The organism is Neolewinella persica DSM 23188 (assembly GCF_000373105.1).
Taxonomy (GTDB): domain Bacteria; phylum Bacteroidota; class Bacteroidia; order Chitinophagales; family Saprospiraceae; genus Neolewinella; species Neolewinella persica.
This window is the reverse complement of sequence record NZ_KB890413.1, coordinates 103,475-334,160: the sequence shown is the minus strand read 5'-3', so window position 1 is coordinate 334,160 and position 230,686 is coordinate 103,475. Positions and strand designations below refer to the sequence as shown.

The 230,686-nt window shown below is 52.3% G+C and carries 182 protein-coding genes, 5 tRNA genes and 1 other RNA gene (1 of these 188 only partly in view); 87 read left to right on the top strand and 101 right to left on the bottom strand.

Annotation, left to right across the window (positions count from 1 at the left end):
- Window positions 1-484: the 5' portion of a 3-keto-disaccharide hydrolase gene (locus tag B036_RS0101445; RefSeq protein ID WP_157471985.1), read on the bottom strand. 455 nt of this gene lie to the left of the window's left edge; 484 of the gene's 939 nt are visible here — the first part of the coding sequence; its start codon is at window positions 482-484; the stop codon falls past the left edge of the window.
- 326 nt (window positions 485-810) lie between these two features.
- Here B036_RS0101445 and B036_RS0101440 point away from each other — a divergent pair, with 326 nt between their 5' ends.
- Both B036_RS0101440 and uvrA read left to right on the top strand, forming a co-directional pair.
- Window positions 811-1,809: a hypothetical protein gene (locus B036_RS0101440; protein WP_020566903.1), complete on the top strand. Its 999-nt coding sequence runs from the start codon at window positions 811-813 to the stop codon at window positions 1,807-1,809.
- Window positions 1,810-2,040: 231 nt separating this feature from the next.
- On the top strand, window positions 2,041-4,971 hold the full coding sequence (uvrA, locus tag B036_RS0101435) for an excinuclease ABC subunit UvrA (RefSeq protein WP_026231570.1): 2,931 nt from the start codon (window positions 2,041-2,043) through the stop codon (window positions 4,969-4,971).
- 687 nt (window positions 4,972-5,658) lie between these two features.
- On the opposite strand, the gene B036_RS0101425 is transcribed toward uvrA, so the two are convergent.
- The 4 genes from B036_RS0101425 to B036_RS0101410 form a co-directional block, all read right to left on the bottom strand.
- Window positions 5,659-7,275 carry a DUF6377 domain-containing protein gene (locus B036_RS0101425; RefSeq protein WP_020566901.1) on the bottom strand — a complete coding sequence of 539 codons (1,617 nt, stop codon included), beginning with the start codon at window positions 7,273-7,275 and terminating at the stop codon, window positions 5,659-5,661.
- Window positions 7,276-7,512: 237 nt separating this feature from the next.
- On the bottom strand, window positions 7,513-8,976 hold the full coding sequence (locus B036_RS0101420; protein WP_020566900.1) for a helix-turn-helix domain-containing protein: 1,464 nt from the start codon (window positions 8,974-8,976) through the stop codon (window positions 7,513-7,515).
- A gap of 225 nt (window positions 8,977-9,201) precedes the next feature.
- Window positions 9,202-10,500 carry a serine hydrolase domain-containing protein gene (locus B036_RS27645; RefSeq protein WP_020566899.1) on the bottom strand — a complete coding sequence of 433 codons (1,299 nt, stop codon included), beginning with the start codon at window positions 10,498-10,500 and terminating at the stop codon, window positions 9,202-9,204.
- Window positions 10,501-10,593: 93 nt separating this feature from the next.
- Window positions 10,594-11,253 carry a porin family protein gene (locus B036_RS0101410; protein ID WP_020566898.1) on the bottom strand — a complete coding sequence of 220 codons (660 nt, stop codon included), beginning with the start codon at window positions 11,251-11,253 and terminating at the stop codon, window positions 10,594-10,596.
- A gap of 88 nt (window positions 11,254-11,341) precedes the next feature.
- Here B036_RS0101410 and B036_RS31495 point away from each other — a divergent pair, with 88 nt between their 5' ends.
- The 3 genes from B036_RS31495 to B036_RS0101395 all read left to right on the top strand — a co-directional run bounded on the left by B036_RS31495 (window position 11,342) and on the right by B036_RS0101395 (window position 14,904).
- Window positions 11,342-12,118, top strand: a complete 777-nt coding sequence (locus tag B036_RS31495; protein WP_020566897.1) for a hypothetical protein — start codon at window positions 11,342-11,344, stop codon at window positions 12,116-12,118.
- A 359-nt stretch (window positions 12,119-12,477) separates the two neighbouring features.
- The gene (locus B036_RS31490; RefSeq protein ID WP_020566896.1) at window positions 12,478-13,236 is read left to right on the top strand and encodes a glucosaminidase domain-containing protein; all 759 of its coding nucleotides are present in this window, start codon (window positions 12,478-12,480) and stop codon (window positions 13,234-13,236) included.
- A 348-nt stretch (window positions 13,237-13,584) separates the two neighbouring features.
- Window positions 13,585-14,904, top strand: coding sequence for a sulfatase (locus B036_RS0101395; RefSeq protein ID WP_026231567.1), 1,320 nt, complete (start codon window positions 13,585-13,587; stop codon window positions 14,902-14,904).
- Window positions 14,905-15,005: 101 nt separating this feature from the next.
- On the opposite strand, the gene B036_RS0101390 is transcribed toward B036_RS0101395, so the two are convergent.
- From B036_RS0101390 to B036_RS0101375, 4 genes are all read right to left on the bottom strand, one after another.
- Window positions 15,006-15,515 carry a DUF4252 domain-containing protein gene (locus B036_RS0101390; protein ID WP_020566894.1) on the bottom strand — a complete coding sequence of 170 codons (510 nt, stop codon included), beginning with the start codon at window positions 15,513-15,515 and terminating at the stop codon, window positions 15,006-15,008.
- A 123-nt stretch (window positions 15,516-15,638) separates the two neighbouring features.
- The gene (locus B036_RS27630; RefSeq protein WP_020566893.1) at window positions 15,639-16,145 is read right to left on the bottom strand and encodes a DUF4252 domain-containing protein; all 507 of its coding nucleotides are present in this window, start codon (window positions 16,143-16,145) and stop codon (window positions 15,639-15,641) included.
- Window positions 16,146-16,208: 63 nt separating this feature from the next.
- Window positions 16,209-16,676, bottom strand: coding sequence for a hypothetical protein (locus B036_RS0101380; RefSeq protein WP_020566892.1), 468 nt, complete (start codon window positions 16,674-16,676; stop codon window positions 16,209-16,211).
- A complete protein-coding gene (locus tag B036_RS0101375) occupies window positions 16,673-17,176 on the bottom strand; it encodes an RNA polymerase sigma factor (protein ID WP_020566891.1) in 504 nt (167 codons plus the stop codon). The genes B036_RS0101380 and B036_RS0101375 overlap by 4 nt, the downstream gene beginning before the upstream one ends.
- 353 nt (window positions 17,177-17,529) lie before the next feature.
- Here B036_RS0101375 and B036_RS0101370 point away from each other — a divergent pair, with 353 nt between their 5' ends.
- Window positions 17,530-19,959, top strand: a complete 2,430-nt coding sequence (locus B036_RS0101370; RefSeq protein ID WP_020566890.1) for a gliding motility-associated C-terminal domain-containing protein — start codon at window positions 17,530-17,532, stop codon at window positions 19,957-19,959.
- 134 nt (window positions 19,960-20,093) lie between these two features.
- Here the strand turns inward: B036_RS0101370 and B036_RS31485 are convergent, their stop codons facing one another.
- Together B036_RS31485 and B036_RS0101360 are read right to left on the bottom strand one after the other, a co-directional pair.
- Complete coding sequence (locus B036_RS31485; RefSeq protein WP_020566889.1) at window positions 20,094-20,867, bottom strand: M23 family metallopeptidase; 774 nt, start codon at window positions 20,865-20,867, stop codon at window positions 20,094-20,096.
- Between the two features lie 4 nt (window positions 20,868-20,871).
- Entirely contained in the window at window positions 20,872-21,204 is a 333-nt protein-coding gene (locus B036_RS0101360) for a PadR family transcriptional regulator (RefSeq protein ID WP_020566888.1), read from the bottom strand.
- 324 nt (window positions 21,205-21,528) lie between these two features.
- Between B036_RS0101360 and B036_RS0101355 the strand changes: the two genes are divergently transcribed.
- From B036_RS0101355 to dtd, 17 genes are all read left to right on the top strand, one after another.
- Window positions 21,529-22,050: an RNA polymerase sigma factor gene (locus B036_RS0101355; protein ID WP_020566887.1), complete on the top strand. Its 522-nt coding sequence runs from the start codon at window positions 21,529-21,531 to the stop codon at window positions 22,048-22,050.
- 72 nt (window positions 22,051-22,122) lie between these two features.
- Window positions 22,123-22,542, top strand: a complete 420-nt coding sequence (locus tag B036_RS27620; RefSeq protein ID WP_020566886.1) for an Hsp20/alpha crystallin family protein — start codon at window positions 22,123-22,125, stop codon at window positions 22,540-22,542.
- Window positions 22,543-22,961: 419 nt separating this feature from the next.
- Window positions 22,962-23,654, top strand: a complete 693-nt coding sequence (locus B036_RS31480) for a hypothetical protein (protein WP_020566885.1) — start codon at window positions 22,962-22,964, stop codon at window positions 23,652-23,654.
- Window positions 23,655-23,793: 139 nt separating this feature from the next.
- Window positions 23,794-24,249, top strand: coding sequence for a GNAT family N-acetyltransferase (locus B036_RS0101340; RefSeq protein WP_020566884.1), 456 nt, complete (start codon window positions 23,794-23,796; stop codon window positions 24,247-24,249).
- Window positions 24,250-24,663: 414 nt separating this feature from the next.
- Complete coding sequence (locus B036_RS0101335) at window positions 24,664-25,605, top strand: coiled-coil domain-containing protein (RefSeq protein ID WP_020566883.1); 942 nt, start codon at window positions 24,664-24,666, stop codon at window positions 25,603-25,605.
- 262 nt (window positions 25,606-25,867) lie between these two features.
- The gene (locus B036_RS0101330; protein ID WP_020566882.1) at window positions 25,868-26,824 is read left to right on the top strand and encodes an acetyl-CoA carboxylase carboxyltransferase subunit alpha; all 957 of its coding nucleotides are present in this window, start codon (window positions 25,868-25,870) and stop codon (window positions 26,822-26,824) included.
- A complete protein-coding gene (locus B036_RS0101325) occupies window positions 26,824-27,381 on the top strand; it encodes a DUF6913 domain-containing protein (protein WP_020566881.1) in 558 nt (185 codons plus the stop codon). Before B036_RS0101330 ends, B036_RS0101325 begins: the two co-directional genes overlap by 1 nt.
- Window positions 27,356-28,261, top strand: coding sequence for a 4-hydroxy-tetrahydrodipicolinate synthase (dapA, locus tag B036_RS0101320; protein ID WP_020566880.1), 906 nt, complete (start codon window positions 27,356-27,358; stop codon window positions 28,259-28,261). Before B036_RS0101325 ends, dapA begins: the two co-directional genes overlap by 26 nt.
- A 49-nt stretch (window positions 28,262-28,310) precedes the next feature.
- A complete protein-coding gene (locus B036_RS0101315; protein ID WP_020566879.1) occupies window positions 28,311-29,693 on the top strand; it encodes an MBL fold metallo-hydrolase in 1,383 nt (460 codons plus the stop codon).
- Window positions 29,694-29,720: 27 nt separating this feature from the next.
- Window positions 29,721-31,424, top strand: coding sequence for a SulP family inorganic anion transporter (locus B036_RS27610; RefSeq protein WP_020566878.1), 1,704 nt, complete (start codon window positions 29,721-29,723; stop codon window positions 31,422-31,424).
- A gap of 260 nt (window positions 31,425-31,684) precedes the next feature.
- Entirely contained in the window at window positions 31,685-33,037 is a 1,353-nt protein-coding gene (locus B036_RS0101305) for a fasciclin domain-containing protein (protein WP_020566877.1), read from the top strand.
- Between the two features lie 272 nt (window positions 33,038-33,309).
- Window positions 33,310-33,780: a ribosome maturation factor RimP gene (locus B036_RS0101300; protein ID WP_020566876.1), complete on the top strand. Its 471-nt coding sequence runs from the start codon at window positions 33,310-33,312 to the stop codon at window positions 33,778-33,780.
- Between the two features lie 2 nt (window positions 33,781-33,782).
- Window positions 33,783-35,189 (top strand): transcription termination factor NusA, encoded by a 1,407-nt coding sequence (gene nusA / locus B036_RS0101295; RefSeq protein ID WP_020566875.1) that lies wholly within the window; start codon window positions 33,783-33,785, stop codon window positions 35,187-35,189.
- Window positions 35,190-35,473: 284 nt separating this feature from the next.
- The gene (infB, locus tag B036_RS0101290) at window positions 35,474-38,353 is read left to right on the top strand and encodes a translation initiation factor IF-2 (protein WP_026231564.1); all 2,880 of its coding nucleotides are present in this window, start codon (window positions 35,474-35,476) and stop codon (window positions 38,351-38,353) included.
- Window positions 38,354-38,636: 283 nt separating this feature from the next.
- Window positions 38,637-39,317 (top strand): SOS response-associated peptidase, encoded by a 681-nt coding sequence (locus B036_RS0101285; RefSeq protein ID WP_020566872.1) that lies wholly within the window; start codon window positions 38,637-38,639, stop codon window positions 39,315-39,317.
- Between the two features lie 70 nt (window positions 39,318-39,387).
- Window positions 39,388-39,945, top strand: a complete 558-nt coding sequence (locus B036_RS0101280) for a GNAT family N-acetyltransferase (RefSeq protein ID WP_020566871.1) — start codon at window positions 39,388-39,390, stop codon at window positions 39,943-39,945.
- 65 nt (window positions 39,946-40,010) lie between these two features.
- Window positions 40,011-40,463 (top strand): D-aminoacyl-tRNA deacylase, encoded by a 453-nt coding sequence (gene dtd / locus B036_RS0101275; protein ID WP_020566870.1) that lies wholly within the window; start codon window positions 40,011-40,013, stop codon window positions 40,461-40,463.
- 29 nt (window positions 40,464-40,492) lie between these two features.
- Here dtd and B036_RS0101270 read toward each other — a convergent pair whose 3' ends face one another.
- The 10 genes from B036_RS0101270 to B036_RS31475 all read right to left on the bottom strand — a co-directional run bounded on the left by B036_RS0101270 (window position 40,493) and on the right by B036_RS31475 (window position 45,468).
- Window positions 40,493-40,984: a YciI family protein gene (locus B036_RS0101270; protein ID WP_020566869.1), complete on the bottom strand. Its 492-nt coding sequence runs from the start codon at window positions 40,982-40,984 to the stop codon at window positions 40,493-40,495.
- A 12-nt stretch (window positions 40,985-40,996) separates the two neighbouring features.
- Complete coding sequence (locus tag B036_RS27605; protein WP_020566868.1) at window positions 40,997-41,830, bottom strand: tRNA pseudouridine synthase A; 834 nt, start codon at window positions 41,828-41,830, stop codon at window positions 40,997-40,999.
- A 35-nt stretch (window positions 41,831-41,865) separates the two neighbouring features.
- Window positions 41,866-42,390, bottom strand: a complete 525-nt coding sequence (locus B036_RS0101260) for a hypothetical protein (RefSeq protein WP_020566867.1) — start codon at window positions 42,388-42,390, stop codon at window positions 41,866-41,868.
- Window positions 42,391-42,619: 229 nt separating this feature from the next.
- Window positions 42,620-42,691, bottom strand: a tRNA-Asn gene (locus B036_RS0101255).
- A gap of 113 nt (window positions 42,692-42,804) precedes the next feature.
- Window positions 42,805-42,876 (bottom strand) — tRNA-Asp (locus B036_RS0101250).
- 45 nt (window positions 42,877-42,921) lie between these two features.
- Window positions 42,922-42,997: transfer RNA gene (locus tag B036_RS0101245), tRNA-Lys, on the bottom strand.
- Between the two features lie 22 nt (window positions 42,998-43,019).
- A tRNA-Ile gene (locus tag B036_RS0101240) sits at window positions 43,020-43,093 on the bottom strand.
- A gap of 443 nt (window positions 43,094-43,536) precedes the next feature.
- Window positions 43,537-44,406, bottom strand: a complete 870-nt coding sequence (locus B036_RS0101235) for an SDR family oxidoreductase (RefSeq protein WP_020566866.1) — start codon at window positions 44,404-44,406, stop codon at window positions 43,537-43,539.
- A 153-nt stretch (window positions 44,407-44,559) separates the two neighbouring features.
- A complete protein-coding gene (locus B036_RS27600) occupies window positions 44,560-44,904 on the bottom strand; it encodes an alpha/beta fold hydrolase (RefSeq protein WP_020566865.1) in 345 nt (114 codons plus the stop codon).
- Between the two features lie 21 nt (window positions 44,905-44,925).
- Complete coding sequence (locus tag B036_RS31475; RefSeq protein ID WP_157471983.1) at window positions 44,926-45,468, bottom strand: DUF7935 family protein; 543 nt, start codon at window positions 45,466-45,468, stop codon at window positions 44,926-44,928.
- 147 nt (window positions 45,469-45,615) lie between these two features.
- On the opposite strand from B036_RS31475, the gene B036_RS0101220 reads away from it, so the two are divergent.
- The 8 genes from B036_RS0101220 (at window position 45,616) to B036_RS0101180 (ending at window position 57,424) form a co-directional block, all read left to right on the top strand.
- Entirely contained in the window at window positions 45,616-45,975 is a 360-nt protein-coding gene (locus B036_RS0101220; RefSeq protein ID WP_020566863.1) for a HesB/IscA family protein, read from the top strand.
- A gap of 3 nt (window positions 45,976-45,978) precedes the next feature.
- Window positions 45,979-46,770 carry a class I SAM-dependent methyltransferase gene (locus tag B036_RS0101215; RefSeq protein WP_020566862.1) on the top strand — a complete coding sequence of 264 codons (792 nt, stop codon included), beginning with the start codon at window positions 45,979-45,981 and terminating at the stop codon, window positions 46,768-46,770.
- 95 nt (window positions 46,771-46,865) lie between these two features.
- On the top strand, window positions 46,866-48,905 hold the full coding sequence (locus B036_RS0101210; protein WP_020566861.1) for a tetratricopeptide repeat protein: 2,040 nt from the start codon (window positions 46,866-46,868) through the stop codon (window positions 48,903-48,905).
- Between the two features lie 43 nt (window positions 48,906-48,948).
- Complete coding sequence (locus B036_RS0101205) at window positions 48,949-49,263, top strand: thioredoxin family protein (protein WP_026231563.1); 315 nt, start codon at window positions 48,949-48,951, stop codon at window positions 49,261-49,263.
- A 105-nt stretch (window positions 49,264-49,368) separates the two neighbouring features.
- Window positions 49,369-50,943 carry a sodium:solute symporter gene (locus B036_RS0101200; protein WP_020566859.1) on the top strand — a complete coding sequence of 525 codons (1,575 nt, stop codon included), beginning with the start codon at window positions 49,369-49,371 and terminating at the stop codon, window positions 50,941-50,943.
- A 95-nt stretch (window positions 50,944-51,038) separates the two neighbouring features.
- A complete protein-coding gene (locus B036_RS0101195) occupies window positions 51,039-52,043 on the top strand; it encodes a beta-ketoacyl-ACP synthase III (protein WP_020566858.1) in 1,005 nt (334 codons plus the stop codon).
- Between the two features lie 116 nt (window positions 52,044-52,159).
- The gene (locus B036_RS0101190) at window positions 52,160-52,963 is read left to right on the top strand and encodes a hypothetical protein (protein ID WP_020566857.1); all 804 of its coding nucleotides are present in this window, start codon (window positions 52,160-52,162) and stop codon (window positions 52,961-52,963) included.
- 318 nt (window positions 52,964-53,281) lie between these two features.
- Window positions 53,282-57,424: a tetratricopeptide repeat protein gene (locus tag B036_RS0101180; protein ID WP_020566856.1), complete on the top strand. Its 4,143-nt coding sequence runs from the start codon at window positions 53,282-53,284 to the stop codon at window positions 57,422-57,424.
- A 201-nt stretch (window positions 57,425-57,625) separates the two neighbouring features.
- On the opposite strand, the gene B036_RS0101175 is transcribed toward B036_RS0101180, so the two are convergent.
- From B036_RS0101175 to B036_RS0101155, 5 genes are all read right to left on the bottom strand, one after another.
- Window positions 57,626-58,279 (bottom strand): hypothetical protein, encoded by a 654-nt coding sequence (locus B036_RS0101175; protein WP_020566855.1) that lies wholly within the window; start codon window positions 58,277-58,279, stop codon window positions 57,626-57,628.
- Window positions 58,280-58,535: 256 nt separating this feature from the next.
- Window positions 58,536-61,211, bottom strand: a complete 2,676-nt coding sequence (locus B036_RS27590; protein WP_020566854.1) for a cytochrome c biogenesis protein CcdA — start codon at window positions 61,209-61,211, stop codon at window positions 58,536-58,538.
- A gap of 313 nt (window positions 61,212-61,524) precedes the next feature.
- Complete coding sequence (locus tag B036_RS27585) at window positions 61,525-62,307, bottom strand: rhomboid family intramembrane serine protease (RefSeq protein WP_020566853.1); 783 nt, start codon at window positions 62,305-62,307, stop codon at window positions 61,525-61,527.
- Between the two features lie 198 nt (window positions 62,308-62,505).
- Window positions 62,506-62,889 (bottom strand): ribosome-binding factor A, encoded by a 384-nt coding sequence (locus tag B036_RS0101160; protein WP_020566852.1) that lies wholly within the window; start codon window positions 62,887-62,889, stop codon window positions 62,506-62,508.
- Window positions 62,890-62,969: 80 nt separating this feature from the next.
- Window positions 62,970-63,380 carry a VOC family protein gene (locus B036_RS0101155; protein WP_020566851.1) on the bottom strand — a complete coding sequence of 137 codons (411 nt, stop codon included), beginning with the start codon at window positions 63,378-63,380 and terminating at the stop codon, window positions 62,970-62,972.
- Window positions 63,381-63,659: 279 nt separating this feature from the next.
- Here B036_RS0101155 and B036_RS0101150 point away from each other — a divergent pair, with 279 nt between their 5' ends.
- The gene (locus B036_RS0101150) at window positions 63,660-64,028 is read left to right on the top strand and encodes a DUF2237 family protein (protein WP_020566850.1); all 369 of its coding nucleotides are present in this window, start codon (window positions 63,660-63,662) and stop codon (window positions 64,026-64,028) included.
- A 170-nt stretch (window positions 64,029-64,198) separates the two neighbouring features.
- Here the strand turns inward: B036_RS0101150 and B036_RS0101145 are convergent, their stop codons facing one another.
- Window positions 64,199-64,840, bottom strand: a complete 642-nt coding sequence (locus tag B036_RS0101145; protein WP_020566849.1) for a hypothetical protein — start codon at window positions 64,838-64,840, stop codon at window positions 64,199-64,201.
- Window positions 64,841-65,117: 277 nt separating this feature from the next.
- Entirely contained in the window at window positions 65,118-66,335 is a 1,218-nt protein-coding gene (locus B036_RS0101140; protein WP_020566848.1) for an HD domain-containing protein, read from the bottom strand.
- 367 nt (window positions 66,336-66,702) lie between these two features.
- Between B036_RS0101140 and trkA the strand changes: the two genes are divergently transcribed.
- The 4 genes from trkA (at window position 66,703) to gatA (ending at window position 72,227) form a co-directional block, all read left to right on the top strand.
- Window positions 66,703-68,043, top strand: coding sequence for a Trk system potassium transporter TrkA (trkA, locus tag B036_RS0101135; RefSeq protein ID WP_020566847.1), 1,341 nt, complete (start codon window positions 66,703-66,705; stop codon window positions 68,041-68,043).
- Between the two features lie 94 nt (window positions 68,044-68,137).
- Entirely contained in the window at window positions 68,138-69,586 is a 1,449-nt protein-coding gene (locus B036_RS0101130; RefSeq protein ID WP_026231560.1) for a TrkH family potassium uptake protein, read from the top strand.
- Window positions 69,587-69,659: 73 nt separating this feature from the next.
- Window positions 69,660-70,601 (top strand): N-acetylornithine carbamoyltransferase, encoded by a 942-nt coding sequence (locus tag B036_RS0101125; RefSeq protein WP_020566845.1) that lies wholly within the window; start codon window positions 69,660-69,662, stop codon window positions 70,599-70,601.
- A gap of 216 nt (window positions 70,602-70,817) precedes the next feature.
- A complete protein-coding gene (gene gatA / locus B036_RS0101120) occupies window positions 70,818-72,227 on the top strand; it encodes an Asp-tRNA(Asn)/Glu-tRNA(Gln) amidotransferase subunit GatA (RefSeq protein WP_020566844.1) in 1,410 nt (469 codons plus the stop codon).
- Between the two features lie 8 nt (window positions 72,228-72,235).
- On the opposite strand, the gene B036_RS0101115 is transcribed toward gatA, so the two are convergent.
- The 3 genes from B036_RS0101115 to crtD all read right to left on the bottom strand — a co-directional run bounded on the left by B036_RS0101115 (window position 72,236) and on the right by crtD (window position 75,019).
- Window positions 72,236-72,616: a VOC family protein gene (locus tag B036_RS0101115; RefSeq protein ID WP_020566843.1), complete on the bottom strand. Its 381-nt coding sequence runs from the start codon at window positions 72,614-72,616 to the stop codon at window positions 72,236-72,238.
- 66 nt (window positions 72,617-72,682) lie between these two features.
- Window positions 72,683-73,399, bottom strand: coding sequence for an OmpA family protein (locus B036_RS0101110; protein ID WP_020566842.1), 717 nt, complete (start codon window positions 73,397-73,399; stop codon window positions 72,683-72,685).
- A 105-nt stretch (window positions 73,400-73,504) separates the two neighbouring features.
- Window positions 73,505-75,019 carry a 1-hydroxycarotenoid 3,4-desaturase CrtD gene (crtD, locus tag B036_RS0101105; protein ID WP_020566841.1) on the bottom strand — a complete coding sequence of 505 codons (1,515 nt, stop codon included), beginning with the start codon at window positions 75,017-75,019 and terminating at the stop codon, window positions 73,505-73,507.
- Window positions 75,020-75,130: 111 nt separating this feature from the next.
- On the opposite strand from crtD, the gene rnpB reads away from it, so the two are divergent.
- From rnpB to ppgK, 5 genes are all read left to right on the top strand, one after another.
- An RNA gene (gene rnpB / locus B036_RS31500) (RNase P RNA component class A) lies at window positions 75,131-75,538 on the top strand.
- A gap of 447 nt (window positions 75,539-75,985) precedes the next feature.
- Window positions 75,986-76,351, top strand: coding sequence for a hypothetical protein (locus tag B036_RS0101095; RefSeq protein WP_020566839.1), 366 nt, complete (start codon window positions 75,986-75,988; stop codon window positions 76,349-76,351).
- Between the two features lie 109 nt (window positions 76,352-76,460).
- On the top strand, window positions 76,461-77,102 hold the full coding sequence (locus B036_RS0101090; protein ID WP_020566838.1) for a peptidylprolyl isomerase: 642 nt from the start codon (window positions 76,461-76,463) through the stop codon (window positions 77,100-77,102).
- Window positions 77,103-77,150: 48 nt separating this feature from the next.
- Window positions 77,151-78,029, top strand: coding sequence for a peptidylprolyl isomerase (locus B036_RS27580; RefSeq protein WP_157471982.1), 879 nt, complete (start codon window positions 77,151-77,153; stop codon window positions 78,027-78,029).
- 185 nt (window positions 78,030-78,214) lie between these two features.
- Window positions 78,215-78,985: a polyphosphate--glucose phosphotransferase gene (gene ppgK, locus B036_RS0101080; RefSeq protein ID WP_020566836.1), complete on the top strand. Its 771-nt coding sequence runs from the start codon at window positions 78,215-78,217 to the stop codon at window positions 78,983-78,985.
- 127 nt (window positions 78,986-79,112) lie between these two features.
- Here ppgK and holA read toward each other — a convergent pair whose 3' ends face one another.
- Window positions 79,113-80,129 (bottom strand): DNA polymerase III subunit delta, encoded by a 1,017-nt coding sequence (gene holA, locus B036_RS0101075; protein ID WP_020566835.1) that lies wholly within the window; start codon window positions 80,127-80,129, stop codon window positions 79,113-79,115.
- A gap of 354 nt (window positions 80,130-80,483) precedes the next feature.
- On the opposite strand from holA, the gene B036_RS0101070 reads away from it, so the two are divergent.
- Together B036_RS0101070 and B036_RS0101065 are read left to right on the top strand one after the other, a co-directional pair.
- Complete coding sequence (locus B036_RS0101070) at window positions 80,484-81,131, top strand: hypothetical protein (protein ID WP_020566834.1); 648 nt, start codon at window positions 80,484-80,486, stop codon at window positions 81,129-81,131.
- Between the two features lie 271 nt (window positions 81,132-81,402).
- On the top strand, window positions 81,403-82,026 hold the full coding sequence (locus B036_RS0101065; protein WP_020566833.1) for a hypothetical protein: 624 nt from the start codon (window positions 81,403-81,405) through the stop codon (window positions 82,024-82,026).
- A gap of 294 nt (window positions 82,027-82,320) precedes the next feature.
- On the opposite strand, the gene B036_RS0101060 is transcribed toward B036_RS0101065, so the two are convergent.
- Window positions 82,321-83,502: an aspartate aminotransferase family protein gene (locus B036_RS0101060; RefSeq protein ID WP_026231557.1), complete on the bottom strand. Its 1,182-nt coding sequence runs from the start codon at window positions 83,500-83,502 to the stop codon at window positions 82,321-82,323.
- A 279-nt stretch (window positions 83,503-83,781) separates the two neighbouring features.
- Between B036_RS0101060 and B036_RS0101055 the strand changes: the two genes are divergently transcribed.
- From B036_RS0101055 to B036_RS0101025, 6 genes are all read left to right on the top strand, one after another.
- A complete protein-coding gene (locus B036_RS0101055) occupies window positions 83,782-84,258 on the top strand; it encodes a GNAT family N-acetyltransferase (RefSeq protein ID WP_020566831.1) in 477 nt (158 codons plus the stop codon).
- A gap of 372 nt (window positions 84,259-84,630) precedes the next feature.
- Window positions 84,631-86,142, top strand: coding sequence for a DEAD/DEAH box helicase (locus B036_RS0101050; RefSeq protein ID WP_020566830.1), 1,512 nt, complete (start codon window positions 84,631-84,633; stop codon window positions 86,140-86,142).
- Window positions 86,143-86,292: 150 nt separating this feature from the next.
- Entirely contained in the window at window positions 86,293-87,045 is a 753-nt protein-coding gene (locus B036_RS0101045; RefSeq protein WP_020566829.1) for an SDR family oxidoreductase, read from the top strand.
- Between the two features lie 86 nt (window positions 87,046-87,131).
- Window positions 87,132-87,725: a TetR/AcrR family transcriptional regulator gene (locus tag B036_RS0101040; RefSeq protein WP_020566828.1), complete on the top strand. Its 594-nt coding sequence runs from the start codon at window positions 87,132-87,134 to the stop codon at window positions 87,723-87,725.
- Window positions 87,726-87,906: 181 nt separating this feature from the next.
- Window positions 87,907-88,848 carry a class I SAM-dependent methyltransferase gene (locus B036_RS0101035; protein WP_020566827.1) on the top strand — a complete coding sequence of 314 codons (942 nt, stop codon included), beginning with the start codon at window positions 87,907-87,909 and terminating at the stop codon, window positions 88,846-88,848.
- Between the two features lie 291 nt (window positions 88,849-89,139).
- On the top strand, window positions 89,140-90,096 hold the full coding sequence (locus B036_RS0101025) for a DUF4412 domain-containing protein (RefSeq protein ID WP_020566825.1): 957 nt from the start codon (window positions 89,140-89,142) through the stop codon (window positions 90,094-90,096).
- Window positions 90,097-90,234: 138 nt separating this feature from the next.
- On the opposite strand, the gene B036_RS0101020 is transcribed toward B036_RS0101025, so the two are convergent.
- From B036_RS0101020 to B036_RS0101010, 3 genes are all read right to left on the bottom strand, one after another.
- Window positions 90,235-90,307 (bottom strand) — tRNA-Ile (locus B036_RS0101020).
- Window positions 90,308-90,415: 108 nt separating this feature from the next.
- Window positions 90,416-90,856 (bottom strand): SRPBCC domain-containing protein, encoded by a 441-nt coding sequence (locus tag B036_RS0101015; RefSeq protein ID WP_020566824.1) that lies wholly within the window; start codon window positions 90,854-90,856, stop codon window positions 90,416-90,418.
- 156 nt (window positions 90,857-91,012) lie between these two features.
- The gene (locus B036_RS0101010; protein WP_020566823.1) at window positions 91,013-91,573 is read right to left on the bottom strand and encodes a Crp/Fnr family transcriptional regulator; all 561 of its coding nucleotides are present in this window, start codon (window positions 91,571-91,573) and stop codon (window positions 91,013-91,015) included.
- Window positions 91,574-91,811: 238 nt separating this feature from the next.
- Here B036_RS0101010 and B036_RS0101005 point away from each other — a divergent pair, with 238 nt between their 5' ends.
- Window positions 91,812-93,269, top strand: coding sequence for a family 43 glycosylhydrolase (locus B036_RS0101005; RefSeq protein ID WP_020566822.1), 1,458 nt, complete (start codon window positions 91,812-91,814; stop codon window positions 93,267-93,269).
- On the opposite strand, the gene B036_RS0101000 is transcribed toward B036_RS0101005, so the two are convergent.
- The 3 genes from B036_RS0101000 to B036_RS0100990 all read right to left on the bottom strand — a co-directional run bounded on the left by B036_RS0101000 (window position 93,247) and on the right by B036_RS0100990 (window position 98,576).
- Window positions 93,247-93,798 (bottom strand): DinB family protein, encoded by a 552-nt coding sequence (locus B036_RS0101000; RefSeq protein ID WP_157471981.1) that lies wholly within the window; start codon window positions 93,796-93,798, stop codon window positions 93,247-93,249. The genes B036_RS0101005 and B036_RS0101000 overlap by 23 nt on opposite strands.
- A 224-nt stretch (window positions 93,799-94,022) precedes the next feature.
- Window positions 94,023-95,360, bottom strand: a complete 1,338-nt coding sequence (locus tag B036_RS0100995; RefSeq protein ID WP_020566820.1) for a RagB/SusD family nutrient uptake outer membrane protein — start codon at window positions 95,358-95,360, stop codon at window positions 94,023-94,025.
- 96 nt (window positions 95,361-95,456) lie between these two features.
- Window positions 95,457-98,576 carry a SusC/RagA family TonB-linked outer membrane protein gene (locus B036_RS0100990; RefSeq protein WP_020566819.1) on the bottom strand — a complete coding sequence of 1,040 codons (3,120 nt, stop codon included), beginning with the start codon at window positions 98,574-98,576 and terminating at the stop codon, window positions 95,457-95,459.
- Window positions 98,577-99,100: 524 nt separating this feature from the next.
- Here B036_RS0100990 and mfd point away from each other — a divergent pair.
- From mfd to B036_RS0100975, 3 genes are all read left to right on the top strand, one after another.
- Complete coding sequence (gene mfd, locus B036_RS0100985; protein ID WP_020566818.1) at window positions 99,101-102,517, top strand: transcription-repair coupling factor; 3,417 nt, start codon at window positions 99,101-99,103, stop codon at window positions 102,515-102,517.
- Window positions 102,518-102,652: 135 nt separating this feature from the next.
- Window positions 102,653-103,111, top strand: coding sequence for a (2Fe-2S)-binding protein (locus B036_RS0100980; protein WP_020566817.1), 459 nt, complete (start codon window positions 102,653-102,655; stop codon window positions 103,109-103,111).
- Window positions 103,112-103,117: 6 nt separating this feature from the next.
- Window positions 103,118-105,385 carry a xanthine dehydrogenase family protein molybdopterin-binding subunit gene (locus B036_RS0100975; RefSeq protein WP_020566816.1) on the top strand — a complete coding sequence of 756 codons (2,268 nt, stop codon included), beginning with the start codon at window positions 103,118-103,120 and terminating at the stop codon, window positions 105,383-105,385.
- Window positions 105,386-105,474: 89 nt separating this feature from the next.
- Here the strand turns inward: B036_RS0100975 and B036_RS0100970 are convergent, their stop codons facing one another.
- The 5 genes from B036_RS0100970 to rpsA all read right to left on the bottom strand — a co-directional run bounded on the left by B036_RS0100970 (window position 105,475) and on the right by rpsA (window position 113,428).
- Window positions 105,475-106,206: a ferredoxin--NADP reductase gene (locus tag B036_RS0100970; protein WP_020566815.1), complete on the bottom strand. Its 732-nt coding sequence runs from the start codon at window positions 106,204-106,206 to the stop codon at window positions 105,475-105,477.
- A gap of 84 nt (window positions 106,207-106,290) precedes the next feature.
- Window positions 106,291-107,226 carry a GYDIA family GHMP kinase gene (locus B036_RS0100965; RefSeq protein WP_020566814.1) on the bottom strand — a complete coding sequence of 312 codons (936 nt, stop codon included), beginning with the start codon at window positions 107,224-107,226 and terminating at the stop codon, window positions 106,291-106,293.
- A gap of 251 nt (window positions 107,227-107,477) precedes the next feature.
- The gene (locus tag B036_RS27575) at window positions 107,478-108,449 is read right to left on the bottom strand and encodes a DUF3078 domain-containing protein (protein ID WP_020566813.1); all 972 of its coding nucleotides are present in this window, start codon (window positions 108,447-108,449) and stop codon (window positions 107,478-107,480) included.
- 128 nt (window positions 108,450-108,577) lie between these two features.
- Window positions 108,578-110,431: a CHAT domain-containing protein gene (locus B036_RS0100955; protein ID WP_169435018.1), complete on the bottom strand. Its 1,854-nt coding sequence runs from the start codon at window positions 110,429-110,431 to the stop codon at window positions 108,578-108,580.
- Between the two features lie 840 nt (window positions 110,432-111,271).
- On the bottom strand, window positions 111,272-113,428 hold the full coding sequence (rpsA, locus tag B036_RS0100950; RefSeq protein ID WP_406603393.1) for a 30S ribosomal protein S1: 2,157 nt from the start codon (window positions 113,426-113,428) through the stop codon (window positions 111,272-111,274).
- 319 nt (window positions 113,429-113,747) lie between these two features.
- Between rpsA and B036_RS0100945 the strand changes: the two genes are divergently transcribed.
- The 3 genes from B036_RS0100945 to hemA all read left to right on the top strand — a co-directional run bounded on the left by B036_RS0100945 (window position 113,748) and on the right by hemA (window position 117,205).
- Window positions 113,748-114,614, top strand: a complete 867-nt coding sequence (locus B036_RS0100945) for a pirin family protein (protein WP_020566810.1) — start codon at window positions 113,748-113,750, stop codon at window positions 114,612-114,614.
- A 103-nt stretch (window positions 114,615-114,717) separates the two neighbouring features.
- The gene (locus B036_RS0100940; RefSeq protein ID WP_020566809.1) at window positions 114,718-115,656 is read left to right on the top strand and encodes a calcium/sodium antiporter; all 939 of its coding nucleotides are present in this window, start codon (window positions 114,718-114,720) and stop codon (window positions 115,654-115,656) included.
- A gap of 331 nt (window positions 115,657-115,987) precedes the next feature.
- Window positions 115,988-117,205: a glutamyl-tRNA reductase gene (gene hemA / locus B036_RS0100935; protein WP_020566808.1), complete on the top strand. Its 1,218-nt coding sequence runs from the start codon at window positions 115,988-115,990 to the stop codon at window positions 117,203-117,205.
- Window positions 117,206-117,275: 70 nt separating this feature from the next.
- On the opposite strand, the gene B036_RS0100930 is transcribed toward hemA, so the two are convergent.
- Window positions 117,276-118,037, bottom strand: a complete 762-nt coding sequence (locus B036_RS0100930; RefSeq protein ID WP_020566807.1) for an enoyl-CoA hydratase/isomerase family protein — start codon at window positions 118,035-118,037, stop codon at window positions 117,276-117,278.
- Between the two features lie 219 nt (window positions 118,038-118,256).
- Between B036_RS0100930 and B036_RS32790 the strand changes: the two genes are divergently transcribed.
- Entirely contained in the window at window positions 118,257-119,786 is a 1,530-nt protein-coding gene (locus B036_RS32790) for a septal ring lytic transglycosylase RlpA family protein (RefSeq protein WP_071596744.1), read from the top strand.
- Window positions 119,787-120,205: 419 nt separating this feature from the next.
- The gene (locus B036_RS0100915; protein WP_020566805.1) at window positions 120,206-120,787 is read left to right on the top strand and encodes a hypothetical protein; all 582 of its coding nucleotides are present in this window, start codon (window positions 120,206-120,208) and stop codon (window positions 120,785-120,787) included.
- Window positions 120,788-120,792: 5 nt separating this feature from the next.
- Here B036_RS0100915 and B036_RS0100910 read toward each other — a convergent pair whose 3' ends face one another.
- Window positions 120,793-121,929 (bottom strand): AEC family transporter, encoded by a 1,137-nt coding sequence (locus B036_RS0100910; RefSeq protein WP_020566804.1) that lies wholly within the window; start codon window positions 121,927-121,929, stop codon window positions 120,793-120,795.
- 118 nt (window positions 121,930-122,047) lie between these two features.
- Window positions 122,048-123,238 (bottom strand): pyridoxal phosphate-dependent aminotransferase, encoded by a 1,191-nt coding sequence (locus B036_RS0100905; RefSeq protein ID WP_020566803.1) that lies wholly within the window; start codon window positions 123,236-123,238, stop codon window positions 122,048-122,050.
- 348 nt (window positions 123,239-123,586) lie between these two features.
- On the opposite strand from B036_RS0100905, the gene B036_RS0100900 reads away from it, so the two are divergent.
- A complete protein-coding gene (locus B036_RS0100900; RefSeq protein WP_020566802.1) occupies window positions 123,587-125,494 on the top strand; it encodes a sodium:solute symporter family transporter in 1,908 nt (635 codons plus the stop codon).
- A 206-nt stretch (window positions 125,495-125,700) separates the two neighbouring features.
- On the opposite strand, the gene B036_RS0100895 is transcribed toward B036_RS0100900, so the two are convergent.
- From B036_RS0100895 to B036_RS0100885, 3 genes are read right to left on the bottom strand one after another with little or no spacing between them, the layout of a single operon-like run.
- A complete protein-coding gene (locus B036_RS0100895) occupies window positions 125,701-126,174 on the bottom strand; it encodes a hypothetical protein (protein WP_157471980.1) in 474 nt (157 codons plus the stop codon).
- A gap of 56 nt (window positions 126,175-126,230) precedes the next feature.
- A complete protein-coding gene (locus tag B036_RS0100890) occupies window positions 126,231-126,665 on the bottom strand; it encodes a MarR family winged helix-turn-helix transcriptional regulator (RefSeq protein WP_020566800.1) in 435 nt (144 codons plus the stop codon).
- A 22-nt stretch (window positions 126,666-126,687) separates the two neighbouring features.
- Window positions 126,688-127,533: an alpha/beta fold hydrolase gene (locus tag B036_RS0100885; protein ID WP_020566799.1), complete on the bottom strand. Its 846-nt coding sequence runs from the start codon at window positions 127,531-127,533 to the stop codon at window positions 126,688-126,690.
- Between the two features lie 384 nt (window positions 127,534-127,917).
- Here B036_RS0100885 and B036_RS0100880 point away from each other — a divergent pair, with 384 nt between their 5' ends.
- The gene (locus tag B036_RS0100880; RefSeq protein WP_020566798.1) at window positions 127,918-128,757 is read left to right on the top strand and encodes a helix-turn-helix domain-containing protein; all 840 of its coding nucleotides are present in this window, start codon (window positions 127,918-127,920) and stop codon (window positions 128,755-128,757) included.
- Between the two features lie 92 nt (window positions 128,758-128,849).
- Window positions 128,850-129,743, top strand: coding sequence for a hypothetical protein (locus B036_RS0100875; RefSeq protein WP_020566797.1), 894 nt, complete (start codon window positions 128,850-128,852; stop codon window positions 129,741-129,743).
- Window positions 129,744-129,975: 232 nt separating this feature from the next.
- On the opposite strand, the gene B036_RS33360 is transcribed toward B036_RS0100875, so the two are convergent.
- The 7 genes from B036_RS33360 to B036_RS0100835 form a co-directional block, all read right to left on the bottom strand.
- Complete coding sequence (locus B036_RS33360; protein ID WP_020566795.1) at window positions 129,976-130,146, bottom strand: hypothetical protein; 171 nt, start codon at window positions 130,144-130,146, stop codon at window positions 129,976-129,978.
- Window positions 130,147-130,346: 200 nt separating this feature from the next.
- Window positions 130,347-130,850: an SRPBCC family protein gene (locus B036_RS0100860; RefSeq protein ID WP_020566794.1), complete on the bottom strand. Its 504-nt coding sequence runs from the start codon at window positions 130,848-130,850 to the stop codon at window positions 130,347-130,349.
- 35 nt (window positions 130,851-130,885) lie between these two features.
- Complete coding sequence (locus B036_RS0100855; protein ID WP_020566793.1) at window positions 130,886-131,242, bottom strand: SnoaL-like domain-containing protein; 357 nt, start codon at window positions 131,240-131,242, stop codon at window positions 130,886-130,888.
- A 40-nt stretch (window positions 131,243-131,282) separates the two neighbouring features.
- Window positions 131,283-131,954: an SRPBCC family protein gene (locus B036_RS0100850; RefSeq protein WP_020566792.1), complete on the bottom strand. Its 672-nt coding sequence runs from the start codon at window positions 131,952-131,954 to the stop codon at window positions 131,283-131,285.
- Window positions 131,955-132,045: 91 nt separating this feature from the next.
- Window positions 132,046-132,495, bottom strand: a complete 450-nt coding sequence (locus B036_RS0100845; protein ID WP_020566791.1) for an SRPBCC family protein — start codon at window positions 132,493-132,495, stop codon at window positions 132,046-132,048.
- Window positions 132,496-132,502: 7 nt separating this feature from the next.
- Window positions 132,503-132,877: a DinB family protein gene (locus B036_RS0100840; protein WP_020566790.1), complete on the bottom strand. Its 375-nt coding sequence runs from the start codon at window positions 132,875-132,877 to the stop codon at window positions 132,503-132,505.
- Window positions 132,878-132,901: 24 nt separating this feature from the next.
- Window positions 132,902-133,393 carry an SRPBCC family protein gene (locus B036_RS0100835; RefSeq protein WP_020566789.1) on the bottom strand — a complete coding sequence of 164 codons (492 nt, stop codon included), beginning with the start codon at window positions 133,391-133,393 and terminating at the stop codon, window positions 132,902-132,904.
- A 206-nt stretch (window positions 133,394-133,599) separates the two neighbouring features.
- On the opposite strand from B036_RS0100835, the gene B036_RS32785 reads away from it, so the two are divergent.
- Entirely contained in the window at window positions 133,600-133,806 is a 207-nt protein-coding gene (locus B036_RS32785) for a GNAT family N-acetyltransferase (RefSeq protein ID WP_020566788.1), read from the top strand.
- Window positions 133,807-133,814: 8 nt separating this feature from the next.
- Here B036_RS32785 and B036_RS27560 read toward each other — a convergent pair whose 3' ends face one another.
- The gene (locus B036_RS27560; protein ID WP_020566787.1) at window positions 133,815-134,738 is read right to left on the bottom strand and encodes an RNA polymerase sigma factor; all 924 of its coding nucleotides are present in this window, start codon (window positions 134,736-134,738) and stop codon (window positions 133,815-133,817) included.
- Between the two features lie 127 nt (window positions 134,739-134,865).
- Between B036_RS27560 and B036_RS0100825 the strand changes: the two genes are divergently transcribed.
- The 5 genes from B036_RS0100825 to B036_RS0100800 all read left to right on the top strand — a co-directional run bounded on the left by B036_RS0100825 (window position 134,866) and on the right by B036_RS0100800 (window position 141,072).
- Complete coding sequence (locus B036_RS0100825) at window positions 134,866-135,387, top strand: GAF domain-containing protein (RefSeq protein WP_020566786.1); 522 nt, start codon at window positions 134,866-134,868, stop codon at window positions 135,385-135,387.
- Window positions 135,388-135,607: 220 nt separating this feature from the next.
- On the top strand, window positions 135,608-136,429 hold the full coding sequence (panB, locus tag B036_RS0100815; protein ID WP_020566784.1) for a 3-methyl-2-oxobutanoate hydroxymethyltransferase: 822 nt from the start codon (window positions 135,608-135,610) through the stop codon (window positions 136,427-136,429).
- A 255-nt stretch (window positions 136,430-136,684) separates the two neighbouring features.
- On the top strand, window positions 136,685-137,704 hold the full coding sequence (gene mltG / locus B036_RS0100810) for an endolytic transglycosylase MltG (protein ID WP_026231554.1): 1,020 nt from the start codon (window positions 136,685-136,687) through the stop codon (window positions 137,702-137,704).
- 56 nt (window positions 137,705-137,760) lie between these two features.
- Window positions 137,761-139,131, top strand: a complete 1,371-nt coding sequence (locus B036_RS27555) for a leucyl aminopeptidase family protein (protein ID WP_020566782.1) — start codon at window positions 137,761-137,763, stop codon at window positions 139,129-139,131.
- Between the two features lie 126 nt (window positions 139,132-139,257).
- A complete protein-coding gene (locus tag B036_RS0100800) occupies window positions 139,258-141,072 on the top strand; it encodes an acetate/propionate family kinase (RefSeq protein ID WP_020566781.1) in 1,815 nt (604 codons plus the stop codon).
- Window positions 141,073-141,106: 34 nt separating this feature from the next.
- Here B036_RS0100800 and B036_RS0100795 read toward each other — a convergent pair whose 3' ends face one another.
- The gene (locus B036_RS0100795; protein WP_020566780.1) at window positions 141,107-141,571 is read right to left on the bottom strand and encodes an Lrp/AsnC family transcriptional regulator; all 465 of its coding nucleotides are present in this window, start codon (window positions 141,569-141,571) and stop codon (window positions 141,107-141,109) included.
- A gap of 164 nt (window positions 141,572-141,735) precedes the next feature.
- On the opposite strand from B036_RS0100795, the gene B036_RS0100790 reads away from it, so the two are divergent.
- Both B036_RS0100790 and kbl read left to right on the top strand, forming a co-directional pair.
- Window positions 141,736-142,716 (top strand): NAD-dependent epimerase/dehydratase family protein, encoded by a 981-nt coding sequence (locus tag B036_RS0100790; protein WP_020566779.1) that lies wholly within the window; start codon window positions 141,736-141,738, stop codon window positions 142,714-142,716.
- A gap of 48 nt (window positions 142,717-142,764) precedes the next feature.
- Window positions 142,765-143,952, top strand: coding sequence for a glycine C-acetyltransferase (gene kbl / locus B036_RS0100785; protein ID WP_020566778.1), 1,188 nt, complete (start codon window positions 142,765-142,767; stop codon window positions 143,950-143,952).
- Window positions 143,953-144,202: 250 nt separating this feature from the next.
- On the opposite strand, the gene B036_RS0100780 is transcribed toward kbl, so the two are convergent.
- The 13 genes from B036_RS0100780 to B036_RS0100720 all read right to left on the bottom strand — a co-directional run bounded on the left by B036_RS0100780 (window position 144,203) and on the right by B036_RS0100720 (window position 157,185).
- Window positions 144,203-145,255 carry a flavin monoamine oxidase family protein gene (locus tag B036_RS0100780; protein WP_020566777.1) on the bottom strand — a complete coding sequence of 351 codons (1,053 nt, stop codon included), beginning with the start codon at window positions 145,253-145,255 and terminating at the stop codon, window positions 144,203-144,205.
- Window positions 145,256-145,316: 61 nt separating this feature from the next.
- Complete coding sequence (locus B036_RS27550; RefSeq protein ID WP_020566776.1) at window positions 145,317-146,747, bottom strand: sulfatase family protein; 1,431 nt, start codon at window positions 146,745-146,747, stop codon at window positions 145,317-145,319.
- A gap of 293 nt (window positions 146,748-147,040) precedes the next feature.
- Window positions 147,041-147,550 (bottom strand): RNA polymerase sigma factor, encoded by a 510-nt coding sequence (locus tag B036_RS0100770; protein WP_020566775.1) that lies wholly within the window; start codon window positions 147,548-147,550, stop codon window positions 147,041-147,043.
- 178 nt (window positions 147,551-147,728) lie between these two features.
- On the bottom strand, window positions 147,729-148,640 hold the full coding sequence (locus B036_RS0100765) for a TIGR01777 family oxidoreductase (RefSeq protein WP_020566774.1): 912 nt from the start codon (window positions 148,638-148,640) through the stop codon (window positions 147,729-147,731).
- A gap of 316 nt (window positions 148,641-148,956) precedes the next feature.
- The gene (locus B036_RS0100760; RefSeq protein WP_020566773.1) at window positions 148,957-149,733 is read right to left on the bottom strand and encodes an amidohydrolase; all 777 of its coding nucleotides are present in this window, start codon (window positions 149,731-149,733) and stop codon (window positions 148,957-148,959) included.
- Window positions 149,734-150,033: 300 nt separating this feature from the next.
- On the bottom strand, window positions 150,034-151,209 hold the full coding sequence (locus B036_RS27545) for a methionine aminotransferase (RefSeq protein ID WP_020566772.1): 1,176 nt from the start codon (window positions 151,207-151,209) through the stop codon (window positions 150,034-150,036).
- 278 nt (window positions 151,210-151,487) lie between these two features.
- Entirely contained in the window at window positions 151,488-152,741 is a 1,254-nt protein-coding gene (locus B036_RS0100750; RefSeq protein WP_211217358.1) for an acyltransferase family protein, read from the bottom strand.
- A gap of 12 nt (window positions 152,742-152,753) precedes the next feature.
- Entirely contained in the window at window positions 152,754-153,899 is a 1,146-nt protein-coding gene (locus B036_RS0100745; RefSeq protein ID WP_020566770.1) for a methionine aminotransferase, read from the bottom strand.
- 26 nt (window positions 153,900-153,925) lie between these two features.
- Window positions 153,926-154,636 carry an alpha/beta hydrolase gene (locus B036_RS0100740; RefSeq protein ID WP_245557434.1) on the bottom strand — a complete coding sequence of 237 codons (711 nt, stop codon included), beginning with the start codon at window positions 154,634-154,636 and terminating at the stop codon, window positions 153,926-153,928.
- 104 nt (window positions 154,637-154,740) lie between these two features.
- On the bottom strand, window positions 154,741-155,022 hold the full coding sequence (locus B036_RS0100735) for a hypothetical protein (RefSeq protein WP_026231553.1): 282 nt from the start codon (window positions 155,020-155,022) through the stop codon (window positions 154,741-154,743).
- 58 nt (window positions 155,023-155,080) lie between these two features.
- Window positions 155,081-155,353: a hypothetical protein gene (locus B036_RS34065; RefSeq protein ID WP_020566768.1), complete on the bottom strand. Its 273-nt coding sequence runs from the start codon at window positions 155,351-155,353 to the stop codon at window positions 155,081-155,083.
- A 19-nt stretch (window positions 155,354-155,372) separates the two neighbouring features.
- The gene (locus tag B036_RS0100725) at window positions 155,373-156,212 is read right to left on the bottom strand and encodes a hypothetical protein (protein ID WP_020566767.1); all 840 of its coding nucleotides are present in this window, start codon (window positions 156,210-156,212) and stop codon (window positions 155,373-155,375) included.
- Window positions 156,193-157,185, bottom strand: coding sequence for a type IV toxin-antitoxin system AbiEi family antitoxin (locus B036_RS0100720; protein ID WP_020566766.1), 993 nt, complete (start codon window positions 157,183-157,185; stop codon window positions 156,193-156,195). Before B036_RS0100720 ends, B036_RS0100725 begins: the two co-directional genes overlap by 20 nt.
- 247 nt (window positions 157,186-157,432) lie before the next feature.
- Here B036_RS0100720 and B036_RS0100715 point away from each other — a divergent pair, with 247 nt between their 5' ends.
- Entirely contained in the window at window positions 157,433-158,488 is a 1,056-nt protein-coding gene (locus B036_RS0100715) for a 6-bladed beta-propeller (RefSeq protein ID WP_020566765.1), read from the top strand.
- A gap of 90 nt (window positions 158,489-158,578) precedes the next feature.
- Window positions 158,579-159,373 (top strand): chitobiase/beta-hexosaminidase C-terminal domain-containing protein, encoded by a 795-nt coding sequence (locus tag B036_RS0100710; protein WP_020566764.1) that lies wholly within the window; start codon window positions 158,579-158,581, stop codon window positions 159,371-159,373.
- A gap of 465 nt (window positions 159,374-159,838) precedes the next feature.
- Here B036_RS0100710 and B036_RS0100700 read toward each other — a convergent pair whose 3' ends face one another.
- From B036_RS0100700 to B036_RS0100690, 3 genes are all read right to left on the bottom strand, one after another.
- Window positions 159,839-171,961 (bottom strand): HYR domain-containing protein, encoded by a 12,123-nt coding sequence (locus B036_RS0100700; RefSeq protein ID WP_020566762.1) that lies wholly within the window; start codon window positions 171,959-171,961, stop codon window positions 159,839-159,841.
- 117 nt (window positions 171,962-172,078) lie between these two features.
- Window positions 172,079-172,546, bottom strand: coding sequence for a low molecular weight protein-tyrosine-phosphatase (locus B036_RS27540; protein ID WP_020566761.1), 468 nt, complete (start codon window positions 172,544-172,546; stop codon window positions 172,079-172,081).
- 74 nt (window positions 172,547-172,620) lie between these two features.
- The gene (locus B036_RS0100690; RefSeq protein ID WP_026231551.1) at window positions 172,621-173,169 is read right to left on the bottom strand and encodes a dihydrofolate reductase family protein; all 549 of its coding nucleotides are present in this window, start codon (window positions 173,167-173,169) and stop codon (window positions 172,621-172,623) included.
- Between the two features lie 165 nt (window positions 173,170-173,334).
- Here B036_RS0100690 and B036_RS0100685 point away from each other — a divergent pair, with 165 nt between their 5' ends.
- Window positions 173,335-175,824: a PQQ-binding-like beta-propeller repeat protein gene (locus B036_RS0100685; protein WP_020566759.1), complete on the top strand. Its 2,490-nt coding sequence runs from the start codon at window positions 173,335-173,337 to the stop codon at window positions 175,822-175,824.
- On the opposite strand, the gene B036_RS27535 is transcribed toward B036_RS0100685, so the two are convergent.
- The 3 genes from B036_RS27535 to B036_RS0100670 all read right to left on the bottom strand — a co-directional run bounded on the left by B036_RS27535 (window position 175,807) and on the right by B036_RS0100670 (window position 178,014).
- The gene (locus B036_RS27535; protein WP_020566758.1) at window positions 175,807-176,793 is read right to left on the bottom strand and encodes a nucleoside hydrolase; all 987 of its coding nucleotides are present in this window, start codon (window positions 176,791-176,793) and stop codon (window positions 175,807-175,809) included. The two genes, B036_RS0100685 and B036_RS27535, sit on opposite strands and share 18 nt — an antisense overlap.
- A gap of 75 nt (window positions 176,794-176,868) precedes the next feature.
- A complete protein-coding gene (locus tag B036_RS0100675) occupies window positions 176,869-177,351 on the bottom strand; it encodes a CIA30 family protein (RefSeq protein WP_157471991.1) in 483 nt (160 codons plus the stop codon).
- A gap of 150 nt (window positions 177,352-177,501) precedes the next feature.
- Complete coding sequence (locus B036_RS0100670; RefSeq protein WP_020566756.1) at window positions 177,502-178,014, bottom strand: hypothetical protein; 513 nt, start codon at window positions 178,012-178,014, stop codon at window positions 177,502-177,504.
- Between the two features lie 253 nt (window positions 178,015-178,267).
- Between B036_RS0100670 and B036_RS0100665 the strand changes: the two genes are divergently transcribed.
- From B036_RS0100665 to B036_RS0100655, 3 genes are all read left to right on the top strand, one after another.
- Entirely contained in the window at window positions 178,268-181,246 is a 2,979-nt protein-coding gene (locus B036_RS0100665) for a glycoside hydrolase family 3 N-terminal domain-containing protein (protein WP_211217357.1), read from the top strand.
- Window positions 181,247-181,328: 82 nt separating this feature from the next.
- Window positions 181,329-182,063: a class I SAM-dependent methyltransferase gene (locus B036_RS0100660; protein WP_020566754.1), complete on the top strand. Its 735-nt coding sequence runs from the start codon at window positions 181,329-181,331 to the stop codon at window positions 182,061-182,063.
- A gap of 209 nt (window positions 182,064-182,272) precedes the next feature.
- The gene (locus B036_RS0100655) at window positions 182,273-183,028 is read left to right on the top strand and encodes a DUF6503 family protein (protein WP_020566753.1); all 756 of its coding nucleotides are present in this window, start codon (window positions 182,273-182,275) and stop codon (window positions 183,026-183,028) included.
- An 84-nt stretch (window positions 183,029-183,112) separates the two neighbouring features.
- Here the strand turns inward: B036_RS0100655 and B036_RS0100650 are convergent, their stop codons facing one another.
- From B036_RS0100650 to B036_RS0100625, 6 genes are all read right to left on the bottom strand, one after another.
- The gene (locus tag B036_RS0100650; RefSeq protein WP_020566752.1) at window positions 183,113-183,970 is read right to left on the bottom strand and encodes a mechanosensitive ion channel family protein; all 858 of its coding nucleotides are present in this window, start codon (window positions 183,968-183,970) and stop codon (window positions 183,113-183,115) included.
- 8 nt (window positions 183,971-183,978) lie between these two features.
- On the bottom strand, window positions 183,979-184,269 hold the full coding sequence (locus B036_RS0100645) for a hypothetical protein (RefSeq protein WP_026231548.1): 291 nt from the start codon (window positions 184,267-184,269) through the stop codon (window positions 183,979-183,981).
- Window positions 184,266-184,862: an RNA polymerase sigma factor gene (locus B036_RS0100640; RefSeq protein WP_245557428.1), complete on the bottom strand. Its 597-nt coding sequence runs from the start codon at window positions 184,860-184,862 to the stop codon at window positions 184,266-184,268. Before B036_RS0100640 ends, B036_RS0100645 begins: the two co-directional genes overlap by 4 nt.
- A gap of 111 nt (window positions 184,863-184,973) precedes the next feature.
- A complete protein-coding gene (locus B036_RS0100635) occupies window positions 184,974-185,882 on the bottom strand; it encodes a DUF4249 family protein (protein ID WP_020566749.1) in 909 nt (302 codons plus the stop codon).
- 95 nt (window positions 185,883-185,977) lie between these two features.
- Window positions 185,978-188,362: a TonB-dependent receptor gene (locus B036_RS0100630; protein ID WP_020566748.1), complete on the bottom strand. Its 2,385-nt coding sequence runs from the start codon at window positions 188,360-188,362 to the stop codon at window positions 185,978-185,980.
- Between the two features lie 328 nt (window positions 188,363-188,690).
- Window positions 188,691-189,854 (bottom strand): MFS transporter, encoded by a 1,164-nt coding sequence (locus B036_RS0100625; protein WP_020566747.1) that lies wholly within the window; start codon window positions 189,852-189,854, stop codon window positions 188,691-188,693.
- 175 nt (window positions 189,855-190,029) lie between these two features.
- On the opposite strand from B036_RS0100625, the gene B036_RS31465 reads away from it, so the two are divergent.
- Window positions 190,030-190,893 carry a helix-turn-helix domain-containing protein gene (locus B036_RS31465; protein ID WP_020566746.1) on the top strand — a complete coding sequence of 288 codons (864 nt, stop codon included), beginning with the start codon at window positions 190,030-190,032 and terminating at the stop codon, window positions 190,891-190,893.
- Between the two features lie 82 nt (window positions 190,894-190,975).
- Here B036_RS31465 and B036_RS0100615 read toward each other — a convergent pair whose 3' ends face one another.
- From B036_RS0100615 to B036_RS0100605, 3 genes are all read right to left on the bottom strand, one after another.
- Entirely contained in the window at window positions 190,976-194,350 is a 3,375-nt protein-coding gene (locus B036_RS0100615) for a hypothetical protein (RefSeq protein WP_157471978.1), read from the bottom strand.
- An 80-nt stretch (window positions 194,351-194,430) separates the two neighbouring features.
- Window positions 194,431-195,081, bottom strand: coding sequence for a hypothetical protein (locus tag B036_RS0100610; RefSeq protein WP_020566744.1), 651 nt, complete (start codon window positions 195,079-195,081; stop codon window positions 194,431-194,433).
- A 292-nt stretch (window positions 195,082-195,373) separates the two neighbouring features.
- Window positions 195,374-197,176, bottom strand: a complete 1,803-nt coding sequence (locus B036_RS0100605; RefSeq protein WP_026231546.1) for a tetratricopeptide repeat protein — start codon at window positions 197,174-197,176, stop codon at window positions 195,374-195,376.
- A 217-nt stretch (window positions 197,177-197,393) separates the two neighbouring features.
- Here B036_RS0100605 and B036_RS0100600 point away from each other — a divergent pair, with 217 nt between their 5' ends.
- The 3 genes from B036_RS0100600 to feoB all read left to right on the top strand — a co-directional run bounded on the left by B036_RS0100600 (window position 197,394) and on the right by feoB (window position 201,561).
- On the top strand, window positions 197,394-198,908 hold the full coding sequence (locus tag B036_RS0100600; RefSeq protein WP_020566742.1) for an ArnT family glycosyltransferase: 1,515 nt from the start codon (window positions 197,394-197,396) through the stop codon (window positions 198,906-198,908).
- A 308-nt stretch (window positions 198,909-199,216) separates the two neighbouring features.
- Complete coding sequence (locus B036_RS0100595; protein ID WP_020566741.1) at window positions 199,217-199,450, top strand: FeoA family protein; 234 nt, start codon at window positions 199,217-199,219, stop codon at window positions 199,448-199,450.
- A complete protein-coding gene (gene feoB, locus B036_RS0100590) occupies window positions 199,432-201,561 on the top strand; it encodes a ferrous iron transport protein B (RefSeq protein ID WP_020566740.1) in 2,130 nt (709 codons plus the stop codon). The genes B036_RS0100595 and feoB overlap by 19 nt, the downstream gene beginning before the upstream one ends.
- Window positions 201,562-201,895: 334 nt before the next feature.
- On the opposite strand, the gene B036_RS0100585 is transcribed toward feoB, so the two are convergent.
- From B036_RS0100585 to B036_RS31460, 3 genes are all read right to left on the bottom strand, one after another.
- Entirely contained in the window at window positions 201,896-202,645 is a 750-nt protein-coding gene (locus tag B036_RS0100585) for a ribonuclease H-like domain-containing protein (RefSeq protein WP_020566739.1), read from the bottom strand.
- Between the two features lie 125 nt (window positions 202,646-202,770).
- On the bottom strand, window positions 202,771-203,649 hold the full coding sequence (locus tag B036_RS0100580) for an OmpA/MotB family protein (protein WP_020566738.1): 879 nt from the start codon (window positions 203,647-203,649) through the stop codon (window positions 202,771-202,773).
- A gap of 50 nt (window positions 203,650-203,699) precedes the next feature.
- Window positions 203,700-204,485 carry a M48 family metallopeptidase gene (locus B036_RS31460; protein WP_020566737.1) on the bottom strand — a complete coding sequence of 262 codons (786 nt, stop codon included), beginning with the start codon at window positions 204,483-204,485 and terminating at the stop codon, window positions 203,700-203,702.
- Window positions 204,486-204,684: 199 nt separating this feature from the next.
- Between B036_RS31460 and B036_RS0100570 the strand changes: the two genes are divergently transcribed.
- Entirely contained in the window at window positions 204,685-204,993 is a 309-nt protein-coding gene (locus tag B036_RS0100570) for a hypothetical protein (protein WP_020566736.1), read from the top strand.
- Between the two features lie 229 nt (window positions 204,994-205,222).
- Here B036_RS0100570 and B036_RS0100565 read toward each other — a convergent pair whose 3' ends face one another.
- Window positions 205,223-205,750 (bottom strand): class IV adenylate cyclase, encoded by a 528-nt coding sequence (locus B036_RS0100565; RefSeq protein WP_020566735.1) that lies wholly within the window; start codon window positions 205,748-205,750, stop codon window positions 205,223-205,225.
- Window positions 205,751-205,861: 111 nt separating this feature from the next.
- On the opposite strand from B036_RS0100565, the gene B036_RS0100560 reads away from it, so the two are divergent.
- Window positions 205,862-206,953, top strand: coding sequence for a hypothetical protein (locus B036_RS0100560; protein ID WP_020566734.1), 1,092 nt, complete (start codon window positions 205,862-205,864; stop codon window positions 206,951-206,953).
- A gap of 251 nt (window positions 206,954-207,204) precedes the next feature.
- Window positions 207,205-208,269, top strand: coding sequence for a TlpA family protein disulfide reductase (locus B036_RS0100555; protein ID WP_157471976.1), 1,065 nt, complete (start codon window positions 207,205-207,207; stop codon window positions 208,267-208,269).
- Window positions 208,270-208,321: 52 nt separating this feature from the next.
- On the opposite strand, the gene proS is transcribed toward B036_RS0100555, so the two are convergent.
- Entirely contained in the window at window positions 208,322-209,791 is a 1,470-nt protein-coding gene (gene proS / locus B036_RS0100550) for a proline--tRNA ligase (protein WP_020566732.1), read from the bottom strand.
- 345 nt (window positions 209,792-210,136) lie between these two features.
- Here proS and B036_RS31455 point away from each other — a divergent pair, with 345 nt between their 5' ends.
- Complete coding sequence (locus B036_RS31455; protein ID WP_157471975.1) at window positions 210,137-211,417, top strand: hypothetical protein; 1,281 nt, start codon at window positions 210,137-210,139, stop codon at window positions 211,415-211,417.
- Between the two features lie 179 nt (window positions 211,418-211,596).
- Here the strand turns inward: B036_RS31455 and B036_RS0100535 are convergent, their stop codons facing one another.
- Together B036_RS0100535 and B036_RS31450 are read right to left on the bottom strand one after the other, a co-directional pair.
- Window positions 211,597-212,316 (bottom strand): LytR/AlgR family response regulator transcription factor, encoded by a 720-nt coding sequence (locus B036_RS0100535; RefSeq protein WP_020566729.1) that lies wholly within the window; start codon window positions 212,314-212,316, stop codon window positions 211,597-211,599.
- Window positions 212,313-213,794 carry a sensor histidine kinase gene (locus B036_RS31450; RefSeq protein ID WP_020566728.1) on the bottom strand — a complete coding sequence of 494 codons (1,482 nt, stop codon included), beginning with the start codon at window positions 213,792-213,794 and terminating at the stop codon, window positions 212,313-212,315. The genes B036_RS0100535 and B036_RS31450 overlap by 4 nt, the downstream gene beginning before the upstream one ends.
- A gap of 191 nt (window positions 213,795-213,985) precedes the next feature.
- On the opposite strand from B036_RS31450, the gene B036_RS0100525 reads away from it, so the two are divergent.
- The 4 genes from B036_RS0100525 to B036_RS0100500 all read left to right on the top strand — a co-directional run bounded on the left by B036_RS0100525 (window position 213,986) and on the right by B036_RS0100500 (window position 220,687).
- Window positions 213,986-214,882 (top strand): ABC transporter ATP-binding protein, encoded by an 897-nt coding sequence (locus B036_RS0100525; RefSeq protein ID WP_026231545.1) that lies wholly within the window; start codon window positions 213,986-213,988, stop codon window positions 214,880-214,882.
- A gap of 231 nt (window positions 214,883-215,113) precedes the next feature.
- On the top strand, window positions 215,114-218,839 hold the full coding sequence (locus tag B036_RS0100515) for a M1 family aminopeptidase (RefSeq protein ID WP_026231544.1): 3,726 nt from the start codon (window positions 215,114-215,116) through the stop codon (window positions 218,837-218,839).
- A 148-nt stretch (window positions 218,840-218,987) separates the two neighbouring features.
- Entirely contained in the window at window positions 218,988-219,353 is a 366-nt protein-coding gene (locus tag B036_RS0100510; RefSeq protein WP_020566724.1) for a hypothetical protein, read from the top strand.
- 584 nt (window positions 219,354-219,937) lie between these two features.
- Window positions 219,938-220,687 (top strand): hypothetical protein, encoded by a 750-nt coding sequence (locus B036_RS0100500; RefSeq protein WP_020566723.1) that lies wholly within the window; start codon window positions 219,938-219,940, stop codon window positions 220,685-220,687.
- 166 nt (window positions 220,688-220,853) lie between these two features.
- On the opposite strand, the gene gldE is transcribed toward B036_RS0100500, so the two are convergent.
- The 7 genes from gldE to B036_RS34525 form a co-directional block, all read right to left on the bottom strand.
- The gene (gldE, locus tag B036_RS0100495; protein ID WP_020566722.1) at window positions 220,854-222,281 is read right to left on the bottom strand and encodes a gliding motility-associated protein GldE; all 1,428 of its coding nucleotides are present in this window, start codon (window positions 222,279-222,281) and stop codon (window positions 220,854-220,856) included.
- 148 nt (window positions 222,282-222,429) lie between these two features.
- Complete coding sequence (locus B036_RS0100490; protein ID WP_020566721.1) at window positions 222,430-222,903, bottom strand: single-stranded DNA-binding protein; 474 nt, start codon at window positions 222,901-222,903, stop codon at window positions 222,430-222,432.
- Between the two features lie 13 nt (window positions 222,904-222,916).
- Window positions 222,917-224,005: an A/G-specific adenine glycosylase gene (gene mutY / locus B036_RS0100485; protein ID WP_020566720.1), complete on the bottom strand. Its 1,089-nt coding sequence runs from the start codon at window positions 224,003-224,005 to the stop codon at window positions 222,917-222,919.
- A 141-nt stretch (window positions 224,006-224,146) separates the two neighbouring features.
- Window positions 224,147-224,668, bottom strand: coding sequence for an RNA polymerase sigma factor (locus B036_RS0100480; protein ID WP_020566719.1), 522 nt, complete (start codon window positions 224,666-224,668; stop codon window positions 224,147-224,149).
- Between the two features lie 530 nt (window positions 224,669-225,198).
- On the bottom strand, window positions 225,199-226,290 hold the full coding sequence (locus tag B036_RS0100475; RefSeq protein WP_020566718.1) for an LptF/LptG family permease: 1,092 nt from the start codon (window positions 226,288-226,290) through the stop codon (window positions 225,199-225,201).
- A 355-nt stretch (window positions 226,291-226,645) separates the two neighbouring features.
- A complete protein-coding gene (locus B036_RS0100470; protein ID WP_455014130.1) occupies window positions 226,646-229,825 on the bottom strand; it encodes a reprolysin-like metallopeptidase in 3,180 nt (1,059 codons plus the stop codon).
- Between the two features lie 690 nt (window positions 229,826-230,515).
- Window positions 230,516-230,683, bottom strand: coding sequence for a T9SS type A sorting domain-containing protein (locus tag B036_RS34525; protein WP_406603392.1), 168 nt, complete (start codon window positions 230,681-230,683; stop codon window positions 230,516-230,518).
- Window positions 230,684-230,686 lie beyond the last annotated feature (3 nt).

Sequence of the window (230,686 nt, the reverse complement as noted above, 5' to 3'; positions counted from 1 at the left end):
CCCCGTGCGGGCCGGTACAGTGGTAGAGCAGTCCATTGTCCCGCTGACGTTCCAGCCTTGGCTCCCACTTTTTTTCTCCCCAGCGGAACTCCAGTTTAAGGTGATAATTTTCGTATTCCTGCTTACTGGTGAGACCGCCGTAAATCTGGCCATTAATTTTAAGGACGTCTGCACCGCCTTCTTTGATCATCGTGAACACACCGAGCGGATCATTATTCAGACCCAACGGTGTTCCCTTACGGACGTCATCACTTTTGGGCACGTCATCAGGCAAGGAGACCGAAGTGTGTGGTACCCCGATGAATTTATCCCAATGGGTGAAGTCTGCGTCCAGAAGATTGGTCCATTCTTTTTTCAGGGGAACGTGCGTCAGCCCGGCGGCCCATTTAATACCTTCTTTGATGGTGTCCATCTGGACGCTTCGCTGGGCCGAGAGTGATAAAGACAAGAAACAGGCTAAGAGGAGAAGAATAACTTTTTGCACGATGGGTGTTTTTGTACGCTAAAGCTACCATCTGAACCGGGGATTTAGCAAACGGATCAACTTTTGGGATAGGGTCTGAGAGATTTGTGGTAGGGAGGATGGGTAGGGCGTCCCGATAGCTATCGGGGCTGGTGCAAAGATCTGCATTGAGGAGCAAGAAGAGATTTCTATTGTTTCGGTCTAAGTCGATGCCGGAACTTCCAGGGTATGGTTTGGAGCGGATGTAAGGCAGAAGAAAGGAACAGAGGACTTTATTTATATTTGTTGTAAGCGCCGTTTGACTTACGAGCGACCTCATTTCGTGTTCACCGATCAACCTATTAACCATGAAAAACATGTTTGTTCTCGTCCTGCTGGTCCTGGCAGGTGTTCCCTTATTTGGGCAAATCCAGGATTATCGTGCCTACCAAAAAAGTATCCATGCTGCTGAGTTGAAGCTGGTCAGGGGGCAAAAACAGGAAGCACTGGATAAATATCAGGAGGTGTTGATTTCCGCAAAGGGCAACTTTGTGAAGGATGTTTACAATGCCTTACTTCTCGCTGATGAATTGAAAGAGACAGGCTGTTTTTTTGAGCTGCTCGAATTACTGCTCCCCAAGAACCTGTCTAATGATTACCTGAAAAGTCTTAAGGTTTTCAACAAACAGAATAATGATCCGCGCTGGCAGGCTTTTTTAGCTGCCAATAAAAAAGCGAAGGTTCCTGAGCGTGAATTAAGAGCCAGGTTGGAAGGACTTGCCCGGGATGACCAGTATTTCCGGACTAAAGAAGGCAGCTACGATGTTTATGGCGATACCATCAATCATATTGACAGCATCAATATTGCTGCCTTATTAGATTTGATTGCCAATAATCGGTTTCCGGGGGAGGCGAAAATTGGGGTGCAGGACATTAGGGGAAAGCAGCCCATGGACATCATTTTTCATCATTACTGTCAGTCGACATCAGTGAAAACACAAAAGCGGGTCGTTACCCCTGAGCTGATCAGCCTGGTGCAGGCGGGAAAGATCCTGCCAAACAAATGTGGCCTGTGGCTGGAAATGCAAAAGGGCCAATTTAAGACGGGGGTCTTCACGGTGTTGAGCTTTAGAATAAACGGGAAGAATTCAGATTGGTACGTCCCCATACTCAGCAACGAAGATTTGATGTTAGTCAAGCAGACGCGAGAAATGCTTGGTATGGAGTCGCTGGAAGAATATTATGAAAAGATACGATTTGGCCTTTCTAATCCTGATGTAGCTTATGTTTTTGACGTAAAAAAGAATATTTTTGAGGGGGACCAGGAGCTGTTTCAAAGCGTTACTAAAAGTATGCGGAAGTTGTAAAGGCTTATTGGGCGGGGCCGCAGGTGCAAAGGGCGGTTGAGGCTTTTGAGCTATCCGGCTAACCGCCGGAGGAAGGCGCGAAGCGCACCCGGAGCTACCTGCGATGGTGCATAAGTTACTTATTGGTGTAAAGACTAAATTTTTACACAAAAAGTTCCCCAACCTTCCTACCTTTGATCCGTTGCAAAAATAGCCCCGGCGGAAGGTCCGCCGGTTGGCGAAAGAAAGACTATGCCCCGCGCCAAATCCACTGCTCCTTCAACGTCCTCTGCACCAGCGTCCGCGCCCAGGAAACAGAAGGCTAAAAATGGGGAACTCCCCCACGCCGAACGCTTTCTTACCGTGATCGGTGCTAAGGAGAACAACCTCAAGGATATCTCCGTAGAACTTCCCCGTAACCAACTCGTCGTGATTACGGGACTGAGCGGCAGTGGTAAGTCCAGCCTGGCCTTCGATACCATCTACGCCGAAGGCCAACGGCGATACATGGAAACTTTCAGCAGCTACGCCCGTCAGTTCATGGGCACAATGGAACGGCCGGATGTGGAGCAGATCACCGGGCTGAGTCCCGTCATCTCCATCGAACAAAAAACCACCAACCGGAGTCCGCGCTCCACGGTTGGCACCGTAACGGAAATCTATGATTTCCTGCGCCTCCTTTTCGCCCGCGCCGGTACGGCCTACAGCTACATCAGCGGAAAACCTATGCTCCGGTATACCGAGGAGCAGATGAAGGAACAGATTGCCGAGCAATATGCGGGCAAAAAGCTCATCGTCCTGGCCCCTTTGGTACGTGGCCGTAAAGGACATTACCGGGAGTTGTTCGAGCAGGTCCGCAAACAGGGGTACACCAAAGTGCGGACGGACGGCGAGATCGTGGACCTCAAGGAAGGGATGCAGGTCAGCCGCTACAAAGTTCATGACATTGAACTCGTCATCGACCGGCTGAAGATGCAACCTGACCGGCTGGACCGACTGAGCCAAAGCTTACAAACGGCCCTGAAAATGGGTGACGGGCTGGTGCTTGTACAAGACGCGGATACCGGCGAAACCTCTCCGTACTCCAAGAACCTGATGGACGCTGAGAACGGCCTCTCCTACGAAGAACCTAGCCCGAACACCTTTAGCTTCAACTCCCCTTACGGGTATTGCAAGAACTGTAAGGGGCTGGGGCAGGTAAATAGCCCGGACATTGATAAGATCATCCCCGACCGCAGCCTCAGCATCAATAAAGGCGGGTTGGCACCGCTGGGAGAGGACCGGGATAACAGCACCTTCAAACAGGTTAAAGAAATCGCTAAAGCTTATAAGTTTAAGCTGACGGATCCGATCAGTAAATTACCCGAAGCGGGGTTGAACGTGCTGCTCCACGGCGAAGACAAAAAGCCCGGCCGCCAAAAGAAAAGTAAGTACGACCGAATTGCCCACGATATGGTGTGGGACGTGCGCAAGAACGGCCTGTTTAACATGATCACCCGGTGGTACGAAGAAACAACCAGTGAGCGAATCCGTACCTGGGCGGAGGACTTCATGACCGTTGACGAGTGCCCGGAATGTGAAGGTGCCCGACTGCGTAAGGAAGCCCGCAACTACAAAATCAAGGAGGCCACCATTAGCGACCTGGCCCGGATGGATCTGGGAGAACTCGGAGAGTGGATGGAAACCGCAGAGGATGGGATGGACGAACGGACGACCCTGATTGCCACGGACATCCTAAAGGAAATTCGTTTCCGCCTCCGGTTTCTTTTGCACGTTGGGCTGGGCTACCTGAGTCTTGACCGGCCCGGCCGCTCCCTCTCCGGGGGAGAAGCCCAGCGAATTCGTCTGGCAACGCAGATCGGTAGCCAGCTGACGGGAATTACTTATATCCTCGATGAGCCGAGCATCGGCCTGCACCAACGCGATAACATGCGGCTGATCCGTGCCCTGCGTGACCTAACTGACATTGGAAATACAGTGCTGGTTGTGGAGCACGACAGAGACATCATGATGGCCAGCGATTACTTGCTGGACCTCGGACCGGGGGCGGGGGTAAAGGGCGGAGCAGTTGTCACTGCTGGGAAGCCAAAAGAATTTCTCCTCAAGAAAAACGCGGGTAGCATCACCAGTGATTACCTGTCGGGGCGCAAGAAGATCGAAATCCCCGAGACTCGCCGTAAAGGCAACGGGAATTTCCTGGAACTCAAAGGAGCTTCTGGTAACAACCTGAAAAACGTTAAGATCAAGATCCCTTTGGGCACTTTTACTTGTGTGACGGGGGTGAGTGGGTCCGGGAAATCGACATTGATCAACGAAACGCTGTACCCTATTTTGCGCCAGCACTTCTACAACAGTGTGAAGCGACCGATGGACTATAAAACGGTCAAGGGGCTGGAGCATATCGACAAAGTGATTGATATCGATCAGAGCCCGATTGGTCGTACGCCCAGGTCTAATCCGGCGACCTATACCGGGGTGTTTACCGATATTCGTGCTTTGTTTACGAACCTGCCTGAAGCTAAGATCCGGGGCTATAAACCCGGAAGGTTTAGTTTTAACGTCAAAGGAGGTCGTTGTGAAGATTGCAAGGGTAGCGGTAGTCGAACGATCGAAATGAACTTCCTGCCAGATGTGGAGGTGGAATGCGAAACCTGCCTGGGGAAGCGCTTTAACCGGGAGACACTGGAGATACTGTATAAAGGTAAATCGATCAACGACGTACTGGACATGTCGGTAGCCGAAGCTAGTGAGTTCTTTCAGCCGATCCCGAAAATTTACCGTCGGTTGAAAACCCTGAACGACGTTGGGCTGGGGTACATCACTTTGGGGCAACGTGCCACGACACTGTCTGGAGGAGAGGCTCAGCGGGTCAAGCTGTCGGAAGAACTAAGTAAGCGGGCGACGGGCCAGACTTGCTACATCCTGGATGAACCAACGACAGGCCTTCATTTCGAAGATATTCAGTACTTACTGCGTGTGCTGCAGGGCTTGGTAGAAAAAGGGAATACCGTCATTGTAATTGAGCATACGATGGACGTGATCAAGGTGGCCGACTACATCATAGACATGGGCCCCGAAGGAGGACGCGGCGGTGGTAGCGTGGTGGCCAAAGGAAAACCAGAACAGATTGCTAAGGTGGAGGAGAGCCATACTGGTCGTTTTTTGGCGGAGGAGCTGAAGTAAGGTGGAAGAAAAGTGCTTGAAGTAAATGTATAAAACTTTTTGTTTTGCATTTAATTAGTTTCTACATTCATGAGAAACTAATCCCATCCTATGTCAACACCCTATACTTCCCTGCTTGCCGAGTTGAAAACCACGGTCCAACGAGCTCGTGTTCATGCGATACAACAGGTGAACCGTTCTTTGATTCTTCTATTGGGAAAAGGATTCGGTATGGAAGTTCGTCTCTTCTACCTAGAAATATCCGCCCAACATGGCTGGACCCGTGCCGTCCTCTCCCACCAGATCAGCGTCAAGCTCTACGAACGTACCAATGTTAGAAGAAGAATAAACCGATGAGGACACGTTGTGTCATGTACAAATTACTCAAAAACCAGCTTGAAACTATCTATATTCAGGGGCGATATGTTTTGGGGTATTTTGCTGATTATCAACTGTTTGTGTTTGTGTGTGCTTCTATAATTCTATATCTGCCCATTTTCTCCTTGCAGCATCCGTTCAGATGCCTGATTATTGTATTGTTGCTGTAGCGTAATAGTACTGCCTTTAGTTAGAGTATTCCTCCTAAATGATCCGACGCTGTAGCAACCTTGATTGATAATTACAGTGAGTATGATTTTTTCGCACGATGTGCGACTCGAAAAGTAGTTTTTTTAAAACAATGCCGCTTCCTGGTGGAGGCGGCATTTTCTATTCTTCCGGGGCTTTGGTTGAAGAAATGTTCATTACGGCCTGGTCGAAGGCATCCTTTTCCAACAACGATTTTCCCCGGACTTTACTGCGGTAAGCATAAATAGTGTTTACGGAGTACCCAAGGATTTTTGAGATCGTATCGTTGTTTTTTATTCCCAACCGCATCAGGGCGAATATCCTGATCTCCGTGGAAAGTTCTTCCTGCTCGTCGTCTTGCCAGATTTGATCGGATGGGAATAAAGCATGGAACTTCGGTACAAAGTTGGGAAACAGGGTAAGGAAGACCTGATCAAAATCGCGCAGCAACTGCTTGTTCTGTTGTTTGGCATTAAAAGACTTAAGCTGAAATTTGGCTTCTTTGAAATCCGCAGCATAAATGGCCTTCGTCGCCTTGTCAATCACCTTTTTAGCGGTAGTGATGAATTTCGTGTTGGTTTGAAAGAAGTGACCAATGTACTGTTCCTTGATGCGTTCTGATTCGCGCAGGGCGGTATTGTTTTGCCGCAATTGTTGGTAAGTATTTAGTAAGGCCTGGCGTCGTTCCTTAAGTTCCTGGTTTTGGTGGATGGTCCGCCTAATGAGCCATATGGCCAACAGGAGTAGTATGGAAAGTAACGAGCTGAAAATAATGAACTGCTTGCGCTGACTCCGCAAAAGCTGTTGCCGCTCTTCTTCGATTAGTGGGAGTATTTCCAATACTTCAATCTTACGATGTTGAGCGCCGAAAAAATTGGCATTTTCCAGTCCAATCTTTATGTACCTGCCCGAACGTTCATAGTCGCCAATTTCGTAGGCGTAGCGGGCGACCCGAACCAGCGAAATCGCTTCCCGCGTTACCGTACGTTCGTCTGCAATTGCAGATTTCACAACGGCGATGCGAGCGGAATCGTTCCTGTTCAGCAATCGATAATTGATGGCAGCGCCACCATGTTCTTTGGCCATCAGGCGAACGGTGGCATCCGGGTGTTTGCAAATTTGGTGGTAGACCCTGATCCCTGCTTCAGGATTGTGTTCGGCAACGGCCTTATTCACAAGTAGGGAGAGGTATTCAATCGTATCGGGAGCAACGTACAGAATGGCTGAATCCAGGTAGGTGGCCGCCTGGTTTCTGCTATGACCACTCAGGACAGAGCTGGGGTAGTTGTCAGACAGGTCGATATAGCACCTGGCCAGAGACGCATAATACTCTGCCTTAAGCCGGCTGTTAAAATTATTCAGATCGATGGTGTGAAGACTGTCAATGGCTTCATTGAACATACCCGCGGAAAGGAAAATGAAGGACTCTTTAAGCTGCGCAAGGTCTATTTTTCTTGGGTCCGCCAACTGGCGCGCTATGGAATCAAGTCGACAAACCTCCTTACTAGCCCGGGTAAAGGAGAAAGATTCCAGGGCCGCTACCTTTTCCAGAGTAATTTCGAATTTTTCTTCAAGGCTGGTTGCTTGTCTCCTCTGTTGGTCCAACTGTTGTAGCTGTGCTTCTTTTTGGGCGAGGTAGGTGTTTCGTTGTTCTAGTTCAGTGTCCAGTACGTTGAGTAATGAGTCTAATTGCGTAGCCCCTGTTGCCGGCAGGCAACACAGTAAACAACAGATTAGAACTTCACGCAACAACTTCATAAAACCGGAAATGGCCACCTACCGAGAATCTCGGCACCTTGCCACAATATCCGTTAAATAGCGCAGATATTGGGAAAACCTCTTTATTGGGATCACATAATCGGACGAAATAAGTGGTTGCTCATTGAAATTAATTAGGAGAAGGAAGAGGCGCGGCCGCAGGTACAAGGTTTTGGTTAAACACCGACATTGGCCCTGTTCAAGCCTTAAAAGCTTATCTCAAGAAACGCCACGGAGCTACAATTTCTTCAATGCAGCTTTAATGCGCAGGTTGCGTTCTCGCTTTTGCACAATTACCGGTTCCGCGGCTCGTTCTGCGCAATCGGAGATCGGACAACGTTCACAAGTGGTATTGACTTCCCGGCTGGAGATGGCCGGATCGTCGTGCCAGGCGATGATTTTCCGAAGTTTGTCGTTGACAAGGAAACCGAGCGTAAGGCTGACGTTCCGTCCCTTTTTAGGGTAATCCGTTCGCGCCATGGTTAAGCACAGGTATTCGTCTTCTGTACCGTAGTAGTGGCTGCGTTGTATATCGATACTGATCGCTTCTCCGGCTGACATCTCCTGCAGTAGGCTCAAACTTACCCACCTCCGGCAGTAATGCTCAAACAGGCCATTCTCATGTGGGTGGTGCCGGCGATGAAGATGGAGTTCCTTGTCGATGGTGAAATCATCCGTCTGGGGGTTGTGGAGAAACCGTAGGAAAAACATTTCCCGCAGGCCGAAGAACTGAGGTAGTACGTTAGTCAGCCGGTGGTAAAACATCTCCGGAGTAGCGTTGAACCGTTGCATTAGCCCCAGAAATGCCTTTGCGTCCCAATTTGGCAGCGCAAAGAAAGCTTTTACCTGCTCCGTGAACGCTTGAAGTGGAATGTGTAAGGCCACGCTGAAATAGGTGGCTTTGCTGTGGTTCAGTACCTCCTCAAAAACCCGGCTGCGCAGCAGGCTGCTGGTGTTCGCCCGTTCGGAAAGCCTTAGATAATTGAAGGCGAGTTCCTTACCGAATTGGAAGCCGCGTTGTGCCGGTGTCAGGTTTCCGTTAAGCAAAAGCCGATTGCCTTCCGGCTGATACACTGCGCGTAGCATTTGTAAGTCCGGGTGGGCATCAAGGCCGTTGGGCAAAATGGTGTAGCCATAGTGCGCTTCTAACAGCGTTGCCAGTACCCGGGGAGGTAATGGCCGAATACCCGGCAGTTGATGTTGCTTAGTAAAGGTTTCGACGGCTTTTTCGAGGTCCGGAAAGTAATTGTCATTAAGCTCCAGGTAAGAGCGCAGCGCGGCGAAATAAAAATTTTCCTCCCGCAAGGCGTAGGAGCGAGACAACTCCAACAGCGTACTGATGAAGGCGCCGACCCGGGTTGGGGCCTGGGCGACAATCTCCGCTACCTTACTGAGCTCGATACCAAACAACTCCAACGGTAACTCATTCAGGAAATTTGACTGTAGCAGTTGGGTGACCGGTGCCAGGTGCCGACCCAGTTCTCCATTGGTGAGCTCTTTGGCGGTGGTGCCAAGGGCCTTTGCTAACTTGGTTACTTTGTCCTGCTTCGGGAACTTCTTGCCCTTTTCAATCTCGTTGATGTAAGACAGGGACATCCCCGATCGCTTCGAGAGCTCCGAAAATGACAGGCCCTGTTCCTGGCGGAGTTGCTTAACTTTAAGCCCGAAGATGATCTTTTCGTTAGCGGTTTTGGCTTGCATATGTCGGCAAAATAGCGAATTTTCGCAGAATGCGGCTGCCTATGGTCTTTTAGACGAAAAAGTCACTACGCGCTTTTCTCCTGGACACGCCGCACCTGTTTAACGACATTCAGCCTTTTAGAGACTTCGCCCCTAATTCCCTGCCTTTCCTCAACCGGTCGCTGCACCTGCGGCCGCGCCCAAATCCTTCTAAATTCTTAGTGTAGTACTTAGTGCCTAAATGTCTTAGTGGTTACTATCCTCGACCAAATGCCGGTAAAGCAGCGCATGAATCCGTGGCCGGATACCCAAAGTGTAGATGGCTCTGCGGTTCCGACTGGGGTGGACACGGTTGCTCAGAAATACGAACAAGAGGTCTTTGTCCGGGTCGGCCCAAACCATTGTACCTGTATACCCACTGTGTCCAAAACTGGCGGGAGAGGCTGCTGCTGCGACTGAACTTGCATCGGGATCGTACACCACCAGGGGCTTGTCGAAACCTAGTCCCCGGCGGTTCCCCTCTGCCTCATAATGCCTGCGGGTAAACGCTTCTACGGTCGATGCATTGAAATAGCGCCGGCCGTCGTATTCTCCACCGTTCAGCAACATCTGGTACAGCTTTGCGAGGTCTGCTGCGCTGGAGAAAAGCCCCGCATTACCACTGACACCGTTCATCAATGCCGCCCCTTCATCATGCACGACACCGTGCAGCGGAGCCATGCGAAAAAACGTATCGATTTCCGTCGGAACGATTCTGCTGAGCGGGATGCCCCGGTCCAACGGCCGGTAGCCAAGGGTTTCGGCACCCAGTGGGTCATAGAACTGTTGACGGAGGTAATCATGGTATCCCATACCCGTTCCTTCCTCCACCAGCTGGGGGAGAAGGTAAAACAGGAGGCCGGAATACACGTAGTCTCCGGCGGGTTTCACGGGAGATTTTCGAATGGCGCTGTAAATATTTTTCTCCCGGAATTTTCGATGCAGCCACAGATCATCCATCACCCGTATCGGATAGTTTCTGCTGCTGTCGCGTCGGAGCGTCCGACCACGAAACCGATAATCGTTGGTACGTTTAGCGTCCCAGTTTTTCTTCCAGGGGTAACGACCGTTGCCCTTCAGGGTTCCCTGCCAGTAAGGCACCCATGGAAGAATCCCGGCCCGGTGGCTGAGGGCGGAGCGAAGGGGAATGTCGGCTTTATCAGTGCCGGCAAAAACGGGAAAATACTGACCGATCGGAGCATCGAGGTTAAGCCGGTCCTGCTCGTACAACTGCATGAGGTAAAGCAGGCCTGAGCTGGTTTTGGTAATGGAAGCAAGGTCGTAAACGTCGTCTTTTTGTGTCGGACGCTGATTCGCGTACGTATGGTATCCAGCGGTGACGTGGGCCAGTACTTCGCCCTTATGCAAGGCCAATACCTGAGCACCCGGGAAGGCGTCGGCGGCAATTCCTTCCTCCAGGATCAGGCGGATGGAATCTGCCAGGGAAGATTGGGCGAAGGCAGAAAGGGAAGAAAGGAGAAGGGAGGTAAGGAGGAGCTTTCTCATGTTTGTGTTTTCTGTGTTCCAAATTTCAGCGTTGCCTTAACTGGTTTTCGTGATCATTTTGAAGTAGGCAAAAGGGCGGGGGCGGAAGGTGACCTACAAAGCATAAAACACCCCCACGTGCCCTCCCAGCCCTCCCCGCCGACTCGTAGAAGCAATGGTGGCCCCCGTTTTAATGAGGTCACTGAAGCCGATCAGGTATCGCCCGTCTGCCTGGATAGTAATTGGGCCAAATTCTAAGTTAAAACCGACACCAATTTGTAATCCGTAGTTGACGCGGAAGGGAAGTTCAAAATTGTAGTACTGGGGTAGGGTAGTGACCGGCTCAACATACTCAGCTGGAATGCTTTCTTTATCCTGCAGGGGAAAAGACAAATACGGCCCGCCCTGAAGCATGGGTTGAAAAGCACCTTTGCCGATACTCAACTGGGAAAGGATGAGGAGTTCGGCGTAGGTGATGCTGCGTTCGTAGAGGGAGGAAAACGAATCGTCCAGGTTCTCTTTCCAGCCGGCGCTGCTTATACCCAGCTCGGCCTGGAAGCCGACGAGGTGGTTGTCGAAATAGCGCAGGCCGATCCCGAAACTTGTTCCCTGCAGGGCCTCGACGTTGGCCGCCGGTGTAAAGTCTACCTCGTGTTGCATAAAACCTCCACCCACACCAATTTGCAGCCGGTTGACCGCCTTAACGGAATCACGCTGCTGTCCGCAAAGCATAAGCGGGAGGAAACATAGCAGGAAGAAAAGCAACTGATTCATCGTAAGGGAAGGTTTAGCACGACAAAAGTGCGGTTTTTCGCGTTATCTATGTCTACGCCCGCACCATTTTGATAAATTCCACCTCTTTATGCGCCTTCTGCTGTTTTGCTGCCTGTTTTGCCTCTCCTGCGCTACCACCCGTTCGCAGTCGGAGGAGAAGGTGGCCGATTACTTTATTGACCCCGTTGGGAAGACGTATCTCCTGCTGACCGACGATGAATTGGTGACGGACAATCCGTTGGGGCAAAATCGCTTCTCCTTTTACGACAGCAGCCTGGGCGGGCCAGACGTTGTTGACGTGACCAACCCCTTTGCCATCCTGCTGTTCTATGCCGATTATGGCACGGTGGTGGTGTTGGACCGGACGCTAAGTGAAGTGAGTCGGTTGGACCTTTTTAGTTTACCCGATTTGCAGCAGCCAGTTACCGCTGCCCGGGCTACCGACCAGGGCATTTGGGTATTTGATTCCTGGGACTATCGGCTCAAGCTCATCGACGGGACGGGCAAGCTGCGCCTGAAGAGTAACGACCTGCGCCTGGAGATCAAAACCGCCGCTGAGCCTTCCGCGATTTACGTTGACCAGGGTGCGGTGCTGCTGCATTATGCGGAGGAAAATCGCCTGGCAGTGTTCACGAACTACGGCCGGTTTCAGCGCTGGGTGGAGTTGCCAATGGCTAAGATTTATGGCTGGCACGCGCCGTATTTGAGCGGGAATAAAGACGGTACTTACTGGATCTGGGCACGGGGGGAGCAGGAGGCGCGGCCGCAGGTGCAGGGAACGTTGAAGGGCAAGCTGCTGGGCGTGAAGGAGGGGGTTTATTATTTGGATCCGGTTAAAGGGGTTAAGCTCGAACAGAAAGAATAATGGGTGAATACCTCAAGAAGGGTTTAGTCGTAGGGTGTTCTGTCTGAGAATAATGCTACGCAACAGATTTTGCCCGCAAAACGCATCGCGTTTTAAACAAGCCTCTCTCCGTCGAGCCTGAGGCGAGACCTGCCAGAGAGGGGGTGATGTGAGGTTGAAAAGCATCGTGCGGAAAGTAGAGAACAGCTTGTTTAGCAAAATAAATACATAAAACATTTTGTTTGTTTAAGTCAATTCCCCTACATTTGTGAAAATCAAGGCGGTGGAAGCACCCTCTTGCCCACACTCAGAAAACAGCCTTTATAATTGATTAAGTAAATCGGGAGCCAGCATAGGTGTTCCCCCAAAGGTTGCAAAAAATGACTGCTGTAATTTCACGTTCGCTGTCCTTCGTTGGGCGGCACTGGCTTCGCCTACTCATCATCGCCGCTGCAGTGGTGATGTTGTCTCGCAAACAGGTTAACTTCAATATTCGGCTGGGCTCGCCGACTGCCCCCACGGAAACCCCCGCTTCCTTGCCGGGAGATCCCGAAATCCTCTTGCCTGCCGCAGTCTCCGACCGGCCAGTGCTAACCGAGGTTCCACCTCCAGCGCCCCTCGCTGCGGTGGAGGAAAAAGCTGGTTTCCTGGATCGCTTTAACTTGTTTGGCGGCGCTTCGGAACCCAGCCATTACGACGTGCTGACCCGACAGGAGGAGCAGGTCATCGCGGCGTTCATCCGCCGCTTCAGCAATGTGGCGCAGACGGAGCAGGAGAAGTTTGGTGTGCCGGCCAGTATCACCCTCGCCAATGCGTTGTTGCATGGCCGGGCGGGACTAAGCCCCGCTGCACAAATGCACCATAACTTTTTTAACCTCCCTTGCGGCAAAGACTGGCCCGGGGCCACTGGCCGGGAGAGCGGGCGGTGCGTGCGTGCTTACGAGAACGCCTGGACCAGCTTCCGCGATCACAGCCTGTTCATTACTTCGGGGAACTTCAGCGCCATGTCCCAGTTCTCCGAAACTGATTACCGCCGCTGGGCGGCGGGGCTCGAAGAACTTGGCTTCAACAAAACAGACGACCTGGCTAAGCAGCTGTTGCAGACGATTGACCGGTACCAGTTGTTTCGGTTTGACTAGGGCGCCTGCGGCGCGTTGTAGGGTCGCTTACGCTCCGGTCGCAGGTTGCAGCTCACCTCGTTCGTTGTTGCAGAGGTCGCTTCGCTCCCGTTGCAGAGCGCCTGCGGCGCGTTGCAGGTTGCAGCGCCCGCATCAGGCTGCTCGCTTCGCTCGTTTTTGACAAATTCTTTTAAAAATGTAGAAAAAATTTGCTTGAATTGCCTGGGGCAATTGTTTTGTGCAACCCTGCAACCCAAAGGTTACAAGTTGCAGGTTACAAGTTGCAGGTTACAACCTACAACCTGAAACCTACAACCTGCAACTTGCAACTTGTAACTTGCAGCCTGTAACCTGCAACCTGAAACTTTGATGAGACAACCGTTTTTCCTACTGTACCTATGCCTGTTCTGCCTTGCTTCTTGTACCGATTCCCCTGCACCTGTGTCCGCGCCTGAAAAGCCCGATGGTCCCCTACCCAATATCCTGCTCATCGTAGCCGATGATTTGGGTTGGGCCGACCTGAATTGCTACGGCAACCCACTGGTGAAAAGCCCGCACCTGGATAATTTAGCAAGGGACGGCGTACAGTTTATGCAAGCCTACGCCGCTGCCCCAAAAGGGCAGCCTTCCCGTTCCGCCCTGCAAACTGGCCTGCACCCCGCTCGCACTGGCCACGGTAAACCCGGTGCGAATTACGAAACCCTTGGAGAATTGGCGAAGAAGGCCGGACTAAAAACGGCACACATCGGAAAATGGCAGCTGGGCACGGGAGACAAAGCCCCCGATCAGCAGGGCTACGATCACGTTTTCGCGGTGGCGGAGCAACACCCCGACAGCTACTACTATCCCTTTTTTACGGAATCACCAATTGCCGACCTTCTCGTCGAATCGCAGGAGGGAGATTACCTGACGGATAAGCTGACCGATCACGCCATTGACGTACTTGGGAAATGGCAGGATTCGACGTGGTTAATGTCGTTGAGTTATTACGCGCCGCACGTTCCTCTGGAGGGGCGAAAAGATAAGGTCCGGGCCTATCGGGAATTAGTGGACAGCACCCACTGGCGAAAATTCCCCACTCTGGAATACGCCGCTATGATCTCCGTAATTGACGAGAACGTCGGCCGCATCATCGCTGCTCTTAAGGCTACCGGACAGCTGGAACGAACCCTGATTGTTTTTACTTCCGACAATGGTGGCCTTCACCTCCAACCGGACAATCCCAAATTAGCAAAGCACACTCCGCCTACCGATAATGGCATCCTTCGAGCCGGTAAGGGGACGCTCTACGAAGGTGGAATTCGGGTGCCGCTGATTGTCCACTTTCCCAGTTACGCAACTACTACCTATGCCTCGCTGGCACAGGTGGTCGGTACGGACATCTTTCCAACTGTAGGGGAAGTCTTGCGACAGGGAGATTATGCCAAAAGCCCGGACGGACGTAGTTTTCTACCCATTCTCAGAGGGGTGGAATTAAAGCAGCGGACTTTGTTTTGGGAAGCCCCCTACGCTGGTCCTGAAGGCCCCGCAGGCGCTGTCCGACGGGGAGATTTTAAACTCTACCTCGATACTGCTCACGACTCCGTGACTTATTTCAATATCGGTGACCTGCCGGACGAATCACTGCGGATGGCTACGCCACCGGAGGGAGATTTACTGGGCGCCTGGAAGCAATTTATTAGTCGGTAGTTCAGCAGTTCATGGTCTAAAAGCCATAGTTTAGTAGTAGCTGCTGCACGAACGCAGTGAGCACTTTCTTGCGGGAGCTACTACGAAATACTGACTATGAACTACTGAACTAATTTGTTCAAAACTTCTCCAAGTTCTTCCGCCGTAAAGTCGGTCTTGGCGTGCAGAAATACGGTGCGGTGCTCCGTTGGTTCACTGACGATGGCGATGATTTCCCGAACGGTGTCACCTTTCATACTGACGGACAATTCTACTTGCTCGCCGGATTTCGCGCGGACGGTGGCCCAGCGCTCGTAGTTGTGTTCCGACTCCAGGGTGCGAAGCAACCGTTTGATGTCTTTGCCGGCGTCGAAATCATGGTTGTCGAAGGTCAGAATTCGGGTGGTGCCAAACTCCTGCGCAAGGGAGAATGCGGCGCGTTCCTCTTCGTCCTCGCTGGCCAGCATACCTATTTCACCGGCAAGGCCAATCAGGAAGCCTGGAATGGTAATGGCTACATTTTCCTCGCCCTTACGATGTTCGCGGATGAAATCCCGGACGGCTCTATTTTGGGAGAAGAGAGTAGGGGCGGCCAGAGTGACCAACAGAAACAGGAGTATTAGCTTTTTCATACTAGGTTTTATTTATGGGTATTTAGTGGGTGGTTAATAGTCGGTAGTGGGTAGTTCCGGCACGAACGAAGTGAGCAATATCTTGCGGCAGCTACTACGAACTACCCACTACCTAACTATAGACTAATTCCGTCCTTCAATGGCCCGTTGCAGGTCAGAAATTTTGGTAAGGTCAATTTTGCCGACGAAGCTGAACATGGCAAAATTATCGACGGCGCCGATGAGCATGAACAGTTCACTGATGACGGCGTCTTCGTCCTGAATGAAGGCTTCGACGTTGTCGCCGTCCTTGGTCCGGATTTTGAAAAGCAACTCGTACTTATCAGTGGGAATTCGATTTTTAGCCGCTTTCCAGTGCGCCATCACGTTTTCATCGGTATGGAGGATCCGGATACCCTGGATGTCCTGGACAACTTTCAAAATGGCCTCGACTTCCTTTTCGTCCATATCTTCCAAATCAAGTTTGGCGTCTTTGACGAGTTGAAATATTTTACCACTGATGTATACGACGGTAAAATCCTGATCGTCGACGTATTCACTGAAATAAGTAGAAATAGCATCCCGGGGGATTTTTTGCGCGGACGCAGGTGCCAGGTAAAGGCAAAGGAGCAGGGCAATCAGATATTTCATTATTGTTGATTTAAAGGTTGATGGTGGAAAGCGTAAAATGTTGAATCTGATTAGGTACAGTTCTTATTTCAACATCCTGCGCACTTCCCCCAGTTCCCGGATTGTGATCTCAGGACCACGATTGATTTCGGAACTGGCGGTTTTGAGGGCGCCCCGCAGTAAGCGGTAGGCTTCCTCGGGGTCGGTGACCTCGTACTTACTCCAATCGATGGGCTGTGCCTCGGCGATGGGGAAGCTGGAGAGATCGGGTTGCTGGTTGAACCAGGTATGCAGGCAGAGTAACATGACCACGGCAGCCGCTACTGCGGCCAACCAACGAACGGGGAGCCGCCGTTGAATTGCGGGCCGCCGCACCTTAGGGGCAACAATTTCACCTGCCTGTTCCCAATAAGAGAAAAGCGGAGGATAGGGAGCCAGGTCCGGGTGGATGTCTCCGGCCCGGAAATAAGCCCTCAGTTGCTCCTCCTCCTCCAGGGTGGTTTCCCCGAGGAAGTAGCGGTCGAGCAGTGTTTTAGCTGTAGTATGCGTCATGATTCTACGATTCTTTGTTGAAGTAACAGGCCCCTGAGTTTACCGCGGCCGCGGTGCAGGTAGGTTTTTACCTGCGACAAACTAAGGCCAGTGGCCTCGGCTATTTCTTTATAGTCCATCCCTTCCACCTCGCGCAGGTGGAGCACCGACCGCTGATCTGGCGGAAGCTGCTGGAGGAGCCGGTGGATATGGCCGAGGGTGTCGTTGGTGGCTGTAATCTGAAAAGGTGTGTGTGCAACGAAATCCGGAGCGGCCGCTTCCGTTTCTCTGGCACACCGCACTTTTGCAGAACGAAGCCGGTCGATCGCCTGGTGCTTGGTCATCCGCATCAGCCAGGCTGGTGGGTTGTCAAGACCAACGATCTGGTCACGCTTTTTCCAACTCTTTACCAGCACATCCTGTACCACATCTTCCGCCTCGTCCGCGTCATTGACGACGCGCAGTGCCAGCCGGTAAAGGCGGTCACGGACGGAAGTTATTATACTGGAGTACTGATCCAAAATTGGGTGCGTTTGCCTAAGACACGGCGGCTAAGAGTAGTTTGTTACAAGAAGGACGGAAAAAAATGTTGTGGGTTGCGGAGAGCTCTGTCGTACTTCTACATATCTACGATGATCTACCCTGTTTTGCGGGTCTGTCGTACTTCTACATATTTACTACAGCTTCATCTTTCCTCGCGTCCAGCTCCAACCAATCAATCCCAGCTTCAGCGTCTTTTGCTTGCACCTGCGGCCCCGCCCTAATGTGCGTCCTTCTCCCTTATTGTCTCCCCAGGCAACCCTATTCCCTAATTCAGTATCTTACTTCTCGAAGACCACCTACACCTAAAAACTATTCCCACCAGCCATCCAAAATGCGGTACCTCTGCCTGCTTTCCTTACTTTTCCCCACCCTGCTTCCCGCTCAGGATTTTTTCGAGCGCTTCTTCGATAGCGGTGGGGATGAATGGGGTGCAGTATGTGAAGTGGTCGATAATAACCTGGTCATCGCGGGGCGCACAGATGCTAATGCCCTGGACCGTTTCAATGGCATCCTCCACGCGCTCGACCGCAACGGAAACCTCCGCTACACCGCAACCGTGGTGAGCGACCACCGCAGTTATATTACCACACTTGCTACCATATCGATCAACGGCACACCGGGCCTGCTGGCCGGCGGCTGGACCAACGTAACGGAAACTTCCGATAACCAGGTCTTCTACGCCCTCAACACCCTCGGGGCAGGCTACGCCTTCGGCTGGGGAGACGCTGTAGATGACGAACAGGCAAATAGCCTACTCCCCCTGAGTAATGGTGACGTCGTCGCTGTCGGTAACGTGGGAAATACCAATAATGGCCTCTTTTTCTGCTTTTCACCCGACGGTACAGAGCGCTGGCGCCGAACCTTTGTCATCCCCGATACCCGTTACAATGTTTTTCACGAGGCACGGGAAGTTGATGACGGTATCATTATGGTGGGCTACTCTACGGTCGAGGAGGTCACGGGCCAAACCCTCCTCGTTAAGACCACCCGGCAAGGGGACCTGATTTGGCGTTACCGCTACAACTACGTCAATGAGGCCGATGCCCGATCGAGGACCTTGCAGGTACTTCCAAATGGAGATTTAATCGTAACAAGCCACGTCGATACCGGAGAAGGAACGACCGACATTCTTTTTCTTCGGTTGAACGGCGATGGTGACGTCGTTAGTAAATCGCTAATCGGCGGTGCCGGCCGGGATGTAATTCGGGCCACCTTGCTCACGCCATCGGGTACGCTCCTTATGGCTGGTTCCACCTCCAGTCCACAACTCGGGAAAACTCCGGGGTTAGTAATGGAAGTAAGTTATGAGGGAGAAATTTTACGACAACGAACGGTAGGCGCTCTCGCAGAGGCCCGAATAAATGACCTGGCGCTTGCACCAAGTGGGGGGTATTACCTCGCGGGATCCGGGACGCTTTGCCCTCAGGGCGACCGCGACCTTATGCTCATCTACCTGAACGACACCCTGGGGAATGCGAGGGAATCCTGCCCTGCTTTTTCGGTAGACCTCCGCCGAAGCCCCGCAGCAAACATCTCCCGAACAGCCATCGGAACCATCGCCGGGCGGACGGAGCCACCAGTACAGCCGTTTTTATTGGAAGAACGACCAGTTGTTATCAACGATCGCAATTGCCAACAGTTGGATCTCGACGCCGATGACAGCTCAATGCCGTCCACTTTCAATGGTTTTAACTTGCCCCAACGCTGTTATGAGGAGCCGTTGCCGATAATGGATTCGGACGCAGTATTCAAGTTTTCCGGTCCGACCATCGACGTCGTTCGCATCTCTTTAATGTCGTCAGACCCGATGGAGTATCTTGAGATACCGGTTGATATTGCTGAGTTGTTTCAGCGTGACGCGGACAACATAATCACCTTCCTTAATACCCGAAATCTGCCAAATGAAGACGTCGTTCGGCTAATGCAACGCATCAATTACCGTAACGATAATGAGCAGATTTTAGCTGGAGAGCGAGAGGTTAGGTTTCAGGTACGCTCGTCCTGTTTCCCCCCCAGCGTAGCGAAAATGTGTTTTGAGCTGCTGGCCAGCGGACCTTTTGAACCGGACCTTCCGGATGCAGTTTTGTGCCCCGGCGAAGAACTCTTCGTGGATGCGACGGCAGCAGGCGCAACTGATTATTTGTGGGGCGACGGCGCGCAGGATGCAAGGAGAAGGATTACGGAGCCGGGAACCTACGTGGTTGCGATCAGCAACAACTGTAATACTACGTCTGACACCGTAACGGTATCCCCCGGTGAAAACCTAGGCCTCCCACCCGGGTTTGTCGATCAGTCGCTTTGCCCCGGAGATTCTCTTGAACTTGATGCAACCACCGAAGGCGCTTTCTCCTACCGCTGGGAAAATGATAGCAACGAACCCCAGCGGACCTTTCGCAATCCTGGGGATTACGCCCTGACCATCAGTAACGGTTGTCAGGAAATAGAATCGGTTTTCAGCCTGGACGGTCAAAGTTGCTGTCGGCTGTACCTGCCCAATGCTTTCTCCCCCAACGGGGATGGAATCAACGATGTGTTTCGCGCCTTCCCTGATCCCCGGCTTTGTGCGCCGGTTACGAATTTCACCTTTCGGGTATTCAACCGGTGGGGCGGAGAAGTGTACGCCGGTAGCCAGCTCTCCGAAGGCTGGGATGGGGAGGTTGGCGGAGAGGCCGGTGCAGCCGGCCATTACGTTTACGTTATAACCTACTACGACGGTTTCCAAACACTTCAACTAAGCGGGGGTACTATGCTTCTGCGGTAGGGGGTGTCCAGTTATCGGGGTGTCGGGTTGTCGAGTTACCGGGTTGCCCAGTTATCAGGTTGTCTTAGAGTCTGGTTTTCCTGATAACCCGAGAACCGACAACCCGATAACTGGACGCCAGGCCTCCGGCCTGTCTAATCAAGCAACGCCAGTGGGTCCATCGGCACGTCATCCTTACGTACTTCGTAGTGGAGGTGTGGCCCGGTCGACAGACCGGTGCTGCCGACGGCCCCGATTGTCTGGCCCAGAAGGAGCTGATCACCTTTTTGTACGGTATGGTCGTGGAGGTGGTGGTAAACGGTTACGTAACCGTCTTCGTGTAGGATTCTCACTGAAATGCCGTAGTCTCCGTCATCACCGGCGAAGATAACCTGTCCGTCTGCGGTAGCCATCACCGGGGTGCCGGTCGGTGCCTTTAGGTCAATCCCTTTATGGAATACTTTCCGCTTGAAATAAGGATGCGTACGCATACCGAACCCTGAAGAGAGATTGTTCTTCATGTCTACCCCTGCAATGGGGCTGGCCGTGGGCGGCTCAAAGAGGAAATCATTAACGGTGGTAGCAAGTTCAATTGGTAGCGTCTTGACATGGTCGGCCTCAGCAGGCCAGGGTAGGGGAGAGAGGAAGGCGATGCCGGCCAGCAGTGCGGCAGCGGCGGAAATACGGTAAAGCATAGGTTTGGTTTTGGTCGTGAAGCGAACGTCACGGTGAAGCTTTTGCAAGTGCCGGATGGGCCAGTTTTGAAGGGTTTCGGACAGGGCTGCATCGAAGGTGCTGCCTTTGTCTATTTCCTGTTCGATGGCGCAGCAGAGATGGTCCAGCAGTTCACCGCTGAGACCATCGGGTAGTCCCGCATGGGCCAGATGGGCCTCTACGTGGGCAACTTGTGGCTTGGTAAGGATGGTCATGGGATTATTCTGGTTGCAGGTCGAGCAAACGCTGCATGGTGAGTAGGAAGCGGCGGAATTCGTCGCGGCGATCGGTGGCCGCTGCGCGGCCCGCGGCGGTGATGACGTAGTATCGGCGGGGACGGCCGTTGACGGTCTCCGTTTCCGTTGTCAGCATACCGTCTTTTACCAGCTTATGCAGTAGCGGATATAGGGAGCCTTCAGTGAGTTTGTAGTTCCCGTCGCTCAGGTCGCTAACCCGCTTGGTCATCTGATAGCCATACATCCGCCCTTCCCGGTCGATAAGGCGAAGTACAACGGTGCGAAGCGTGCCTTTGATCAGTTCTTTTGAGTACATAGGGTAATGATACATCTAATTCGGATGCATTTGCAAGCACCAGGCTTCTTTTAACATATTTTGCACCTGCGGCCCCGCCCTATTAGTCAGGGAGTCAAATAGTCAAGGAGTCAGAGCGTCGGAACTCACTGCGTTCGTGTACCTGCTAAGTAGCCTCACTAAATGAAAAGATACAGACACACAAGTTTAGCGAGCATCCGCGAGAACTCTCTGACTCCTTGACGCTCTGACTGATTGACTAAAAAGGGCGCAAAATTACACTGCCTTCAATTTTTTCACGCTCAAATCGAAGTATTTCCTCTTTCCCGTCGTCTACCCTAGTGAATGTATGAATTAACCGAACAGGACGAGTGGGGCCAGGCCTACCAGGAATTCGGCCCGGAGCTCGAATCTTTTGTCCGCAGTCGCGTAGGTAACGGAGATGCAGAAGATTTGCTGCAGGAGGTATGGGCGGTCTTTGCTACCACCCTAAACGAAGAAAAAATTGCTGATCCACGCGCCTGGTTGTACCGTGTCGCCCGTAACCGGATCACCGATGGCTATCGCCAGGCTACGCGCCGGCCTGCTTTCCAGGACCTGAGTGCCACAGAAGATACTGCTGACGAGGCTGATTTCCGCGGAGACCCGGACGAGCTCTGGGAAGAGATCGAGGCTGCGCTCGATCAGGTGCCGCCCGACCAGCGGGAAGTCTTCGTCCGTAACGAACTGGACGGAGAGACCCTCCGCGAAATAGCCACCGATCTGGGGATTCCGTTGAAGACGGTCATCTCCCGTAAGGGCTATGCCCGTCGGCGATTGCGGGATTTGCTGCAGGAGGTCTACGAAGAATATTTTGAGGATTATTAGAGTAATGCTGAAGTAACTGCGTCTACCAGGATGAATACCAATTATCAATAACCAATCAACAACCAAATAATTATGCGTCATCAAATGCACCCAGGCCGCGGACGCGGCCATCATCGTGGCCCAGGAGGCCGTCGTGGTCATCGGCCACAATACGGTCCGCGCCGGCCCAAGCACAATGTGCCCGTGAATATTCAGGAAACAGCCACCGGCTTTAAAGCCCGGGTTTACTGCGTCGGCTTTGCGAAGGAGGATGTTAAGATCAGCCTCCTTAACGATATGATTTACATCAGCGGAACCCGCAAGCCAGTGGAGGAATATCCGGATTTCCTTTTGCAGGAATACCCCATCAAATCCTTTGAGCGGTGGTTCCAGCTAAGCGAGAAAGTCGACCAGTCGGCCATCTCCGCGAACTTTGAAGATGGCGTTCTCGTCATCACCGCCCCCAAAACGCCGGAGGCTTCGCAGCCGGAACGGGAGGTGGAGATTAAGTAAGTCGGCTACCGGTAGGCAGGGGTAACGAGTTGAAATATATCGCATTTATACGACAATGTCGACCTCACAGAGTACTAGTGGGCTGGTTCAGAAGTTTTGTGAATCAAGTGGTAATCTGTAGGGGCGGGGCTTGCCTCCGTCCCTGTAGGCGAGGTGGGATTTGCCGTTCGCTGAGCGAACAAAAAAGCGCCTTCAGGATGCCAATAGAGATTGGGAAAGTCCCGTCCCTACGAAAGAAATCAGGAAACTACTGAATCAACCTAAGATTTCAGCGATGTACCTCTGCTACTAATCCATTGTCTCCGCCGAGGTATAAATTGCTAAACTGAAAAGGCACTCCCTCGACACAGCCCTTCCTCTTTTTGAGAGAAGGGCTTAGTTTTTGGTTCATTTCCTAATGGATCGCCGATATTCGCCCCATGAAACATGCTGCTTTATTCTTTTTATTGCTGGGAACCCTTTTTGCCTGTGATCCCAAGCCTCCCTCCGAGCAACCAAAAGCTCCTGAAGAACCTACGGCGCCAACAACCTCTACCTCTCCTGAAGAACCGGTTTTGCTTTCGGCAGACTTCAACAGCGACGGAGTGCCCGACTTTTTAGAGATCCGGATGACGGACCGGGAAGACCGTGGCCTCGGTAAAGAGCGGGATCTCGTCGTGTATTCCGGCACCGGCAATACACGTAAAAATTGGTACACGGCCAGAAGTGTCCTTCTCCCTACCGAGAACGGCGGAATGATGGGCGACCCGCTGGAAGGTGTTGACATTGAAGGAAACACTATTGTCATCGATCACTTCGGTGGCAGCCGCCAGAAATGGGCTTATACCCACCGTTTTCGTTGGCAAAACGGTGACTTCCAACTCATCGGCGCAACGGTTCACGCTGGTGCCCCCTGCGATTATTTCGAAGACCTCGACTATAACCTTTCCACCGGCGACGCTGAGTGGGTAAAAACAACCGAGGACTGCAGTGAAAGTGAAGACGATCCCGTTATCACGGAGGTAACCCATAGCTTTAATGAAAAACCAAAGGTGCGTGCCTCGATGAACGGTTTTCTTACGGGTGAGCATGAGCTTAAAATTCCTAAGGCGGGTGAGTCGGTGTACTTTTAAGGCAAACTGATAGCCACTGGAAATTTTTCGGTTAAATTGTGGCCGGCCGTACGGGGGGAAGCCCTGACTGATCAGCACGAAACAAAAAGAACGGAGATCCTCCACGCAACGTCATCGTAATAATTAACCTGTTAATGCAATGATTACCACCCGCCCCGCCACACCGGCAGACCTTCCCGTTCTCCTACAGTTCGAACAAGGCATCATCACGGCTGAGCGCCCCTTTGACCCTACGCTGAAACCAGATCCGATCAGTTATTACGACATTGGGGCGATGATCGTAGACCCGGAGGTAGAAGTTATTGTTGCCGTCGATGGCGATCTGATTGTTGGTTCCGGTTATGCTAAGGAGAAGCCTTCAGACCTTTACGTCGACCCACCGAAGCATTGTTTTCTTGGCTTCATGTTTGTCCGCCCGGAATACCGGGGCCGGGGCGTGAACGGCCTGGTAACCGACGCCTTACTGGATTGGGCGCGTGCTCGTGGGCTGACCGAAGTACAGCTTAGGGTCTATGACGATAATTTCGGCGCAATCCGGGCTTACGAGAAAAAGGGATTCAGCAAATATATGGTGGTGATGCGGCGGGAGATTTGAATGCTCAAACGTACATCAAGCGCTAAACTAACCGGTTGCCGCCGAAGAACGCAGTATGCCAGAATTTGAGCCCACTATTCAGGCTGCTGGTTGATTTGCAGGTTTTTTAACTGCCTTGCTCCTATACCCATGCGACGATCCTTAGTTTCCTCAACCCACAGGCGGTAATCGCTTTGGGAAAAGGTAGCCTTGCTTTCCTTGATATTCGCTTAACCATCGGTAGCAACTCACGCATCCAAGTATGCTTACATTCACTTTGGGGGCGCGGCCGCAGGTGCAATAAGAAGGGTAAATAAGATGAGGGAAACCGTTAAAACCCGCCAGATTAGGACTAAAAGTGGGCTGTTGGACAAACCTTAATGAGCAATTCGGCCGTAAATGCGTTCTTTACGACGAAAACCAACACTAAGCGAAATGAATAAGAAGTCACTAACGATCGTTGCCATCCTATTGGCACTGCTTTTTTTAGCCAGCCTTTTCTGGGGCATAAGCCGTAACAGTGCCGCTGGGGAACTGTCGGCTGCCAATACGGAGATGAGTGCAGAAGTAGACCAGCTGTCCCTGCTACGGGCCAACCTGGAGAAACAGGTGGATAGCCTGGGAACGATCTACGAAACTGCAGTTTCGGACAACGAGTCCCTGAAGGGGCAGCTGGCCGAATCGCAAGACGTCACCAAGCGGGCACTCTACGATATGCGCAAGGCTCAAAAGTCTCGTAAAAACGACAATGAGGTAGCCTACCAGATGCGTTTGCAGATCGAGGACCTGATCAACGCCCGGGCTAACCTGGAAACCAGCCTGATTGCGCTGGAAGCGGAGAATCAGCAGCTTCGGGAAACGAACGTAGTGCTGCGGCAAGACCTTAGCACTGCTAAAACCGCCGCCTACAACTTTGAAAAAAAGAGTGAAAACCTGGAGACCATGACGCAAAGCATGGAAAAACAGATTACAGAAATGACCCTTGGCGCTTTTAAGGCCACGGCCATACAGGTAGAGATGTTCAGGGGTAAAGGAGATAAGGTCACGGCCGATGCCAGCAAAGTAAGGAGGATGAACGTCAGTTTTGACCTCACCGCTGTACCAGACAAGTACCTGGGCGTACGGCCTATCTACCTGGTATTGTCTGATCAGTCTGGCACCCCCGTTGTATCTGAAAATCCCGTTCGTGCTAAAGCCATTGTGAATGGCGCCGCGATGGACCTCATTGCGCTGGAAGGCCGTGACGTCAACGTAGAAAAGAATCAACGGATCAGCTTTACCCATGATCTCGACGTAAAACTACAGGCGGGGTATTACCGCGCACAGATTTTTACCGATCTGGGTCTGTTAGGTGCTGCTAATGTAAACTTGCGATAGCCATAGCTTATTAATCTGAACCTTGCAGGACAATCACAAGGACGGTCCTGTCAGCTCAGTCATTGATCCGTCAGGTCGTTTAGCCGTCAATAATTCGCCTTGGGCAGATTATTGACGGCTTTTACCGAAGATTAATCGGTGGCTTAGCTTGTCGAAGCCATTTGATTCCCTTCTCACGATTGTTTTACTTGAACCTTGCAATCTAACAACGTGCAACCTGCATGTTGTACCTTTGCCCCGCTTACCAAAAACCACGAATTAAATGGTATTTCTAGAATTTGAGCGACCACTGGAGAAACTCTACGAACAACTGGAAAAAGTCCGGGAAGTAGCGGAAGACGGTGTCGTGGACATGGAGGAGACCATTCAAGAGCTTGAGTCCCGGATTAAACAGACCAGAAAGGAGATCTACAGCGATCTTTCTGGCTGGCAGCGGGTACAGCTCAGTCGACACCCTGAGCGTCCTTACACTTTATTCTACATCGAACAGATGTGCCGGAAGTTTGTGGAGTTACACGGAGACCGGTACCACGGAGACGACAAAGCCATCGTGGGGGGTATTGGCAATATGGACGGGCAAACAGTAGTGATCATCGGACACCAGAAAGGGGTGAATACGAAAATGCGGCAGTACCGTAACTTCGGTATGGCCAACCCTGAAGGTTATCGTAAAGCACTCCGGTTAATGAAAATGGCCGAACGTTTTGGCTTTCCAGTAGTTACGCTGATCGATACTCCGGGAGCCTTTCCGGGGATCGAGGCTGAAGAGCGCGGGCAGGCAGAGGCCATAGCCCGAAACCTGATCGAGATGGCTCAGTTGCGCGTTCCAATCGTTTGTGCAGTGATTGGTGAAGGTGCCAGTGGCGGCGCTATTGGTATCGGGCTGGGAGACCATGTGATGATGCTGGAAAATACCTGGTATTCCGTCATCAGTCCTGAGAGTTGCAGCAGTATTCTGTGGCGCAGCTGGGACTATAAAGAACAGGCTGCCGAAGCGCTGAAACTGACCGCTGATGACATGTTAGGGTTCGGCATTATTGACGAAATCGTAAAGGAGCCTCATGGTGGGGCCCATTCCGCTCCGGATGAAATGGCCAAGAGCCTCAAACGGCAATTGAAAAAGGCAATTGTGGCCTTACAGGAAAAAGATATCGACCAGGTAATTGAAGAGCGTATCGCGAAGTACTCGGCTATTGGGCGGGTAGAAAACGCCGGGTAATGTCTTTCCTTACAAACATAAAGGAACGGTTGTTCCGTAAACGGATGGAGGAAGAAACTTCCACGCCGCCTGTGAAGCAACCAGGGGAAAAGATTAATCTGGTTAACTCCAGACAAATAACCATTCTGTTTATTGCCGACTCCGCCGAAGACCGAAAAGCAGTAGATAAATGGAGAGATGCTAACCGGCGCCACGGAAGCAAAATTAAAGTAATTGGCTTTTTTGAACATGAAGTTGGCTCCGCAAGCTTTGATTTTGAAATAGTATCAGTCAAGGACTTAAACTGGTACGGTGTTCCGCAGGGGGATGTCGTCAAAAAAATACAGAGCGATGCCACCGACTTATTAATACGACTGGGGCCCGCCCAACATCCTGTCCTTGACTTTCTAGCGACAACAAAACCGGCGAAACTGAAGGTAGGTCCCTTTGTCAAAGACTCCACAAATCCTTATCACCTGCAATTTGATGGAAGCCTGTCGGTTAGACTAAAAGACCAATTGGCGGCCATTGAGCAAATTTTCACCTTCACGAATGCAACGAGTACTTCCAAAATTTAGCGGCACCGGCGTCGCTTTGATTACGCCTTTCCTGCCTGACAATACGGTGGATTACCACGCGCTGGGGAACATCATTGACTACGTTATTGAAGGTGGAGTAGACTACATTGTCTCTTTGGGAACAACTGGTGAAGCGATTACACTGAGTAGTCAGGAGTGCCGGGAAATTTTGGATTTCACGCTCCGACACGTGGATGGCCGGGTAGAGATTGTGGCTGGCTTTTTTGGCGGGAACTACACTGATAAGCTAGAGACGATCATTAAGAACTATAATTTTGATGGCGTATCGGGTATTATGTCCAGTAGCCCGGCCTACAGTAAACCCCCTCAGTCGGGGATATACGAGCACTTCATACGGGTCGCAGAGGCCAGCCCACTTCCGGTTATTATTTACAATGTGCCCGGACGGACGAGCAGCAACGTGCTGCCGGAAACCATACTTAAGCTGTCTGAGAACCACGAAAACTTTGCCGCCGTTAAGGAAGCAAGTGGTAAGCTGGAGCAATCGGTCGAAATTCTGAAGCATTGCCATGATAATTTTGGTGTGCTCTCAGGAGATGATCCGATAACTGCTGCGGTAATTGCTCTCGGGGGGCATGGCGGTATCAGCGTAATTGCTAACGCCCTGCCTAAGCATTTCAGCGGAATGGTAAACGCAGCACTGGCAAGTGATTTCCCAAAGGCGCGTAAGCTAAACTTCGATATGCTTGATGTTCATCCGCTACTTTATGTAGAGGGAAACCCAATAGGCATAAAAGCGGCTGTCTCAATGCTAGGTTTTTGCCATAATAAGTTACGTGTGCCGCTGATGCCGCTGTCGGAACCGAATCGTGAAAAACTTCGCAAACTGTTGAGTCTGGTTCCTGATTTGGAGTTGTAGTGACTTACGATCAGGTGATGAAAGCATTGTTCATCCGTACCTTTGAGGAATGACAATTGACCAGATTTATACCGGATGCCTTGCTCAGGGAGCGTACTATATTGAGAGTGAGGGAGAAGCAGCGATCATCGACCCTCTGCGTAGCCCCGAACCTTACCTGCTCCGTGCCAAAGAAGCTGGCAGCAAAATCAAGTACATCTTTGAGACACATTTTCATGCTGATTTCGTCAGCGGACACCTGGACCTTGCCGCCTCCTCCGGTGCCACTATCGTATACGGCCCGGGGGCAAAGACGGATTACGAGAAGTATGAGGCACACGATATGGAGGATTTTAAACTCGGAAAAGTAACCATCCGGGCGCTTCATACGCCAGGTCATACGCTGGAGAGTACCACTTATTTGTTGCTTGATGAAGTAGGGCGCCCTAAGGCTATTTTTTCCGGAGATACCCTTTTTATCGGTGATGTCGGCCGGCCCGACCTGGCCCAGAAAAAAGGTGCTTTAACTATGGAAGATTTGGCAGGATTGCTCTATGATAGCCTCCGCCGTAAGATCATGGTGTTGCCCGATGAGGTAGTCGTTTATCCAGCACATGGCGCAGGCTCCGCCTGCGGTAAAAAGATGAGCCACGAGACCCAGGATACCCTGGGGAACCAGAAGGCAACCAACTATGCTCTGCGGGCAGATATGACCCGCCAGGAGTTTGTCAAGGAAGTAACGGAAGGCCTTTTGCCTCCTCCTGCATATTTCAGCGAAAACGTCCGGATGAACAAGCAGGGGTACGAGTCTTTCGCCGAGGTAATGGACCGAGGTGCCGTTGCTCTCTCTCCTGCCGCCTTTGAGAAAGTTGCTAACGACCAACGGCCGTTGGTTCTGGATGTGCGGGATAAGGCTGATTTTGTCCGGGGCTTTGTCCCAAACAGTATTTTCATAGGACTGGATGGCAGTTTCGCTCCGTGGGCTGGAGAACTGATTCCCGACTTACAGCAGCCGATATTATTAGTAACAGCGCCCGGAAGAGAGGCGGAAGCCGTAGAAAGATTAAGTCGGGTAGGCTATGATCAGACCCTGGGATACCTTGAAGGCGGCATCGCCGCATGGAAGGCTGCTGGTGGTGAACTGGATGCTGTTCAGACAATCAACGCGGAAGAATTCAAAGAACCCTTTAACAGTGGTCAGGCCTCCCACATTCTTGACGTGCGCAAAGCAAGTGAATACGAAAATGGTCACCTTGTCGACGCGGTCAATATTCCTTTGACTTCCCTGAATGGCCGGATGAAGGAGTTAAAGCCCGAAAACAAATACTACCTCCACTGTGGCAGTGGCTATCGTTCCACTATTGCTGCCAGCTTACTGAAATCTCGTGGGTTTGATCAACTGATTAATGTGCAGGATAAAGTCGAAGATATTATCGCACTGCAAACCGCTTAGATCAATCACTTCATTACCCAACGCGCAATGGCCGGCTGGTTTCCTCGCCCCAAAGAATATCGAACTACCGGTCTGATCTCGGATCTGACCGCCGGCCTTACGCTGGGCATCCTCCTCATTCCACAGGCCATGGCCTACGCAATGCTGGCGGGGGTTGACCCTGTGTACGGACTGTATGCCGCCTTTGTCCCAATGTTACTGTACACCTTGGTGGCATCGACTCCCCATGTGTCGGTCGGGCCCACAGCTTTAGCTTCTTTACTCTGTCTCAACGGGCTTTCTGGTTTGGCCGATCCGGGCACCGCAGAATATGTGGCTTATGCCGTATTACTGGGGGGGCTTACCGGAGTACTTCATCTGTTGTTTGGGTTGCTTAGGTTAGGAGGTATTGTTAGTCTGCTTAGCCGACCGGTACTTTCAGGCTTCGTTTCCGCTGCTGCGGTACTTATCATGGTTTCTCAGCTTGATGCTCTCCTGGGAATTCCTACCATGTCTACCAGTAAATTCCATGCTTCCGTCTTGGAGTTGGTTACTGGCGCGCCAAACCTTCATTTACCAACGGCAGTACTTGGCGTTGGTGCTTTCTTTTCCTTGCTGGCAGCTAAACGCTGGCTACCACGGCGATTTCCCACTATGCTTATTCTGATCGTTATCTCCACAACGATAGTGTGGCTGTTCGGGCAGGAATGGGGCGTTTCAACCGTTGAAGATATTCCGGCCGGATTACCAATATTTTCTCTGCCGGTACTCGACCTCAATATTTTACAGCAGTTATTTCCAGTAGCCTTGGTTATGGCGCTGATCAGCTTTATTGAAACCTTGTCGATTGGCAAGACTTTTTCTCCCAACCATAATTATTACCGAATTTCTCCCGATCGAGAATCCATCGCACTCGGAATCGGTAAAATTGGAGGGGCCTTTTTTCAGGCCATTCCTTCGTCCGCTAGTTTCAGTCGTTCCGCTGTACTGGAAGAGGGGGGAGGAAAATCAGCTTTGAGCAGCCTTGCCGCATTACTGTTATTAGTACTGGTGTTACTGTTTTTTACCCCCCTGTTCTATTATCTGCCGATCCCCGTTCTGGCTGCCATCATTATTTATTCGATTCGCAACCTATTCGACCTGGGAGAAATGCGCAAACTTTGGCATTTGGCTCCCAAGGAGTTCGCAACGCTATTGATCACTTTTGTCTTCACGTTGTTTGCCGGATTGCAATATGGCATTGCCGGAGGGGTATTGCTCTCTTTGATCTTCGTTTTTTGGCGAGCTGCCCGGCCGCATTTGGCCGAGTTAGGCCGGGTGCCGGGCACCAATGCTTTCCGGAATCGTATGAGGTTTGGGGAGGCAGAAGTTGACCCTGCTGTCCTGTTGGTTCGGTTTGATGCTGAATTGTATTTCGGAAACGCTGAGTACTTCCGGGATCGGATGGAGGAGCTTGTCCGTGAAAGAGGAGATGCCCTCCGTGTAGTTATCATCGATGGTCATACAATTAACGACATCGACACTACTGGCCTATATGAGCTTACCCGCTTCCTGGAAACGCTGGAAAAGCAAAATGTCAGCCTGTACCTATGTGGTATTATTGGACCAGTAAGAGACAAGCTTTACCGCTGTGGCCTAATGGAACGTATGGGAGCAGCACATAACTTTTTGTCGATCCAGAGTGCACTGGACCATTTGGAAAACAACCCCGATGATCGTGGATGGGACGCTCCGGCGGTACAACATGATTAAGCAAGTTGACTACTAACGCTTGATTTACGTTGCCAGGCATTAAAAAAAGAGGGTAGGACGACTTTAAGAGGGGATTCGTGAGTCTCAGGTTCGAAAAAAAATCAACTTTAACACTAGTCTGCTAATGGGCTTGCTTAACGTCTCTTGTTAGAGAACATTTTCAGCTTCGTTCCCATTGGAGATAGTAATACTATCAACCATACCAGCGGAATTATCTGAACCCATTAACCTGAGTGCATTCCGCTTTAAAACCTAATATTATGCGTAAACTATCCCTCGGATGGACAGTCATCCTTTTGCTTACTATCTTCAGTTTCTCGGCTTGTGACGACGATGAAGACGGTCCCATTGATCCAGTTATTGGAACCATCACCGACGTGGCTTCTGCCGACAGCCGTTTCACCACCCTTACAGCTGCATTAGAGCGTACCGGACTGGACGATTTTCTCGACGTCTCCTCCAGCCAGCTTACCGTTTTTGCGCCTACCGATGATGCTTTTACCGACCTCGGTGTCGATTTGAGTACCCTTTCGGATGATGCACTTGCGAATATTCTCGCTTACCACGTTATTTTGGGTAGCAATATCGTTTCCAGTGCCATTCCTTCAGGCCGCACAGAGCTGCTGACGGAAAATAAAACCGGACCTGGCGGTGCCCAATTGCCGCTGTTTGTTGATAATGACGGAACCAGTATAACCATCAACGAATCGGCTACAGTAGTGGTGCCGGACGTGGAAGCAGTTAACGGTACCATTCACGCCATCGACAAAGTACTTCTGCCGCCGAGCTTGCTCGACCGCGCCAGAATCGATGGGCGTTTTACCTCTCTGATCGCTGCGCTGGAGCGTACCGGACTAGACGAAACGGTAAACGGAGAAGGCACCCTTACCATTTTTGCCCCCACTGACGATGCTTTTACCGAAGCTAATATCGACCTGGAAAGTGTTACTGATGAAGAACTCAGTGACCTGTTGCTATACCATGTTCTGGGTACTTCGGTACCAGCCGGAGATTTGGCAGATGGTGATAACTTTGTCACTTCTCTCAGCGCTTCCGGCCCCGGTGGCTCCGCACTGTCCTTGCTGGTTAACAGCAGTACCGGTGGCGTATCGGTAAATACTGATGCCAATGTGTTAGTACCGAATGTGTTTGGTACCAATGGCGTCATCCATGCCGTGAGTAAAGTGCTCACTCCTCAAACCATTGTGGACTTCACCGTCAAGGCAGAAGGCGTTTCTGAACTGGAAAGCGCCCTGATTGCAGCCGACCTGGTTGGTGCGCTTAGCGGTACGGATCCGCTGACTGTATTTGGGCCGGTAAATTCAGCTTTCGAGGCCATTTCGGACGTAGTCGACTCACTGACCGTCGAGCAGCTCGCCAAAGTACTGACCTACCACGTGGTAACTGGAAACGTACGAAGTACCGACCTGGCCGCAGGAACGGTGCCAACGCTTAATCCAGACGACGTTATTGACATACGGGTAGACGGAGATGGTAATTTCTTCATCTTCATTGATGATGATACCAGCGTCAATTTCGACCTAACCGATATCCAGGCCTCTAATGGTGTCATTCACCTTATTAACGGCGTACTGGTACCGGAGGGGCTTTAACCCTGCTCTTTAAACGGTTTTTGCACCCTGCGCACCGTCGCCCCGCAAAACCTGATTACTGCTCCGGAAACTATTGATGTTTCCGGAGCAGTTCTTTTGTACGGCCTCCAATTCAACTCTTTTAAAAAGAAAGCGTTACCTTTGCATCACAAGGCCGTTAAAAGCACCCGGAGGGAATCGTTTAGATTCCCTCTTTTTTGTGCCATAACTATTCAGTTTTCTGGCGCGGACGCAGGTGCAACGAATGGTTTAAATGCAAAGAAGTACACCCGATGGAAGAACACATCACCGGAATGCTGGAAGAAATGTTCGCTACTAGCGAGGACTTTACGGACTGTTTTGTGGTCGACATTAACCTGAGCAATACCAAGCTTGATATTTTTGTCGATTCCGATTCGTCCATGACCTTTCGCAAGTGCCAGCGCATCAGTCGCTTTGTGGAGGCCTACCTCGATGAGGAGCAACCACTGGGCGAAAAATACACCCTCAACGTCAGTAGCCCTGGCGTGAGCCGGCCGCTAAAGTTTCACCGCCAGTACGTGAAAAACGTAGGCAGGAACTTGGAGGTGACCACTGAGGATGGTGAAAAGCACGCCGGGAAAATGACGGCAGCCGAAGCGGACCACCTGGTCCTGGAAGCTAAAGTCAGGATCAAAGAAGGCAAGCGCAAGAAAACGGTGGTGCAGGAGACTAAAATTTCCTACGCTGACATTAAAAAATCAATTGTAAAAATCAGTTTCTAGCTATGAATCTAGTAGAAATCTTTAAGGACTTCAGCTCCGGAAAAGCGATTGACAGCCCCACTATGGTGCGGGTGCTGGAAGACGTATTCCGGACCCTGATCAAGAAGAAGTTTACCACCGATGAAAATTTCAACATCATCGTGAACGCTAACCGCGGAGACCTCGAACTCTGGCGCGTACGAGAAATTGTACCCGATGGAGAGGTAACCGATGAGCTGGCCGAAATTTCTTTTTCGGAGGCATTGGCCGTTGATGAAGACTACGAAGTAGGAGAAGAATGCTACCAGCAACTCTTCCTCGAAGACTTTGGTCGTCGTTCGATCATGGCTGCACGGCAGACGCTCATCAGCCGTATTATGGACCTCGAAAAAGACGAGCTCTACCGCAGCTACACCGAACGCGTTGGCGATCTGGTGCTTTGCGAAGTACAGCAAATCCTCAAGCGTGAGATCCTGGTGATCGACGACGCTAATGGCCGCGAACTCGTTATGCCCCGGGTAGAAACCATCCGTGGAGATTACTTCCGTAAGGGAGACATGGTCCGTGGTATCATTAAGGAAGTGGAGATGCGCAACAACAATAACCCGGTGGTTATCGTATCGCGCACCGACGAACGTTTCCTTGCGAAGCTGATGGAACAGGAAGTTCCGGAAATCGAAGATGGTCTGATTACGATCAAAGGCATCGTCCGTATTCCTGGCGAACGTGCTAAGGTCGCGGTTGAGAGCTATGACGATCGTATTGATCCGGTCGGCGCTTGTGTCGGTATGAAAGGTTCGCGTATCCACGGCATTGTCCGGGAGCTGAACCAGGAAAATATCGACGTAATTCCTTACACCAACAATACGTCGCTCTACATTCAGCGTAGCCTTACACCGGCACGTGTTTCCAACATCGACCTCGATATGGAAGGCCGCCGTGCAAAGGTGTACCTGGAACCAGACCAGGTCAGCCTTGCCATCGGCAAAGGTGGTACGAACATCAAACTGGCCAGCAGGCTGGTGGAATTCGAAATTGATGTCTACCGCAACAACGAAGTGGAAATTGACGATGTCGACCTGGAAGAATTCAAGGATGAAATCGAGATGTGGGTACTGGATGCCTTCAAGTCCATTGGTTGTGATACGGCCCGTTCTGTACTCGAACTCAGCGTCGAAGATCTGGTTCGCCGGACCGACCTGGAAGAAGAGACCGTGACCAACGTACTCAAAGTCCTGGCGGCGGAATTTGACGAAGAAGTTAAGATAATCTCTACTCCCGAACCAGCGGAAGTGGCGGCTACTGCACCAACTGAAGCACCTACTCCTGAAACCGCCAAAGCATTTGCAGAAGTGCCAGCAGAAGTACCAGCAGAAGCTCCTGCAGAGGTGCCCGTTGCCGAAGCTGCCGCTCCTTCGGAAGAGGAGTAAAAACGCAGTAGAAGCCGTTGAGCCGGAGGGTCTGAAAGCCCTCCGGCTTAACTATATGCAACTAACTCAATAGAAGGCTTGTTGAAAAGGTTATGAAGACGAAGCGTAACAGTTACTGTTTTCTTCTCTCTGTACCTTATCTTTGCCTCGCTTTCCGGAAATTGTTTCGGAATTCTTCCTCTTAAAGCGGTGTTGGAAAGAGGAAACCACGGCTATTTAGGGTTTTTCTAAATCGCCCCGCGGCAGCACTCCGCGGTTAAATATTGCAGTGCTTAAAAGATCGAATGAGTAAACGACTAATCAAAGTAGCGAACGAACTTAATGTGGCCACCTCGACAATCGTCGAGCACCTGTCCAGTAAAGGCTTTGACGTGGAGAACAAACCCACGGCTAAGCTGACACCGGATATGGAGAATGTGGTGCGTGAGGCGTTCGCAAAAGCACTGCAGGACAAAAAGAAGGCTGACTCTATGGAGTTTAACACTCGTCCTACGGCTACTCCCTTGCCTCCGCCCCCACCTCCAACTCCCGGCCGAACACTTCCTCCGCCGCCACCGCCACCAATAGCTGCACGGCCAACACCGCCGCCGCCGCCGGTACCACCGGTACCTGTGAAAAAGCCTGTGGAACCAGCGCCCGTAGCAAAGGAAACGCCAGCTCCTGCGGCTGAAAAGCCCGCTGTGCCAGCACCGGCAAAGCCAGAGGCACCCGCAGCTCCTGCTGCCGAAACACCTGCTGCGAAGCCTGAAGCTCCCATTAGTGGAGAACGTAAGGCTCCGGGACTGAAAGTTTTAGGGACGATTGATCTCGATGCAGCTAAGCGTGCGGGGAAACCCTCTAAGAAAAAGCCAGCAGCTAAGGCACCGGCAAAGCCAGCACCCAAGCCGGCACCAGCACCTGCAGCCAAGGCCCCTGTGGATCCTCCGCCGGCAAAGCCAGCTAGTGCAACGCCTCCGCCTGCAGCTCCGGCTACTCCCGAAGCACCAAATGTAATCCGCGCCGGTACCGGTACGCCCGAACTCCGTGGCCTTAAGGTCATGGGTAAGATCGATATTAAAAAACCGGAGAAGAAGCCAACGCAAGAAGAGCAGCGGCGTAAGCGTAAGCGTAAAAAGATTACGACTTCCCCCGGCACTACGGGGACTTCCGGAGGAGGACCTCGCAGCCGTTCCGGATCTGGTGGTTCTAATCGTGGCCGTACGGGTGCTGGCAGCAATAGCCGAAACAACGAACCACGCGAAGTTTCCGCCAAGGAAATCGAAGATAAGATCAAAGCAACCATGGCCCGCCTTCAGGGTGGTGGTGGCAAAAAGAAACGTCAGCGTCAGCGGCGTGACAACCGCGAACGTATCCGTGAACGCCAGGAAGCCATCGAGGCCGAACGCACCACGGACAAGCTTCAGGTAACGGAGTTCATCACGGCCCAGGAATTGGCCAATATGATGGATGTGGGCGTAGGAGACGTAATCATGGCCTGTATGAATGCCGGTGTGATCGTTTCCATCAACCAGCGTTTGGATGCAGAAATCATCGAACTCGTAGCAGAAGAATTCGAACACGAAGTAGAATTCATCTCCGCCGAAGAAGATGTGGAAGAGGAAGACGAGTGGGTAGATGATCCGGAAGACCTCGTGGAACGTCCACCAATTGTTACCGTAATGGGTCCCGTTGACCACGGTAAGACCTCCCTCCTGGATTACATCCGTAAAGCTACGGTAACCGAAGGCGAAGCCGGCGGTATCACCCAGCACATCGGCGCCTACGAAGTAAAGAACAAGGACGGTAAGAAAATTACCTTCCTCGATACACCTGGTCACGAAGCCTTTACGGCCATGCGTGCCCGTGGTGCGAAGGTGACGGACATCGCCGTGATCATCATTGCGGCTGATGACGACATCATGCCACAGACAAAGGAAGCCATCAGCCATGCTGAAGCCGCCAACGTTCCAATGATCTTCGCCATCAACAAGATTGATAAGGCCGGGGCTAATCCCGACAAGATTAAGGGCGAGCTGGCTGCAATGGGCTATTCCATCGAAGAGTACGGTGGTAAGTACCAGAGCCAGGACATCTCCGCGCTGAAAGGAATTGGCATTGACGATCTGATGGAAAAAATCATGCTCGAAGCCGAAATCCTCGAATTGAAAGCAAACCCCGACCGCCCTGCGATTGCCACCATTGTGGAAGCATCGTTGGAACATGGCCGAGGCTACGTTACTAAGATCATCGTTAACCACGGGACGCTCCGCATTCAGGACATCATTGTGGCCGGTGAGCACAGCGGCCGTGTGAAAGCCATGTTCAACGAACGTAATAAGCGCGTGAAAGAAGTCAAGCCAGGTAGCCCAACGCTACTGCTTGGTCTCAACGGCGCTCCGCAAGCGGGTGAAATGCTGAAGGTGATGGAGAATGAGCAGGAAAGCCGCCAGTTGGCCAGCCGCCGTGCACAGATTTCCCGCGAACAAGCCAACCGTGCCAGCAAACGGATCTCTCTCGATGAGATTGGACGTCGTTTGGCACTCGGTAACTTTAAAGAGCTTAACCTCATCGTCAAAGGTGATGTAGATGGTTCCGTAGAAGCTTTGGCTGACTCCCTGATCAAGCTTTCTCAAGAGACCGTTCAGGTAAACGTGATCCATAAGGCCGTTGGTCAGATCATCGACTCGGATATCCTTTTGGCTACGGCTTCAGAAGCAATCATTGTTGGTTTTCAGGTTCGCCCAAGTGGCTCGGCCCGAAAGCTGGCCGAACGCGAAGGTGTGGAAATCAAGACCTACTCGGTTATCTACAAAGCGATCGAAGAAATTCGTGATGCGATTGAAGGCATGCTCGAACCTACCAAGGAGGAGCGTACCATTTGCCAGGTGTCCGTTCGGGAAACGTTCAAAATTTCCAAGATCGGTACCATTGCCGGCTGTTACGTCGACGAGGGCAAGATCACCCGCAATACACTTATCCGTATTATCCGCGACGGCATCGTTGTCTACCCGCTCAAAGAAGGTATGGTCGGCGAACTGGCGAGCCTCAAGCGCTTCAAGGACGACGTCAAGGAAGTCCGTGCCGGTATGGAATGTGGTCTGAACATCAAAGGCTTCAATGACATCAAAGAAGGCGATGTGATCGAAGGCTACGAGGTCGTTGAGATCGCACAGAAGATGAAGTAACCTTCATTTTTCTCCGCAGAAAATTGAGAAGCCCCGTCTGATGAAAATCGGACGGGGCTTTTGTATGCCCTTCAGGCGCGGTCGCAGGTGCATGGGAAGTTGGAAGGCAGGAATGTCTTGGCTAGGGAACAAAGCACCTGCGGGCTGCCACTTTGCTTTTTAACCAATTTTGTACCTGCGGCCCCGCCCTGAAATAGCCTGTGTTTCAAAAACTTTCGCTACCCTGGGACATTTTATCGTCAGGATTACCCGACAACTTGACAACCCGATAACCTGACCATCCATGTGCGGCCGCTACTCCATCGTCATCACCGAAGAACAACTCCGGAAACAATTTTCGCCACAGCTCCAGCTACCGATGAACGGACTGGTAAAAAACTATAACGTTGCTCCGACCCAGTCGGGTCTGGTGATTACTGATCGGAACCCCGACCAACTCGACCTTTTTCGGTGGGGGCTGGTACCCTTCTGGGCAAAAGACCTGAAGATCGGTGCCCGAATGATCAACGCCCGCAGCGAAGGGATTGAGGACAAGCCCAGTTTCCGTAAACCTATCCGCGAACGACGGTGCCTGGTCATTGCCGATAGCTTCTACGAGTGGCAACGCCACGACGGCGGTAAAACCCCTTTTCGGATCAAGCCCTCCGACGGTAGCCTGCTCGTCATGGCAGGTCTTTGGGAACAATGGCAACCTAAAGACGGCAATACCGATCCGGTATTTACCTACACGATCATCACCGGTGCCCCCAATGCTGAAATGGCCCCGATCCATGATCGAATGCCAATGTTACTAGTCAACGAAGCGACCCAAAGCCACTGGCTGGACCGGAACCTGCCGTTGGCAGATGTACTGGACCTGCTGCATACTCCGCCAGACGGTACGCTGGAGTACTACCCCGTAGGTTCAATGGTCGGGAATGTGCGAAATAATGGACCCGAGTTGCATGAGAGAATTGGTGAATAATTGAATTTTTAAAGGAGATAATAAGATTACCTCCGTATTATTCGCTCATTCTAGTATTCACTTCTGTTCTATGATTGATTACCGTATCCTTCCCGTCACCCCTGCTGAGTACGAGACCATCCGGCAAATCGCCCACAATACCTGGCCAGACACCTTTGGCGATATCCTCTCCGGAGCGCAAATCGATTATATGCTGGGGATGATGTATAGCCTGGAGGCCATCGAAGCGCAAGTGGCTAAAGGCCACGTTTTTCACCTGTTACTGGAAAGACAGTCTGGAAACCAGCAGCCCAGTCCCAATTTGCAGTACCCTAAGGCGAAGACTGTACGTTTCAAGCCCGTCGGCTACGTCAGCCATCAGCTCGATTACCTGCCCGGAACCACCAAGATTCATAAACTCTACGCCCTGCCCTCCGTGCAGGGAAGGGGCTACGGTAAAGCGATGACCCATAAGATCGAAACCATCGCCCGGGCCGCAGGCCAGCAAACGCTGCGGCTGGATGTGAACTATGAAAATAAGGCGGTGGGGTTTTATGAATACCTGGGCTTTGAAAAGGTGGGTAGGTTTGATACCGACATCGGACACGGGTACCTGATGGAGGACTGGATAATGGAAAAGGCATTGTAGTTTTGTTCCCCGGCATTTATGCTGATTATTTTACCCACCGGCTAAGGACCGGGTAACCATGAAATATGCGCGCACTAATCCAAAGAGTCTCCTCCGCCTCCGTAACCATTGCCGGTCAGGTATCCGGTGAAATCGGCCCGGGGCTGCTGGTATTGCTGGGGATCGAGGAGGCCGATGCGCAGGAGGACATTGACTGGCTCAGCGGGAAGATCAGCCGCCTGCGGATCTTCGGCGACGATGAGGGCCTGATGAACCGGAGTGTAGTAGACGTAGATGGCGGCTTATTGGTCGTCTCTCAGTTTACCTTGTACGGGAGTACTAAAAAGGGGAACCGGCCTAGTTTTATCCGGAGTGCGAAGCCTCCGGTGGCGATCCCGCTATACGAGACTTTCGTGAAAACTTTGTCGTTTACGGCGCTGCGGCCAGTAGCCACGGGAGAGTTTGGGGCGGATATGCAGGTGGCGCTGGTGAACGACGGACCCGTGACGATCTGGATCGATTCGAAAAACCGGGAGTGAAGCAGGGCTGAAGAAGATGGCCAACCAGGCTATTCGCTTGGTTTCTTTAATCTTGAGTGCATCGCATTGATCTCCATCATGGCTGCGGAACCGTACCAGGGTTTAAGCTCCATGACGAGGCTGCCCGCCTGGATGGCCGGGTCCGTAGCGGTGAGTGCCCGGGCTTCTTCAATGGTCTTTACGTTAAAGATGTAGATGCCCCGCAGCTCCCCGTCGTCGAGAAAAGGACCGGCAAGAACGAGCTCTCCGGCTTCAGCCATCCGGCGAATATTGGCCATGTGGCCGGCCTGGAGTCGAGCGGCTTCGGTACTGTCCCGGTCCCGGTTCGGGCCGGCTTTGAGAAAGGCCATAACGTACTGCTTCATACCGTAATCGTCAGCACCGACGCGCGCGGCAAAGGCGGGGTCATAGGCGGTTGATGTTTCGGCAGTTGTCACTTCGGTAGCAACAACCTCCGGAGCTGTTTCGCAGGCAACCAGGATAACGAAAAGAAGGATGGTGAACGGCGCAGTAATTCTCATCAGGCAAGGTAATTATCCTTCAAGATAAGGTATTTCGTGCCATATTATCTGGCCGCTGACGGGTAGCTCCGCCTCCCGATCAATGTAAGGATAGCTGACCCCCGTGAGGAACAATCCTTCAGAGGGGGCCAGCTGGAAGTGGGGCTGCCGCACCCCGGTTTTCAGCATTTCGGCGAATATCTGCTGCGAGAGTTTCCCAGTCCCCACCAGCATCAGGTCGTTGACCAACAGCCTGATCATGCCCCGCAGAAAACGGTTGGCAACGAAACGTAGGCGGTATCGATCGCCGGTAGCGGTGCGGTAAAGCGTCGCCTGGCGAAATTTTACGATGGTCGTATTATGGCGGTCCGGGGTTTTGCAGAATGCCCGAAAATCCTGGTGTTTCAGGAGGAGGGGGAGGGTAGCGGCTACTGCTTCGGGGTCAAAAGCCTGAAAATCATACTGTCCGCTGAAGCGACCGAGGAAGGCATCGGGCCTTCCGTGAAGGAAGTAGTCGTAGGTACGTTCGGTAGCGTCATACCGGGCCTGGGAGTTAAGGGGCACCGGGAGGGCGGCGTGCAACGTAATGTCATTAGGCAGCCGTTTATTGACGATAAAGACATACTTGTCTTGCAGCGGCCGTTCCGCCCGCAGGTAAGCGTAGTACTGGGAGGCATGCACACCGGCATCCGTCCGACCACAGCCCCCGAGGACGATCTCGCGGCCGTGGACTTCGCTCAGGCACTCCTCTAGTGTTTGCTGGACGGATACCACGTTGTGGGGCTGGCGTTGCCAGCCGCGGTAGGCGGTGCCGTCGTAGGCGAGGTGGAGGAAGTAATGAAAAGAATTTGATCGAGAATCTGTCACCACGTAAAGGTGGGAAAGATTCCCGGGAACTTGTGTTAGAACCAGTCCATATCCGGAAAGTCAGCTAAAGCTTCTTCCGTAGTAGGCGTACCCTGGAATAAAATGGTGCCATTTTCCACAAGGATTATGCGGAGGTCGATCGATGGCTGACTACTGAAATTCCTGGTTAACCAGCTGTTCAGTTGGTCAGCCGAAGCGGTGGTGAAGCCAAGTGCAATCGATGAAGCCCATTGACGTGCGGGTAGCGCAGTGATTGGGTCGGCGTATTCAGAAGCGGGTAGGTAACTGCCTTCCGTGAGTGGGTCGAGTACAAGATCCCCTTCTTCGTCATAGTAGAGGCGGAAATCTCCGGCACCATAATCCCCTTCCTCTTTCAGGGAGGTTTCGTCAAAAACGTCGAAGTCAACCAGCAGTTCGGTAAATTCGGTAAAGCTAAAAGCGTCCAGCGTTTTGCCTTCAGGAGCAGGCGTAATTTCGGTGGCGTCCTGTGCCTGGTCCGTCGTGCAGGCAAAGAAACCGCAGGCCATCAGGAGGAGTAATAGTAGGTAGAGTGGTTTCATGAATGAATGGTTTTCAGAAGAAAGGTGTGAGCGGGGAATCCGTTGGTTTTTAACTCGCAGGAATCGATACGTTGGGGTGAGATATCGACGAACGTGTTTTTTGGGCGCCCTTATAGCTATTGGGGGCAGGTGCAGGTGGCGCTGGTGGAGTGTTGTGCTAAACAGGCACGTAAGAAAAAAGCCGCCCCTCCCCAAGTGGGAAGGGACGGGCTTTCCAACAATCACTATGCGGTTTCCGCGGGATTCGAACTCGCAACCCTCGCCTTAACGGGACGTGGCTCTACCATTGAGCTAGAAAACCAGAAAAAGGGCTGGGGATTGATGAGCACAACTGCTCCACCAGTCCCTCGCCCCCTTGCCCCACGGCATGCCAACGGTTTAACGCAGGGCCGTTTGGGACAATAATTTATTTTGCGGTAATGACGGGATTCGAACCCGCAACTTGTGGATAGACAATCCACTGCTCTACCGTTGAACTACATCACCTTTTTCAAGTTGCAGGGTGCAACCTGCAACCTGCAACTTGCAACCTGGTTGGTGCGGTGGGGTTCGAACCCACGACCCACGGTTTAAGAGACCGCTACTCTACCAACTGAGCTACGCACCAATGTTTGGCCTTTCGGCAATCGTCCCGATGGGTGGACTCGAACCACCAGCCTTCCGCGTATCAGGCGGATGCGCTAACCAATTGCGCCACATCGGAAAAAATAGTCTTGGTCTGGTAGTTCTTTGGTCTTGCAGGGCTACTGCACGAGCGCAGCGAGCAGACTGCTGCGGGAACTCTACAGGGCCAAAAGACTACAATACTATATTGGGGAGAGGACATGTCCGGGGCATAATTATTAAGCCCGTTTCGGAGGCTTAGCAATTAATACCCCGGCGCATATCTCGCCGGTCGAACCGTTTATTTTTGTTGATCAAAATCATGGTTGGGTTGCTTCGTCGGGGGGATAATGATATGGAGGGCGGGATTAGTTGCAGCGCAGGGAAATAATTGAATAATTGAAGGAGAGAATAAGCGAATGGCTACCGCAGGTGCCGTTCGCTGCCCTGCGGGCGCTCACCTTAGACGAACAAGCGTAGCGCAGGGAGTGGAAATAGCGGCAGCCATTCCATTATTTCATTATTCTCTCATTCAATTATTAACTAAGCCTCTTCACGCAAAAAACCGGCAACCGCCTGTTCGCTATACTCCCAAAGTCGACGGGCAAGCTGTTCATTGCGCGCAATACTGGAGGGTTTCTGCAGGCACTGGTTTTCATCGAAATAGCGGCCTGAAACATCCTTCACCTCGGGGCTGGCAGCCAGGTACACAGAGGTGTCAGCGCCTTTCATGGGGGTGATGGCGAAGGGCTTGTACATTGACCACACTGCGCTGGTGAGGGTACCTGCCTTCTTGTTGGCCAGGCGGGTACCGACTACACCGGGGTGCAGGCAGTTGGTGGTCAACTCTTCACCGAAGCGACGGTCCAGTTCCATGGTAAAGAGTACGTTGGCCAGTTTGCTCTGGGCGTAGTGCTTCGATCCGTTGTAGGCTTTGGGTCCGTGTTCTCCCTTGAAGCTGCCGAAGTCGAGTCCGCTTTTTTTGTGTAGGGCGCTACTGACGTTGATGACCCGGCTACAAAGCCGGCAACAGCGAATGGCGGGCATCAGGGCCATGGTCAGTAAAAAGTGACCAAGATGATTGACGCCGAACTGTAGTTCGTAGCCGTCTTCTGTAAGTTCAAGGCTGTCGGTATAACAACCGGCATTATTGATCAGGACATCAAGCTTGGGGTGTTCCGCGAGGAACTCGTCGGCGGCAGCGCGAATGGAAGAGAAACTTGCCAGGTCAAGGGGCAGGGTGTCAATGTTCTGATTGCCGGTTTTTTCGGTAATCGCCTGCGCGGTGAGCTGCGCTTTTACCTCGTCACGACAAGCGAGGACCAAATGCGCACCCCAGCCAGCCAGCCGCTCTGCGGTGGCGCGGCCAATACCGTCGTTTGCTCCCGTAATGAGGATTGTTTTGTCTTTCATGCCGTGTGAAGTAACTAACACGGGAAAGGGGGGCTAGGGTTTAAGTCCTTTCCAAATATGCGCGTTGTTGCAACAGCGTCTACTGGTTTTGGTCTTCCTTGTCCACCCCCTTTTAACGTGGAAATAACTTTTACAACATTGTATGAATGAGGATCAGCTGCCCATAAAAGCTAATAGCAACTTATTCAATTTGTCTTGGTGCGTTAGCCCGAGACCGTGTGGAGCATCGTCGATACGGTGGTATTGGTTGTCGGAGATTCCTTTGGTGGCCCGATCGCCGGCAGTTTCGATGGGGACTATTTTGTCGGCTTTACCGTGAATAATCAGGGTGGGTACCGTTATGTTTTTAAGTTCTGCGCGGAAATCAATCTCTGCCCAGGCTTCGGCTGTTTTAACCGTAGCCCTGGGACTGGCATAGCTGGCAATACTCCAGTCATAGTGAAGCTGGGCCTCACTGACGGGCAGGTGAGTTTGCGTATTTGTCCCTAAACCCTGCACCTGTGCCCGCGCCGAAAAATACTACAGCACCAAGCTGGCCTCTCTGCGGATGGCGGCCTGGCCAACGCCAATGGCATCGTCTGGCTGGCGACTACTCATTAAACGAAGGCGACTGGCTACCTGTGTCCCACTCTCTGCCCCTTCGGCTGCCCGGATAATCAGCTGGCTAACATTATCGCGCGCCTGAACCATGATGGACCACAACGCATCGCTTACATATATCTGCTGGGTAACGTTGTACTCGAACTCCTCACGGATGGTCAGCAAGAGGTTGGCGGTATAGGCTTGGGCGCTTGTGTCTGCAGCGGGATTAATGCGTAATAAAAGATTTGGCACATTGATCCGCTCAAGCATCAACGTCAGTCGCTCACAGGCTTGTAACCGCAGTGCATTCGTGTTCTCTTTTGCATCGCCTTTAGTAGTGGCGACGGGTGCTTCAGCACGTTTTACTAAAGCGATAATGGTATCGTTGAGTTGCTTAAGGGTATTGTTTATGGTAGCAAAGAGGATACCCGCAATGAGCGCAAAGCCAAGAAAAAGTACCAGAAGGGTCGTCAGATCCATGTTATTTTTTTTCTGCTGGTGGGGAATTGTCATAAAACGACCTCCCGACCATACAATACTGTTCGGATATCAACCAGAATCATACCCCGGTTGTTTAACCAGCACCAAAGGTAAACTTTGTAATTTTGCCGAGCCAAAATCTATAACATGAGCGCCGACGTACAGACTGCTACTTCTACTTCCCCAATTACGATCACTCCTTCTGCTTTGGTACAACTCAAAGAGTTGCGTGCGGAGCTTAAAGTCGATCAGGATCACTTCCTTCGCATCGGTGTGCGCGGTGGTGGCTGTTCTGGTTTTGAATACCAATTGGGCTTCGATCTTCCGGAAGAAGATGATAAGCTGTACCAGATTGGCGATGAAACTGTTTTGATGAAGCCGGGGCACGCACTTTACCTGATCGGAATGGAGATCGACTGGGCCACGGGGCTGAATAACCGTGGGTTTACCTTCAATAATCCCAATGCTACGGAAACTTGTGGTTGTGGAACGAGCTTCAGCGCTTAAGGTTTGTCTGATTTAGATTTTGGCAGATTACTCCCGGCGCCCCTTTCCGTAAGGCGGGGTGTTCCTTTTTATTACCAAAAGTCGGAAGCGGAAATAGCCGGCGACGTTTACGAACGCTACGATGCGTTGGTGACCCGACAGACGGCTCTCCACCTGGCCGACGAGCTACACGGGGGTTATCCTTTTGCTACATTGCTGGAATACGTTAGTACCTGGCTTCCGGTTAGTAAACAACCACTTGCAGTAGCCGACCTGGGCTGCAGCGTTGGGCGTATAGCGGCCACATTGGCACAACGGTACGCTGACTGGGACGTGTACGGTTTGGACCTTAGTTACCAAATGCTGCGCCAGGCCCGTGACTTCTGGACGCAAGGAGTAAACTTACAACCTAACCTGATCCGGTTTGGCTGGGGTACTCCGGCCCTGGACGGCTACCAACTGGAAAACCTGCACTTTGGACTGTCCCGGGCCGAAGCCCTTCCTTTTCCCGATGCGTCGCTGGATGTGATCATCAACACCTTTCTGATTGACCGCTTGCCAGGCCCATTCTCCGCTTTTGCAGAGTGGCGGCGGGTCCTCAAACCTGGTGGTCGCCTCATTACCGTGTCTCCGCTCAATTTCCTCCAGCCAGATAGCTGGCGTAAGGCATACCCTCCCGTGAAAATACTTGACCACCTCCGGCAGGCCGGTTGGCGGTTGGACGATTGGACCGATCACCTGCCGCTGGCAGAACCAATGGATGCACGCGGGAATGCCGTAAACTGGCAATGCCTGGCTTTTGTGGTCGAACGATAGCACAAAAATCAATAAACCGGGCCCGGAATACCGTTGGGTCTGCTTAAAATCCCCTACCTTTTCCAAGATTTAGAGTTTGGCTACACTATCTGCACATGACCTTCCAACCGACGACCCTACCCGGCCTCAGGGCTAATTGTATCATTTGTCTGCTACTGGTATTCAGTGCCTGTGGGGGGCCGCGAACGACTACTTCGGCGGAATTGCCCTACAAGAAACTCATCCATAATGCGGAAGTGGAGACTTTAGCGGGAAACTACCTTGCGGCAGCGGAGAACTACCGGAAGGCTTACGACCAGAAGCCACGCAAAAAAGAGATACTGTTTAAAGCGGCAGAGTTGTTTGATCGGGTACGGGACTACAAAAAAGCAGCTAATGCCTACCAGTTTCTGGAGGCGGACGATCAACGCTGGCCCTTGCTGGGCCTGCAGTATGGCAGGGCATTGAAGCAGGATGGCCGGTACGAACAGGCGCGCCGGCAGTTGGGGCTGTTTATAGAGTCTTACAATGGGGCTGACCGAGCTATCGTAAAAGAGATTGTCAACAACGAACTGATGGGGCTACGCCTGGCACAGGAGGATGTGTCGGTGCCCGGAGCTGTAGACATCGATCGGCCAGGTAGGGGCGTAAATACCAGTGCCGATGAGTTTGGGCCGGTAGCGATTGCCGGCGATCAGCTGTTTTTTACGAGCACTGCCGGTGGGCAGAGCCGGCTTTACCAAAGCCGGCTGCAGGCTAAAGAATGGACGAAAGCGACGGTGCCGCCAGGCTTTCCCGTTATTGCCGAAGGGGAGTTCGGGACGGGAAGTTTCAGCGCAGACGGGCAGGTGTTCTTCTTTACCATTTGTAGTGGGTTGACGGGTGAGGATGCGACGAATCGCTGCGAAATATTCCGTGGTTCCCGGAATGCTTCCGGCATCTGGAGCCAGCCGGAGCGCTTGAACGCGGAGGTGAACCAACCGGGATCCACCAATACTTTTCCTTCCGTATTTATCGGCTCTGATGGGTTAGCCGTCCTGTATTTTGCCAGTGACCGCCCCGGGGGGAAGGGTGGAATGGACATTTACGTTAGTACGCAGATTCGGGCAGAAGATCCAACAACTTTTGCGGTGGCAAGGCCACTTTCCCGAACAATCAATACGGTCAGCGATGAGGTGACGCCGTTTTACGACCTGGAAAGTGGCGTGCTGTATTTTGCCAGTAACGGCCACCCGGGTTTTGGCGGTTTGGACGTCTTTCGGTCGGCGGTGGATGGCCTCGGCGATTTTCAGCGGCCGGAGAACCTGGGGCGGCCGGTAAATTCGTCTGCCGATGATTATGGACTCTCGCTTGCTGCGGGTACCGGGAGGGGCTACCTGACGAGTAACCGAAGCTTTGACGAAGTGAAGTTTAACACAACGGAAACGGATATTTATACCTTAAACTTTCGGGCAGGGAGGGCACGACTTAAGGCGATGGTGTATGATAATACGACGGGGTCGGAACTGGGGGGCGCTGAGGTGACTTTACTTGAATTGATGCCAGATGGTCGGGTCACGGAATTAGAAAAAAGAACTTTTCCGACGGGCATTTATGATTTTAACCTGCAGCCTGGAAGCAATTACCAAGTGGTGATCCGGCGCGAAGGTTACCAGGGAGCGGAGTATCAGGTAGAGACCAGCGAGGCCGGGTCCTCTCTTTATGGCCAGCCCGTTTTTCTGTTGCGAAATGCTATCCAGAATAGTACGGGGCAGGGGGCGCGGCCGCAGGTGCAAGGTGGAGGTAACCAGCAAGAGTTGCCACCCCCACCTACCGTGCCTGCGGGGAACGGAAGCCGACCTGACCCGGGGCTTGTTGGTCCTCCCCCTGCACCTGCGTCCGCGCCAAAAAATGTTGCACCGGTTGCTTATCGGATTCAGATCAGCGCCTCCCGTGACTTTGTTGCAGAAGACGGCAGGTACGAAAGGGTTCGGGCCATTGGTAATTTGCAGGCTGAACCTATTCCTGGCAAACAGTTACAGAGGATTACTGTCGGATATTTTACGGATGCCGCAGCGGCAAAGAAGGCACTGGCCTTTGTGCAGTCTAACGGTTTTCCTTCGGCCTTCGCTGTGCGGTACGATGATGGGCAGCGCCATGGCCTGGTCAGGCTGTAAGGCAACCGAAATGGGGGTGCGGAGGTTATTAAAAATAAAAATCATGTCTAACAAGCAAACAACCTCCTTTCGTGATCTCATCAACGGTGAAACTCCGGTGCTGATCGATTTTTTTGCCACTTGGTGTGGCCCTTGTCATGCGTACAGCCCAATCCTCCAACAATTGAAGAAAGATGAAGGAGAAGATCTACGTCTGATAAAAATTGATGTGGACCGTAATCAGGAAATTTGCCAGAAACTGAAGGTGTCCTCCATGCCCACGACCATCATTTTCCAAAACGGGGACATTAAGTTTCGTGCTGCCGGAGTACAGAGTATTGGTGTGCTGAAGGCGGAGCTGGCAAAGTTGCGCTCTTGATTCGTTAGTACAGACTTTTGCTGAAGGATTCGCCGTTTCTAAAGGCAGGAATACCGAACTATTTCCCTCTATTCCCCGCATGACCTTATATTGCGGCCGACAACTATGAATTCATCCCTAAGTCCTACCGCGATTCTTGGCATCATTGCCGTTTATTTCGCGGTGTTGGTACTCATTTCTTTTCTGACAAGCAGAAAGGGGAACGACAATGAGTCGTTCTTTCTGGCAGGGCGCAAATCGCCCTGGCCATTGGTCGCGCTTGGTATGGTAGGTGCCAGCCTCTCTGGCGTCACCTTTATCAGTGTGCCTGGCGCTGTTGGTGCGGGGGGGGCAAACGAGGCTTTCAGCTACATGCAGGTGGTTTTTGGCTACTTGCTGGGCTATCTGTTCATCGGAGTGGTTCTTTTGCCGCTGTACTATCGGTTGGGCCTGACCAGCATTTATGAGTACCTGAAAGGGCGGATAGGGCCCTATGCCTATAAGGTTGGCGCCTTCTATTTTTTGCTCTCCCGTGTAATCGGAGCCTCTTTCCGCCTCTTCCTTGTGGCAATTGTACTTCAGGAATTTGTAACTGGTCCGCTGGGAGTACCTTTTGGCGTTACTGTTGCGATCACAATTGCCTTGATCTGGCTGTATACCTTTCAGGGTGGTATTAAAACCATCGTGTACACTGACACCCTTCAGACGATCTGTATGCTCCTGGCTGCAGGTCTAACGGTCTATTTTATCGGTCAAGCGCTTGAAACTGACCTGGGAGGCATGGTAGAGTTGATTCGTAACAGCGATTATAGCCAGATGTTTTACTTCGAAGGCGGATGGACGGACCCCAACAATTTCTGGAAACAGTTTTTTAGCGGAGCGCTGATTACCATCGTCATGACCGGGCTAGACCAGGATATGATGCAGAAGAATCTGAGCATGCCAAATTTGAGGGATGCCCAGAAAAACATGGCTACGTTCAGCATCGTGCTCATTTTTGCGAACATTCTGTTCCTCTCACTGGGGGCCTTACTTTACATTTATGCTACCAGTGTTGGGCTTGCCATCCCTGAAGCATCCGACCAGTTGTACCCGAGTATCGCCCTTCGGCACCTGCCTGCCGGCGCGGGGGTGGTATTTGTTCTTGGGCTAATTGCTGCGGCATATTCGAGCGCTGATAGCGCGCTTACGGCATTGACGACTTCCTTCTGCGTTGATTTCCTGGGCATGAATGAAGCCGTACCCGGGGGTAAAGATGACGTTGCATTAGCGGCGGATAAACGTAAGCGGCTTTACGTTCACGTTGGCTTTTCAGTATTGCTGTTCTTCGTCATCCTTGCTTTTAAAACCATTGGTGACCGGGCAGTAATCAATAGTTTGTTTAAAGCGGCAGGTTATACTTACGGCCCGTTACTTGGGTTATTTGCTTTTGGACTATTTACCCGTTTGCGGGTACGGGAAGTGGTGCAAATCGGAAACTTTCAGCTACCGGCATTACTGCTCGTTTGTTTGGCTGCCCCGATCATCTCCATGCTGGTCGACGCTAACTCCGCTGAACTGATGTTGGGCTTTGAGTTTGGGTTCCTTATTCTGGCCTTTAATGGCCTGCTTACCTTCCTTGGTCTGGTGGCACTCAGCGATTTTGGAGACTTCCAATCGATCGAAGAAACTAACGATGATGGGTCAGCGACCGGAGAATAAGCGCTTTTAGCGGTCGGTATTTCCATTGTAATCCCGGTTGTGAGGCCAAAAGTTGTTGATGTATCTTGCGCGCCCTAACCGAAAATATCCAAAATATGTCCAAAATTCGTGCAGCCATTACCGGTGTTCAAGGCTACGTACCTGACTATGTACTTACTAATGACGAGCTGGCGACCATTGTTGACACCAACGATGAGTGGATCACTTCCCGGACCGGCATCAAAACCCGCCACATCCTGAAAGGGGAGGGGCAAGGAACTTCCGTCATGGTAACGGAGGCATTAAAGGGGTTGTTAGAGAAAACTAATACGGACCCATTGGATATTGACCTGGTGATTTGTGCTACGGTAACGGGAGATTCCATCTTTCCTGATACGGCGAATATTGCGACTTATAATACCGGGATGACAAATGCTTTCGGTTTTGATTTGAGCGCGGCCTGTAGTGGGTTCCTTTATGCCCTTACGGTTGGTGCAAAGATGATCGAAGGCGGGACACACAAGAAGGTCATCGTAGTTGGCGCAGATAAGATGTCTTCCATTATTGACTACACAGACCGTACAACCTGTGTGATCTTTGGGGATGGTGCCGGAGCGGTATTGCTGGAACCAACTGAGGAGGAAGGGATTGGCATCATCGATTATCAACACCATGGAGATGGAAGTGGAGAGAAGTACCTCTACTTAGTAGCGGGAGGTTCCCGAAAACCGGCTACCGTTGATTCAGTGATGGCCCGGGAGCACTTTGTGCGCCAGAACGGTCGACCCGTCTTTAAAGCTGCCGTTACCGGAATGAGCGACGTGGTGAAAAAAGTGATGAAACGAAATAACCTTGATTCGGACTCGCTGGATTGGCTGGTACCCCATCAAGCCAATATTCGGATCATCCAAACGGTGAGTAAGATGACTGATTTCCCATTGGAAAAAGTCATGGTGAATATTCACAAATACGGAAATACTACGGCGGGGACCCTTCCACTGTGCTTGTGGGATTATGAATCTCAGCTGAAAAAGGGAGACGATATTATTCTTACGGCTTTCGGTGGCGGGTTTACTTGGGGGGCTCTTTACTTGAAATGGGCTTACGACGGAAAAGGCTAAAAGAAGTTTTTACCAGGTTGTTATTGCATAGATCTCTGAACACGAGGCGTTGCTTTGCGTTAGTGTGACATAGCACCCTAAGGTAGTCCTTTCCGGGTGTGCGATAAGATGATTGCATGAACCGTGATGACCTGAAAAAGAGCGGACTTTTAGAACAATATGTACTGGGGCTGACCAGTCGTAAGGAATCCCTGATGATCCAGAAGATGCTGGAGGAGGATCCTGAAGTGAAAAAGGACTTCGATAAACTCAGAAGTGAGTTTGACGGCTATGTGGTTGACCAGGGGCTCCAGGTTCCGGATGACGGGCGCGAGCCTCGTAAACAGGAAGATTTTGATGACCTGGATTATGAGATGATCATGCAGATGACTGCCCGAAACCATTCTCTGGTGAAGTGGCGTTATGGCCTGGGTGTGTTGTGCTTGTTGTTACTTTGTCTTTGCGGGTTTCTTTTTCGGATAAGTGAGAACAACCACTCGAACTTAATCATTGAAAAGGCCGAGCATGCTCAGGATGAAACTTCTCATCACTTAGCATTAAAGCATGCCCTGAAGAGCATTCCTGAATGGCAGGACATCACTACCCAGAAAGTTGCTGTGAAGAACGGGGTGGTTCTTCTCCACCGACTTCTAAATCAGCACGTCGTTTTGCTCGATCTTTCTCACTGTGATGGCATTTCTGCCGGACATGTCTACCACGTGTTCTTCAACGGTCAGCTGAATGAGGACCCCGTATTGGTGATTTCAGGCAAAGACCGACTGGGGCTTCATCCCGTTTTACTTGAAAAAGAGACCAGCTCACTGCAAATTTATGGTAGAAGGATTGAACCGGCATCATCTATTGATGGTGGCGGAAATACGCTGATAGCAGACCTTTCTTTGGACGGAACTCCCATTTCAGGTACGCTGAAAACCCAATGAGTCATAAAATATTGATTTTTTCTATCCATTACTTGGTTTTCTGCCAAGCAATGGGGTTATTTATGCCCTATTCCATGAGCAACTTAGTCACCGCTTTCATCACTTTTAATCTACTTACCAATGACTTTGTTGTACGCTTTCTTATTTGCCTGCGCTATCGGAGGAGGACTGAGCTTGTCTTCTGCCCTTTTTGACGGTGCACGTAATTTTTAAACTGGAAGTTTTTTTCGATTTTTTCAGACGGATCAATATAATAAGCGAATATCTTTTGGCCGGATACTGATCTTCTGGCCATTCTGAGACGAAATTCTTCCCCATATGACCGCCCGTAGTTCTACGGGCGGTCGTTTTTTTGGCGATTGCCGGAGGCGGGAACGTATCTTTAGCCATAACCCATTCTTTTCTTACTTGCAGCCACTTATTCCTCCTTTTGTTCAACAACGCTTGCTCGCCGGAGAACTCTCCGGTGAGATAGTTGGGTTTACGCTAAATATCGATTTGTCGGGCTTTACGCCGCTAACCGAGTCTCTGATGAAGGAAGGCCCCATTGGGGCTGAGCGTTTGTCTCATATTCTGAATGAGATTTTTGAGCCGCTGGTTTCCCTGGCTTACCAGCGGGGGGGCTTCATCCCCTATTTTGCCGGCGATGCTTTTACGGCGGTTTTTCCGGGCAAACTCGATCGGTTGCATGCAATGCATTTGCTCCATACCGCAGAGCTTACCAGAAGGATATTTCAAAAAAGAGGTAACGAGTTCGGTGATGGCTACACCATTGGTGTCAAGGCAGGCTTAGCTGCCGGAGGGATCAGTTACGGCATCGTCGGTGAGGATTTGCGGGCTTTTTATTTCAGAGGTAAAGCCATTGACCGGGCAGCCTACTGCCAAACCCAGGCTAGCGACCAGGATATTGTGATCGACGAAGTTATGCACAGCTTGCTCGAAGATCAGATCATTGTAGCCGAGGAAATCGCGCAAGGAGCCTACCGCGTGGTGGGAGACATCAGTAATGCGGTGGATGATGTGCATTACCCTGCATTAAATCTACCTGAAATTGATCCGGAGATCGCCACAACCTTTCTACCTCCCGAGGTGGTACGATATGATCAAACCGGGGAGTTCCGTACGGTTGTATCTGCTTTTTTATCTTTCGATGAGGTAGGAAGCCATGACGAGTTAAATGAGTTTGCCACTGTAGTATTGAATCAGGTCAATGATTTCGGTGGCTACTTTAAAGAGGTGGATTACGGAGACAAGGGGTCTTTGATGGTAGTGTTTTTCGGCGCACCGGTTTCTTACGAGAATAATGCCGTCAGAGCACTGGAGTTCTCTCTGACCGTTAAGGCGGAACTCGATGCTTTACGGGAAGAAACTTCAATGGATTTTCGCTATCGAATTGGCCTCACGGTCGGAACTGCCTTTACGGGCTTTGTGGGCGGTAAGGAACGGGTGCAATATGCTTGTGTGGGGAACCGGGTTAATCTTGCCGCACGTATTATGAGCTCAGCAGACTGGCACGACATCCTGGTGGATGAAGAACTGGCAAAGGCTTCGCATTTTCGGTTTCAACTAAAAGGAGATATTCATTACAAGGGAATTCTGGCATCGGTGCCCACTTTTATGCTGCTAGGGCGCAGGCAAACCCTGGGTAAACCCAATTATGGGGGAGAATTGGTTGGTCGGGAAAAAGAGGTTGACCAACTACTCGATTTCGCGCAACCACTCTTTAATGCTCGTAGCGCTGGTCTTGTCTATGTTTTGGGGGAAGCTGGGATTGGCAAAAGCCGGCTTACGCATGAGGTTCACCGACAACTAAATCAGCAAGCCCCCGTAAACTGGCTGCTGGCAAGCGCAGATCAGATTCTGCGCAAGCCCTTTAACCCTTTTACTTACCTGCTGAAGCGGATGTTCCGACAGAGCCTTGACCTGGGTGTTGCACAAAACCAGCGGCGGTTTCAATTCAGAATAAGTCAAATAAAACAAGGTCTGCGACTGACCGGCAGGGAGGATGCTGCGGAAGTAATCACGGAACTGGAAAGGACGGACTCCATTCTGGCAGCTCAACTGGGTATTGCTCCACCTCGCTCACTCTGGACGCAATTAGACGCTCAGGGAAGGTACCTGAATACCATCGCTGCTGTAGTGAACCTGCTGGTTGCCGAAGCAATGATTCAGCCCACAATATTAGAGCTGGAGGACATCCATTGGATTGACGATGACAGCGTAACTGTTGTTCGGGAATTAGTTCGTAAAACCAATAATCTACCCTTGCTCATCATCGCTACTTCGCGGGCGGAGGATGATGGCACTTATTCACGGCTAATCTCCGAAGAGGAACGGGAGAAGATTGAGCTGAAAACACTTTCGGTTGAAATTTCGGCACTTGACGAATCCGCTGTGCGAAAAATGGCAGAAATCACCCTGGGGTCAGCCATCGGAGACGATTGCCTGACCACCTTGCTTCGGGCCACAAACAGCAATCCCTTCTACCTGGAGCAGGTTCTGGAGTACTTCAGAGAAAATGAATTATTGGTGGAGGATGAGGACGGCGTACTAAACCTAAGTGATGAAAGTATTAAACTCTCCACCAGCATAACCTCCATCCTTACTTCACGGATCGACCGGCTTTCTGACATGGTGCGCGAAACAGTAAAAGCTGCCGCAGTAATTGGCCGGGAATTTGACATTCCCGTTCTTTCTGAGGTTATCCGGGAGGACAGTGGCCTGGCCACGACCGAAGAGGCAATGACCATGCTACGCGAACAGATCGAAGTAGCTGAAAAGGGGCAGATATGGAGCGCCATGAATGAATTGCGCTACATTTTCCGGCACAGCCTTTTGCGGGAGGCGGTATACAGTATGCAACTAACCACCAGGTTGCAGCAACTGCACCGGCAAATTGCTCACGCCATCGAAAAACTTTACGATGAGAACATCGAAGAGCGCTACGTCGACCTGGCCTTTCACTACGAACAAGCCGGAGAGAAAGAGCAAACGGTACAATACCTGAGCAAAGCCGCAAATTATGCCCGCTCCAATTTCCAAAACCAACAAGCACTGGATCTATACGAACGGCTTATTGAGAAATTTGTCAATCAGCCTGATCAGGAGGTTACGGTAAATACCCACATCAACCGGGCCAAAGTATTAGAAATTGTCGGCAGATGGGATGAAGCACAGGTTGCCTATGAGCAGGCACAACGAATTGCTAAATCCAGCCGGGACATCGTTTTGCTGGGACGGACTAATAACCACCTCGGACGCTTACATACCCTTAAGGGCGATTATGAAAAGGCCATGGATTTTTTGCGGATTGCAGCCGGACTATTTGAATCAGTAGACGACATCTTCGGTATTGCAAGGACCCACAGCAACATGGGCAATCTTTATTTCCGGACTGCCCACTATCAGGATGCACTGACCTATTACCGAAAATCACTGAATAACGGCTTTAGCGAAGCGGGAACCTCAAGCGCAGCAGAGACGATCAGCCACCTCGGACTAACCTATATGAACCTGGGGAATTATTCTGAGGCAATTAGTGTAGTGAAAGAGCAAATTCCCCGGCATCAGGAAAATCAGGACAAAATGGGCCTTGCCTCATTGCATACTAATCTGGGAATCATTTACTTCGAAAGCGGAGATTACGAGAAATCGAAAGAACACCATTACGCAGGCTTGGAGTTTGCAAAAGAATTGGGGAACAAACGCCTGCAAGCCATTGGGCTTGGGAGCCTCGGTAGCGTCTTTGAACGTGAGGGGGATTATGAAGCAGCCATTGAGCACTTTACCAAAGACCTGGTAATTTGTCAGGAGTTGGGGGACCGGCAAGGAATTGCGGTTGTAGAAGGGTTGGTCGGTGACCTGAACAGTGTAATGGGAGAATTTACCATAGCAATTCAACACCTGGATCGTAGCCTAAGCATCAGCCGGGAACTTGGCTATCGTAAAGGCGTGGCTAAAGCGGTTAATACCCTGGGAGATATCTATTACCTCCAGGGCCAGCACGATATTTCCCTGATGTATTATGATCAGGCAATAGAAATTGCCCGTAGCACAAATAACCGGCTGGTGCTGGGGTCCAGCCTCGAGGAGAAAGGGCGGGTACTATTGGCCGATGGCCAATTGGAAGCCTTGCGCACAATTGAGACGGAAGCATTAGCTGTTGCCGAAGAGCTCGGTAATCCGGAACTGTTGACCGGCGTTCGCTTACTTCATGCATTGGCGCTCGCTGCCTACGATCCCGCCAATACGGAAGAGGCCCTCCGGCAGGTAGAGGAAGTCCAGGCCGAAAGCGACCTCAGTGCGGAAAAGCGTGCCGAAGCCAGCCTTACCCGCTTCCGGATAAGTGGGGGAATTGACGACGATGCGCGGAAAACAGCCCTGGAACATTATGAGGCGCTCTACACCGAAACGCCAAAGTTTGTGTACAACTATTACCTCTCGATCTTACGGGAAGAGTAGACGAAAACTAGCTGCGCTCTTTTTCTTGGTAGACGGGCTTTGCCCTTGGTAGGGAAAGGGTAGTGTTACCGCAGGTGACTGCTAGCTACGCTCGTAAGTTCCGGTTATAATTAAGGTTCCTACAAACGAAGTGAGCAGCCTCCTGCGGGAGCACTACTTACTACCCTCTGCTTACTGTCTACTAAAAAGGCCGCAGGCCTTTTAACCCTGTCCCGTTATCCGCAGTGCCTCCGGCACTGGAATCCGGACACCGTTGTTTTTAGCAACTACGAAGGCCCCGTTCACACCCATCGTTTTGAGGCGATCGCGTAACTGTGCAGCATTAGCGTAAGTACGGAACTGGCTGACGACGACTTTTTGCACCCCGTCCTGTTCCTGTAGTTCCAGCGCGTTGCCGGTGGACAGGTCCGGGTTTACCGTATTCTTGGCGTAAGCCCCAAGCTGAACCTGGAAGATGACACCCGCCACAACGGTTTGCTGATCGGTGTCGAGACGGTCATTGGTTGCCGCGGCCGCAGCACGGGCATTAGCATCAGCGACCTGCTGGCGCAGCTGGTCGTTCTCCATCTGAGCATTGGTGAGGTTGGCACGCAGGGCGGTAATGTCCTGGCTATTAGCACCACTCTGGGTCCGATACTCGTTGAGTTGCTGTCGGGTGGTGGCAAGTTGGGCCTCCGTTGTTTCACAATCTTCTACGAGCTGGCGCAGCGCGTCGGGGTTTTTCTTGTAGGTTGCGGCAAGGCTGGCCCAGTCACGTCCGCCATCAGGCGAGGTTGCAGCGGAGGTTGTCTTCTTCGAACAGCTGGAGAGGACAAGTAATAAGGCAAGAGAAAAGAGGAGCGTGAATTTTTGCATGGTGGTATGGGTTTTGAAACACTAAAGCTAATACACATTTATCATCGGGAGGTTGGGTGAATACTGTACATTGCTCGTTAAAAGCTGATTTTTGCATCCTGCGGCCGCGCCTTATTGGTCTAGTGGTCTTGTAGTTCGGTGGTCTTGTAGTGCTACCGCAAAGGGCATCTCGCTATCGCTCGGGGCGATTGCCCCCACGAGCGATAGCGAGCATAGGACGCACATTACAAGACCACAAGACCACAAGACCACAAGGCTACTTACTCGCGCTAAGCGCCCGGAAAGTACTCAACCCACAAGCCAGGAAATTTTCATAAGTCTCCGCATCCGGGGTATAGGCCACTGGGGGGTTGAGGGTAGTGCCATCGGGGCTAACAAGCACATAGTAAGGTTGAGAAGACTTGGCGTAGATGGTTTGCTGCAGGTACTGCCACTTTTTGCCAACATTGTCGATCAGGCGGGTCCGGCCGGTGCCGTCCATCCGGTCTACTTCGCGCTGTTGAGCCTTGGGGAGTTCCGTCCGGTCATCCACGTAGAGGCTAACGATGACATACTCGTCGGTCAGGTAGCGTTTTACATTATCGACGGTCCAGACGTGTTCTTCCATTTTGCGGCAGTTGACGCAGGAATAACCGGTGAAATCCAGCATCACGGGCTTGTTGACCTTACGGGCGTATGCAAGGCCTTCTTCGAGGCTCTTGAACGGCGTAATGTTCAGGTTCTCATCACAGGGCAGAAAGTAGTTGTAGCATACGGGCGGAGCAATACCGCTGAGGACGTTACGGCCACGGTAGGTGCCGGTGTCACCGTCTGCTGTGAGGCCCATTGCGAGGTAGCCGGTGAAGACCACGGCGGCTACCGCAATTACTACACCAATGGGACTTCTTTTGCGTTTTTTACTGTCGAGGGGGAAGCTGATGAAGCCAAATAAGTAGGCTGCAATGCCGATGGCGCAGAGAATCCATACCAGGAGGAAGGGCTCAATGCGGAGAAGGTCCCATTCACCGACCAGGTCGGCCGTACTGAGGAATTTGAAGGCGAGGGCAACTTCAACAAAGCCAAGTACTACTTTAACGCTGTTTAGCCAGCCGCCACTTTTGGGCATGCTTTGCAGGAAGCCGGGGAAGGCGGCAAAAAGTGCGAAGGGAAGACCCAACGCCACGCCGAAGCCGGCCATGCCCGCCGTAAGGGGCCAGGCACCGCCGCTGAGGGTTTCAACCAGCAGGCTGCCAAGAATCGGGCCGGTACAGCTGAAGCTGACCAGCGCGAGGGTGAGCGCCATGAAGAAAATACCGACAATACCACCAGAGCCTTCGGCTCTGCTGGCGCGGTTGCTCCAGCTTTCAGGCAGCGTTAGTTCGTAGAAACCGAAGAAGCTGCCGGCGAAGAACATGAAGACAAGGAAGAAAACGATGTTGAGGTAAACGTTGCTGGCAATAGTATTCAGAATACTGGGGTCCAGTCCTTCCAGGAGGTGAAACGGCGCACTGAGCAGTACGTAGATCATGAAAATGAAAAAACCGTAGAGGCCAGCCTTACGAATGCCTTCACCCCGGGTGCCGCCGCTCTTAGTGAAAAAGCTGACGGTGAGCGGGATCATCGGAAAGATGCAGGGCATCAACATGGCGAAGAGGCCGCCCAGAAGGCCAAGGCCGAAGATGGCCCAGAGACTTTTGCCCTGGGTAGTGCTGGCGCCTTCGCTGCACGTGCCTACGGGCTCGGGGATGAAATTGGCGGAAATACCTAGTTCATTGGTGGTTACAACGGGGGTGTTTGTGAGACCTTTTCCCATTTCACCGGTAATTCCGTCGATGGAGGCGGCAACGGGGTCAGCGCTGAGGTTGAGGGCGAAGGGCACTTCTTTCGGAGGGAAGCACATTTCCTCGTCGCAGGTCTGGTACTCTACGTAGCCCTTAATTTCCGGCTGTCCGTTTATGCGGACGACCTGGCTGTAGACCACGGTTCCGCCATCGATTTTATCGACCTCGGCGTCCCAGGCCTTATCGTATTTGTGCTTCAGTGTAGCGCTCTCCTCGGTCGATTCGCCCAGGAGGGTAATGGCATCATTTGGCTCAAGCAGGAAGGTAGTCGGGATGAAACCGATAGTAGGGTCTCCGTCTTTGCTGTAGATCGTCCACCCTTTAGAAAGGGTGCCGGTCATGCTGACTTTATAGTCCGTTTCATTGAGTTGATCAACGGTGAAAACCCAGCTGACCGGATCGTTTTCGTTGGCCGGGGTGCCTTCTGCCCGGTAGGTGGCCACGGGGTTGTTGTTGGAAGAAACCCTGAGTTCTGGCTGAGCAGGAGCTGCGGGAGTGCCATTTTTTTTGGGCGCGGGCGCAGGTGCAGAAGTAGGGGTGGCAGGAGCAGGGGAGGTCGAAGCAGTGCTGGTAGCCTGCAGAGAGGGCGTTGTTGGCGGTGGCTGGGTTACTGAGCTGGCGGGGCCGGGGGTAACTGCCCCTTTGGGCGGACCGGCAGCCGGCAACACGTAGCTGAAAACTTCATCCGTTGGCGGAAGGCACTGTTCATCGTCGCAGCACATCCATTCAACTGACCCTTCGATGGGTTTGCTGAAGTCTTTGACTTTTACCCGTTGGGTCCATACCACCGGCTTGTCGTCAAGAAACTTGATTACTTCCACCCCGAACATATCGTCCATGCCGGATTTCTTGTGTCCCTCCTCTTTGCCTTTACCTACCAGCTCGTAGTGGTCCCCTGGCTCCCAGACAAAACTGGTGGGTATCGGGCCACCTTCTGGCGTGTACTGGCTATAGATCGAAAAACCGTCCTCGGCCCTTGAGGTCGCGATCAGGTCAAACTCATTGCCCTCCACTTGCTTGTAACTGAAATCCCAACGAATGGGGTTACTAAACTGAGCAGTGAGGCCAAGGGTAAGGGTGAGAAGCAGAAAAGTGAAAAGTGATCGTAACATGGGAAATGAATTTGCCGACGGGGCGCAAAAATACGGCGGATTTGCAGGAGTTCCTGCCTTGGTAAGAAGGTTTTGCTGACAACGGCGGAGGCTGTCGGGCCTTGCCAGCTTAAGCAGATCCTGCTTACTAAAACCCTACGAGTTAAAAGAGGATAGGGTTGCCTCCGATTCGGGAATTAAACGATGAACGGAGTGGCTTAGTTTTGCTGAGAAATAACTTTGTACTACAAACGTAGTATTAAAAATGGATTGGGCAAATTTCTTTTGGGCTATCCGGTCAAAGCCGCAGCTATAGTTGTCGCCATCTGGTGCCCTACCGCCGCAACTTATCCTCCTCCTTAAGCTTCTGCAGCCGTTCCCAAAACGCTTGTTGCTTGAGCTGTTCGGCTTCTTCGGCACGTTCCTTTTTTGTTTTGGTGAAAGCATCGGGCTCCAGAAAGTGCTCCTTCTGTCGAGGGGTGCGCCGGGCAAGATCCTTGTTGCGTTTTTCAATCTCATGGTCTTCCAGCTGGCCCCGAAACATCCAGCCAGCCAAGGCGCCCATCACGCCACCCATCAGGTGGCCTTCCCAGCTGATGCCCTCTTGCCCGGGTAATATACCTGCGGCCATACCACCATAATAGAACAATACGATCAGCGCTACCACGATCGCCCGGAAGTCCCGCCGGAAGATGCCACTGAAGGCCAGGAAGGAGGCCAGGGCGTAGACCAGTCCACTAGCTCCGATGTGCGCTTCGGGGGCGGTGTTGAGGTCGATCAGGGTATTGAGCGGACCGCCCAGTGCCCAGAGTAAGGCACCGGAGCCAAGCCATAAGCTCGTTAGTATCCGCGGCCAGAGGCGCGGGTAAAAGAAGATCAGCATTCCGCTGAGCGACAGAAACGGCAGCGAATTACTCAGCAAATGCCCCCAGCTGCCATGGAGGAAAGGAAAGAAGAGAATCCCCTTCAGCCCCACGATCTCGTTCGGCCGCAGGGCGTACCAATAAGTTAGCGAACTACCGGTGAGGTAGGTGTCGACAATAAACACGGCCCACATCAACCCCAGAAAGACGAGCGGCCATTTGATTACGTTGATGAGGTTGCGTTTGCGGAGCATTTTATAGGATTCAGTTTTTAATAATCAGTTCTCAGGATGCAGACATCAGGACTTAGGTTGTAGTATTCAGCAACCAAGAATGGAACAGTTCTAAAAATAAACAAATGTCGGGTACTGAACCCCGGCACCTGAATACTGACGGCTGAAACCTAAGTACTGAATACTGACCGCTGATTCCTGAATACTGACTCCTGAACACTACCCCTCTTCCTCACTATCAGGCATCTGTTTATCCTCGTACAGCCGGTCAAACATCGTCTCTACGCGGGTCATTTCGTCGAGCGTTTCGTCGATGAAAAAAGAAATGTCGGGGATGCGGCGGATGTGCCGTCGAACGCGGTACGCCAGGGCGGCCTTTAATCGCTGATGGTCTTGATTCATCTGCATGAGGACTGCCTGCTTATCGTCGGTATTCCAAATACTGACGTAGATTTTGCATTGGCTAAGATCAGGGGTAGGGTGCACCTCCGTGACGGTAACTAATGGCTGGGCGCCGTAGATATAAGAACCTTCCTGCTGCAGGACGATGCTAAAATTACGCTTTATCATTTCGGCTACCTGCCGTTGTCTTTTGGATTCCATGTTGGGGATTTATGTCAAATAACGTCTTGGAGGGTGGGGGAGTTGCGCAGGCACAACCGGAACTCGGCGAACGGGGCCAGCTAAAGTATCGCTGTCTCACTGGGCTCGACCAAGTCCCACAGGTTGCCATACAGGTCGGCAAAGACGACGACGCGGCCGTAGGGGAAGTCATTTGGCGGTCGGATGATCTCAATTTCATGGGCCAGCAGGTTGGCGTAGTCCCGCTCAAAATCATCGGTGAACAGAAAAAGAAAAACCCGGCCGCCAGCCTGATTGCCGATGAAATCGCGTTGTTTTTCGCCCCGGCCTTCTGCCAGCAACAGCGCCGCGCCGTTATCGGATCCGGGCGGGCGGACGACGACCCATCTTTTATCCTGTTCGGGCTGGTAGGTGTCTTCCACCAGCTCAAACTTTAACTTCCGGACGTAAAAATCAATGGCGTCGTCGTAATTGTCTACAACCAGGGCGATTCGGGCGAGGGTTTGTTTCATGATGATGGTTTTAAGGTTAGGTGGAGACAAGTTATGAATTTGAAGAGACCTTTTCTACCTTGCTCCTGTTGTCCCTTACCCCTGCACCTGCGTCCGCGCCCAATGAGTCTTGAAGCATCAGGTTGAAGGATTCAGCATTCAGGTTTAAGTGCTCATTATCCAGAACGGATAGCTTTTAAGCCCTGAACCCTTGCTCCTGAATTCCGAGCCTGAACCCTGATACCTGTAACCTGATTACTAAACACTGATTACAGAATCCTGTTCCCAGATAAACGACCAATGGAAAAGAACGTACTAGGTACCCCGCTAATCTCTTGCTGCACCGATCCGATGACCGGTTTTTACCGCGACGGCGTGTGCAATACCGGCCCAACGGATACCGGCCGCCACGTAGTCTGTGCCATTGTGACGGAGGAGTTCCTGACATTTAGCCGCAGCCGTGGGAATGACCTGTCCACCCCCCGTCCCGAGTACCAATTTCCCGGCCTGCGCCCGGGCGATGGTTGGTGCCTGTGCGCCCTGCGCTGGAAGGAGGCCTGGGATGCAGGCATAGTTGTGCCGGTGAAGCTGGAGGCGACGCACCAGAAGGCATTGGAGTACATCGATTTTGAGTGCTTACTGGAAGCTAAATTAGTGGGTAGTGAATAACAGGTAGTTTTACCGCAAGGGAGAATGCTCACTTCGTTCGTTCGGCCCCTCTGTGCGTATTCCGTGCCTCCCTCTGCGCAACCTCTGTGAAAACAAAGCTGCGTAGCAGCCGGGCGCAGCGAGTTACGTCCTGCGGCAGCACAAACCACTACAGACTACTAACCAAAAACCTACAACCCCTCAAACAAGTCGTCCAGGTCGTCAAAACTCTTATAGCCCACCTTTTCCTCGCTGCTGCCACGAACGGCAAAACCGAAGACGGGATGAGCGTCCTTCAACGCTATGGGGTCGTTTCCGTCAAGGCTTATTTGCAACAAACAGGGGCGACTGCGCAAGAGCGCGTCAAGATCGGGCAGACCGAAGGGGTGGCCAGACACCAGGTCATTCCAGGTGATGCCGCCTTGTTCAAAGTCGAGAATAACCAATGCCGCTTCAGGGTGGTTAGCGATGCCTTCCGCTACGTCTTCGCTGCTTTGGTGGCCGGAAACGGGGACGTGGCTGATGACATCGATGCCCGCTTCGGTCAATTTTTCGGGCGCGGCCGCAGGTGCAGCGGACGTTATTAAGGCTGTGCCAATGTTCTGTTGTTGGAGCAGCTGCGCGGTAGCGGCACCATCTTCAACCTGGCCAAGTTCGGCTACGATGGTGGGCCCTTCCACCCATTCGCGCAGGGCGTTGAGGTAATCCCAACTGATGCCTTCGGCAACGCCCTCACCGATGGGGAAGGCGAGGTAATCCACCTCCCAGGCTGCGAAATAACGAGCGTCGGTCAGATGGGTAATGCCGGAGGCAAGGACTTTGGTGGCTAGCATGGCTTGCTTATTTTTCGCAAAGGTAGAAATGGAGAAGGATAACCACTAAGACATTAAGGCACTAAGGAGATGTTTCATTTGGAATAACCATTCAGGACATTCAGGCATTGAGGAAAGGGGAATGCGGAGGATCCTATTGGCAAAGTGAAATGAGTGAATAAGAGAACAGCTCCCGCCGTTTCCACTCCCTGCGCTGCGCTTGTTCGCCCAGGTGAGCAAGCGCAGCGTCGCGAACGGTACTTGCGGTAGCCATTCACTCCTTTAATTATTCTCTCCCTCACCCCACCTCCTTAGGGTAACAAACAAAATACTTCCGAAACGTCCGTGGTTCGATGCCAAAATCGCTGATTTTGGACATGGGGACGACGTCTCCGGACTTGGTCAATACCATGATCTCCTCTTTATTAAGGGTATAAGCACTGTTGCTTTCCTCGCCGCTGATGAGGAAAGCCTCGGCACCTCTGGGCAGGTCTCGGTGCTTGGCCAGCGACTGGCGGATGCTGGCCAGATAACCATCGGAGAAGGGCTCGTTGGAGAATTCAAGTCGGAAGAGCCGGCGGTTGATGAGGCCGTAACTGAGGTAGGCGAGCAGTTGGTCGGGGTGTTGCTGCCAGGCTTTGACGGCGGAGGTGATGTCGGTGTCGTCGAGGGCGGCGAAGCAGTCGAGCAACTGATTACGGCGAACCTGGAAGTCTGCGCTGGTGATCCGGTTTTTCAGAAAAAACTCGAGGCTGGGTGGTGCCCACACTTCGGTGCCGGACCGGCTCAGGTCGCGGGCACGTTGCAGCACGAGGATGAGCATTTGCTCGGCGGCCACCACCGTTTTGTGGAGGTATACCTGCCAGTACATTATCCGCCGGCTGGTGAGGAAGCGCTCTACGGAGTAAATGCCTTTTTGCTCTACCACCAGGCGATCATCGGCCACGTTCAGCATCTTGATGATCCGGTCGTAGCCGATCACTCCTTCGCTTACGCCGGTGAAGTAGCTGTCGCGGTTGAGGTAATCCATCCGGTCCATATCCAGCTGGCCGGTGACGAGCTGGTGCAGAAAGTGTTTCTTGTATTTGCCCCGGAAGATCTTGATGGCCAACTCCAACTTACCGCCAAATTCGTCATTCAGACGCTCCATGAAATGAACTGAGAGCTCTTCGTGGTGGGCTTCGATCAGGGTATGCTCCAGGGTGTGGGAGAAAGGGCCGTGACCGATGTCGTGTAGCAGGATGGCAATGTGGACAGCCTCGGCTTCCCGTTTGTTGATTTTTACGCCTTTACTTTTCAGGCTGGCCACCGCCTGGCCCATCAGGTGCAGTGCCCCAAGAGCATGGTGGAACCGGGTGTGCAAGGCCCCGGGGTACACGTAGTGCGTCAGGCTGACCTGCTTGATGCTGCGCAGGCGCTGGAAATAGGGATGCTCCACCAAATCAAACAAGATCCCGTACGGAATACTGACGAAACCGTAGACTGGGTCGTTGAGGATTTTGTGGGTTTTTTCCATGGGGATGCAGCGGGTTATGATGATTCGAGGTGGGGCAAGATACGGAGTTAGGCGCTTTAAGGTTGTTTCGTTCCCCGGTACTTGTGCCGGTAGGCTACGTTCCGGCACAAGTACCGGGGAACAAAATGCCTGCTCCTTAAAAAAGCCTTCCCCTGCACCTGCGGCCCCGCCTTATTAGCTGGTAGTGGGTGGAAGGTAGTGCTACCGCAAGAGCTTGCTCACTTCTTTCATAGCCCCTGACGAGCGGAGCGAACTGGCAAAAGCGGCAGTACTACTAACTACCCACTCCTCACTACCAGGCCGCAGGCCAACTATTCCCTAAACATTACCGACCTTTGCGTCGTCTTAGCAAACAAGACACCATCGTATGAATATAGTCATTGCCGGAGCTGGCGACGTCGGCTTTCATTTAGCGGAGTTGCTGGCCATCGAGAACCAGAACATCGTGCTGATCGATACCGATCAGGAAGTATTGGAATATGCCGGTTCCCACCTGGACGTACTAACCGTAAAAGGAGATGCCACCAGCATCGCCACTTTGCAGAGGGCCCGCGTTAGCAACGCTGATCTTATGTTGGCCGTCACGACCTCCGAAAAGACGAACATGATGGCAGCCATCTTCAGTAAAAAACTGGGCTGCCGTAGCGTCATTGCCCGGGTCGATAATGAGGAGTACATGTGCGACGAGCACATGGGGACTATTTGCTCGCTGGGTATTGATCAGATCATCAGCCCCCGACAACTGGCTTCCGAGGAAATCGTCCGGCTGATCAAGCAGTGCTCTTTTACTGACATCTTCGAATTCGAAGACGGTAAGCTCTCCCTGCTCGGCATCACACTCGATGACGACTCCCCCCTGGTCGGCGTCCGCCTTAGCGACATCTCTCAACTGGAAACAAAAGCAGACCTGCACCCGATCGCCATTCTGCGGGGCCACAAAACACTCATTCCCCGAGGCTTCACCCAGTTGCAGCGCAACGACCACATTTACTTCATCACCAAGCCGGAGAAACTAGCGCTGGTGGAAGAGTTTGTTGGCAAAAAACAACGGAAGGTCAAAAATGCCATGATTTTGGGTGGGACGGACCTTGCCATTTCCACGGCCCGCCTGATGCAGGATAACTACAGTGTTACCATCATTGAAAAGAACAAACGGCGTTGTCAGGAAATAAATGAGCAGCTAAATAATGTTCTGGTCATCAAAGGGGATTATACAAATATTGAGCTGCTGAAGGAGGAAGGGCTTGATAAAATGGATGCCTTCATTGCCCTGACCGGCAACAGCGAGACCAACATCATCTCCTGCCTTACCGCCCGCAACCACGGCGTGTACAAGACCATCGCCCAGGTCGAGAACAAAGAGTACATCCACATCAGCCAAAACATCGGCGTGGATACTCTGATCAATAAGAAGCTACTGGCAGCGAATAATATCTTTCGCTACATCCGTAAAGGAACCGTTCAGGCTATAACCAGTTTGCATGGGGTAGATGCAGAAGTGATCGAGTACGTGATCACGAAAAGTAACCAGCTGACGAAGCGAAAAATCAAAGACCTCCACTTTCCGGATACCGCCCTCATTGGCGGCGTCATCCGGGGCGATCAGACCCTCATTCCCCGGGGCGACACCCAGTTGCAGTTGGAGGACAAAGTGATCGTATTTGCCCTCCCAAAGGCAATCAAGCGACTGGAGGAACTTTTTCGATAAACTTATTTGGTCATATTGGCGCTATTGGTCTATTGGCATGTACCAATAGCGCCAATATGACCAACAGTACCAATAGACCAACAGCACCAACCAAGTGATCAACTTCCGCCCCATAGCCCGCGTCATCGGTATCCTTCTCTGCATCGTCGGCGTATTGATGTGGACCGGTGTACCCTTCAGCATCTGGTATGATGAAGACTGGCGGCCACTAATCCTTTCCGGCCTGACTAGCATCGTGATCGGCGGAAGCTTGTTCCTGGTCAGGAATCCAAAAGGCATTCCCATCCGGAAACGGGAGGGTTACCTCATCGTGGCCCTGAGCTGGCTGGCGATGGTGCTGTCTGGAATGCTGCCCTATCTGTACAGCGGGATGATCCCGTCGGTGCCCGATGCCCTGTTTGAGACGGTCTCTGGCATGACGACCACCGGCGCTTCGGTCTTAACCGACATTGAGGCGCAGCCGCGGGGATTGCTCTACTGGCGCAGCCTGACGCAGTGGATTGGCGGGATGGGCATCATCGTCCTCACGGTAGCCATCTTCCCATTGTTGGGTATTGGCGGTATTGAGTTGTTCGCAGCTGAGGCACCTGGCCCGACCTCCGACAAACTCCACCCCCGCATTAGTGAAACGGCCAAACGGCTGTGGTTTCTCTACGTCGGGCTAACGATCTTACTTGGTTTCCTATTGGTGGTCTTCGGTCTCGCTCCCTACGAAGCCATCAACCATGCCCTAACAACCATGGCCACCGGAGGCTTCAGCACCCGAAACGCCAGCGCCGCCGCCTTCAGCCCTGCGGTACAGTACCTGCTCATTCTGTTCATGTTTTTTGCCGGCGTAAATTATACGGTGCTCTACCTGAGTTTTAAGCGCAGATGGACCGAGGTATGGCAAAGCGACGAACTGAAAGCCTACATCGGCCTGATCGTGTTGTTGGCACTTTTCTGCACCATACAGGTGTATTATGCCACGGGGGCTAATGATCTGGAGCAGTCTTTCCGCGACAGCCTATTCCAAATTGTAAGCCTCATTACCACCACCGGATTTGTATCGGCAGACTATACCAGCTGGGGCACCAATCTGACCCTGGTTTTCTTTGTCTTACTCTCAATAGGGGCTTGTGCAGGATCTACCTCAGGCGGGATCAAACTGATCCGCCACCTGGTGTTTTTTAAAAACAGCTACCTCGAATTTAAGCGGATCATTCACCCTTCCGCCATCGTTCCCCTGCGGATAAACGATCAGGTAGTCCCCGGACGAATCATCACGCATATCTTCAACTTCCTTCTGCTTTATTTGCTGGTATTCGTTTTCGGTTCCATTATCCTCGCAACTATGGGACTGGACTTTATGACGGCCATCGGCGCCATGGCCACCAGTCTCGGCAACGTCGGCCCAGGCATCGGCGGGGTTGGCCCGGTCGACAACTTCGCCTGGCTACCCGCTCACGTAAAACTTTTCCTGAGCTTCGTCATGATTGTGGGTCGCTTGGAAATATTTACCGTGCTGGTCCTGTTTACCCCTTACTTTTGGCGACTGAATTAATGAATTCGAATAGAATTTGCTCACCAACAGCACCAACAGACCAATAGCTCCAATAGCACCAACACTCCACACAATGCGCCAATTCCTATCCGCTCAAGACGCCCCCTCCATCGAAGAACTCGTCGACCGTGCCCAACGGCATAAACGAAAGCCATTGGATATGGAGGACGTCGGTTACGGTAAGACCATCATCAATCTATTCTTCAACCCCAGCCTGCGAACCCGTATCAGTACTGAAAAAGCAGGCATTAATTTGGGATTTGAAGTAATCACCTATGATGCTTCCGGAGGGTGGAACATCGAGTTTGAAGAAGGAGCAGTGATGAACCTGGATACGGCGGAACACGTCCGCGAAGCAGCCGGAGTACTGAGCCAGTACTGTGATATTCTCTGCGTACGGTCTTTTCCTTCCCTGACGGATAAGGCGGGCGACTACGCCGATAAGGTGATGAAAGCATTTGTGAAATATGCTACGGTACCGGTGGTCAGTTTGGAAAGTGCTACCCGCCATCCGTTGCAGAGTTTGGCAGATTGCCTGACCATTTCTGAAAAAAGTAATCGTCCTCGCCCCAAGGTCGTCCTGACCTGGGCACCGCACCCGCGCCGTTTGCCGCAAGCGGTGGCCAATAGCTTTGCGGAGTGGATGATCGCCTGGGGTAAGGTGGATCTTACCATTTGTAACCCTGAGGGCTTCGATTTGGCTCCCGAGTTTACCGCTGGAGCTACGGTTGTGCATGATCAGGCTACTGCTTTTCGTGGTGCCGACTTCATCTACGCCAAAAACTGGTCTTCGTATACTGATTACGGCGCTACGGCAGACCTCCCGGGCTGGATCATCGATGAGGCAAAAATGACCCTGACAAACAACGCCTACTTTATGCACTGCTTACCCGTTCGGCGCAACGTAGTAGTGTCCGATGGAGTAATTGACAGCCCCCGCTCGCTGGTGTTGGATCAGGCTAACAACCGTACCTGGGCAGCGCAGGCGGTGTTGTCTAGCATGGATCTGGGGTGAGCGACTGAGGCCGCCGGCAGGCAGGAGCGAATGGCTGACACGTTTTCTGGCTAAGTGCAAAAAAAACATCTAATAGCACGTGAGTGATTTTACGGGATCGCAACACAGCTACTCAATCCAGCAAAAATGGCTTGTCAGCGCTAAGAATTCGGAATACCTGCCAAAATCAGGTCAGGGTTTTCCCGCTTATGGCAAAGCCTGCCATACCTTCACCCCATGGTTCACACTTCCATCCAATCCGTTCAGGCCGCACTGGCCGATGGCTCTACCACTACAGTGGCGATTGTCCGTAATTATCTCGACGCTATTGCTGAGCAGGCGCACCTGAACATCTACGTTGAGGTATATGCCGAAGAAGCAATTCGGGAAGCTATCAGGCAGGATGAGGCGCGGACGCAGGGTGCAAAAATGGGTAAATTAGCAGGGGTTGTCCTCAGCATCAAGGACGTTATTTGCTACGCCGGCCACGGTGTGAGCGCTGGCTCCAGGATATTGGAAGAATTTGTCTCTCCGTACACCGCTACGGCTTTGCAGCGATTACTGGACGAAGGCGTAATCGTGATCGGCCGGACCAACTGCGATGAGTTCGCCATGGGCTCTGGCAACGAAAATAGTTTTTACGGGCCCACCCGGAATGCCGCTGATGTGACCCGGGTGCCGGGAGGAAGCTCCGGTGGCGCAGCAGTGTCGGTTCAGGCCGCTACCTGCCTTATCGCTATGGGCTCCAGCACGGGGGGGTCTGTTCGTCAGCCAGCATCGTTTTGTGGCATTTACGGGTTCAAACCTACCTATGGGCGCATTAGCCGCCACGGAGTAATCGCCTACGGGTCAAGCTTTGATCAGATCGGCTATCTGGCAAACAATGCGGACGACATTGCTTTAGCCCTCGAGATCAGCGCCGGAGCAGACGCCTATGACGCCACTGCTCCCAATAAAATAGTGGCCACCTACAGCAAGCAGGCAGTAGAAACAGGCCCGCAAAGCATCGCCTATTTCGCAGATTTGATGGAGAGTGAGTCTCTTGCACCGGAAATCCGCAATGCAATGCAAGCCACGCTGGAACGGTTCCGTGCCGCCGGCCACCGCCTGGTACCCGTTACCTTCTCTTTCTTCGACTACGTGGTGCCGGCTTACTACGTACTCACCACCGCCGAAGCCAGCTCTAACCTCAGTCGGTTCGATGGGATGCGTTACGGCCACCGTAGCAGCGAAGCCACAGACCTCGTTGAAACCTACACCAAGAGCCGGACCGAAGGCTTCGGTACTGAGGTACAGCGGCGCATCCTTTTGGGGACATTTGTCCTCAGCAGTGGATACTACGATGCTTATTACGGCAAGGCCCAGAAAGTACGCCGCCTCATCCGGGATCAGCTGCAGGGCATTCTTGATGCGCACGACTTTATCCTGATGCCCGTAAGCCCCAGCCTCCCCTGGCCCATCGGGGAACAAACGGACGACCCAGTCGCCAACTACCTGGCAGATATTTACACCGTATTGGCCAATTTGGCCGGTTTGCCGGCAATCGCCGTCCCTTTGAAGGCGGAAGGAGGATTACCGGTAGGCTACCAATTGATGGCGGACCACTGGGAGGAGGGGAAGTTGTTGAGCTTTGTCAGAGGGCTTTAACAATACCGTTACTCCTTATTTATAGCGTGGGCAAAATGCCACAAAACCCCTGCGGGATCAATCAGGTGGATCTCCCGTAATCCCCAGTCGTAGTCCGTTGGCTGCTTCCAGCGGATACCGGAATAGCGATTGACCAGGTCCAGCGCTTGTAACTCCTGCCAACAAAGTTCAAGGTCAGGGACGTTCAGGAAAAGCATCGTATTCTCCGCCCAGGCTTTAACGTAGGCATTCTGAAGGTAAAACTGGCTATCGCCTAGTTGAAGTAATACCATGTCGTCAGAAGCCCACAATTCTTTGGCCCCCAGGTCCTGGTAAAAGGCACGGGAGACGGCAAAGTCCTTGGCGGGAACGAAGGCTCGAAGGTGAGAAGTGGTTTTTAGGGATTCCATGACATAAAAATAGCGGTTCCGGAGTCAACCCCGGAACCGCTATTTAAATAAGCCCTGATGGTGGACTTATTCAGGCGTGGTCAATGTACCATCAGCAGCCTTTTTCGAAAGGTTTTCGTTGGCTTTGATGGATAGTTCCACGCGCCGGTTTTTCGCGCGGCCAGTATCCGTTTCGTTGGTCGCAATGGGGCGGGTCTTACCGTAACCAGTGGTCCGCATCCGGCTGCGGGCAATGCCGTCCTGGGCCAAGTAGTCCGCAACTGAGGCAGCGCGTTTTTCGCTCAATGCCTGGTTAGTCGCTTCGCTGCCTACGCTGTCCGTATGTCCGTCAATGAGGATGTCGGTATCCGGATACCGAATGAATACAGCGGCCATACGATCTAGCTCGGCCCGGCTGGCAGCAGTCAGACTGGCCTTGCCGAATTCAAAGAGTACACCGCCGTCAAAGGTGACCGTCACACTCTCCGTAATGGTTTCGCCAGTTTCGGGGTCAACGGATTCGACTTTTTCAACTTTAGCACCCGGCACTTCTTCTTCAAGTTCCTTGGCCTGTTTGTCCATGTATTTGCCGATGATGGCACCTGCAGTACCACCGAGTACGCCGCCGATCACGGCCCCTTTAGTTCCATCGCCTCCTTTTTTGCCGATGGCACCGCCAACTACACCTCCGGCAGCACCGCCGATGACTGCACCTTTAGCAGACCTACTGGCATTACAGCCTAAGCCCAGGGTTAGAATTAGCGCTAGGAAGAGACAAAAAATACTATTTATGCTTAGTTTCATTGTTGGTTAAATTTTTCACGGGGTAAACTCCGTTACTGCTATAGCGCAGCGACAAATAGAAAGTTCGGAAATTAACCTGGCTGGTCTCAAATTTTTCCTGGATCGCTATCCGTTCACCAGCCCTGCAGTGATCTTTGCCGACAACAAGCAAAGTGGCACCCCGCCACCAGGGTGAACGCTGCCACCGAGAAAGTACAGCCCTTCAATTCGGTGGCTAAAATTCGGATGGCGGAGGAAGGCAGCCATCGTATTGTTGCTGCTAGTCCCGTATAGCGCGCCCTGATGAGAGCCCGTAAGCCGTTCGATTTCCGGGGGCGTGATGATGCGCTCTTCCTCAATCAAATCTGCGAGTAGTGGCTGCGTTTGTACGTCTGCATTTTTGGGCGCGGGCGCAGGAGCAAGAAGTTGGTTTTGGAGCAGGGTAAGTACCCTGGCACGAAGCTTTGGGATCATTGTCTCCCAATCCTGCCCGGTATCGGCTGGGGCATTGACCATAACGAACCAATTTTCATGGCCCGGAGGGGCATCTTCCTTAATCAGTTTACTGCTGATGTTGACGTAGACAGTCACGTCGTCGCCAAGCGTACCTGCCTCCAGTTGGGCAAATTCGTTGCGGTAATCTTCACTGAAAAAGATGTTGTGGACGCCCAGCTCGGGGAATGCCCGCTTTACGCCCCAGTAGAATATGACGGCACTGGTGCTTTTTTGCTGGCGGAGGGTACGCTTGGGTTGCTTCGCTCCGGGGAGGAGCTTATCGTAGGCCAACCAGACGTCCATGTTGCAGACGACGGTCTCCGCCGGATGGAATTGATCGCCATTCACTTTCACCCCCTTTACTTTTCCTTCTGCTCTTACAATCTCCTCTACCCGCTGGTTGAAGTGATAGGTCACCCCCAAGCGTTTACCCAACTCATAAATGGACTGGCTGATGTCAAACATTCCCCCGGCAGGCAGGTAGGCACCGAAATGGTGCTCGAAGTGCGGGATCATACTGAGGAGCCCCGGTGCTTTATAAGGATTGGAACCGTTGTAGGTGGCAAAACGGTTGAAAAGCTGCACCAGTTTCGGGTGCTTCAGGTCCCGTTCATGTACCCTGTTCATATTGGTAAACAGGTCAAGGGTAGGGATGCGGAGCATCGCGCCGGCGACCTGCCAGTCTAGCCAGGTTCCTGGTTTGTGGAGCGATTTTTCGAGAAAGGTCCGGCCGGTCAGCTCATACTTTCGGGCAGCGTCTGCCATGAACCCGGCAACGTCTTGGCGCGGAACGCCGAAGGTTTCGGCCGCAGCGTCGGCCAGCGCATCCGTATCTCCCGGCGCGGTGAAGCGTGTCCCGTCGGGCCACCAGTAATGACATACCTCCGGGAGGCGGACGTAGTTGAAATGATCCGCGGGCTTTTCTCCCGCCAATTCAAACAGTTCGTCGACGTACTGCGGCATGGTGAATAAGCTGGGCCCGAAATCGAAGCGGTACTCTCCCAGACTGAACTGGCTGAGTTTGCCGCCAGGTCCGTCGTTGGCTTCGAAAACGGTTACCTGATGGCCTGCAGCGGCCAGGCGGACGGCGGCAGCCAGGCCGGCTACGCCGGCGCCTATGATGATGGTGGGGGAGAGAGGCGGCATGGTGATTTTGTTCGCAAGCTAATTGGTCAAAGGGGAAGGCGAAAAGGTGGGTAAAGGTTCAGGCTTTGCTAAACGTCAACTTCCCACTCCCAAAAAACGTTCTCCCCCCGCAGGCAGGTCCACTCCACCGCTGGCGGCTCCTTCGGGAAGACCGCGAGAGGAAAGTCCGGGCAACGCAGGGCACCACGCCGGCTAACGGCCGGGGTTCTCCGAATGCGGAGGATATGGAAAGTGCCACAGAAAGCTATACCGCCTTTCGCCTCCGGGCGGGAGGTAAGGGTGAAAACGTGCGGTAAGAGCGCACGACGCGTCGCAGTAATGCGGCGGGTGGGTAAACCCCGTGGGTTGAAATACCGAGCAGTAGCATTGCCGTTCGCGGCAGCCGGCGGTCCGTCGGTTCGCAAGAGCGCTACGGGTAGGTAGATAGAGCCCGGAAGTAATTCCGGGCCTGGATAAATGGTGGAGCTCTCGCATTCGTGCGAGATGACAGAACCCGGCTTATCGGAACCTTGTCTGCATCTGGCGGCCTGGTCTTCTTTAGAAGGCTGGGCCGCCTCCGTTTAGACTGATGACGCGAATCAAGCGCTAAAACAAGTACCTATCTGATGAAACAGTCGCGCCAGCAATCAAATGGTCAATTATTCTCTCACTCAATTATTTGCTGAGTCTCAGGCTAGTTGTAAAGTAAAGAGACTCACTTTAGCTCTTGATTCGCGTTACTAGACTAAAACAATCCCTGCACCTGCGTCCGCGCCTGAAAACATTACAAAATGTGAGCGTGAGTGAATGGTGACCGCTGGATCCACTCACGGTGCTGCGCTTGCTCGCCATGAAGAGCAAACATAGTACTGCGAATGGCGCTTGCGGCAGCTATTCTCCGATTAGCTACGCTGCTGCCTGCGGCGGTCACGCCTTCTATCATTCACTCATCATCTGATTATCTTTGCGGCCCTAACGAAAGGTAATATGGAAAACTGGGAAGAAGATTTTGCTTACCAACGAGTTCGTCACTTGATACAGAGTCGTTTTAATCGCCCCGTCTTACCCAATATGGACGCTATGCTCTTTCTGATCGGCGTACAGGAACTGGGGCGTTGGAAACAAGATTTTACCAAGGAGGAAAAGCAAGACCTGATGCATGTTGCCGTGTGCCGCCTCTTTGCTGCCGATGGCCATTACGAATTCATCGGTCGTGATGATGACGGTTGGCCACATTATGAGTTAAATGGTAAGATTCCGCCGCGTGACCTGGCGGGGCAGGAAGAGCTGCTGAAGAAAAAAATTGTCGATTATTTTGCGGAACTGGAAGAGGAGGAAGGACTTATCGGTTAATCGGTGTGATTTTTGGAACCTTTATGGTTTGCTATACCTGCCGTGCGCGGTGCTGGTTCTACGAAGTCCACAATTGCTTACCTTTGGCGACTAAAATAAACAACCAAATATGCGACAGCTTCTTAAGATTGCGATTTTTGCGCTGGTTTGTACCTTTTTCACCGCCTGTACCGGTGATTCGAACACGGTGCTGATCAAAACCAATAAAGGTGATATTACGGTCGAACTCTTCGACGAAACACCCCGCCACAAAGAGAACTTCCAGAAGATGGTTAAGGAAAAATACTACGACGGACTGCTCTTTCACCGGGTAATGCCGGGCTTCATGATTCAAGGTGGAGACCCGAACAGCAGAGGTGCCGCAGCAGGCGCCGCTCTCGGTATGGGTGGCCCTGGCTATACGATTGACCACGAGATTGGCCAACCTCACCTGCGTGGCGCCCTCGCCGCAGCTCGTACACCAAACCCTGAAAAAGCAAGTAGTGGCTCTCAGTTCTACATTGTTACCGGTCAGCCGCAAGCTGCCTCGGCACTCGATCAGTACGAACGAATGAAAGGCATTAAATACAGCGAAGCACAACGTGCAGCCTACATTAAAGATGGTGGCCGGCCAGACCTGGACATGGATTATACCGTTTTCGGCCAGGTTGTCTCTGGTATGGAGGTGGTTGATGCGATCAGCGCAGGAGCTACCGGTGCCGCGAACCGGCCAGTTGAAGACGTTGTGATTGAAAGCGTATCTTTTAAATAAGATTTTTTAGGTTGCCTTCTCCCCGCCTTATTATTAAAATAGCATCCCTTGCGACATTTACTTCCCCTTTTGCTTTTAGCCGTTTTGTTCAGCCAATGTGCTGCGCCTAAACCGGGCTTCACCCTCGCCCAACGAAGCGTAGTTGCAGCTGACACCATCACCTTCAATAATACGTCTGAAAAGGCGATTAGCTACACTTGGGAATTTGGGGACGGAGAGACCAGCACAGAAGCAGAGCCGAGCCATCGATATTTCCAATCAGGAGATTATAACGTGGTGCTTACGGCAACAGACGCAAAGGGAAAATCTAAATCAACTACTCAAATCATCAACGTGACTCCACCTAAAGAATGCCTTGTCCGGATTGAAACCCCAATGGGTAATATGCTTGCCCGTCTTTCGGACATTACGCCACAGCACCAGGACAACTTCGTAAAATTAGTAGAGCAAAATTTCTACGATGACCTGCTTTTTCACCGTGTCATGAGTGGCTTTATGATACAGGGAGGAGACCCGAATAGTCGGGATGCAACTCCCGATACCCGCTTAGGCTTCGGTGGCCCTGGGTACCAGGTGCCTGCAGAAATCGTAGAGAGCCTGGCCCACGTTAAGGGGGCACTTGCCGCAGCCCGCACGCCTAACCCGGAGAAGGCCAGCAGTGGCTCACAGTTCTACATCGTTCACGGCCGTGAGGTCACGGAGTCGGAGCTTAATAAGCAGGAGGCGACTAAGGGTGTCCGTTATCCTTCAGATATAAGGAAAACGTATCTGGAAAAAGGTGGCTTTCCCGTCCTCGATCAGGACTACACCGTTTTTGGCCAGGTTATTGAAGGCCTCGACGTGATCGACAAAATTGCGGCTACGGAGACTAAGCCTGGAGATCGTCCGGTAGAAGACGTTTGGATGAAGATCACCCTGGTTCGGTAAAACACCGAGGCACTAAAAGCGGGAAGCCGGGTCATCATGTTTAACTACAATTTGAGGCTAACTGATTTAACGCCTACCTGCTTCTTTTCCTTTTAGAGCGCTCCGGTTATTTGTGTCAGAGTACTTTGTGACAGTGAAAGCGTATCGAAACTGTTTTTGAGATTTTAAGCATACACACACACGCAATGAAGAAAAATGTAATCCTAGGAATAGACGTCGGTGCTACTGGCATTAAAGGTGGCCTTGTTGACGTGACAACCGGTAAAATGGTTACAGAGCGCTTTCGTTTTGATACGCCTTCCCCCGCAACGCCGGAGGCAATGGCCGCTACCGTAAAAAAGCTGGTCGATCACATCGGTTATAAAGGCCCGGTGGGCGTGGGGTTCCCCGCCATTGTGCGAAGAGGTATTGCTGCGAGTGCTGCCAACATCGATAATAGTTGGGTGAATACTGATATTACTAAAGTTTTTGGAAAGGCTACCGGCTTGCCTTTCGTGGCACTGAATGATGCAGATGCGGCCGGTATCGCCACAATGGCCTTCGGGACGGGAAAGCAATACGCTAATGACGGCGTAGTACTGATGGTGACCATCGGCACTGGCCTCGGCGGTGCGCTCTTCGTTAACGGAGAGTTGATGCCCAATCTGGAAATCGGCCAGGTATTTCTGAAAAATCAGAAGATTGTAGCGGAGAAATTCATCTCTAACCGCGTACGGAAAGACACTGATATGTCCTGGTCAGAATTCGGCAAACGGTTCAGTAAGTTTCTGAAGCACGTCGATTCGATCTTCAACCCGGATCTGATCGTCCTTGGCGGAGGCGCCAGTAAGAGTTTCGATGAGTACAAGCGATTTCTGAAAACCAACGCTGAAGTGAAGCCTGCCATTCTGCAAAATACTGCCGGAACGGTGGGGGCGGCAGTTTATGCGGCAAGTAAGAAGCCGAAAGTCAAATAGTCGACTGTCAGATAGTTAAGTGGATAGATAGTAGCTACCGCAGGTTTTAGCTTACCATCGCTCGAAAAATAGTCGGTTGTCGTACAATCGAAGTTAGCTTATCGCAAGGTATTACTTGACTCTCTGACTAAAGGTGCATCATCTTCCAAACAAGTTCTTTCAATAGCTCATTCTCTTGCTTACCGGCAAGGTTACTGCCGACGCCCTTGCTTTTAAGGTCATACTCCCGAAGTAAGGAGAAGAGGTGGCGAATACCTGTTTCGGAATAATTCCGGGCGGTGGTTTCGTAGTCTTGCAGGAAGAAGTCGAAGCGAAGGTTCAGTTTCTTCATGATGTCTTGCTTGCTTGCGCGCTGCCGGTGCATCTCCTTCAGGCAAAATACCTTACTGAAATAATTGTACAGGCTTCCCAGCACCATGGGGAGCGGACCGGCCTTAGGGTTGGCCTTAAAGTAGTTGAGAATACGGGTGGCTTTTACCACGTCGTTGTGGCCGATGGCCTTTTGTAACTCAAAGACATTATAGTCTTTGCTCACCCCCACCTGGTCCTCTACGATCTTTGTCGTGACCTTGGTACCGGGTGCAAGATTGATGATCAGTTTATCCAATTCGTTACTGATCTTGCCAAGGCTGGTGCCCAGGAACTCACCGAGGAGACTGGCCGCTTCTGGCTCAATACCGTATTTCTTCCCTTTCAGATAGCTACTGATCCAACCGGGGATCTTGTTGTCATACAGGGCCTTTGCCTCGAAAACGACCCCATTTTTTTTCAACATTTTGGTCAACGCAAGATTGCCGTTCAGCTTCTTATGCTTGTGGCTGATGACCAGCACGGTGGAAGGGGAGGGGTTTTCTGCGTATTTGACCAGTTCTTTCAGGCTGCGCATATCCTGGGCTTCCCGAACCAGGACCAGCTGGCGATCGGCCATCATTGGAAACCGGCGGGCAGCATCGATTACCTGTAAGTACTCCGTGTCTTTACCGTAAAGGATTGTTTGATTGAAGGCCCTCTCGTGTTCCTGTAAAGCATTGGCTTCGATGGCAGCTTCTAACTGGTCAATAAAGTAGGCCTCCTCTCCATGCAGAAGGTACAGTGGAGAAAAATCCTTGCTTTTGATGGTCTTGAGAAGGGGGGCGAAGTCCATAGGGCGAAGGTAGTTTATTCGTCAGATAGTCTACACTGCACGGGTGTTCCGTTTCATAAGTTTCGTAAATTAAGAGTAGTCTGCTCGTGGCGGGGCTTGTCCCCGAAACTACAGGAAGGAAGAATCCGCCGTTCGCTTAGCGAACGAATGAAGGGTTTTCAGTGTGCCGAAACGGGGGGGTAAGCCCCGTCCGTACGGAATAAGGCAGGATGTTTCTGAAAAGGAGTAGTAGCGATAACCACCAGAAGATCAATTTGGCTAATACATCAATTCACAACGCACCGTTAATGACTAAGTCGACAGGTTGGAATGTTTTGGCTTTCCGTATCTTTGAAACTTGTTAATCCCACGAAAATGAAGCATTTATTTCTCTTTCCCCTGTTTGTATTGCTGCTGATCGGTTGCAATAACAATTCTTCCTCCGATGGAACGACCCCCGTTGATGAACTGGAGTCAACGGCTGACTACGTAGCTAGCCCAGATCAGGATACCGCCCGCTACGTACCACTTTATATTCACCGGATTCCTGCCGACGAAGAGCTTAATTCTGCGACTACCGCAGTTGGTGGGTTCGGGCAGATCCTGGCGCCACCCATGGAGCGGACGGAGGCACAGATGCTGACCAAGAGCTACTGGGTCATTGAAGGCTATGCGGACAACTCCGGCAGCCGGTCGCAGAAAATCGCCGGAACCGGGCAGTGGATTCGCTGTTTCCCCAACGGCACATTCTACGGTGGGCACTGGGACCGCCAGACCCATGCCGGTGCATGGTACCTCGACGTTACACAGAAATATCCCCGCCTGACCCTCGACAGCAACGTCGATCGGCTTGACGCCGTTTGGGAAATGCAGGCCATCGCCGGCGATCAAAGCCAAACGGCCTGGGTAAGGTTGTCCAACGCCAATTTTGGGCCCTACCATTCTCCAATTTCCGCAAAGTGGATCGAGCTGTATGATATGCCGACCAAAGAACAGTTCGCCGGTGTTCACAGCGGATTGTAGGCGCAGTGAATGGAAGAATAATGGAGTGGGAGAATAGCTTCCGCAAGTACCGTTCGCTGCCCTTCGGCCGCTCACCGTGGCGAACAAGCGGAGCGCAGTGAGTGGCGGCTGCGGCAGCTATTCTATTATTCACTCACTCCATTATTCTATCATTCACTTTCAGGCGCGGCCGCAGGTGCAGAGATAAGAATAAAAGAGCAAGGAACGGAAAAACGCTCTTCGTCTTAATATACCTTGTGCATTTGAATGAAATTGCCATAAACCCATTAGCATGAAATGCTCACTTTTCGCCTTGGTGGCCATCACATTACTGACCCACTGCGCCAAGCCAGCTCCAGCCGCAGAATCAACGGCCTCCTTTGTCGCCAGCCCCGACCAGGATACCGCCAGCTACGTACCCCTGTACATCCATCAGATTCCTCCCGCTGAAGAAATCAATAACGACGCTACAGAGTTTGGCGAAATCGGGCAAAGGCTACCTCCCCCAATGGAGAAATTACGCGCCCAATTGCTCACCAAAAGCTACTGGGTAATTGAAAGTTATGCCGACCACTCGGGCAGCCGGGGTCAAAAAATCGCTGGTACTGGCCAGTGGATTCAGTGCTTTGACAACGGAACCTTTTTTGGTGGTCATTGGGGTAGGCAAACCCACTCCGGCGTTTGGTACCTGCATTACAACTATAAACACCCACGCTTGGTCCTCGATAGTAATGTCGATCGCTTAGACGCAACCTGGGAAATGCAAGGAATATCCGGGGACCAAACTGAAATGGCCTGGGTACGTGTTTCAGGTGAAGTTTTTGGGGTTCCCCATCGAGCTTTTCACATCAAATTAATTGAACTGCACGATCGGCCGACCAAGGAACAGTTTGCGGGAATGCACCAGGGCTTATAATCGACTGGTTGCCTGGCACTTTTAAATCCTGCCAATTGTTGTGACTTATCATAATAGCCGGCAGACAAACTTTTGTCCGGCTTCGCCAGGTCAAAAGAATTTGTCGGACGGCCGGACCGTCCGTCCGACTGGTCGCGGAGAACCAATTTCCCATGGCGAGCAAGCGCAGTGAGTGGTCGCTGCAGCAGCTATTCCATTATTCTCTCCTTCAATTATTCTCTTACTTACCATGGCGAACAAGCGGAGCGCAGTGAGTGGTAATTGCGGTAGCTATTCAGTTATTCCCTCCTTCAATTATTCACTCAACGCAGCAAGAATAATCCCACAAGCCTCCCGAATCTCCTCCTCCGAAATAATCAGCGGTGGCGCAATCCTAAGGCTCCGCTCGTTCCAAAGGAACCAGTCGGTGATGAGCCCACGCTCAAGGCATCCGGCGATTACGTCCCTTACCTGATCGAAGTCGTCCAGTTCGACTGCCATCCAAAGGCCGGCGGAGCGTATATGGCGAATTTTAGGATGCACCAGCAGCTCGTGGAATAAGGCTTCTTTTTGCTTCACGGAAGCGATTAGCTGGGGTTCGGCCAGCAGGGTTTGCAGGGACGCCAGGCCGGCGGCACAGCTGACCGGATGCCCGCCGAAGGTAGTGATGTGGCCCAGGACGGGGTCGATGGTAAACAGGTCCATGATGCTTTTGCGGGCGACGAAGGCGCCCAACGGCATGCCACCTCCAAAGCCTTTGGCCAACAACAGGATATCGGGAACAACACCGTACTGCTCGAAGGCGAAGAGTGTCCCCGTTCTTCCCATTCCGGCCTGGATCTCATCGAGGATAAGCAACGCGCCTACATCGTCACAACGTTTGCGTACGGCCCGTAACCACTCCGGCCGGGGTTTCCGGATGCCCCACTCGGCCTGCACCGTTTCGAGGATGACCGCAGCAGTACGTTCGGTGATTCTGTTCAGGCAGTAGTCGCAGTTGAAGTCCAGGTGCGTAATGCCGGGTAGCAGGGGATGGAAGGCCTGGGTGAAATCTTTAGGCCATTGCAAACTGGCCGCGCCCTGGGTGCTGCCATGGTAAGAGCGCTTCGCGCTGATGATCTCGGCACGCCCGGTGGCGCGCTTGGCCAGCTTCATGGCACCTTCCGTCGCCTCCGCGCCAGAGTTGACGAAGTAAACATTATTTAGTCCATCAGGCAGTTGATCGGTCAATAAGGCCGCTAGTTCGGCTTGTGGAGCCAGCACGAACTCTCCGTACACCAGCGTATGCATATAGGTGCCAGCCTGCTTTTGCACGGCCTTTACTACGGCAGGGTGGTTGTGGCCTAATGCACTAACGCCAATGCCGGCAATGAGGTCGAGGTAGCGTTTGCCATCGGTAGTTTGCAGGTAAATGCCCTGACCTCCGGCAATCTCTAACCCCATAGGAGCGGGGCTGGTTTGGGCTACGTGGGATAAGAAGTTGGCGCGTTGAGACATGGGGAGATAACGCATCAGTGCTCACTTCGTTCGCGCGCTGTTGCCGTCAGTCGCTTCGCTCCTTGTTGCAGTGCGCCTTCGGCGCGTTGCAGGTTGCAGCTACCGCACATCGCAGCTTGCTCCGCTGGTAGGATTCTCGATTCTCGAAAGGCGATGCTCGATTTTTGACTGACTACCGCACATCGCAGCTTGCTCCGTCCGTTATGATGAACTTTCTGAAATAATGCTGGAAAAACTTGACTAAATTGCCTGTGGTAACCTGCAACCTGAAAACCTGCTATGAAAATTCGTACCACGCTTCTCCCCGGAGATTTAAGCTTTATTATCTCTGCTCATGCCGAGTACTATCATCGTGAACTTGGCTACACCGAGAAATTCGAATATGTTGTGGCGAAGAGTGCGGTAGAATTCTACGAGGCTTATGATCCTAAGCGCAGCCGTATTTGGATCATAGAGGACGACGCCGGCGAACGCCAGGCCAGCCTGGTATTACATGATCGGGGTCGGGCAGCACAGTTGCGTTATTTTCTCATCTTACCCAAATTTCAGGGTAAAGGATTAGGGCGGAAATTACTGCACCTTTTTATGGCCTTTACCCGGGAAAAGGGTTACCTGAGTTCTTACCTCTGGACGACCGACGATCAGGAGATCGCGGTCCGGCTCTATGAGTCTTTCGGGTACCGTTTGGTGGAGGAACGGCCTTCTTCTGCGTTTGGAAAACCGTTGATGGATCGGAAGTACGAAGTGGTGTTTTGAGGCCAATAGCTTTTTTGCTGCTCTTCGTCCCTTGCTTCTTTTACCCTTACTATGCACCTGGGACCTCGCCAAAAAGTGAAGGAGTGAATGGCTGCCGCTGTAACTACTCACTGCGGTACGCTTGTTCGTCAAGGTGAGCGAGCGTAGCGATGCGAACGGTACTTGCGGCAGCCATTCTTTCATTCAATTAATCAACCATTCACTTTGCACCCGCGGCTGCGCTCAAAATTGTGGCATCCAATCTTCACAAAACAACCCATTCTTCTTTTCTGTACCTTTGCACCGCCGGAATGCCGGCTACCCTAATAAATTTAGCACGCGGGCCAGGGAGAATACGGCTTGCTCATCCCCCAAGAACAAGCCACTAATATAATGGACGCTACCCCAGACAACGCCCCCGAAGAACAGGAGGAAGAAATCGTCTACTTTGACGAATTAGACATCTCCGATGATGTCCTTGATGCCCTTGATGCAATGGGCTTCGAAAAATGTACCCCCATTCAGGCCCAGGCCATTACCCCTTCCCTCGAGGGCAGGGACGTACTGGCCGTAGCACAGACGGGTACCGGCAAAACGGCGGCTTTTTTGCTACCTATCCTCACGCACCTGAGTGATACCCCGGCCACAAAGGTGGATACCATCATTCTGGAACCCACCAGGGAACTGGCCATGCAGGTCGATCAGCAGCTGGAAGCCTTTAGCTTTTACTCTAAGATCAGCTCCATCGCTATCTACGGTGGTCGCGACGGCCACAGCATGGCCCAAGAGCAGAAAGCCCTGAAAACCGGTGCGCCCATCGTGGTGGCCACCCCCGGCCGCCTTATGGCCCACCTGGATATGGGGTACACCGACCTGAGTGAGGTCCGTCACCTTGTCCTCGACGAGGCCGACCGGATGCTGGATATGGGCTTCGTCAGCGACATGCTCAAAATCATCGACATGTTGCCGAAAGAGAAGCTCCAGATTTTGTTCTATTCAGCCACCATGCCGAGTAAGATCCGGAAATTCAGCCGGGACATTCTCAAGAATCCCGTCGAAATCAGCATTGCCATTTCCAAGCCCGCTGAGAAAATTAAGCAGAAGGCCTATGATGTGGCGGATTGGGCCAAGATCGCGCTGATCGAAGAAATCCTGAAAGAGAAAACGAAGACGATGGATCGTATCCTCATCTTCTGTGGCCGCAAGAAAACCGTACGCGACCTCACCCGCCGACTGGCGCGTAAGAACCCAAAAGTTAAAGACGTTTCCTCCGACCTGGAGCAGGATGAACGGGAAGAACGCCTGCGCGAATTTCGCTCCGGAGCAATTCAGGTAGTGGTGGCCACCGACGTTTTGAGTCGCGGTATTCACATTAACGGCATTGACCTGGTCATCAACTTTGATGTGCCGGGCGATGCGGAAGATTATGTCCACCGGATTGGCCGTACGGCCCGCGCAGCGGCCGAAGGAGAAGCCATCACCCTGATCAGCGGGGATGATCGCCGGCGCTTCAAAGCCATCGAGGAGCTGATGGAAATGAAAGTTGAGCGGCTGGAGGTGCCAGGTCACCTCAAGGATGATCGTGGTGGAGACCGGGATCGTGGCCGTGGTGGAAATCGCCGTGGTGGCGGACGCGGCGGAGATCGTCGTTCTGGCGGTGGTGGCGGTAGTCGTGGCCGAGGAGGCAGTAACCGTTCGGGCGGCGGAGGCCGGAAGGAAAAGCCCCGTGCTGAAAGTGGCGAAAACAGAACCGGCGAGAAAAAAGAAGGTGGCAATGAGCAGCCACGGGGCGAACGCACCCGAAATGAAGGGCCACGCGATCCGAAACGTAAACAACGAGGTCGGGGCCGTGGTCGGGGGCCGAAACCTTCAGGTGGATCAGATGGCGGACCGAAGCCAGAATAGATTTATTCACTAAGAGACAAAATGCGTGCCGGAATATTTCGGCACGCATTTTTTTTGCGAGGCAGTGAACTTAATTTTGTAACGATCGTTATTTTATTATTCGTAACGATCGTTACAATTTAATTATTCACTTTTAAATCCAGCAAATAAATGGCTGATCTTACAGGAAAAATAGCATTAGTAACCGGTGGCGGCAACGGCATCGGATTGGCTTCGGCCAGAGCACTTAAAGCCGCAGGGGCTACCGTCGTGACGGCGGGAAGAAATGAAAAACGGGCCCAGGATTTTCGGGACAACTACGATGACGTCTTTGACAAAGTGTACGTCGCTGACGCCGGTAGTGTGCCTGAAACCAACGCATTTGTGGAGCAGGTCGGGAAAGACTATGGCCGTATCGACGTAATTTTCGCCAACGCTGGCTTCGGAGAGCCTGCTCCCCTGGGCCACATTACGGAGGAGAACTTCGACAAACAGTTCAATGTGAACGTGAAAGGGGTAATATTCACCGTGCAGGCGGCACTGCCCTATCTGAACGAGGGGGCCAGTATCGTCCTTAATTCCAGCATTGCCAACCAACTGGGCTTTGCCAACTTTAGCGTCTATGCGGCAACCAAGGGAGCGGTGAAAACGCTAGGGAAAATCATGGCGGCCGAATTGGTCGGTAAAGGGATACGGGTCAACGTCGTTAGCCCCGGTCCGATCGATACGGGCTTTTTTGGCGCCACCGGCATGGACGAAAAGCAACAGGCGGAAATGGGGGAGTACATTACGAACCAGGTGCCGATGCGTCGCTTTGGCAAGGCCGAGGAAATTGGCAGTTACGTCGCTTTCCTAGCTGGCTCTGGTAGCACTTTTATGACCGGCACTGAAGTGGAAATTGATGGTGGCATGGCTACGCTGTAACCACTACAGATAAAATCCAAGGGGCCGGCCTTACCTTCGCAGTAAGTAGTCGGCCCCTTTCTATTTTATTCATCCATCCGTTTAACATGGCCAGAACGAAGGAATTTGACGAACAAGTAGTGCTGGAAAAAGCCCGCGACCTGTTTTGGGAACGGGGCTACACCGCTACGTCTATTCGTGACCTGGAGGAGCATCTTGGCATCAGCCGCAGCAGCATCTATATGTTTTTTGGTGGAAAACGGGAGCTTTATGACCGGACATTGGCGGCGTACCGGGATGAGAATATGACGCGCCTGGAGAAAACACTGGGTGCAGCCGAAGACCTTCGGCAGGCCCTGATCGACTTGTTTACGGCAACGGCCCGGCAGTCGCATCCGGATTGTAAAGCGCAGGCCAGGGGGTGCTACGTGGTCAATGCAACGACCGAGATGGCCAATTCCTGTGCGGAAGCACTAAGTTTTGCAGCAGAAAGCCGGGAGCAGTTTGTTGCCATTATGAAGGCTGCTTTGGCGCGGGCGCAGGAGCAGGGGAAGTTGGAGGAACAGGCTGACCCGGCAGAGCTTGCCAATTACCTGTTTGTCTGCTATAACGGCCTGCAGGTAGTGGTACAAACTAATATTGAACGGGCGACATTGGTGAAGGCAGTAGTGCGCGGTGTGGAAGGTCTGCCTTGGACGTAATTGATCCGCTGAAGCTATTGCAACAAGTGTGATCGGATGTAAGGGCCGTACTTTGCCTGCGCTTTAAACTCCTTTTGCACCTGCGGCCCCGCCTGAATAGGCACCTCTTTCGTAATGTGGTCTAACTTTACCCCAGTGTGCCGGTTACCAATAGCTCCAACAGACCAATAGACCAACCCCCATGTCCAAAGATTACGCCCCCTTCGCTAACCGCCTTCGTAAAATGGCGAAGCACTACGGTAAATGGGCCCGCCGTCAGGAACTGGAAGTGTACCGTGTTTATGATGCGGACCTTGACGAATTCCCCATCATCCTCGACCGCTACGCCGACCAGGTTTACGTTTCTCTTTACCACCGGAAAGGGGAGGAGTGGACGGAAGACGATTACCAGGACCGGAAGCTCGCCTATCGGGAGATCATCACCGAAGTACTTGGCGTAGGCAGAGATCAGGTATTCTTCAAACTTCGAAAGCGGCAAACGGGGACCAACCAGTACGAAAAGTTATCCATTGCCCAGCGGGAATTTACCGTGGTGGAAAACGGTCTTGGCTTTGTGGTAAACCTGACTGATTACCTTGATACGGGACTCTACAGCGACCAGCGGGAGCTCCGCATGATGGTGGCCCGGGAAGCTAAAGGAAAGCGGGTACTTCATCTTTTTGCCTACACCTGCGCCCTTGGGACCTACGCCGCAGCTGCGGATGCTTTTCGCGTCGACAGTCTCGAAATGTCCAATACCTATCTGGAATGGGGGGAACGCAACTTTGTTCTCAACGAAATAGCCACCGATAGACATCGGTTTATCCGGGAGGACATCATGCCCTGGTTGAAAAAACCGAACCTGCTCAAGTACGACATCATCGTAATCACACCTCCGACCTTTTCGAACTCGAAGAGCATGCGCGAACCTTTTGATTTGCAGCAAGATCACCCTAAGCTGATCAATTACTGTCTGCCGAAGTTGAACGAAGGCGGAAAGGTGTACTTTCTGACCAACGCCCGGAAATTCAAACTGGAGGAGGAATTGATTAAGGGAGTTACCGAGATTAAAGACATCACGAAGCAAACTTTACCACCGGATCACCGAAAGAGAAACCTTCATCGCTGCTGGCGGATGTCCTAAACCAGCTTACTCAATTGAGGAAGGAAAAAAAGGCTGATGTAAAGGAGCATTAAAAAAGCAATGAAGCTTATACGGCCGAAGTTTTCGCGGAATTCCATTTCTACGGAGAGGTTATTTGTTTACGTTCAGGGGCTGTTGCAGCGGTGCTGCATAACGTTCAGACGTACGAGATTAGATTTAGGTTCGGATTTTTTTTTGAGAAGTGTAACGCTGATTCTTTTTACCGCATAAATAGATGAACCAACCACTCAACACCAATTGGTGTAATGCTCACAATTAAGTTCCAATAACATGAAATTTCGCTCCTTTCTTACCCTTGCCGCCCTTTTTCTTACCCTTAGTTTATTTGCGCAGACTACTGCCGAACGTGCTGGCACCCGCGCCAAAAACCGGGCCGAAAACCGGGCCAATTCCCGGGTTGATCAGAAGGTAGATAGTGCCGTCGATGACGCCTTTAATGCAGTAGGTAATCTGTTCAAAAAGAAAAAAAAGAAGAATACTGGTTCCAGCGAGGCCCCTGTACCTGCTGGAAATAGTGGTCCTGGCACCACTTCTCCGTCCGGTAACACAACGGATATGAGTGCTGACCCATGGGTGCCCTATACCAATCCCGTTTCCTTCAGTCTGACGATGGACGTTACCGAAGTAAAAAGGAACGGTAAAGAAAATAAGTCCACCATTAAGATGGCCGTAGTGTCCGATAAGTTCGGCATGCATATGTTTTCCGAAGATATGGACGACGCCAGCTCCCGGATGATTCTGAATACCCAGGACGGTAAGACGACGATGGTGACCACCACCAAAAACGGAAAATCCTCCGCCTTCCGCATGCGGGTGCCCCGCATGGGCAAAATACTGGATAATACCACCGCAGAAATTGAAGATGGCCGTTTCACTTTTGAGGCTACCGGCGAACGCAAACAAGTAGATGGCTACAACTGTGAAAAAATCATCGTTAAGGACACCAAAGAAGGTACCACTACGGAGTCTTGGGTAACCGAGGACCTCAACTTCGACGCGCAGGAAATCTACCGCAGTTTTGCCGGTATGGCCGGTGCTTCAAAGGCAAGTGGGCCCAATGCAGCTTCCCTGGCTGGAGGGTACAAAGGTTTTCCCATTGAATCAACAACGACTGACGGAGACAAAACCTTTCGGATGAATTTCAAAGAAATCAAGATTGGTGAAGACAAAATGGACAAGTCTGTACTCGACCTCACAGGTGTTGAGGTGGTAGAGATGGGGTTCTAAATCCAAACGGACCCTGGCCAAAAGCTACCTGAAAATCCCATAACTACGAAAGCCCGTCCGATCTAAAGATCAGGCGGGCTTTCTATTTTGGCCCGCGCTAAGCGCGGGTGGGGTAGAAATGCGAAGCATTTCTGAATGTGGGCCCACCAGGATTTGAACCTGGGACCGACGGATTATGAGTCCGGCGCTCTAACCGCTGAGCTATAGGCCCGGTTAGTAGCTACAAAGGTACTTGCTTGGGCGAAAGTTTCACAGTGTGTGGGAAAATTAGTTGGCGGGTAATTTCACGTGCCGGTTACTTTGATCTGATGAGGTGCCGTTAACCGGCAAGGGAGCTGGCATTCAGCTGAAGTATCCGGTCTCGTAAGGCTTCGTTCATGGCGATAAAACCAGCCTTCGTTTCAGTCTCCAGTTTTTTGCGGAAGGCAGGGACGAGCAGGCCCGAAAAACGTTCTCCGTGTTCCAGCGTGGTGGTCCCGTCTCCGTTATCGATGAAGAGAAAATAGTGTTCGCCGTCGAAAAGGCCGTTGAAAAATAATTTCCCTTTCCAACGAAGTTCTTTACCTGGGGAGAATTTGAGCACCCTGGGTTGAAAACTCATGCCACCGGCAGTGATGGCAACGGTATTTCCTGCCTTCCAATCGCCCGAAGCCAGGGTGATGAAAGGGTTCCATTCCGGGTAAGTGGAAAAATCAGTGAGGACGGCCCATACCCTGGCGGGGAGGACGGGGAGCTTAATGGTGGTTTTGAGTTGTAACATACCCCAAAGGTGGGATGGGTAGGGGGCACTTCGCCTTGATAAATGTCAAGAAGTGCGTTTTAGTGGTCAGGATTCAGGACTCAGTGGTCAGGATTCAGTTATCATTATTCAGGGTGCAGAGGTTGTGACTGCTGAATACTGACCGCTGAGACCTGATCACGAAACCCTCCGGATTCTACTTAAGGTCTCCGCCGTCATCCCCAACATAGAGGCAAGGTAGTGGAGGGGCACATGATCGAATAAATCCGGTTGCCACGCTTGCAGAGCTTCGTACCGCTCCCTGGCAGAAAGCGACAGGAAGGTGAATACTCGATCTTCCAGGGTGGAAAAACAACGACCTAGAAACTCTTTTTCGAGAAGGTCCCAATTCGGCACAGCTTCAGACATGCGCAGGTAATTTTCTTCAGGCAGGGTGGCCAGCACGCAACCATCCAGCGCCTGGATGTTCCAACGGGCGGGCAGGCCGAAAAGAAGACAGTTAAGGTCGGCCACAAAGTAGTCGGGGGTAAAGATCCACTGGGTGATGTCTTTGTCGCCGGCTGGTGCCCAGCCGCGTAGATGTCCTGACCGCAGGAAACTCAGCTTCCGCACGGTTTGGCCCCGACGCAGGAAATAGTCGCCTTTTTTAAGGTGGTCTTCGCGGAATAACAGGGCTACTTCTGCTGCTTTCTCGGGAGAGAGGCGGAAGTTAGTTTGGAGGAGTTGGGAGGTTGTCATTGTCCGCTAATTTAATCCACCCATTCCGGTAGGTGTCGCTTGATACCACGCACCTCGTTTCTGTTTATCTTGAAGATTAAGGTTCGCATACAGTCTACGAAGATGAAGGTAGGTATAATGAAGGAGGGAAAGCCCTCTTTAGCCTCATCCGCCGGCCGATCCAATACTGCCCTGCCCTGTCCCGGTCTCCTTCACCGACGTACCAACTATCTTTCCCTCCCTCCATTCAATCCGCCAAATGCTACGTTACCTCCCCTTGCTCCTTTGTCTTTCTCTTTGCACCTGCGCCCCCGCCCCTGAAAATTCGCCAGGCAAATCCGTCACCCTTTCCAACCTGGAACCACGCAGGACCACCGACGGTAAAATAGTAGATGCCCACGATGGCCGCATCATCCAGTTTGGTGAATTTTTCTACTGGTACGGTACGCAGTACGGCACAACCAACGGCTTTACCAAAGCAAACGAATATCACGTATACCGGAGTCCGGACATGGTGAACTGGGAGCACATCGGGGCTGCCCTGGCCGAAGCTCCGGCCGGTGTCTACTACCGCCCACACGTGATCTTTAACGAAGCCTCCGGTAAGTACGTGCTGTGGTACAATTGGTATCCCGAGCTGTGGGACGGCCACTTCGGCGTCGCCGTAAGCGATACGCCGGAAGGACCATTCCGTATCGTCAGCAGTGATGTAGCGGTGGCGCACTCCGAACTTGGCGTTGGAGACTTCGGCCTGTTTGTTGACGAAGACAGAACGGCCTATATCAGTTACAATACCATCAACGGGCACCGCGTATCGGTAGAGAAACTGACCCCGGACTACCTCGGCTCCACCAAGGAAAACGGTGGCTACATCGCCCAATACTGCGAGGCCGGCTCTATGTTTAAGCGCAATGACATTTACTACTTGCTAACCGATTATACCTGTTGCTTCTGTAACCAGGGCGCCGGAGCCAGGGTGTATATGACCGACAATCCGCTGGGGCAATGGACGCTGACGAATAACATCAATCGCAGGCCTGGCTGGCGGGAGACGGAGCTGACGGACGGGGTGACGTTTACGACCGAATACGTCGCGTTAAAACGCAAACCGGACAGTACTTTTCAGCACTTGATTCTGGATATGAAACCAGGCCGTAGCGGAAATGGAATTAAACTTTGGGTGTTCACTGGCAACCGGCAGGGGCAGTGTGGAGAAGTTGATAATCCACGGGTACACGAACGGATTTTACGGCCGAGTTTTACCTTCGAATATTACGACCACGGCTGGAAACCCCTATCAATAAACGACGCTTTTGCCAGCGACCAGAATATGCTGCAAATTATTGGCCACGGATTGAATAACTCCGAAGGAGTTACCCGGGTGCGGATCACCCCCCAAACAGATTACCCGTACGACGAAGTACGCCTCACGGAGGTGAGCGATAATGTGGAGGAGGCCTGGGTCAGCGACGGCCAGCCCGGTCCCATCATCATCCCTGCCCAGCAGACCTACGTCATGGACATTCAAACGGCTTCAGGAACGGAATTTCTCTGGATGGGAGACCTGTGGGGCTCAGCTTCAGATAACGTGAAGGGACACGATTACCAATACTGGAGCAGCCCGCTGCGCTTTGATGCGCAGGGTTGGATCGAGCCGCTGGAGCTGGAAGGGGAGGTTGTACTACCGTTGTTATCTACCGGGGCAACCGACCGGTAATCAGCCGGATCTGCCCCATATGGTTGGCCTGGTGCTCCATCACGTGGTACCAGGCCCAGTGGTTGTTCATATTACGGTTGCCGCCCGCCTTGGCGTTGAACCACTTATCGTCTTTGGTTTTCAACTGACGTAGGGTTTCGGCACGGACTTCGTCCCACAGGTCCAGGTAGAAGCGGATGGGTTTACCCACCAGTTTTTCACGGGCGGGCACTCCGAGGTCCTGCGCAAATTCCCAGTGGGCGTCTTCGGGCAGGTAACCGGTGCCTTCGAAGGTGTAGCGTTGGTAGTACTTTTCGGTGGCAGCCAGGTGATAGATCATGGCACCGATGCGATTGGCTTTGTCATCGAGCAGGAAGTCGGTTTCCGCTACGGTAAGATTGGCCACACTGCGGGTAACGCGGCGTTTTAGGTCTTCTAGCATCGAAACAACCACACCGACTTGCGGGCTGTAACCCCTCGGCACTTCAATTTTTTGGGCGCGGACGCTGGTGCATAGGAAGAGACAGAGGAGCAGGGGGAGGTAACGCATGGGGTGGTATTTCGGGTGGTACGAATCGCCTACACTCGGCCATTCCAAATAGTAACGCATGCGCTCTAAAAATCGTTTCTGCTGAAAACCAGACCTCGCCACCGATTAACTGTTTTAAACTTCCCCGGCACCTGCGCCCACGCCATAAAAAACGCCTCCCTCCGAAATAATCTCCGGAGGAAGGCGCGGTGCAGATTGCCTGAATCTTTAAGAAAGCTATTGTGCTAATAGCCTGGGTTCTGGTCCAGGTTAGGGTTTGCGACGATCTCCCGGGAAGGAATCGGGAAGACAAGCTCCGGAGCATTGTAGGCGAAGTTGCCTGCGTCCCGTTGCAGTCGCTTAATGTCATGGATGAAAAAGCCCTCGAAGGCCAATTCGCGGTAGCGTTCTTCAATGATGTCTTCAAGGCTTACGTCGTCCACAGCATCGAGGCCGGAGCGCATACGCAGCGCAGAGATTTCCGCCGCTGGCGCGAGGCCTACCTCCGTTCCGAGGCGTTCGTTGGCTTCGGCGCGGATCAGGTGCATTTCTGCCAACCTGACAACGGTAACGTTGGCAAACTGGTTATTGAACTTCCCGGAAAGTGTGCTGCCTGCACGTTCGAAGAAAAGTTCCTTACGGGCATCGCCCTCTTCGTAGCGATCAAGGTGAGCGTCGAGGATTTCAATGTCACCGTCACGGCCGCCGAATTCGGGAATGGAGTAGAAAAGATTAAGGTTATTTATCCCATCCTGATTGGATACCTGGATGGCGAAGATGTCCTCGCTAGAGTTGGCTTCGTTCATAAAGGCTTCGGCGTAGGTGTCGGCGAGGGAGAATTCGCCGCTGGCGATCACATCGTTGGCGTTGTCGCGGGCGTCGGCGTAGCGGCCCATCTGTAGGTATACACGGGCAAGAATGGCCTTAGCTGATAGGCTTGTAGCAAAGAAGCCATTGTCGGAAGGCAGTAGGATCGCGGCGCGCTCCAGGTCACTCAGGACCTGGGCATAGCCATCTTCCACAGAGCTGCGGGATACGTTGGTTTCGGCGCTGATTGAGCGGGTAGGCTCCAATACTAACGGGACGCCAGGTTGGCTGTTGCCGCCACTGGCTTCGTAGGGTAGACCATAGAACCGGACCAGGTCAAAGTAAAGCAGGCCACGCAGGAAGAGCGCTTCGCCCTCCACGCGGTCACGATCGTCGGCATCTACCACGTCGAGCGCGGAGAGTACGTTGTTTGCGATGTTGATGGCCTCGTAGCTTTCCAGCCACCGCTCCTGGGCGTCGCCATTTCCGGCTTCGATTTGCTTGTTGAAGATCTGACGTGGGCCGTTGAAGGTGCCGACCCAGCGAACCTCACCATTGCCACCCAACAGGTCGGCATCGCGCATGGTGTTACCGCCGTAGAGGTCGCCGTTGCTGATGCCGTCATAGGCTCCAACCAGGACCGTTTTTACATTACCGTCGCTGCTTAGGGCCAGGCCCTCACTGATCGACTGGGCGGGCTGTAACTCCAGGTTCTTAGCGCAACCAGCCAGCACTACGGCCAGCAGCAGGAAAAGGATTGATTTGAAAGAAGTCATGTGCTATATTTTATCGACTTGCGGGCGTTTCGCTTCCCTGAAAACATCTCAGGAGACGCTTTGGGGGCGCGTACGCGGGATGCAAGAATGGGTTAATTAAAGGCCGACGTTGACGCCGACAATGATGGTCCGTGCCTGCGGAGCCGTATAGAAATCTACACTGGAGTAGATGTTGGTGTTGATGGCCGCGCCGTCAGAGTAAGAGTCGGAAGCCAGTTCGGGATCCCACCCTTCATAATTTGTAAAGGTGAGCAGGTTCTGGCCAGTGACGTAAACGCGCAGACGGCTTAACCCTGCTTTACTCGTCAGGGAGCTTGGCAATTCGTAGGCAAGCGTGGCGGTCTTCAGGCGGACGAAGTTACCGTCGCTTAGGTAGCGGCTGGAACGACCGTTCGTACCATTTTCCCAGTAAAAGCGCGCCTCGGGGATGTCGGTGTCCCGGTTGTCGGGGGTCCAGGCATCGAGCTGGTCACGCGTCTGGTTATCGAACCAGCAGGCGCCACAAGACATGAAGCCGCCGGCAGCGTTGGCGATCTTATTACCGAAGCTGCCCTGGAAGAAGACATTGAGGCTGAGTCCCCGGTAGGAGAAGTCGTTGGTGAAGCCGATCAGTTTGTCGGGGATGGACTGTCCGAGGATGATGAAATTGGCCTCACTTACGTTATTAGTGGTGGCATCCGGGTTGATGATGCTGCCGGCTTCATTCGTCTCATTGACGAAGAAGAGCGCGTCGCCGTTTTCGCGGTCTACGCCTGCGAATTCGTAACCAAGGAAAGCGCCGAGTGGTTGACCTACCTGTACTACGTTCATGGAACGTGAGCCGTTATTGTCGATCAGTTGCTGGCCCTCAGCGAGCTTGGTAACCTCATTTTTGTTGAGGGCGAAGTTGAAGCTGGTCTCCCACTTGAAGGCTCCGGTCAGCACATTGGCGTTAAGCAGGAACTCAATACCGGTGTTCCGCATCTCGCCGATGTTTTGGAGCTGGGTTCTGAAGCCTGAACTTCCGGGCACGGGCACGTCGAGCAACAGGTCGGTGGTGTTCTTGACGTAGAAGTCGAGTTCACCGCTGAAGCGGTTGTTCAGGAACCCGAAATCAAGTCCGACGTCAAACTGGGCGGTCTGCTCCCACGTCAGGTCAGGGTTAGGAATCTGGCTGGGGGAGAGGGCGGACACGCCACCGTAGGCGGGCGCGCTGTACAGGCCGAGGCTACCGAAGTTGGCAATGCTGGCATTGCCCGTCAGTCCGTAGCTGGCACGGGCTTTGAGGTAGCTAACGGTGGAGTTGTCTGCCAGGAAGTCCTCCTGAGAGATGACCCAGCCGGCGGCAACGGAGGGGAAGAAGCCGTAGCGGTTGTTAGCACCGAAGCGGGAAGAACCATCTAACCGTGCGCTGGCGCTGAAAAGGTACTTACTCTGGAAATTGTAGTTTACCCGGCCGAAGTAAGACAGGAAGGTGAACTCGGTAAAGTCCGACGTGCCGAAGGTGATTTCGGCCGCACTGGCGATGCGCTGAAGCGCATCAATGGGGAATTCTGTTCCCTCTACCTCTACGTTTTCGCTACTGGATCTTTGGTACTCCAGCCCACCGACAAAGTTGAAATTGTGGCCAGCTCCTACTTCCTTGTCATACAGGAGCAGTGCCTTGGTGGTGTAGTTAAGGATGTTGGACCAGCGGCTCTCAGAGAAGCCATTGGTGGAGGCACCGGTAATGGTGCGACGGCCCTGGAAGCGGTTTTGCTTCAGGTTGGCTACGTCAACACCAGCCTCGGCGCGCAGCGCCAGTCCGCCAGCAATCTCGTATTGACCGAAAACGTTGGTCAGGGTACGGTAGCTGACCGTTTGACGGGCGGCTTCCTCTACATCGATCAGACCATTATAGTAGGTCGTTGTCGGGCGGTCAAGCAGGACGCCGTCCTCGTCGCGCGGGGGCGTGATGGGCGCAAGAGCGATCAGCTGTAATGGGGTGGAGAATTGGTTGTCGTCCGTTACGCGATCATTGGTGGTGCGGCCAAAAGACATCCGCATGCCAAAGTTGAGTCTTTCGGTGGTCTTAGCATCCAGATTAAGGCGGGCAGTCATGCGCTCGAAAGCGTTGCCAGCAAGGATGCCCTCCTGGCCGCTGTAGCCGAAACTGGTGTAGTACTGGATGGCGTCGCTACCGCCGGCGAGGCTCATGTCTGCGTTGCGGCTTTCGCCGGTTTGGAAGGCGAGGTCTTGCCAGTCGGTGTCTGTTTCGCCGTTTCGCCATTCGCTGGGACCGGAGTAGCGATCAAGACGCCCTTCCACGAAGCCAACATATTCAGCCGTTATGTTTTCCAGGGTATACTCATCATCACTCAGCCCCCAATCGTTGATCTGGTTGGCCCAGTCATAGCGCCCGGCGCCTTCGGCCGTCTGACGGAAGAAGGATACGAACTCCTCTGCGTTGAGGAACTCTCTGCGGTTGCTGGCTACGGAAGATCCGGCGCTGAGGTTCACGTTGACTTTTGCTTTACCGCTTTTGCCTTTCTTGGTGGTGATCAGTATGACGCCGTTAGCTGCGCGGGAACCATAAATGGCCGCTGCACTCGCATCCTTCAGGATTTCGATGGACGCCACATCATTTGGATTAATGTCCGCCATGAAATTCAGGCTGCCGGAGCCAGGGGAGGAAAATGTTCCACTGGTGATCGGTACTCCGTCTACTACATAAAGTGGGTCGTTTCCGGCCGAAATAGAGGAAGAGCCCCGTACGCGGATATTGACACGGCCACCGGGCTTACCGCTAACGGACTGGACGAAGACACCCGCAGACCGACCTTGCATGGCCTGCTCAACGGAGGCGACGGGTAAATTTTCAATAGCCTCTCCGTCGATCTGGGCGATGTTACCGGTAAGGGTAGATCGAATTTGGGAACCATAGCCTACGACGACCACTTCGGAGAGCTGAGAAGCGCTTTCTAACAAAGTGACGTCAACAACGCTTCGGTTGCCAATGGGCACATCCTGGCTGGCAAATCCAGTGTAAGTGAAAACGAGGAACTTAACCCCATCGGGAACGCTGAGGGAATACTTTCCATCGAGGTCAGTAACGGTGCCGGAACCAGTGCCTTTGGCAAGTACCGAAGCACCAATAAGCGTTTCGCCGGAGGCGTCAGTTACCGTGCCGGTAACTGTTTTCTGGGCCGCCAGTGAGACGGCGCAGACGAATAGGAGTAACAGTAGTGATAGTCTCATATACTTTGGTGATTTGGATTAGTGAGAGAAAATTCGTGGCCAACAGGCGTTGCCAGACATGATATTTTACTACAAGTAAATACCAATAGCATAAAGTCGAAACGCTTTTAATTTTGCGTTCGCTGCCTATGGCCAAATCTAAAGGTGCGAAAAAACAATTTAACGAAATAGGTGGCAACGTGTTAATGGTAGGAATCCAATTATTTATTGGTTTCGTCAATCGGTGTGGAATTTTCTCTTGTCTTTTTCCACTTTGCAAAATTTTTATTGAATCCTGCGAAAGTCTGCTCAAAGCGAAAACGATGGCGTGGCTAACATTTTTTTCGTTTACACCATGCTTCATTATATCTCCCGAAGAAAAGCGATAATGTCGTCAGTGGAAGAGAGGTTAAGTTTTTTGCGCAAACGATATCGCGCCATCTTCGCACTGGTCGTTGATGTACCTCCTCCTTGCACCCGCGTTCGCGCCAAAAAAAGCCTGCCCCTACGGAACCGAACCCCCTTCCCATAGGTTACTTACCAAGATGTCCCTCTCCAACCCCGCCGAACAGCTGCTCCAACGTTACGCAGACAGCCCCCGCATTGCCGAAATTGCCCGGTTCTGTTCCGAGACCAGTGCGCCCCGCCTGCAAGTCAAGGGCCTTGCCGGAAGTCTCGAAAGCTTCCTCATTGCCGCCACCTACCGGCACGCCGGTGGTCATTACCTCGTCGTCGCCACCGACAAGGAAGAAGCAGCCTATATCCAGAATTCCATCGCCGCACTCCTGCCGAAAAAACAGGTGCGCTTGCTGCCCGACAGCTTCCGTCGCCCGCTTTATTTCGAAGTATTGGATCCGACCAACGTACTGCTACGTACCGAAACGATCAACTACCTGACGCACTCCAAATCAAAAGGGGAAATAGTGGTGACTTACCCCGAAGCCCTCTTTGAGCAGGTGGTAGCCCCGCAGGAACTGGTAAAAAGCCGGATTGAGTTGACCAAGGGAGAAGACCTTGACGTTGACACCATTATCACCGTATTGGTGGAGTACGGGTTCAAACGGCAGGAATTCGTGTATGAACCCGGTCAGTTCAGCATCAGGGGAGGGATCATCGATATCTTCAGCTACGGCAACGAGTACCCCTATCGGATCGAGCTTTTTGACGAGGAGATCGAGAGCATCCGTACCTTCGATCCGTTGCAACAGTTATCGGTGGATAACGTCGAATACGTCAGCATCATCCCTAACATTAATACCAAGTTCGAACGGGAGCAAAAGACGAGTATTTTTGAAGTGCTGCCCGAGAATACCACCATCTGGATGAAGGACTTCCAGATGCTGATGGACAAACTCAACGAATGTTTCAAACGTGCGGGCGAATTCGGGCAAAACCTGACCTTGATCGAGGACAAGGAACTGGCAGCGATCTTTCGTGACCGTGCCTTTATCCGCCCCGGAGAGGTACTGGAAGACGTACGCGAGAAGCCGTTGGTTTTCTTTACCAATTATAAGCAGTCTGTTCCGGTCGGCCATACGATCGACTGCCGGGCAAAACCACAACCGAGCTTCAATAAGAATTTTGACCTGCTGATCAGGAACCTGCTGGAAAATACCTCCGGTGGACTCACTAACCTGATCTTCACCGATAATGCCAAACAGATTGAGCGCTTTTACTCCATCTTCAAGGACCTGAATGCGGGCGTACGCTGGGAACCAATTCCCGTAGCCATCCACGCAGGTTTCATCGATCCCGATATGCAACTCGCTTGCTACACGGACCACCAGATATTTGAGCGGTACCACCGGTATCGCCTCCGGAAAGGGTTTACCAAAGACAAAGCCCTCAACCTGCGCATGCTCCGTGACCTGACCACGGGCGACCTGGTGGTTCACCTCGACCATGGCGTCGGCCGGTTCTCCGGTCTGGAGAAACTGGACATTGGCGGGCGCACTCAGGAAAGCGTCCGTTTGGTTTACAAAAACAATGACATCCTTTATGTAGGTATCAACAGCCTGCACAAGCTCAGTAAGTACAGCGGAAAGGATGGCAGCCTTCCACGCCTCGACAAAATCGGTGGCGAGTCATGGAAGAACATGAAGACGCGGACGAAGAAAAAGATGAAGGACATGGCGGGAGAGCTGATCAAGCTCTACGCCAAGCGCAAAGCCACGCCCGGCCACGCCTTCCCGCCCGATGGTCACCTGCAGAATGAATTGGAGGCCAGTTTCATTTACGAAGACACTCCCGATCAGCTTTCGGCCACTAATGCCGTAAAGCAGGACATGATGAAGGCCAGTCCGATGGACCGGTTGATCTGCGGCGACGTAGGCTTCGGCAAAACGGAGATCGCCCTGCGGGCGGCCTTTAAGGCAGCCGAAGACGGCAAACAGGTGGCCGTACTCGTGCCAACCACTATCCTCGCGCTCCAACACTTCCGCGTTTTCAAAGAACGGTTAGAGCCTTTCGGCTTGACGGTTGATTACGTCAACCGTTTCCGGTCAGCCAAAGAAAAAACGGCCATTTACAAACGGCTGGAATCCGGAGAAATCGATCTGCTGATCGGTACCCACGCCATTCTGAGTAACAAAGTAAAATTCAAGGATCTTGGCTTACTGGTCATTGATGAGGAGCAGAAGTTTGGTGTAAAGGCCAAGGAAAAGCTTCGGGCCATCCAGGTGAATGTTGATACGTTGACGCTGACGGCGACACCGATTCCGCGGACGATGCAGTTCAGCCTGATGAATGCGCGCGACATGAGCGTGCTCCGCACGGCTCCGCCTAACCGGCAACCGATTCATACCGAGGTGCGGCAGTTCAACGAAGAGGTGATCAAGGAGTCGATCGAAAATGAGGTTTACCGGGGCGGGCAGGCCTTCTTCGTCCACAACCGGGTCAAAAGCCTCGACGATATGCTGGTGCTGTTGCGCCGGTTGTGCCCCGACGTACAGTTTGCCAAAGCCCACGGACAAATGGACCCGAAACTGTTGGAACAAACGTTGATCGAATTCATCGACCGGAAGTTTGACGTGCTGGTTTGCACGAACATCATTGAAACGGGGCTCGATATTTCCAATGCCAACACCATCATTATCAATAATTCTCACCAGTTCGGGCTATCGGATTTGCACCAGCTGCGTGGCAGGGTAGGGCGTTCTAACAAGAAGGCTTACTGTTACCTGATTGCGCCGCCACTGAGCGTGCTTACCCCGGAGGCGCGAAAGCGCCTGCGGACGTTGGAAGAATACAGCGACCTGGGCTCCGGCTTTAACATTGCGATGAAGGACCTCGACATCCGGGGCGCGGGTAACCTCCTGGGTGGAGAACAGTCAGGTTTTATCGCCGATATGGGGTACGAAACTTACCAGCGGATTCTGGAAGAGGCCGTACGCGAACTTAAGCAAGGGGAATTTAGGGATGTCTTTGCCGATCAATTGACGGAGGTGAGCGACTTCGTCCGTGAAGTTAACATTGAGACGGACACTGAAATGTTGATCCCGACCAACTACGTGGAGTCGACCGCCGAGCGGCTACGATTATACCAGACTTTGGACAGTATTCCGGACGAGGAAGGTTTGGAGACTTTCGCCAAAAGCCTGGTGGATCGTTTCGGGAAGATCCCGCAGGAGGTGGAAGAACTCTTTGACGGTTTGAGGCTGCGCTGGCTGTGCCGACGATTGGGCTTTGAACGGTTGGTACTTAAGAATAATCGCTTGCTCCTGCTCTTCGTTGAAGACGCCCAGTCGATGTATTACGACTCCGACGCCTTCAAGGCGCTCTCCGGCATCATCGCCAACGAAGGCCTGCTGCGCGGCCTCCAGCTGAAGCAGACGCCACGCCGCTTATCGTTGAGTAAGGAGAATGTGAAATCGCTTGCTCAGGCGCAGGATGTGTTGGAGGGGCTGGCGGTTAAGACGGAGAAGGTGGTGGAAGAGATGCGGGGGGAGGAGTTGGTTAAGTAGGCGCGGCCGCAGGTGCAAACATTGGTCGATGGAGCAAAAGGGGGATAGGACCGCGTCTAAATTATAAGCACCCGCCAAGCACTCAAGGCAATTACCCGTCCTATTATATCTTTACAGGACTACAAAAGATTCATCATGTCAAAATACAATCTTTCCATTAACGGAGCCACACGGAGCGTCGACGTTGACGCCACCACGCCACTACTTTGGGTACTGAGAGACCACCTGCGCCTGATCGGCACCAAATACGGATGCGGCATGGCCCAGTGCGGGGCCTGTACCGTACACCTCGATGGTGTTGCGATGCGTTCCTGCGTGTTGCCAGTCAGCCAGGTGGGAGAGCAATCCGTAACGACCATCGAAGGGCTGTCTGAGAACAACGACCATCCGCTGCAGGAAGCCTGGTTGGAACACGACGTTCCGCAGTGCGGGTACTGCCAGGCGGGCCAGATCATGAACGCCGCCGCACTACTAAGCGACACCCCCAATCCAACGGATGAAGACATTGACGCTATGATGGCGGGTAACATCTGCCGTTGCGGAACCTACACAAGAATCAAAGCCGCCATCAAAACCGCCGCCACTAAAAGCTAAGCCACCATGACCAAAGTAAGAACAAGTTATAACCGCCGGTCTTTCCTCAAATCCGTTGCCGTAACCGGTGGCGGTCTGGTGCTGGGTTTCAACTGGCTGTCCGGCTGCCGCCCGGCGGAAACTAAAATGGCTACCGGCCCCGTCCTGCCCGACAACTGGTACGAAATCAACGCCTACCTTAAGATCGGGGAGAACGGAACGGTAACCATCCGAACGCCCAACCCGGAGTTCGGCCAAAACGTCAAAACCTCCATGCCCATGATCGTGGCCGAGGAATTGGACGCGGACTGGGAGAACGTCATCTCCGAGCAAGCGCCCTTCAATGCCGACAAATATGGCTTTCAGTTCACCGGCGGCAGTCTCGGAATCAGAACACGCTGGGAAGGCCTGCGAACCGCAGGCGCGGCGGCCCGGCACATGCTCCGGGAAGCGGCGGCGCAAACCTGGTCGGTCCCGTTAGCGGAAGTGACCACCGCCGCAGGAATATTGTACCACAAGTCCAGTGACCGCTCGGCCAGCTACGGCGAAATGGCGGAACTGGCCGGGAGCTTTCCGGTCCCCAAGGAGGTCGAACTGAAGGCGGTAAAGGACTTCACCATCATCGGCAATTCCAAAAAGAACGTCGACGCCCGCAAGATCGTAAGTGGTGAGCCGCTGTACGCGATGGATCGCTACGAGGAAGGCCAGCTGGTGGCCATGGTCGTTCACCCGCCTTCTTTCGGGCAGCGCTTTGGGAGCATCCGCAACCTGGAAGACGTCAAGGCTATGCCCGGCATCAGGGAGGTGTTTAGCATCAAAACTTACAAAGACGACTTCCAGAAGGGCTTCTTCGACACCAACGCCTTTCCGGAACTGGTGGCCATCGTGGGGGCCAGCACCTGGGAGGTGATGAACGCCAAAAAAGCGATTCTGGTCGACTGGCAACCTTTGGAAGCCTATACCGAAACCGTAGGAGGCTTATTTGGCGGGGCGAATACGAGCCGGAACGTTCCGGCGGGGATGGAGAGCACTGAAGATCACCGGGCGCGGATGAACGAGGCGGCTGGCCGGTCGGGTAGGGTTGTCCGCAAAGACGGCGATCCACAGGCGGCTTTTGCCTCCGCCGAGCGGGTGATTGAGCGGAGCTACAGCGCCCCGTTTCTGGCCCACAACTGTATGGAGCCGATCAACTGTCTGGCCCGGGTGGAGGGAGATAAGGTGTGGATTGCCGGGCCGATGCAGGCACCGGGTCTGATCGAGCCGACGATTGCCGCCAGGATGGACATTCCCGTAGAAAATATTGAGATTGAAATGCTCCGGATGGGCGGTGGTTTTGGCCGGCGGGGCTACTCTCATTACCTGTTGGAGGCCGCGCTTATCGCTCAGCGTGTGAAAACTCCCGTAAAGCTGATCTACACCCGGGAAGACGATATGACCAACGGCGTTTACCGGCCGGCCTACCAGGCTACTTACCGCGCCGCGCTGGACGGCGCCGGTAATTTGTTGGCGTTCCACGTCAAGGCCGGGGGTATTCCCGAGAGCCCCTTGTACGCCAACCGTTTTCCGGCCGGAGCCATCGATAATTACCTGGCGGAAGACTGGACGCTGGATTCCAACATTACCATTGGCGCGTTCCGGGCGCCCCGTTCCAACTTTATGGCTGGGGCCGAGCAATCGTTCCTCGATGAACTGGCCGAAGCTATGGGGAAGGACCCCATATCGTTCCGGCTGGAGTTATTACAGCGTGCCGCGACCGATCCGGTCGGTGACAAGAACGATTACGACCCCGCCCGCTACGCCGGTGTGCTGAAACTAGTGCGGGAAAAAGCAGGATGGGATCAGAAAAAACCGGATGTTCACCGGGGCGTTTCGGCCTATTTCTGCCACCACTCCTACGCTGCCCACGTACTGGAACTGACCGTTGAAGACGACAAACCTACCGTGCAAAAAGTAACCTGCGCGATCGACTGCGGCATTGTTGTCAATCCGGACGCAGCGGTCAATATGGCCGAAGGCGGTATCGTAGACGGGGTTGGCAACGCGCTGTTTGGAGAGATGACCTTTACCGACGGCGTGCCGGATAAGAACAATTTCCACCAGTACCGAATGATTCGCATGGGGGAAGCGCCCAGGAAGATCGAGGTTCACTTTGTGAAAAGCGACATTGATCCAACGGGACTGGGAGAGCCTCCCTTTCCACCGGTATTCGGAGCGATCGCGAATGCGCTGTACAAGGCTTCGGGTAAGCGGAAGTACAAGCAACCGTTTTTAGGAGGGCAGGATTTGTTGGGCTAGTGGTTTGTCTCAACCCACCGGAAAATTCAGGCTCTACGGACCATTAGCTGGAAGGTTTCCTCAGAACCTGTTTCCGACGGCATGCTTCATCACCCATACAACTCCTCCACAATCTGTCCCGCCGGATACCCCATATTCAGCAACCTTTCCTTAGCCTCATCCACCATCACGGCCCAGCCGCAGAGGTAGAATTTGACATCCTCGCGAAGGTTGGCATAAGCCTTTTCGTAAACGGGGTGGACGTAGCCGTTGGAGGTCTCAACGCCGGGCAATGAGACGTCGTTCTCCCGGCTCAGGGCGACGGAATAGGTGAAGTTGTCGTGCGCTTGCGCCATGGCCGCGAATTCATCGAGGTAGAGGATATCTGCCGCCGTGCGGCAGCCGAAGATGAGGTGGAAGTGGACGGATTCGGTGGCCAGACGCTCCTGTAGCATGGCGCGAAAGGGAGCCACTCCAGTGCCAGTACAGATCATCACGACATCTTGTGTGAGGGGAGCCGCGGGCAGTGTGAAAACACCGGCGGGTTCCTTGGTCATTACTTCTGAGCCGAGGTCGGCGCCTTCGAAAAGGTAGCCGGTGCCTTTGCCGCCGGGAAGTTTAACGATGCAGAGTTCTGCCTGGTTGGAGCCATCGGGTGCAGCGGCGATGGAATAGCTGCGCCAGCCGTCGCGGCGGGTCTCACCGATTGGCAGGTCGAGGGTAAGGAACTGGCCGGGGAGATAGTCAAGGGATTCCCGGTCTGGGAGTTCTAGCCAGAAACTGCGGACGGTGGGGGTCCGCTGTTCGATACGGCGGATGATGGCTGGTTTCCATTTGGGCATAGAGGAAGCAGGGGTTAATGGTATATGGTGAGATATACCCGTAAATCGGTTGTTGGTGCCTTGGTAGGTATACCACCAATTAGCTTAAAGCACCATGTTGTTGTAGCTAATAACCGTCTCGTACCCCCGCTCGTTGAAATACCGACGTACTTTTTCCTCACTTTCTTCACTCAGCGCCCAGATGAAATCCCCGCCCCAGGCACCAAGGCTTTTCAGTTGGCCGGGAAAATCGGTAAATAACTCATCCTGGACTGTTGGCAGCCCCAGCGTTTGAGCTACAATGGCCTCATGGCGGTGGAGCAGTTGGGCGGCGGCGCGCAGGTGCAGGGTAGGGGATAAAAGAGCAGTGGTGATGCCGCTGATTTCTTCCTTTACTGACGAGCTGACGGTCTGCTCCCGGTACGCCCGGATACCTTCCCGGCTGTTCTGCTTCTGGTTGCGGTACACGAAGTAGGTTTGGCTTGTCCAGGCAGGGTTCCAATCCAATTCAGTTACCTTGGGAGTAATACCATTTCTTTCGTACAAAATCGGGCCTGCAGCTACGGCACATGCCAGATCGTAGCCACTCCCTCCGAAGGTTTTTTCTAATAAAGCATAAGGATTTACCTCCAGCCAATCAGCCACCATGGCGATCAGGGTAGAGCTACTCCCCAACCCCCATGCTTGATCGAACTCCAGGTAGGTTGTTACTTCAAGACCATTAATATGGCTCGTACAACCAGGCCGTAGGGTCTCTGCGGCGCGCAGTATTTGGACTATTCTGGTGGCGGTGTCTTCCTTTTGCTCTTTAGTTTGATGAGATGGCCCGGACCATTCGTGCCGGTCAAACGCATGGCTGAACCACCCTTCTCCAGCCGCGTCATAAGCCCGCCAGTATAGGTCGTGTTCTGCCTCCGGCTTAGTTGGCGAAGCCGTCATTCTTTGACCGGCTCTGGTCGGTACCGCAAGCGCCGGTACCCCGTCGAGAACGAAGTATTCCGCCGTAAGCAAAAGCTTTCCGTTGGCCCGTAGGTGTGTCATGCTGGGAGGATTTGCGCCAAGGTACGGATGAAATTTGGGTGAGGTTTCTACGTGTTGGCGGCCGGGCCGGTTGCCCGGCCTTCAGGACGTGAAGGTTTTAGGCCTTTAGGCCAGGAGACAACCGAAACGGTTTAAAATCAATCAGGCTACAAAGAAGGAGGCGATGCAGACAGTATGTCCACATCGCCTCCTTGCCGATTAACTCACTTTGCACCTGCGGCCGCGCCACCCAATACTTAAGTCAGCTATACTTAGAACCCGTAAGTCAGGCCCAAAGCCGTGTACGATTGCAGTCCGGGAGGGTACTCAAAGCCAGCCTGGCGGATGCCCACCGTGAAGCCAACACCAACGCCTTTCCAGAGATCGGCAATGTTGAAAGAGTTGATCCAGGTGTAGGCAAAAAGACCTTCTTCGCTGGTCTGTGCCACACTGTCTTCGTCAAAGTAGCTGATGGTCGTCTTTTCGTTATTGTAAGGCATGAAAACACCCAGGTTAGAGGACCAAGCTACGCCACCAGGTAGATCGAGGTTGTAGGTAGCCTTCAGTTTGGCACCAAGTGCCGACTGACTTTCTACACCGTCAAAACCAGAGAACGCGAAGTTATAGGTGAGCGGATGTGCAACGACTACTAGGTTAGGAATTGCCGACGGTGTCCAGGTGCCACCAATACCAATATCAGCAGTACCAGGGCTGAGGAAGTTGAAAACAGAGGTGTTCAGGTCGAGTAAACCCGTTGCCGCAAGATCTTTGCTGAAGCGAAGACCATAAAGGGAAGAGGCGATCAGTACGTCACCGTTCCGGTTCTCCAGAAAACCGCCGCCATCTACGTCATCTTTGGTGTCGTTGTCGAGCCCCTGCCAGCTGATGTTCGTATTCAGGGTGTTCCGCCAAAAAGTCTTTTCCTTGATGTTGTTGGCAAAAGCATTAACGCCAAGGTTTAGCGTGGAAGAAGAGCTGTTCTGGTTAGCATTCGCTTGCCAGTTGGAAGAGTTGTTCAGGCTCAGCCCCAGCAGTCCGCTCAGGCCAGTTTGCCAGCCAGAGAGCAATTCAATTTGCTTAGACAGGGCATTGATATCACCATTGAAAGCAGCAGCTTCTGCTTTTTTCTCGTTTTGCTTGGCAACGAGTTCGGCTTTCTGTGCTTTGAGTTCTTCTATGGTCTGCGCTTGCAGGCCACCGATAGAAAGTACCATTAAAAGGATGAATAGGAATAGATTTTTCATTAAATCAGAGTTGGTTAGTTGAATAGTTTAGGATAGACCGTGCAAGTTAGTGCCCGTCTGATGGATTTGACGGAGAACACGGATAGAGTCACTTACATTCGTTCAAAAAGCTGAAATTTGTTGAATCCTTATTCGCTTACCTTCCGCCGCATAAAATAACTCCCCAGAAGTAATACGAAAAAGGCCGCCGCTCCGCCATAGCCGATTGATGGCCACAGGCTGCTGCTTTGCTTCCAATTTACTGGCTTCATTCCGCCGTAGGCCTCAAAGGCCGCCCATTTGTATGGTGCGGCATCGGGATGACGCTCCAGGTAAGCACGGCGAGAATGCTGTAAGGCCTCGTGTGGAGCATCTCCTTTTTCTAATCGCTCGTAAAAGCTGCCCATCAACTCAGCGGTCGCGTGGTCATCAACCGCCCAGTTGGAGGAAACTACGCTGCGGGCACCCGCAGCCAGATAGGCTTTGGTTAATCCAACTTTACCTTCATTAACGTGGCGGCCACCGCCACCCGTTTCGCAGGCGCTGAGGACGACCAGATCTGCATTCAGGGTTTGATCGCCAATGTCCGAGGCGTACAGTTGAACGGGGTCACCGTCGTCGTCCAATAAGTAGAGGTGGCTGCGCAGACCGTCTGATTGGCTGCTGATGGCGTGGGTGGCGAGGTGGATGATGCCGTAATCAGAAGCATTCTGTAAGTAGTGGTTCATCGTTGCCGTAGCATCGTAGTAGTATTGGCCGGCACTTCGATTTTCCAGGTCTTGTACTTCCTCGGTGTTGAAAACCAGGGGCGGAAGTTTGAAACCTGCCTGACGAAGGTCACTTGCCTGTAATAACTCATTGCTGAAATCCGGTGCCATGCCAAGGGGCTGGGCGTACCTCGGGTCAAGGTCCAGCTCCTCCAGCAACTGCATCTCCCGAATGGAGGACTGGCGACTGATGGCGCATTCTACGCCCAGGTAGCGGGGAGTACCCTCGTCGATGTCTCGTCGCAACGCGGAAAAGGGAATGTTTTCCAATTTTCCAGTGGTGACTACGTGCAGGCGGTCGGGTAATAAGCCGTCCAGACCAGCAAAAAGCAGTTGGTACAGCCTGCGGGAAGCCTCTTGGGTGTGTATTGTGGATTTACCTGAAGGAATGGATTCGGCCAGCTCTGTGGTGAGTTCCAAAACCTCCGCGCGACTGTTGCTCATTGCCGAAATGTCGATGGTGTCGGGGGCAATGAAGAGCCGGTAGAGGATGGCGTCGTTTTGGTAAAAGGCTACTAAGCCGGTGGTGTCTATGGCCAGGTTTCCCTGGACTTCTTGCAAGTTTACCTTGTATCCCGTTGTCAGCTCTTTGTAGAAATCGGAAAAGTCATCACTCATCTGATCTTGGTGCCCCTCAAAGGTGAGTTGTTGTTGACGTATTTCTGCCAGTGTAGTTCCGGGGGCTAAGTATTTCATCCCCTCCGCCAGGGCGCGTTCTTTTATAATGGCAGCGGTAAAGCGTTTGTCGGTACGCATTTTCTTTCGTGCCAGGGTCCAATACTGGCTTCCACCACCGGAGAAGCCATCGACAATAGAAATGCTGCGGCTTAAGTAGGAGAGGTCGTTGGTGTTTTGATAGAGGTAAGTGCCTACTATTAGGGGGGTGTGTGGCTGGATAAAATTACTCTGCTTTCTTTCACTTGCGATAGCATTAACCGACTGTAATTTGAATGTTAATTGGCGGTCATAGCCTATCTCATATATCTGAAACGCATCAATTACTGGAACTAATCCTTTTCCGAGGCGCGTCTGAAATAAATTATGTCGTGCGTAACTAAATATATAACTAGAAGGTATGGTTTTTAGCTTTTTAATTATATCCGTTAATTGTCCATGAGATACAAAAAGTCCGATTTTGTTTTCTAAAGATAGTTTTGCAAAACTTAGGGCTGATTCATAGTCTCCGTCATCTGAAGCTCTTTGAGCAAGTACGGCATTCCATAATCCTTGATCCATATCAGGAAAGTATTTGTTGCTTTCCTTTAGTGTTTTTCGAAAATCTCGAGTTGATGAGCTAAAACTTTGATCAAGGTTTAATTCAATATTTGCTAAAAATATAGAGAGTAGCTTTTGGGAACTACTTTTAAGGTACGCATCGAAGTTATTCTCAAGTAATTCTGCTTTGACTAAATTTTGGTCTGAATAGCTCGATCTTACTATTAGTGATATTTTTTCATCGGCAGTGAAATTAGACGACGAATTTGCAAATTTCATGTTTTTTTGAAGTTCTAAGGTATGAGCTTCCTCACTTAAATAAATTGAGGAATATCCTATTTCTGACAAATATCTTAGGGGCGAGTTTTTTTTGGAGTGTTCTTTGATAAAGGAATAATACATTCCTGCGATGAGAGTCTCACCAAATGTTTCTAGATAACTAGCGTATAAGTAAATTATTTGAAGGCTCAGCTCATCTTTTGAGCTTAAATAACTGATTTCAGCGATAGCTTGATCGAAAAAGCCATGAAAAGAAACAAAGTCACCGCTTTCGTAAGCATTAATCATCTTACCCGCAAAGTAATACCGCTTATCACAGTCTTTATTTGAAAAACAGACGGCAAGTTCTTCTTCAGACGGAGAGTTTTGAGCAGAAATAATGTATTGGATATTAAAGTGGCAGCAATTGTCATTTGCTGCGGAGGAATTAATTAGGCAAAATAAAAAGAAGCTTAGGTGAAGGTATTTCATGCCTTAAGCTACAAAGTTTTATGTGGGAATCTATTTTAAGATAATAGTACCAACAAAAAGGCCATCCTTTCGCTGGGAAAGGATGGCCTTAGTTTTGACGGGAAATAGGATTTATTCCTCGTCGTCGTCGTTGCCGCTCAACTGCTCACGCAGCTGCTCGAAGGCAGACAGGTCACCGAGCGTAGAACGCTCGATGCTGGAAGACGTCTTCTTGATCGCCTGACGGGTGTCTTCGCGTTCCTGAGTACGTTCCTTGTATACCTGGTCTTTCGCTTCCTTGCGGATGTCGTTGACGTAGCGGCTGTGGCTCACGGTGAGGCGCTTGCTGTCGCGGTCGAACTCGATGACCTTCACGGTCAGGGTTTCGTCTACTTCAGCAATCGTGCCGTCTTCCTTGCGCATCAGCTTGATCGGGGCGTAAGCCTCGAGGCCGTACGGCATCTGTACGATGGCACCACGGTCATCCTTACGGAGTACGGTTGCCTCGTGGTAGCTGCCTTCGGGGAATACATTCTCGAAGGTATCCCATGGGTTTTCTTCGAGTTGCTTGTGTCCGAGCGACATCTTGCGGTTGTCTTCGTCTATTTCGAGAACCATTACCTGAATGTCGGCACCAACTTTGGTGAACTCAGATGGGTGGCCGAAACGCTTGGTCCAGCTGAGGTCGCTGATGTGGATCATGCCACCGATGCCTTCGTCGAGCTCGACAAAAACGCCGTAGGGCGTGAGGTTCTTGACTTTGCCGGTGTGGGTAGAATCAACTGCGAAGCCTTCATTGATCCTCGTCCAAGGATCATCGGCCAACTGCTTGATCGAGAGCGACATCTTCCGGTCTTCGCGGTCGATGGTAACGACCTTAGCCTTCTTGGTTTCACCGACGGTGAAGTACTCGCGGGCGTTGATCGGCTGGTTAGACCAGCTGACTTCGCTAACGTGTACCAGACCTTCGACACCTGGCTGGATTTCGAGGAATGCGCCATAGTCTTCGATGTTGACCACTTTGCCTTCCACTTCGCTGCCTTCGTCGATGGTTTCGTCGAGTACTTCCCAGGGGTGCTTCTGGAGCTGCTTGAGACCGAGGCTGATACGCTTCTTGTTCTCGTCGAAGTCCAGTACGGCCACGTTGACCTTCTGGTTGAGTTCGAGGACGTCGCTTGGGTGGTTGATCCGACCCCAGCTGATGTCCGTGATGTAAAGCAGACCGTCTACGCCACCAAGGTCGAGGAACGCACCGAAATCGGTGATGTTCTTAACGATACCTTCGAGTACCTGACCACGCTCGAGAGAAGCAATGATTGCTTCACGCTGCTCGGCCAGATCGCTTTCGATGAGTGCTTTGTGAGAAACGACGGCGTTCTTGATGGTTTCGTTGATCTTAACGACCTTGAATTCCATCGTCTTACCAACGTATGCATCGTAATCGACGATCGGCTTGATGTCGATCTGCGATCCAGGGAGGAAGGTTTCCAGTCCACCACAGTCGGCAATAAGGCCGCCTTTGGTTTTGCTGATCACCTTACCGTTGATCACGGTACCGTTGGCGTAAGAATCGCGGATACGATCCCAGGCACGGAGGAGCTTGGCCTTACGGCGGCTCAGTACCAACTGACCTTTTTCGTCTTCCTGCTGCTCAACGTAAACTTCTACAGTATCGCCAACCTTGAGTTCTGCTTGGTCGCGGAATTCAGAAAGTGGGAGAAGACCGTCAGACTTGTAGTTAAGGTCAAGGATTACATCACCGTCGATGATGCTGGAAACTTTGGCAGACATGATCTCAGCCTCGGAGATGTTAGTCATCGAGTCTTCGTACTGCTTTTCCATCACTTCACGCTCTTCCTGCGTGTAGCGGCTGGCCGCAGAGCGGGCAGTCATGTTCCAGTTGAAGTCGTCGTGAGCGGAGCCAGTAGCACCACTCATGTCGTCTTCTTCGATTTCTACACCTTCTTCCTTAACCTCTTCGGTCAGAACGACGGCAACTTTGGTCGCTTCCTTACGGATGACCTTAGCAGTAGAAACTACTTCTTCCTCTTCTTCGTCTTCCTCTTCCGTTTCTTCCACCACTTCAGCAGCTTCTTCTACGGCTTCGGTTGCTTCAGCAACGGTTTCTTCCACTACAGCAGCAACTTCCTCTACCGTTTCTTCCACGGCTTCGGTTGCTTCAGCAACAGTTTCTTCAATTTTTGTTTCGGGGGTCTCCAGTGCCGAGGCGGTCACGGGAGTTTCTTCGGTCCCACCGTCTACGGCTGGGTCCTTATCATCATCCATCATCATAGGGATGTGAAATTTTAAATGCGTTAAAACCTGGGTTGCTTCGGGGGCAACCATTCCCCACTTTCTCCGGCAGGACCTTTAAAAGCCGCGCAAAGGTACGACTATTATTAATACTACACAATGCTTTTGGAAAGCCTTTTTAGGCGGGGGCGGAGGTGCCGGGGGAAGGTATAAAAGGAGCAAAGGAAAAAAGGACGGTAATGCTATTGCTATTTTCCCCTGCTCCTTTCCGCCTTTACCTGGCACCTGCGGCCCCGCCCTGAACCAGCCTCCGCATCGTATTGTTTATAATGTTCATACATTTAATACGGTTGCCATGAAAGAGCGCTCCATCGCCAACATTTTACCCGCCCATGCCCTCCGGATGGGCGCTTTGACGGTTCATCAACCCCTGCCCACCCAGCGGGTTGAACAAATTGATCCGTTTCTTTTGTTGCATCACTTTGGCCCGTTTACGGTGGAGCCCGGCTATGATCCCTTCGATGTGGGACCGCACCCGCACCGTGGTTTTGAACCCGTGACCTTTTTGTATTCTGGCGGCATTCGGCATCACGACAGCCGCAGCAACACGGGATACCTGGAGGGAGGCGACGTGCAATGGATGACCGCCGGCATGGGGATCATCCACAGCGAGAAAAGCAGCAAGGATTTTCTGGAAACCGGAGGTGAGTTAGAAGGAATACAACTTTGGGTTAATCTGGCTCCTGAGCATAAAATGGTACAACCACGCTACCAGGATATGAAGGAGGCCGACTTTCCCAGAGCTGTTCTTGCTGGTGGAGCGGTCCTTAAAGTTGTGGCTGGCTCCTTTAACGAACTGCAGGGACCGGCAAAAACCTACAGCTCCTTACTGGCCTGGCAGTTGGAGCTTCCCGCTGATGCAGTGGTAAGTTTGCCCGTTCCGGCGGGTTATAACTTCGCAGCCTATCTGCTCGATGGTGAAATTAAGGCCCCAAGTAGCTTCAGCTACGAAGGGAGAACCCTGCTGAATTATCGTCAGGATGGCGATACTGTAACCCTAACCGGAGAGGCACCGATGACCAGGGTGCTTCTGTTGGGAGGCTTGCCCCTGGAGGCCCCCGTAACGCAACATGGCCCCTTTGTGATGAACAACCAAACGGAGATTCTTGAAGCCATGCGTGATTACAAAATGGGAAAGATGGGTGTATACATAGATGATTAAGATGGCATTCGTCCACCAGTTAGCCCTGATTGACCGCTAATTTGTGCGCTTCCTGCTATAGGGTGCCCGTCTATCGTTCTGACAATCTATCTTTGCCGCCAATATGGATTTAGACCTGCTCTTACAAGTCGGCATTTTTCTTGTCAGTATCGTTGCCTTGCTCTGGGCCAGCGACCGTTTCGTGGAAGCCGCCGAGCGCATTGGTCTGTCATTGGGTATTTCACCCTTTATCATCGGGGTAACGATTGTTGCCTTTGGAACGTCTTTGCCCGAATTGGCGACAAGCATCGTCGCCGTTCTTGACGGTACCCCGGAGATCGTAATCGGCAATGTAGTTGGTTCCAACATAACGAACATCGCCCTGGTATTGGGCCTGACGGCGGTAGTCGTCAAAAACATTGACCTGGAGTACAACCTGTGGCACATCGATATCCCCTTCCTCTGGGGAAGTGCGTTCTTACTTTACTTCGCCGTATCTGATGGAAACCTGACGCTTTATGAGGCCTTCCTGTTTTTAGGAGGTATTGCCATTTTTCTGGCCTACAGCCTTAAAGGGCAAGACCGACCCGATAAAAAGGACCGGCCTTCGGCGAGTTGGAAGGATTATGCGTTGCTGATTGTCGGCGGTGCCATCGTAAGTATTTCAGCGGCTGGTGTGATTGATGCGATCACGAAGATCAGCGCTACGCTTAACATTGCTCCAGAGGTAATTGCACTCTCCGCCGTAGCGATCGGGACCAGTTTGCCGGAAGTAGCCGTCAGTCTGGCGGCTGCCCGTAAAGGGAAAGCTTCCATCGCCGTTGGAAACGCACTTGGGTCAAATATTTTCAACACCTTCATCGTGATGGCCATCCCCCGGTTCTTTGGTAAACTGACCATCCCCGAGGACATCATTACCATTTATCTTCCGCTGATGATTGTCATGACCATTCTGCTTGGCGTGATGAGCAATAACCGTAAGATTACGCGTTGGGAAGGTCTAGTTCTTATTCTTTTCTACCTCTGGTATTTCGGCGTGATTGTGGAAAACGCGGGAGCCTGAGCTCCCGCTGTTGATGCGGACACATAAGGCGAACAGGTAGCAAAGCAAAGTGGCCATTAGCGCGTAAAAAGGAGGTGTCCTCTCCTACAGGAAGCATTCATTGGGTTCACGTCGGTACAACGAAGAGTGGAGCCATTCCTTGGGACCCAGAAGAATAGTCGAGTAGCTTTCCTCCAATAGAATGGATGTGGTCCACACTACGTTTTGGGGGAAAGGGATAAGATTCATGGCGTTCTTATTTAGAAAGATTCTAAGTGCCTTTATACCTCCCCATGACAGAAATAGCCCTGGTTGCATTTTACCTTTGCACCCTGCCTTTCGGACTACCTATATGCTTCAACACATTCACATTCTGACCCTCACGCATCGCCACGCCAAGCTCAAGGCTATTGGCGAGATAGTTGCCGCATTTGAAGCTGACGGTAAATTGCAGGAGCATCTTACCAGTATCCGTGAACGCGGTTTGGCGGACGAACTGTTCTACCTTTCTACCTGTAATCGCGTTTGTTTGTTGTTTTCAACTAAGCACAGCGTTGACGATACCTTTCTTGACAGCCTGCTTCCCGGCCAGCCTTCGGTGCCTGCCATGGCGGAGATGGAGCATGTGCGAGGATTGAAGGCGGTGTATCACCTTTTTGAAGTAGGTGGTTCCATTGATTCACTGGTGGTGGGAGAAAGACAGATTTTAGGACAGTTCCGGGACGCCTACGAGCAAAGCCGGAATTGGGGGTTAATTGGAGACGACCTGAGGATTGTCTGCGATCGAATCGTTTTGGCATCGAAAGATGTTTATAACTCTACCCGTATTGGTGAAAAGTCCGTTTCTGTAGTTTCTCTGTCTATGCAGCAGTTGCGAAAGTTTCAGCCAGCACCGGACGCCCGTATCCTGATGATCGGTGCTGGGCAAACCAACCTTTTGGTCACTAAATTCCTGAAAAAGGAGGAGCAACAACGGTTAACGGTCTTTAATCGGACGCAAGCCCGGGCAGCAAGTTTAGCCAACGCTTTCCCTGTCGGCAAAGGCCTCACACTTGGGGATCTGGAAAATTACGAGGAAGGCTTTGATGTCCTTATCGTTTGTACTGGGTCCGCAGAACCGATTGTAACCCCGGCTTTGTTCAACTGGCTTTTGGCTGGAGAAGATCCCCAGGATAAAATTGTTATTGATCTTGGTGTCCCGGCTGATGTGGCGGAAAGTACCGTCGCGAATCACGAATTCGAATACGTGGGGATCGAACAGCTCCGCGCTTTAGCCGAAGAGAATATGGACTTCCGCCGGGAAGAGATCAAACGTGCTCATGGGGTACTTCACAAGCACCTCGGAGAACTGGAGACAACCTACCGCCAACGACTTCTCGAACGTGCTATGTCACAACTTCCGCAGGAGATCAAAGCGATCAAGCATACGGCAGTAAACCAGATATTTGCCAAAGAGCTCCATAAGTTGGATCCCGATGCTAAAGACCTGATGCTTCGTATGATGACCTATATGGAAAAGCGGTGCATCGGTATTCCAATGAAGGCTGCCCGGGAGGCGATCATTGGCTAGTTAATGCAGAGGGTACTTATCCAGTAACCACGCGCTCTTTTAGTCGGCAACAAAGCGATCCAAACAGAGGCTACTTTTTCTTAAATGCAGACAGGGCAGTCCGTGCCTCTTCCGTTAGTACGAGGCGACCGGAAACGCCTGCGCGCTCGTCCAGCAATTCCGGCCAATGGCTGGTGCCGTGCCACAATGTTTTTTTGAGTTCTGCGGATGCCTTCAGGCTGTAACCCGCAAGCTTGGTCGTCAGGGTCTCTGTAGCATCATTCAGTGCTTCAAGTGTGGGATATACGCGTTGATACAACCCTTTGGAATGGGCCCAGGAGGCATTGTGCCATTCCGTATCGATGCTTAGTTCCGTAGCGGCGGCAATTCCCATTTTACGAACCAGCGCCGGCAAAATTACAAACGGGCCAATGGCGATGGCGAGTTCACTCAGTTTGATACTTGCAGCCTCCGTCGCCAGGCAATAGTCTGCTGCTGAAGCAATACCAACACCACCGCCAATGGCCTTGCCTTGAACGGCAACGACGATCGGCTTAGGACAGCGACGCATGGCCAGGATTAAGTTAGCGAAGCCCATAAAGAAATCCTTTGCTCCGGCTTCGTCAGATATGGCCAGCAACTCGTCGAGATTAGCTCCGGCACAAAAAGTACGTGAACCCCCACTCCGAAGAAGAACAACCTTGGTATCGTCATTGGTAGCTGCGGCATCGAGCGCAGCTACAACACCCGCTAGCTGGTGGGCAGGAAAACTGTTGTGGGCCGGATGTGAAAAAGTTATGGTTTGGACACCAGTAGTTGAAAGATGGCTGTGGAGTTCGCCTTGAGGATTCATAAAATGACTGTTGGTTGGGATAAGGGCTGACAAAGGTACACGATTGGCCGAACTGCTCGTTAAAGAAACCTGTCTTTGCACCTGCGGCCCCGCCCCTGGAGAAAAAAGGTCGAAAAAGGCCCTCTATGGCTGAAAGTATCGCCATACGTCCATACTTTGCCTCAGGCAGCCGAATATTTCCGAAAATGGGCCTACATTACGTCCACCATATCCCAAAGTATGATTTACACTAATTTACACCGTGGCCTTCTTGTGGCCACCCTCTTCCTTTTCCTTGGCAATATGACTACCGGGCTATCTGCTCAAAAACTGGAAGGAATAGCCAGCTTTTATGCTGACCGTTTTGATGGCAAAAAAACCAGCACCGGAGAAGTTTTCCGCCAGTCGGGTTACTCTGCTGCGAGTAAAGAACTGCCATGGGGCACCATTGTTGAGGTGACCAACCTAAGCAATGGTAAAACCACACAGGTTCGTGTCAATGATTGCGGACCACACGCCAAAGATCGTATCATCGATTTGAGTCGGGCGGCGGCAAATGACCTCGGGTTCGTCAAGGCTGGTGAGGCAAAGGTGCGGCTGCGCGTGCTGAAAACCAGTGACGCCGGACCAAACTGTAGCCGCGGCGCATGGGCCAAAAAACTTAAAGCACAGGGAAAGGCTGTTCCTCCGCCACCACCACCGTGGGATCCTACCCAAACGGTTTCCATGACGCCAGTGAACCCCGTGGTGCCCGGCCCTCCGTCGGTAGACCCGGCCATTCCCGTTCCGGAAGGCACCCTGCGGGGAAAAGCCAGCTACTATGGCGACCGCTTCAATGGCCGGCCCACGAGTACCGGGGAAACCTATGACCACCGCCTGCGTACCGCAGCCAGTAAAGATTTTCCTTACGGTACTATCCTTGAAGTAACGAACATTGTTTCAGGACAGAAAGTAGAAGTAAAAGTGAATGATTGTGGGCCCAATAGCCCTGACCGGATTATTGATTTGAGTCGGGCAGCTGCTGCGCAGATTGGCGTAATCCAGGCAGGTATTGCGGTAGTACAGTTACGTGTTGTCAGCCTTGGTGTCGACGGGCCTACGTGTAACCGCTCAGCCTGGTCCCAGGAGCGAACAGCCGCAAGAGATAATGCGGCTGTGCTCAGCCCCCGGAGCCCTCAGCCCGCGGGCGAGCAGCCAGAAAACATGGTGGATGCCTACACGGTCCAGGTCGGGGCCTTCAAAAATGCCGCTAATTCCGATGAACTGATCAATGACATGATTTCAAAGGGGGTTGATGCTTCCGATTTTTACCCCCGAAAGGAAAGTGATGACTTGCACCGTACTTCTATTGGGGTGTTCTCCTCAGAGGCTGCAGCCAAGGATATGGAGAAAGAAATTCATAAAAAAGGATATACTAAAGCGTCAGTGAAAAAGATCCGGGTGCCAGCTGAAGACCTTCGCGATCCAGTTGTTACTTACGGGACAACAGTGGTCACTCCGCCAACGCAGGCCGCACCACCCAAGCAGCAATTCGATCCAACTGATATTCTATTTGGGGTTCAGGTTGGTGCCTTCAGTACCAAGGCGAATGCAGATAAGTCGCTCAAAGGCCTTCGGGAAAAAGGGTTTTCAGATGCCTATAGTGCCCGCGTTGGAGAAATGTACCGGGTATTCTCCGGGAAATTTTACTTCCAGAGCCAGGCTGAGGTGCTGAAGGAAAAACTTCGGGAAGCTGGTTACGAACAGGCTACGGTACGAAGGGTGCAGTAGGCAGGGCTCAGTATTTAGTATTCAGGGCTCAGAATTCAGAATTCAGGATTTAGTACTCAGCGCTTAGTATCAGGTGCTGGTTGCTGAACCCTGAGCACTGAACCCTGTGCACTGGTCCCTGATAACTGAATGCTACTACGCCGGGATAAGGGACAGCAACAGGGCCGGGGTGACCAGCAGGAGGATCAGCACTAAAAGGCGGAGGTTCTTATCCATGTTATTCATGGTGCTATTGACGACGGAGGTACCTCCGAAGGTACTTCCCCGGCCACGCTTTAAACATTTGGTAACGGTGCGGGAACGGCTTTAACGGGAATTAACGATTTCACTATCGTATGAAGGGCTTCCCGGCACCTTCTCCATAAACCTAATTCCTCTTTAACCGTATTATCTCCGTAAACAGCAATAATTCCTTCTCTATGCACGACATCGAACCACATTTTGGTTGGCGGGAGAAATACCGCGCCGAGGCAGACGAATATTCCCCCTTTTTCGGTCGGGAGTATTCCGAGTTTGGCTTCACCAACAAGGTCTATAATTACCTCCTTCATCCACAATGGGATGAGTTTGGTGCTGAAACGCTTTACCTCAAGCAGCTCTTCACCGATTATGATGAAGGCTACGTTATCGTCGAGATGATCGGGGAGTGGAACGATGCCGTCCATAATGATGTGATGCACTTCAAGCGGGAGTTCATCGACCAGTTGATCGGTAACGGTATCCGCCACTTCATCATCATTATGGAAGGTGTGCTGAATTTTCACGGAGACGACACGGACTATTACGAAGAATGGATGGACGAAATTCGTGACGAGCAAGGCTGGGTAGCCATGCTGAACGTGCACTCCCACGTTGAGGACGAATTGGCGCAAACCAGACTGGATAACTACCTCCATTTCGGCGAACCCTTCAACGGCCTTACCTGGCGCCCCCAGAAACCGGAGCAAATTTATGAGGCCATTGAAGGCCTGCTGGAAACTGGGACGCGAAGGATATATTAAAAGAATCAGCCATTGGCGGCTACGGATTCTTTCATTGACGAACGGTGTTTTTTTGGATCTCTGGACATCAGGGTTACTGCTTTGCGTATTGAGTATAAAGCTGGAATCGTAAGGAAGACTAACCCTAAGGACAAAACCCACCAAGGGCTCGCGAAGGTCTCGCCAAAAGAAAGGACGCCAAGAATTATAACCGTTGAAAATGGCAGGGAGTAAGCCAGCGTGTTTAAAGCCAGGTCGATGTTGAAAACTTTCTTTTCATCTTCTTCCCGAAGAGATTCAATCGCTGACATATGAGCGAACGGCCAAAAGCTAACAGCCGACTGCGGGAAAATGACCAACAGCAGGGCCATTGCGGCAGAAATTGGCGGTAAAATGAGGAGCGCAAGACCGCTGAACAACAACCCTATACCCGCTCGGAAACCGAGGACCCTGAGGATCATTAATGTTTGCTTTTTTTCGAACCGGACAGCCATTCCAATAAACAGGAGTACTACCGGTGTCATGAGCCCGGCAAGGCGAACAGCGGTACCTGAAAGAAAATCGGGTAACATTGAGAGGTTAAGATCAAAACTTAGCATAAGAATGGCTGCTACAATCACCAGGTTTACGGGTTCTCGAAGTAGGCTAAGTCCCAGGTTCTTCAGTTTTCCTTTGCGGTTTGGCGTACTGGACGTGCGGTCACTACAGGCCCGGTAATACCAGTTCATGGCAACGAGGTAAAGGATAATAAGTACAAAAACCTTATTGCCAATATCGGCGAGGGCAGAGTTGGCCAATGCATCTTCCCCAAGGTATTCAAGGGCAAAAGGCATACAGCTAAGTCCGGGAGCGAGGGAAGGAATAAGCATTGCTGCCGTTCTCCATTCGTTGGTGTCTTTTTCATACCCAAGGAAGGGAAGAACAGTTTGAGCAATGTAGAAGAGCACCAGGTTGAAAGCTAATGCTAGTATTGGCAAAAAAATCAAACCTGCTGAAATCTCAATCTTTAGCAGGGCTACGAAAATTGTAGCAGGTAAAACCACACTTAGAATCAGGACTTTGACGCCCTTTAGGTCTTGCTTACCGGCGATTTTTTTCTGAAGAAAGTAACCGGCCACAATTAACAACAGGAAGGAAAGGGTTTTTTGAAGAGCGGGATTCATAATGGATAAAAAATTATCATTTAACCAACATTGAGGGAATACCGAAAGGCTGGTGGATAGTGCCGGTGCAAGAGCACCGGTAGGTATTCCCGCATCGGCACTATTCGGTTGTTTGTCGTTATACCAGTACTTCTTCGAGTGCCGTCAGAAAAATGTCCATCTCCTCAGGCTTACCCATGCTGACGCGACAGTAATCTTTTCCAAAAATGTCAAAGGCTCTGACGCCTACCCCCTTGGAGAACATAGCGTCGAGAAATGGCTTGCCGGCCATCGCAATCGGAAATACCATGAAGCTGGTATGGCTCGGTACGGGGGAAAAGCCTAGCTTTTTTAGCCCTGTAACCGTTTGCTTGCGTGCCGCAGCGGTACCTTTTATGCTCATTTGCTGGAATTCAGTGTCTTCCAAACTTGCCATGGCCCCCATCAGGCTGGTTTTACACAGACTCATGTTGCCACGCCAGATGGCGTCAACTTTCTCTAACATTTCGGGGAGCATGACGCCGTAGCCGATGCGTAGGCCTGCCATACCGTGTACCTTACTGAAAGTACGTGCAACCACAACGTTCTTCCCTTCTTTGATAAGCGGGACCATCGTTTGCGCTTTGGGATCCGGCAAGAATTCGAGGTAAGCTTCGTCCACAAAGACGGTCGTGTCATTTGTAGCAACCTCACGACAGAATTTTTTAATGTCTTCGGCTGGGGTCAGCGTACCGGTAGGGTTGTTAGGGTTACAGATGTAAACCATTTTTGTGTTACGGTCAACGGCCTTTTTCATCCCGTCCAGGTCGTGGGCCCAGCTGTCGGTTAGCCGAACTTTCTTCCAGTCGGCCTTCATCGCTACGGCCGTTTTGATCAATGACATGTACGCAGGGTCTGCGGCAACAAGGTTCCCTCCGTTCATAAAGTGCATGATGGCCATCTTTTCCAACACATCGGAAGATCCCGGTGCCAGAAGAATGTGATCTTCAGAAACGCCTTCAAAGGCCGCAATCATGCTTCTCAGGTTCATGGCGGCCTCGTGCTGGTAGCGATTGCCCTCTTTGGCCGTTTCCATGATGGCCAGCCGTGCTTTGGGGCTGGGTCCCCAGGGGTTCTCGTTCGCCAACAGGCGGGCTTTTAGTTCGGGACGTGCGGAGTAGTGGGAGCGCTCCCATTCCAGGCTGGGCATTATTTCTTTTACCGAAGCGTACTGGGGTAATAACCCAGGGGCGGCATTTAAAGTCAGTGTGGGTGCCGCAGCAAGGCCCGCGCTGGCAAGGGCAGCCTTGCGTAACCAGGCCCTCCGGGAAATGGTAGATGTTGTACTCATTTTATAAGTAATTCAGGTAGTGAATAGTTGAGCCAACAATTTAAGTTTGCCAGGCAGTAAGGCCTAGCTGGATTGCTTTTGAAAATGTTATGCCCAAAGCATATTCTGACATAGCATTTATTAAGAAAACCGTATCCATTGTTACGTAATTCTGCAATGAATGTTGATCACTGGCCAGCCCGGTAAAAACCACCACTAACGTTTAAAAACCATATTTCTACGTTCATATTTGCTTCGATTTCGCTCCTTAGTGCGATTTTTACACGAACTTAAACAGTTCCTTACCGGGCCAGCCACTATATTGCCTCACTTTATAAGCACTCACACTATCCACCAGACTTAGGGATCATGCAATTACAAGGGATCGACCTGATTATTTTCGGCGTCTACATCGTCGCCGTTATACTTTTTGGCATTTGGATTGCCAATCGTGAAAAGGCAGCTACTGCCAGCGACTACTTCCTTGCCAGCCGGAGTCTCCCCTGGTGGGCAGTTGGCGGTTCCCTCATCGCTTCCAACATCTCCGCTGAGCAAATCATCGGCATGAACGGTTCGGGTTTTGAGCTCGGTCTGGCCATCGCCACTTACGAGTTAATGGCGGCCATCACGCTGATTATGGTTGCGAAGTTTCTGCTCCCGGTATTCATCAAAAAGGAGATTTATACCATGCCGCAGTTCCTCGAACAACGGTATAACGGAACGGTCCGGACGATACTTTCCATTTTCTGGATCGCCCTCTTCGTCTTCATCAACATCTCCACGGTTCTTTATTTAGGAGGACTCGCTATTCAGGAACTACTTGGGTTTCCGCTGTATATAGGTATCATCGGCCTGATGCTCTATTCTGCCTGTTTCTCCATCTTTGGTGGCCTGAAAGCAGTTGTTTGGACGGACGTCGTTCAGGTAGTCGTCCTGATGGTTGGCGGCACGGTTGCTGCCTGGGGTATTCTTAGTGTTGTTGGAGACGGTAGCGTTTTCAACGGAATTGCAACGCTCTTCGAAGCCTTGCCCGAACGCTTCGAAATGCTTTTTGACCCTCAGGATACTTACATTGATATTGCCCGGCAAACCGAATTACAGCTTGGTGTGGATGCTGACGGGGTTGCAACAACACTAGTCCCCGGAGACGAGATAAAGTCTTCCTTTGCTTCCTTGCCCGGCATTGCCATGCTGCTTGGCGGTATGTGGATCGTGAATACTTTCTACTGGGGTACGAATCAATACATCATCCAACGCGCACTGGCAGCGAAGAGCATTGCGGAAGCACAGAAAGGCGTTGCCTTTGCGGCTTTCATGAAACTCTTCATTCCGTTTTTTGCCGTTCTTCCGGGAATCGCCGCCTGGCACCTGCTCCAAACGCAGCCTGACCTCGATCCGATTACCCGTGCAGACGCAGCCTTTCCGTGGGTGCTGGGTAATTACGTCAGTGTGGGGCTTCGTGGCCTTACGTTTGCGGCGCTTGTCGCGGCCATTGGCTCATCCATCAGTTCCATGGTAAACTCAGCTTCTACTATCTGGACGATCGACATCTACAACAAGTTTATTAACCCCGGAGCAAGTGAGAAACGACAGGTGTCTATCGGTCAGATTTCCGCAGCACTAGCGCTCGTTATCGGTGCACTAATCGCACCCATCTGGCTCAATGCAGGGCAGGCTTTCCAGATCATTCAGGAGTACACCGGTTTCGTAAGCCCGGGCGTACTTACGGTATTCATCTTCGGAATGTTCTACCGCAGAGCGACTTCTAAGGGAGCCTTGATCACCATTTTGCTCTCCATCCCGCTGTCCGTATTGTTCAAGGTCCTGATTCCAGACCTGCCTTTCCTTGATCGGATGGCACTCATTTTCCTGATCAGTGCGGCCGTGATGATCATCATGCCGATGCTTGAAAAGCGTCGGGCATCATCTCCGGTAAAACCTGCAACGAAAGAAGGCCTGATCAGCGACTTCAGGCTTCGTAACAGTCTCGTTATTGCAGTTATGGCTACGGGCCTCGCTACGGGTATCCGTCTGTTGATACAACCGATTAATGCTTATCCAGGGGTTAACGGTTCCGTTGGTGTACCTGCCTGGACAGCCTACGTTTTCCTGCTGCTGTCCATCGTAGTAATTGCGCTGATCTATACCGACAAAAGCCCGGATGATCACAAAGCTATTGATCTTGAGCCTTCTCTCTTCCGTACCAGAATGGTCTTTAATATTTCGGCCGTTGCCGTCATACTTATCCTGGCAGTGATCTACGCTTCCTTAGCGTAAGCGCATATCGGCTTAAATGAAATGCGTGAGTAAGCTTTGGTTTACTCACGCATTTTTTTGGGCGGGGCCGCAGGTACATTGTAAAATTTATAAAGCAGGGAATAACCTCGGCAGTTGACTTGCTCTTTTAACCTTTCCCAGCACCTGCGGCCTCGCCAAAAAGTTACGCTCGATGGTGCCTTTTCTTGGGCAGCAACTGCAAAGTCCTACATCTTGGTCAGGGCCTCCTGAACGTCGTTCATGTAAGCGACAAAGACCTGGTCCTTGTCCACCTCACTCCGTGTCCAGGCATTGCTTTTGTCATCTTTTACCACGATGATGTACGGGCAAACGCCATCATAAGCTTGTTCCTGGCAATCAAATTTAGGCGCAACCCGGGTGAAGGTTTTGGGAGAATAGCGCTTGGCTAAATCCGTCATGGCGGCCAGGCCGGTGGGGGAATCCAAGGGTTGAAACGCCGCCTTTACGATGTCGTCTGCATCTCCCAGCCCGCGCTGTTCTACCGAAGTGTAGAGTTTCCCGTCTTCCAGTTTGTAGGCGGCTCCGCCGCCCCAGCCACCGGTGTATCCGATGATGAAGGTGGCATCGGGAAGCATAGCTACGGGTTGCCTCCCCATTGTTTGAGGAGAAGAGCAGGCAAGCAGGGCAAACAATAGCAGGAGCGTAGAGAAGTGTTTCATGGAACGATGATAACGAATTTAGTGGAGAAGTTAAACACGCTTTCTTCGTTCACATCTTATTCCGGGAAATTAGCTCTAATGGTCTCCAGTACCCGCGTCAATTCATCGTAGTCTCCGGCGTTCAGGCCCGACCACATTTGTACACGTAGTTCCTGCACCCGGGGCAGCAGATGAGCGTGGGTGGTTTGCCCTTTATCCGTCAGCACCACCTGGTAACGCCGGCGATCGCCAGGGAAACGCTTACGCGCCGCCAGCTCCTTGCTGGCGAGCTTGTCGATGATGCGGGAAACGGTTGGGGCATCCTTAAAGGTGCCATTGGCCAGGTCCGTTTGGGAAGAGGCGCCTGCCTTGCTAAGTTGGTCAAGCACTACCCACTGTTCGGGGGTAATGTCGATACCGGCATCGCGAAAAGCGCGCTGGTAATGTGCCTTTAGCAGGCGGGTGGTACGGTCCAGTATGGTACCGACGTTGTCGTAAGATAGAGGTGTCAAAGTGGGAATGTTATTTCGTGGTTTACCTGCTAAGGTAATAGTCGTACAGCAATTGCTCGGGCAGCCAATGGCTGCCGGTGTACGGAACTACGTTGACGGAGGGCAACGGACCGTAAACATTCTCCAGTCGTTCGTGGTGTAACAGCGGGTCCCTGTCGCCGGCAAAGACGGTTGCGGTGATGCTCAGATTGGTCAGAGCGGCTTCCAGGTTGGCGGGCTGAGGAGGGAACTTGAGCACACTTCGCAGGCTGCCGGCCAATCGCCGGCGGAAGGTGCCGTCCTTAAGGTTGTAATTCAGGTATTCCGCAGAATATCGATTAATGACCCCTCGCCGCCTCAGCCAGTTGCTGAGCTTAAGGAGGTACCGTGGTCGCTCACTGAACTTGGCCAGCGGGCGGATCAGGGACGTAGGTAAGGTGTCTATCCAGTTGGTGTAACGGCCGCCCGCACCGTCGGGAGCTACCAGTGCCAGGTCCCGAATGTCCGGATGATTAAGGAAGGGCAGGGTGTTACTCAGGATTCGGCCACCCAGACTGTGGCCTAGGAGGTAAACCGGCTGGTCCTCGTAGTCGGCCAATAAGCGGTTGAAGACGGCGGCGAGCCCCTGAGGTGTATATTGCTGCCGGACCCACTCTGTCTTGCCGTGGTAGGGCAGGTCAGGTGCGAAGGTGGTGTACTCCCGTCCAAGCGCCAGAGCAAGTCGTTCCATGCGTCTGCCGTTGCGGCCAAAGCCGTGTACGGAAAGCATGATCCTGGGGCCATTGCCGTATTTCCGGACGTAGAGGCGGTCCAACGAAATGGGAGTGTCGAGGGGCTCCGGACCAGCGGCGGTTAGGAAGAAGTCTTGTGAAGTCTGTTGGTTCGTCAAGTGTTTTGTCTTGTGCCCGTGAGAACGTTACAGATGGGCTGGTGGTTGGCTAGACGGGGCCCGGCGTTTTAATACCTTAATTTGTAGCTGCGTCCGCGCCTGGATACGTAATGGCGTGCGCCCCGACAGCTATCGGGGCATGTGCAAAGACAGTCGTAAAGCAAGGAATATTAACGGTGGTCCGAATTCCTAACCTTCTGGCCCAAATAGACAAGTTCTTACTACCCGGATGGCGGACCTTTGTGGTAACTAAAACAACTACCATGACCGCTGCTTCCCGTACTTTTGATCAAACAGCAACTTCGCAACTAACTTCATTGCCCGCCTCCTGAAGATGCCCAACGTGATGAGTAAAGCTTTGAAGAACCTCAGTAAAAAAGTCGCATGATCACCGACCACCTTTCCTTTGAACTCGCCGGACGTAAGACCTTCGAACGTGTAGTAGGCTGCCCTCCATTGCGCGTTCCCGTCGTGATGCCCGACGAAGCCTGCTTTTATTACATCGTGGAGGGGGACAGCAGAACCTACACCCCGCGAGGAACCATCCGTCAGCAAACCAGCGAAGGGTTGGTGCTGCGGTGCGGCAATTACTTCACCGAATTCCTGAGCACCAGCAGTAACCGCTTCGAGGCGATTGCAATCCACCTTTACGGTGATACGCTCCGCCTCATCTACGACAGGGACTTCCCGGACTTTCTGGAGGAAGTCGACCGCGTCCAACCCATCTACTTCGAGCATCGTGCCGCCTCGGAGCTGATCACGGCCTATATTAAGGGCCTGGAGTTTTACTTTGAAAACCCATCCCTGGTGAGCGATGAATTACAGAAGCTGAAGATTAAAGAATTGCTGCTGCTGCTCGCCCGCACGGATAAGGCCTCCGACGTTCGCCGGCTCATTGCGGGGCTTTTTACGGCGACTACTAACGACTTTGCTGCTATAATTGAAGCGAACCTCTTCGAAAGGTTGGACAGCAAAGAACTGGCGACGCTCTGTAAAATGAGTCTATCTGGCTTTAAGCGAACCTTCCGAAAAACCTTCGGCGATGCGCCAGCGAGTTACATCCGCCAACGGCGCCTCGAACGCGCAGCCAAGCTGCTCTGCCGGACGCAGGGGCGTATTTCTGAAGTGGCCTACGACTGCGGGTTCAATGACCTGGCGCATTTCTCCCGGACGTTCCAAAAGGTTTACGGCACTTCGCCAACGGAATGGCGAAAGAGGGGATGAACGATTGGCCCAAGAAGTCAATTTTCTGGTCCATATCTCCAAGGCATTGGACCTTCAAACCAAGAACTTTGTGGTAACAAAAACAACCCCAAATGCTTACCCGAATCATTCTTTCCCTAGCTGCCGGCACCTTCTTAACCGCCTGTTCCATCGCGAACCTCCAAACTGACGCCCTGGTTACTGGCCAGATCGCTGACCCCGAAACCAAAGGGCGCGAACTCCTGCAAATGACCTACGAAAAAATGGGCTATAATGCCTTGGAAAACGTAGAAGTTTACGAAATGACCGCGCACTTCAACTGGTCTCCGATGTGGTCTAAGATGCCTATGAATGCTCTCCCTGGCAATAAAAATAAAGATATTCAGTTCCGTTTTGCCCCCAACTCATTCGACGGTCACCTTGAGTTCCTCGAGGGCCCCCGGACCGGCCAGATCAAAGGTATTCAGAGCTGGGAGAATTACCAGCAGGAAAACGCCTCCGCTCCGGTAGAGAAACTGGGTAGTAAGCGTTATCCCTGGGGGCTGACCGCCTACCACTACCTTACTGAAGGGCCGATGCGTCTGCTTGGTGCCGACATCATTAGCTACGCCGGAGAGAAAAAATTCAATGGTAAAACTTATGACCTCGTCTTCGCTACCTGGGGGGACGGTACCCAGAAAAAAGAGTACGACCAATGGTTGCTGTACGTCAACCGCGAAACCGGCTTCACCGACTTGACAGAACTGACGATCACCGATTTTTTCCTGCCCATGCCCGGTGGTATGAAGAACGCCACCGTTCAGTTTCCCGAACGGATTAAAACTTCCATCGGTGCCTGGCTACCCGCTAAAACCGTCATCCAAATCGGCCATCCTAAGGAGAACATTGAAAAGGATGTGTACACTTTCACTTACCGGGATTTTCAATTCGACTCTTTTGATAAGGAGATGATCTACCCGATGAAGGGACTGAAAATGTATGGGGACAGTAAGCCGAAGACGGAGTAGGTCGGTCGCTACGGTCTCGTCACGAGCACTGCTACATGATTCTAATTATGTAGTAGTGCTCCTCATTCGTGAAAAACGCGAGATAATCATGATTAGCGAAAAAGTAGTCATTCCGAAGATACTCCCCGGTTGCCGCGTCGATGGTACTGCCGAAGATGTAGTGGGACGGTGAAACTTCTCCTGTGGCAGTGAGCCGTTCAATCTTCGTCAGGAAGCCGTTGTCGATCAACTTTTAGCCGTCAGTGAAGTAGATAACTGGTTGATCAGGCGCACCACCGCTAAGGTCAATCAGTTCTACGTTGATGTGCCGGCTCAAGTATTTACTGTCTAGCATAAGGTGCTCACGTTGGGCGGTGAGTAGGGTAGAGAGTAAGAAAAGGAAAATCAAAAATGATAATTTCATGGGTTGATTTTTGCCTTGGATTAGTAGCTGTCCTACGGACTAATCTTAGATGTGATAATTGGGCTAATATTACAAGGTATTGCTCTCCTAGTTCCTTGCTCGTACCTGCGTTCGCGCCCGATTGAACCACGCGAAACGTAGAGAAGCCGCGCCTCCCCGAAAGAAAACGCGGCTTATTGCCACACAAAAAGATGATAGAGTTACTTCGCTGCCTTAGCGACATTAGCCACCATCTCGCCGATGCTCATTTTGATGAAACTACCGAACTGCTCTTCGGTCATTTGCGGGTTCTTCATAAAGGCTTCGTAGTTACTGGTCCAAACGACCATACTTTTCTGGTAGCCGAGATCGATGACCTTGAAGGAATTGACCATTCCCTTGACCGGTACGCCTTCGATAAGCGCGTAGGAGTAGGTCCGGGCGTTATCATCGAAAGCCACGATGGACTCCTTATAAAAGCCCTGGCCCTCGGGAGCGGTACAGACGCGCGCACCGCCAACCCCTTTGTCACCAGTCCACTCCACCTTGGCGATGGCGGAAGAATACTTGTCGATGTCGTCCATCTGGCGAAGAACGGTCCATACCTTATCGGCCGAAGCGTCGACCACCTGGGTATGGGTGAATTTAGCATCGCTGCTCTGTGCGGAGACCGAGAAGGAAATGAGTAGGATGGCCGTAGCCATAATTGATTTGAAAATACGCATATTGGTTTGTGTTTAGTAAGGATTTTTACCCCGGTTTAGTAAAAGAATTTTTCGAGAACTACCTTCCCGTCGCGCACCTCATAGACGATAAGTTCGTCGAGGTTCAAGACGTTACCGTCCTGGAGTTCGACGCTCATCTTGTAAAGGATGGAAAAAAAGTTTTTGGCCACGATCGCCTCGCCGACCTCCATGCCGAGAAACTCGGCGATACCCGCCTGCATCTGAGTGTCTTTCGCCTTAATGGCCTCCACGCCAACGACGCGGGGGAAGTGCTCGCTCTGCGGCTCGTCGTGGACGACTTCGGTAAGGTGGAAAAGCTCGTCGTAGACTTCATTGAATTTAGCCTCGCGGAGAAGGGCGACCAAGCGGTCGGCAACTTGTTGGGTAGTCATGGTAAAGGATTTGAATGATTATTGGAAGGAGGGACTTGGATTAGCGGCTTACTTCGCCTTCCATCTTATCTAAAGAATAGGTGAAATCGTCGTACCGGTCGTCGGCCTTATAAGCCTTAAGCACCGCCTTGGCGTTGTCGGATCCTCCGGTCACACGTTCGGACGTGAGCAGGTAGTGTTCTAAACCGATAAGGGTTTCGTTCAGCGATTTTTTGAAGGAACCCACTACCAAACCGCCCATAAAGGCCGGTGCGGTACGAAAGTTGAACTCATAACCGGCCGTGCACGTCCCGTCGCCGTTGTTGGTGACCGAGTAGATCGCATAGCTATTGTCCAGGTTAAGGGGAAATTTTTGCGCATCAATGATGAGATTTTTCATCCGCATATTCTCGTTGTCCAGCATCACGATGCGCTCGTGACTCCAGCGACTCCCCTTGGCGTTGAACATACACTTGCGCTCGGCTCCTTCGGTGCCCTTAAGGCTCCCGTTTTCGTAGTCGGAGGCGTAGATGAACGGGCTAAAATGAGCGATCTCGCCGTAGTCACCAACCAGGGCTTGCCAAACACGGTCAGCGGGAGCCTTAATGGTACGCTTAACGACCATCTTGCGGTAATCGTCCGCCATACTTTGAGCGGAGAGAGAGGTGCAGAAGGCCAGCAGGGCGATGATGCTAAGAATAAGGGTAGAATAGAAATTGGAAGTACGTTGCATTATAGTATAGTTGTTGCGTTTCCGCGCGGTTAGGCGCGCGGACGCAGGTGCGATAATTGGTTGAAAAGAAGCGGAGTAAGTCAGCTGAGGGTCATCCCATAATTTGGTGTAGCGTATCGACGATCTCGGTCCGGGCAGCGGACAGAAAGCCGGCAAACTCCGCCTCGGACATTTCTGCCCCTGGAAGGAACCCACCGCAAGCGGAAGTCCACACCAGTAGGCATCGGGCGTAGCCCTCATCGATGATGCGAATCGTGTTGGTCAGTTCTTTGGCCGGAACGCCTTCGGCAACTTCGTAGGAGTAACTGCGCTGTAAATCATCGAAGGCCGTGACACGTTCACAGAAAGCGTGGGCCCCGCCCCGCATTAACCCTTCACCGCTGACTCCCTTGGGGCCAAACCATTCGACGGTGTCGATCTGGCTGCTCAGGTGTTCCATATTGTCCATCTTGCGAACTTCTCCCCAAACTACGTCGGCAGAAAAAGGAAGCGAACGGGCAAGTGGAGCGATGGAGATGGTATTGGATTGATCGGAGTTCATGTTATTTTTAGTTTACCCCCACTACATAGTCCGGAGCGGAGTGCCCACACATCCGTAGATAAACCGTGGTCTGGCCACGGTGATGGGTTACGTGATCTAGCGTGAAGTTGAGAATTCGACTGACCGAAGCCCGGCCATCCCAGAAGGATTTCGTCTTCCCCCGTTCCTCCTCGTCCAGTTCCGCTTTGGCTTTCAGGTCCCCGTCGAACTTTATTTGTTTGACCTTCAGCCCCTGGGAAGCGGTGGTGCTACGGGCATCGGTAATGGTTGCGGCACTTTTTTGATCAAGGCCTTTGGCGTGCTCATGTTCACCACAGGATACCATGAATAGGGCAAGGAAGAGGACGTTAGCTACGATGGCAGCTTGTTTTAATAACTTCATGTCTGTTGTGTTTAAGCGGCTTTCTTAGCCCTTTTTTTTAAGTTCTTTTACCTTTTTGGCGGAAGGCTTTCCGGTTTCAACGTAGACTTTGAAGTCTTCCAGTACTTGGTCGAATGTGCTGCCAAGTTGCCACTTCATCATCGGTTTCATTAGGGTGCCCATGATGCCCTGGAGCACGGCGATGAAGTGGATGTCAACTTTAGTTTTTCCGTTTCCCAGGTCCGTCAGCCGCCAGTTGTTGATCCCGGACTTTACGAAGCCAGGGAAACCTTCGATGACCTCGTAGGCCAGGTGGTGGTTATTGGCGTCGAAAACCCGGACAACCTCTTTGATCGCACCCTGGTTTGTATCGCAGGAACGGTTGTTACATGCCGCTCCTGCGAGTTGTGGCACTCCGTAACCTTCAGAGTGATAAAGCCCGGTGGCCCACTTGGCGGCACTACCGAAGTCGTTTCCGAGTACGTCCCATACTTTATCGATAGGCTTGTTGACGGTGATAGTTCTTTTGATTTCCATTGTTCCAAATTTGTTGATTCTCCAGTTGGATGTGGAAATCAGGGAAGTGTTACAAAACCTGGGGAGAAAAGCTCAAAATTTTGACTTGGTGTCCATTTCGAACTAGATTGTTGAGTTAAAATAACCCCCTTATGCAAGTCGAACCCACGATCGAAAATGCCAAAGGGACCGCCTGAGTCGGTCTTTATTCCAGCCCGCTTGCCCACATGGAGTTTTCTATTGCAGGCCCTAGCCTCTTCATCATCAGCCATACCGAGGTAGGGGAGTCACCGCGTAGACAGGGCGTCGGCCGGCAGTTGCTAAACAAGGTGGTAGCACACGCACGGGCCAATGACATAGAAATTCTTCCACTTTGCTCTTACGCGAAGAGTGTCTTTGATAAAGACCCATCACTTGCGGACGTACTTAAGTAGTCTCTCGGTCACTTAAAATACCTCATCAACTCATTATTATCTAATATTTCTGTCACCGCAGTTTGCTTGTCAAACTCCTGACGGGCCGGGTGGTCGCGGAATAATTCGGTGTATTTCTCCTCGAATGCGTCGCCCGCTATTTCGTGGTTAGCCACTGCGTAAGCCGAGATTTTCGATTTGAAGCCCACGTTGAACTGCATACTATCCTCGTCGAGTGCGCCCATCTGCTTCAGCGTCCGGGCCTTTTTGGGGCAGCGACAGGGATTGGCATTGTTGACCAGCCCGCACTTATTGTTCATATAATTGTACAGCTCCTTACGGGCGCGATGGAGTTTTACCCGGAAGTTTTGTGGGGAGACTTCAAATATCTCCGCACCGACGTTGTGGTCAATTCCAAAGCTGTCTCCCAGAATGTAGATCAGCCGCTGCTCCCGCGTAAGGCACATCAGCATTCCGGACATGCAGCGGATCTTCATCTCCCGACTTAATTCCTCCTGTTCGATCTCTTCCTCACGGGTGAGTTCTGCGTTTGGGACAGCGTCGAGTTGGGCACCATAGTCTGTGAAGGAACTGAAGGAAGTCTCGCTCTTCCGCCGTTTGCCCATCAGGAATTCGTTGGTTACGATCCGGTACAGCCAGGTACGAAAGCTACTCTTGCCCTGAAATTGGGCCAATTTGGTGATAACCTTTAACAAGGTCTCCTGTGTCAGGTCCATAGCGTCGTTTGGGTCGTGCACCATCTTCCAGGCAACGTTGTAGATGAAAGGCTGGTGGAGGTGCACGAGTTGGTCCAGTGCTTTACGGTCGCCAGCTACGGCGGCTTCGACGAGGGTGCGATTATCAGCTTCATTGTAAGCTGCTGTCAAAGGATTCTGCATGGTAGTTTTTCCGTTAGATGCAAGGTAATCCTTGGTGTTACAACTTTTGAGCATTAAATCCTTGATTCTAAGGACAAAGGAGGAAGCGGAGGAAAAATAAGCTATCCCTGATAAAGAACCAGAACGTACTTAAGGTGTTTCCGACCAATAGACCAATAGACCAATAGACCAATAGACCAATATGGCTGCAACCGCAGAAATGCCCTACTTCATCAAACCTTCCCGGCCCCTGAGTCCGGATCAGAAGCGTGTGGTATATGCTGAGGCCCGCCAGGCGATCTTGGCCACCCTCGGAGATGAAGCCGACGATCAGGTTAAAATGGTCACCATGAATTGTTTGCTGAAAACGTACATACCCTATTATTACTGGGTAGGTTTTTACCTGGTTCGCGGAGAAGACAAGCTGGTGATTGGTCCGTATCAGGGCACGCTCGGTTGCCTGTACATCAAATTCGGTAAGGGGGTCTGTGGCACCGTTGCCGCAACTGGGGAGACACGGATAGTGGAAGATACCCACGCCCTGGTCCAGGGAAAAGAACACATCGCCTGTGACCCGAATAGTCGCTCGGAGATTGTCTTGCCGGTACGCCGGGCAGACGGCACCCTGATGGGAGTATTCGACGTAGATTCCACACTGGAAGGATCGTTTGATGAAGTGGATCAACGGGAGCTGGAGACGCTGCTTAAGAACGTTTTTGGTTAACGCCACCGCCGAAGGACGTATCACCAACCGCCGGACCCGCATCATCCTGCTGCCTGAGTTGAACCAGTTCTACGACCTGCTCAACCCCAGCAAGATCCCCTCAGCTAAGTAAGTATTCGCTTGTTGAACATGCCGCCCTCCATCGCAAAGCGATGGAGGGCGTTTTATTTGATACCACCACGTTAACAAGCTAACAGCCAAACGAACTATCTTCCCCCTCATGAGCGTACATAAGAAAATAGAAGCCAAGCGCGTCACGACCAACACGTTGCGGGCAATGAAGGAGGCCGGGGAGAAGATCGCTATGCTGACCGCCTATGATTATTCGATGGCCCGTATTCTCGACGCCGGCGGCGCCGATGTGCTGTTGGTTGGTGATTCGGCAAGCAACGTTATGGCTGGTCATGAAACCACCTTACCCATCACGCTGGATCAGATGATCTACCACGCCAGCAGTGTGGTTCGTGCCGTAGAACGTGCGCTGGTAGTAGTAGACCTCCCCTTTGGAACCTACCAGGGCGATTCCAAAATGGCCCTTAAATCCGCTATCCGAATCATGAAGGAAAGCGGGGGCCATGCGGTAAAACTGGAAGGCGGCGATGAAGTAAAGGACAGCGTTAAACGCATCCTTTCGGCTGGGATTCCGGTGATGGGACACCTGGGACTCACGCCGCAATCGATCTACAAATTCGGTACTTATACCGTGCGGGCTAAGCAGGAAGCGGAGGCTCGCCGACTGGTAAAAGACGCTAAACTACTCGAAGAACTGGGCTGTTTTGGCCTGGTACTGGAGAAAATTCCCTCGGCGTTGGCCCAAAAAGTAAGTGAATCGATTGAGATACCGACAATTGGCATCGGTGGCGGCGTGCATTGTGACGGACAAGTGCTGGTGACCCATGACCTACTGGGGATTACCAAAGATTTTCACCCCCGGTTCCTGCGTCGCTACGCAGAGCTGTTTGACGTGATCAAAGACGCCACTGAGCGTTATGTGGACGATGTTAAAGCACAGGACTTCCCCAACGAAAAGGAACAGTATTAGCGTTTTGTCGAGTTGTCAGGCTGTCGGGTTGTCGTATATGAGGTTGTCGAGGTGTCCATTAGTTGTTGACGGAGAACCTGACAGCCCGATAACTTGACAACCCGACAACTTGATTTCATGCGCGAACGCAGGTGCAAGCCAACGCGTTTAAAGCACAGGGGAGGTTACCTTAGCCTGCTATTATTATTCCCTGCCCTGCACCGGCGTCCGCGCCTGAACTTCCCGACCTGTCGGGCCCCGCAACCAACAGAATGCATGTTTAAGAAACTTATTTCCCTATTATTGCTAATGGGTGTTGCCTTGTTTGGCTATGCTTATTTTACGGTAAAAATGACAGCGGTAGTGCCCGACGGTGAACCGATTATAATCGAAATACCAACGGGAGCGAATTACGAAGAAGTGCTGGCCATACTTTCGGAAAAAGGGGTAGCGCCCAACCGATCAGTCTTCGATCCGCTGGCAGCGCGGATGGCCTGGAAAAAGGACCCCATGCGGTCTGGCCGCTTTGAGCTTGTCCCGGGCGCAAGCATGGTGGACCTTATCCGACAGTTGCGAAGCGGTAACCGACAGGCCGTAAAGGTTGTCCTTACCGTAGAAAGAGAGCCTGAAAACGTAGCCGCCAAGGCTGCCCGATTTCTGGAAGCCGACAGCCTGGCCTTCGTTCGCCTTTTCCAGAATGAGCAGTTCCTTGACAGTATTGGCTACACCAAAGCCACCCTACAAACGCTTTTCATCCCTAATACTTACGAGCTCTATTGGGATGCTTCTCCGCGGGACTTCGTTGCCCGGATGATGCAAGAACACGCACGCTTCTGGAATGAAGAGCGCCTGGCTAAAGCCAAAGCTAACGGACTAACCCCCGCTACGGCTTACACGCTGGCCAGCATCGTCCACAGCGAGAGCCTGGCCCGATCCGAACAACCACGCATTGCGGGGCTCTACCTCAATCGCCTCAAGCAGGGAATTATGCTGCAATCTGATCCGACTGCGGTATTCGCTACCCGGGCCTTCGGCATCAAACGCGTACTGTACGAGCACATCGAGTTTGTCCATCCGTACAATACCTACACTAACCTTGGCTTACCACCCGGGCCCATCACAATGCCGGAAATCAGCGCCATTGAGGCCGTGCTTAATCCGGAAAGCCACGACTATATATTCATGTGCGCCAAAGGAGATAATTCCGGCCTGCATAATTTTGCCACCACGGTGGCAGGGCACGCCAGAAATAAGGCGGTCTATGTAGCTAATTTGAAGGCCAGGGGGCTTAGGTAGGCAACATGCACTTGAATTCTGTGTTCAGGGATACAGCATCATTTATTAAGACCGCTATGAAAAAATCTTCCCCAACTACTACTTTCCGATTCTTATCGTCCAATGACAAAGAGCTGGAAGGCATTCTTACTCCCGGTAATTACCTGCGGACGCCGAAACCAGATGGTTATATTGTAAGGCTACCGGCTAAGGCCACGCCTGCCAGTTTGAGAACCCTGGCCAGAGGGCTGAGCCATAAAGAACGGGAGCAACTACACCCCAAGGTCGATTTGCGGGGCACTAAACTAAAGTCAGAGCTACTAGCTGCCTTCATCGGTGGCCTGATTCTTGGTACTTACGCACCCGGGAAGTGGAAAAGTGAATCTTCGGAGCATCCCCTCAGTGGGGATCGGATGGAAATAGAGGCTGGTAAAGTATCCGATAAGGCAGAGAAAGCCATTACCAAAGAAGTTGCCCTGGCCGAAACTCAACTAAGCATTATCGCGCTGGTCGACGCACCGGCCAATATGAAACGGCCACAAGACCTTGCTGCCTGGGCCGTTAATTCGGGCGAAACTCATGGCTACCAGGTGAAGGTCCTGGATAAGGCCGCCTGCGAGAAAGAAGGCCTGGGGGCTTTGCTGGCGGTGAACCGGGGGAGTGAAGACGAAGCGCGCTTTATCATCATGGAGTATAAGGGGAAGGGGGCACCGAAGGAGGAAGGGCCTACCGTCATCATAGGTAAGGGCATCACCTTCGATACGGGTGGCGTATCGATCAAACCCAGTACGAACCTGCACCTGATGAAGTCGGATATGGGCGGCGCCGCCGCCACCTTCGGGGCAATGGAGGCGGCTGCGCGGTTGAAACTACCCGTTCATTTGATTGGCATCGTCCCCAGTACAGACAACAGCGTCGATGCTATGAGCTACAAACCCAGTGACGTGATTACCGGCCACAGCGGAAAAACCATCGAGATCATCGACACCGACGCCGAAGGGCGGATGGTGATGAGCGATGGATTGAGCTACGCCGTAAAATACTTAAAACCCAAAATCCTCATCGATGTGGCCACGCTTACGGGCAGTGCCGTACGGACCTTCGGTTACGAGTGCGGAGCGATGATGAGCAAGAACAACGCGCTGGTGAAGTCTTTTACCAAGGCGGGAACAGCTTGCGGCGAACGCGTTTGGCCATTGCCGACCTGGGACGACTATATGTCCGGATTGGACAGCGATGTGGCCGACATCAAAAACTACTCCGGCCGACCGATCAATGGCGCCATCGATGCCTTTAAATTTCTGGAATTCTTCACTGGCGATCATCCAGCCTTTATCCATTTCGACATCGCCGGGGTAGCACTGAAGCAAGGTCCTTACGCCAAGGACCGGCAGGCCACCGGGTTTGGGATGCGGTTGTTTGTGGAGTGGTTGGAGCGTAATGCTTAAACCCTAATATGCCAGCACCAGCAAGCGCAGCGCTAAACTTATCCACTGAACTAAACCCCACAGCAAGCGCAATGTTAGGTCACTAAATACTTCATCCCTTTTACCTTAATTACGTCCACCTTACGCATGCACATTCTCGTTATCAACGCCGGTTCTTCCTCTGTAAAAGCTGCCGTCATCGACCCTGACACAGGAAAACGTCACCTGGAAATGCTGGCCGAACGCCTGCTTGATCAGCCGGTGATCACCTTTTCCGACGGTACCACCATCGAGCTGGAAAATAAGGGGGCGGAACGTACCATTTCTGTCTGCCTGGAGGCCCTGAAAGATAAACTGAGTGGGACCGAAATTGCTGGTGTTGGCCACCGTGTTGTCCATGGAGGAGAAGATTTTGACCGGGCAACTTTGGTGGGCGCGGACGTAGAAGCAAAGATCGAACAATTGAGCAAGCTGGCCCCGCTGCACAACCCCGTCAACCTGCGCGGTATCCGCGCAGCCAGGGAGCTGTTCCCGGATATTGACCATTTCGCCGTTTTCGACACAGCCTTCCACCAAAGCCTGCCCCGCCGGGCCAAGACTTACGCTTTGCCAAAGGAATTGATGGCTCAACACGGCATTCGCCGCTACGGGTTCCACGGTACCAGCCATAAATACGTGGCAGCTACCGCCGCTAAATTCCTCGGCAGCTCTCCTCATGACCTCCGCATCATCACCTGTCACCTCGGTAGTGGTGGCAGCGTTACGGCGATCGAATTCGGCCGTTCTATCGAAACGAGCATGGGCATGACGCCGCTGGAAGGCCTGGTGATGGGGACCAGGTCGGGGGATATTGACCCTGGCATCATCCATTACCTTCACGAACAGGCGGACTTGAATACCGGCGAAATAGATCACCTGTTGAATCGCGAAAGTGGGCTCGCTGGTTTGTCCGGGGTAGGCAGCGATATGCGTACCATCCTGGAAAAAGCTTCCGAAGGAGACGCCGATTGTCAGCTTGCGCTACAAGTCTATACGCACCGAATCCGAAAGTACATTGGTGCCTACGCCGCCGTTATGGGCGGTGTCGATGCCATCGTATTCACCGGAGGAGTTGGGGAGAACAGCGCCGTAGTCCGCCACCGGGCCAGCCAGCGGCTGGATTATCTGGGGGCCATCATTAACGAAGACAAAAACCACTCTGTTGAGCTTTCTGAAACTACACCGGTAGTGGACTTTAGCATGCAGCACAGCCGTGTGAAGTTGCTGGCAGTACGGACCGACGAGCAACTTGCCATCGCCCGGGAATGCGGTAAGCTGATCGAAAAGGCCGATGCCGTGAATACCCTGCCAACCATCCCCGTTGCCATCTCTGCCCGGCACATTCACCTTCGGCAAGAGACTGTAGAGGCGCTTTTCGGTAAAGGCCACGAGTTAAAGGTGCGGAAATGGTTGAGCCAGCCGGGCCAGTTTGCGGCGGAGGAGACCGTGACGGTGGTTGGCCCACGAAACACCATCGAACGTGTGCGCGTGCTAGGCCCTGTCCGCAGCAAAGACCAGCTTGAAATCAGTCGGACGGATGAATTTTTCCTGGGCATCGATGCCCCGGTCCGGGAATCCGGAAAGGTGGAGAATACGCCTGGTTGCAAGCTGATTGGGCCCGCCGGTGAATTCAATCTGGAGGACGGAGTAATATGTGCCTGGCGGCACATCCACATGACGCCGGAGGATGCCGCCATATTTGGTGTCGCTGACCGCGACATCGTCGAGGTGGCCGTCGGTAGCGGCGAGCGTAGCCTGACCTTCGGCAACGTCCTCATCCGGGTATCCCCAAAGTATAAACTGGAAATGCACATTGATACCGACGAGGGGAACGCTGCGGAAATTAACTCCGGCGACGAGGGCGTATTGGAGGAGACCGGGCAACAGGGGACGCTGCGGAAGCGGCGGGTGATGGTTGGTTAGCCGAATGAGTGAGTAGTTGAAGGAGTGAGTCACTCTAGATGTTCAGCGCCGAGGTATGCTTGATGTCCTTCAGTACGAAGGTGCTGTTCAGTTCCCCAATGTTCTCGATTTTAGAAAGCTTGTTCTTAATAAAGTTGTGGTAGTCTTCAAGGCTCCGGCTGTTAACCTTCAGGATGAAGTCCACTCTCCCCGCCATGTGATAACACTCCTGGACTTCCTCCAGGGCCTGAATTTGGTCCTCAAACTGCTCGATGAAAGTTTTATCGTGGTACCGCATGGAGACCTGACAGAAGGCCGTCACCGGAAGATCAAAAAGCTTTTTATCCAGGATAACCACGTACTTTTTAATAAACCCCTGCTTCTCCAGCCGTTTGATCCGGTCATAAACGGGTGATGCCGTCAGGTTGAGGCGTGCCGCAATTTCCTTGGCCGTCTTCTTGGAGTCTTCCTGTAGGATGCGTAGAATGATAAGGTCTGTTTCGTCAATTTTTAACTGCATGGACACAAGAATTTTCGCGGATTGTTAGTCAGACAACTGTTTTGCGGAGTAAAAAAACGGGAATATTTGCAATTAACCGTTATTATTCGCTCATTTTGTCAAAATGCAGCGTGAAATCATGGCGTGCCCTAATTTTACTGGACAGCTCTAATCCAGTATTAAGCATGAAACCAACCATATTAGTTACTGGCGCTAACGGCCAGTTGGGAACTGTCCTGATTCCCGCCCTGCGTATCCGTTATGGTACGGACAACGTAATTGCTTCTGACTTGCGTCCGGCCGCAGCCTATACTGGCCGGTTCGAGGTGATCGACGCTACGAATGAGGATCGTTTAGCGGAGGTAGTCAGGGATAACGGGGTTACTCAAATTTATCACCTGGCGGCTATTTTGTCCGCAAGTGGAGAGCAGGACCCGCTGCGTACCTGGCGCATCAATATGACGGCCTTACTGAACGTATTGGAGGTGGCCCGAAAAGCGAACGTAGAAAAGGTCTTCTACCCCAGTACTATTGCCGTTTTCGGGGAGAGTGCTCAATTAACGAATACACCGAACGACAGCTTCCTCGACCCACTCACTGCTTACGGCATCAGTAAAGCTGCCGGAGAGAATTGGGCACAGTACTACTTTGTTAAGTATGGCCTCGATGTCCGGTCCGTTCGTTATCCGGGCGTTATCGGCTACCAATCTGATCCCGGCGGCGGTACTACCGATTATGCCGTGGATATTTTCCACAAGGCTGTTTTGGGCAAGCCCTACACCTGTTTCCTGCAGGAAGATGAAATGCTGCCGATGATTTTTATGGATGATGCCATTCGGGCAACCATCGAACTGATGGAGGCTCCTAGTGAAGGTATCAAAATCAGGACCTCTTATAACCTTTCCGGTCTTAGCTTTTGCCCCGCTGATCTAGTGGCGGCCATCAAGGTGGTGTACCCCGATTTTCAGGTGGATTTTGCCCCTGACTTTCGTCAGGAAATTGCCTCAAAATGGCCCGACAGCATTGATGACACACCAGCTCGTGAAGATTGGGGATGGGAACCTGGCTTCGACCTGCAACAACTGGTGACAGCCATGATTGAAAACCTGCAGAAAAAGTATAATAATCCCAATCCTCGCATTGGCAAGAACCAGGCAGCGGCTTGAAACCTTATAGACGCGCGCCAAGTCTCATAAATATAAACTCTCTACTAAATGTACAATATCCAAGAAGCTCTCCAGGAGGAACTCGACGCCATGAAGGTCGCCGGCGTTTATAAAGAAGAACGTGTAATTACTACTCCGCAGGGAGCGGAAATTGACACCGTAAATACTTCCCACGTCCTCAATTTTTGCGCTAATAATTACCTGGGGCTCTCCGCTCACCCGGCGTTGTTGAAGGCCAGTAAGGCCACCATCGATACCCACGGCTTTGGCCTTTCCTCGGTCCGGTTCATTTGTGGAACCCAGGATATCCACAAAGAGCTGGAACGGAAGACCGCCGAGTTCCTCGGCATGGAAGACTGTATCCTCTACGCCGCTGCCTTTGATGCTAACGGCGGTCTCTTCGAGCCCATTCTCACCGCCGAAGACGCCATCATCTCTGATGCCCTGAACCACGCCTCCATCATCGACGGTATCCGCTTATGTAAGGCGCAGCGCCACCGCTACGCGCACAATGATATGGCGGCGCTCGAAGAAGAACTGAAGAAGGCTTCCGGCGCCCGCCGCAAACTCATCGTAACCGACGGGTCTTTCTCTATGGACGGCACCATCGCCCAGCTCGACAAAATCTGTGATCTAGCCGACAAGTACGATGCGATGGTGATGGTGGATGAATGCCACTCCACTGGTTTTATCGGTAAAACCGGACGCGGCGTCCACGAATACCGTGGCGTCATGGGCCGTGTCGACATCATAACCGGCACTTACGGTAAGGCACTTGGTGGTGCCTCCGGCGGCTTCACCGCCGCCCGCAAAGAGATTGTTGATATCCTCCGGCAGCGCTCCCGCCCTTACCTCTTCTCCAATACCCTCGCCCCAAGCATCGTCGGCGCGTCCATCAAAGCCGTCGACATGTTAACGGAGTCAACTGGCTTGCGCGACAAGCTGGAGGCCAATACCAAATATTTCCGCAAAGGGATGACCGAGGCAGGCTTTGACATCATTCCCGGAGACCACCCGATCGTTCCGGTAATGCTCTACGATGCGCCGTTGGCGCAGACCTACGCCAGCCGTTTACTGGAAGAAGGCATCTACGTCATCGGGTTCTTTTACCCCGTTGTCCCCAAAGGCAAAGCCCGTATCCGGGTACAGCTTTCCGCTGCGCATGAAACGGAGCATCTTGATAAGGCGATTGCTGCTTTTATTAAGGTTGGGAAGGAGCTTGGAGTAGTCTCGTAGACCACGATAACCTTTTTTGGCTTTCCTATGCAATAGATCCCGGAGGGATCGAATTGTATTTGCTACGGGTAAGGCGGTATGCCGAAACCCGGGGTTTAAGAATGGGTTTTTAACATGGCGGCGCGAAGTGCCGCAAAAGCTAAGGAATGACCATTTACCCCGGGTAAAAGGTCGCTTTTCGACCTTTCATCCGGGGCAAATAAAAGTTAGACCACTCCGTGGTCACCTTTTATCAAGAGCTCCTGATGAGTTACACCAAAAGCGCCACGCGCTTTCCACTCCGTACCGCCCCATCCATATACCCCGGGTAAACCACGGCAGTTTCCGATCCGGCCAGCAGGAGCCGTCCGTCCAGGTAGGTGTCCCGGAAGATCGGATGGCCGTTGTGCTGGTGCGGTAATACGTGGCTTGCGTAGGGGACGAAGGTGTAGGGCTCTTGCCGCCAGACGCCTTCCTCATAGGCCAGGTAATCATCGACAACGTCTCCAAAATATTTTCGGAGTTGGGTTAAGACCATATCCCGTCGCTCTTCCCGGGTAAGGGAGTGATAAGCGCTGTTTAGAAAACCTTTGAGGGCGTACTTACTTTCTTCGATGTTGGTGTGATCATACATCTCAGAAACGGGGCCAACGTTGCTGAAGATGGTGCCGCCGGGTGCGCCGTCTTCCCGCCAGAATGGCTTGGCGTAGCGCAGGCCCACTTTAATGGATTCCCCCATCCAGGTATGGGTTTGCTGCGCAATATTGAGCAGCTGGGAGGGCAGGGCCGGGCTGACCTGAATCTTCGACGTGAAGAGGTGAGGGGGTAGGGTAGAGATGACTATTCCGGCGTGGTAAACGCCTTTGGCCGTTGTCACTTCCACGTAGTCTGGCGTCCCCTTCAGCGCCAGCACCGCTTCATCCAGACGAACAGACGTTGATAGGATTTTGCTCCGAAGTTCCCGGATGAACATCTCACTTCCGCCAGCGATCCGATAGCTGGGCTCATCGTTGTGCGGCAGCTGGACTACCTGAGGCGGGCTGGTGGAAATGGCTTCGTAGATGGCACGACCGCCGGTAACCTGTTCAAAGACGCCAATGCCCAGTTCGGACAGCAAGCTGATCAGTTCCTGGTGTTTTTTGCCGAGCCAGGTGGCGCCTAGTTCGAGCGCTGCACCTCCATCTGTACGAGAAGTGAGGATTCGGCCACCGATTCGGTCACGAGCTTCGATAAGCAGAAAAGGCTTACCGGCTTTGTGGAGTTCGTAGGCGGCAGTCAGACCGGTCAGCCCGGCGCCAATGATGAGTGTTTCAGTTGTGGTCATGAGAGGGGAACACCATAGTGAGTTTCTGAGTTGAAGAGCCACTCAGTGACTCACTCCTTCACTAACTTACTCCCTCACCAGGCCGGAAGGGCGCCCGCTTCTCCGTCTCCATTTCTGCTTGTAACCGTTCGATCAGCGCCCGTAACTCCTCCGTCTTTTCTGGAAATTTTTCGGCAACATTGTACTTTTCTCCCGGGTCACCTTCCAGGTCGTACAATTCCAATCCGGTGTCGCGGTAGGCATAGTTTCCCGAAACTGCATCGTTTCCCACTATGTCTACGTAGCGGAAACTGTGGGGTACGTGGAGCTTCCATTTGCCTACCCGCACAGCGTCAAGATTGCCGGATCGGTAGTAGCACATGGGGGCATCGGGTGGGGGCGCGGCCGCAGGTGCAGGGGAGGTTAAATGAGCCGTGAGGTCCCGGCCATCGATCTTTTTTTCCGGTAACCCGGCGCCGGCAATGCTTACGAGGGTAGGGAGGATGTCCGTTAGGGAGGCCGGATGGTGGCTTACGCTACCCGCACTGATTTTACCTGGCCAACGGGCGATCATCGGCACCCGCATACCGCCTTCCCAGGTGGTTCCCTTGCCCTCCCGAAAGGGGCCGGCGCTGCCGGCGTGGTTGCCGTAGGTTAACCAGGGGCCGTTGTCTGAAGTGAAAATTACCAGCGTGTTTTCGTCTATACCCTGCACTTTCAGCTCCGCCAGAAGGGTGCCAACGGAGGCGTCTATTTCTGCGATCACGTCGGCGTAGAGGCCCCGTCCGCTCTTTTCCAGGAAATCGTCGGAGGCGAAGATCGGGACGTGGGGCATGCTGTGTGCCAGGTACAGGAAAAAGGGAACGTCGCGTTTCTGGCGGATGAAGTCCAACGCTTCGGCGGTGTACCGTTTTACCAGCTGGGTTTGGTCGGGGTTGACCTCCAGCGTATCCGTGTTCCGCATCAGGCTGAGGTTCCCGTAGCCTTTTTCCGGCAGCATATCGTTGCTGTAGGGCAGGCCAAAGAATTGGTCAAAACCATGCTTTTGCGGCATTGTTTCCGGAAAGTGGCCCAAGTGCCATTTTCCCACCATCGCAGTAACGTAGCCAACGGATTTGAGTGCCTCGGGCAAGGTCGTCTCCTGTGGGTGCAGGCCATATTGCTTATTGGCCGTCCAGGCTACTCCCGGAGGACCCACCACATCGGGAATGCCGACGCGGGGTGGGTAGCACCCCGTCATCAACGCCGCCCGACTCGGTGAGCAGGAAGGAAATGCATAGAAGCTGGTCAGTTTGATCCCTTCGGTGGCCATCTGGTCGAGGTTCGGGGAATAAATACGGGAGGAACCGTAGCAGGAAAGGTCGCCGTAACCCTGGTCATCGGTGAGGATGAAAATAATGTTGGGGGGGGCTGACCGTTCTTTTACGACTTCCGCCGAGCCTGGAATGTCTACGTCGACACAGGTAGAGAATAAGCAGGCACAACAGGCAATTAGAACGAAGAAACGAGGCATGGTCCAAAGATTGGTGGAGTTGGTAAACTTAAGGAAACTCTTATCAATCGGGTAAGGAGTGAGGGAGGCGTATACGTAACAAATTGCACCTACCTGCTAGCTAAGACGGCGAACAATGAGTTGGAGCGGTCGTCAGACCAATTCTTTTAACCGGGCGTAGCCGGACAAAAGTTGGTCTGACGACTTATGACCTGTATAATTTGTTCTATACCTTGAGCAGGCGGGGCAAAAAAAAGAACCCCGAAGCAGCAATAGCCGCTTCGGGGATCCAAAATTTTTCTTTGACTTAAATCTTAAGCGGCACTGCGCTTACCAAGAATTTGCTTCATCTTAACCCGGGCACTAAAGATCCGGCTCTTCACGGTTCCGATCGGAATCTGTAACTGAGCAGCGATCTCCTGATACTCATATCCTTTATAAAACATCAGGAAAGGAATAGAGTATAGTTCGCCGATACTTTTTAGCATGCGCTGCATCTCCTGCATCCGTAGATTTTGCTCACCAGAGTTGGCAACAACATTTTTTACCTCAATATTCTCAGTAACCTCATCGGCAGTATGGTTCAGGTGACGACGGGTCTTTGCTTTGCGGTAGTTATTAATAAAGGTATTCCGCATAATGGTTGAGATCCAGCTTTTGAAGTTAGTTCCTTTGGCAAACTTATCGCGATACTTGTAAGCTTTAATGGCTGTTTCCTGCATCAGGTCTTCCGCGTCCTGGCGGCTGCGGGTAAGGCGAAGTGCAAAAGCGAAAAGAAGGTTATTAAGTTCTTTAGTCTTGGAGATGAATTCTTGGTTAGTCATTTGTAATCTGTTGTCTGAATTAAAATAAAAAAGCGTGTGCCATTATTCATTCAAATACCGTGCCAAACTTATAACTTACTGATAATCAGTGAATTTAGGTATATTTAGCTTATTTAAAAATGATTAAATTTAATCAAAAATTTATATTTAACAACTGAGAAGAGTGGTGTCAATGTATTTACACCAATTCTGCTAGCGCATCCTTCAATTCCGGAAATTTAAACCTGAAGCCTTCGGTCAGTAGCCGTTCCGGAACGACGTAGCGACCATACAGAGCTAGTTCGGGGTCCGTACGAAAGACGTTTTTTGCGCCAAACCGTACCAGCAGAGCGGGGGCTGGCAAACCAATCGGAATTCCCGCCGCCACACGCAGCGCCTTCATGAAGTCTTTATTATTGACGGGGTTGGGGGTGGAGGCGATGTAGGCTCCGGACATAGCTTCATTTTCAATACCTCGCTGCAGGATGGCGTTCATGTCGTATTCGTGAATCCAGCTCATGCCCTGTTTGCCGTTGCCGACGGTTCCGCCCAAACCTAACTTAGTGATGCGCATGAGTGAGCCTAGCGCACCTCCGTTTTTGCCTAAGACGAAACTGGTCCGGACGATCACCCCCCGGATTTGATCGGGCAGCGCCTCGTGGAAGGCCTTTTCCCATTGTTGCCCTACGTAAGGTGCCAAACCATAGCCGAACGGAGATTTTTCGGTACAGGTCACGTCTGGTGAATCTCCATAAAGGTGTGCGGTGCTCATTTGAACCCAAACCGGCGGCGGACTTTTGACTTGCCGTAGCGCCTCGCCGATGGCAGCGGTAGATTCTACCCGTGATCGCAGGATCTGATCGACGTTATCCGGCGTCTTAATGCAGTCAACGGAGCGGCCGGCCAGGTTAACCACCCCCGCAACACCTTCCAGTTCTTTTATCCACGGGCCTGTCGTCCGACCATCCCATTGGGCAAAGCCATGTCCGTTCAGGTTATTGGGGCGGTGTCTGCCGATCAGGGTGCAGGCGTAACCAGCTTCGGATAATTGGTTGGCCAGGGACCGGCCGACGAAACCGGTACCTCCAGTGATGACTACTTTATTGGGCATGGGACTTTTGTCGTAAAACGGATGGTGGGGGGAATGGTTTTGCTACTATATTGCTTTGTATTTCAGGGCGCGGCCGCAGGTGCAAGGAAACGGTAAAGGAGCAGGGGCGCTAGGTCATCCTCCCGGGAATACGCCTTGTTTTTGATGGCACAACCAGTAATTTCCTTGTCTGTTTGCTGCTGGTAAATTTCCAGAATGCCTTTTTTAACGTGATCGTTCCCTTGCTCGCCGTCGGGCCCTTATGGTGGCCGGCGAAAGAGTAATGCTTGGATGAATTGCTTGCTTATCTACCTTCCCCCCGCACCTGCGGCCCCGCCTAAGAAATGGTAAACCCGTCACGGTCCTGCAGAAACGGCAGACGCCGCCGAACTTCCAGCAGGTGCTTCATTGAAAGCGTCTCGGTGTATACTGCCTCCTCCTCTTCCACGTGGTAGAGCGTCTGCCGCCACCCCGGATCGATCACGCAGCTGTCGCCATTGTAGACATGCCCGTTCGCATCGGTACCCACCCGATTTACGCCCACCACGTAGCACTGGTTCTCGATGGCCCTGGCTTTGAGTAAGGTGTTCCAATCATACGCCCGTTTATTGGGCCAGTTGGCCGTGTAGATCAGCAAATCATAGGCGCCGTCGTTGCGGGCCCAGACGGGGAAGCGCAGATCGTAGCAAACCATGGGGCATACGCGCCAGTCCTTTAGCTTCACCACCAGCCGTGCGCGTCCCGCTACGTATTGCTCGTGCTCTCCGGCCATGACGAAGAGGTGACGCTTGTTGTAGGTGGCGTACGTACCGTCGGGGCGCATCCAAATCAGGCGGTTGTAGTATTTCCCCCCCTCTTCGATCACCAGGCTGCCAGTGATTACGGCATTTATTTTGGCGGCTTGCTTCGTCATCCACTGCACCGCCGTTCCGTCCATTTTTTCCGCATTGGCGGAGGGGTTCATGGTGAAGCCGGTGGTGAACATTTCGGGCAGGACAATCAGGTCGGTGGCCCCCTCCAGATCAGCCATCAGTTCCGCATAGTGGGTTAGGTTGGCGGCTGGGTTTTCCCAGGCTATGGCGGATTGGATGATGGTTACGTGGAGATCGGTCATGGGTGGTAAATTACGGACTTTATGGTTGGTTTTTGAATCGCGGCTTTTACCTCCCCTTGCACCCGCGTTCGCGCCGTATTTTAAGCCCAGGCAAAACCACCATACCCCCAAAAGACGCTACTTCCTCCAACAAGCCAGCCTCCTCACTGGAATGCGATGCGGGTTTATCCGATTAAATTACACCGGGTATGAAGCTGCTGCTATTAGCCACCTGTCTGTTCGCACCGTTTTGCGCCCACCTTAACCTACCTTCCTGCAATTCGCAGAATTTCATCCCAAAGCGGATAGCCCGGGCACAGATCAAACCAGGCAGCTGTGAGCAGGCGACAACTCCTCAATCCCAACCAGCTTCTCCGCCGCCGCCGCCAACATCTTATCCGTCTTAGCAAAGCAGAAACGGACGATTTTCTCGTCGGTTCCGTCGGAATAAAAGGAGGAAATTGGTATTACGGCAACCCCTTTCTCCCTGGTTAGCCAGCGGGCAAATTCCTGATCGCCCATATCCGATATTTTCCGGTACGAAGCCAGGGCGAAGTAGGTCCCCCTACATTCCAGGAACTCGAAAGGCGTATCGGCCATAAGCTCAAAGAAAAGATCACGCTTTTGTTGGTAAAAAGCGGGTAAGGAAAGATAATGCTCCGGGGTAGCCAGATAATCTGCCAGGGCGTGCTGTAGCGGCCGGTTGATGCCGAAGGTATTAGACTGGTGGACCTTTCTGATCTCGGTGGTGATTTCCGGTGGCGCAATTACGTAGCCGATGCGCCAGCCCGTAACGTGGAAGGTTTTGCCAAACGACATCGTGATGATGGAGCGCCGGAACAGGTCCGGATAGCGCAGCGCGCTCTCGTGCCGGCGGCCTTCGTAGATCAAATGTTGGTAAACTTCGTCGGAAAGGACCAGGATATTGGTGTCCGCCACAATTTCCTGCAGGGCCGCCAGGTCTTCGTGCCGGAGCATAACCCCCGAAGGATTATGGGGAGAATTGACCATGATCATCCGCGTTTTGGGCGTAACCGCGTCTTTGACCTGCTCCCAGTCTATGCGGAAGTCCGGGCTTTTCAGACGGAGAGCCACTACTACGCCACCGTTGACTTCGATGGACGGCACGTAGCTGTCGTAAGCTGGTTCGAAGATGATGACTTCGTCGCCCGCGCCGACCAGGGCGGAAATGGTGCTGTAGATGGCTTCGGTAGCGCCGTTGGTGATGGTTATCTCCGTTTTCGGGTTCAGCGAACAGCCGTAAAGTACTTCCTTTTTCCGGGCTATGGCCTGGCGCAGGGCCAGTACCCCAGCCATCGGTGCGTACTGGTTGAATCCGGCCTGTATGTAGTGGTTGACGAGGTCCTTCAGCTGCTGGTCGACCTCAAAATTTGGGTAGCCCTGGGAGAGGTTGATGGCGCCGTGCTTCGCCGCGAGCTGGGACATTATGGTGAAGATAGTGGTAGTTACATTAGGTAGTTTTGAGGTGATTTGCATTTTGGTAAGGTAGTCATACCGTTCTCGGTAAACTCATCCGATGGCACCGGCGGTCCTTTTTTGAGGCCCATTATTCAGCTGAGCATCAGTGAGGGCGCGGCCGCAGGTGCAGAGAAAAGAATTAAAACAGAGAAGTGCCAAGCCATGCATTGCATTCCAATTTCTGGGCAAAAAATAGCCTGCAAGCCACGCCTAATGACTGGCGGAGTACTTAGAGACATCGATTTAAAATAGTGAACGAACCGTCCTTTTCAAGATTGATTAGCTGCAAATACTTTTCACTTCTGGTGACCGAGAGGAGTATAACTGGCCGGTTGTATCCTGGGCAGTCTGCGGTCATACTTCCGCCCGTTAAGAAATTGCCCGATGAAGGTATTGCGAACGAAGTAATGGTAGGTAACAAAACAGATTACCGTCGCCAACGATAAAACGATCAGGAATTTGAGGAGCGCGGGGAAAGGCCACTCAGCAATAAATCCGGGCAATAGTGCCGTCAGCGGCAAGTGGATCAGGTATACCCAGTAGGATGCATCAGATATGTAGCGCATTAATGGAGAATATCCGTTTGCGTAGCGCAGAAACAGACCGGTGATGCCAAATACGAATAGCCATACGGTAAGGGATGCGAAGCTGAGCATTAGTGGAGTTGCAGCATTCGGCTCCAGCTCTCCGTCAGACCAGAGAATGATGATACCCTGAACAGCTACCAGCACCACCCCAAGTAGGGCAAACAACCAATCGAATTTAATTAGATCAGAAAGAATATCTCTGGAAAAATAAAGCACCCAACCCACAGCATAAAAAAAGCCGAACCATAAAAACGTGGGCCCTTGAGGAGTCAGACTACCAGAGGCATCAACCATCGAAGTACCGAGCAAACTCAGCAGACCATAAGTCATACCACTAAAGATCAGTAGCCGCAAGATTGGACGTGCGAAAACCACTCGAAAAGCGCCATTAATTAATCTGGACAGCTTAGGTGTTTTAGCAAAAACAAGTGCCAGTACCACTCCACCAGCAGTAAACATCATCAGGTAATAAAGAAACCACAGGTGAGAAGTCTGGTCCGGCCAGAAGCCTGCCAGTCCATTGAAGTAATCTAGGGCAAAAGTCCAGGGACTTTCGCCTCCTGCATACGCCTCCTCCGTATAGCGGAAACAAAAACGTATGATTGGTAAAAGCAGTACCAGAAAAACAATGAATGGCCACAGAATACGCGAAATTCGATTCTTCACCATAACGGCTACTCCACGCTCGTAGAAAAGCAACGCACCGAAAAAACCGGCAATCATGAAAAAGGCTGGCATTCTGAAAATATGGATCAGCAAAACCAGAAAATCTGTTATTATGTTTGTGTCCACCGTTTGGTTTATGCCCCAGCTGTCTCCATGTTTGGTCACGTTATAAGTCAGGCCCGTGTGCAAAACTAAGCCCAGTAACATCATGATTGCACGCATGGAATCAAGCGCGTGTAGGCGGGGAGTTTTGGCGGAAGAAGTAGACAATTTAGTGAGCTTTTTAAGTTGTAGCAAGGTGTAAAGTAGTTACAATCGCAGATTCAACTTTCCGCCCGCCCCCAGCAATAACTCTTCCGTCTTAGCAAAGCAAAACCGGATAATCTTTTCATCCGTCCCGTCAGAATAAAACGAAGAAATGGGAATGACGGCAACGCCTCTTTCCGTAGTGAGCCAGCGGGCAAACGCTTGATCACCGAGATCGGAAATATTACGATAGGAGGCCAGGACGAAGTAAGTTCCGGCGCAATCGAGGAACTCAAAGGGCGTGTCGGCCATCGCATGCAGAAAAAGGTCACGCTTCCGCTGGAAGAAGTCGGGCAGGGAAAGGTAATTCTCCGGCGTGGCGAGGTAATCGGCCAGGGCGTGCTGTAGCGGCCGATTAATGCTGAAGGTATTGAACTGGTGGACCTTCCTGATCTCTTCCGTGATTTCCGGCGGCGCGATCGCATAGCCAATGCGCCAACCCGTAGCGTGGAAGGTTTTGCCAAACGACATGGTGATAATGGAGCGCCGGTACAGGTCCGGGTACCGCAATACACTTTCGTGTTCGCGGCCGTCGTAGATCAGGTGTTGGTAGACTTCGTCGGACAGCACCAGGATGTCGGTGCCCGATACGATTTGGCTCAACGCTTCCATGTCTTCCTGTCCGAGTACCGTCCCCGTAGGGTTGTGCGGCGTATTGATCATGATCATCCGGGTCTTCGGGCTGACCATGTCCCGGACCTGATCCCAATCGATCCGGTAATCCGGGCTTTTCAGGCGCAGCGGCACGGCCACTCCGCCATTTACTTCGACGGACGGCACGTAGCTGTCGTAAGCCGGTTCGAAGACGATGACCTCGTCTCCCGGCCGGATGAGCGCGGTGATGGCACTGAAGATGGCCTCCGTGGCACCATTAGTGATGGTGATCTCTGTGTCCGGATCAAGAGAACAACCGTAAAGTAACTCCTTCTTCTTAGCGATGGCTTGCCGTAGTTCCATCAGGCCAGGCATCGGTGCATACTGGTTGAAACCGCCCTGGACGTAGTGATTGATCAGGTCTTTCATCTGCTGGTCCACCTCAAAGTTGGGGAAGCCCTGGGAGAGGTTGATGGCGCCGTGCTTTGCCGCTAGTTGCGACATGATGGAGAAAATGGTGGTGGTTACGTTGGGGAGTTTGGAGGTTAGTTGCATGGGGGGGGGAAGATAGTTGCTTCTCGTTATTTATTCGTCAGCTTAATCCCTTGGTAGAAGCTGTCTAGGAAAAGTGAGTTGTGCGTAAATCCCGGATAGAACCCTTTCGTTAATTGAATCCAATCTAATTCTTCCAGCTCACCGATAAATTCTTCAACCTTGTCCATATGAAACTTAGTTTTATCCTGGTAAGTGATGTGTACTTTCACCAGTGAATTATTCTTCTCACGGATACCTTTGAGTCGATCTATGACCTCTCCGTCGCTGAACCAAATGGAAGGGTCGTACATATGGATTACCTCAAAGGGATGCTCCAAAGAAAGGAGGTAGCTACCGAAATAACCACCAAAGGAGTGACCAATTAAGGTCTCGTGGCCGTTGGTGGGATAGGCCTCATTTACTTGTGGGATCAATTCCGTAAGGAGATATTGGTAAAACTTAGCGGCACCACCGGAATTACCACTGTTGTATCGGGTGGAATCCACCACTTCTCCGTCGTATTCCATTCTCGACTGGCTAAATGTAAGGTCAACTCCTCGCTTGTTTTCTACTTCGACATGAGGAATGCCCACTACAATTGCTTGCTGGATCACGCCATTGGCCCCTTGGTCAAATAGGATGTGTCGCGTTAGATTAAACCGCCATTCGGCGTCGAATACATACACTACGGGATAGTTGACCGTGTCGGAATACCAGAGAGGAAGACTTACCCAAAATTCACGTGTTTCATCGAGGATTTCAGATTTGATTTCATGCTTAATCCCTGGTTGATTGCAAAAAACTTCCTAAGCGGAAAGGGGGGCCAGGTTAAGGCATAAGACAAGGGTGAAAAGTAGTTTCCTCATGGTTTCTTCTTTGGCATTAGGGTAGGTGTTCTGAAGGTAGCTATTCGAGCATCATTGGGCCAATAAGGGCGCGGCCGCAGGTGCATCAAACCGGCCATTGGCGCATTCAGGTTGTTCCCACCCTGGACGTAGTGATTGATTAGGTCCTTCAACTGCTGGTCTACCTCAAAATTGGGAAGTCCCTGGGAGAGGTTGATGGCACCATGCTTCGCCGCCAACTGAGACATGATGGAGAAAATGGTGGTGCCTACGTTGGGGAGTTTGGAGTGGAGGTTCATGGGGGGAAGGTAGGGGGGATAAGCAAGAATAAAGGAAGAGGTATAGTAGCAGAAAATCTTATAGTAGGAAGCGAAATATTCCCCAGATCAAAAATGAGAATGAAAACACTAATCCCATATGGCTGAAAGCGTGGATCACCATTCCTTTTGATATGTCAAATCCATACCAACGCCCTATAAAGACAGAGACAACCATAAGTCCGAAATAACTCCAGAAAACGATTTCGTTTCCCGAATTGACAATCACTTCCAACAAACAGGCTGCGAGAATACTTAGGAAAATGTATGCGGCCAACTTCTTTTTTGAGGGGATTTTGTCTACAGCTTTCATTGCCACTAAGGTAGTAGAATTAGTCAACCAACTCCTTAACAATTCCAACCCGCAATAACGAAAGAAGCCTAACCTGATCAGTAATGGTACTTTTCATTGGATCAAGTATCATTCGTTCCGCAAGTTTAGACTCAAGCTTTATAGCCTTATCTAGAATAGTAAGTACCCGGCCAGAGAGGTGCTGATTAGCCTTAATTATCTTCCCAACTTCGTAGCCTAGCACCATTACTCCAATCTCTTCGTGCTTCAATTCTTGATCGTAAAGAAAGTTGTACTCGTCCCAAATCAGATCAGTCTCGATACTTGGGTAATGAGAAAAAATGGAACTAATATCCATCGGGTCTTTTGACCGATTCTCCGGACGGTCATCGTAAGCAATAAGCTTTAAAAGCACTACGGCTGGGATCGAACAAACCTTTACTGTGTCTCCTTCAATCTCGGTTTCAACCAAAGCACTTTTATAGGTCTCTCGAAATCCGTCCAGACTAATAGAAACAATTCCTTTTCCCTCAATTAACACACGTCCATCCCGCTCAATTTCACCAAAGGGGAGCAAATCTAAAGGGATGCCATAGGGAGAAATCAGGCAAAAGGCATTATTTGATGCTGCCTCATATCCATGCTTTTCAATGAGCAAACCTCTCATGCGAGAATAGATTTTCTCGTTCGAAACATAAACCCCAAAGTCAACATCCTTTGTACCTCTTGAAGGTTCATCATTCGCAACGTACCAAACATTACGCGCAAAAGCTCCGACGCCAAAGAAGTCTACACTTAGCTGGTCAGCAACCATTTTTACATCACTCAATATTTGCTTGAGGTAAGGAGACCTCAGCGCATCATAAATTATCTTCGACATGCTCCTGGTAAATTATGTTTGCAGCTTCTAAATTCCGGGGTGTGGGGATATCCAGAAGATCTGCATAAACTAACAACGGATGGACAGTGCTTTCGCCTACCCGATCATCATCCTGCCAAAACTTCTCAATTAAAGTAACTTCCCCTTTCTTGTATGGCCTTAGCCCCAATTCTTTAGCGACGTCAACAAAAGACCTGTTGGTGTAAACTAACGAAGACTCGGCTGTCAAGTAAGTTGTCAATAATTCAGCGCCAAGTTCTCCACCCAGGCTGTCTTTAAGTCCACTGTCAACAATTCCTGAAACCCCAGCATCAACCAAAGAAAATTTCCGCTGACGAAGTTTAGGCCGCAACACTTTATTGAACAAGACTACCCATTCCTGAAGCAATCTACTGTAGTCGTAGATTTTGTACTCCTTAGTGCTAACCTTGACAAGGTATTTATCTTGCAATAATTCCTTGATTACTTTTCCTACGGTGTCAATAGAAACTCCTGCTTTTGCACTGATATTTCGATACGGTTCGTTTACGACATCTTCGTTTTTTAGTATTTGAAAGACAACTTTCAATCCCGCTTTAGAAAAAGCCCGACCAGATTTCCTATCCTCTACGGTGTGATTTTTATTTGTCTCAACAAAGAGAAAAAGCCCCTTTCCGTCGTCTAGGTAAGCATTTCCAGCAGCGTCCAGATAACAGATTCCTTGTTCTCTGAAATAGGACTTTAGAGGCATTGGTATGTAGTCCGAGACGAGTAGAGGGCACACTGCTTCCTCTAAAAACTTTCGAAGTGATGGTAACTTATCATTGGTCAGCCGCTTTTTTACCGCAACAACGAAATCCGCCTTATGCCCTTTTTGGGCAAACTGTAAAACGGCATCGCCATGATTATCACCTTTCAACTTGACAATCTTCAGGTTGAATCCCGTTGTTTTAAGAAAACCGGCCAAGGCTAGCTGCAAAATCTCGTGCTCCATGTACGCTAAAGTACAATACAGTAGGTAAACGTACAAATCAAATTAGCGTACATGAGATGGTTCACGCCTAGTCTCGAGGAGACAATGGATAATACTGCCCCTTTCAATGCTCCCTTGAACCTCCAGTCGTAACGCTTTAGTCAAATGGTTGGAAGTCTCGCGAGACTATCGACTACATGACTATGTACTAATAAGGCGCGGCCGCAGGTGCAAAAATTAGAATGAAGCAGCAAGGAAAGACTAAGCATTGTATTTTAGCCCTAAGCAAACCCATACCACCATCAACCGACGCAACTTCCTCCAACAAAGTACCCTCCTCGCCGGCGGCTTCGGCCTCCTCCCATCTATGGCGGCTTCGCCCACCAAAGACCTCATCATCGGCCACGGTGATTTTCGCTACAAAGTGGACGCAGAATGGGGTAAGCTAGATCAGGCCACCCCCGTCAAAGACTGCCACGAAATGGTGCAGGACCGGCTCGGCCGCCTCATCCTGCTGACCAACCACACCCGCAACAACGTCATCATCTACAACAAAGACGGTAAGCTACTCAACAGCTGGGGCGACAGCTTCCCAGGCGCGCACGGCCTGACACTGAAGGACGAAGGCGGCGAAGATTTCCTCTACCTCACCGACACCGAATTGCACCAGGTTATCAAGACGACGCCGGACGGACGGGAGGTGCTCCGTATCCAGAACCCAAAGCTGAAGGACGCTGAAGGAAACCTCCGCCCCTTCCTCCCCACCGAGACCGCCATTGCCGAAAACGGGGATATTTACGTAGCCGATGGTTATGGCAGCCAGTACATCTACGTCTACGATCAACAGGGCAACCTAAAGCAAGAGTTCGGCGGCCCCGGCCCGGCCGATGACCAGTTCCACAATGCCCACGGCATCGCCATCGACGAACGCGATGGCACCCCCAAACTGCTGATCACCGCCCGCAAGAAAAACCAGCTGAAGTACTTTGATATGGCCGGCAATTACCTCTCCACCATTGATCTGCCCGGCGCCTTCATCTGTAGGCCCGTTGTCCGAAATACGGAGGTGTATCTGGCCACCATCTGGTCGGGCGACGGTGGCAGCAACACCGGCTTCGTGAGTGTTCTGGACCGAAACAACCGCCTGGTCTCCGCCCCCGGCGGCTTAGAGCCGACCTACACCGGAGGGAAGTTGTCCCCCGTCTCCCAGGCCATTACCCTCTTCAAGCACCCCCACGATGTCTGCGTCGACGATGATGAGAATCTGTACATTCCGCAGTGGAATGCCGGGCAGGTCTATCCCATCAAACTACACCGGGTATAAAGGGCGAGACGCTGTGCGTCGAGGAGGAAGCAACACTTCCGCAAAAAAATACCCTCATTAAATCCGACAACCCGACAACCTGACCCAGCCATGAAAACAATCTTTTCTGTTGCCCTCTTCCTAATCGTCACGTCTTGCAGTCAGCCTCCCTTTCTCCAGGCAGATGCCGTAGCCCTCAGCCCGCCGGTAATCCGGGTAGAGAATACCTTCTTCACCGAAACGGCGTCGATCTCGGTAGGGGAGACGCAAGGGGGAAGCCGGGTGCGTTATACCGTTGACGGGACTGTTCCGACCGTGGAAAGCCCTGCGGCCGAAAGGGAAATGTCTGTCGATAAATCTCAGGTCCTGACTTTCCGAACCCTGGGCGGCGGCTTCCTCCCAAGCGAACCGGTCGAAGTAGAAGTCCTGAAACTTCCTGCCCAACGTCTGACGCTGATCAGCGCCACACCAGCCGCTCCACCCTACAACCAAGTCCCCGATACCGTTCTGGCCGACCGGGCCAAAGCCGGAAAGAATTTCCGGGAAACAGACTGGCTCGGTTATCAGGACAGCCTCCTGACCTTCGAGTTCTCTTTGCCCGGCGGCCCCATCAATGGCATCGCCGTCTCCGTGCTCGAAGACCAGGCGAGTTGGATTTTTGCTCCGGCATCGTTGCAAGCCACCTTCTACGACGAAGCTGGTAAAGAAATCGCCTCCGGCCAGGTAGATTACCCAACGGAAGTAGAGAAAAGCGGGAGCCATTTCCGGTTTTTACGGGTGAACACGGAGGAGGTTAATGCTGCTCGGGTGCTGGTGGAGGTTGTTTGCCTGAGCCGGATTCCGGATTGGCATCCGGGGGCGGGGGAAGTGGGGTGGGTGTTTTTGGATGAGGTGGTTTTGCGATGAACTCCATGGAGCTACCTATTATTTGTACATCCTTCTTAACCTCCCTCTTCTCGTAACACCCAGGAAACACCAAGAATGCACCGATCAACTTCCCTTTCAGTGACGACTCGAAGTATTCAGTTCCCGCAAGCTTAGTAGGCCATACTATTGTGGGCGGGCTACAATTGTTCAAAACAGAAATAGTATTGAAGTATGTTTTTAGCCAATTGGTGAAAACAGTATAGTCACCATTTCTTAAAAAACGAGTGTTGATCCAATATTGAATTTCGGTAGCTTCTATAATCCCATATACGTCCACATCATCGTCACTAAACATTGTCCCGTGGAAAACAACGAGCTTAACTTTCTTGTGGTCCAGTACAAACGTTTCAGTGTTGTCCGGCCAGCTGTCGCGATGCTTTATTGCTATTGGGTTCATTTTCATCAGGCTAAGTTGGGTGACTTTATAGAAGATAAAACTACCGACTAATTCCTGCCATCCCAAAAGAAATCCCCACTCCCTACCTGCAAAACCTCCATCACAACCCGCCGGGGCACACTGCCCACCAACGCCCCATCCCCATAATCTTCAAAGAACTGGTACTCCAGTACGATGGAGCCGGAGCGCAGCCCGGCCGTATTGATCATGACGGTCTGCTGATCGGAGCTCATCACCCGGTCGGCGGGCAGGCGGGTGGTGCCGATGCTGATGATCGTCCATTGGTGGCGGACGATGGTGGAGCCCTGCCCGCCGGCCTGCGGCCGGCCATCCACCTTGAGGGTTACCCCCGGCTTGCTGCAGAAGGTGGAGTCCATAGCATTACTAATGCCCGGCTCCCGCACCTCAATCAATATTTGGCTCAGCGTGAAGCAGCCCGTCGTCGGATCTTCGATCCGAACCAGCACCACTTCTCCGTTTACCGCCGGGTCGTAAGTAAACGGCGATACATCATTTTGCTCTCCATCGGCATCCGCCATGTTCAGGTAGAAGGTCACGTTGTAGGGCCCAACGGCTTGGTCCATCATCTGATCCAGGTCCGTATTGCTGAGGTTACTCTCCGCAGCGTCGTCAAAGGCATCCAACAGGTTGACCGTGCCGGAGCCCGTTGGGCGATTTACCACGGCCAGGGTCACCGTTGCCTGCGCTGGCGGCGGCGTAGCGCTGGTGGTGGTAACCGTAAAGGAACAATTGGCACTATTACCACTTGCCTCAGTCACCGTCAAGGTCACTTCCTGGGTGGTCCCCAGATTGGTCAGTACCGAATTAATATCTGGTGACTGCGCAACGGTCAGCATACCCGGACCACAGTTGTCATCCACTATGCCTAAGCTCCGGTAGTCAGGAATCGTGAAGCCACAATCCGTACCGGCGTTGATTTCCTGCGCCGCAGGGCAAACAATCGTAGGATCCGTTCCGTCGATCAGTTCCACCTGGAAAGTACAAGTAGCAACATTCCCGCTGCTGTCCGTTGCCGTCAGCGTCACGGTAATCGCCTGGTCGAAACCCATAATCGTCGTTCCTGCCGGTGGCGATTGCGTCACGGTGATCCCGTTGCCGTTGGCATCGCCCAGCGTGGAACAGTTGTCCGTCACCGTCGCCAGGCCAGTGTAATCACCGAGGGTGGCCACGCAGTTTGCATTGGCGGTTTCCTGCTGGGTGGCCGGACATGCCAGGTCAGGTGCCGTATTATCCCGTATGGACAAGACAAAGTCACAAGTAGCCGTATTCCGGTTGCCATCATCGGCCAATAGTGTGACGACGACGTCCTGAACTCCGGTAAAGACCGTGCCGGGAGCAGGCGTCTGCGTCACGGTAGTTGTAGCCATGTCCGTACAGTTATCGTCCGTCATCCCAAGACCGGAATAATCAGCGATAACCACCATACAGTTTGCGTCCGTAAATTGGGTTTGGGGCATCGGGCAGGCGATGGTTGGTGGCCTATTGTCGTCGACAGTAAGCTGTAGCGTACAGTTGGCCGTATTTCCGTTTCCGTCGTCGGCGGTGAGGGTGACGACCTGCGTTGTCCCGTCTTCGCTTAAGACCGTTCCCGGCGCAATGTCCTGGGTAACCAAAATCTCCCCACTGGTCGTGCAATTGTCAGATTTTATGGCCTGCGCACGGTAATCAGGTACCATCACTTCACAGTTCTCATTGGTGAGCAGCACCTCGTTGTCCGGACACATGATCATTGGGCTGATGGTGTCCTGAAGCGTCACGGTGACCTGACACTGGCTGGTGTTGCCGTTGCCATCATCGGCCGTCAGGGTGACGACTACCTCCGTATCGTCATTGCTGAACATTGCCATTGCCAGTGGCGATTGTGTAATGGTGATGCCACTTCCGGCGGTCGCGTTCTCACAGTTGTCTGTAGCGGTAGTAACGGCGACGAGGTCAGGTAGCAGTGCATTACAACCAGCATCAACAAATATTGTCGGGTCTGCCGGGCAGGTAATGACGGGCGGGGTCACGTCGTCCAGCGTGATGTTGAACGCACAGTCGGCCGTGTTCCCGTTGCCATCGTCGGCCGTCAGGGTGATGGTAAAGATATCGCCCTCTCCTTCAACGGCAATAACGGTTCCTGCTTCCGGGTCCTGGGTTACTATTATGTTTGTTACGTCCGTACAGTTGTCGTCCGTCACGGCTTCACCGGTGTAATCCGGTACGATGAATTCGCAGGTGGCGGTGAGGGTCTCTACCTGGGCGTCAGGGCAAACGATGGTCGGCGAGGTGGTGTCCTGCAACATTAGGTTAAAGGTGCAGGAAGCGATGTTCCCACTTGGGTCTTCGACCGTCAGGATAATGTCCTGACTGGTGGATTGTCCGCTGATGACCGTTCCTGCTGCCGGGCTTTGCGTCACTACCAGGTCCGCAGGATTGGTGCAATTGTCTGCAATTATGGCCCGGCCGGTATAGTCTTCCAGGGCGAAATCACAACCAGCGTCAGGGTTGGCCACGGTGTCTGCCGGACAGGTAATCGTGGGAGAGGTCGTATCCGTCAGGGTCAGTTCAAAGTCACAGCTGATGGTATTTCCGTTGCCGTCATCAGCTGTGAGGGTGATGGTCGTCGTGGTGAAGGCATCCATCAAAACCGTACCGGGTATGGGTACCTGGGTGTAGATGATTTGGTCGCCGGTGGCGGAAGTTGAGGTAGTTCCCGTAGGCCGACAATTGTCTTGCGCGGTCGCAGGTCCAATGACCCAATAGTCGGGCAAGGTATAGGTGCAAGCAGCCGAAAGCACACCGATGGTATCGTTTTGGCACACGGTAATCTCTGGCGCTTCACGGTCCAGTAATGTAACCTCGAAAGAACAGCTGACCATATTGCCACTGGCGTCCTCCGCCGTCAGGGTTACCGTTTGCGTGGTATTGTGGCCGCTGATGGTGGTGCCAATGGCAGGTAGCTGGGTGATGGTGATGGCGCTCTGATCACAAGTACTGCTTGCGATGGCCTCACTGGTGTAGTCCGGGATGACTATTTCACAGTCATCATCCGCCGTCAGTTCCTGATCGGCCGGGCAGATGATCATCGGTTCGGTACTGTCTTCCAGCGTTACGGTCAGCTTACAGCTGTCCTGATTGCCACTTTCGTCGGTCACAATTATGGTGACTTCCCGGGTGGTGCCGTCTCCGCTAAGTGGTTCGCCGGGGGCGGGCCTCTGTGTCAGGGTGATGGCTGCCGGGTCGGAGCAGTTGTCCGTTGGCCCGGCATTTGGGCGGTAGTCGGGCAGCAGGACTTCGCAGGTGCCATCCACACTGATCACATCATCCGCCGGGCAGACAACCATTGGAGGGATGCTGTCGATCAACTGCACGTTGAAATCACAGCTGATGGTGTTTCCACTCTCGTCGGTGGCCGTCAGGGTGACGGTAATCAGGTTGGCTTCATCGCTGACCATCGTCCCGGCGACCGGGGTTTGCGTCACCGAGATACCGGTAGCGTCGTTACAGTTATCCATCACTATCGGAAGGCCCGTGTAATCTGGTACAATCGTAGCACAGGCTATGTCGACTGCCAGGGTTGTATCATTCGGGCAAACGATGGTTGGGCGCGTCGTATCCGCCACTTCGACGGTAATCAGGCAGTCCGTCGTGTTGCCCGAGGGGTCGGTAGCGGTGATGGTCACCGTTTGCGTAGTACCCAGGCCACTGATCATGGCTCCTTCCAATGGACTTTGCACCAGCGTCAGCGCCCCATTCTGAACGCTGGTCGGCCCACAATTATCGGCAACCATGATGCTGTCCCGGTAGTCTGCCAGATTTATGGTACAGGTGGCGTTACCGGCAATGATGCTTAGTGGCGGACACGTCAATTCAGGCGGTGTGTTGTCGCTCACCGTCACCGTGAAATCACAAGTTGTCGTATTTCCATTACCATCATCGGCGGTCATGGTCACGGTTTGGGTGCCCAGGCCGGTCAGGGGTGTTCCGGCAGGATTATTTTGCGCGATCGCAGGCGCAGGCGAACAATTGTCAGAAGCAGTGGTCAGACCAACGTAGTCCGGTAGCACCGTTTCGCAACTGCCATCTACGAATATCTCCTGCGCTGGCGGACAGGTAATCGCCGGCGGCGTTTCATCCAATAAGGTCAGATTGAAGCTGCAACTTGCCGTATTTCCATGCCCGTCATCAGCCGTCAGCGTTACGACCGACACCTCGTTATGTCCCGTCAGCGATGCTCCCGGTGCCAATGTCTGGGTCACCGTGATGTCCGTAGGAGCCGTGCAATTGTCGATTACGTCAGCCGACCGGTAATCCGGCACCAACGCCCCACAGCCGGTGTCTACGAGTATTGTCTGGTCTGCCGGACACGTAATGGTCGGATCGGTATTATCCTCGAGGGTGATGGTTGTCGTACACTGTGCCGTATTACCGTTCCGGTCATCGGCGGTCAGCGTCACCAATACCTCCGTTCCGTCACCGGAATAGGTCTGCCCAATCCCGATGTTCTGGGTTACGATGATCATCGCCGGGTTCGTACAGTTATCGGTCACGATTGCCTGGATCGTTAAGTCTTCGAGGTCGTAAGTGCAGTCTGCGTCTGCGTCGACCAACTTAGCTGCCGGACAGGTGATCTCCGGCGGAAGGTCGTCTTCCAGCCTAACCACAAATGTGCAGCTGTCCCGGTTTCCGTTCCCGTCGTCGGCAATGATGGTAACGGTCTTGGCATTACCCTGGCCCGATAGCGGAGATCCCGGTGCTGGTCTTTGGGTGAGTGTAATGGCACTGTTCGCCGCACAGTTGTCGAAGGTTCGGACGTCCCCCCGGTAATCCGGCATCAAGGCTTCACAATTCGCATCAGGCCTTACAACCTTGTCGCCGGTGCACAATACCGTGGGGGCGATGGCGTCTTTCGCCGTCACGGTAAAATCACAGCTGCTGCTATTGCCGCTGGCGTCAGTGGCCGTAATCGTAATTGTTTGGGTCGTCAGATGACCGGAAATGACGGTCCCCGATGGCGGTACCTGGGAAAAGACAATGTCCTCTCGTAGCGTACAATCATCATCGGCCAGCGCTTCGCTGGTGTAATCGCCGATGGTTACCTGACAGGCACCATTGGTAAGCAGCGTGTCTGGTTCAGGACAGGCCAAAACGGGTGCAATGCCGTCACTGACCTCAAGTTGGAAGGCGCACTGTGATTGGTTCCCGCTGGGGTCTACAGCAGAGATGGTAACCGTTCGGATAGCATCGGGACCGGTAATCGGTGCACCGGGCATGGGCTCCTGTGTCACGATCAGTTCGCCCAGCGCCGCACAGTTGTCTGTTATGGTCGCATCAGAACGGTAATCCAGTACGAGGTGACTGCAACTCGCATCCACGATCTGCGCATCGTTGGCCGGGCAAACGATCACGGGAGCCAGGGTATCCACCAGCGTAACCTGAAAGGTGCAGCTGGAAGGGTTACCGTTCAGGTCAATGGCGGTAATGGTCACCGTCTGGGACACGTCGAGATCGGCAGGGAACAGCGGAGTGCCTGCTGCCGGAGACTGTACGTAAGTTACGCCCGCAGCTGGAGACATACATTGGTTTACTGCCGTCACCAGCCCGGTGTAATCGCCGTATTCTCCGTCGCAATCATCGCTGCTGGCGATGACGATCTGCCCACCAGGACAGGTAACGTCCAGCGCATTTTCATCCCGGAGAGTTACGTCAAATGTACAAGTCGCTGTATTCCCGTTCCCGTCGTCGGCGGTCAGGGTAACCGGGATGACGGTACCATCCCCCGCCACCATGGTGCCGGGTAGTGGGCTTTGAGTGATGATAATATTTCCTTGTGCCCGGCAATTGTCAATCACGGTCGCACCACCAGTATAATTTGGTAAGGAGACTGCACAAACATCATCCACGTTCAAGTCCTGGTCTCCGGGACAGATCACCGGATTTGGAGGAGATTGGTCTTCGAAGGTTATTGTTGCCACGCAGGAGACCGTATTACCACTGGCATCCATTACGGTGAAGGTCACGTCCACCGTAGTTCCGTTGCCACCGTAGGCCGCACCGGCAGCCGGAGATTGCAGGATCGTCAGGGCATTTGCCGAGCAGTTGTCGTTGGTCACCAGGTCTGGAATCAGGTCTGGAATCTCTCCGTTACAGTTTTCATCCAGGGCTACCGTTTGGTTAGCCGCTGCACAGTCGACTGTGGGATCGATTTCATCAAGGATATACACCTTAAACGAACAGTCGGCGGTATTCCCCGAAGCATCCGTAGCCGTTAGTACTACGTCAATGATTGGCAGGGTAAGCCCGCTGTACACCGTTCCTGCGGCAATGTTCTGTGTTACGCCGATGGCAGGTGCATCCGTACAATTATCCATCGTGGCACCAAGGCCGGTGTAATCTCCCAGCACCGCTTCACAACCCACTGCGTCGAGCAGAATGGATTGGGCCTCTGGACAGACGATGGTGGGGTTGGTTTCGTCTACCGGTGTGATGGCGAAGGTGCAGGATTGGCTATTTCCCGCAGCATCCGTAGCCGTCAGGGTGATTGTTTGAGGTTGGTTAAGTTGTGCTTCCGGGATGACCGTCCCTACCGCTGGGGATTGAGTGATGGTAATCGCTGCGGCTTCAGAGCAGTTGTCCATCACACCGGCTTCGCCGGTGTAATCGGGTAAAGTGAAGTCACAGTTGCCGCTCACCGGCTCATTGCGGTCCGCCGGACAAATGACCATCGGCAGTGTCTGGTCTTCTGCCGTTACGGGGAAGGTGCAGCTGGTGGTATTCCCGTTACCGTCAGCGGCGGTGATGGTAACCATTACTTGCTCACCGTCGAATGACAATTCTGTTCCCGCAGCCGGGCTTTGGGTCAGCGTAATGGCGGCGGTCATCGCGCAATCGTCCGTGGCCACCGTTTGGCTGGTATAATCCGGTAATGCAACGGAACAATCGCTACCCAACGCCAGAGTGGCGGGAGCGGGACAAACGATCGTCGGGCTGGTAACGTCGCGCAACGTAATGTCGAAGCTGCAACTGGTGCTGTTGCCATTACCATCATCTACGTTAAAAGTAACCGTCTCCACGGTATTTGCACCGGAGACGACCGCGCCGGGTACTGGCATTTGCTGCACCGCTAAAGTACCGGGAGCCGTACAGTTATCGGCCAGGGTCAACTGAGTTGAAAAGTCAGGGAGGGTTGCAGAGCAACCCGTCATGTCAAGGTTCAGGTCCTGGGCCGCCGGGCAGGAAACCGTAGGTGGTGTTGTATCGTCCAGTGTCAACACTACGGTACAATTGGCAGTGTTCCCGTTCCCATCGTCAGCCGTTAGTGTAACTATTTGGGTGGTGCCATCGCCCATCAGCATCGTGCCTGCCGGAATATCCTGGCTAACGAGCAGGGGGTTACTGCCCTGACAGTTGTCGGTTACCGTTGCACCACTGATCAGGTTGGGGACGGACGCCCTACAGTCGGCGTCAACGGCAATGGTGATGGCCTGAGGGCAGGTAATTTCCGGATCGGTATTGTCCTCCAGCGTGAGGGTGAAGTCGCAGGAAGCGACGTTGCCGGCAGCGTCCGTCGCGGTGATCGTAATTAAGGTTGTCGTTCCATCGCCGGTAATTTGGGTGCCGGCAGGTGGGCTTTGGGTGTAGGAGACTGGCCCCGGAATAGTACAGTTCTCTACGGCGGTTACCTGGGGGGTGTAATCTGGTAATACGAAGGCACAGCCATCGTCAACGTTTTCTGTCTGATCAGTTGGGCAGGTGAGCGCCGGGGGGGTGTTGTCCTCAGTGGTAAGCCTGAAAGTGCAGCTGGTGGAGTTGCCGGCGGCATCAGTTGCGGTCAGCATTATCTGAGTGACGGTGCCGTCTTCAGATACGACCGTGCCGGCAACGGGGCTTTGCGTCAGGGTCAATATGGGCGGGGCCGCAGGTGCAAGGCTAGAGCAATTGTCGGCTACCGTCGCCATGCCGGAATAATCGGGTATGGCGAAATCACAGCCGCTATCCAAAGATGCCGTCTGTGGAGCAGGGCAGGTAATGGTCGGCGACGTTACGTCCTCCGTTACATAATCAAACGAACAACTTACGGAGTTGCCGTTGATGTCTGTCGCGGTAATGGTGATTGAGGTGGTACTTTCTACACTCACCACCGTTCCCGGTGCGGGTACTTGCACCAGGGTAAACCCATCCATCGTACAGGTTGAGCTGACCATGGTCTGGTTCCTGAAGTCCGGGACCATTGCATCGCAATCTCCGTCCAGTTGATCAATTTGGGGACTGACCGGGCAGGAGATCTGAGGCGGCTGGTTGTCCATCAGTTCCACCTGGAAAGTACAGGTTCCCATATTGCCACTGGCATCGGTCGCGGTGAGGGTAACCGTGACGGGGCTGTCGTTGATGTCGTACATCGTATTGGCGGCGGGCGATTGGCTTACTGAAACTGGTCCCTTACGCGGGTCACAGTTGTCTGAAGTACTCGCCTGACCGGTGTAGTCGGGCAGGGGGACCTCGCAGGTGCCGTCTACCGCAATCGTTTGGGGGGAAGGGCAGAGGATGCTGGGAGGCGTCTGGTCCACAACGGTTACATCGATGGTGCAGGTCGTTTGCTGGCCCACGTTATCCGTAGCCGTTATCGTTACGACAACGTTGTTACTTAGGTTGGTGCCCGGCCCGGGCTCCTGCACGACTGACACACCGCCGCAGGCATCGCTGGCCACGTTGTTCATATAGTTTGGCAGGATCGCCAGACAGTTGTTGGCGTCTACGACAAGGGTTTGCGGACCAACGCAAGTAAGCGTTGGCGGGGTAACGTCCCGCTTGATGAAAGTGACGTTACACTGGCGGGTATTTCCGGCCGCATCGGTCGCGGTGACCACTACGTTCTGGGTGCTGCTCGTAAAGGTGGTCCCGGCGGCTGGGGTTTGGGTGATCGTCAGACCGCCGCTACCACAATTGTCGGTGGCCATCGCGAGGCCAGTCACGTCGGTCACCGTCCCGGCACACATTACCGGGTCTGCGTCGACGGTGATGTTCCCCGGGCAGGTGATCATTGGCGGTGTACGATCTATGCCCGTGAGGGTGAAGGAGCAGTCGGCCATATTCCCCGCCGCATCGGTGGCCGTAAGGGTAATGGTGGTTACGCCCGGCCCAACGGAGGTTCCTGGGGCGGGGTTTTGGGTAACGGTGATCTGGTTGAAGCCGGAACAATTGTCTTGCCGGCCAGCCTGGCCCCGGAAGTCGGGTACGCTGAGCGTGCAATCGTTGGCGGAGACGTCCCGGGTTTGATTACCCGGGCAGGTGATGGCGGGCGGTGTGTTGTCGGCGAGGGTGATGACGTAGGTACAGTTGCCGGAGTTGCCGGATTCGTCTTTAGCGGTGATGGTGACCATCACGTTGGTTCCATTGCCATTAAAAACCGTTCCCTGCACCGGCGTCTGCGCCAAAATAAGAGCAGCCTCAGCCGAACAATTATCGCTGCTGCTAATATTCGTCAGGTCCGGAATTGTGTAAGAACAGTTGGCCGTAAGCATGGCCGTTGTGGCCGCCGGACAAACCGGGACGGGCGCGATGCGATCAACTGCCGTCACCGTAAATGTGCAGGTAGCAGCGTTGCCGCTTTGATCCGTTGCCGTCATGGTGACAGTATTCGCCCCTAAGGTCAGGTTACTACCGATGGCAGGTGCTTGGGTAATCACGATGTTGCCGGTAGCGGAGCAGTTGTCGCTGCTCTGTGTAGCCATGATATAGCTGCTCAAAGGCGTTGTACAATTTGCGTCTACATTGACTGCAGCGTTCCCCGGACAGGCAATTTTCGGTGCTTCATTATCAACGGTGGTTACCATCACGTCCTCCACGCAAATCCCGTCGTCGTAGCGAATGGTCTCCGTCACGGGGGTTCCGGTAAAGTTGTTGCCAAGGGTTACTACCCCATTTTGGTCCACCGTTGTGCCAATGACGCTGCCGCCGAGCACGCTGTAGGTGCCGCCAGGGGAGTCGTTGGTGATGGCCTGCAGCACATCTCCCGGGCAGCCAGTATTTTCAAACTGAGTCAGGTTGGGCTCATCAATGAGGCCGTCACCGTCGTTATCTATCCCGTCATTACAGACTTCGCCACAACGGACATTACCCAGGAAATTGACGTTGTTACTGTAGATGCATTCCGGAGTGCCCGTTAGGGGGAAGTCGCTCTCTTCGAAAGGTAGGTCGGCCATAGCGAAGCCGGGGTCGTTTACACTCAGGTAGATCCGGGAACCTGCCGGGACAACGCCCACTGGTATCGCCACCTGTACGATAACCTGTCCGCCGGCTTCCACCTGAGTGTTGATCCTGGTGGTCTGTATCAGGGTGGCCATGGTTACCCTTGGGTCGCCGATGTAGTAGGAAATTGGGGTAGAGGCGGGTAGGGGAGCAGCGCCCTCATTGTCGATGACCAAGGTGGCAATTATCTCGTTCGGGCAGCCGGTGAAATCAATTACCGGAAGCCCGTCCGACCCGATCTGTACCATGATGATGGCGTCTGGAGCCGGGTAGCGAATATTGGCTTCGGATCCACCACCAACGGCCGTCTGCACCAGGAAATTATTGTACCGTTGGCCCAGGGCAGGGTTCAGGTTGTTCTGCTGAAACCTGGGGATAGTCAGGTCGTTATTGACGTTGGTGACATGGTAGCCGTGCTGATTCCAGACTTTTCGGGCGGGTACCCAGGGCTGGTTGGCGCTTTCGTAGACACTGATCCAATCGGAGCCGGAAAAAGACGGGCCGTTTTGTGCCTGTGCCGTTACGATGATCTCGGCGGTGCCGTCACCGTTTACATCAGCGACAAGTGGATATTCCGTCCGGGTGCCGGCACGACTCTGGATACGAAATAGTTCGTTTCCGGTCGGTCCGTCGTAGATGAACAGGTTTTCTTCTTCGGAATAAACAACTTCCACGGTCCCGTTGCCGTCGAAATCAAAGAGGGTAGACCCCGTTCTTTCCGAACCGTCATCAAGGTTGTCTTTTTGCCAAAGGGTGGACCAGGTGCCGTTGTTTAGGTTGGCGTCTCCGTTGTTATCAACGTAATTCCGGACAATGTAGATGTCGTTTCCGGCAAAGCCTAATTCCACGTCTCCATCCCCATCGAAGTCTCCGATGTTTATACGTCCCCCGGCAGACGTTCCCGGAACGCTGTAAGTGGACCCAATTTGTTGGTTGGTGTAGGGATCCCAGGCGTACACACGTCCTGCGGCCATTACGGCCACGTCCATCCGGCCATCTCCGTTGATGTCTGCGATGGACGTAAATCCATCTCTCTCGTTATTGGTGGCCGAAAGCTGTGCTGCGAGCAGAAAAGTACCATTATCGGCAGTGCCGGTAGTATTGAAAGCAACGGTCCATACCTGGTTGCCAGCGATGTACTCCATCCCATTGGCCTCCGCACCAAAAGTTCCCCCTCCTGGTTTGGGGTCTCCCTGCTTAAAAAGGTCGAAGAAAACAGGGTATCGGTCGGCGTTTCCACCGGTTGCATACCCTCCGACGTTGACAGTATTGCTGCCGTTTGCGTAGCGCAGGCCGGTAAGCGCATTAAATATTCTTTTACCTACGAAGACCTCAGCTACCCCATCTTGATTAATATCCGCCAATTGGGGGGTGGAGACGACGTTGTCATCTCCTACGTTGTTCGCGGTGCGCCAAACGGCGTTAGGGTTGCCAAATTCGTACCGGGCAAGGCCCCCTGTCGATTCAATGTGGAATACATCTCCAAGACCGTCGGCGTCCACATCGGCAATGGCGACCTGACCGAAAGGGTGGGTACTTGGCGTTACGATGCTCTGGAGGATACGTCCATCGTCCCCGCTGAAAATATGGATGCGTGCGGGATTATTGTCGCGGGCAACCAAATCGGGTACGCCGTCGCCGTTCATATCACCAACCATCACTCCACAGCGCTGTTCGATGGGGTAACGAACCTCATCGGTTTTAAACAGCAGGTTCAATCTAATTTCTTCCAGTTCCGGCGGCTGGTAATTACAATCAGGCTCTGGCTGGCCGAAGAAGAAATCTTCGCAGCTGGCGATGCCGGCACAATCGTCATCAAAGCAATCGATGAGGCCATCTCCGTCGTTGTCGATACCATCACCACAGTTAGTCTCCTGACTAAAAGCCAAAGAGGGGGCGAAAAAAAAGAGAATGAGCACAAGCCCACGGCAGGTTGTTGAGAGAGACACAGCTTATAAATCATGAGATGAGAGAACGCTCTCCAAAGGTACAAATTTATTTACCTTTTACTTTCTCCAGTTGCCTTGATCGTTAGCTCATTCCTTGGCTTCCAGTCGGTCCGCAACCCCTTTAGCTGCGTTTTCTACCGTTTTATAAACACCTTCATAGGCCTCGTCATCATAATATGGATCGAAGACATCCGTGCCGAATTCAGCTGCAACCCCAGCATATTCCAGAAAGACATGAATTTTTTCCCGATCTGTGGCCGTTTCAGCACGGGCCCGGAGGTCCTGGGCGTTCTGCCGGTCCATCGCTAACACCAGGTCATATGCCGTTAAATCAGCAGTGGTCACATGATGGCTGCGTTGCGCGCTGATGTCTAGCCCATGCTCCCGCGCAATGGCGATGCTGCGCGGATCCGGTGGTTTTCCAATGTGGTACTTGGCCGTTCCTCCACTGGCTACTTCCCAGTCAAGGCCACGTTTTTCCGCTTCACGTTTAAGAAGACCTTCAGCGAGGGGGGAGCGGCAAATATTGCCGAGGCAAACAACAAGAATTTTCATAGGGGAATATTAAACAAGCTAAAAGGCAACAGGGCAAAACAACCCCGAAAAATGAAGAAAGGCAGGGGAAAATATTAAGGTCTTCCGGTTTTTCGTCGGTAGTGACTCTGAACCAGCTTACCCAGGCACACCTTCGAATTCACCAATTCGAAGTCTTGCGCTACCGGGAGGTCGCCGAACAGAGGATGTCCTCCACCCAGCAGCACGGGGAAAACGGTGAGGATCATTTCGTCAATCAGACCTTGTGCCAGAAAGTTGGTGATGGTTTGTCCACCATCGATGTACAGGCTTAAATGCCCCCTTTCGTGGATATATTGTAACACTTCAGGCAGCTTGCCTTTAACCAGCCAAACTTTACCCTCGTACTCCGCCGGGACCTTCGTCAACGAATTACTTAAAACGTAAACCGGCTTGGTGTAAGGCCATTCGACATCAAATCCGCAAACGGTTTCGAAGGTGGTACGTCCCATCAGTAGGGCATCGGTATTTGCCATGAAATTTCCATACCCCATATCATCGCCTTCCGGGTTTTCAACACTATCCAGCCAGGCCAGACCACCGTTTCTGTCGGAAATAAAACCATCGAGGCTGGTGGCAATGTAAACGCGATTATTAGCTTGCATGAGATCAGTTGATAAAGGGGCTCCGGCAGGGAATTTCCGGTAAAGCATTAGCAGTAAAGATAATACAGGAGTAAACATCTTCATTTCTTCCGAAAATGAACATTTAACCAACCACCCCTTTTCAATTTATACCCTCCAGTTAAAGTACATACATAAGAACACCCTATGCGACTCCTGATCATTTTATATTTTTTGTCCTTTTCCTTTCTTTCTGCCCAGACACCTTTCTTAAAAGAATATGGACCCGTAGACAATAGAAGTAATGAAGAAGCGACGAGCCTGCTGGCAGACACCTCATTCATAACGGCCGTATATCGGGAAGAAGGCGGGGCTTCCGGCGTCGAACAACTGGTTTTTGCCCGCTTTGACCGGGAAACGGGTGCTCCGCAAGACAGCTTCCGGACCATGTTTCCTTATTCGCCCAACGCGTTAGCAGCCATTGTAACCAGCGACCAGGCCCTGGTCACCACTTATATATTACCCAACGGCCACATCCTGGTCTCAAAATATCGCAACGATGCCAGGTTAATCGCCACGGATACCCTGTCTACTACCGGATTTTCTCCACAGCGCATTTCCCTCAAGGAAACGCTTGATGGGAAAATAGTCCTTGCCGCTATTTCTTCCGAACAAGTAGATTTCTTTAGTCTCACCTCTGCGCTGGCGATCGGGCGTACTACCGTCTATGAATCAGGTGGCCCCTCTTTTCAGGACTTCACCGTACTCCCCAGTGGTGATTATCTGACCTTTCAGTCTGCCGCCATCGGAGATGGTTACACCGCCTTTGTGATTGATGCAGAAAATGGAGATTCCGTTACCGCATACGAGATGGAGGGCTCTAACGGACTACAAACCTTTAGCACCGGTCGCTTTGTCCAGCATCCGGAAAACAATCAGATCAGCCTGGTACTTCGCCGATTCATCAGCCAGGACTTCCCGCTGCAACCGGTCATTTTTCCATTCGACGAAAATGGCATTCCAGGCACGCCCCATGACCTGGCACCGATGGGGGGAGAGAACAATATTTTTCTTCAGGGGGTATCTCCCCAGGGCGATCTCGTCTGGCTTTTTTTCAACGTAGGCCTGTTTGTTCACCGAAATTATGAACAGAGCGGAGATGTACTTTTACCGTTAACCGGTCTGCCACAATTCAACGGCCAACCAGTCAACGGGATCAACCGAATCGTGGATAACGACGAAATCTTTTTCCTGTCCGCAGTCTTCATTAATACCAACGATCGGGATGTCCTACTCACCAATACCAACCTGGCGCAAACGAGTTGGCAGCAACGCCTTGGCCTTAGTGGTGGGTTGACCAACGATGAAGCCATCGCTGTTAGCAGAGACCCGCTTGGAAATATCTACCTGTTGAGTGCTTCCCCTACCACCGACCAACGGGAAATCGTAACAACGGTGCTCAAGACCACTCCGGTGGGAGACACCGTGTGGGTAAAACGATTTCGTGGCCCGGAGGGGCAGGTTACTACACCCCACCAGCTGACTTTTCGCGGAGACGGGCTCCTTTTCCTTCAGCACTATGCTAATGGTAATAGTTATCAGGAGGTCCTTGGGCCCGATGGAGTCCGTCGGCATCCTCAAAAAACGGAATCACTTGAAGGCCTGCAGTCACGGGGCAACAGGTACGATGCCCTCCCGGTAGGCGGGGGGCAAGTACTGACTTTTCGGGTTGACGGAAACGTTACCGTCATGGATTTTTACGGTGCCGACGGGAGCCGGCGGTACAGCACTACGTTCCCCAACCTATCTAATCCCAATGGCATGAAAAGGCTGGAGGACAATACCGTGCTCCTGATGGGGAGATCCCGCGACGGTACTGACCGGGTCCACATCGTAAAATTTGACCTGACCACCCGGCAGGAAGTCTGGAGCCGCAATCTGGGCCCCAATTCCAGCACCGGCACCGTTGATTTCGCCAGGAACCTAGTCCTCCTGCCAAATGGAGACTACGCACTGGTGACTATCACCTTGTCCTTCATAGCAGGATCTCCTCCCGAAGGCCTGAACCTTTATCGCATAACTCCTCCCGGAGGCATCAGTGCGCCAGCGTTTTTTGAACAACCTACGCCATTTACGGAGCAAGGTGTCGGGGCCTACCTAACCCCTAATGACGCGCTTATTGTGACGAGTGTCACTACCGACGACTCCACCAGCCTGCTGCGCAGCTTCCGCCTGAGGACTGATGATTTCAACGTCATTGAAACCGTGGAAGAGCCGATTCCTTACCAGGACTTTCTCCCCAGAAATATACTACCCACCAGTAACGGCTATATCGCGCTGTATGGGCAGGCCAACAAATTCATTACACGGTCAGCCCAGCTGTTTGTACTGAGCACAAAGGTCGATAATGATCCGACGAACACGGCTAATGCAAGGCCCTTTTCAGGTCAGGTCAGGGTGTTTCCGAATCCGTCGACCGGCCCCCAGGTACTCACCGTCGAACTCCCGTCAGCTTCCACCCTTGATCTCCGGTTTTTTGACGCTTCGGGAAGGTTGCTTTCCAGCCGGTGGTTGTCTGCAGCAACCGATCATCAACTATTACTTGAGGCCAATGAACTTCCTGTCGGGGTAACAATTTTGCAAATCATCGAACCCTCCGGAGCAAGTCATAGCATACGTTTATTCCGTTCGCGTTAGTCTCGCCCAATAATCGTTCTCCATGGCCCCCGGGTCAATATCATCATATAGCCACACCATGCGTTGGGTGTTTTCCGGAGGGGTAGATACCGCAACTTCGCTGGCTTGTTCCGGTTTCAGGAAGGCTTGTAGTAGGGCCACGTCCCACATGGTCCATTTTACGGCGTCGGGGCCGCCGTGGTTTTGCCAGCGTTTTTGCAGGTACGCCCCAATTTCTCCCGCGGTCTCTAATTGGGCGAAGGTGGCTTCTCTTTCCCAGGTGTACTTAATGGCAACTGAGATGGGCATTACGTGCAGCTCAAGGCCTTCGGCGTTGAGCAGATAGTTGGCAGCATTGAGGTCCCGGCGGATATTGAACTCGTCCTTATTCCAGAATTTTCCGTCGAAGTCATAGCGAAAGCCCAGCGTATAGGCCACGATCTTATCCGTGATGGAAGGTTCCAGGGCGATGGCTGAGGCCAGGTTGGTGGCGGCACCGATGCACATTACGGCCAGTTTTTCGCCATCCGGGATTTCCTGCGCCTGCTCAATGATAAACCGGGCGGCCGGGCTGTCACGCGCGTCGTAGTCGCCCCAGGGTTTACCCATGATGATGTCGGCACCCAGCGGGTGCGGAAGGTCAAGCCGGCCGGCGATGCGCAGCAGGTCTTCGTTCAGTTGCTGGCTTTGATACACCGTGCTGTCGCCACTCCATACGTGAAACCACTGGGCGGAACTCAGGCCTAGGAGGTCAATGGTCTCGTCGGGAAGTACGTAGGCAATCGCAAAGAGATCGTCTATTTCGTTGGCCGTGTCTGAGTCGAGGATCAGGCGGATGGGTTTTTCCAGCGGCCATTTGTGGCGGGGCGGCGAAGCGAGGCCAGCTTCGTTGGCTCCCTGACTATTTGGCTCCCCGACTGTTTGACTTTTCTGGGCGCGGTCGCAGGTGCAAAGTAGGGACAAAAGGAGCAGGGGGAACAAGCGGCGCATGGGGCTGGAATTTGATGGAATTTACTGATTAGCGCGCATATTCCTATTTAAAAAGACCCCTCCGGGGTCATGAGGTTACTCCAACCGAATCCAGTCCAACGCCAACTTAAAATCCTGCTCCTCCTTATTGCCGATCAATATGGCAATCTCAGAAAGCATCTCCGCCGGATAATCCGGAAGATCCAGCACACGCCCCCGGAACTGGGGTTTCATCGTCTTCAGGTCAAGGGTGATTTCCTGCCACTCGCCCGTCGTTTCAAAATAGGTGACGTAGCTGTACCGGTCGTAATCGCTCGTCTTGGTCCGGAATTGATAACGCGAGCCATCCCCCTTTACGCGGAGCTTGACCTTAGTCAGCCCTTCAATCCGCAACGTCGGCATCCGGTAGCGAAGGGAAGAGAACCCTCCGTTGTTTTTCAGGGAGACGTAGCCGGTGTATTCGCCGTGTCCGGCCTCGTTGAGGCGGAAATTACCGTCTGAACGGCCACCCATAACCGTGTCGTCAACGGTACGCCAATCGCTGATGTCTGATTCGGGCGTAAAGTCAAATAGCGTCATTGGAGCCGGTTGAACGAGTAATAAAATGGTGATCCAGAGTAACATGCTGACCTAACGGCAATAGCAGAAGGTAGTTGCAAATTGCTACTATAAAAATATCCCCTCACCACTTTTGCGATGAGGGGATAATGGCGTCCCTAAGCGTTAGTTTTACTGTATGACTCTTAATACCACCCGCCGGTCGGTGAATTCAAAACCGTCGCTGGTGCGGCCCGGGCAATCCGTACAATCGAATTTAAGGTCAGCACCGTTACGGTTGAAGTTGAAATCCGCATTTTCGGCCCAGTCTTTAAAGATGGGGATAAATTCGAAATCCTGAAAAGCAATTTTTTCCTGGTCGCCTTCGACCCGGTACTGGTAATCGAGGTTGGCCGACTGGCCGCAATCGTCGGTACGCGCGCGGCACCAGGAATCTCCACAAAGGAAAAAACCGATGCGGATGTGACCGAGGGAAACCTCGATGGACTGGCCGTTCTTGGTGTTAGTGAATACGGCATTGCGCAGCTCCGCTTCGCGGGGCAGGCCGGTGCCGTTGATGGCTGCTTCGTAGCGGGAAAGCTGTTCCACGCCTTCGGAATTAATGAAGGAATCGGTTTCTTCGAGGCAGGAGGAGAAAGTCGCGGCGAGCAAGAGCACGCCGGCAAGGAGTAAAAGGTTTCTCATAGTTTAAGAGGTTGTATAGTTTACTAAAATGCAAAATGAAATCCTGCATAAGATCGGTCGTTTTTGCGAGTTCTGCAAATCCTTCCTTTTCCGTACCTTCCTCCCCTCAATAGTTTTTGTTTTGTTATTGTCAGTAAGCGGTCGGTACTAAAGCTTGGGGGGGACGGCGTTCTTATGGAGCGCGCCTGCTGTTTGCACGCTTCCCCTGCACCTGCGTTCGCGCCGTATTTTCAAGTCTTTCCCAGTTATGAACATGTTGTCCCGAATCCTTTTCCTTGCGCTGGCTATCATAACCGGCTTCGTCGCCCACGCTCAGCGTGCTTATAAAGGCGATTTGTCCACCCACACCGCTTCAGAAAAGGTCTGGGTCGATTCCGTTTTCCAGTCAATGAATCTCGACCGGCAAATCGGACAGCTTATTATGTTGCGTGCGCACTCCGACCTGGGCGCCGACCACATTGCGCACGTGAAGGCAGAAATCAAAAAATACCACGTCGGTGGTCTGTGTTTTTTCCAGGGCACTCCCGAAAAACAGTTGCAACTGACGAACGAATACCAGCGACTTGCCGACCTGCCAATGATGGTGAGCATGGACGCCGAGTGGGGCCTGGGCATGCGCTTACCCCAGCAAACGATCAGCTTCCCCAAGCAGCTTGCCCTCGGGGCCATTCGGAATAATCAGTTGATTTATGACATGGGCGCAGAAATCGCCCGCGAGATGCACCGCCTTGGAGTCAACGTAAGTTTTAGCCCCGTGCTCGACGTTAATAATAACCCGGACAACCCCGTCATCAATACCCGTAGTTTTGGCGAAGACCGGTACAACGTGACCATGAAGGGCTACCAGTACATGCGCGGTCTGCAGGAGAATGGTGTCCTGGCCAGTGCCAAGCACTTCCCCGGCCACGGCGATACCGGAAGCGACAGCCACTACAGCCTACCCGTTATTGCGCATGACCGTGCCCGACTCGACAGCCTGGAGCTGTACCCCTTTCAGGCCCTGATCCGCTACGGTATCGGCTCCATCATGGCGGCGCACCTGCAAATACCAGCACTGGATAACCGCCTCAATCGCCCCTCCAGCCTGAGTAAACCCATCGTATATGACCTGCTCCGCCAGGAGATGGGCTTCACCGGTTTGGTGTTTACCGACGGACTGGAAATGAAAGGGGTAACCAACCACTACGGCAACGGAGAAGTGGAAGCGGAGGCGATCGCCGCTGGCTCCGATATCTTGTTATTACCTGAAAGTACGCCCGACGCCATCAGCGCCATCAAGCGCTACATGGAGGAGGGTAAGATCTCTGCCGCCGACATCGAGCGGAAAGTCCGCCGAATCCTGTTGAGTAAGTATCGCCTGGGACTAACGAAGGCCAATTTCCCTTCCGCCGACAACCTCCGTGGTGAGTTGAACAGCCCCGAGGCTTACGCCCTCAAACAAACGCTGTTCGAAAATGCAATGACCCTGGTCCGCGACAGCGAAGGGCTGGTACCCATCAAAACCCTCGACCGGGGCAAAGTGGTGGTGGTTCATCTTGGGCCTAACGCACCAACGGCCTTCAGCCGGCGGGTCGACGACTACACCAAAGCGACCCACCTTAACGCCTCCTACCAGGTAAGCAAGGCGGATCGCCAGCGGATTGTTGATGGCGTAAATGCGGAAGACAAAGTGGTGGTCGCGCTGTATTCCGACGGTAGCCGCTTCCTGGAAAAAGTACCAATCGGACCTGAAGCACTTGGCCTCCTGCGGGCGCTTGACGCTAAAGCGGAGCTGATCATCACCGTTTTTGGTAACCCTTACAGCCTGAGTGCGCTTGATGGCTTCGGAACGGTCCTGATGGCCTACAGCCGGGATGATTCAGCGCAGGATGCCGCCGCCCAGGGGCTCTTCGGCGCTAATAAAATCAGTGGCAGGCTTCCGATCACGGCCAGCCCTTCTGCAGCCTTTAACGCCGGTCTGGAAACCGCCGCGAACTTCCGGATGGGCTACGCGGAACCCGAGGCCGTTGGCATCGACGGCAATAAGTTAGCCGCAAAAGTCAACGTTCTGGCCCAGGAGGCCCTGCGCAAGAAAGCTACTCCGGGGATGGTGGTTTTGGTGGCCCGTAACGGTAAAATTGTTTACGAGAAAGGCTTTGGTTACCATACCTATAATAAAAACCGGGCGGTTCATCCCAGCGATATCTACGACCTGGCCAGCCTCACCAAAGTGACGGCCACCACGCTCTGCATCATGAAACTGGTGGACGAGGGTAAACTTAACCTCGACGTCCCGATCAGTAATTACCTGCCGGGTTTGGAAGGAACTGCCGTCGAATTCCTCACCTTGCGGCCCATACTCGCGCACCGGGCGGGGCTGCGTAGTTGGATCCCTTTCTACGTCGAAACCCTCAACGCTCAGGGGAAAGCAAGTTCGCAGTATTACCGTAATCAACGGACGGGGGACTTTGTCGTTCCCGTCACCGAAAAGATGTTCATGCACAAGGTGTACCTGGATTCGATCTGGCAAAAATTGTACACCAACGAGTTACCCAACCAGGGGCAGTACCGCTACAGCGATCTGGGTTTTTACATCGCCGCCAAATTGGTGGATCAGGTTTCGGGGCTGACGGTGGATGAATTCGCCGCCCGCAATTTCTACCGCCCGATGGGGCTGGAGACGCTGACGTACCACCCGTTGCGCAAGTTCAACAAGAGCCGGATTCCGCCAACGGAGAACGATAATTACTTCCGTAACCAGCGGATCCAGGGGACGGTCCATGATATGGGGGCCGCCATGCTGGGTGGCGTGAGCGGGCACGCGGGGTTGTTTGGCTCTGCACGCGATGTGGCAACGGTTTTTCAGATGCTCCTGCAGGAGGGGAACTACGGTGGTCGGCAGTACCTACGGCCGGAAACCGTGCGATTGTTTACCAATCGGTACAGCGGTGAAACCCGCCGCGGCCTCGGGTTTGACATGAAGCAACTCAATGAGAACCGGAAAATGAACCTTTCGCCCTTCTCCAGCGAGCGCGCCTTTGGACATCTCGGGTTCACCGGCATTGCCGCCTGGGCTGACCCGGTGGAGGACCTCGTGTTTGTTGTCCTCAGCAACCGTACCTACCCCAATATGAACAATAACCTCTTCGGCCGGCTGGACACGCGACTGCGCCTGCACTCGGCTTGCTATGAGTCGATCCTGAAGGGGAAGTCGTTTGAGGTGGGTGCTTACGGGTTTAGTAAGGAGCCTTAGATTGGTTTTTTGGTCTGTTGGTATTGTTTGGCTGTAATCAATAGACCAACAGTACCAACAGACCATTCAAGATTTGACATTTATGTACAATCAGTTAAAATCCATAGCCCGAAACCTCCTTCCCACAGCTTTCCTGAAAGCCAACGAAGAGCGCTTTCGCCGCCTGGTAGCGTTACGCTATGCGGGCAGTACCTACCGGTGCAACGTGTGCGGCACCGGACTCTCAACCTTTGTCAGGCTGGAACGTGGAGATTTACTCTGCCCGCGCTGCGGTAGCCTGCCGCGTGGCCGGCGGCTGTGGCACGTCTTGAGTGAAGAGATGGAGGTGAGGGGACTGAAGGTGCTACACTTTAGCCCATCGGCGAGCGTAGCCGGCAAGCTGCGGGAGTACCCGCTGGCGGAGTACGTAACGACGGATTTTGAGGGGGAGTTCACCGCAGATAAATCTTACGACATTACCGCCATTGATGAACCTGATGGCCGGTTCGATCTCATCATTTGTTACCATGTGCTTGAGCATATTCCCGACGATGCCGCCGCGATGCAGGAGCTGCACCGGGTGTTGGCTCCGGGTGGGCTGTGCCTGATCCAGACGCCGTTTCGGGAGGGAGACATTTACGAAGATGCTTCCATCGCCACAGCGGCTGATCGGTTGGCGGCCTTCGGGCAGGAAGACCATGTTCGGGTCTATTCCGTAGCGGGTTTGACGGATCGGCTGAGGAAGGCTGGGTTTCGGGTGGCTGGAATCACTTATCCGCCGAACCACCTGCATGGCTGGCGGGGAGGGGAGACGGTGCTGTATGCGGAGAAGAAGTGAAGGAGAGAAGGGTAGAATGAGAGCGGGAGCCATTCTCCCCTTCTCTAATTCACGTATTCACTTTTCAGGCGCGGCCGCAGGTGCAAGGACTTGGGATAGAGGCAGTGCTGATCTTCAGGTAGAATATGTCTTCCTAAGACAGTATAGCCAGGATCCTGCCCAATAACCAGCAGAAAAGCGACCTTTAAGCATAAAACCAAAAGCTAACAATGAGAACACTGCTCTTAATCGCCCTTTTTTGCACCTGCGGCCCCGCCCAAGTAAAGGCCCAAACCGACGCCAAAGCCAAAGCCCTCATCGATCTGATGGTGGAAGCAGTTGGCGGGGTGAACGGCATGCACGAACTTAAAGACGTTTCTTTCACTTACGGAAATTACCGGGGAGTCAGCGAGGAACGGTACATCTTCGACGGGGAAATCAGCTGGGGAAAAAGCGAGACTCAGGAGGGGGAAACCCAGATTCAGTTTTACGACGGTGACGAAGCGCGCGTCTGGATAGATGGAAAAGAAACCACCGATAAGAAAGCGCTTGAGTCTGCTTTTTTTAGCCGCAAAACCAATTACTTCTGGCTGGCCATGATGCAGAAAATGAAGGACCCTGGTCTGGTATATACCTATGCAGGGACTCGCAGCTTCGAAGGTATCGACTATGAACTGGTCGATGTCACCTTCGAAGACGGCGTTGGCGTAGCGAAAGACCGCTACCTGCTGTACGTCAACCCCTACACTCACCTGGTGGACCAATTCCTGTTCAACGTCACTGCCGTAGGCCGCCAGGACCCGATCATGATGAAATATACCTACGACACCTTTGCCGGTGGCGTTAAATTTCCTGTTGTCGGCCAGTCGCGCGCTGCTGCTAACTGGGAGGGTGACCTCGATCCGCAGGCGAAGTGGAGTTCCCGGTACCGGGCGGATTTTAAGTTCAATAATGGGTACTCTAAAGAAAGCATTCGTATTGAGTAGACGGCGTCTGAAGTGCTTACCATCAAAACGAAAACCGCCCCGGTGCAATGACTGCATCGGGGCGGTTTTTCTTTTAATTATGGGTTATGCTCCCTGTTCGTGCGGCGGTAAAGCGGGCCCTTTATCTCTCCGGGTATGAATCTCGACACCCTCGGAGGCAACCTTGCTGTAGGGGACAACGAATTCGCTGTCCTCATTCAGTGATCGAAGAATGATGATGTTGTTGTTGATGGTGACGACCTCGCCGCGCTTACCGTTAATGGTTACTTCGTCCCCCACGTGGAACTTATCCCGGTGGTAAAAAGAGGCCAGTAAACTACTAATGGTGTGCCGGCTGGCGAGGCCGTAGCCGATCGCGAAGGCACCAGCGATGCCCGCCAGGATGATGGATAGGTTGTCTTCCATGAATTCGGTTTGCAACTTGGCTTGCCGCAAAGAGATGAGGACCATGTTGAGTAAAACGAAGTAGAAGATGATGTTGGCAATCAGGGTGCCGGAGGAAACGCCAAGTGCCTGGCAGGTTGTATAAACGAGTTTTTTGATGGCGTCGGCAAGGAATATGCCGAAAATGAGGATAATGAATGCCGTTACACCATTCGGGATGTATTCGATGAGATCCTTCAAAAGGTCCGAAATAATTTTCAGACCCATGGCCTCAACCGCTGCCATGGCGAAAACAATGAGAATGAAGTAGTAAACACTACCGGCAACGATGCTGCTCGGAACCAGCTCAAAACTTGATTTTTCAAACAGTTCGATGCTCATTAGTTTGTCCGCGAGCTTATCTACACCGATTGCACCAAGGAAACGGAGAATGAGCCGGTAGAAAACTTTGGCTAAAATGAAGCCAATGATCAGGATCACCACTCCTTTTATGAGAGCAGGTATCACGTTGAGCATCAGAATGCCCTGTTCCTTTAATGCGTTCAGAATACTTTCCATGGGTTTGTCTAGCGTATAATGTCATCGCCATTGACGCCGCCCGGTTGGGGTGGCGGTCCTGGAGGCGATTGATCAGATCCTTCTTCGATGGTAAGATACAGTTCTTCGAGGTCAGTTATTTCACCGCCAAGCAGAACGGTGGCGGTATCTGCTAATTTCGGGAAGAACAGTTCAACTAAATCACTAATGAGGTGGACAGTACGCACACGGCTCTCAACTTCCTTTCGGACTTGATCCTGGTACTTTTCGACGAATCCGCCGGTATCCTCATTTTGTAATAGTAGAAAGCTGTTCATCATCGTTCCCGGTTGGCACCGAATATTTCTTCGTGTTTGCGTTTGGCCTTTTCCTTGGCACGTTTCAATTGCATCTTTACCGCAGATTCATTCTTGTCGAACATCCTGGCGATATCTTTAATCTTAACGCCGTCTTTGTATTTCAAAAGTAAGAGTCGGCGGTCTGTCTCGCTAATACTACGAAGTACTTCCCGAAGTTCGTTTACTTTCATTGTAGTAAGTGCTTCATCACTTACCTCGGTAACTTCTGTGTCTGGAGGGTTCTCGACTTCTTCGGCAAATAAATCTCTGCTACGTTTTCCCTTACGGATTATATCAATGCAGTAATTGTACGTGACGGAGTAGACCCAGGTTGAAAACTTTGACTGCCCCTGGAATTTACCAAGGCTCAGAAAAATTTTGGTGAAAATCTCTTGCGTAGCATCCTTCGCATCGGACTCTTTTTTCAGCATGGTCAGTGCCTTTCCGTAAATCTTACTCGCATACCGATCGTGTAACAAGCGAAAGCAGGTGCTGTGACGTTTTTCACGGTACGCAACAACGATCTCATTATCATCCATTTCTGGCTGACATCCATGAAGACTGGCGCGTATCATTGGGCGAATAGGTTTCAACGCGTTCCTGAAGGTTGATCAGGCAATCGTTATGGAGACGTTAAGATTTAGATAAGGTCACGCAATATAGAAACAAATCTTTTATCGTACTTACTATTCCTCCACAACGCGCTCCGCGCGTGCGGAAGCAGCGACGTTGAAAAAACCACGGATGGATTCCTCTGTGTCTACATTGAATACGTTCCCCGGTGAATTGGCCACCGGTAGGTCAAAAAGGCCACTCTGTCCGTTATTGACCTGTTCCTGTACGATGCGCAGAAAAAGGTAGGCTTCCTGGCTGATGGAAAGAATCTCTACGGCTACCTTGTCTCCGGCAACCAGTGGGATGGGGGAGCCATCATCGTCCTGCTTATTGATGGCAAAGCGAATGGGGAAAATGAAGGCAATGCCATCAGTATTGGTGCCAGGGCTGAAAGTTGCATCAAAGGCCAGGTTCAGCTCCGATGGACGAATCAGGAGGGTGTCGTTGATCGTACTCCGGATGAGATAAGCATCTCCCTGGCCCGCTGGATCACGGGCGTACAACTGTGCGTATAAACCTTCCTCCAGGCCCAGGGCTTCTTCCTCAAACTGGAAGCTGATGGAGTCCAGCTGCGCCGTCCGGTTCATAGTAGTAATGGCGGCGTACTGCTGGTCACCCCGCTGAATTCCGAGACCAAATTCAGTACCTACTTCCCCCAGGGTCTGGCCGGCTACTGCCGGCGTCCAGACGTATTTGCCAGATTCCTGGTGATCAAACACAAAGCAGTTGGCGGTAGGCAACTGATTTTCCGTCTGGCAAATGATGACCTGTGCGTCGGTAACCGGTGTGGGGAGGCGATTGTCGTAGTAATCCTGCGTTTCCGTAAGGGTGATGGTCTGCGGTTCAGAGATGTTGTTCACCCAGGCTTCCACCACGAGTTCGGCACCTTCGAAGCGGGAGTCGAGGGTGACGGGGTCTTCGCAGGTGAAAAGGAAGAATGGGGTAAGGGCTAAAAGGAGGAGTCGGAATGGTGATTTCATGGTCACTTTACTTAAGGAGGAAGGGAGGACAGGGAAAGAAGGGAGAGGAGGGGGAGAAGCCGCGGCTTCTTTGTTTCCCCTTCTCCTTTCCACCTTTACTTAAATTTGAAGTTGTAACTGATGCTCGGGATGATGCTACCCACTACGCTCAGCTGGTTGGATTCGGTCATGATCGGCGTTCCGATGACCGGCCGACCCTCACTCTGGGTGCCCGAGATCGTGAAGGCGTTGCGCCGACCATAAAGGTTGTACACCCCAAATACCCATTGCCCTTTCCAGCGCTTATTGGCGTTCTCTTTCTTGGGGTCAAGCGTTACCGAAACATCGAGGCGATGGTAGTCCGGAATTCTGAAATTGTTGCGCCCGCCACCCTCGTTGTGTGGTACAAAGTAACCCAATTGGTAATACCCGCTGCTGGCCAGCGTAACGGGTGTTCCCGTATTATAAACGAAGGTGGCGCTCAGGGTGGCTCGGTCGCTCAGGTCGTAGAAACCGGTGACGTTGAAGTTGTGTAATTGGTCAAACCGGCTGGGGTAGTACTCGTTGTTGTTTACCCCGGGGGTAAGCCGTTCGGTCTTCGACAGCGTATAGCTGATCCAGCCGTTGAAACGTCCTTTGACCTTCTTGACCTGGAATTCCGCACCATAAGCGCGGCCGTCCCCCTCAATGGTTTGGCCTTCCACCAGCTCGTTCAGCACCAGATCTGCACCATCTACGTAGTCGATCAGCTGATTGAAGTCCTTATAGTAGACCTCGAAGCTGGCCTCATAAGTGTTTTCCTTGAAGTTCCGGAAGTAACCGAGGGCTACCTGGTCGGCCAGTTGGGGTTCAATGTTGTTGGTGCTTGGGGTCCAGATGTCGAGCGGGATGGAAGCGGTCGTATTACTCAGTAGATGAATGTACTGCGCCGTCCGCTGGTAACTGGCCTTGAGGGAACTGGTTGGGTTGAGTTGGTATTGAATGGAAGCCCGGGGCTCCAGGTTAAACCAGTTCTTAATGGTTTCTCCTTTCTCCGTTTGCGTGACGCCGGTCAATGGCCGGCCAAGCCCCTCTGCAGGCGCTTCGCCAAATTCGTAGACGGGGCGACCGCCCAGGTAAGCAAAATAGCTGGCCCGCAGACCATAGTTGAGCTTGACTTTTCCTTTTAATAAACCTAGCTCATTCTCCAGGAAGACACTGCTTTCCACCGCCCACTGGTTGTTAATGCTGATGTCTATCTCTTCTCCGTCGCTGACGGCAATGGCGTTGGCCGGCTCAAAGCGATAGTAGATGCCCTGCCCGCCGAAACGGACGACGTTATCGGGCGTAATGAAGTAGCTAAACTCCGGCTTGGCACTGAAATTGACGATGCTTGCATCCCAATCAAAAGCATCCTCCTCTGGGTCGTCGCCAAAATTGATGGCGTAATCGTAGTCGGAATAATAGAATGTCAGGTTGCTGAACAGCCGGTCGTTAAACAGGTGGTTCCAACGCAGCGTACCGGTGGTGTTACCCCAGCTGAAGCCCGCCTGGTCACCGGGAGCGAAGACGTCGCGGCCCAGATAACCACTAAGAAAAACCTGGTCTTTATCACTGAATTTGTAGTTGGTCTTCAGCGTAAGATCATAGAAATTGAGCCGGGTGCCAGAGAGGTTATCGCCCAGAAATGGTGCGGCCAATACATCAATGTAAGAACGGCGACCCGCCAGCAGGAAGGAAGATTTGTCTTTTACAATTGGCGCTTCCACACTTAGGCGACTAAAAATGGTGCCGATACCTCCCTGCACTTCAAGTTGCTTGTTGTTACCTTCTTTCATACGGACATCAAGGATGGAGGACAGGCGGCCACCATACCGGGCCGGAATGCCACCCTTGTACAGCTTTACACCTTTCACCGCATCAGGGTTGAAAACGGAAAAGAAACCGAATAGGTGGCTGGAGTTGAATACGGGCGCTTCGTCAAGAATCACCAGGTTCTGATCAATAGATCCACCCCGGACATTGAAGCCTGCGGCACCTTCCCCTACCGAGCTTACCCCGGGCAGGAGTTGAATGCTCCTCAGCACGTCAACTTCACCAAGCAGGGCTGGCAGCCGTTCGATGGTGGACATGTCCAGGTTTTCCACCGACATCTGAACTTCCCGCACGTTCTGATCCTCTTCTTCGGCCGTAACCACAATCTCATTGAGCAGTGTACCGGCTACTCCCAGTTCAAAATCGACGGTGAAACTTCCCAGGAGTTCTACGTCCCTGCGCTGGTCCTCATAGCCGAGGTAGGAAGCCACCAGGGTGTAGTTGCCCGGGTCGACGGTCAGGGAATAAAAGCCATATTCGTTGGTCGCTGTGCCCTTGGTTGTGCCGTTTAGGAATACGGTGGCACCAATCAGGGTTTCTCCGTTACTGGCGTCTTTGACGTAGCCTTTGACGGTTACACGCTCCTGGGCGGCGAGGCTCGTCGCCAGGGTTACCAATAGTAGGGTGAACAAGTAAAATTTACGCATTTAGTCGAGGTCTTTGGTGCCCAACAACGGGTAGAGGGCTTGGTTTACCCTATCAAGACGTTATGTGAGGCTGATTCGATTGCTCGGCCTACGTTAAGACGGCGTTAATTACAAAAGGCCGACTTTTACGATGCTGCCTCTTTCGGAGGTGGGCGGGGCCGCTGGTGCAAGGGTAAAGGGTATTGAAAGCAAGGTTATTGGCGCCTAATGGCCCAAATGAAATCTCCTCCCCGGCCCTCCCCCGTGGGGAGGGTTGGGAGGGGATTTTAATTTGCTACTGAAACCTTACCCTGCACCTGCGGCCGCGCCACTTTCTCCTTTGCTCCCTTTAACCCTTTCGCCTTCGCTTCATCACCCCCGCAATCATAAATGCTACAACCGCTACTGCCAGTAATGCAGTGAAACTTAGCCGCAACGAGCCAATACCGGAGAGGAATCCCAGCAGGGCCGGACTGGCCAGAAAGCCAACGTACCCCAAGCCGGCCACCAGCGCAATCCCTTCGGAAGAAGAAACCCCCTTCGTCTTTCCCGCCAGACGAAAGAGCTCTGGAATGATGACTGAAAACCCCAGTCCTACCAAAGCAAAACCGATCAGCGCTGACCAATACCCCGCCGTCAGTACCGCCAGGAAACCGAGTGCCGCCAGGGCTGTTCCGGCCATGATGATCTTCAGCGGGCCGATCCGGGAAGAAATGCCATCGCCCAGGAAACGCCCCAGCATCATGGTGGCCGAAAACGCTACAAAGCCAAAGCCTGCCAATTGATCAGATCCGATTTTTACAATGTCCAGCATGTATAGTTTGCTCCAATGCTCGATGGCGCCCTCGCTGCCCATGATCATGAAACTGATGATGGCCAGCCCCAACAGCGGCCGAAGCAGCCCAAGGTTGAAACCCCCTTCGCCCCGGTCGGTCTCCGGGCTCTTTGTGGCCGAATAACTGCCCGAAAGTAGCAGGTTGGTACCCAAAACAAATCCACCAATTAACAACGCATGCTGCCAGGGAGCACTAAATAAGGGGATCAACAGACTGCCAATGCCCGCGCCAATTACCCCACCCATACTGAAGAAACCGTGCGCCGCCGACATAATGTTGACGTCGTCTTCTTTTTCAAGTTCCGATATCAGCGCATTCATAGAAATGTCCGTTAATGAGGTAAGCATCCCCGCTCCGAAAAGTGCCAGGCACAAGATCAGAAACGTCGGCGCAAGCACGGGAGCTACCATCGCAAAGCCAAAGGTGATGATGCCGAGCAGCGTCACCCGACCCAAACCTATGCTCTTAATGATGCGGGAAGACAGCGGAATAATGACCAGCATGCCGATTGAAAATGCCAGCAGGGCCAGCCCCAGGGTCGCATCGTCCAGCTGTAGTTTTACCTTGACGGAGGGAATGTACAAGGCCCAGGTGCCAACAATGATGTTGAGAGAGGCAAAAACCCACGCCGGGGCGAGGTAGCGGCGGTTGCGAAGAATGAGGAGGAGTGAATGCATGGGGCCAATTTAGTCAGTTACTTTAGCGCTTGTGTGGAAATTTTGGAGACTACTTCAAGCACTTGTGCAAAGGGACGGCAAAAAATCGGGAGGAAGTAGGCGAATTTATCCAATGTGTTGCCCGATTTATCCGGTAGATTTGATGTGTGACTGTGTTTTGGGTAATTTGAGGCAAATGAAAAAAATGAAAATCGAACAAATTGGCCTTGCTCCAACCAGATCGATGAAAGTTGGTATTTATCCCAGTGGCCATGTCTGCCCGGGCATGGGATGGCATGTACACCCGGAGTATGAGGTCGTCTACATAAAGAATGGGCGGGGTACCCTAAATATCTGTACAAAACAACTTCAGTACGACGACGGCATCCTACTCTTCATCGGACCGGATTTGCCGCACACCGCTTTTGGAAATACGGATTTGCCGGACCAACTAGAGGTAGTGGTGCAGTTCGACGAGACGTTCGTGACGAGCCGTCTAGCAGCATTTCCCGAATTTAAACCGCTGATGGAACTGACCGGCCGATCCCGTTATGGCCTGATTTTCTCCCAGGCCATAAAAGCCCAGGTCGCAATGCATTTTGAAGCCATGCCGGGCCAAAATCGCGCAGGGCAATTATTGCTCTTTCTTGAAAGTCTCCGGATCATGGCTGCCGATCCTGCCGTACGTACCCTGTTTTCCAACCCTGGCGACCTCCCGGCACAACTGAAACCGGCCGAACTTAAACGCCTCGACCACATCTTCCGGATCATCAACGAACAATACGATCAGGTGTTGACCTCCGCCTCCATGGCCGCGGCTATCGGTATGACGACTAATTCGTTTTGCCGCTTTTTTAAAGCACACACCAATCAACCATTCACCGTATTCCTCAATAATTTTCGACTTGATCGGGCCAGAGAACTACTGGGAAATAGCCCGGAGAGTATCCAGGAAGTGATGTATGCCTGTGGATTCCGGGATGCACCTTATTTCAGCCGGGTGTTTAAACGGTACATCGGCATAACACCGACGGAGTACCGGGAGGAGACTGATGCGTGAAATCAGATCGTCGAGTTGTCAGGTTGTCGAGATAAGCGGATAACCCGACAACTTGACAACTCGATAACCTGATAACCCGAACCTACTTATTAAAAAACCGAAACACCGGTACATCAATGCTCAACGTCAGCATCCCCCGTACGCTACGGGCTTCCCGTACTTTAGTGGAATTGGCAATTGTGAACTCGCGTACACTCGGCCCATCCTGTACCCCCAGCCCTAAGGTGAAGGGAGATTTGGGGAAGTTATACATCAGGTGAAAGCCAGGTGCAATGACGTTGGCTGGGCGGAATACCGGCAACCGTTCCACTCTGGGGCTCGCAGGCCCATCGGGTTGGCTGCCAAGGCGGAAGGCGGTTATGGCTCCGAGGTCAAGAATAGAGCCAAAGAAGGTGATGGATTTACGCCCACCGATATTCCGGCTGTAGCTAAACCCAACGGGGACAAACAAGGCCGCGCCAAAATCTTCTTCCTTAATGCCTTCTGTGTTGATGTTGGGAGGAAAGATTAACCGCTCACGACTCAGCGCAAGACCAAAGTAAGCCCCGAGCTCGAGGCTCGACGGCCGGTTCCGCTTAATCTGCGAACTACCTACCGGAAGTGCAATCGCCGTAAGTGCCGCCTCGAAGTCTGATGGATCGTTCGCCGCCGCTACGTCGGCCATAAAGGTGCCGTACTTAAACAGCTTTTCCTGAAAACGGTCGACCCGTTGAGGGTTCAGCTTCCGTAATTTTTTTTGTATCAATTGTAACTCTTCCTGGATTCGGCGGACTTTCAGGTCACGGATGCTGTTGGCGGCATCCTGCTTCGCGTAAACGTCAAGCCCCAGCGTATTCAACTCCGCCTCGTACCGGGAGATCAGCAATTTGTCTCGGTTATCGTCGCCGACCAGAGGTAAGGCCGCCGCATTTGGCGGTGCCAGCCCAATGGCCTTCAGGTCTTTGTCCTGGTTGACAACATAATCTTCAATGAGATTTTGTAGCTTATCTCGCCGGTCCTCCAGCCGCTGCTGTTTTTTGCTGGCCGTTGGCGCTACGTCGAATAACCGGAGAAGGTTCAGTAGGTTATCGACGGCGTATCGGTATTCTCCCGTTTGACTGAGCCGGAACAGTTCATTCAATTCCTTGCTCACTGCGGGAACTTCCGAAAAGGCAGGGAACCGCTCAATTAAAGAAGCAGGCTTCCCAGCCTGGCCGTTCGTGTTGAAAACCGGAGCCTCCAGCAGGCTTTCCATTGTTTGAGTAATGAAGCTGACTGCTGCAATACGCTTGCGTTGCTTTGGAGACAGCCCGTTCATGGGTTTACCGCCTGAAGCCGCCTGGAATTCAGAAAGATAACGGCCAAAGTCTAAAAGGAAACCCGTAACGCCGTTGGTGGAAAATTCACCCAGGTCCGGAACCCGGTTCAGCCGTTCCATGCCGATACCGGCAAAGAGCTGCCGGGCATTGGCGTTGGTCTGGAATAAAGCCAGTTCGTTGTTGTTGACAAAAAGTCTGTCGTTGCTGGTCGCATCGACGGACAGCAGAAAAAACACCTGCTGTGCCATTCCGAAAACGGTCTCGAAGGTGGAGAGGTTATGGTAAGCCCGGACAAGGCTGTCGGCCTGGTTGGCGCTGTAAGTTTCCACGGCAGCAGCCAGGTCGTTATAGGCCAGTCTGGCGTTTTCAATGGCGGGCTGCAGGGGGATGAAGTAGTCGGCCTGTTTAGGTGCTTCCCGCATTTTTGCGGCCAGGGGGGAGTTGGCATTGCCTTCCACTTTTACCCACTCGGTTAGTCGCTGACGAATGGAGGCCAGGCGCTGTTTCCCAGCTTTAGTTTCCGGAAGTATTTCTTCGGTCAGCCGGGCCAGCATGCGCAGGGCGGGAGCATCGGAGACGTTGGCTTCCGCATGAATATCGGCCAGCAGCTGAGCTTGCGTCTCGGCCAGGGATTGGGCTTTTAGCGCCGCTTCTGCACGATGACTCCGTATTTCAGTCCTAATGTTTTGGAGGCCCTCCTGCGCTGCGCGCAGGCGATTCAGTTGGCCCTCGTAGGCGTTCAATTGTTTTCGGTGAGCAAGTACTTCGCGCACAGCCGTAAGGCCGGCAGCACGGAGCTGGTTGGGGCCCAGCCTATCCGCGTCAGGCCCGAAAAGCTGATCAAACCGGGCCAGGCTGGGGTAGGCCTCGTAGAATTCATAGGCCTCTTCTCCGCGGAGCCAGGCTTGTACAATGCCGGTGGCGGGCGGGTTGCTGTTCGTCTCCCAGTAGTTATTTTTCAGGGGAAGCCGGGCGTTATCAACCGGCGTGTAAATGCTGTCGATCCGGCCAAAGAAAGCATCGAAGTTTGCGCTGGCGAAGTCGTCCTCTTCGATTTCGGTCAGCAGCGGGTTGAACAGCCGCTCGCTCAGGGTGTCCCTTGCTGCCAGGAAACGATTGTTTAGGTTGGCATTGGCCACGGTCAGGCCATCAAAGGCACGGAGAATGGCCTGGTAGCCGGGGTTGGTCGTATCGACCTTAGTCATTCGGAGATCAATGGCGCAGCGTGTATCAATACGCGTGCGTTCCAGTTCGCCGTAGGTGAAGGCCAGGATGTCAGCCAGCGGAACGTCCCTCATCTCCAGGTCCAGAATACGGTAAATGAGAAAGACGTTGTACACCACCGGATCGCGGAACGTTGCCTCGTTGCGGGCATCGAGGTAATTGCCGAAATTATAAGCAATGGCGTTGAGGTCTTCCACAAAAGCTCTGCGAATGCTGGGCAGGATGGACTTGTAGTTCAGCAGGTCGAGCGTTGGCAGAAATTCGTTGGTCTGTGGGAACAGATAGTTAAGGTCGTTACGTTGAATATCCTCCCGCAATTTAGTCAGGAAAGTGTATGTCAGTTCTTCCTGGGCCCGTCGGCTGATCCAGTCGCTTAGGCCAGCCAGGGCAGACCCCACCAGGTTGGAGGTGGAAAGCCCGGTAGGTTGGTCATTGGCGCTTTTGGCGGCTGCCTTCAGGCTCAGGTTGTCGGCCGGAGGGGCAGAGAATACCTTGTGGATTTTACCTAGGTCGATCATCCCATTCCGGCTGAAAAGCTCGGCTCCGGGCAGTTTTCGCAGGAAGGCACCCCGGTCGGCAACGTCCAGGCGCGAAGGAACTTCGAGCCCTTCAGCCGGTATATATTCTTCCAGGAGGCGATCCAGCTTTTCGTTGAGCAGGTAAGTCCGAATCGGTCCGTTAGCGGAATAATGCGCCAGCAATTCCGGGCCAGACAGCAATGCTTCGATCCTTTCAGCATGGGGCATTCCACCGTAATAGGCGAGTGTCAGGACGATGGTGTCGAGCGCCGGGTTATTGTCGGGGGTGCCAATTTCGCGTGCGTCAGGTGTTAGGCGGACGATGCGTTTCAAGTCCAGGCCAATATTTTGGGCGAGGACGCAGGTGCAGGCCAACGGGACAAGAAGCAGGGTGAGGAAAAATGAAAGCTTTTTCATACCGGTTATCATAGTGGAATCAATAATACTGTGGATGGGATTGGTAGGTAGATAAATCTCTAAAAGCTCTCTTCGTACAACTAAACAAAAATCTTATCACTCATGAAATCAGCGCCCGCCTGAATCGTTTGCGGGAACGTAGCCCCCGTTGCCTGATCAATGGCCGGGGTAATGACTTGTTCCATCCGCGCAGCCTCCGCATTGGTGGCAGTGATCTGGTTCAGTAGCAATCGCTCTTGGTACACGGCGCGCGCCAGGGTGAAGGAATTGCGGGCAGCAACGTATTCGTCCTTGTCGTATGTGTCATGATTACGCAACAACCGTAGCCTGGTTTTATCAATGGTAGATCGTAGAACACTCAGGTCGTCGATCATCCGTTGGTTGATGGGGGACGGAGCCTCCGGACTTCTTTCAGCGGCGACTGAGGTCGCGCTGGTAGTGTGAACGTTTTTCGCCCAATCCATGAGTGCGTCCTGAATGGCTTGCTGGTCACTGTCTTCCGCAGCAATGTCCGCTTTTAATTTTTTCAATGGGGCCAGGTCTACTTCCGTTTCTTTAGGAAATGGATCCAATTCCCGCAGCTGGTTAAGTTGGAGAATAAGCAATAGTATATCTTGCTTAGAATCGTCACTAACCAGCTGTTGCGTACGGACTACTGCCAGGCGGGACTCATAGAGCCGTTGGCAAAGCCCGCTAACGTCGGTTAGCAGCTGTTCTCTGAAGGATGACATGGGTTCTTATAAGTGATGGGTAAATAATAGGCGGAAAGGTAACGTATTTAAACGATTGTTAAGTGTACGCTACCGGATCGTTCTTTACGTTACCATCCGAAACACCACCGTTCCTTAGCTTAAAAGTCACGTAGTCAAAGAGTCGGGGAGTCAAATAGGGCCGTGTCCGAAGCTAGCTGCGCTTGTACGCCCGGAGCTCAAAATAATACTTTTCCCGGCTTAAAAGATATACCCGCAAGAGCGCAGCGAGCATCCCCACTGGATTGTCTGACGCCCTGACTGCTTGACGCTCTTACTGTACCGCATCCCCCCGTAGCTCCCGGTATTTTTTCCGAGCCTCTACCGCCAGTATGCTGCCGCTGTAGTCGATAAACAGCGTCTCATAGAGTTCCTGGGCCTTGGCTTTGTCGCCAAGTTGGTTCTCATAAAGACCGGCCAATGCCCACAAGCTGTTATCCAGGCGAATACTCTCCGGGAAGTTGTCGAGGATAGACTGGTAGGCGACCAGGGCTTCGTCGTAACGACGAAGTTTGACGAAGCTACGCGCCTTCAGGTACACAATGTCATCTTCCAGCTCATGGCCCGGAAATTCTACTTTAAGCTTGTCCAGTTTAGCAAAGGCTTCGTCGTAGCGATTCTGGAATACCAACAGCTCCGCATCGGCATAAGTCTGTAGCGCAAGGGCGCTGGTATCAAGCCCGAGGTTGTCAATGATAAATACCGAAAGGTCAAGTGCGTCATTCGCAATGAGGCGGGAAGTGGAAGCTTTGAGTACGTCAAACTGAGACTGCGCCCAGTCAAAATCTCCCCGGAAGTAGCTAAGCCGGGCGTTGCGAAAGCGGGCTTCGTGGCCGAGAATATCTTCCTTGAATTTTTTGTCGACCTGAGAGTACAAAAGGGTGGATTCCCAAATCTCCCCCTGCATCAGGTAGTAATCAGCGAGGGCAATTTTGGCCCGCGCCTGAATGTCATCCGGTACGCCTGGAGTTTTTACTACATTGTCAAGAATGCTTACGGCTTTATCGAGATTGTTGAGGTAAAGCGCTTCCAGTTCTGCCAACTGAATGGCAATGCGAGCAGATGCCGGGTTGGTGCCGAATTCAGTTAGAAACTCTTCGTAAGCCGTTTCCAGGATGATGAGGTCTTCGCGCGTATAGTTATAACCGTCGGTGATGGCCCGGCGACGGGTCAGCAAGCCTTCCCGCTTAGCCTCGAGATAGAAAACATCGGCAGGACTTTTATTGTCCGTAATATAATCGAAGGCACTAATGGCCGTTTCGTAATCTTTGGCGTTGGCTGCCATCCGACCAATTTGTAGAACGCGTTCGCCGCTCTCGTCCAGTCGCCGGTCCAGGGCGCGGGCCTGGCGCAAGGCTGCTTTATAATCTTTTCGTTGAATGAAAACCCAGGCCAGCATTTCCGGGTAAGTCGGATCTTTGTCGTCTCCCTCCTGGATGCGGGCATAAAGCTGCTTCTGAGCTTCAAGCAAGCTCTCCTCATCGAGGTAGCGCTGGAAGTAGGACTTGATCTGCCGTTCCCGCTTTGGTTGGGCTTTCAGCGCATCGAGGTAGTTGCTGATCATCGGCTCCACGTCACCTTTGCGACGGTAGAGGTCACCGAGATTATAACTAAACAATCCTTCTTTCTTAAGCAGTTTACCGCCCTTCTCATACACCGCTATGGCATACTCGTACTTCGTCATTCCGATAAAGGCATTGGCCAGCTGAGTAATGCGGTACTGGTCGGATGGCAGTTCTTCGACGGCCTTGAGGTATTGCTTTTTGGCCCCGGCTTCATCAAATTTTTCCTCCAGCAGCTGACCATATTTAACGTATAACGCCACCTCTTCAGGGCGCTTACGAAGCTGCTTTTTAAGCGCATCTTCTGCTTCGTCAAACCGTTGCAATTTCAGCAGGCTGGTTACGTAACGGTCAAAATAGAAACTGTTGCCTGGCTTCTCTTTGGCCAGGTCCAGATAGAGTTCCGCTGATTTCTCATATTCACCGTCGAGATAGTATTGCTGCGCCAGCTGGTTGTTCTGAGCGGTGAGCAAAGTAGTAAATGAGAGGAAAAGAGATAGTAAAAGCCAACGCATATGGTATAATTCTGGGGGGATGTAAAGCTAACGTTTTTTACAGCGGTTTAGGTGTGGGCCGGAGGTAAGATCCAGGATAATTGCGATAAGAAAAATTGTTTGAGATCCCGTCGCTTAGATAAAATCAGGGACAATCACTATAATTCGAACCGCCGTGCCCAGAAGCTTAGACCTGGCCCGATGATATGCCCGAACAACAACTTACCTTTGCCCCAGTATGCCGAATCGCTTACCAAACATCCTGCTGGGACTCCTCTTTGCCTATTTCGGCTTTGTGATCTTTACATTGCTGGACGATCCGCAACTGGAGATTTATGACGAGGCCCGCAGGGCCGTCAGTGCCCTGGAGTTGGCCCGTGGAGACGCCCCTTCTTTGCTCACACCGCCGTACTACGGAGAACCGGACCACTGGGGGACTAAACCGCCGCTGCTGGTCTGGAGTCAGGCGGCATGGATGAAGATTGTCGGGGTAGGGGAGTTGGCCGTCCGGTTGCCCTCCGCGCTGGCTACCCTGGCTTTGTGTTTCCTCCTTACCTGGTGGGGGAAAAAGGATTGGGGCAGCCCCCTTGCCGGAGCACTCGGTGCGCTGGCAGTGCTCTCCAACTGGGAGTATATGGGGAACCACGGCGCGCGCACCGGAGATTTCGACGCCCTCCTGGTGCTTTTCCTAACCGCACAACTCATTTTTTTATTCCGCTGGGTGAAAACCGATCAAATCAAATGGTTGTGGCTAGCTGGCCTTGCTGTTTTTATGGGGGGAATGACGAAGGGGGTCGCTGGAGGTTTCCTGCTGCCAGGTATCGGGCTTTGGTTCTTAGTTGACGGCGCAGCCCGGCGAAAACTGTTGCACCCCGGCCTGTATGGTATTGTCGGAGGAGCGATCGCTTTGGTCGTCGGATACTACTTCCTCCGGGAGACGGTGGACCCCGGGTACCTCGATCTGGTTAAGGATAATGAACTGGGTGGAAGGTTCAACGACGTCAATGAAAGCCACCAGGGACCCTTCTACTTTTACCTGCAAACCCTATTTGCCGACCGGGCTTTTGGATACCTGATTCCATTACTCCTGCCAGCACTGGTTTATCTGCTTACCAATAAAGAATTACGCCGCCCTGCGGCGCTGCTGGCCATTGCGGCAGCGGTTTTCCTCGTCATTATCTCCTCGGCCGCAACCAAATTGTACTGGTACAAAAACCCGGTGCTGCCATTGGTGGGTATGCTGGTCGGCGCAGGTATGTTTCATTTGGCCGATCTGCTTGCGCAAAAGATCGGGAGCACCAGAGGCAAACTCGTCGCTGTTACGCTGCTCGCCGGTCTGTTCATTGCTCCGATGGTATTGATCTCGCACCGAATCATGAATCCCAGGGATTATCAGGAAACATCCCTCCGGAAAGCTGGCTTCCGAACCTTCATGCGGCGGGGTGATTTGGTGAAGGCGCCGTACACTGTTCTGATCGACGACTACCACCCCAACGCCCGCTTTTACGTCGAACGTGAAAAAGGCCGGGGTAAGGACATCTCCCTCAAGCGGATGCGCCGGCTTCGCCCGCCGCTGGTGGTAACCGAACAACCCGCCGATGCCGCCTTCTCCGTCGGAGAACGCGTAGTGGTGTGCCACACCAAAACCTGGGAGTATATGTTTGATCGGTATACGATGGATCAGGAGTTTACCGACGGGAGGTGCAAGTTGTTGACGGTGCGGGGGGAGCGCCTTCCGATTGAGGACCTGTAGTACGACCGCGAACGGGGCCGCAGGCTCTCGGAGCGCGGCACGGCGTTACACCGGTCAAAACCGCTCACTCCCTTGCCCGGGCTTCAAGCCCTCAACCGTTCCCTGCACCTGCGGCCGCGCCCTGAAAAAGGGACGAAAGGGAAAAGGAAGAAAGGAGAGGTAAACATCAAGGTTATTCCTTTCCCCCTTCTCCCTTTTATCTCTTTACTTCTTGCCAGAAGTTCGTCATTTTTTATTTAGACCACCTCAAAATAGGCGAATCCTCCCTATATTTGCAATCTTTAGTCGAACCAGCTAAATAGCAAGCCATGCCATTTATTCGCAGTACTGCAGCTTCCAACTTCGTCGCCGGAATGTCCGGTACCATTGATCGGTTCACGAACGAGAATCTGGCGGGAAAACTGCTGGATATTGGTGTGCGCCCGGGCTCTCGTTTGCGCATTGTGCGTAAAGGCCCCTTTGGTGGCAGCTGGTACGTGAAAATTGACCGCCACTGTGTGGCCCTCCGCAAGCAAGAGCTCGCATGCATAATGATCAAATAAATGCTGCGCCGGTCGTCGGACTGGTCGGTAACCCCAACAGCGGAAAATCCTCACTTTTTAACCTCCTGACCGGTCTGCGGCAGCGCATTGGTAATTTCCCTGGCGTAACGGTGGAAAAGAAGTCAGGTATTCTGAAGATCGGCGACCTTCCCCCCGTGGAATTGGTCGATTTCCCGGGTGCTTATAGCTGCTACCCAACCAGCCTCGACGAGCGCCTCGTCGTGCAGGAGCTAACCAACCCGGAAGGTGATCTTTTCCCCGACGCCATCCTTTACGTTGCCGATGTGACCAAGCTGGACAAGCACCTGTTGCTTTTTACCCAGTTGCGGGATTTGGATCTTCCCATGATCCTGGTGTTGAATATGGCCGACATGATCGGAGAAAACGGTCTTCAGGTAGATGTGGCTCAACTAAGCAAAAAGCTCGCCGTGCCCGTGATTCCGGTAAGTGCCCGGGAAGGCCGTGGGGTAGAGGAACTAAAAAAGGCCATCGAGAACTTATTGCGCAACCCCAAGGCCTACCGGCCCGAAGAGCCATTCTACGAGCCGGGCGCGCTCGCCCGGGATGTCCTGGCAGACCTTCGGCAGGAACTTCCCGCCCGCAACGACTACCACGCGTTACTACTCACGCATCACGCCAGCTGGCTGCGCCATATCCCCGAACAACTCCGCCATAAAGTGCAGAACGCCCGGGTAAAAAACGGGTTTCACAGCCTGCGTGCGCAGGTAGAGGAAACGATGGAACGCTACGATGCTTTCGAGCCAATCGTACAAGACACGGTGCGCTATGCCGGAGATAAGGCCTCTGCCAGCGACCGTGCCGACGGGATCCTCACCCACCGCATTTTCGGCCCAATTATTTTTGTTGGCCTGATGCTCCTTCTTTTTCAGGCATTGTTCGCCTGGGCGAGTTTGCCAATGGACGGGATCGAATGGTTCTTTGAACACATGGGAACGGCCGTGCGCGAAAACCTGGCTGCCGGTTGGCTGACGGACCTGCTGGTCGACGGCATAATCGCCGGTCTGGGGGGCGTGCTGGTTTTTGTACCGCAAATCGCGATCCTTTTCCTCTTTATCTCCATTCTGGAGGAAGTGGGATATATGGCCCGCGCCGCCTACATGTTTGATAGCATGATGCAGCGCTTCGGCCTCAACGGCCGCTCCGTAGTGGCCCTGATCAGCGGGCACGCTTGTGCCATTCCGGCCATCATGAGTACCCGGACCATTGCTAACTGGAAAGAACGATTACTGACTATTCTTGTGACACCGCTGACGAGTTGCTCCGCGCGAATCCCCGTCTACGTTATCCTCATCAGCTTTGCAGTACCCGAAGAAACCTTTTGGGGATTTGGCTACCAGGGACTGGCTTTTGCCGGCTTATATTTTCTGGGGATTATCTCCGCTATGTTGTCGGCCCTGGTGTTTAAGCTGGTGCTGAAAACCAGCGAACGCAGTTTTCTGATGCTGGAAATGCCCGATTATCGTACGCCGGTTTGGCGCAACGTAGTGGTCACCGTTTGGCAGAAGGTGAAAACCTTTATGGTGGAAGCAGGCAAGATTATCTTGCTGATCAGCATCGTGTTATGGGCCCTGTCAACTTATGGCCCTACGGGAGCTATGGAGGAGGCCGGGGTGATTACGCAACAACTCACCGAAGAGCAGAACCTTGATGAGGCGGAAGCCGCAAATCTGCTGGCCAGTGAAAGATTGGAAGCCAGCTATGCAGGGCACGTCGGCAAATTCATCGAGCCGGTCATCCGCCCGCTTGGCTATGATTGGAAAATAGGCATTGCGTTGTTTACCAGTTTTGCCGCCCGCGAGGTGTTTGTTGGCACCATGGCTACCATCTATTCAGTAGGCAGTGCTGACGATGAATTGCGCATCAGGGACCGCATGGCCGAAGAAATTAACCCGCGTACGGGCCAGCCGGTGTATAACCAGGCGACCTCCTGGAGCCTCCTGGTTTTTTACGTCTTTGCCATGATGTGTATGTCGACCCTGGCCGTTACGAAACGGGAGACCGGCGGCTGGAAGTGGCCGATCATTCAGTTTACGTTCATGACGGCGCTGGCTTACGTTTCGGCTATGGTGGTGTATCAGGTGCTGGCTTAGTGAGTCACTGAGTCACTGAGTTGGTGAATTAGGGAGTTGGTGAGTGGCTACCGCAGGTGCCGTTCGCCGCCCTTCGGGCGCTCGCCTTGGCGAATGAGAGAATAATGGAATCGGGGATTAGTTAATGGTACGCGACCAAACGAGCGCAGCGAGCAGCCATGTGCGGTAGCACTACAAGACGACCAACTACTAAACTACAAGACTAATAAGGGCGGGGCCGCAGGATGCAAAGAAAGGTTTTAAGGAGCAGCGGTGGAAGGAACAGATCGTACCTAAACGAGCGGAGCGAGCACTCCCGTGCGGCAGCCACTCACCAACTCCCTAACTCAGCGACTCACTCCGCTACTTGCACCTGATCATCCTCCAACAAAGGCTTCAGCTGGTACCGGAAGAACAACTGCGTAGTCGCCAAAACGTCCTTTTCGCAGTAGGTTGCGATGCGCTCCAGATCGTCTTCTTCCCAGAAGACGCGGCCGACCTGGCTACCGTCGATATCGTCTTTCGGAGTGGGGAAGCCCAATACGCCAGCCAATAGCTTGAGCGAGGTATAGGATTTGAAGTCGCCAAATTTCCAAAGGGTCAGGGTGTCTACGAGGTGGTTGGTTTCCCAGGGCTTCTTCCCCGCAATGTCGAGCATCTTCGGCATGGGGAGCTGGTTGACCAGCAGGCGACGGCACATGTAGGGAACATCAAATTCCTTGATATTGTGGCCACAGATAAATTGCTTGTGGATGTTGCCGTAGTACTGGTCCAGCATCGCACTGAAATCCTGCAGAAGAATTTTCTCATCGCGATTAGCAAAGGATTTCAACCGGATCTTTAGTCGCTTGTCCTTGTCGCGGTACACCGCGCCAACGCTGATGCAGACGATTTTACCAAATTCGGCGAAAATAGCCGCCTTGTCGATGTAGCTATCGGCGAGCTCTTCCTCCGTCAACTCTTCGCCATAGCGTTTGAGGACACTGGGAGCCTTGTGGCCCCAGAGATACTTGAAGGTATCGTCCAGATCATCATAGGTAGGTTTACCGCTTACGGTTTCGATGTCAAGGAAGAGAACTTTTGTGGCGTCGATGTGCTCGATCATAATAGCAGGATTGTAACTAAAGATACGAATTTATTACCAAATACTTTAAATAAGTTTTATTTATTATCTTATTGGTGTTATTTTGTCGGATTGTCGGGACAACTAGATACCCCGACANCCCGACGTTACTCTTTAAGCTTCTCCAAAGCCCGCAGTAAGTTGCCCACATTATTCCGCAAGATGAAGTCTATCCTTCGGTTAGCGCGCTGACCTTCGGGCGTGGCGTTGGATTGGATGGGGGCAGATTCGCCCTGGCTGGCGGGGATCACCCGGTTAGGGCTCAGGTAATAAGTGTTGGCGAATTCTTCGGCGAGGAAGTTTGCCCGCAGGGCACCATATTCACGGTTATTAGTGTTTCGGCGGGGGTTGGGTTGGTTGTCCGTGTGGCCAACGATCATGAGCTTCAATAATGGGTCACGTTGTAAGGCGTCCATTACTGCGCGGAAAATAGCGGGGGACTGCTCCGTGAGTTTATCTACGCTGCGGGGCTTGAACAGGAAATCCTCCTGCATGCTAAAGGTGAGGTCGCCCGCACTCAGCGAAACGGTATAGCCACCTCCCGCATAGGTGGAATCCAGTGATTCAACGATGACGTTCAGCGCATCCTCGACACTGAACTGGAACTGAGCAATGATGCTGTCTTGCCGGCGGAGCAAGTCTGCTGCTGCCGCTTCGGCGGCCCCTTTTTCCTGCTTCAGGCGGTCAAGCTCCTGGCTCATTCGGCTACTGGTGGAACTGAGGTTTCCTTTTAGGTTATCAAGCTCGTCTTCCTGAATGGCGAGCCGGTCCTGCAGTTTGTCCTGGGTGATGAGCAAAACATCGTTTCCTCCGCGTGAACGTTCGAGGGCCAATGCCAGGGTAAGTATACTGTCTTGTTGCCGGTGGCTGTCATGTAGCTGCACAGCGATGACCTCCTGAAAAGAAGCACTCGTTTCGTTGAACTTCTTCTTTGTGACACAACTGGTGAGCAATAAGGTAAATAGTAGTACAGAAAGAATACGCATGTCAGAGTAGGGGATGTATGAGCCGCAAAATTACTCAATGCATGGTAACATCAAACCACATCCAGTGCTTCGGGCTGAAACAATAAGGACTTTCCGTGGTCTTTTAACCATTCGTCATACTCCAGGTAGTTGGGTAATGCCCGTTTTACTTGTGCCCAGAATCTTGAGGAATGATTTTGTTCCACCAGGTGAGCTAATTCATGGATGATGACTGCGTCAAGCACCTCGTCCGGTGCCAGTAGCAGGCGGGTAGCCAGGTTGATGTTTCCCTTGTGGGAGCAACTGCCCCAACGGGTATAGGTGTCGGATAATTTGACGTTATTGATCGGGCGTTGGAAGTGAGCCTCATTGAGCTCATGAACCCTGCGGGCCACGTCGGGTAAATAGATACCACCGAAGTATTTTGCCAGGAGTTTCGGCAGTATTTTCCCTCCGGTGACGCGCGCGTCATCCGTGTTCAGTAATATCTGTAGTTGGTCCTCTCCCGTTTTAAGAATGCGATGACTTCGCAACTCATGTTGATCTACCATTATGCGGTACTCCTGGCTGCGAATGCTGAAGCGATATCGGTTGGCCATTGTAGTCGTACGGAAATGGGCAAAGGCTTCGGGCTTGGTGGCATGTAGGTCTTTGGCCCATTGGAGCATGTTCCGCAACTGGGCAGTCCGGTCACTTTCGGACAACTGCCGGGGCAGGCGAATAATCATGGCCTTTGACGTAACGGAGGCACGGGTATTGTACCGGCCAGACTCCGTAATTACCCGAACGGGCACTTGGAGGTCTCCGAAGTACAGCGTGTCTCGCTGTTCGTGAACTTTTTTGGGACGGCGGGGCATGGCTGCAAGGTAGTTTGGTTCCTCGGCATTTATGCCGTTGTGTTGAAAAGGCCATGGGGAAACGGCATAAATGCCAAGAAACCGTGACTTGATCTGCCATCTATAATACAGCCCCCTCGGAGCATAAACCCTCTTCCTTGACCGTGGCAGTGGTATCTTCGCCTTGGTTTTATCCCAAGCTTCCTCCCAACCAAATAGTATGCGTCTATTACTGATTACCATCGTCTGCGCCCTATTCATCGCTATGTTAGGGGTCAACCTTTACTTTCGGGCAAAGGTCTTGCGCGCGTACCGGGTATTGGTGCAAAACGAAGTGGATTTTACGCCAGCCCAAATCTTTAGCAAGGCACGGGTGGAGGATGAGATCATCCCCGTATACCCTGCTCAGGCAGACGCGATCCGTAATTTCAGTAACTACCTACAGTTGAGCATCAAGATGACTACGGTGCTGATGGCGCTGATTACGGCTTTTGGGGCTATCCTTATGTGGTACCGGCATGAGGCGTAAGCGCGGAGCGCTTAATAGACGAAAAGTCGCTTCGCTCCTTTTCTCGATAGACGGGCTTCGCCCTTGGTGGTAGGAAGTGGATAGGCTTCCGCATAGGGATGCTCGCTGTGCTCGTAACCGATAAGTCAGATGAACGAAGTATGCGATAGCTAAATCCAAAACTGAGAAACTTACGAGCGAAGCGAGTACTCCCTTGCGGTAGCTCTACCCACTACATACCTACCCACCATTAAGGCCGAAGGCTGCCCAACATATCACTATAGCTATTCTCCACCAGCTCATCTTCCCGTACCCCCAGGTAAGCCATGTATTCCTGGCATTGTTGGAGCAGTTCCTCCCGCTGGTCTGCAGAATTTCCGATGGCTTCTATTTCAATGAAGCTGCCAAATCCAAGCACCTCGTCGAGATGGAACTTGACATTGTCGATGAAGTAGATCTCGCGCTGTTTGTCCACTTTTATCCAGGTGCCGAGGGCTTGCCCGAGGGTAACCGCAACGCTGTCGGCGAGTTCCTGACTTTCAATTTTAGTAAAGGCTACGGAGCTGTCTTTGGGGCCGGCCTGGTTACTACGTTGGTAAAAAATCAGGCTGTGTTCGATGTTTCCGCTACGGAGTTTTAACCGGCCTTCTGGAACGTTGAAGTAGTGGTCTATCTGATGGTCAGTGCCCTTGAAATCGGCTCCCCTGGCCAACAATAAAGCACGTTGTTCGGCGGTGCGAGTGCTGCGGGCTTTGATTTCTACAAGGTGTTTTTGCATAGGCGCAAAGTAAAGGAGGAACGCGGAAGTTGAGGACAAAGACAGGCAAATCTTCAACTTTTAGTTTTTCATAACGCTTTCTTTATAACTGACCTTATAAGTTTGTAACCGATGAAACTACTTACCCTAACCCTTGCTTTTACTTGCTTTCTCTGCACCTGCGGCCGCGCCCAGGCAGATAACAGTAACTTACCAACCGACCAAACGAGTGTTGCTTTCATTAAGTCACCAATGGGCTTCCTGATTGATAGCCTGGTGATTCGAACGAGTTTAGATACGTTCCCTTACGGCTTCGCTTTTGCCGGAGATACTATGATTTTTGACATACTGGTTTTTCGACTGGTCGACGAACTGACCGTGGAGACCTTCTCGCAAGGCCATTCTTTTGGCCGTTACAATTGCTGGATTGACGCACCCTCTGCCGACGTCTACCTCTCCATTGCTGACGGGCGAACCGTAATTGACTCCGTCGGGCTCTCACCCATGGACAATTGGTTTCGAAAGGAAATACAGAAAATCCGGTCGACTCCTTACCTGCCCTTAGTCAAGGAAGCCTTTCAATCGGCCATCCTGGATGCTCAGGGAACCCTCATGTCTGCAAAGTTTATCGAAGGCTTTTACGATCTGCCCAATCTGACGCAGTCTGATATTTTTTGGATGCAAACTGCTTTCAATATGGAACTGCAACAGATTAAACGCCACCCCTGGTTTACTCCGTTGCTGGCACGGCAAAAAATCATGCGAAGCAAACTGCCAAAGAGGCTGAAGAAATACCCCCTAGAAGATCAAAGTGGAAAAGTGGTAAAAGTACAGGCTCCGAAAAACCAGTTGTATGTCCTTGATTTTTACGACGCCCGGACCACGGCTTCCCGGCGAGACCACGAAGCGCTAAAAAAGGTCATGCAAACAGACTCCATTTTTACCGGAGTACCCGTGATTAGCATTACATCGGGGGATTACGTAGATGGTTGGCGGAATTACGTCAGGGAAGGAGATTTTCCCTGGTCGCATTATATGGAACGATCACAGACCACCCGGCCCGGTCTGGTTAATACGCTGGCCTTTTTTCCTAACTCGACTTACCTCCTCGTTAACGAGTATAACCAGATCGAAGGCATGTTCAGTAGCCTGGAGCGGCTGAAGTCAGCGGTGAGATTGCGTAAGCAAGCAGAATTAATGTCGGCGGGAAAATTGCGTAATTAAACAGCGTTGAAGCAGTTGGAAGACTACACCTAAATCCGGACTGTACGGTTTTAGCTAATGCAAGCGTGACGCTCTCAACGGGCTAACCCATAGCTATTCCGGGTTATAAAACGCCGAAAAAGCCTTCTCAAAAGCGTTATGTAGTATAATTATTCTGAATCCTTTCTTTTAAGTGCCCTATGAAAAATGCATTATTTTTTTTACTGTTCGTTACTTTTTGTATGCCTGTCTTAGCGCAGAAAAGCTTTAAAATGAGTGGGAATACCTCCCCACAGGCTGTTCATTCGGCCGTAAAGCTGCCCGTTAAACCAACGAGCATTACGTTCATCAAGAAACCTAATGGTTTAATTATTGACCGGCTATCGGTCAGGACAAGTCTTGGTTCCACCAGCTTCGACGTTAACTGGTCCGGTGATTCGCTTACCAAAGAAGTTAACATATGCTTGCCGGTAGATGTATTGTTTATAGAAGCCTTTGCCGCAGATCGTTCTTTTGGGGCAGCGAGCTGCTGGGTGGACCGCCCCCGGGCAGAAGTTTACCTATCCGTTATCGCCGGAAGAACTCGGATTGATGCAGTCGGTATTTCCTCGGTGGATGCTGCCCTTCGTGTTAAGCTTCTCGAGGTGAATACACGTAGGAATTACGTAGATCGTAAAGCAGTGCTGGCCCGAGCCATCATGAGCAGGAAATCTGATTTAACCTTGGCTCCCCTCCTTGAAGCGTATCTCAACCTGCCTAACTTAAGCATCCGGAATGCCATAAGCATGCATAGTTACCTCAACTCTGCCAGACCGCGTATTCACAAGCACCCTTATTTAGCTCCGCTGAAGAAACGGTTGAAACAACTCGCTAAATTCAGAAAACATCGCCTACTAAAGTACGAGTTTAAACCACTAAATGGACGTCCTCAAAAGCTGATTAAACCACTATCCTCTTTCATCGTACTGAATTTTTACCGGTCCTATGACCCCCAAAGCAGGAAGGATCACCAGGAAATGCAAAATTTACCGGTTTTGGACTCGCTGCTGCGTGAAGTGCCAATCATCAGCATAGCTCAAGATGACAATGAAGGAGATTGGGAAGCCTACCTTTCGGAAAACGACTTCGAATGGCCACATTGGTTAGAGGTCGCCAATAAGCATGGCAAGGCGAGCGAAGAACTGGCTATTTTCGAAGGGCCTGCTTACGTACTCCTCGACGAAAATTTCTTCTTACACGGTATTTACCCTGACCTGTCACTTTTAGCTCAAAGTCTTTACATGCGCACCCAGGAATTTGAGCCTGAGCGCAAGGGGGTAATGAAGGGGCTTCGTTAAGTTCGATTCCCCTAGTTGACCCTTTGCAATAAATAACTGCTGGCTACCTGAATTAGTACGCTTTAGCAAAGATCACCCGGTGCTTACTGGGCTTTCCGGTAAGGATACATTTGCCGTCTTCCTCCGGTGCATCGTTAGGGATACAGCGGATGGTCGCCTTGGTCATCTCCTTGATCTTCAGTTCTGTTTCGGTCGTGCCATCCCAGTGGGCGTAGATGAAACCTGGGATGTCCCGTTCGAGGATCTCCTGGAGTTCTTCCATGGTGTCGACCCGGTGAGAATGCTTCTCGCGGAAGTCAATGGCCGTTTGCAGCAGGTTGTTCTGGATGTCTTCGAGCAGCTGGGCAACGTGATCCACGATGCCTTCAAGTGGTTGGCTTTCCTTTTCCTTCGTATCGCGGCGGGCCACTTCGATGGTGCCGTTCTCCAGATCACGCTTGCCGAGGCCGAGGCGGACGGGAATACCCTTCAGTTCGCTTTCGGCGAACTTGAAACCGGGGCGCTTTTTCTTGTCGTTGTCGTATTGGACACGGATACCCCTGGCCTTAAGTTCTGCCATCAGTTCGGCAGCCTTGGCGTCCAGTGCTTCATTGGGCTTAGGAATGGGAACGATGATTACCTGGATGGGGGCCAGGCGGGGAGGAAGGACGAGGCCTTCATCATCGGAGTGGGTCATGATCAGCCCACCCACGAGGCGGGTAGAAACACCCCAGCTGGTCGCCCATACATACTCTTCTTTATTGTTTTCGTTGGCGAATTTCACGTCGAATGCCTTGGCGAAGTTCTGGCCAAGGTTATGGCTCGTGCCAGCCTGCAGCGCCTTGCCATCCTGCATCATCGCCTCGATGGTATAGGTGTTGACGGCTCCTGCGAAGCGCTCGTTGGCGGTCTTTACGCCGCGGATGACGGGCATGGCCATGTACTGTTCGGAGAAGGTGGCGTAGACTTCCTGCATCTGCAGGGTTTCCTCCTGGGCTTCTTCGGCGGTGGCATGGGCGGTGTGCCCCTCTTGCCAGAGGAATTCGGCGGTGCGGAGAAAGAGGCGGGTGCGCATCTCCCAACGGACGACGTTGGCCCACTGATTGACCAGCAGGGGGAGGTCCCGGTAGCTGGTAATCCAGTCGCGGTAGGTGTTCCAGATGATGGTCTCGGAAGTAGGCCGGACGATCAGTTCCTCTTCCAGTTTGGAGGTAGGATCCACAATGACGCCTTCTCCATTCGGATCGTTCATCAGCCGGTGGTGGGTGACCACGGCGCATTCTTTAGCGAAACCTTCAACGTGGGCGGCCTCCCGGCTAAGGAAAGACTTGGGGATGAAGAGGGGGAAATAGGCATTTTGGTGACCAGTTTCTTTAAACATGTCGTCTAGCTGACGCTGCATACGCTCCCAGATGCCGAAGCCATAGGGCTTGATCACCATACAACCGCGTACGGCGGAATTGCTGGCCAGGTTGGCGTTTTTTACAATGTCGAGATACCACTGACTGTAATCTTCTTCTCTGGGAGTAACGGCACTTGCCATAATGAACTATTGGTTGTCTTTCAACGTTTTATATAATGCGAGGCCGCAGGTGCAGAGAAAAAAATTTGCAAAGCAGCAATGTTACCAAACACTGCTTCTTTCGTCTCATACATTGCACCGGCGATCACGCCAAATTCGTATTCCGGATACATCACGTTGTAGGCGGAAATGGAATTATTAAGCCGTCTGGCACAGGAGAAAGTTGCTTTTTCCGTCGTCCCGAAGCGATTTAACGCTTGTTTTTACGGCTTTAAGCCCTCCTTAACCAAATGGAAGGCACAAAAGTACTACTTTCGACCTTGTAATAAGTGGCAGACTCACGGATTACATCAAAACTCTAAAATCATGCGTAATAACATCTTCACCGCAGCTTTCAGCCTTCTGGCATTGCTGTTCGTCGCATCTCCTGCTTTTGCGCAGTACGATGACGTCTATTACAACCCTAGCGACTACACCACAACGGAGTCTTCTTCGTCCGACGGCTACTATGCTGACGACAACTACGATGACGAAGCCTACGCCGATAACAATTATGACTACGATGATGATTCGTATGATTATGAATACAGCAGCCGTATTCGTCGGTTCCGTCGTCCGCTCAGCGGCTTCAACTACTACGACCCTTACTACGTAGACGCTGGGTACTACAACCCTGCTTTCCGTAATTTTGGTACGACTGTATTGATCTACAACACGGGTAACTCCTTCAATCGTGGCTTTAACCGCGGTTTTAACCGTGGTTTCAATCGTGGTTTTGGTAACTCATGGAATCGTGGCTTCGGCTACAACAACTGGGGTAACACCTGGGATAATCGCTGGGTCAACGTCAGGAACCCTGGATGGGGCAACTCCTGGAACCGTGGTGGTTTCGGTAACCCCTGGAACGCTGGAGGTTTCGGTAACTCATGGGGTGGCGGTTTCGCTGGTGCTGGTTTCGGTGGCGGCTACGCTTGCCCACCCACTTTCGGTAACGGCATCAACTACAACGTTACAAACAACGTAAACAGGACCGGTACGTTTGGCAATAATCCGAATGTTACTACTCGCCCCCGCGCTACCACGACTTCCATTGCTGACCGGATCAGCCGCACGCAGGCTACCCGTTCGACGCCAGCTTCTGCTGTTGGTCGCTCCGCTACCCGTGGCACGACCACCCGTTCGGCTACTCGTCCGACGACAACCCGCTCCACGGGCCGCAGTCAGACTACACGTTCTACGCCGTCTGCCCGTAGCGCTTCACCAAGTCGCATTGATCGCAGCCGTACCACGGTTCGTCCTTCGGCTGCCCGCAGTGCTACACCAAGCCGTTCTGCTTCGCCAAGTCGTTCTACCCGTTCGGCTTCCCCAAGCCGTTCCGGCGGTACTACCCGTAGCTACACACCAAGCCGTTCTACCCGTTCTGCTTCCCCCAGCCGTTCCGGTGGAACCACCCGTAGCTACACACCAAGCCGTTCTACCCGTTCTGCTTCCCCTAGCCGTTCCGGTGGAACCACCCGTAGCTACACACCAAGCCGGTCTTCCAGTAGCCGGAGCAGCGCTTCCCCAAGCCGCTCCAGCTCTACCAGCCGGAGTTCCAGCTCTACACCGAGTCGCTCCAGCAGCGGCCGTGGACGTGGAGGTGAATAAATTACTGATAACTGCTTCGTAATTCACGAAGTGTTGACGATCACCTGAAGGGTGGGAGTGCTGATGGCGCTTCCACCCTTTTCTTGTTGTCGGGGTGTCGAATTATCAGGTTGTCCAGTTGTCCGGTCGTCCAGTTATCGGTAAACGACCTGGTAACCGGACAACTGGACACCCCGACCCTACCCCAACCACTCCCGCACCACCTTCCGAAAGTTCTTCCCCACCGGCAGCATCTGCCCGTTCTTCATCACCATCATGGCACCTTCGACGTAATCTATGTGGTCCTTATTGATCAGGTAGGATTTGTGGATGCGGACAAAATTGGCGGGAAGCTCTTCCACAAAACTGGTGAGGGTGCGTGGCGTCAGGTTGAAGTTGGAGCCGTCCCAGATCTTGACATAGTTGCCGTAGCTTTCCAGGTAGGCGATGTCGGCAAAGGGGATACGAAGGTGTCGTTTGTCCACTTTGATGAAAAGGTAATCTGCTTGTCCATCGGAACTTGTTGGGGGCAAGGTTGGTCCGGTAGTATTTGATGGAGTGGTGCTCAGGTTGGCCCGGACGGCACCCATGGCCCGGAGAAAGCGCTCGAAGGAGAAGGGTTTCAACAAGTAGTCAGCCACCCTTAGTTCGTAGCCTTCCAGGGCGAACTCTTCGTAGGCCGAGGTGACCACTACCACTGGTGGATGCTCTAGCGTCCGGAGGAAATCGAGACCTTTAAGGCGGGGCAGGTTGATGTCAAGAAAAATCAGGTCAACCTCCCCGTTTTCGAGGAGCGGGTAAGCTTCGGAAGCTTTATAGCACTGTCCGGTAACCTCCAGAAAGGGGATGTTGGTAGCGTACTGAAGGATGACTTTATGAGCCAGGGGCTCATCGTCGATGATGAGGGCTTTGATCGTCATGGTCGGATGATGAGGGAGGCGTGGTAATCGGTGGCGGTTTCCCGGAGGGAAAGTTCGTGGCGTTCGTGGTACAAAAGCTCTAGCCTGCGGCGAAGATTCTGCAGGCCAATGCCGGGTGGTACGGGAGGCAGGTCCGGAGGCCTTGAGTTATGACAGGAGAAAATGATGGCGTCTTCGGAGACCTCCAGGTGCGCGTGTAGGAAACAGGCTTCTTCGGCTGGCTCAACACCATGCTTGAAGGCATTCTCCAGCAGGGTGATGAGGAGCATGGGGGCGATGGGTAGTTCCGCATTGCCAATTACTTTAGTGAACTGCAGGTCGGCCTCCTTATGAAGACGGAGAGATTGCAGGTCGAGGTAGTCCTGCAAATAGCCTACTTCATCCTTTAACTTCACGAAGTTCTCCTTCCCCTTATAAATGACGAACCGCATGAGGCCCGAAAGCTTCAGGATGGTTTCCGGGGTGTTGGCCTCCCGGGTGAGGCTCATGGCATAGAGGTTATTCAGGGTATTGAAGAAGAAATGCGGGTTAATCTGTTCTTTGAGCAGGGCCAGCTCGGTGGTGGCCTGTTCGGTCCGCAGCTGGCTAAGTGCCCGTTCCTTGCGGGACCATTCGACAATAATGATGAGGGGAAGAGAGAATAGGAAAATGCCGAAACTCAAACTGAGATTGATGTCATTCACTGCCCCTTCGACAAAACCTGCCGGATGAATCTCGTAAGTTCTGACGGCAGGTACCATAGCTGCCAGTGTTGCGTGTATTGGCGTAAAAACAAGTAAAAGAGCAATTGCTCCCAGGAGGTAGTAGAGTAGTCCACGCTTCTGTAATAAACCACGAAACAGGTAATGGTGATGCACGTGATAAATCAGGTAGTAGGGAAAGTAAACGAGGAAGGCCTGAACCACTACTAACAGGTAAAGGCTAACCACTTGTCCCGGGCTTAAGCCTGCGGTAGCGTCTTGAAAGGCGTTACTCATGGTGGTCAGCCCGGCGCAAAAGACTGCCACAACTGCAACGGCCAGCCAGAAACCATTGAGTTTACGAAGCCATCCGGAAAACGGTGTGGCGGTCGCCCATCGGTGTTGCCACCACAGAAGCCCCTGCAACAGGATGAAGGCGGCAAAAAGCAGGCGAACAGATTGTAAATTGGAAAAGCTGTCAGCCTCCAGTTGATACCGGGTGAAGGGAAGGCTTTGAATAGCCGGATTATAAAGGAGTATGCCGCAGGTGAACAGGCCGAAGACTACCGCGACGGCTGTCTTATTGGCCCTGCTACCGTGCTTTAAGCCAAGCAAGCTATAGATCAGGACCGGCGCACTGATCATGGTCAGGCTGGCCGCGAACCGGAAGTAAACTACCAGACTGCCGCTGTCTGTTGCCTGGGTAAGTGCATAACTGAAGGATAAGATGACGGTAAGGAACAGCCAGGTGGTGGTACGTTGGAGGAAGTCAGCAAAGTTTGAAAGGGCGGCTTGCATTTGGTAAAGAACGTGGTCGTTGGGGCTTTTTGGGGCATTTACGTGGTTAAAGGCGGCGGAATGCGGATGAAAGTGGGGGTTTTGCTGATTAAGGTTCAGTTCCCTTCATCACGCAAAACCCTGCTTTCATCATCCTTTGCCAGCACCTGCGCGCCGCCGCCCTGATGTTTGTACCATCAAATAAAAACGCCATGCAACTTGATCTTCAACAAATCAGTAAAACGTACTCCAACGGCACCCGTGCCCTAAGCGAGTTGTCCCTAAGCATCGGTACGGGGATGTTCGGGCTGCTTGGCCCCAATGGCGCGGGGAAATCCACCCTGATGCGAACCATCGCCACTCTGCAACAGCCCGATACGGGCAGCATGCGCTTCGGCGATGTCGACCTGCTCAACGACCCGATGACGCTGCGTAAAACCCTCGGCTATCTGCCGCAGGAGTTCGGCGTATATCCCCGGATTTCGGCCGAACGGCTGCTTGATTACCTCGCCAGCCTCAAGGGCATCTCGGCCAAAAAGGAACGCCGGAATATTATCAACTACTGCCTGGAGGTAACTAACCTGACCGACGTGCGCCATACGTCCGTTAGTAGTTATTCCGGCGGTATGAAACAACGGTTTGGCATCGCCCAATTGCTACTGAATAATCCCAAACTTATCATTGTCGACGAACCCACCGCCGGCCTCGATCCCACCGAACGCCAACGCTTCCTCAACATCCTGCGGGCCATCAGCACCGAGAGCATCGTCATTTTTTCCACCCACATCGTGGAGGACATCAAGGATCTCTGTACCGATATGGCAGTGCTCAATCAAGGCCAACTCCTCTTGCACACCACACCCGAAGCCGCTATCGAAAACCTGGAGGGTAAGATATGGACCACCAATATCTCCGCCACTGAATTGCCGGACTACCAACGCCGGTATACTGTTTTATCCTCCGCTTATAACCGGGATAACAGCCTCCGGATTCGGGTGCTGACGGATATCGGAATGCCTGAATTCAGGGTGGTCTCGCCTACGTTGGAGGACGTTTATTTCGCTGCGTTGCAGAGGTCGCTTACGCTCCCGTTGCAGGCCAGTCGCTAGCGCTCCTTGTTGCAGGACGCCTTCGGCGCGTTGCAGGTTGCAGGTTGCAGCTTCCGCATCAGGCTGCTCGCTCCGCTCGTTTTTGACAAATTATTTTGAAAAAAATGCTGAAAAAATTTGGTTGAATTGCCTGCGGCAATTTTTTCTGCAACCCCTGCAACCCCTGCAACCCCTGCAACCCCTGCAACCCCTGCAACCCCTGCAACCCCTGCAACCCAAAAACTGACCACTATGCTCTTCCCCATCCTACAGCACGAACTTCAACACTGGCTCCGCCAGCCCCTGCCATGGTTGTGCGCCCTGGTCCTCTTTGGCATTTCATTCATTACGATGTGGGGAACGGCCAGTGAAGCACCGGGCGGCGATAACGCCGAGGTCATCAACTCCGGCTACCGGCTGCTGTTCATGTCCACCTACCTCAACAACCTCTTGCTCTTTTTACTGCCGACCATTGTGGGGGCGGCGATTTACCGCGATTACAAAAGCCGGATGTACACCGTCCTGTTTTCCTACCCGATCACGAAAAAGGATTACCTGGTAGCGAAATTCGGCAGCGCCATGCTGGTGGTCATGGTCATCGTCTGTTGTATCGGCCTGGGCTTTGCCCTGGGAGCGATGATGCCGGGCATCGGGGCCGGAGTAATCGGGCCCTTCAAGGCAAGCGATTACCTGTTGCTCTACGGCATTTTTCTGCTGCCGAACGTTTTGTTGTTCGGTGCTCTCGTCTTCTGGATTGTCCTGCGCACCCGCAACGTCTACCTTGCCTTTATCGCCATCATCATCGTTATCATGGTGCAGTCATTAATGAGCAGCATGTTGGGGAGAAGTGACCTGGAGACCATCGCTACTTTGCTCGATCCTACGGGTATGACCGGGGTTCGTAGCGCGGTGAAGTACTGGACCGTCGCGGAACGTAATGTACTTGCTGTCCCGCTCACCGGGCTGGTTGTTGCCAACCGGGGGCTATGGCTGGGGGTGAGTTGGTTGCTTTGCTGGTCGGCGTGGCGGAACTTCAGCTTCAGCCAATTTGGTCGCCAGCCCTCCCGTCGGACGGATAGTGAAAATCCACTAAGTGGAGTCTCTTTGTACAAGAAAAGTGATGCGCAGGAAGCGCTAAAATCTTACCATGAAACAATGTCGAAGGGGCATCCCTCTCCGGGGGAGAGGGACCGAAGGAGAGGCGAACACGCGGTACATTTAAACCCAGCCTACAACTTCACCCTCCCCCATCGCCTAAAAACCACCTGGGCCCTTTCCAACACCGATTTCCGCTTCATCGTCCTAAGCTGGCCCTTTGCCGCCCTCCTGGTTGGTGGTTTTCTCCTCGTCTTCCTGCAACAGAGCCAGATGAACCCGCAGTTTGGTTTTGAGATCCAGCCGACGACGTCGACGATGCTCTCCGTACCGATGTTCATCTTCAGTTTCGTGATCAATCTGGTGACCTATTTGTACGTCGGCGTGCTGGCGTACCGGGGCGAGACCAGCGGCATGGGGGATCTTGTCGATGTATCGCCCCAGCCCGATTGGGTCTTGATGCTTTCCCGACTGTTGGCCGTGGCTAAAGTCCAGCTGCTGTTGCTCGCCATCGTGATGGTGGCCGGCATCATCAACCAAACGATGAGCGGCTACGGACGCTACGAAATCGGGCATTATTTGTTCGAGTTGTTCGGCTTGCATTTCATCACTTTCCTCATCGGGGCCTGCCTGGCCACCTTCATCCACACCCTGTTCCGGAATATGTACCTGGGCTTCTTTGCGCTGCTTCTGCTGCCCTTCTGTTTCGGAGCGGTGGCCGAGATCGGCAAATTCTTAGAATGGCCCTTTTTGCAGTCGGGCATTTTTCAATTCAACAGCGTACCGGGTACCTTGCTGGGCTTTCCGTATTCGGATTTCTTCGGCTACGAACCCGGCCTTTTGTATTACTTCTCCTACCAGCTTTATTGGTTGGTTGGCGGACTGTTGTTGTTGGGCTTGAGCCTGCTGTTGTGGAAACGTGGCTATGTTTTTTCCTGGCGCGAACGCAGGATGCAAAGTATGGTTAAGGGCAAGCAGCCGCTGCGAATGGCGATGTTCGCCGGACTGGTAGCTTTTGTCGGCCTGGGCGCAGGGCTATACTACCACGACACCTACGGCAACTTCGCTGAAGTCAGTAATGCGGAATACGACGCCTTCTTAGCAAAAAACGAGCTGGAATACGGCCAGTATTTCGATAGGCTGCAACCTCGCCTGGCCCGCGTTAACATCGATATAGACCTTTACCCGGCCACCTTCGAATACCGGGCAGAAGGCACTATGTGGTTCGTCAATAAAGTGGACCAGCCGTTGGATACCATTCTACTGGCCACCAGTCTGAAAGAAGAGGGGGAGTACCGCATCAGAAACCCCCATTCCATCATTACCGACGATGAGGAAATGCGGTACACCATTGTCCGGCTCAACAAGCCGTTGCTAAAAGGTGATTCTATGGCCCTCGATGTAAACATCCGGAATAAAGAAAACGGCCTCTTGAAAACCAACGATCGAATAAAGACCAACGGCACCTACCTACTCGGTTACCACATACTCCCGGACCTGGGCATCCGAAATGCTTTTTTGAAGAATATCGAGAAGCGGAGAAGATTTGGCCTGGGTACCCAGGAATTGCCCTCTCAACTGCCAACCGATTCTACCTTGCTGGGCTATTCCTTCCCAAGCAATAACATGGGCGGTATCTACTACGAAACGACCATCAGTACGAGCGGTGATCAGCGGGCCTTCTCCACGGGGAACCTGGTAAAAGAATGGACTGAAAACGGCCGAAACTACTTCCACTACCGGTCCGACAAACCCATTGTAAGTGACGTCTCCTGGCTATCGGGTCGCTACGCGACCCAACGGGATACGGCCGGAGGCATCCCCCTCGAGTTTAACTACCATCCCGCCCACGACGAAAACATCCCCCACATCCGGCAAGGGGTAGGCGCCAGCATTGATTACTGCAGCTCGATTTTCGGTCCGCTGGAGCACAAAAGCCTCAAGATGGTGGAGTTTCCCAACAGCTTCGGGAGCCACGCGACGCTGAACGGTAACCTGATCCCTTACTCGGAACGGATGCTGCTGTGCGACATCGACCACGAAAACAACGAAGTGTTCAATGTACCCTTCTTCACTGGCGCGCACGAAGTGGCGCACTATTGGTGGGGGCACCGGGTGGACCCGGCCAATGTGGCCGGCGGCCGCGTCATTACCGAAGGCATGGCGGATTACCTCGCCATCCGGATCACGGAACGGGAGTTCGGAGCGAAGTTCTCCCGCGGGATCCTCAAGCTCTGGCAGGAGCTTTACCTGCGGGAGCGGGCGCGTAGTACTGATGAAGTCCCGCTCATCCTGGCCGGAGTAGACCAAAAGCGCCTCAATTACCGCAAAGCCTCCGTCGCCTATAATGCTTTGTACCACTACCTGGGCGAGACTGTTTTTAACGAAGCCGTTGCTGATTTTGAACGCCAGTACCGCTTCGCCCCGCCGCCCTTCGCTAGTTCCCTCGACTTCGTCGAGGCCTTCCGCGCCGTCACCCCCGATTCTCTCCAATATCTCCTCCACGACTACTTCGAGACCATCACCCTCTACGACAATACCCTGGAATCCGTCGTCGTCACCCCAGCCTCAAACGGCCAGTTTCAAGTCACCGTCGGCCTGACGGCCACCAAGTACCGCTCCGATGCCAAAGGCACCAAGTCCTACGCTGATGCCGGAGGTGTTACCCTGGCGGACGGTGACCTTCAGTCTCTTCCTTTGGCGGATTACCTCCGCCTTGGCTTCTATGCCGGTGAGGAGGAGTTGGAGATTCGGCAGGTCCGGGTAGATGGGATTCGGAATACGTTTACTTTTTTGCTTCCGGTGGCGGTGGATCGGGTGGTTTTGGACCCGGAGTATTTGTTGTTGGAGGTGGATCGGGGAAGTGGGGTTTGGCGGGAATAGTAGTGGCGATCCGTATTGGGTATGGAAGATGAATTTTCTTTTTGTATCCTTAACTTTGGAGGGAAGGATGTGGGCCGTAGGTGTTATGTTGGAAACGCGAAGTTGGTCAGCCTTAAAAAAGTACCTGTAAATATTCAATAACTATTTAATGGAGGCTACAAAAAAAAGGAAGAGAGAAATTGCTGAGTCGTTTTCAAATGGCGAGTTTGAAGTTACATTTCCACACATGTTAGAAAATATACAATGGAATGTCATTGGTGAAAATGTATTTAAAGGAAAATCAGACGTGATCCAAAATTGCGTTCAAATAGCTGAGTATTTTAAGTCTGTTCAGACTCAATTTGAAACCAAAGATGTAGTAGAAGCTGGTAATAAGGTTGTAGTAATGGGGACAGGTGAGTTTTTCAGAGAAGAAGTAAGCATAAATAGAATAGCTGCTTGTGATGTTTATGAATTTGATGATGAGGATAATTTGAAGACGATATCGTCATATTGTATATCTGAAAGCAAATAGGGCGTTCAATTATCTTTTTTCAGAGTGGTACTAGCAGTATACTAAAGTGAAGGCCTTAATTCTGGCGTCGATTGATTTTGCACTCGAGGACATGGACAAGCCAGCTAAGTCAACGGGGACTACGATCTCGAAAATCAAGAAATAGCAGAATAATGGGAAGTGTTTCGAAAATAGTAAGGATTCAACTGGTTATTGTTGCAGCGTTCATTTTCTTCAAAGCAATAAGGCAAAGTGTCTTAGAAAGCAATTCACCTGAAGTGTTTAAGCTGTTTCTATTGTCATTTCCTAATTTTTGTGAGGGGCAGTCGGGGTGGCGGAGCGGCGGAGAAACGCGGAGTTAGTAGTTCTTTTTGGTTTTTGCACAGGAGGCACTAACTTAGGAGGGGTGTTTCGGCCTTCTATAGTTTGATTAATTGCGATTTATACCCACATAATTAATACTTAAAAAATGCGTATCATTTTTAAAGAGTTAGTCTTATAAATTAGTAGTAAACACCTGCGAAAACACAACTTGATACATCTTTTGCTTTTGTAATACTTTGACTCTTACATCAAAAAACAGGTAACTAAAAATAACTAAAATCATGAAATTTATCCTCCTATATATTTTAATGGTAACTACCTTATTTTCGTCATGTAATAAGGAACCTTTAGTTGCTGTTAGCCAAAATATGGCTAGTGTTAATAGGGATCTTAGAGTAATGCAAACGTTGCATAACAGCCAGTTATCAAGCTCCCTAAATTTCAGGTATACCTTAAAAACTGAACCGGACTATCGGCCAAATAATGCGCCAACAATAGAACTGATTCGTAAACTAAGTAAGCGAAAATACCAAATCCCTTTAGTGGAACTGCAGGAGATAGTTAAGAATCTAAGTGAAAAATATAATTTCAACGCACAGATTTACGACAAAACACTTGCTCCAAGCATGCAACTATGTGCATACGAAGTAGGCCATAGAGCTGCCTTACGAGAACCCGCATCTCCAGAACGTAACGAAATTATAAAAAAATCTCTTCTAACACTTCTAGCACAAGGAGCCGGAGACTGTGACGCCTACGCCGAAATGCTTATCGCCGTTGCTGACGAGTTAGATTCACCAATTAAAAATGAGCACATAGCCTACATAAGAAAAGTAGCTGGAGAAAATATTGGCCATTTTAATGAGAGCTACAAAGATTACCAGATAAACTTTCCACAAGGAGAGGGCGTCAGTACTGAAGCTGATCAAGCATTATGGCTTGTTGAAAATTATAGCAGATCTGCGATCTATAAAGAATCACTGCGGGCGTTTGATATTCTTAAAAGCATTGACAGAGGATCATTGGATTAGTCCTAATGAAAGCCTCCAGAAAATTTCGGTTTAGTCCTCCGCTTATTCGAGGAAACTTATCGCGGAGCGATTGTTCTGAATGATTACCCCAAATAGGGCTCGGTTCAGGGTTCGACCCTGCTCCTTTTACCTCCCCTTTGCACCTGCGGCCGCGCCTGAAAAACTCCTACTCCACACTAGGCAACGTCACCAAAATCTCTTCAATCCGTCGCTTAGTCATCGACATGACCTTGAAGCGGTAACCTTCACAGGTCATTTCCTGCTCAATTTCGGGAAATTGACTTTGCAGTTCCAGGATCAGCCCGGCAAGGGATTCAGCTTCCCCTTTAAGGCCGTCGAAAGTGCTGGTAGGGAGTTCGAGGACCCGACAGACGTCGTTCAACAGCGTCTTGCCATCAAAGACATAATTCAGGTCATCGATCTTTTCATAAATGATCTCGTCACCCTCGTCGAATTCATCCTGGATGTCGCCGATAACTTCTTCCAAAACATCCTCCAAAGTGACGATGCCCTCCGTGCCGCCGTATTCGTTGACGACAATAGCGAGGTGCATCTTTTGTTGCTGGAAATCTTTGAGCAGATCACTCACTTTTTTATTCTCCGGCACGTAAAGTACGTCGGGGCGGACAAGCGTCATCCAGTTGAAATCCGCTTTTTCGTAGCGGTAGCCCAACAGGTCTTTTACGTACAGTACCCCCCGGACTTTATCGAAATCTTCCTCAAATACCGGAATGCGGCTGTATCCGTGCTCGCGGATCACGGCCAGTAGCTCATGGTAATCGACTTTTTGTTCCACGGCGATCACATCTCCGCGCGAACGCATTACCTGCCGGACCGTAACGTTGGCGAACTGAACGATGCGCTTCAGAATGTCGACGTCCTGCCGCCCGCCTTCTTCGCCGTTATCCTCGTTGTTAACCGTCAATTCAATCGCTTCATCAATTTCCTCCTGGCTGGCAGAAGCAGAATCGAGGGTATGGTTCTCCAGGCGTTTTTCAACCACGGATGCGCCGCTTACCAGTGCATAGGATAATGGACGGAACAAACTCATCATGGTGTTGATGGGCCGGGCCATCAGGTTGGCAAGTTTCAGCTTATTGTAGCGAGCGTAGACTTTAGGCGCAACCTCACCGAAAAGCACGAGTAAAAAGGTCACCCCGATCACCGTAATGAGGAAGCGTATACTTGTCCCCATGGTCTCTGCTGTGATGAAATTCATCATCCCTGGGATAGACGTCAGCAGTTTGTCTGCCTGAGTGACAAAGAAACCCGCCGGAAACAGCTGTGCCAGGAGCAGGTCCGAGATCAGGACGATGGCAATGTTGATGAAGTTGTTGGCGATAAGAATGGTGGCCAGTAAACGTCTGGGTTGATCGCGAAAACTGAGGATCAATCGTCCGTTGGCCGTTTCCTTACCTTCGATCTCATCGTAATCGTTTGGCGTCAGAGAGAAGTAGGCGACCTCCGAACCCGAAACCAAACCAGAGAGAAACAGAAGCAGCGCAATACTTAAAATGCCAAGCCCTATCACGGCTCCGGTGCTGAGCAGGAATAACTGAGGTAGAAAGACGGAAAGGTGGTCGGAAGCTCCCAACTATTAAGTTTGCTATGAATTTTGAACTACAAAGATAGGGCGAAGGTTGATACCCTTCGCCCTATTATTCTCCCTGGTGGTAAGTTGTCTGAAAACTAAAAACGCGGTAGCGTTTTGCAAAGCCCCGCCCTCGTGGAAAGAGGTGTTCTTAAAATGGCAGGTCTTCGCCGTCATCTCCACCGCTATTAGCTGGTTCAGTAGGTTCGGATGCCGCCGTTGCACTCTTGGGAGGAGGCGCGGACGTTCCCATCGCAGGTTCTTCGGTGGGCATGTAGTTGCTACTGCCCCCATTGCGCGGAGCCGTAGGCATTACCCGGTAATAACTGCCTACCACCTCAGTCGTCTTGCGGTTATTGCCGTCCTTGTCTTGCCATTTACGATGGGTCAGTTTACCTTCCAGGTAGATCAGGGAACCTTTCTTGAGGTACTCTTGCGCGCGCTCAGCGAGGCCACGCCACACCACTACGTCGTGCCACTCCGTCTGCTCTTGCCATTCCCCCGCGCGGTCTTTATAACTTTCGGAGGTGGCCATGCCGAATTTGGCAACCATCGCTCCGCTTTCCAGTGTGCGTACTTCCGGCTCGGCACCCAGCCGGCCAACCAACGTTACTTTATTGATCATCTTATACCTTGTTTTAAAAGAGGTCTAAAAGTAAGGTTTTATCCGCCAAATATTTGGTAATGACCCGTGGGAAAGCAATGTTACTAAACATTTTGTTTTTAACCACTTGTCGACCCACGATTTCACCGGGTAATTCCGGGTAAGTAAAATGATGAAATACCGCCACGATCGTCTGGTGGGTGAGTTGCTGTTTGAACGGAGGGCTTCTGCGGGTAAGCTTGAGTTGATCCGCTGGCAGCCAATCCGGCCAGCCGTCTTGCTGGGGCAAAGCTTCGGTGGTGAGACCGTCCCGATCCACCTCAATCAGCGGAAATTGATACAGCGCCTGCCAGATGTCGCCTTCCCCCCGTTGTTCAATAATGGTATTTCCTTTACGATCGCTCACGACTAAAAAATGGAAATAGCGGCTCCGGCGTTTAAGTTTTTTCTCTTTCACGGGCCGGTCGTACACCGTCCCTGCTACCAGAGAAGCGCATTGATCTGCCAGTGGGCATTGGTGGCAACTGGCTTTGCGGGGCGTACAAACCAGGGCCCCAAAATCCATGATGGCCTGGTTAAACGTTCGGGCCTGGGTGGCACCCAGTGCGGAGCTTACGAGCGCCTCGTAGTGCTTCCGTCCCTTACCGGTATCTATCGGGGTAGAATCATTCATGAAACGGGCCAGTATCCGGAACACGTTACCGTCCAGTACGGCTACCTGCCGGTCAAATGCAAAGGAGGCGATTGCTGCGGCGGTATAAGGGCCTATACCCGGCAGGGTGCGTAAGCCGGCGTAGGTGTCCGGAAAGGCACCGTCATGTTCGGCAGTAACCATTCTGGCCGCTTTCAACAGGTTTCTGGCGCGGGAGTAGTACCCCAATCCTTCCCAGAGCTTCATTACTGCATCGTCTTCTGCCGCAGCTAAGTCCACTACTGTTGGGTAGGCCGCAACAAATCGCTCGAAATAGGGCAGGCCTTGTTCTACTCTCGTTTGCTGCAGGATGATCTCACTTAGCCAGATGGCATAGGGATCCTTAATGGCTTTCCACGGCATCGGCCGCCTGTCCGGTCGATACCAGCCTAAAAGCGCTTGCTGAAAAAAAAGCCAGTCTGTATTGAGCATAATTGGGCTGTAAGATGCATAAAAAATCCGCCGTGACTGCCAGGAGCCACGGCGGAGATTGTAATTTATACAGGAGAGACAAATTGACAAAAAATCGTATAACTTTATGTTTAGGCCTGCTACTATCGGTCAGATGGGGATCTATTGTTCCCGCAGCTTGCCGTACTGGCGGGCAATTTTAGCCTTCAGGTCTTTACGGGCGAAAAAGATGCGACTCTTCACCGTTCCCAATGGCAGGCTCAAGTGATCCGCAATTTCCTGGTACTTGAAACCTTGGTAGTGCATCAAAAAAGGAATGCGGGTACTGTCGTCCAACAATTCAATCATTCCCTTGAGCTCCTTGATCAGAATGTTACTGTCTGCGGCATTGTCTATGGATACGTTCCCCGAATTGAGGTAGTACAGATTATCTGTATTGTCCATGATGGTGTTCGCCTTCACCTTCTTGCGGTAGTTGTTAATGAAGATGTTCTTCATGATTGTGAACAACCAGGCCTTCAGGTTAGTCCCGGGGCGGAACTTCTCGCGATTGGTTATTGCACGGAAAGCAGTTTCCTGGTAAAGGTCTTTCGCGTCTTCAGAATTCTTTGTCAGGTTGTAAGCAAATGAATTAAGAAGGGTAGTGAGCCGATTAAAATCGGTAAAAAATTCAGTCTGTGACATGCTGATTAATCTTTAGTGGGTCAGTTTGTTGAACCAAAGTTAGGCAAAAGTTAGATATAGTACAAGTTTAAGACAGTACTCGATGCCTGTTTTCAGACTCTTGCCTAACTATTTTTCAGTATTCACTGCGTAATCGACTGTTTTTCAAGCGTATTTGTGGACAAACGAGCAAAAAATATTATTCTAAACTTTCAGTAAAAAATGAAAAGTTGAATGTTTTGTCTAACCTTTTGCCCTTTATTGGGGGTAAAAGGTTAGACAAGCTTAGTGAAATTGGCAGATTTTAGCCATGTAAGGCTATTTGGTATAACGAACTGTCTGCATTCTTGCCTGGGGATGAATTCGGACAAGGGGGACGAACGCAGATAATTCCCCTGGTCAATAAGTGGGCGGGGCCGCAGGTGCAGGGTTTAGTTTTTTGTTGTCTCGCTCCGGCTGAATTGCCACCTGGTCAACCTGCTCGTCACCGAAGGCAATTTCACCCAGGCACACGAGCTGCCTGCATGGAACCATTGAATTATGGATTGAAGCTACCGCTGAGCATTCGCTACAAAGTACATTGCCGCGGCGAAGAAGATCAGGTTGGGCATCCACATACCTAGGTAAACCGGCAGGTCAGCGCTGGCGCTGATGGTGGAAGCAAAACGGCTGAGGAATACAAACAGTGCGCCAATAAAGATTCCGATGGCCAGCTGTACGCCCATGCCTCCACGTGTCTTCCGTCCGGCCACTGCGACCCCGATCAGCGTTAGGATGAATAACGTAAAGGGTTCTGCTGATCTGCGGGCCAGCTCGACTTCGTACCTGCGGATATTGCCTGAGCCACGTTCCCGTTGTTTACGCAGGTGGGCCAACAGCTCGGGGGTAGACATGGAGGACTGTTGCTCCTGGTAATCTACGAAGTCTTTCGGGGCGAGGTTAAGAACTGTATCTAATGTTTGTCGGCCGCCCAGCGTTAGTGTTTCGTCTTCCTCATCGAAGGTCCTGATTTCATAGTTGGAAAGCCGCCAATAGGCAGTATCTCCAGGAACGTATTGGGCCGAGCGTGCTTTAGTCAGGCTGGTCAGCTTATTCTCTTCGAAGTACTCTATCCTGAAATTCCGTGCCGTGCTGTCCCGTTTGCTGAAGTGCGTCATGAATACTTTCGTATTAGGCGCGACGAACATGTGGACATTTTGGGTTTTGCCCACGTCCCGGTTTCGATTGAAGTAAACCCTTTCTAACTCCGTACGATGGGCATTCCCCAATGGAATGACGTAGTTGATGCCAATAACGTAGAGTAAAGACAGGAAGCCCGCCGAAATCATATAGGGCCGCAGGAAGCGACGGAAGCTAACCCCCGCATTCAGAATGCTGATGATCTCCGAATTACTGGCCATCCTGCCAGTAAAGAAGATGACTGCAATCATGGTCAGCATCGGCCAAAGAAGGCCCAGGATGAAAAGCAGAAAGGTGGGGAAATACTCGAAAGTAATCTCCATCTTGCTGATGTCGCTCTCAATGAACCGCTCAATCTTTTCACTGAAATCAATGATCAGGCTCACCATGGAAAAGATCAACACCGTAAAGAAGAAGGTGCGAAGGAATTTTCCAATTATGTACCAATCAAGTTTTTTCAGCATGGGGAAGCGTAAAGAGAGTATATGTTTATACTGAGGCAGCCAGAACTGGTCGGAGGTTCCAGAGCGCAAAAGTAGCAAGTATAGTTGACAGGCCACTAGGTTGTTGACGCGGATAAAGGTCAACGTGTTGCCTGGTTGTATCTTACTAAAGTCTTAAAGGTTTTGTTGCGGTGCCTCTCAATCTTCTACTTTTGGACTAAGTCGTCTCCTACAGCCTGCTAGTGGATCGTTTCAAAAGTTTTGTTAATCACGGGGATATCTGTAGGGGCGGGGCTTGCCCGCGCGCCTAAAAAACAAACCGCCCGTAACCTCAGCAAGAGGCTACGGGCGGCGTAGTCTGGGGTTTGCCGTGAGACTACCGTTTCACGATCCGGCGCACCGCGCCGTCAATGCGAAGGAGGTAAACACCAGACGGCAATGCCGTCATGTCCAGCGAAGCGGACTTGGCCGCACCAGCAACGGCGCTGCGTTGCAGCATCCGGCCGTTAAGGTCGAAGAGCTCCAGGGAAAGCTGATGGTTCAGCGCTACGTCCCAACGCAGGNTGAGCNCGTCGCCTACCGGGTTAGGGAAAGCAACCAGNCCAGCATCGATGGTGCTGACGCTTNGGTTACTGGTTACGGCATCTTCCGTGATGATGATGTCGTGATAGGCAATTGGCAGGTAGCCGCCGTCAGGTGTCGTCACGAGGAAACCGAAATCATCGGTATCGGCACTGTCATCCGTGTTTTCATAAAAAAGACCCAGGCCATTAATGTCGTCCTGCTGGAAGGTGTCTCCAACCATCAATTCAGCACCGTAAAGCATCAGGCGGCCAGCATCCGGCAGGTCAGTAATGGTGTATTGTACCAATTCGTTCCTGAAAGCGGTACTGGTTACACTCAGCTTTTCTTTCAGGATCACGCTGCTGCCAAGCGGCAGCACTTCCGTTGCCGTATTGTTGATGGACTGAGGGGCCACGGCAGCCACATCGGAACAGAATTCAACTTGCCAGCCCTGAATGGAACCAGCGGATCCACCGGTTTCGCTGACCATAACTTCCAGGACCCATTCACCGAAGGTGTCTTCTCCGATAAAATCGGCTAAAGTGCCCTCCGGCTGAAATACCCGGCGGTCGTCGGGTGGACAGGCAACTGCGATCGGGGCGTCATCATCGAAGCCAAGGTCAATCTTATTGGTAGAGAAACACTTTTCTTCGTAAAGCGTCACGCGGGTACCCGCCGGACTTACCAACGTTAGCGTAACCTCAGAGGCAAAGTTGTACTGAATGTTGACATTTGGAATATTGAGGTCGCTGATCGCTCCGCCCTGTTCGATAAATATCCTGGACTCACGGGTAAAGGAAGGGCCGGAACCGGGTAGGCCGATCGGCACATCGTCAGGCGCAAATGCATTACATTCGCTGTTGATGGTGCGGAAGCTCTTCGGTGCACTCCAGGGGCCAAGGCCACAGCTGTTTAGGGGGCGAATACGCCAGAAATACAGGGTGTTGGCGTCGAAAAATTCTGCGGGCAGGTACTCACTGTTCGTCAGGCCAATCGCCCGTTCAAAAACGGTGCTTTCCTGAAAGGTTGGAGAGGTGCCGATCTCGATTTCGTAGGTGTCAGCATTTACAGCGTCCGTCCAGTCGAAGGTGGTTGCAAGAATGATACCGGCGGTGCCTTCTGCCGGAGCAATGGTTGCGAGGTCAGAGTAGTCATTGTCCGTTACGTCCAGCAGGACGGTACGGCGGGCGGTATCCTGGCCTTCAACAATGGCGATGATGGTGAGTTCGAGTGCGCCACTGAGGCGAACGTCACTGAGGTCAACGGTCATGGTTGAGGTCTCTCCGGGAGTAAGCTCAGGTGAGGAAAATGAAACGATGGCCCCAGCTGGTATACCTGCTGTATCAACGGACAGCGCGATGGGCGCGGCAAAGTCGAGGATGCTGCCGGAGTTAAAGTCAATGTCAACCACATCAGGTATACAAACTTCGCTGAACCGAACCGCCGGCTCCAGCGTGTAGCCAGGAACTACCGCCGGGAGTACCTGGAAGCTATTCTGGTTGACATTAAGAAAAACATTATCGGCTGCCTCGACCATGATCAAGGCATCAGTACTAACTGCTGTCTCGGGAATAGTGACAAAGGCACTACCATTATTGGCTACGTTTTCTATCAGGACGACATCAAAAGTAAGTCCACCGTCATTGGACAGGACGATGTTGACGCGCTGGCAGTTAACCGGGGCTACATTGGTGTTGGCAACATCCCAGGTTACTTCCCGGTAATCGCCCACAAACCATGCGGTGTCGGCGGGGTCGTTTACTTCAAACGGTCCGGCTCCTTCATCGGTTAAAAAGTGTATTTCTTTCCAATCCACGCCACCTGCCTGGATATTGTTGTCCCGGGCGGTAAGCCGAAAGGTCATATCTCTGGCGTAAGTAGGCAGGGTCTCTTCAGGAGGACTGCTTCCTTCGATAATGTACTGTAATAGGGGGAAGTATCGCACATTACCCTCTGCGGAGGGAAGGTAGGAGCGAAAGAGTGGGGAATTTCCACGAGGCTCCCTAATTGGTGTAGCCGGACCAAGATCATATTGCTCCCAGATGAAGGTAAGGTCTTCTTCGGCATCATTAGCATCCGTTGCTGAGCCTTCTAAACGGAAAGGCGTGCTGATTGGAATATAGAAATCATCAGAATAATCAAAAGATACCTCCGGGGTGAAATTATCCGTTTCCACAATGGTCGGACAGTCACTCGCTGGCCCCTGACGGCTAAAAAAGAAAAATTCTTGAAGGCTGCCGACGTGGAAATAAGGATCACTAGGGCCACCTCTGGGATAATTGTCTGTTCCACAAGCACTAGAGTATGACATGATCGTTTTGCCACCACCTGGTTCAAAGGCAGAGGATCCGCTACGTTGACCTTGGGAACTGGAGCAATTGTTCCAACTATGGTTGACATCAAACTGATGAGCGATTTCGTGGGCCATGGTTCCCAGGCTTGTGGTCACAATAGGTCGCCAAAAGCAGGTTGATGCTCGAGTCTTCGACTGTTCATTACAAGCACTGCCTAGAGCTGCGGTACCTGCGGTGAAAATCCCTCCGCCTGCGTCACAGCCGACCGTGAAAACATGTCCGATGTCATAAGTTTCAGGCGCAATACCGTTAGCTTCGATGGCACCTATTACCTGAGGAAGCAGGCCTCCGGTATTATCAGCGTTAAGGAATGGGTCCGTTCCAGGGTCCAGGTAGATAAGACCAGGCGCATCAAGGATTTGCAGCCGGATACCTAAATCATTTTCGTAAACGGAGTTAATCGCGTTTATTGAGGTATTAAAGGCTTCCAGTACGAGTTCTTCCGTACCTCCCACACTGCGGCCAAACTCGCCGGTACAGGTTAGTGCCAAATCGTATATGCGAAGCGACTGAGCGTCATTGCCTGCTTTCTGATTTGCCCTTGCACCTGCGATCTCGCCCAACTCCGGAAGGTCCAGGATATCCAACTCTGCCGGGGTTGCACCGCAAGACAGTACGCCCTGGTTTTCGGGGCTCATAGCCATGAAGGCGCCAAAATTTGCTACGTGGTACTGGCCTGGCACGTCTTCGTTTTCATCGATGATGAAGTAACCGTCAGGACCTTTGAGAACTGCCGACATGCCACGCACCGATGTAGACATTCGTCCTCCGCCCCATGGGCCGCTGAGCTTGTAACTGCCCAACTCCGGGTGCCCTTTGATGACCGGACTATCGTACACCACAAATTCGGCAAAACCACCATTCGGCAGCGGCAGGCTAACGGTCGTATTGCTCTTCAGCCCCTGAAATTCGGGGGGAGCCTTCCGCAATACCTTTTGCAGTTTGTTAAGGTCAACGGTCGTCGTACGTACCTCATCAATACCACTTGCTACGGCTACGGTGCCGGAAAATTCGAAAGCGGAAGATTGAGCCGAGAGGCTCAGGGCGCAGCAGAAGGCTAACGCCAGCGATAAAAGTCTGATCATAATTGGTTTATATCTGGCGGGCAAAGATAAGAAAGTGGGGTGGGGGAAAAGGTCGTGTGTGTTGCGGAAAGAAAGTCAAGGTGTCTGGTTGTCGAGTTGTCCTGTTGTCAGGGTCGTTAGATTTTAAACATCCGCCCGACGGAAGGCCCTTCAGCGGCTGGAAGTCTTAAGTCTAAACACAAAACCGCCCGTAACCTCAACAAGAGGCTAAGCGCGGTTTTGTAAGACTGGTTGTTTGTAAAACTACCGTTTCACGATCCGACGCACCGCGCCGTCAATGCGAAGGAGGTAAACACCAGACGGCAAGGCCGTCATGTCTAGCGAAGCGGACTTGGCCGCACCAGCAACGGCGCTGCGTTGCAGCATCCGGCCGTTAAGGTCGAAGAGCTCCAGGGAAAGCTGATGGTTCAGCGC

What these genes read in the sequence shown, in the direction of transcription:
- B036_RS0101440 (WP_020566903.1), top strand. Translation starts at nt 811, where the DNA reads ATGAAAAACATGTTTGTTCTCGTCCTGCTGGTCCTGGCAGGTGTTCCC.
- uvrA (WP_026231570.1), top strand. Translation starts at nt 2,041, where the DNA reads ATGCCCCGCGCCAAATCCACTGCTCCTTCAACGTCCTCTGCACCAGCG.
- B036_RS0101425 (WP_020566901.1), bottom strand. Translation starts at nt 7,275, where the DNA reads ATGAAGTTGTTGCGTGAAGTTCTAATCTGTTGTTTACTGTGTTGCCTG.
- B036_RS0101420 (WP_020566900.1), bottom strand. Translation starts at nt 8,976, where the DNA reads ATGCAAGCCAAAACCGCTAACGAAAAGATCATCTTCGGGCTTAAAGTT.
- B036_RS27645 (WP_020566899.1), bottom strand. Translation starts at nt 10,500, where the DNA reads ATGAGAAAGCTCCTCCTTACCTCCCTTCTCCTTTCTTCCCTTTCTGCC.
- B036_RS0101410 (WP_020566898.1), bottom strand. Translation starts at nt 11,253, where the DNA reads ATGAATCAGTTGCTTTTCTTCCTGCTATGTTTCCTCCCGCTTATGCTT.
- B036_RS31495 (WP_020566897.1), top strand. Translation starts at nt 11,342, where the DNA reads ATGCGCCTTCTGCTGTTTTGCTGCCTGTTTTGCCTCTCCTGCGCTACC.
- B036_RS31490 (WP_020566896.1), top strand. Translation starts at nt 12,478, where the DNA reads ATGACTGCTGTAATTTCACGTTCGCTGTCCTTCGTTGGGCGGCACTGG.
- B036_RS0101395 (WP_026231567.1), top strand. Translation starts at nt 13,585, where the DNA reads ATGAGACAACCGTTTTTCCTACTGTACCTATGCCTGTTCTGCCTTGCT.
- B036_RS0101390 (WP_020566894.1), bottom strand. Translation starts at nt 15,515, where the DNA reads ATGAAAAAGCTAATACTCCTGTTTCTGTTGGTCACTCTGGCCGCCCCT.
- B036_RS27630 (WP_020566893.1), bottom strand. Translation starts at nt 16,145, where the DNA reads ATGAAATATCTGATTGCCCTGCTCCTTTGCCTTTACCTGGCACCTGCG.
- B036_RS0101380 (WP_020566892.1), bottom strand. Translation starts at nt 16,676, where the DNA reads ATGACGCATACTACAGCTAAAACACTGCTCGACCGCTACTTCCTCGGG.
- B036_RS0101370 (WP_020566890.1), top strand. Translation starts at nt 17,530, where the DNA reads ATGCGGTACCTCTGCCTGCTTTCCTTACTTTTCCCCACCCTGCTTCCC.
- B036_RS31485 (WP_020566889.1), bottom strand. Translation starts at nt 20,867, where the DNA reads ATGACCATCCTTACCAAGCCACAAGTTGCCCACGTAGAGGCCCATCTG.
- B036_RS0101360 (WP_020566888.1), bottom strand. Translation starts at nt 21,204, where the DNA reads ATGTACTCAAAAGAACTGATCAAAGGCACGCTTCGCACCGTTGTACTT.
- B036_RS0101355 (WP_020566887.1), top strand. Translation starts at nt 21,529, where the DNA reads ATGTATGAATTAACCGAACAGGACGAGTGGGGCCAGGCCTACCAGGAA.
- B036_RS27620 (WP_020566886.1), top strand. Translation starts at nt 22,123, where the DNA reads ATGCGTCATCAAATGCACCCAGGCCGCGGACGCGGCCATCATCGTGGC.
- B036_RS31480 (WP_020566885.1), top strand. Translation starts at nt 22,962, where the DNA reads ATGAAACATGCTGCTTTATTCTTTTTATTGCTGGGAACCCTTTTTGCC.
- B036_RS0101340 (WP_020566884.1), top strand. Translation starts at nt 23,794, where the DNA reads ATGATTACCACCCGCCCCGCCACACCGGCAGACCTTCCCGTTCTCCTA.
- B036_RS0101335 (WP_020566883.1), top strand. Translation starts at nt 24,664, where the DNA reads ATGAATAAGAAGTCACTAACGATCGTTGCCATCCTATTGGCACTGCTT.
- B036_RS0101330 (WP_020566882.1), top strand. Translation starts at nt 25,868, where the DNA reads ATGGTATTTCTAGAATTTGAGCGACCACTGGAGAAACTCTACGAACAA.
- B036_RS0101325 (WP_020566881.1), top strand. Translation starts at nt 26,824, where the DNA reads ATGTCTTTCCTTACAAACATAAAGGAACGGTTGTTCCGTAAACGGATG.
- dapA (WP_020566880.1), top strand. Translation starts at nt 27,356, where the DNA reads ATGCAACGAGTACTTCCAAAATTTAGCGGCACCGGCGTCGCTTTGATT.
- B036_RS0101315 (WP_020566879.1), top strand. Translation starts at nt 28,311, where the DNA reads ATGACAATTGACCAGATTTATACCGGATGCCTTGCTCAGGGAGCGTAC.
- B036_RS27610 (WP_020566878.1), top strand. Translation starts at nt 29,721, where the DNA reads ATGGCCGGCTGGTTTCCTCGCCCCAAAGAATATCGAACTACCGGTCTG.
- B036_RS0101305 (WP_020566877.1), top strand. Translation starts at nt 31,685, where the DNA reads ATGCGTAAACTATCCCTCGGATGGACAGTCATCCTTTTGCTTACTATC.
- B036_RS0101300 (WP_020566876.1), top strand. Translation starts at nt 33,310, where the DNA reads ATGGAAGAACACATCACCGGAATGCTGGAAGAAATGTTCGCTACTAGC.
- nusA (WP_020566875.1), top strand. Translation starts at nt 33,783, where the DNA reads ATGAATCTAGTAGAAATCTTTAAGGACTTCAGCTCCGGAAAAGCGATT.
- infB (WP_026231564.1), top strand. Translation starts at nt 35,474, where the DNA reads ATGAGTAAACGACTAATCAAAGTAGCGAACGAACTTAATGTGGCCACC.
- B036_RS0101285 (WP_020566872.1), top strand. Translation starts at nt 38,637, where the DNA reads ATGTGCGGCCGCTACTCCATCGTCATCACCGAAGAACAACTCCGGAAA.
- B036_RS0101280 (WP_020566871.1), top strand. Translation starts at nt 39,388, where the DNA reads ATGATTGATTACCGTATCCTTCCCGTCACCCCTGCTGAGTACGAGACC.
- dtd (WP_020566870.1), top strand. Translation starts at nt 40,011, where the DNA reads ATGCGCGCACTAATCCAAAGAGTCTCCTCCGCCTCCGTAACCATTGCC.
- B036_RS0101270 (WP_020566869.1), bottom strand. Translation starts at nt 40,984, where the DNA reads ATGAGAATTACTGCGCCGTTCACCATCCTTCTTTTCGTTATCCTGGTT.
- B036_RS0101260 (WP_020566867.1), bottom strand. Translation starts at nt 42,390, where the DNA reads ATGAAACCACTCTACCTACTATTACTCCTCCTGATGGCCTGCGGTTTC.
- B036_RS0101235 (WP_020566866.1), bottom strand. Translation starts at nt 44,406, where the DNA reads ATGAAAGACAAAACAATCCTCATTACGGGAGCAAACGACGGTATTGGC.
- B036_RS31475 (WP_157471983.1), bottom strand. Translation starts at nt 45,468, where the DNA reads ATGGATCTGACGACCCTTCTGGTACTTTTTCTTGGCTTTGCGCTCATT.
- B036_RS0101220 (WP_020566863.1), top strand. Translation starts at nt 45,616, where the DNA reads ATGAGCGCCGACGTACAGACTGCTACTTCTACTTCCCCAATTACGATC.
- B036_RS0101210 (WP_020566861.1), top strand. Translation starts at nt 46,866, where the DNA reads ATGACCTTCCAACCGACGACCCTACCCGGCCTCAGGGCTAATTGTATC.
- B036_RS0101205 (WP_026231563.1), top strand. Translation starts at nt 48,949, where the DNA reads ATGTCTAACAAGCAAACAACCTCCTTTCGTGATCTCATCAACGGTGAA.
- B036_RS0101200 (WP_020566859.1), top strand. Translation starts at nt 49,369, where the DNA reads ATGAATTCATCCCTAAGTCCTACCGCGATTCTTGGCATCATTGCCGTT.
- B036_RS0101195 (WP_020566858.1), top strand. Translation starts at nt 51,039, where the DNA reads ATGTCCAAAATTCGTGCAGCCATTACCGGTGTTCAAGGCTACGTACCT.
- B036_RS0101190 (WP_020566857.1), top strand. Translation starts at nt 52,160, where the DNA reads ATGAACCGTGATGACCTGAAAAAGAGCGGACTTTTAGAACAATATGTA.
- B036_RS0101180 (WP_020566856.1), top strand. Translation starts at nt 53,282, where the DNA reads ATGACCGCCCGTAGTTCTACGGGCGGTCGTTTTTTTGGCGATTGCCGG.
- B036_RS0101175 (WP_020566855.1), bottom strand. Translation starts at nt 58,279, where the DNA reads ATGCAAAAATTCACGCTCCTCTTTTCTCTTGCCTTATTACTTGTCCTC.
- B036_RS27590 (WP_020566854.1), bottom strand. Translation starts at nt 61,211, where the DNA reads ATGTTACGATCACTTTTCACTTTTCTGCTTCTCACCCTTACCCTTGGC.
- B036_RS27585 (WP_020566853.1), bottom strand. Translation starts at nt 62,307, where the DNA reads ATGCTCCGCAAACGCAACCTCATCAACGTAATCAAATGGCCGCTCGTC.
- B036_RS0101160 (WP_020566852.1), bottom strand. Translation starts at nt 62,889, where the DNA reads ATGGAATCCAAAAGACAACGGCAGGTAGCCGAAATGATAAAGCGTAAT.
- B036_RS0101155 (WP_020566851.1), bottom strand. Translation starts at nt 63,380, where the DNA reads ATGAAACAAACCCTCGCCCGAATCGCCCTGGTTGTAGACAATTACGAC.
- B036_RS0101150 (WP_020566850.1), top strand. Translation starts at nt 63,660, where the DNA reads ATGGAAAAGAACGTACTAGGTACCCCGCTAATCTCTTGCTGCACCGAT.
- B036_RS0101145 (WP_020566849.1), bottom strand. Translation starts at nt 64,840, where the DNA reads ATGCTAGCCACCAAAGTCCTTGCCTCCGGCATTACCCATCTGACCGAC.
- B036_RS0101140 (WP_020566848.1), bottom strand. Translation starts at nt 66,335, where the DNA reads ATGGAAAAAACCCACAAAATCCTCAACGACCCAGTCTACGGTTTCGTC.
- trkA (WP_020566847.1), top strand. Translation starts at nt 66,703, where the DNA reads ATGAATATAGTCATTGCCGGAGCTGGCGACGTCGGCTTTCATTTAGCG.
- B036_RS0101125 (WP_020566845.1), top strand. Translation starts at nt 69,660, where the DNA reads ATGCGCCAATTCCTATCCGCTCAAGACGCCCCCTCCATCGAAGAACTC.
- gatA (WP_020566844.1), top strand. Translation starts at nt 70,818, where the DNA reads ATGGTTCACACTTCCATCCAATCCGTTCAGGCCGCACTGGCCGATGGC.
- B036_RS0101115 (WP_020566843.1), bottom strand. Translation starts at nt 72,616, where the DNA reads ATGGAATCCCTAAAAACCACTTCTCACCTTCGAGCCTTCGTTCCCGCC.
- B036_RS0101110 (WP_020566842.1), bottom strand. Translation starts at nt 73,399, where the DNA reads ATGAAACTAAGCATAAATAGTATTTTTTGTCTCTTCCTAGCGCTAATT.
- crtD (WP_020566841.1), bottom strand. Translation starts at nt 75,019, where the DNA reads ATGCCGCCTCTCTCCCCCACCATCATCATAGGCGCCGGCGTAGCCGGC.
- B036_RS0101095 (WP_020566839.1), top strand. Translation starts at nt 75,986, where the DNA reads ATGGAAAACTGGGAAGAAGATTTTGCTTACCAACGAGTTCGTCACTTG.
- B036_RS0101090 (WP_020566838.1), top strand. Translation starts at nt 76,461, where the DNA reads ATGCGACAGCTTCTTAAGATTGCGATTTTTGCGCTGGTTTGTACCTTT.
- ppgK (WP_020566836.1), top strand. Translation starts at nt 78,215, where the DNA reads ATGAAGAAAAATGTAATCCTAGGAATAGACGTCGGTGCTACTGGCATT.
- holA (WP_020566835.1), bottom strand. Translation starts at nt 80,129, where the DNA reads ATGGACTTCGCCCCCCTTCTCAAGACCATCAAAAGCAAGGATTTTTCT.
- B036_RS0101070 (WP_020566834.1), top strand. Translation starts at nt 80,484, where the DNA reads ATGAAGCATTTATTTCTCTTTCCCCTGTTTGTATTGCTGCTGATCGGT.
- B036_RS0101065 (WP_020566833.1), top strand. Translation starts at nt 81,403, where the DNA reads ATGAAATGCTCACTTTTCGCCTTGGTGGCCATCACATTACTGACCCAC.
- B036_RS0101060 (WP_026231557.1), bottom strand. Translation starts at nt 83,502, where the DNA reads ATGTCTCAACGCGCCAACTTCTTATCCCACGTAGCCCAAACCAGCCCC.
- B036_RS0101055 (WP_020566831.1), top strand. Translation starts at nt 83,782, where the DNA reads ATGAAAATTCGTACCACGCTTCTCCCCGGAGATTTAAGCTTTATTATC.
- B036_RS0101050 (WP_020566830.1), top strand. Translation starts at nt 84,631, where the DNA reads ATGGACGCTACCCCAGACAACGCCCCCGAAGAACAGGAGGAAGAAATC.
- B036_RS0101045 (WP_020566829.1), top strand. Translation starts at nt 86,293, where the DNA reads ATGGCTGATCTTACAGGAAAAATAGCATTAGTAACCGGTGGCGGCAAC.
- B036_RS0101040 (WP_020566828.1), top strand. Translation starts at nt 87,132, where the DNA reads ATGGCCAGAACGAAGGAATTTGACGAACAAGTAGTGCTGGAAAAAGCC.
- B036_RS0101035 (WP_020566827.1), top strand. Translation starts at nt 87,907, where the DNA reads ATGTCCAAAGATTACGCCCCCTTCGCTAACCGCCTTCGTAAAATGGCG.
- B036_RS0101025 (WP_020566825.1), top strand. Translation starts at nt 89,140, where the DNA reads ATGAAATTTCGCTCCTTTCTTACCCTTGCCGCCCTTTTTCTTACCCTT.
- B036_RS0101015 (WP_020566824.1), bottom strand. Translation starts at nt 90,856, where the DNA reads ATGTTACAACTCAAAACCACCATTAAGCTCCCCGTCCTCCCCGCCAGG.
- B036_RS0101010 (WP_020566823.1), bottom strand. Translation starts at nt 91,573, where the DNA reads ATGACAACCTCCCAACTCCTCCAAACTAACTTCCGCCTCTCTCCCGAG.
- B036_RS0101005 (WP_020566822.1), top strand. Translation starts at nt 91,812, where the DNA reads ATGCTACGTTACCTCCCCTTGCTCCTTTGTCTTTCTCTTTGCACCTGC.
- B036_RS0101000 (WP_157471981.1), bottom strand. Translation starts at nt 93,798, where the DNA reads ATGCGTTACCTCCCCCTGCTCCTCTGTCTCTTCCTATGCACCAGCGTC.
- B036_RS0100995 (WP_020566820.1), bottom strand. Translation starts at nt 95,360, where the DNA reads ATGACTTCTTTCAAATCAATCCTTTTCCTGCTGCTGGCCGTAGTGCTG.
- B036_RS0100990 (WP_020566819.1), bottom strand. Translation starts at nt 98,576, where the DNA reads ATGAGACTATCACTACTGTTACTCCTATTCGTCTGCGCCGTCTCACTG.
- mfd (WP_020566818.1), top strand. Translation starts at nt 99,101, where the DNA reads ATGTCCCTCTCCAACCCCGCCGAACAGCTGCTCCAACGTTACGCAGAC.
- B036_RS0100980 (WP_020566817.1), top strand. Translation starts at nt 102,653, where the DNA reads ATGTCAAAATACAATCTTTCCATTAACGGAGCCACACGGAGCGTCGAC.
- B036_RS0100975 (WP_020566816.1), top strand. Translation starts at nt 103,118, where the DNA reads ATGACCAAAGTAAGAACAAGTTATAACCGCCGGTCTTTCCTCAAATCC.
- B036_RS0100970 (WP_020566815.1), bottom strand. Translation starts at nt 106,206, where the DNA reads ATGCCCAAATGGAAACCAGCCATCATCCGCCGTATCGAACAGCGGACC.
- B036_RS0100965 (WP_020566814.1), bottom strand. Translation starts at nt 107,226, where the DNA reads ATGACACACCTACGGGCCAACGGAAAGCTTTTGCTTACGGCGGAATAC.
- B036_RS27575 (WP_020566813.1), bottom strand. Translation starts at nt 108,449, where the DNA reads ATGAAAAATCTATTCCTATTCATCCTTTTAATGGTACTTTCTATCGGT.
- B036_RS0100955 (WP_169435018.1), bottom strand. Translation starts at nt 110,431, where the DNA reads ATGGATCAAGGATTATGGAATGCCGTACTTGCTCAAAGAGCTTCAGAT.
- rpsA (WP_406603393.1), bottom strand. Translation starts at nt 113,428, where the DNA reads ATGATGGATGATGATAAGGACCCAGCCGTAGACGGTGGGACCGAAGAA.
- B036_RS0100945 (WP_020566810.1), top strand. Translation starts at nt 113,748, where the DNA reads ATGAAAGAGCGCTCCATCGCCAACATTTTACCCGCCCATGCCCTCCGG.
- B036_RS0100940 (WP_020566809.1), top strand. Translation starts at nt 114,718, where the DNA reads ATGGATTTAGACCTGCTCTTACAAGTCGGCATTTTTCTTGTCAGTATC.
- hemA (WP_020566808.1), top strand. Translation starts at nt 115,988, where the DNA reads ATGCTTCAACACATTCACATTCTGACCCTCACGCATCGCCACGCCAAG.
- B036_RS0100930 (WP_020566807.1), bottom strand. Translation starts at nt 118,037, where the DNA reads ATGAATCCTCAAGGCGAACTCCACAGCCATCTTTCAACTACTGGTGTC.
- B036_RS32790 (WP_071596744.1), top strand. Translation starts at nt 118,257, where the DNA reads ATGATTTACACTAATTTACACCGTGGCCTTCTTGTGGCCACCCTCTTC.
- B036_RS0100915 (WP_020566805.1), top strand. Translation starts at nt 120,206, where the DNA reads ATGCACGACATCGAACCACATTTTGGTTGGCGGGAGAAATACCGCGCC.
- B036_RS0100910 (WP_020566804.1), bottom strand. Translation starts at nt 121,929, where the DNA reads ATGAATCCCGCTCTTCAAAAAACCCTTTCCTTCCTGTTGTTAATTGTG.
- B036_RS0100905 (WP_020566803.1), bottom strand. Translation starts at nt 123,238, where the DNA reads ATGAGTACAACATCTACCATTTCCCGGAGGGCCTGGTTACGCAAGGCT.
- B036_RS0100900 (WP_020566802.1), top strand. Translation starts at nt 123,587, where the DNA reads ATGCAATTACAAGGGATCGACCTGATTATTTTCGGCGTCTACATCGTC.
- B036_RS0100895 (WP_157471980.1), bottom strand. Translation starts at nt 126,174, where the DNA reads ATGAAACACTTCTCTACGCTCCTGCTATTGTTTGCCCTGCTTGCCTGC.
- B036_RS0100880 (WP_020566798.1), top strand. Translation starts at nt 127,918, where the DNA reads ATGATCACCGACCACCTTTCCTTTGAACTCGCCGGACGTAAGACCTTC.
- B036_RS0100875 (WP_020566797.1), top strand. Translation starts at nt 128,850, where the DNA reads ATGCTTACCCGAATCATTCTTTCCCTAGCTGCCGGCACCTTCTTAACC.
- B036_RS33360 (WP_020566795.1), bottom strand. Translation starts at nt 130,146, where the DNA reads ATGAAATTATCATTTTTGATTTTCCTTTTCTTACTCTCTACCCTACTC.
- B036_RS0100860 (WP_020566794.1), bottom strand. Translation starts at nt 130,850, where the DNA reads ATGCGTATTTTCAAATCAATTATGGCTACGGCCATCCTACTCATTTCC.
- B036_RS0100855 (WP_020566793.1), bottom strand. Translation starts at nt 131,242, where the DNA reads ATGACTACCCAACAAGTTGCCGACCGCTTGGTCGCCCTTCTCCGCGAG.
- B036_RS0100850 (WP_020566792.1), bottom strand. Translation starts at nt 131,954, where the DNA reads ATGCAACGTACTTCCAATTTCTATTCTACCCTTATTCTTAGCATCATC.
- B036_RS0100845 (WP_020566791.1), bottom strand. Translation starts at nt 132,495, where the DNA reads ATGAACTCCGATCAATCCAATACCATCTCCATCGCTCCACTTGCCCGT.
- B036_RS0100840 (WP_020566790.1), bottom strand. Translation starts at nt 132,877, where the DNA reads ATGAAGTTATTAAAACAAGCTGCCATCGTAGCTAACGTCCTCTTCCTT.
- B036_RS0100835 (WP_020566789.1), bottom strand. Translation starts at nt 133,393, where the DNA reads ATGGAAATCAAAAGAACTATCACCGTCAACAAGCCTATCGATAAAGTA.
- B036_RS32785 (WP_020566788.1), top strand. Translation starts at nt 133,600, where the DNA reads ATGGAGTTTTCTATTGCAGGCCCTAGCCTCTTCATCATCAGCCATACC.
- B036_RS27560 (WP_020566787.1), bottom strand. Translation starts at nt 134,738, where the DNA reads ATGCTCAAAAGTTGTAACACCAAGGATTACCTTGCATCTAACGGAAAA.
- B036_RS0100825 (WP_020566786.1), top strand. Translation starts at nt 134,866, where the DNA reads ATGGCTGCAACCGCAGAAATGCCCTACTTCATCAAACCTTCCCGGCCC.
- panB (WP_020566784.1), top strand. Translation starts at nt 135,608, where the DNA reads ATGAGCGTACATAAGAAAATAGAAGCCAAGCGCGTCACGACCAACACG.
- mltG (WP_026231554.1), top strand. Translation starts at nt 136,685, where the DNA reads ATGTTTAAGAAACTTATTTCCCTATTATTGCTAATGGGTGTTGCCTTG.
- B036_RS27555 (WP_020566782.1), top strand. Translation starts at nt 137,761, where the DNA reads ATGAAAAAATCTTCCCCAACTACTACTTTCCGATTCTTATCGTCCAAT.
- B036_RS0100800 (WP_020566781.1), top strand. Translation starts at nt 139,258, where the DNA reads ATGCACATTCTCGTTATCAACGCCGGTTCTTCCTCTGTAAAAGCTGCC.
- B036_RS0100795 (WP_020566780.1), bottom strand. Translation starts at nt 141,571, where the DNA reads ATGCAGTTAAAAATTGACGAAACAGACCTTATCATTCTACGCATCCTA.
- B036_RS0100790 (WP_020566779.1), top strand. Translation starts at nt 141,736, where the DNA reads ATGAAACCAACCATATTAGTTACTGGCGCTAACGGCCAGTTGGGAACT.
- kbl (WP_020566778.1), top strand. Translation starts at nt 142,765, where the DNA reads ATGTACAATATCCAAGAAGCTCTCCAGGAGGAACTCGACGCCATGAAG.
- B036_RS0100780 (WP_020566777.1), bottom strand. Translation starts at nt 145,255, where the DNA reads ATGACCACAACTGAAACACTCATCATTGGCGCCGGGCTGACCGGTCTG.
- B036_RS27550 (WP_020566776.1), bottom strand. Translation starts at nt 146,747, where the DNA reads ATGCCTCGTTTCTTCGTTCTAATTGCCTGTTGTGCCTGCTTATTCTCT.
- B036_RS0100770 (WP_020566775.1), bottom strand. Translation starts at nt 147,550, where the DNA reads ATGACTAACCAAGAATTCATCTCCAAGACTAAAGAACTTAATAACCTT.
- B036_RS0100765 (WP_020566774.1), bottom strand. Translation starts at nt 148,640, where the DNA reads ATGCCCAATAAAGTAGTCATCACTGGAGGTACCGGTTTCGTCGGCCGG.
- B036_RS0100760 (WP_020566773.1), bottom strand. Translation starts at nt 149,733, where the DNA reads ATGACCGATCTCCACGTAACCATCATCCAATCCGCCATAGCCTGGGAA.
- B036_RS27545 (WP_020566772.1), bottom strand. Translation starts at nt 151,209, where the DNA reads ATGCAAATCACCTCAAAACTACCTAATGTAACTACCACTATCTTCACC.
- B036_RS0100745 (WP_020566770.1), bottom strand. Translation starts at nt 153,899, where the DNA reads ATGCAACTAACCTCCAAACTCCCCAACGTAACCACCACCATTTTCTCC.
- B036_RS0100735 (WP_026231553.1), bottom strand. Translation starts at nt 155,022, where the DNA reads ATGAACCTCCACTCCAAACTCCCCAACGTAGGCACCACCATTTTCTCC.
- B036_RS34065 (WP_020566768.1), bottom strand. Translation starts at nt 155,353, where the DNA reads ATGAAAGCTGTAGACAAAATCCCCTCAAAAAAGAAGTTGGCCGCATAC.
- B036_RS0100725 (WP_020566767.1), bottom strand. Translation starts at nt 156,212, where the DNA reads ATGTCGAAGATAATTTATGATGCGCTGAGGTCTCCTTACCTCAAGCAA.
- B036_RS0100720 (WP_020566766.1), bottom strand. Translation starts at nt 157,185, where the DNA reads ATGGAGCACGAGATTTTGCAGCTAGCCTTGGCCGGTTTTCTTAAAACA.
- B036_RS0100710 (WP_020566764.1), top strand. Translation starts at nt 158,579, where the DNA reads ATGAAAACAATCTTTTCTGTTGCCCTCTTCCTAATCGTCACGTCTTGC.
- B036_RS27540 (WP_020566761.1), bottom strand. Translation starts at nt 172,546, where the DNA reads ATGAAAATTCTTGTTGTTTGCCTCGGCAATATTTGCCGCTCCCCCCTC.
- B036_RS0100690 (WP_026231551.1), bottom strand. Translation starts at nt 173,169, where the DNA reads ATGCAAGCTAATAATCGCGTTTACATTGCCACCAGCCTCGATGGTTTT.
- B036_RS0100685 (WP_020566759.1), top strand. Translation starts at nt 173,335, where the DNA reads ATGCGACTCCTGATCATTTTATATTTTTTGTCCTTTTCCTTTCTTTCT.
- B036_RS27535 (WP_020566758.1), bottom strand. Translation starts at nt 176,793, where the DNA reads ATGCGCCGCTTGTTCCCCCTGCTCCTTTTGTCCCTACTTTGCACCTGC.
- B036_RS0100675 (WP_157471991.1), bottom strand. Translation starts at nt 177,351, where the DNA reads ATGACGCTATTTGACTTTACGCCCGAATCAGACATCAGCGATTGGCGT.
- B036_RS0100670 (WP_020566756.1), bottom strand. Translation starts at nt 178,014, where the DNA reads ATGAGAAACCTTTTACTCCTTGCCGGCGTGCTCTTGCTCGCCGCGACT.
- B036_RS0100665 (WP_211217357.1), top strand. Translation starts at nt 178,268, where the DNA reads ATGTTGTCCCGAATCCTTTTCCTTGCGCTGGCTATCATAACCGGCTTC.
- B036_RS0100660 (WP_020566754.1), top strand. Translation starts at nt 181,329, where the DNA reads ATGTACAATCAGTTAAAATCCATAGCCCGAAACCTCCTTCCCACAGCT.
- B036_RS0100655 (WP_020566753.1), top strand. Translation starts at nt 182,273, where the DNA reads ATGAGAACACTGCTCTTAATCGCCCTTTTTTGCACCTGCGGCCCCGCC.
- B036_RS0100650 (WP_020566752.1), bottom strand. Translation starts at nt 183,970, where the DNA reads ATGGAAAGTATTCTGAACGCATTAAAGGAACAGGGCATTCTGATGCTC.
- B036_RS0100645 (WP_026231548.1), bottom strand. Translation starts at nt 184,269, where the DNA reads ATGATGAACAGCTTTCTACTATTACAAAATGAGGATACCGGCGGATTC.
- B036_RS0100640 (WP_245557428.1), bottom strand. Translation starts at nt 184,862, where the DNA reads ATGATACGCGCCAGTCTTCATGGATGTCAGCCAGAAATGGATGATAAT.
- B036_RS0100635 (WP_020566749.1), bottom strand. Translation starts at nt 185,882, where the DNA reads ATGAAATCACCATTCCGACTCCTCCTTTTAGCCCTTACCCCATTCTTC.
- B036_RS0100630 (WP_020566748.1), bottom strand. Translation starts at nt 188,362, where the DNA reads ATGCGTAAATTTTACTTGTTCACCCTACTATTGGTAACCCTGGCGACG.
- B036_RS0100625 (WP_020566747.1), bottom strand. Translation starts at nt 189,854, where the DNA reads ATGCATTCACTCCTCCTCATTCTTCGCAACCGCCGCTACCTCGCCCCG.
- B036_RS31465 (WP_020566746.1), top strand. Translation starts at nt 190,030, where the DNA reads ATGAAAAAAATGAAAATCGAACAAATTGGCCTTGCTCCAACCAGATCG.
- B036_RS0100615 (WP_157471978.1), bottom strand. Translation starts at nt 194,350, where the DNA reads ATGAAAAAGCTTTCATTTTTCCTCACCCTGCTTCTTGTCCCGTTGGCC.
- B036_RS0100610 (WP_020566744.1), bottom strand. Translation starts at nt 195,081, where the DNA reads ATGTCATCCTTCAGAGAACAGCTGCTAACCGACGTTAGCGGGCTTTGC.
- B036_RS0100605 (WP_026231546.1), bottom strand. Translation starts at nt 197,176, where the DNA reads ATGCGTTGGCTTTTACTATCTCTTTTCCTCTCATTTACTACTTTGCTC.
- B036_RS0100600 (WP_020566742.1), top strand. Translation starts at nt 197,394, where the DNA reads ATGCCGAATCGCTTACCAAACATCCTGCTGGGACTCCTCTTTGCCTAT.
- B036_RS0100595 (WP_020566741.1), top strand. Translation starts at nt 199,217, where the DNA reads ATGCCATTTATTCGCAGTACTGCAGCTTCCAACTTCGTCGCCGGAATG.
- feoB (WP_020566740.1), top strand. Translation starts at nt 199,432, where the DNA reads ATGCATAATGATCAAATAAATGCTGCGCCGGTCGTCGGACTGGTCGGT.
- B036_RS0100585 (WP_020566739.1), bottom strand. Translation starts at nt 202,645, where the DNA reads ATGATCGAGCACATCGACGCCACAAAAGTTCTCTTCCTTGACATCGAA.
- B036_RS0100580 (WP_020566738.1), bottom strand. Translation starts at nt 203,649, where the DNA reads ATGCGTATTCTTTCTGTACTACTATTTACCTTATTGCTCACCAGTTGT.
- B036_RS31460 (WP_020566737.1), bottom strand. Translation starts at nt 204,485, where the DNA reads ATGCCCCGCCGTCCCAAAAAAGTTCACGAACAGCGAGACACGCTGTAC.
- B036_RS0100570 (WP_020566736.1), top strand. Translation starts at nt 204,685, where the DNA reads ATGCGTCTATTACTGATTACCATCGTCTGCGCCCTATTCATCGCTATG.
- B036_RS0100565 (WP_020566735.1), bottom strand. Translation starts at nt 205,750, where the DNA reads ATGCAAAAACACCTTGTAGAAATCAAAGCCCGCAGCACTCGCACCGCC.
- B036_RS0100560 (WP_020566734.1), top strand. Translation starts at nt 205,862, where the DNA reads ATGAAACTACTTACCCTAACCCTTGCTTTTACTTGCTTTCTCTGCACC.
- B036_RS0100555 (WP_157471976.1), top strand. Translation starts at nt 207,205, where the DNA reads ATGAGTGGGAATACCTCCCCACAGGCTGTTCATTCGGCCGTAAAGCTG.
- proS (WP_020566732.1), bottom strand. Translation starts at nt 209,791, where the DNA reads ATGGCAAGTGCCGTTACTCCCAGAGAAGAAGATTACAGTCAGTGGTAT.
- B036_RS31455 (WP_157471975.1), top strand. Translation starts at nt 210,137, where the DNA reads ATGCGTAATAACATCTTCACCGCAGCTTTCAGCCTTCTGGCATTGCTG.
- B036_RS0100535 (WP_020566729.1), bottom strand. Translation starts at nt 212,316, where the DNA reads ATGACGATCAAAGCCCTCATCATCGACGATGAGCCCCTGGCTCATAAA.
- B036_RS31450 (WP_020566728.1), bottom strand. Translation starts at nt 213,794, where the DNA reads ATGCAAGCCGCCCTTTCAAACTTTGCTGACTTCCTCCAACGTACCACC.
- B036_RS0100525 (WP_026231545.1), top strand. Translation starts at nt 213,986, where the DNA reads ATGCAACTTGATCTTCAACAAATCAGTAAAACGTACTCCAACGGCACC.
- B036_RS0100515 (WP_026231544.1), top strand. Translation starts at nt 215,114, where the DNA reads ATGCTCTTCCCCATCCTACAGCACGAACTTCAACACTGGCTCCGCCAG.
- B036_RS0100510 (WP_020566724.1), top strand. Translation starts at nt 218,988, where the DNA reads ATGGAGGCTACAAAAAAAAGGAAGAGAGAAATTGCTGAGTCGTTTTCA.
- B036_RS0100500 (WP_020566723.1), top strand. Translation starts at nt 219,938, where the DNA reads ATGAAATTTATCCTCCTATATATTTTAATGGTAACTACCTTATTTTCG.
- B036_RS0100490 (WP_020566721.1), bottom strand. Translation starts at nt 222,903, where the DNA reads ATGATCAATAAAGTAACGTTGGTTGGCCGGCTGGGTGCCGAGCCGGAA.
- mutY (WP_020566720.1), bottom strand. Translation starts at nt 224,005, where the DNA reads ATGCTCAATACAGACTGGCTTTTTTTTCAGCAAGCGCTTTTAGGCTGG.
- B036_RS0100480 (WP_020566719.1), bottom strand. Translation starts at nt 224,668, where the DNA reads ATGTCACAGACTGAATTTTTTACCGATTTTAATCGGCTCACTACCCTT.
- B036_RS0100475 (WP_020566718.1), bottom strand. Translation starts at nt 226,290, where the DNA reads ATGCTGAAAAAACTTGATTGGTACATAATTGGAAAATTCCTTCGCACC.